The sequence below is a fragment of the Streptomyces sp. CB02414 genome, assembly GCF_001905385.1.
Classification (GTDB): Bacteria; Actinomycetota; Actinomycetes; order Streptomycetales; family Streptomycetaceae; genus Streptomyces.
On record NZ_LIPF01000001.1, the window covers coordinates 1,199,808 to 1,371,491 of the forward strand.

The following is a 171,684-nucleotide window of genomic DNA, read 5'->3' on the forward strand; positions in this document are numbered from 1 at the left end:
CACGAACTGCGACTTCACATCGCTGACCACACGGTTCACCCCGACGTACGCACGCCCGAGGGTGTGATCGACGCTGGAAGCGACCTTGGCCTTCGCATCGTCCACGATCGTCTTGGGATGCACGCGCATCCCGATCTCGTCGAGCGTCTCGGCCAGCACCTCGCGACGGCGCTTGATGTCCGCCTCGATCTGCGCCGGGGTTCTGATGTCCGACGTGTCCGCCACCGTACGCCTCCGAAGTCCTCTGACACTGTCCCGGACAGTCTGTCAGCTCCAGGCCCCGCCGCACTGTCAGGACCCCCGGTTCGGGCCTGTCCGGCAGATCATGCCGCAGACGCGGGGTCTGTACGGTGCTGCCAATACCCTGCGACCTGATCTGCCGGACAGGCCCTACGCTGGATCGATGAGCGAGCGACTCCAGCCCGGGGACCCGGCCCCCGCCTTCACCCTCCCGGACGCCGACGGCAACGAGGTGTCCCTGTCCGACCACAAGGGCCGCAAGGTCATCGTCTACTTCTACCCTGCCGCGCTTACCCCCGGCTGCACGAAGCAGGCGTGCGACTTCACGGACAACCTGGAGCTGCTGGCCGGCGCCGGGTACGACGTCATCGGCATCTCCCCCGACAAGCCGGAGAAGCTGGCCAAGTTCCGCGACACGGAGTCCCTGAAGGTCACCCTCCTCGCCGACCCGGACAAGAAGGTCCTGGACGAGTACGGCGCCTTCGGCGAGAAGAAGAACTACGGCAAGACCTACATGGGCGTCATCCGCTCCACGATCGTGGTGGACGAGGAGGGCAAGGTCGAACGGGCCCTGTACAACGTCCGCGCGACGGGTCACGTGGCCAAGATCATCAAGGATCTCGGGATCTGAGTTCTTCTCCGCAGGGCCCGTACCGAAGCCTTCCGGTACGGGCCCTTCCGCATGCCGTGCGTGACTGTCCGATAAACGGTTCGTTACTCCGTACGAGGCTGCGAACGCGTGGCCGGGAAACGGAGGGGAATCGGTGGGGGCGAGTGTGTACAGCCGGGAGCGGCTGGAGGAGGCGGCTCGGGGGGCTCGGACGTTGTCGGAGGCGTTGGTGTGGTTGGGGGTGGATCCGAGGAGTTCTACGCGGCGCTATGTCATGGCGCGGATGAAGAGGCTGGGGGTGGACACCTCCCACTTCCAGCGTGAGGGGGTGAAGTGGACCCGGGAGGTTCTCCAGGAAGCGGTCACAGCTTCGACGAACATGTGCGAGGTACTCCGGCATCTCGGACTGGAAGTGGTCGGCGGACACCACACGCACATCAGCCGACGCATCAAGTCGTACGGCATCGGCATCTCGCACTTCCAGATGCCGACCCGGAAGGGGAAGCCCTGGCGCCCCCGGACACCTGAAAGGTTGCTCGTCGAGCAGTCGCCCGCGGAAGCGAGGCGTATCCCCAGCGATCGACTCAAGTGGGCGATGACGGCCGTGGGCGCACCCGAGCGGTGCGTACTTTGCGGTAACAACGGCATCTGGCACGGACGCCCGATCCCCTTGGAGGTCGACCATGTCGACGGCGACTGGCGCAACAACCGCGTCGAGAACCTGCGGCTACTGTGCCCTAACTGTCACTCGATCACGGACACTTACCGAGGACGTGGCAAGGGGCGTGCAAGCCGATGAGCAGTGGCGTGCGTTACACGCGTGATCGACTCGCAGAGGCAGCCCAGCAGTGCTCCGATCTCGACGAAGTGATCGACTTCTTCGGCGCCCAGCCGTCCGGCAATCTGCGGAGGTACCTCGCGAAGAGGTTCGCCCACTACGCAATCGACATCTCGCATCTCGCCCCGGCCGGTAGCCGAATCCGGCCTTCCGTTGAGGAACTGCGTGCCGCAGTCTCCGACTCCGTATCGATCGCCAGTGTGCTCCGTCGACTAGGACGTCCAGACAACGGCGCGCAACGCGCCCTCTTGCGTCGATGGATCGCAGACGACCGTCTCTCGACAGAACACTTCCTGGGGCAGGCCCACCGGCGGGGCAAGCCCAGCACGGCCACACCGTTCAGACAGCCTGATGACATCTTGGTCAAGCACGTGGGCGAACGCCGGACGAAGACCGCGTTGCTGCGTCGAGCGCTCTGTGCGATCGGCGTACCCAACAACTGCGACGAGTGCGGTACAGGCCCCGAGTGGCTCGGCAAACCCATGACTCTGGAAGTGGACCACGTGAACGGGGACTGGAGCGACGATCGAAAGGAGAACCTGCGGCTACTGTGCCCCAACTGTCACGCTGCCACGGCCACCTGGTGCCGAGGCGGCCGACAGCGGCATGCTGCGCCCAGTAAAGTAGGCCCGGTCGAGCGCCCGTACGCCAACTGGCCGAGCGGCAATCTTTAGGTGGTTGTGTTTGTCGGTTCGAATCCGACCGGGCGCACAGGGCCCTGTACCTACGAATCTTAGGTACAGGGCCCCTCGTCCTTGAGTCACCCCAAAAGCTCCCGCACCACCGGCACCAACGCCCGGAACGCCTTCCCCCGGTGGCTGATCGCGTTCTTCTCCTCCGCCGTGAGCTCCGCGCACGTCCTCGTCTCGCCCTCCGGCTGGAGGATCGGGTCGTAGCCGAAGCCTCCCGTGCCGGCGGGGGTGTGGCGGAGGGTGCCCTTCAGTTGGCCCTCGACGACTCGCTCGGTGCCGTCGGGCAGGGCCAGGGCCGCCGCGCAGGCGAAGTGGGCGGCTCGGTGGTCGTCGGCGATGTCGGCGAGCTGGGCGAGGAGGAGGTCGAGGTTGGCCTTGTCGTCGCCGTGGCGGCCGGCCCAGCGGGCGGAGAAGATGCCCGGCGCGCCGTTGAGGACGTCGACGCAGAGGCCGGAGTCGTCGGCGACGGCGGGCAGGCCGGTGGCCTGGGCGAGGGCGTGGGCCTTGAGGAGGGCGTTCTCGGCGAAGGTGACGCCGGTTTCCTTGACGTCGGGGATCTCCGGGTAGGCGTCCGCGCCGACGAGGTCGTGGGGCAGGCCCGCGTCGGCGAGGATGGCCCTGAGTTCGGTGATCTTTCCGGCGTTACGGGTGGCGAGGATCAGGCGGGTCATGGGGTCCAGTATTCCGGACCCATGACTTCTGGATCACGGTGTGCAGACCTTGGTCAGTTCGCCGGCCGCGTCGGTGACGGGGCTGAGGTCGGGGGTGCTGTCGCCGTTCTCGACGGAGGTACGGACGTTGTCGACGGCCTTGCCGAGGTCTTCGACGGCCTTGTTGACGTCCGCGTTGTCGGTCTGGTCGCCGATCTTGTCGAGGTTCTTGTCTATGGAGTTGAGGGACTCCTCGAGCTGCGTCGGGTCGTTGGACGCGTTCTCCACGGCCTGCTGGAGGGCGGTGACGCTGTCGGCTATGGCGTCGGCGGTCTGGACGCAGTCGAGTGCCTTGTCGACGGCGTCGCACCCGGTGGTGAGGCCGGCCGTCAGGGCGAAGGTCGCCACGGCTGCGGCGGTGACGGTGGTGCGGCGAAGGCGGCGGTGGCGGCTCGCGGCCATGGGTCTCGGTCCTCCCCTTGGGACAGGGCCGGTCGGCCCGTGTGCGGTCGGTGCGGCGGCAGGCGTACAACCGGCTTCGGCTGTACGCCCGTAGAACTGCTGTGCTGCCGCTCGTACTGCTAGTGACGCTGTGGTGGGACGTCGAGTTGCGCGTCCCGGCCGTCTTTCCTGGCGTGCTCTTGGTGTTCTCTTTACTTTTCCAGGACCGTATCAAGCGCCTTGCGCTGGAGTTCGGCCAGTTCCGTGCAGCCGGCGGCGGCGAGGTCGAGGAGGGTGTTGAGCTCGTCGCGGTCGAAGGGCTCGGCCTCGGCGGTGCCCTGGACCTCGACGAAGCGGCCGTCGCCGGTGCAGACGACGTTCATGTCGGTGTCGGCGCGGACGTCTTCCTCGTAGCGGAGGTCGAGGAGGGGGGTGCCGTCGACGATGCCGACGGAGACGGCGGCGACGGTCCCGGTCAGCGGCTTGCGGCTGGGCTTGATCAGCTTCTTGGTGTGCTGGGCCCAGGTGATGGCGTCGGCGAGGGCGACGTAGGCGCCGGTGATGGCGGCGGTGCGGGTGCCTCCGTCGGCCTGGAGGACGTCGCAGTCGAGGACGATGGTGTTCTCGCCGAGGGCCTTGTAGTCGATGACGGCGCGCAGGGAGCGGCCGATGAGGCGGCTGATCTCGTGGGTGCGTCCGCCGATGCGGCCCTTGACGGACTCGCGGTCGCCGCGGGTGTTGGTGGCGCGGGGGAGCATGGCGTATTCGGCGGTGACCCAGCCTTCGCCGCTGCCCTTGCGCCAGCGGGGGACGCCTTCGGTGACGGAGGCGTTGCAGAGGACTTTGGTGTCGCCGAAGGAGACGAGGACGGAGCCTTCGGCGTGTTTGCTCCAGCCGCGTTCGATGGTGACGGGGCGGAGCTGCTGGGGGGTGCGGCCGTCGATGCGTGACATGCGGGTGAGCCTAGCGGGGCATGGGGAGGGGCCCTTCCCGTGGCGTGTGGCGGGAGGGCCCCTGGGGGCGCTTTTCGGCGCCCGGTGCGCGCTCGTGCGCGCTGATGCGCGCGGGGCGCTTACATCATGTCTTCGATTTCCGCGGCGATCGGGTCGGCGTCGGTGCCGATGACGACCTGGATGGCGGTGCCCATCTTGACGACGCCGTGGGCGCCGGCGGCCTTCAGGGCGGCTTCGTTGACCAGGCCGGGGTCGTTGACCTCGGTGCGGAGGCGGGTGATGCAGCCTTCGACCTCTTCGATGTTGTCCAAGCCGCCGAGGCCGGCGACGATCTTCTCAGCCTTGCTGGCCATGTTCTTCTCCCTGATCCGAGCCGCTTTGTGGCAGTAACCCACAGTTGGCCCATCTTCGCGAGCCATCGGTGGGGCTGGTGCCGAATGATGGCGTCACGGCGGCGGAGCCGTCTGTCAACTGGTCTACACCAGTGTACCGGCGACCGGATGGAGACCGGATGAGTGCCGACAGCTCGGTCAGCCCCGCCCGCGCCCGCTGGAACAAGGCGTTCCAGGGTCTGCAGAAGATGGGCCGCAGTCTGCAGTTGCCCATCGCGGTCCTGCCCGCGGCGGGCATTCTCAATCGTCTGGGGCAGCCGGACGTCTTCGGCGAGGACGGCCTGGGGTGGACGAACGTCTCGAAGGTGATGACCGGCGCGGGCGGCGCGCTGCTGGACGGCTCGCTGGGGCTGCCGCTGCTGTTCTGCGTGGGCGTGGCCATCGGGATGGCGAAGAAGGCGGACGGTTCGACGGCGCTGGCGGCGGTGGCGGGGTTCCTCGTCTACTGGAACGTGCTGCGGCAGTTCCCGGAGGACTGTCCGGAGGGTTCGGAGGCGGTTCCGCAGGTCGGCTGTCAGCTGACGGACGGTTCGGGGACGGTGACGGCGTTCACGTACCAGAATCCCGGGGTGTTCGGCGGCATCGTGATGGGGCTGCTGGCGGCGTACTTCTGGCAGCGGTTCCACCGTACGAAGCTGGTGGACTGGCTCGGGTTCTTCAACGGGCGCCGGCTGGTGCCGATCATCATGGCGTTCGTGGCGATCGCGTTCGCGGCGCTGTGCCTGTGGGTGTGGCCGCCGATCGGTGACGCGCTGGAGAGCTTCAGCGACTGGCTGACGGGGCTGGGCGCGTGGGGTGCGGGTGTGTTCGGGCTGGCGAACCGGGCGTTGCTGGTGATCGGCCTGCATCAGTTCCTGAACGTGCCGATGTGGTTCCAGTTCGGTTCGTACACGAAGCCGGACGGCACGGTGGTGCACGGCGACATCAACATGTTCCTGGCGGGTGATCCGAACGCGGGGCAGTTCACGACGGGCTTCTTCCCGATCATGATGTTCGCGCTGCCGGCCGCCGCGCTGGCGATCACGCACTGTGCGAAGCCGCACCGCCGCAAGGAGGTGGGCGGTCTGATGCTGTCGGTGGGGCTGACGTCGTTCGTGACGGGGATCACGGAGCCGCTGGAGTACTCGTTCCTCTTCATCGCTCCGGCGCTGTACGCGGTGCACGCGGTGCTGACGGGTGTGTCGATGGCGGTGACGTGGGGGCTGGGTGTGAAGGACGGGTTCAGTTTCTCGGCGGGACTGATCGACTACGTCATCAACTGGAACCTGGCGACGAAGCCGTGGCTGATCATTCCTATCGGGCTGTGTTTCGCGGCCGTGTACTACGTGATCTTCCGGTTCGCGATCACGAAGTTCGATCTGAAGACGCCGGGGCGGGAGCCGGAGGACGAGGTGGAGGACGTCACGAAGGTGTAGACCTCGCAGGAAGGTGTAGACCTCTCGCGCCCCTCGCGTACCCTTTGGGGAAGGTCTTGCGAAGGCCCTCGGACCGCCGGTCCGGGGGCCTTCGGCACGCCTTCACAGGCCTGTGGCCAGGGGCTGGGGACCGGTACTGCGCGTAGCGCTCCGGTCGCGGAATTACGGGTTCCTTACGCCGCCTTCATCGTGCTACAACAGGTCTACACCACTGAGTGGTGTAGACCACCACCCGATGGAGGAAGTATGAGCACCGCCACCGACAAGGCGGCCCCCGCAAAGAAGCGGGGATCTGGTCTTTTCCAGGGTCTGCAGAAGGTCGGCCGCAGCCTGCAGCTCCCGATCGCCGTGCTGCCGGCGGCGGGCATCATGGTCCGGCTCGGCCAGGACGACATCTTCGGCAAGGACGGCCTGGGCTGGGACAAGGTCGCCGCCGTCTTCAACAACGCGGGCGGTGCCCTCACCGGCTCGCTGCCGATCCTGTTCTGCATAGGCGTGGCCATCGGCTTCGCCAAGAAGGCGGACGGTTCGACCGCGCTGGCCGCGGTGGTCGGCTTCCTCGTCTACAGCAAGGTCCTGGAGGCCTTCCCGGTCACCGAGGCGGTGGTCAAGAACGGCGAGGACGTCGCGGCCACGTACAACGACCCGGGGGTGCTCGGCGGCATCATCATGGGTCTGCTCGCCGCCGTGCTGTGGCAGCGGTACCACCGCAAGAAGCTGGTGGACTGGCTCGGCTTCTTCAACGGCCGCCGGCTGGTGCCGATCATCATGGCCTTCGTCGGCATCGTGGTCGGTGTCTTCTTCGGTCTGGTCTGGGAGCCCATCGGTGAGGGCATCTCGAACTTCGGCGAGTGGATGACCGGCCTCGGCGCCGGTGGCGCGGCCCTCTTCGGCGGTGTGAACCGCGCGCTGATCCCGGTCGGCATGCACCAGTTCGTGAACACGGTGGCCTGGTTCCAGCTCGGTGACTTCACCAACGCCGCCGGTGACGTCGTGCACGGTGACATCACCCGCTTCCTCGCCGGTGACCCGGACGCCGGCATCTTCCAGTCCGGCTTCTTCCCGATCATGATGTTCGGTCTGCCGGCCGCCGCGATCGCCATCGCGCACTGCGCCCGTCCGGAGCGCCGCAAGGCCGTGATGGGCATGATGGTCTCCCTGGCCGCGACCTCGTTCGTGACGGGTGTGACCGAGCCGATCGAGTTCTCGTTCATGTTCATCGCGCCGGTCCTGTACGTGCTGCACGCGGTGCTCACCGCGATCTCGATGGCGGTGACGTGGGGCCTGGGTGTGCACGCCGGCTTCAACTTCTCGGCCGGCTTCATCGACTACGCGCTGAACTGGCACCTGGCCACCAAGCCATGGCTGATCATCCCGATCGGTCTGGTCTTCGCGGTGATCTACTACGTGACGTTCCGCTTCGCGATCGTCAAGTTCGACCTGAAGACCCCGGGCCGCGAGCCCGAGGAGGAGATCGAGGACCTCACGAAGGCGTGAGCCTCCCCCGCACGGCATGACGAGGGCCCCCGGACCGGAAGCGGTTCGGGGGCCTTCGCCGTGCCGGCCTCAGATCTCGTACGTCGCCCCCGCCGCCGCCACCTCCACCGGCCCGTCGTAGGCCTCGCGGGCGTCGGCGAGGTTGACCCGGGGGTCGGTCCACGGCGGGATGTGGGTGAGGACCAGGCGCCGGGCGGCGGCGCGGGTGGCCGTCTCGCCCGCCTCGCGGCCGTTGAGGTGCAGGTCGGGGATGCTCTCCTTGCCGTGCGTGAAGGCGGCCTCGCACAGGAAGAGGTCGGTGTCGCGGGCGAGTTCGTCCAGTGCGGCGGTGACGCCCGTGTCCCCGGAGTAGGTCAGTGACCGGCCGCCGTGTTCGACGCGGATGCCGTAGGCCTCCACGGGGTGGGCGACGCGGTCGGTGTGCACGGAGAACGGGCCGATCTCGAAGGTGCCCGGCTTGACCGTGTGGAAGTCGAAGACCTCGCTCATGGAGGAGGCCGAGGGGGTGTCGGCGTAGGCCGTGGTGAGCCGGTGCTCGGTGCCCTCGGGGCCGTAGACCGGCAGGGGGCCGCAGCGGCCGCCGTCGTGCCGGTAGTAGCGCGCGACGAAGTAGCCGCACATGTCGATGCAGTGGTCGGCGTGCAGGTGGCTGAGGAAGATCGCGTCGAGGTCGTAGAGACCGCAGTGGCGCTGCAGCTCGCCCAGGGCACCGTTGCCCATGTCGAGGAGCAGCCGGAAGCCGTCGGCCTCGACGAGGTAGCTCGAGCAGGCCGATTCCGCGGACGGGAACGACCCCGAGCAGCCGACGACGGTGAGCTTCATGAAGCAGAAACCTCCGCTGGCGCGTGTGGAGAGACGGGGGTCGTGCGGTTTGTCGAGCGTAAGGCGCAAAACCTTTGGTCGCTCCTCCGCCAGGGGCCGTTGTGGGCGAACTCACCTGTGCTGTCACCGGTTCGGCTGGACCGGGGGCGCGCGGGGCCGGGGAGGGGGCGCGCGGGCGTGGTGTGCGCCGGTACCGTCGTTGGTATGGACACGTCCTGGTGGCTCGCCTTCGCGGCGGTGGTACTGCTCGCCCTCGTCGCCGTGATCGTCGACGGGTGGGGGCGGGGGCGGCGGCCGCCGCGTCCGGGTGGCAGCCGGCGTCCGCCGGGGCGGCCCACGGGGCCGAGGGGGCGGGCGGCCCGGCCGCGGCCGGCGGAGATCTGGTGGGCGAACGTGCCGTACGAGGACACGGAGGGCGCGAAGGACCGGCCGTGCCTGGTGATCTCGGTGCGCGGGCGGCGCGCGCTGGTCGCGAAGATCACCAGCCGGTACCGGGAGGAGCGGGCCGGGGTGATCACGCTGCCGCCGGGCTCGGTGGGTGACGCGCGGGGGCGGACGAGCTTCCTGGAGACGGACGAGCTGCGCCGGGTGCCGGTGCGGGACTTCCGGCGCCGGGTGGGCGAGGTGGACCCGGCCCTGTGGGACCAGGTGCGTCACCTCGCCCGGTGAACAACGCCCCCTAGGCCCAGAGCTGGCCCTGGAGGGTGTCGATGGCCTCTTCGGTGGTGGTCGCGGTGTAGACGCCGGTGGAGAGGTACTTCCAGCCGCCGTCGGCGACGACGAACACGATGTCGGCGCTCTCGCCGGCCTTCACCGCCTTCTTCCCGACGCCGATCGCGGCGTGCAGGGCGGCGCCGGTGGAGACGCCCGCGAAGATGCCCTCCTGCTGGAGGAGTTCCCGGGTGCGGGTCACGGCGTCCGCCGAGCCGACGGAGAAGCGGGTGGTGAGGACGGAGGCGTCGTACAGCTCGGGTACGAAGCCCTCGTCGAGATTGCGCAGGCCGTAGACCAGGTCGTCGTAGCGCGGTTCGGCGGCGACGATCTTCACGTCGGGCTTGTGCTCGCGCAGGTAGCGGCCGACGCCCATGAGGGTGCCGGTGGTGCCGAGGCCGGCGACGAAGTGGGTGATGGAGGGGAGGTCGGCGAGGATCTCGGGGCCGGTGCCGGCGTAGTGGGCGCCGGCGTTGTCCGGGTTGCCGTACTGGTAGAGCATCACCCAGTCCGGGTGCTCGGCGGAGAGTTCCTTGGCGACCCGTACGGCGGTGTTGGAGCCGCCCGCGGCCGGAGAGGAGATGATCTCCGCGCCCCACATGGCGAGCAGGTCCCGGCGCTCCTGGGAGGTGTTCTCGGGCATCACGCAGACGATGCGGTAGCCCTTGAGCTTGGCGGCCATGGCGAGCGAGATGCCGGTGTTGCCGCTGGTGGGCTCCAGGATGGTGCAGCCCGGGGTGAGGCGGCCGTCCTTCTCGGCCTGTTCGATCATGTGGAGCGCGGGGCGGTCCTTGATCGAGCCGGTGGGGTTGCGGTCCTCCAGCTTGGCCCAGACGCGGACGTCGGCGGACGGCGAGAGCCGCGGCAGGCGCACCAGGGGGGTGTTGCCCACCGCGGCCAGCGGGGAGTCGTAACGCATCCCGATCAGGCCATACCGCCGGCGACGGCCGGCAGGATCGTGATGCTGTCGCCATCGGAGAGCTTGGTGTCGATGCCGTCGAGGAAGCGGACGTCCTCGTCGTTCAGGTAGACGTTGACGAAGCGGCGCAGCTGCTCCCCGTCCACGATGCGTGCCTGAATACCCGTGTGCCGGGTCTCGAGGTCGGCGAAGAGCTGGGCGAGGGTGTCCCCGGTGCCCTCCACCGCCTTCTGGCCGTCGGTGTACTGGCGGAGGATGGTCGGGATGCGGACCTCGATGGCCATGGCTGAGGGCTCCTGTCGGAAGGTGTCGTGGGTTCGGTGAGGCGCGCGGCGGCACGCGGCAGCCCGCCGCGGCGTACGGCCGTCCGGCGGCCGTACGGGGGCAGCGGGAGATCAACAGATGGCGCTGTTCAGCCTGCACAGGTCGACGTGCAGCCGCGCCACGAGCAGCGTGCCCGGCGCCTTTTCGCTCACGTCGAGAAGAACCATGGGCTCATCGTATCGATTCCCGGACCGGCTTCCGGAGTGTGATCTCACCTACTGGACGCCTCTCATCCGCGATGCGATACGACGGGTGGTTCAGTACGCGTTCACGACCTTGACCTCCTCTTCCGTCACCTCTCCGTCCAGGATGCGGAACGAGCGGAACTGGAAGTCTCCCGCGTCGTCGGTGTCGGCGGTGGAGACCAGGACGTAGTGGGCGCCGGGTTCGTTGGCGTAGGTGATGTCGGTGCGGGACGGGTAGGCCTCGGTGGCGGTGTGGGAGTGGTAGATGACCACCGGCTCCTCGTCGCGGTCGTCCATCTCGCGGTAGAGCTTGAGCAGGTCCTGCGAGTCGAACTCGTAGAACGTGGGTGAGCGGGCGGCGTTGAGCATCGGGATGAACCGCTCGGGGCGGCCCTCGCCCACGGGACCGGCCACCACGCCGCACGCCTCGTCGGGGTGGTCCTCGCGCGCGTGGGCGACGATCTGGTCGTACAGGGCCTGGGTGATGGTCAGCATGCGGCCCAGGATAAGCAGAAGGGCCACCCCGTACCGGTGGGTGGTACGGGGCGGCCCACATGCTGGACGTCCTGAGCGGCGGCCGGCGAGGACGCCACGAGCGTCCCCGGTGACCGGACGTCCCGGATGCGCGAGAACGCGCAGGTCAGGCAGCCAGAAGGTCAGACGATCTTCTCGAGGTTCTCCGAGTCCGGCTCGCCGCGCCGCTCGGTGACGTCCGGGTTGCGGCTCTTGAGCACGGCCCAGCCGATGCCGAGGGCGGCGGCCCAGCCGGCCATCACGTACAGGCAGATGCGGGCGTCGGCGTCGTAGGCGATCAGGCAGGTGACGAAGAGGAGGAAGGCGATGGCGATGTACGAGCACACCGAGCCGCCCGGTGCCGGGAAGGAGGAGGCGGGCAGGCGGCCCGCGACGACCTTGCGCCGGTACATGACGTGGCTGATCAGGATCATCAGCCAGGTCCAGATGCCGGCGGCGGTGGCGACGGAGGTGACGTAGCCGAACGCCTTCTCGGGGACGGTGTAGTTGAGGACCACGCCGATGCCCATGAAGATCACCGAGACGCCGATGCCGATGGCCGGGGTCTTGGTGGACGACAGCCGCCTGAAGACGCCGGGGGCCTCACCGTTGTCCGCGAGGGTGCGCAGCATGCGGCCGGTGGAGTACATGCCGGAGTTGCAGGAGGACAGGGCCGCGGTGAGCACGACGAAGTTGACGATGCCGGCGCCGGCCGGGATGCCGATGACCGCGAAGGCCTCCACGAAGGGGCTGACGCCCTCGGCGAACTCGGTCCACTTGACCACCGCCAGGATGACGGTGAGGGCGCCGACGTAGAAGAGGGCGATGCGCCAGGGCAGGGTGTTGATCGCCTTGGGGAGGGTCTTCTCCGGGTTCTCCGACTCGCCGGCGGTGACGCCGACCAGCTCGACGGCGAGGTAGGCGAACATGACGCCCTGGAGGGTCATCAGGGACGAGCCGATGCCCTTGGGGAAGAAGCCGTCGAACTCCCACAGGTTGGAGACGGCGGCGGTGTCGCCGGCCTGGCTGAAGCCCAGGGTGAGGACGCCGATGCCGATCACGATCATGCCGATGATGGCGGTGACCTTGACCATCGAGAACCAGAACTCGATCTCGCCGAACAGCTTGACCGAGATCAGGTTGGCGACGAAGAGCAGGACGAGGAAGACGAGGGCGGAGACCCATTGCGGGATCTCCGGGAACCAGTAGTGGATGTAGATGGCGGCGGCGGTGAGCTCCGCCATGCCGGTGACCACCCACATCAGCCAGTACGTCCAGCCGGTGAAGTATCCGAAGAAGGGGCCGAGGAACTCCCGCGAGTACTCGGCGAAGGAGCCGGAGACGGGACGGTAGAGGAGCAGCTCGCCGAGCGCCCGCATGATGAAGAAGATGATCACGCCCGCGAGGGCGTACATGAGGATGATGCTGGGCCCGGCCTTGGCGATGTTGGCCCCGGCGCCCAGGAAGAGACCGACGCCGATCGCGCCGCCGATCGCGATCATCTGGACCTGACGGCTGTTGAGTCCGCGCTCGTAGCCCTCTTCAGGTGTTTTCTCCGTGTCGACCTGCGCAGAGGTCATGTGTGGTGCGCCTTTCTCCATGCCGACCCGGGCCTGTCGTCGGCCGCGGATCGGGTCTCGATCCCCCCGGATGATGGAGTCGAGCGGGCCTCACGTCCCGCTCTGTGCCTGGCCGGCGGTCCGCCGGCTCGGTGGCGCACCCGGCCGAACATTCGGGTGGTGTTCGCCGGGCGGTCGTGAAGATTTACCACGACCGCGATGTCGATCACAGGGGCGCGGTGTGACGCGTCACACAGGCATAACGGGACAAAAGGCGCCCGAGGCGGGCGAAGAGGGACAACTCCTTGACGAGATCATTACCCGGATTTGAGGGTCCGCTGAGCGGACACCGGAGCGGGCAATCAGGGCATAAGGGTCGAGACCAACGACTCCTGGAGCCCGCCGAGCCACAGGTACGCCATCACCATCGGCTTGCGCGGGTCCTCGTCGGGGAGCCGGTAGAGCAGGTCCGTGTCGTCCTCGTCGGCGATCTCCAGCCGGGAGCCGATCGCCAGGCGCAGGTCGTTCAGGGCGCGCAGCCACTGCTGGGACTCCTCGGGCGACAGCTTCAGCACCGCGCCGTCCTCGCCGGCCGACGCCGAGGAGAGGGTGTCCAGGGTGCGGACCACCGCGAGGGCGTTGTCCCGCTTGCCGGCCCGCAGGTCGTTCTCGGTGTAGCGGCGGAACTCGGCGGAGGACGCCCGCTGCTCCTCGGCCTCCGCGGCCTGCGGGGCGGAGGCGGGGTCGCCGTAGGCGTCCGGGAACAGGCGTCGCAGCACGGGGTCGGAGGGCGGCTCGCTCGGGCCCTCGGCGAAGAGCTCGGCGAGCGGGTCGTCGGAGGCCTCCTCGGCGGGGCCGGGGCCGATCAGCTCCAGGAGCTGCACGGCCAGGGACCGGATGATGGAGATCTCGACGTCGTCGAGGGCGACGGCCGCGCCGCCGCCGGGAAGCGGTTCGAACTGTCCTGGCATGGAGGTGATTCAGCTACTTCCGTCCTGCGGGCGGGCGTGGGTCATTTCCGGTCACTTCCGGTCCTGCTGGAGGGTGGCCCACAGACCGTAGCCGTGCATGGCCTGGACGTCCCGCTCCATCTCCTCGCGCGAGCCGCTGGACACCACCGCCCGGCCCTTGTGGTGGACGTCCATCATGAGTTTGGTCGCCTTGTCCTTCGAGTAGCCGAAGTAGGACTGGAAGACGTACGTCACGTAGCTCATGAGGTTGACGGGGTCGTTGTGCACGATCGTCACCCAGGGCACGTCGGGCTCGGGTACGGCGAAGACCTCCTCCGCCGACTCGGTCTTCTCGATCTCCATGGGTGCGGCTGCCGTCACATGGCCCATGCTGCCACCACAGGGGGGCACCCGCACAAACGGGCCTGTGGCGGGCGCCACGGAACCATAAATCGTCAGACTGACGAAATGGGGGTAGCATCCTCGTCATGAACACAGCGGACCTTGGGCTGCCGGTGGACGTCCCCTCGACGGCGCTCTTCACGGACCAGTACGAGCTGACGATGCTGCGGGCCGCCCTGAAGGCGGGCACGGCCGGGCGGCGCAGCGTGTTCGAGGTCTTCACGCGGCGGCTGCCGGACGGGCGGCGCTACGGCGTCGTGGCGGGCACCGGGCGGGTGCTGGACGCGGTGGAGAACTTCCGCTTCGACGCGGACGTCCTGCGCTTCCTGCGCGAGCGGGACATCGTCGACGAGGAGACCCTGGACTGGCTCGCCCAGTACCGCTTCAGCGGCGACATCTGGGGCTACCCCGAGGGCGAGGTGTACTTCCCGGGCTCGCCGATCATGCGGGTGGAGGGCACCTTCGGCGAGTGCGTGCTGCTGGAGACGGTGATCCTCTCCATCCTCAACCACGACTCGGCGATCGCCGCGGCCGCCTCCCGGATGGCCTCGGCCGCCGGGGACCGCCCGCTGATCGAGATGGGCGCCCGCCGCACCCACGAGCTGGCCGCGGTCGCCGCCGCCCGCTCCGCCTACGTCGGCGGCTTCGCGACCACCTCCGACCTGGCCGCCGGCTTCCGCTACAACATCCCCACCGTCGGCACCTCCGCCCACGCCTTCACCCTGCTCCACGACAACGAGCGCGACGCCTTCCAGGCCCAGGTGGAGGCGATGGGCAGGGGCACGACGCTGCTCGTGGACACCTACGACGTAGCCGAGGCCGTCCGCACGGCCGTGGAGATCGCCGGGCCCGAGCTGGGCGCCGTGCGCATCGACTCCGGTGACCTGCTGCTGGTCGCCCACCGGGTGCGCCAGCAGCTCGACGAGCTGGGCGCCCGGGACACGAAGATCGTCGTGACCTCGGACCTGGACGAGTACGCCATCGCCTCGCTCGCGGCGGCGCCCGTGGACGCGTACGGCGTCGGCACCCAGCTGGTGACCGGCTCCGGGCACCCGACGGCGTCCATGGTCTACAAGCTGGTCGCCCGCGCCGAGTCCGGTGGGTCCATCGACGACACAGCGCCGCTGGTGCCGGTGGCGAAGAAGTCCAGCGGCGGCAAGACCTCCATCGGCGGCCGCAAGTGGGCCGCCCGGCGGCTGGACTCCTACGGGTACGCCGAGGCCGAGGTGGTCGGCACCGGGCCGGTGCCCGACGGCCTCGCCGGCCGGCAGCTCCTGGTCGAGCTGGTCAAGGGCGGGGAGGTGGTGGCCCGCGAGCCGCTGGACGCCGCCCGGGACCGGCACGCGGCCGCCCGCGCCAACCTCCCGCTGTCCGCGACGCAGCTCTCCCGAGGGGAACCCGTCATTCCGACGGAGTACGCGCACGAGGGCTCGGGTAGCTAAAGCTGGTGCGGTCCGACCGGCGCCGCACCACCCACCGATCCGTCCCCACCACGCGATCTCCGCCCCTCCTACCCCACAGCCCATCCAGCCGAAGGACACCGACCATGCGCCGCGCCCTGATCGTCGTAGACGTGCAGAACGACTTCTGCGAGGGAGGCAGCCTTGCGGTGACCGGCGGTGCCGACGTGGCCGCCGCCATCACCGAGCTGATCGGGCAGGCGCCCGCCGGCTACCGCCACGTCGTGGCCACCCGCGACCACCACGTCGCGCCGGGCGGCCACTTCGCCGACAACCCGGACTACGTCCACTCCTGGCCGGCGCACTGCGTGGCCGGCACGGAGGGCGTCGGCTTCCACCCGAACTTCGCCCCGGCCGTCGCCTCCGGCGCGATAGACGCCGTCTTCGACAAGGGGGCGTACTCGGCGGCCTACAGCGGCTTCGAGGGCGCCGACGAGAACGGCACGACGCTCGCCGACTGGCTGCGGGCCCGCGAGGTCGACGAGGTCGACGTGGTGGGCATCGCCACCGACCACTGCGTGCGGGCCACCGCCCTGGACGCGGCCCGCGAGGGCTTCCGTACGCAGGTGCTGCTCGACCTGACCGCCGGAGTGGCCCCCGAGACCACCGAGCGGGCGATGGAGGAGCTGCGGGAGGCGGGCGTGGAGCTGACCGGGAAGCCGGTCGTCCAGTAGCGCCCGCCGCCGTCGGGCCGGGCTGCGGCTACGGCTGCGGCGCCGGGCGTCTGAGGAGCGCCCGGATCGGGTGCCACAGCTCCTGGACGCGCTCGGGCCCGCCCGTGACACCGGCCACCGGGGCGGTGCGCCATATGAGGCCGTCGGGGTGGTGCAGGACCGCGGTGATCTCGTCCGGGGTCGGCGGGGCGGCGTTGCCCCGCAGGTAGACCGCCCGCAGCCCCAGGTTGCGCAGCCTGGTCAGGGCGCGCGCCCGGTTCTGGGCGTGGACGAGAAAGCGCACGCTGCCCTCGGGCGTGGCGGGGCTGGGCAGGTTGAGTGCCACCACCACCGTGCCGTTCGGCAGCTTGCTGAAGCCTCCCTGGGCCATGCGGTCATACCCCCGTGTCAGCCGGTGCCGGTCCGCTTCTCGGACCAGGTGTCAATAAGAGAACCACAGGACGCACCTAAACACGGATCGGCGGCGACCCGCCAGGGGGTCGCCGCCGATCATGCTCTGACCTGGGCAGATGCTATTTACCTGCCCGCAGGACCGACCTCGAGCTCGATCGTCGAGCCGTTCCTGGCCTCCTTGAGGATCTTGATCTTCGTGTTGGTGTCAGTGATCTTGACGCCGCCGGTCGGGTTCGACTCGTCGTAGTAGTCGTTCTTGCGGTCGTTGAAGACCGAGACGCCCTTCGAGCCCGGGAAGTACTTCGCGACGTCCGCCTTGTGCAGCGTCATGCCGTCCGTGCGGTAGCGGCTGAACGGCGAGTCGTACGACTGCACGCGGTTGCGCAGCAGGGTGCCGTCCTTCCACTTCATCGCGGTCGGGTGCGAGTCGACCGGCAGGACCAGGCCGGTGCCCGGGTGCTGGCTGGTGTTGTTGTCCGCCTGGGAGGTGTCCCACTTCCAGATCAGCAGGCCGTTCTGGTACGCGTAGTGCTCCACCCAGTTCGGGCGGTCCGTGAAGCCGAAGTTGTACGGGCCGGTCTTCAGCGTCTTGTCGTACGACACGTACTGCCGGTTCTCGGCGATGTAGTACTGCGCGTAGTCCTCGGTGAAGGACGCGCCCTTGCGGGTGAAGCCGTCGGCGCTCCAGGCGGCGTCCGCGGTCTCGGCGTTGTCGGTGAAGAGCGCCTCGCCGTCCGCGGTCACCGTGATCGAGTCGGCCGTGAAGCCCTTCTGGGCCACGCCGCCGTCGGTCTGGTAGCGGAAGCGGATGTCGATCTTCTTACCGGCGTAGGCGTCGAGGGAGAACGCGAACTTCGAGTAGGCGTCCAGCGTGCCGTGCAGGGCCGGCTTGTCGGCGGCGTCGCGCGGGATCGGCTGACCGTCCACCGTGCCGTCGATGGCGGTCCAGTTGGCGCCGCCGTCGGTGGAGACCTCGGTGTAGAGGTAGTCGTAGTTGGCCTCGATGTCGTACCAGCCGTCGTAGGTCAGCTCGGCCTTCGACTTGCCGGTCAGGTCGACCGGACGGCTCAGCGTGTTGCTGAGGTTGTCACCGCTGCCGCTCCACCACTGGGTCTCGCCCTCGGCGGGCGGGACGATCTCGGTGGTGACGGCCTTCTTCGGCAGCTCGACGACCAGCGCCTGCTTGTGCTTGGTGTTGTACTCGGCCAGGCCCAGCTTGTGCCAGGAGTTGACGCCCGCCTTGGCGGTGTCGTAGTTCAGCCAGCCGAGCTGGAGCTTGTCCCAGGCGGTCATGTCGCCGGGCAGGTCGCCGATCTCGTTGCGGCCGGTGCCGAGCCAGGAACCGGACGACATCAGCGTCCAGAAGCCGGTGGAGTTCTCGCCGCCCGCGGTGTCGTAGTGGTCCGGCAGACCGAGGTCGTGGCCGTACTCGTGGGCGAAGACGCCGAGTCCGCCGTTCTCCGGCTGGACGGTGTAGTCGCCGACCCAGATGCCGGTGGAGCCGATCTGCGCGCCGCCGAGCCTGTTCTGCTCGGGGCCGGTGGCGCCGGCGTCGGTGCCGAAGGCGTACCAGCGGTGGGCCCAGATCGCGTCGGTGCCCTGGGCGCCGCCACCGGCGGACTCGTCCTCGCCGGCGTGCACGATCTGGAAGTGGTCGATGTAGCCGTCGGGCTCGTTGAAGTCGCCGTCGCCGTCGAAGTCGTAGCGGTCCCACTCGTCGAAGCGGGCGACGTCCGCCTTGATCTGGGCGTCGGTGCGGCCGGCCGCCTTCTGCTCCTCGACCCAGGCGTTCAGGCCGTCGCTGACGACGTTCCACACGCTCGGGCAGTTGGTGTCGCCGCAGGCGTTGTTGCCGTAGCGGGCCTCGTTGTAGGGGACCTTGACCCAGTCGGAGACCTCGCCCTCGACCGAGTAGCGGCCGGAGGACTGCTTCTCGTAGTACGTCTTGACCGAGTCGACGCCCTTGCCGGAGCCGAAGTACAGGTCCTCGAAGTGCTGCTGGTCGTAGTCCTCCTTCCAGGCCGTGGAGTTGTCGGTCCTCCGGTTGGGCTTGGCTATCTGGTTGTGCAGCGGGCCCGCCTCGCCGCCGTAGCGGCTGTCGATCTTGTCGCCGAACTCGACCAGGATGGTGAAGATCTTGTCGGTCTTCTCCCGGCCCAGCTCGACGTACTTGGCGTCGCCCTTCTTGCTCTTGAGCTGGACGACGTTGGAGCCGTCCTTCTTCTTCACCGAGGCCTTGCCGGAGATGACCTGCTTGAGGGCCTCCTCGCGCTGGGCCGCCTGAGTGTCGCTCATGGGGCCCTTGAGGTCATGGGAGTCCATGCCCTTGGCGGGGTGCGGGTCGTGCCGGTCCACGGCCTCCGGCTTGGCGGGCGCGTCCGCCTGAGCGACGCCCGCCGCGGAGAGCGTCGCGGTGGCGGCGGCTAGTGCGACGGTGGTCGCCGCCGTTCTGAACGTCCAGGATCTTCTGGTCACTTGACTTCCTCCCCCGCGTCCACGCGCGCGGATGGGGGGACAAGGACAGAGCAGAGTCCGCGCACACGTGATCAACGCGTGTATTCAAGTGACGACATTTGACTAGAGGTTCACTGGAAAAGACAGACCTTGACTTGAGCAGAACAATTGCACTATGCGGAGTCGCCGTTCGCTTTGCGGACGCTGTTCGGGACGGGCGGGACGTCCGGCGGGCGCGCGACACCGTCCGCTTCCGGCGCACCATGAATCCGTGCGCCCCCCGTGCATCGGCCCCGCCGGTTAGGGCGGGCTTACCACTGTTTCCTCCCGGGCACACAGCGGGTTAGAGTCGCTTGGCGGAACGCCCGGAAGCCGGCGGAAAGCCAGGCCGACAGCCGGTCTCACCCCCAGATTGTCTTCCGAGGACACGATGGCCATGCCCCGTCCGACTGCCGCACAGTTCGCCTACGGTACGTGCACCGTGATCTTCTCGACGCTCGCCATGCTGCTGCTGTCGCAGACGAGTTCGGGTCCCGGAGTCGCCGTCATCGCCGTCGCCGCCCTCGGCCTCGGGCTGCTGGTCGCCATGACGGTCCCCCAGCCGAGGACGACGCGCACGATGACCGTCGTGCCGGCCACGGGGCGCGCCGCGGACCGGGAGCCCGTGCGGGCGGCCCGCGTCTCCGCGGGTGCGGGTGAAGCGGCCCGCGACCGCGCCGCCTGACGCCGCCGCCTCCGGGGTGGGCGGCCCCGTCCGTCAACGGGTGCTGACCACCACCGTCTTGGCCGCCTTGTCGTGCAGGCCCTGCTTGTAGGGCCGGTCGAAGAAGCTCCAGCCGCCCGCGATGATCGTCCAGACGCAGGCGCAGCAGAAGGCGAACGGGATCCACAGCACCAGCGCCCGGATCAGGGACGTCTGCACCGAGGGTGTGGCGCCGTTGTCCAGGTTGGCCACGCGCATGCCGAGCCATTTCTTGCCCAGGGTCTGGCCCGTCTTCGCGGTCATGTAGGTGTCGTAGGCGATGTAGAGCACGGCGGCGATCAGTGACTGCCCGAACGACTTGCCGACCGAGATGTCCTCGCCGTCCACCTGGTACTCCTGGACGTTGAACGCCCAGCTGAGCAGCCACACCACGATGCCGACGAGGATCATGTCGATGATCCGCGCGAGGACCCGTTTGCCGCTGTCGGCGAGCGGGGGCATGCCGGCGAGCGGGTCGGTGGGGTAGGGGCCACCGCCGTAGGGGTCACCGCCGCCGCCCGGGGGCGGGGGTGCGCCGCCGCCGTACGGCGGGGGGTGGCCGGTACTGCCGTGCGGGTCGGACGGGGGGCGCTTCCTGAACGGGTCGTCTTCCGGCGGCTGCCCGCCGGGGCCGGGGGGCGGTTCGCTGCTCATGTCCCGAGTCGAACCCGGAGTCTCTTTCCTCGCATCCGGCGAGCGGCCGTCCGGAGTAGCGAGGGCACGTGGTCCGACGCCGTCGGGGCGGGGACCGACTGTGCGTCGGCGGGTGCGGGTGCGTCGTGGTTGCTCGCGCAGTTCCCCGCGCCCCTTTGGGGCGCGTCCACTGCGCGTACCTTCAGGGGCGCGGGGAACTGCGCGACCAGCCCCCACTCACCCGCACCCGACCACGAAGCCCCCCGCTGAGTCAGCCCGCGACAAACGTGTTCGCGGCCTTGTCGTGCCAGCACTGGCGCCACGGGCGGTCGAACAGGCACCACACGACGCCGACCAGGCCGATGGCCAGGAGGCCGGGGACGCTGTAGACCAGCCAGCGGCGCAGGGCCGCGCCGAGGGACGGGGGCTCGTGGGCCTCGATGTCCCGTACCTCCAGGCCGAGCAGCTTCTTGCCCAGGGTCCGGCCCCACTTGGCGGTGGGCAGCGCCTCGTAGAGGCCGCCGAAGACCAGCAGGACGGCCAGCACGATGCCCAGGTACGTGGACGTCGTGCCGTCGAGCAGCCAGACCGTGACCGTCTCGCCGGAGAGCTTGGCCTCGTCGATCTTGCCGGTGACGTGGTCGACCGCCTTGGTTCCGAGCGGTACGGCGGCCACGGCGGTGACGGCGCCCAGGACGACGGTGTCGATCAGCCGGGCGGCCAGTCGCTTGCCGAGCCCGGCGGGGCGGGCGGCCGCCTGGCGCCGGGCGGCGGCCTGGAAGACGTCCTCCACCGGCGGCTTCCACGGTGCGACGGGCTGCTCGCCCTCGCCGGCGCCCGCGAGCCGGTGCACCTGCTGCGCCCAGGAGGACTGACCGCCGCCGGGACCGGCCGCGACCGGGGCGGAGGCGGCGGGCTGCGGTTGTGCGGCGGCCGGTTGCTGGGACGAGGGGGCGGCTTGGTGGGGCGCGGGAGCAGCGGCCTGGTGCGGGACGGCCGGGCCGGCCGTCTGCTGAGGGCCGGAGGGGGCCGTCGGCGCGGCGGCCCGGGCCGCCGCGGCCTTGCCGGCGGCGAAGCCCGGGCCGCCCGTGGTGCCGGCGCGCGGGGAGACCGCGCGGAAGGTCATCGTGCCCTGGTCTTCGGCGGCGCCGTCCGAGGGCCGGGCACCCCCGGGCCCGGCCGTCGGGCGCCGGAAGACGAAGGTGTTGCCCGACTCGGCCTCCGCCTCACCGCGGTCGGAGGCCTGCCCGTCCCGAGCCGCGCCGCCCTCGCCGGGTCCCGTGCCCGAGCCCGCGGGACCGGCACCGGAGCCCGCCCCCGGGCGGCCGGCACCGGCGTCCGGCACCGCTCCCCCGGCCGGTCCCGCGGCCGGCGTCGCGTCCTGGGCGTGCGCGAGCCTCGGGTCGGTGGCCTGGGCCGGGCCCGGCCAGGCGACGGACGAGCCCTGCGCACCCGCCGCACCGGAGCGGTCGGCGGCCCAGGACGCGGCCGGCTCCGGGCGGCTGCCGTGCTGGGCCGCGGCGGCGGGCGGCGGCTCCTCGACCGGGTCCTCGTCGAAGAAGTGCGGGCCTGTCTCCTCCACGGAGGGCCGTGCGCCGGGCGGCGGCGCGAGCGGCTCGCCGTCCTTGGGGGCGGGCCGGCTGGTACCCGGCACCCAGGAGGCGCCGTTCCAGTACCGGACATATCCAGGAATGGACGGGTCCGGGTAATACCCTTCACGGGGCCTGTCGTCGCCGGGGGCCGGGGTTGGGGCGCTCATGTCCGTCGTCCCGTATCTGCTCGGGGGTTGGTTCGGGGGCTCAACATCTATCAGACGGGCGCAATCCGCACCGCCGGTCCCGCCGGACCCACCCCTTTCCGGGCAACCTCGTGCATGGACCTTCACACCCGGGACAGAGGGGAGGAAAAAAGTTCCGCGAACCCGCGTAACGCTCACGGCCCACGTCGCTCTCACTCCTGCGGGCCCGTTCCAGGCGGCCCGTGCGGACCCGTACGAGAGAGGACCCACGCCATGCACCCCAACCACCCCAGCCACCCCGTCGCCGTGGAACGCGAGCTGGAACTGAGGCTCATCCTGTCGCCCGAGCACGCCGTCCCGGTGCCGGCCCGGCTCGCCTACCACTCCGACGACCCGTACGCCGTGCACGTCACCTTCCACATCAACTCCGGCTGCCCGGTGCACTGGACGTTCGCCCGGGACCTGCTCGTGGAAGGGGTGTTCCGGCCGTGCGGGCACGGGGACGTGCGGGTGTGGCCGTCGAAGGCGGACGGTCGCAGCGTCGTGCTGATGGCGCTGAGCAGCCCCGACGGTGACGCCCTGCTGGAGGCGCCGTCGGCTCAGGTGTCGGCGTGGCTGGAGCGGACGCTGCGGGCGGTGCCGCCGGGGGCCGAGGCCGGGCAGCTCGGCCTCGACGACGGGCTGGCCGAGCTGCTGGCCCGGTGAACGGCGGGCGTCAGAACAGCTTGCCCGGGTTGAGGATGCCCAGCGGGTCGAAGACCTGTTTGACGGCCCGCTGCATCTCCAGCCCCACCGGACCGATCTCGCGCGCCAGCCACTCCTTCTTCAGTACGCCCACGCCGTGTTCGCCCGTGATGGTGCCGCCGAGTTCCAGGCCGAGGCCCATGATCTCGTCGAAGGACTCGCGGGCCCGGCGGGACTCGTCGGGGTCCTGGGCGTCGAAGCAGACCGTGGGGTGGGTGTTGCCGTCGCCCGCGTGGGCGCAGACGCCGATGGTCAGGTCGTACTTGGCGGCGATGCGCTCGATGCCCTCCAGCATGTCGCCGAGCCTCGAGCGGGGCACGCACACGTCGTCGATCATCGTGGTGCCCTTGACCGCTTCGAGGGCGGTGAGGGACAGGCGGCGCGCCTGGAGGAGGAGTTCCGACTCGGCGGCGTCGTCTGCGGGGACCACCTGCGTGGCGCCCGCGGCCTCGCACAGGGCGCCCACGGCGGCGAGGTCGGCGGCCGGGTCGGTGGTGTCGAAGGCCGCGAGGAGCAGGGCCTCGGTGGTCTCCGGGAGACCCATGTGGGCGAGGTCGTTGACCGCCTTGACGGTGGTGCGGTCCATCAGTTCGAGGAGGGACGGCACGTGCCCGCCCTCCATGATCTTGCAGATCGCGTCGCAGGCGGCGGAGGCGGAGGAGAACTCGGCGGCCAGCACCAGCTGCTCGGGCGGCTGGGGACGCAGGGCGAGCACCGCCCGTACGACGATGCCCAGCGAGCCCTCGGAGCCGACGAAGAGCCGGGTGAGGTCGTACCCGGCGACGCCCTTGGCGGTGCGGCGGCCCGTGGACATCAGGCGGCCGTCGGCGAGGACGACGTCCAGGCCGAGGACGTACTCGGCGGTCACCCCGTACTTGACGCAGCACAGGCCGCCGGAGGCGGTGCCGATGTTGCCGCCGATGGTGCACATCTCCCAGCTGGAGGGGTCGGGAGGGTAGTACAGGCCGTGTTCGTTCACCGCGCGGGAGAGCGTGGCGTTGACGACGCCGGGTTCGACGACGGCGACGCGGTCGACCGGGTTGATCTCCAGGATGCGGTCCATCTTGGTCAGCGAGAGGACCACGCAGCCGTCGGTGGCGTTGGCTCCGCCGGACAGGCCGGTGCGGGCGCCCTGCGGGACGACGGGGACGCGCAGCTCGGTGGCGGTGCGCATGACGTGCTGGACGTCCTCCACGGTGCGCGCCAGGACGACCACGGCGGGGGCGCCGGCCGGGCAGAAGCTCGCCATGTCGTTGGCGTAGGAGGCGGTGATGTCGGGGTCGGTGAGGACGGACTCGGCGGGCAGTCCGGCGAGCAGCCGCTCGACGAGGGGGCTGTCGGCCGCCGGGGCCGCGCCGGCTTCGCGGGCTGCGTCGTCTTCGTCGCGAGGCGCTTCGATACGGCTCATGATCAGAGGTTCGCACCCGGGGCCATCGGTGTGAACCCCGTCGACGGCACCCGGCGCAAGCCGCGGTGTGCTTGTCGTACGGGCGCACAGTAGGCGCCATGGAGATCGAACGCGGGCGGCGCTCCCGCCGCCGGAACCGGGTGCTGATCGCCTCCGTCGCCGGGGCCGCCGTGCTCGGCGGGGTGCTGGTGCTGCTGCCGTGGGACGGGGGCGACGCCTCCCCGCCCGCGCCGGGACCCGCGGCGCTGGCGCGCGGTGCGGTGACCACGGGGGTGCCGGCCGCGCTGCCGGACCTGGCGGTGCTGATCGGCGACCGGGAGCGGCACCTGCGGGCGCAGCCGCTGGACGGGGCGTCGTGGGCGGTGCTGGGCGCGGCCTACGTCGAGCAGGGGCGGCGTACGGCGGACGTGGCGAACTGGGCGAAGGCCGAGAAGGCACTGCGCACGTCGCTGAAGGTCGGGGCGGAGCGCAATCCGCAGGCGCTGGAGGGGCTGGCGGCGCTGGCGGTGGCGCGGCGGGACTTCCCGGCGGCGAAGAAGTGGGGCGAGAGCGCGGTGAAGGCGGCGCCGAAGCGGTGGACGGCGCACGCGGTGCTGATCGACGCGTACACCGGGCTCGGTGACGACAAGGGCGTGGGGCGGGCCCTGGAGAAGCTGAAGAAGCTGCGGCCCGACGCGCCGGCGACGGGGGCCCGGGCTGCGGCCGTCTACCGGGACCGGGGCTGGCGGGAGGACGCGCAGGCCCGGATCTCCGACGCGGCGGCGGCCGCGGAGGCGCCGGCCGAGCGGGCGGCGTACCTGGAGCAGGCCGGGCGGCTGGCGTTCGAGCGCGGGGAGCGGGAGGAGGCGCTGCGGTTCTTCGAGGAGGCGCTGCGCACCGACCCGGACCAGCGGGCGGCGCAGGCCGGGCAGGGGCGGGCGCTGGCGGCGCTGGGCCGGACGACGGACGCGCTGTCGGCGTACCAGGCGGCGCTGGCCAAGCGGCCGGAACCCGAGTACGCGCTGGAGCTGGGCGAGCTGTACGAGTCGCTGGGGCTCGGGCAGGCCGCGCGGGTGCAGTACGACCTGCTGCGGGAGCGGGTGCGGGACGCGGAGGCGGCCGGGGCGGACGAGCGGCTGGTGCTCGGCCGGTTCGAGGCGGACCACGGGGATCCGGCCAGGGCGGTGCGGCTGCTGCGGGAGGAGTGGGGGCGGCAGCCGGGGATCGCGGTGGCCGACGCGCTGGGCTGGGCGCTGCACCGCACCGGTGAGCACGAGGAGGCGCTGGAGTTCGCGGCCATCGCGACCGAGGGCGACAAGGGCGGCGGGGTGCGCAGCGCGCTGTACGTCTTCCACCGGGGGGTGATCGAGCGGGAGCTGGAGCGGTACGGGCCCGCGCGGCGGCATCTGCGGGAGGCGCTGATGATCAACCCGTACTTCTCGCCGCTGCGGGTGCCCGAGGCCAAGCGGGCGCTGGCGGCGCTGGGCGAGCCCTCCGTGGAGGACCCGCCCGGCTGAGATCTGCCGTGCAAAGGCTGATGTCAGAGGTTGCCGCGCTTCTCCTGCTCGCGCTCGATCGCCTCGAACAGGGCCTTGAAGTTGCCCTTGCCGAAGCCCATGGAGCCGTGCCGTTCGATCATCTCGAAGAAGACGGTCGGGCGGTCCTGGACCGGCTTGGTGAAGATCTGCAGCAGGTAGCCGTCCTCGTCGCGGTCGACGAGGATCTTCAGCTCGCGCAGTGTCTCGACGGGGACGCGGGTCTCGCCGGCCCACTCGCCGAGCGTGTCGTAGTACGAGTCGGGGGTGTCCAGGAACTGGACGCCGTTCGCCTTCATGGTGCGGACGGTCTGCACGATGTCGTTGGTGTTCAGCGCGATGTGCTGGACGCCGGCGCCGCCGTAGAACTCCAGGTACTCGTCGATCTGGGACTTCTTCTTGGCGACGGCGGGCTCGTTGATCGGGAACTTCACCTTGAGGGTGCCGTCCGCCACGACCTTCGACATCAGCGCGCTGTACTCGGTGGCGATGTCGTCGCCCACGAACTCCTTCATGTTCGTGAAGCCCATGACCTTGTTGTAGAAGCCGACCCACTCGTTCATGCGGCCCAGCTCGACGTTGCCGACGCAGTGGTCCACGGCCTGGAAGGTGCGCTGCGCGGGCGGCTCGACCATCGGCTCGGCGGCGGCGTAGCCGGGCAGGTAGGGGCCGTCGTAGCCGGTGCGCTCGACCAGCGTGTGGCGGGTCTCGCCGTAGGTGGCGATGGCGGCGAGGACGACGGTGCCGTGTTCGTCCTTGACCTCGTACGGCTCCGCGATCGAGCGGGCGCCGTGCTCGACGGCGTAGGCGTGGGCGGCGCGCGCGTCCGGGACCTCGATGGCGAGGTCGACGACGCCGTCGCCGTGCTCGGCCACGTGCTGGGTGAGGAAGGCGCCCCATTCGGTGGACGGCTTGATCACGGAGGTGAAGACGAATCGGGCGGAGCCGTTCTCCAGGACGTAGCTGGCGGTCTCGCGGCTGCCGTTCTCCGGTCCGGAGTAGGCGACCAGCTTCATGCCGAAGGCGGTGGAGTAGTAGTGCGCGGCCTGCTTGGCGTTGCCCACGGCGAAGACGACCGCGTCCATTCCCTTGACCGGGAAGGGGTCGGCCTGCCGGGCGGTGTCGGGAGTGTGGTGTGTGGTCTGCGTCATAGCCGCAGCGTCTCCCGCGTCTGCAAGGTGCGCAATAGTTTGCGCGTTCACTGGGCAACCTGCCCAGTGAGACGGCGGTCGCGGCGGGCGATCTGTACAGGATGACCAGCCTGAAGGGGTACGGGATGGGCATAGACCGGCTGGACGGGCGGATCATCGGGCTGCTGGCCCGCGAGCCGCGGATCGGGGTGCTGGAGATGTCCCGGCGGCTGGGGGTGGCGCGGGGCACGGTGCAGGCGCGCCTGGACCGGCTTCAGTCGAACGGAGTCATCCGCGGATTCGGTCCCGAGGTGGACCCGGCGGCGCTCGGCTACCCGGTGACCGCGTTCGCGACGCTGGAGATCCGGCAGGGCCAAGGGGCCGACGTACGGGCGCACTTGGCGACCGTGCCCGAGGTGCTGGAGCTGCACACCACGACCGGTACCGGGGACATGCTGTGCCGGCTGGTGGCCCGCTCGAACGCCGATCTCCAGCGGGTGATCGACCGGGTTGTCGGTTTTGATGGCATCGTCCGGGCCGCCACGGCGATCGTCATGGAGAACCCCGTGCCGCTGCGGGTCATCCCGCTGGTGGAGCAGGCGGCCCAGGACAGCGGCAGACGCGACTGAGACCGGTCCGACGTTCCCGGAGGTGAGCGGAGGTGAACTTCTGGGAGTTCCTGGGCAGCCGCCACCAGCAGCTGCTCGCCGACGCCTACCAGCACGCCAGCGCCGTCTTCCAGTGCATGGTCGTGGCGACCCTGATCGGCGTGCTGATCGGCGTCCTCACGTACCGCAGCGACTGGGCGGGGAACCTGGCGACGCTGGGCACCTCGACCATCCTGACCATCCCGTCGCTGGCCATGATCGGTCTGCTCATCCCGATCGTGGGCCTCGGGGTGCCGCCGACGGTGACGGCGCTGACGCTGTACGGGCTGCTGCCGATCGTGCGGAACTCGATCGTCGGCCTGCGCGGGGTCGACCCGGCGCTGGTGGACGCGGCCAAGGGCATCGGCATGTCGCGGGCGGCCCGGCTGCTGCGGGTGGAGCTGCCGCTGGCCTGGCCGCCGATCCTCACCGGCATCCGGGTCTCCACGCAGATGCTGATGGGCATCGCCGCGATCGCCGCCTACGCCTCCGGGCCGGGCCTCGGCAACGAGATCTTCCGCGGGATCGCCTCGCTGGGCAGCAAGAACGCGCTCAACCTGGTGCTCGCGGGCACGCTCGGGATCATCATCCTGGCGCTGCTGTTCGACGCCGCGTACGTCCTGCTGGGACGGCTGACCATCCCGAGGGGGATCCGTGTCTGAGAACGGTCAGGCCCAAGCCACCGGGGCGACCATCGAGCTGGAGGCCCTCACCAAGCGCTACCCGGGCAACCCGCAGCCGGCCGTCGAGAACGTGTCGATGCAGATCCAGGCGGGCGAGACGGTCATCTTCGTCGGCCCCTCGGGCTGCGGGAAGTCCACCACCCTGAAGATGATCAATCGGCTGATCGAGCCCAGCGGCGGCCGCATCCGCATCGACGGCGAGGACGTCACCGACATCGACCCGGTCAAGCTGCGCCGCAAGGTCGGCTACGCGATCCAGTCCTCCGGCCTCTTCCCGCACATGACCGTCGCCCAGAACATCGCGCTCGTACCGAAGATGATCGGCTGGTCGAAGTCCCGCATCCGGTCCCGGGTGGAGGAGATGCTCGACCTGGTCGGTCTCGACGCCGGGGAGTTCCACGGCCGCTATCCCCGTCAGCTGTCCGGCGGGCAGCAGCAGCGGGTGGGCGTGGCGCGGGCGCTGGCCGCCGATCCGCCGGTGCTGCTGATGGACGAGCCGTTCGGCGCGGTCGACCCGATCACGCGGGACCACCTCCAGGACGAGCTGATCCGGCTCCAGCACGAGCTGCACAAGACGATCGTCTTCGTCACCCACGACTTCGACGAGGCGATCAAACTGGGCGACCGGATCGCGGTGCTGCGCGAACGCTCCCACATCGCGCAGTTCGACACCCCCGAGGCCATCCTCACCAACCCGGCGGACGACTTCGTCTCCGGCTTCGTGGGCGCCGGGGCGGCGCTGAAGCGGCTCAACCTGACCCGCGTACGGGACGTCGGCATCACCGACTACCCGACGGTGACCGTCGAGGACCCGCTCCAGCACATCTTCAACCAGCTCCGGGCGGCCGGCACCAACGAGATCCTGCTCCTCGACCGGCGCCGCCGGCCCTACAAGTGGCTCAGGCGCGGCGACCTGATGCGGGCCAAGGGCTCGCTGGCGCGGGCCGGGACGCTGGTCCACGACACGGTGACCCGGGACGCGACCCTGCGGGACGCGCTGGAGGCGGTGCTCACCGACAACACGGGGCGGGTGGCGGTCACCGGGCGGCGCGGCGAGTACGAGGGCGTCGTCGACATGGAGACGCTGCTGAACTCCGTGCACGAGCTGCTGGAGGCCGACCGGCTGGACGCGCTGGAGCACCAGCACGACCTGGAGGAGACGCGGGCCGGACAGACCCATGCGGAGCAGGAGGGCTTCGGAGGCTTCGGAGGGGAGGCGAAGGCGTGAGTACTTCCGGTCGGCGGCCGGAGACCGACGAACCGGCCTACGAGGACGAGGACCGGGACGAGTATGAGCACGAGCCGCCTCCCCCGTCCCCGGCGGCGACCCGGCGGCGGGTCGGCTGGCGGAAGCTGACCTTCCTGCCCGCGCTCCTGGTGGCCGTGCTGCTGGCGACCTGGCTGTGGTTCCGGCAGGCCGACCTGGACGCGCTCAGCCGCAACGCGCTCTCCGACGGCCAGGTGACCAAGGCGCTGTGGCAGCACGTGCAGCTGACCGTGATCTCCACCTTCTTCGTGCTGATCATCGCCATCCCGCTGGGCATCCTGCTCACCCGCCGGATGTTCCGGAAGGCGACCCCGGTGGCGATGGCCTTCGCCAACATGGGCCAGGCGACCCCGGCGATCGGTCTGCTGGCGCTCCTGGTGATCTGGCTGGGCATCGGCCGCCGCGCCGCCCTGATCGGCATCATCATCTACGCCGTCCTGCCGGTGCTCTCCAACACCATCGCGGGTCTGAAGGCCAACGACCCGACGCTGCTGGAGGCGGCCCGCGGCATCGGCATGTCCCCTCTGGGGGTGCTCACGCGGGTGGAGCTGCCGCTGGCCGTCCCGCTGATCCTGGCCGGGGTGCGCACCGCCCTCGTCCTCAACGTCGGCACGGCGACGCTGGCCGTCTTCGGCGGGGGCGGCGGCCTGGGCGTGCTGATCACCACGGGGATCACCAGCCAGCGGATGCCGGTGCTGGTCCTCGGCTCGATCCTCACGGTGGCCCTCGCGCTCCTGGTGGACTGGCTGGCCTCGCTCGCCGAAATGCTGCTGCGGCCCCGAGGCCTGGAGGTGCGGACATGAGCGCGCGACCCGGTGCCGGAGGCGGGCGACGCCGTACGTGGCTGCTGACGGCGGCGCTGCTGGTGGCGGCCTCCGGCTGCGGACTGACCAGCGGCTCCCCCATGGTCGACGACGTGGAGCCCGGCACCATCGGGAAGGGACGGCCGCTGAAGGGCGCCGACCTGACCGTGGTGTCCAAGCAGTTCACCGAGCAGCTCGTGCTCGGCGCGATCATGGGCATCGCCTTCCAGGCGGCGGGCGCGGAGGTCCTGGACCGCACCGGCATCCAGGGCTCCGTGGGCACCCGGGCGGCGGTGGAGAACGGCGACGCGGACGCCACGTACGAGTACACGGGCACCGCCTGGATCACGTACCTGGGGCACAGCGAGCCCATCCCCGACCCGCGCGAGCAGTGGGAGGCGGTGCGCAAGGAGGACCTGAAGAACGGGCTGACCTGGCTGCCGCCGGCCGAGCTGAACAACACGTACGCGCTGGCCATGAACCAGGCCAACTACGAGAAGTACCGCACGAAGACGCTCTCCGACGTGGCCGAACTGTCGAAGACCGACCCGGGCGCGGTGACGCTGTGCGTGGAGGTCGAGTTCGCCAACCGCGCGGACGGGCTGCCCGGCATGGAGAAGGCGTACGGGATGGACATCCCGGCCGGGAACGTCACGGAGATGGACACCGGGATCATCTACACCCAGACCGCCGACGGCGCCTGCACCTACGGCGAGGTGTACACCACCGACGGGCGGATCAAGTCGATGAACCTGGTGGTGATGGAGGACGACAAGAAGTTCTTCCCGAACTACAACGCCGCCCCGATGGTCCGCACCGACACCCTGAAGAAGTGGCCGGCGATCGCGTCGGTGCTCGCGCCGGTGACCGAGGCGCTGAACAACGATGTCGCGCGGGACCTGAACGCGAGGGTCGACGTGGACGGGGAGGACCCGCACCAGGTGGCGCTGGACTGGATGATCGAGAAGGGCTTCGTGAAGGAGGGCTGAGGGGCGTTCAGCAGGTGGGGACCTCACCCTTGCCCGAACGCAGGGCGTCGAGCGCGTCGACCGCGCCGTCGAGGGTGGTCACGGGGATCAGCCGGAGCCCCTTGGGCAGCTCGGCCTGAGCGTCCGAGCACTCCGCCTTCGGTACGAGGAAGACGGTGGCCCCGTCCCGCCGGGCGGCCTGCGTCTTCAGCGGTACGCCGCCGACGGGGCCGACCTTGCCGCCGGTGGTGATGGTGCCGGTGCCGGCGACGACCTTGCCGCCGGTGAGGTCGCCGGCGGCCAGCTTGTCGATGATGCCGAGGGAGAAGAGCAGACCGGCACTGGGGCCGCCGACGTCCTCCAGGCGCAGGTCGACGTCGACGTCCGCCGGGTCGAGGTTCAGGTGGTCCAGGGCGGCGGTGGTCGCGGTGTCCTGGGACTCCCGCATCTGCTCCTCGTTGTACTGCTCGATCTCCTGGACGTCGTCGCCGCTCGGGTAGACCGCGTCGCGGGGCATCACGGCCCGGTCGGTGTCGAACCAGCCGCCGATCACGTCGCCGAGGTGGACGCCGGCGTCCGGGCCGGTCGCCTCGATGGTCGTCATCCGCAGCTGGCCGCTCGTCTCGTGCGTCGGCGCGCCCTTGATCGTGATCACCGGCTCGCCCCGGTTCTCGCCGAGCACGTCGGCCGTCAGTCCCGGCTGCGCCACGGAGAAGGGCAACGGCGCGAGGGCGGCGGTGGCGAGCAGCGCCACGACGGGCAGAGCGCAGACGGCGAGGGCCTGGGGGCGCGTGAGACGAGAGAGCACGGAGTCAATCTAACGCGAGGGCGCTGCCGCGCAGGGGGGCGGGCAGCCGCGGTGACTGCGCGCACCCTGCGTCGGTGCCGAGGTCGGGTGGGGCGCGCAGCCCGGCGCGTCGGGGTGCCTCCCCCACTCTCGGCTTCTCCCCCACGCTCGGCTTCGCTCGCGCGGGAGGTACCCCCATGAGCGGGAGGTACCCCCACCGCCCACCCGTGCCGCCCTGGGGGTACCTCCCAGGCCGTTCAGGCACTGGGGGAGGCACGACTGCCCGCAGCTGGGGGGTTAGCGCAATGCCTCCGCCACTTCCCTCGCCGCGTCCATCACCCGTGTTCCCACCCGTTCCGGCACCACCTCCGACAGCATCACCACGCCGACGCTGCCCTCCACCCCCGTCACCCCGAGCAGCGGCGCCGCCGCCCCGCAGGCGCCGGCCTCCAGCTCCCCGTGGGTGAGGGCGTAGCCGGGCCACTCCCCCTCCTCCTCGGCGGGCTGCACGTACTGCCGCGCGGACAGGATCGCCTTGCCCGCGGCCCCCCGCTCCAGTGGATGCCGGAATCCGGCCCGGTAGGCCACGTGGTAGTCCGTCCAGGTCGGCTCGACGACGGCCACGGCCAGCGCCTCCGCCCCGTCCACCAGCGTCAGATGGGCCGTCGCCCCTATGTCCTCGGCCAGCGACCGCAGCGCGGGCATCGCCGCCTCGCGCACCAGGGGGTGCACCTGGCGGCCGAGCCCCAGCACACCGAGACCGACCCGGGCACGTCCGCCCAGGTCACGGCGTACGAGTGCGTGCTGCTCCAGCGTGGCGAGCAACCGGTACACGACAGTCCGGTTCACGCCCAGTTTGTGGGAAAGCTCGGTGACGGTCAGCCCGTGGTCCGTATCGGCCAGCAGCTTGAGGACCCGCAGGCCCCGGTCGAGCGTCTGAGAGGTCTCCGCGGTCACGACGCCCACTCCTTAGTGGTGAGGCGGCGGCCCCCTCGCGGCGGATGCGTCACCGAGTCCCGTCAGTGACGCGCTTCAGAGGCCGCCGATCGGCTGACGGCCCGGCCCTGTGCCCGGCCCAGTCGCTTCACGGCTGCGCTCCGCGGCGGCGCTGCCACGGGGCGTGTGCGTAGCGGGACAGTAGCGACCAGGTCCGCTCAGCGGAAGGCTCCGTCCAGAATCCGGGCGGAGACCGGCGTGGACTGGCTGTGTTTGTCCGGGTACGTACAGCGCACGCGGGACGCCTCCCGCACCCCGCCCGTCACTTCATGCGTGTGGCCCACTCCTGCACCTTGGCGATGCGCTGGCGCAGCTGCCCGGCGGTGGCCTCGGCGCTGGCCGGGCCGCCGCACACGCGGCGCAGCTCGGTGTGGATCACGCCGTGCGGCTTGCCGCTCTGGTGGACGTAGGCGCCGACCATGGTGTTGAGCTGCTTGCGCAGCTCCATCAGCTCCTTGTGGGAGACGACCGGCCGCCGTTCGGCGGGCAGTTCGAGCAGGTCGGCCTCGTCGTCGGGCTTCTTGCGGCTGTGCGCGATCTGCCGGGCCTGCCGCTTCTGGAGCAGCAGCTGCACCTGGTCGGGCTCCAGCAGCCCGGGGATGCCGAGGTAGTCCTGCTCCTCCTCGCTGCCCGGGTGGGCCTGCATGCCGAACTCGGCGCCGTTGTACATGACCCGGTCGAAGGTCGCCTCGGACTCCAGCGCCTCGAAGGAGAACTGCTCCTGCTCGCCGGTGTCCTCGTCCTGCTCCCGGTTCGCCTCGTCCATCTCCTTCTCGGACTCGGCGTAGGGGTCCTCCTCGCCCTCCTTCTTGGGCCGGTCGAGGACGTGGTCGCGCTCGCGCTCCATCTCGTTGGCGAAGGTGAGCAGGTCGGGCACGGTCGGCAGGAAGACGGAGGCGGTCTCGCCGCGCCGCCGGGACCGTACGAAGCGGCCGACGGCCTGGGCGAAGAAGAGGGGGGTGGAGATGGTGGTCGCGTAGACGCCGACCGCGAGGCGCGGCACGTCGACGCCCTCGGACACCATGCGGACGGCGACCATCCACCGGTCGGTGCTCTGGCTGAACGTGTCGATGTTCTTCGAGGCGCCCACGTCGTCGGAGAGGACGACGGTGGCCTTGCTGCCGGTGATCTCGCGGATCAGCTTGGCGTAGGCGCGGGCGGAGTCCTGGTCGGCGGCGATGACGAGGGCGCCGGCGTCCGGGATGGCCTTCCTGACCTCGGTCAGCCGCTGGTCGGCGGCGCGCAGCACGGCCGGCATCCACTCGCCGCGCGGGTCCAGCGCGGTGCGCCAGGCCTGGCTGACGGCGTCCTTGGTCATGGGCTCGCCGAGCCGGGCCGCGATCTCGTCGCCGGCCTTGGTGCGCCAGCGCATGTTGCCGCTGTAGCTCATGAAGATCACGGGACGGACGACGCCGTCGGCGAGCGCGGAGCCGTAGCCGTAGGTGTAGTCGGCGGCGGAGCGGCGGATGCCGTCGTTGCCCTCCTCGTACGCGACGAAGGGGATGGGGTTGGTGTCGGAGCGGAAGGGCGTGCCGGTGAGCGCGAGGCGCCGGGTGGCCGGTTCGAAGGCCTCCAGGCAGGCCTCGCCCCAGGACTTGGAGTCACCGGCGTGGTGGATCTCGTCCAGGATCACGAGGGTCTTGCGCTGCTCGGAGCGGTTGCGGTGCAGCATCGGGCGCACGCCGACGCCGGCGTAGGTGATGGCGATGCCGTGGTACTCGCGGCTGAGCGGACCCGCGCTGTACTCCGGGTCCAGCTTGATCCCTATGCGGGCCGCGGCCTCCGCCCACTGCTTCTTCAGGTGCTCGGTGGGCGCGACGACGGTGACCTGCTGCACGACGTGGTGGTGCAGCAGCCAGGACGCCAGCGTCAGCGCGAAGGTCGTCTTGCCGGCGCCGGGGGTGGCGACCGCGAGGAAGTCCCGGGGCTGCTCCTGGAGGTACTTCTCCATCGCCCCCTGCTGCCAGGCCCGCAGCTTGCTGGCGGTGCCCCACGGGGCACGGCCGGGGAAGGCCGGGGAGAGGTGGTGCGAGGTGCTGGAGCTGGCGGTGGTAGTCACGGTCTCCGAAGGGGGTAGAACGGCTCGGCCACGTATGACAACCGGGCCACCCTACCGGCGCCCCGGGGCGAGCGGCGTCCGCGGCGGGGCGGGTCACCCCCGGGTGGGACGGACGTCACAGCCGCCCCGTGCGCCCCGGGGCCGGCGCGGGCTCACCGCTCCCGCAGCCTGGTCGCCACCCACGCCCCCGCCACGCCCGCCATCGGGGCAGAGTAAGGGCCGAAGTGGGCTTTGACCCCTGTCGGGAGGCGGCACGGGACCGGGACCTTGGTCGTACGACCGCCGTCGTTACGCCTCCACCGCGCCCGCGCGGCGCAGCAGCCACAGCGTGAAGACGAGCGTCGAGACGTCCGGGGTGAGCGGGCGCAGGCTCGTGTCGGACGGGTGCCAGGTCAGCACCGTGCCGGTCGGGCCGTCCACGACCACGTCGCTGCCGTCGGGCAGCCCGCCGAGCCGGACCAGCTGGGCGGCCGCCTCGCCCGGGGCCCCGGCGCCGTAGTGCTCCGCCAGGGTCGGCAGCGGTATCCCGTCGTCGTCCGCCGCGAGCGGGAACGCGTCCTCCGGCAGGCCCGTCTCGCTCAGGAAGCGGCGGGTGGGCTCGTGGGTGAGGGCCGGCGGGAAGTCGATGTCCTCGTACCGGGCCACGCGGCCCCGGCCGAACTCGCCGGTCAGCACGCGGTAGGACAGGTCCAGGGCGAGACCGGAGACCGTACGGCGGCCCGCGGACACGAGCAGGCAGCCGATCACCGCCGCCGACGTCCAGAACAGCGGCACGCGCGCAGGTGTCCGCGTCGCCGTGTCCGCCGTGTCCGTGCTGACCTCGTGCATCTTCTCCCCCGAGTGTGCGTGAGCGCGCTCCGTGCGGTGGGAGCCTCAGCCGTCCCCCGCCGCTTCGCAGCCTAGGGGGCACCACTGACAACGGCCCGGCACACCGGACGCGCCCGTCTCCCGTACAGACGCGCTCCGCGCCCCGCGCGTTGCCTCACGCGCGCGGGCGGATCAGTTTCCCGTCACCACCGCGGCCTGCGGCCGGATCGGGAGGCGGTTGACCGGGCGGCCCGTGGCCGCGCGTACCGCGGAGGCGACGGCCGCCGGGGAGGCGACCACCGGGACCGCGCTGACGGCCTTCGCGCCGAAGGGGGCGACCACGTCGCGTTCCTCGACGAGCTTCACGATCCGGATGTCGGGGGTGTCGAGCGCCGTCGGGAGGGCGTAGCCGGTGAGGTCGGGGTGGCGGATCAGGCCGCGGGGCGTGCGGAGGTTCTCGGTGAGCGCGATGCCGACGCCCTGGGTGACGCCCGCCTCGATCCGGGCGGTGAGCTGGGCCGGGTTCAGGACCCGGCCGACGTCCTGGGCGACGGCCAGTTCCACGACGCGCACCGAGCCGATCTCGATGTCGACATCGACCACCGCGCGGATCGCGCAGAAGGCCATGCCGACGAACGCGTCGCCCTGGCCGGTCTCGTCCAGGGGCTCCGTCGGGTGCGGGCGGCACTGGGCGGTGGCCCACAGCTCCTTGCCCTCCAGCGTCTCGGCGACGGTGGTCGACAGCACGCCGTCGTACGAGGTGATCTTGCCGTCGGCGATCTGGAGCAGTTCGGTGGACATGCCGAACTGGTGGGCCAAGGGCTGCAGGAGCTGGGTGCGGACCATCTTGGCCGCCCGTTCCACCGCGCCGCCCGACACCCAGGTGTGGCGGCCGCGGCAGCCCGCGCCGGCCGGGGGCTGGTCGGTGTCCACGGGCGCCACGTGCACCTCGTCGACACCGAGGGTCTCCTGCACGATCTGCCGGGCGAGCGTGGTGAAGCCCTGGCCGGTCTCGACGGCCGCGCACAGCACCGTCGCCACGCCGTCCTGGACCTTCACGGTGGCCGTGGAGACCTCGTCGGCGCCCTCCGCGCCGAGCATGTGCACCATGCCGATGCCGTAGCCGACGCCCCGGCGCACCGCGCCCGGTTCGCCCGCGCCCTCGGGGCCGCCGGGCAGCAGCCACTCGTCCTCGGGTGTGTCCTTGGGCAGCGCGGGGAGCGGGAAGTCGCGCACGGCCTGGAGGAGTTCGGCGACCGGCGCCGGGCAGGTGACCGTCTGGCCGGTGGGGAGGACGTCGCCGGTGGCCAGGACGTTGCGCAGGCGCACCTCGGCCGGGTCCAGGCCGAGCTTCTTGGCGACCTTGTCCATCTGCGCCTCGTAGGCGGCGCACACCTGCATGGCGCCCTCGCCGCGCACGTGGCCGGAGGGCGGGTTGTTGGTACGTACCGCCCAGCCCTCGATGAAGGCGTTGGGGACGACGTACGGACCGCAGGCGAAGGCGACCGCGGCGGCCAGGGCGTCCGAGGACGTGTCGGCGTAGGCGCCCGCGTCGAGCAGGATCTGCGCCTCGACCTTGACGACCCGGCCCTCGGCGTCCGCGTGGTGGCGGTAGCGCAGGAGGGTGGGGTGTCGGTGGACGTGGCCGAGGAAGGACTCCTCGCGCGTGGCGGTCAGTTTCACCGGGCAGCCGGTCTTCAGCGCCAGCAGCCCCAGCGGCAGCTGGAAGCCCTGGTCCTCGCGGTCGGCGGTGGCGCCGGGCACCCCGGTGACGACGATCTTCACCTGCTCGGGCGGCAGGCCGTAGCAGGCGGCGGCCGCGTCCCGGTCGCCGTGCGGGTCGGTGGAGGCCAGGTACAGCTCCACCCCGCCGTCGGGACGCGGTACGGCCAGGCCCGCCTCGGCCCCTATGGGCGCCGGGTCCTGACGGCCGATGCGGTACAGGCCCTCGACGACGACCTCGCCGGCCGCCTCCGGGTCGCCGTGCCGCAGCGGGATGTGCCGGATCAGGTTGCCGTCGGGGTGCAGCGGCTCGGCCTCGAAGGCCTGCTCCGGGTCGGTGACCGGGTCGAGCACCTCGTACTCGACGATGACGGCGGCGGCGGCCATCCGCGCGGTGTCCGGGTGGTCGGCGGCGACCGCGGCGATGGGCTCGCCGTGGTGGCGTACGACCTCGGAGGCGAACACCGGCCGGTCGGCCCGGGAGCCGCGTCCGTGCAGCGGGGCGCCGGGCACGTCCTCGTGCGTGACGACCGCCCGTACGCCGGGCATCTCGCGCGCGTGGGTGGTGTCGATGGACACGATGCGCGCGTGCGCGTGCGGGGAGCGCAGTACGGCCGCCCACAGCAGGCCCTCGGCCCACAGGTCGGCGGCGTAGGGGAAGGTGCCCTCCGTCTTGGCGCGGGCGTCGGCGGGCGGCAGGGAGGCGCCGATGCCGTGCGGGATCGGCTCGGGGGCGGGGGCCGTCTCCGTGGTTCCCTCGGCCTCCGCAGTCGCGGCGTCGTTGCTCACGCGTGGCCTCCGTCCTGGCCGTGGGGCTGGTCGTCGTAGGGCTGGTCGTGCGGCTCGAAGGCCGACGGGTTGACGCCGCCCGCGCCGGGACCCGCCTGGTGCGGGATGCGGGGCTCCTCGGCGTCCGTCCCGGGCGCCTCGGCGGCGGCGTGCGCGTCGCGTTCGGCGACGACCTCCTTGACCGCCTCCAGGACACCCCGGTAGCCGGAGCAGCGGCACAGGTTGCCGCAGAGCGCCTGCCGGGTCTCCAGCTCGGTCGGCGCCGGGTTGCCCTCCAGGAGGTTGTGCACGGTCATCGCCATGCCGGGCACGCAGAAGCCGCACTGCACGGCACCGCGGCGGGCGAGCGCCCGCTGCACGTCGGAGGGCCGGCCGTCGGCGGCCAGGCCCTCGACCGTGCGCACCTCGCTGCCGGCCGAGGTCACGGCCGGTACCAGGCAGGAGGCGACCAGCCGTCCGTCGACCTGCACGTTGCAGGCACCGCACTCGCCCTGCGAGCAGCCGTCCTTGGCGCCCGCGAGGCCGAGCCGCTCGCGCAGCACGTACAGCAGCGACTCGCCGATCCAGGCGTCGGTGACGGGCCGGTCGGTGCCGTTGACGCGCAGGACGTAGGAGGCGAGGGGGTGTTCCTCGTTCGGGCCGGAAGGGCCGGAGGGACCGGAGGGGCCCGGCTCGGCCGCGTCCGTCGCGTCGGCCGGGGTGGCCGCAGCGGTCGGGACGGCGTCCGTGTCGGTCGGGTGGGACCGGTCGTCGTCGCCGGGGCGCGCCTCGGGTGCCGCGTCGGGCACGGCCGCGTGACCGGGCGGACGGACGCCGGCGGGTTCCCGCGGGGGTTCTTGTGCCTCGGGTTCCGGCGCCGGCACGGCTTCGGGTGCCCGAGCGGCATCCGCCTCCCGCCCCGCTTCCGCACCGTCCCCGAGATGGAGGTCGCGCTCCGGGTCGGGGGCGTCGGGCGCGGGGGCCGTCGTGGGCTCCTCAGCGGGCTCCCGCACCGCTTCCGGGCCGGGACCATCGGCGGTGCGCGCCGGGCCCTCTGCGGGGCCCTCAGACGCCTCACCGACCCCCTGAGGATCGTCGGGCCGCTGGAACTCGCCGTGTTCCTGGTACTCGCCGTGTTCCCGGAAGCCGTCGTGCTCCTGCGGGTCGGAGCCCGGGAAGTCGTGCGACCGGTACTCGCCGGTCGACGCCGTGTCGGCCACGTTCCCCGGGGCCGCGGGCGGAGCCGCCTCGGCCGGCCGCTCCTCGGTGCCCGGCGCGGGCGTGACCGCGCGCTCGCCCCACGGCTGCCCGGCCGACTGGGTCGCCCAGGGCGCGGGAGCCCCGCCGGGCAGGGTGGCCGGTGCGGTGCCGCCCCACTGCTCGGCGAGGGACGACTGGGTGAACTCGCCCGATTCGTCCGGAAGGTCGCCGCCGGCGACGGGAATGGACCACTGGCCGGTCACGTCCTGGCCGGGCGCGGTACCGGACGCACCGGACTCGGGCGCCGCGCTCTCCGCCGCGGCCTCCGAGAAGTCCCACTGGCCGGTGGCCTGGGGCCGGTAGGCGAACCGGTCGCCCTGCCCGGCGTCGGCGTCGTACGGTGCCGCCCCGCCGTAGGGGTCCTGCGGCGCGTACTCGCCGTACGACTGCCCGTGCGGGCCCGCGGGCCCCTGGCCGGCGTCCGGGGCGTGCCACTGGGCGCCGTCCACGGGCGCGGCCGGCATCGCCCAGGTGCCGGTGGCCGCCGGGTCGGTGCCGGCGGTGGTGGCGGGCGCCACCGTGATCTGCGGCGGCACGTAGCCGTGCCCGGGCGCGGCGAGCGGGCTGTCGGCGGAGGCCAGGAGCGCGTCCACACCGCCCTCGGGGAGCTTCACGAAGGCGGTGGCGCCGTCGTCGTAGTCGCCCTGGGGCAGCGGGTCCCAGCGGCCCCCGCTCGGGGGCGTGCCCCCTCCGTGCTGGTCGCCGTGCTGGTCGTCGGTCACGACAGCGCCCTCCCCAGTGCTCGTCGGGCCAGCGCGGCGACGGTGCGCCGCAGGTGCAGTACGGCGGGCGGCAGCTGCGGTACGGAGCCGTCCTCCGCCGGGGCCGCGTCGGGGATGCAGGCGGCGGCGACGTACTCGCCGAAGGCGTGCAGCGCCTCCGGGACGATCGCGCGGCCGTTGTCCCAGTCGATGAGCGAGGCCACCCACTGCTCGGCCTCCAGGGGCCGCAGCGGCATCGGCGCGATGGCGCCGACGGCGCACCGCACCCCGCGCCGGGCGGGGTCGAGGACCAGCGCGACGGAGGCCGTCGCCCGGCCCGGACCGGTGCGACCGGTCGCCTTCAGGAAGACCTGCGGGGCGTGCAGCAGCGGCACGCGCACGTAGCCGATGAGCTCGCCCGCGCGGAGCATCTCCATGCCGGCCAGCAGGTGCGAGACCGGCATCTCCCGGCGGGCGCCGTCCGGGCCCGCGATGATCAGCGTCGCCTCCAGGGCGGCCAGCACCGGCAACGCGTCCCCGGTGGGGGCGGCGGAGGCGATGTTGCCGCCGAGGGTGCCGGCGTTGCGGATCTGCGGCGGTCCGGCGGCGCGCGCGGCGGCCGCGAGCGCCGGGATGAGCGCGGCGAAGTCGGGGCGGCCCATGCGGGCGTGCGTGAGTCCCGTGCCGAGCAGGGCGTGTCCGTCCTGGTACTGCCAGCCGCGGATCTCGCTGATCCGGCCGAGACCCACCAGCGCGGCGGGCCTGAGCTGGCCGGAGTTGACGGCGGTCATCAGATCGGTGCCGCCCGCGACCGGCACGGCGGCGGGTATGGCGGCCAGCGCCGCCACGGCCTCGTCCAGTGTTGTGGGCAGCGTGACGGACTGCGCCGCCTGCGGTGCGTGCGTGGTCAAACCGACTGCCCCTTCCCGCTGTCCCACCTGGTCCCGCCCATGTGGCCGTACCGTACGACCTCACAGGGCGGACGTGGCAACTCTGGCACATCTTCGCAGGGCCCGAACGCGGGGGTCCGCTAGGAGGCATTCGCCCGTCTCAGCGGTGAGATAACCCGTTTTCGCACATCTTCTACGAACATCGGGCAAGCGCCGGAGGTGGAGGGGAGGAGGCGGGAAGGGGAGGAAAGGGGCGGGAAGTCCTACTTGTTCGGCGGCGGCCCGTCGATCGGCCGGCCCAGGACGCCGGGCCGCCGCTGCCAGGGCAGCGGGCCGCCGGGCGGCCGGTAGGCGACGCCCAGGGCGTCAAGTCGCCGGTAGTGGGCGGCCATCCGGCGCTCGAAGGCGGTGAAGTCCCGCTCGGCCGGGGCGGGCAGGGCGCTCCAGGAGACCTCGGCGAACGCGGCGAGCCGGGGGAACACCTGGTAGTCCACCCGCTGCTGGTTCTCCATCACCTCGGTCCACACGTTCGCCTGGGTGCCGATCACGTGTTTGCCCTCGTCCGGCGTCAGCTCCGGCGGAACCGGCTCGAACCGGTAGACGTCCTCCAGGGTGCGCACGAAACCGATCGGCACGGGCTCGTCCTCGCCGGCGTGCTGCCGGTGGTCGAGGTACACCTGCTGCTCGGGGCACATCACCACGTCGTGTCCCGCGCGCGCGGCGGCGATCCCGCCCGCGTACCCGCGCCAGGAGGACACGGCCGCGCCCTTGGCCAGTCCGCCCTCCAGGATCTCGTCCCAGCCGATGAGCCGGCGTCCGCGTTCGGCGAGCCAGGTGTCGAAGTGCTGGATGAACCAGGCCTGGAGTTCGTCCTCGTCGGCGAGCGCGAGTTCCCGGATGCGGGCCTGCGCGGTGGCCGAACGGCGCCATTGGTCCTTGGGGCATTCGTCGCCGCCGATGTGGACGAACTCCGACGGGAAAAGCTCCAGGAGTTCCTCGAAGACACCCTCGTAGAAGCGCAGGGTGTCCTCGGTCGGGGCGAGTACGTTCGGGGAGACGCCCCAGGTGTCCCAGACGGAGAGGGCGGTGGTGTCGACGACGTCCGTGTTGCCGAGTTCCGGATACGCGGCGATGGCGGCCTGCGAGTGCCCCGGTACGTCGATCTCGGGGACGACGGTGATGTGGCGCTCGGCGGCGTAGGCGACGATCTCCCGGATGTCGTCCTGGGTGTAGTGGCCGCCGTGGGGTTTGTCCTCCCACAAGGGTGACGCGCGGTGACCGAATTTGGTGCGCGAGCGCCAGGAACCGATCTCGGTGAGCCTGGGGTGCCGCTTGATCTCGACCCGCCAGCCCTGGTCGTCCGTCAGGTGAAAGTGCAGCACGTTGAGTTTGTGGGCCGCCATCAGATCCAGGTAGCGCAGGACGCCTTCCTTGGGCATGAAGTGCCGGGCGACGTCCAGCATCATTCCGCGCCAGCGAAAGCGGGGGGCGTCCTCGATCCGGACCGCCGGCAGCCGCCACCGGCGGCCGGGCAGGGGGGCGCGCCGGAAGGCGTCCGGGCCGAGCAGTTGCCGCAGCGTCTGGGCGCCCCAGAAGAGGCCGGCCGGGTCGCCGCCGGCGAGGTGCACGCCCCCCGGTGCGACGTCGAGACGGTAGCCCTCGTCGGGCAGTGCGGCGTCGAGGGCCAGCCGTACGGTGCCGCCGCCGCCCGCTCCGGGCGCCAGCGGCAGGCCGGTGGCCGCGCCCAGCGTGGCACGCAGCCAGCGCTCGGTGCGTTCGGCGCCGTCATCGGCCACCAGCCGGGTGTCCGGACGAAGATCGAAGAACGCGCCCTCCTGGGGCGACACTTGCTGTGGCTGGGGAAGTACGTCGGTCACGTCAGTCCTTAACCGCTCCGCCGAGGCCGGAGACGAGTCGTCGTTGCACGAGTACGAAGAAGACCAGCACCGGAATCGTCATCACCGTGGAGGCCGCCATCACGCCGCCCCAGTCGGGATCGTCCGGCTTGTAGAAGACCAGCAGCGCCATCGGCAGCGTCGACTGGGAGGTGTCGCTGATGATGAACGACTTGGCGAACAGGAAGTCGTTCCAGGTCGAGATGAAGGAGAAGACGCTGGTGGCCACCAGTCCCGGGAAGACCAGCGGGAAAAGGATCTGCCACAGGAATCTCGCCCGGCTCGCCCCGTCGATGTAGGCGGCCTCCTCCAGGGCCTCCGGTACGGCTTTCACGAAACCCCGCAGCATCCAGATCGCGAAGGGCAGCGAGAAGGCGATGTGGGGCAGGATCAGCGAACCCAGCGTGTTCAGCTGCCCGAAGTCCCGCATGAGGAAGAACAGCGGGATGGTGAGCGCCTCCACGGGCACCATCTGGGCCACCAGGAACATGATCAGCAGGGTGGTCCGGAAACGGAACCGGAAACGCGTCACCGCGGTCGCCGCGAGGAACGCGATCAGCGCCGAGGCGACCACGACGGTGCCGGCCACGAGCAGACTGTTGAGAAAGTAGCGGCCGAATTCCTGCTGCCCGAAGACCCGACGGAAGGAATCCAGCGTGGGCGTCAGCGTCCACGGCCGCGGCTCGCTCGACTCGATCTCCCCGGCCGGTTTGAAGGCGCTCAGCACCATCCAGTACAGCGGGAAGGCCACCACGACGGCGACCAGCAGCGCCGACGCCTCGGCCGCCAGCCGCCACGGACGGCGCACACGCACGCGGGGAAGACGCGACGGAAGATTCACAGTTCCTCCCCCTGGCGGCGCAGCAGCCGCAGGTAGACCAGCGTCACGGCGAGCAGGATCAGCAGCATCACGACGCCGATCGCCGAGCCGAGGCTGTACTGCGAGGACGCGAACGCCTTCTGGTAGGCGTACACGTTCAGGACGAGGTTCTGCCCGGCGATGCCGCCGCCGTTCGTCATGACGTAGATCTGGGTGAAGACCTTGAAGTCCCAGATCACCGACTGGATGGTGACGACGACCAGGATGGGCCGCAGCATGGGCGCCAGCACCGACCGCCAGATCCGCCACTGCGAGGCGCCGTCCAGCGCGGCGGCCTCCAGCACCTCGCCCGGCACCGCGCGGATACCGGCGTAGACGGTCACCATGACGAACGGGAACGAGCACCACACCACTTCGAGCAGGACGAGGGCGAAGGCGCTGTAGCGCCCGTACGTCCAGGAGTGGTCGCCGAGCCCGAGCAGCCGGTTGACCGGCCCGAAGTCCGGGTCGAACAGCAGCAGCCACACCGTCGACCCGGTGACCGCCGGGGTCGCCCAGGCGCCCAGCGCGGCGAGCATCAGCACCAGCCGCGGCACGGCCCGCACCCGCGTGAGCAGCACGGCGAGCGCGCACCCGACGGCCAGCGTCGACACCACACAGGCGGCCGCGAACACCACGGTGGCCACCAGCACCCGCCAGAACTGCGGGTCCCCGAACAGCTCGGCGTAGTTCCCGAACCCCCGGAAGGTGGTCGGCTCCCCACCGGACACCTGGGCTTGGGTGTACTCCAGGAAAGAGATCAGCCCGAGCTGGTAGACGGGGTAGACGAGCAACCCACCAAGGACGACAAGAGCAGGCGCGAGATACAACCATGGGGTACTGGAGGAGCCCCCGAAGGGGCGCGGGGAACTGCGCGACCAGCCACGAACGACCCGCGGCCGCAAACCCACCGCACCCCCCGAGCTGGAGGGCGCCCCCCTCATCCGGCGGAGCCAAACGCCTCGTCCATCTTCCGAGCCGCGTCCCCGGCGGCAGCGCCCACGTCCTTCTTGCCGCTCACCACCTCCTGGAACATCGTCGGCAGCACCTGCGACGAGTCGATCGTCGCCCACGCCGCCGAGGCCGGCACGAACTTCGTGCCCGCGGCGAGCGTGTCGACGAACGGCTTCACGAACGGCTCCTCGGCCGCCACCCGCTGCCGTACGTCCGTGAAGGTGGGCAGGAAGCCCATCGCGTCGAACAGTTCGCCCTGCGCCTGCTTCGACGCGAGCCGCTTCATCAGGTCCACGGCGAGGGTGCGGTGCGAAGTGGACTTGAGTACGCCGATGTTGTTGCCGCCCGCGAAGGCCGGGGCGACCGAGCCGGGCTTCACACCCGGCAGCGGCACGACCGCGTACTTGCCCTTGACCTCGCCCGCCTCCACGGCCTGGCGGCTGAAGTCGCCCGCGATCGCCATGGCCGCCTTGCCGGAGGCGAACGCCGTGACGGTGTCGTTGCCGCCCATGCCGGCGCACTTGGCGGCGGGGCAGTTGTCGTCGCCGAAGAGGGAGGTGTACGCCTCTATGCCCTCGCGGGCGGCGGCGCCGTCGACGGCGGAGGCGTACGAGCCGCCCTTGCCGGTGGCGAGTTCGCCGCCGTGGGCCCAGACGAAGGGCATCGCGCCGTAGGTGTAGGCGCCGCCGACGGCGATGCCGTACAGGCCGGGCTTCTCGGCCCGGATCTTCTTCGCGGTGGTCGCCAGCTCGTCCATCGACCTGGGGGCCTTGAGGCCGAGTTCGTCGAAGACGTCGGTGCGGTAGTACAGGGCGCGGACGCCGACGAAGTAGGGGGCTCCGTAGACCTTGCCGTCGACGGTGACCGACTGGCGGGCGGTGGGGTCGGTGTCGGCGGCCTCGTCCCAGGCCTCGAACTCCTCGGTGACGTCGAGGAGTCCGCCGTCCTTCACGTACCCGGCGGTGTCGGTGTTGCCGTACTCGATGACGTCGGGGGCGCTGTCGGGGTCGTTGAAGGCGGCCTTGATGCGCTGGGCGCGGGTCTCGACCGGGATGTACTCGACGGTGACCTTCGTGTCCTCGTGGGCCTTCTCGAAACCGGCGAGGACCGCGTCGACGACCTTCTCCTTCGGCTTGTTGTTGACCTCCTGGAAGAGCCAGACCCTCAGCGTCCCGGTCTTCTCGTCCTTGCCGGAGGAGGAGTTGTCGGAGGTCTGGGGGGCGCAGGCGGTCGCGGTGACGACGGCGGCGGCCAGCAGTACGGCCAGGCGTGGGGCGAGCTTCATGGAGTGATCCTCCGGACGTGCGTTGCAGCATATGCAATGACGGTTTCGCTCTGCACAACACCCAGGAGGTTATGGAGTACATGAACATGTCCACAAGAGGTCTCAACCACTTCGTGACAACGCGAAGGCCCCCGGAGTGCGCGCGGGCACACTCCGGGGGCCTTCGGGAAGTTCAGAGGGGCTGTACGGGCAGGGCGGCTACTTCTTGCCGCCGTCCTTGCCCTCGTCCCCGCCGCCGCTCATGGACTCGTAGATCTCCTTGCACATGGGGCAGACCGGGTACTTCTTCGGGTCGCGGCCCGGTACCCAGACCTTGCCGCACAGCGCCACGACGGGGGTGCCGTCGAGGGCGCTCGCCATGATCTTGTCCTTCTGGACGTAATGGGCGAAGCGCTCGTGGTCACCGTCGCCGTGGGAGGTCTGCGGCGTCGGCTCTACGAGGGTCCCCGTACCAGTCCCGCGCTCGGGCTCGAGAGTGCTCATAACCGCCAAGGGTACTGAAGCTCACACGCTTCAGTTGAGCGACGGGTCGTCCGGATACGTCGCCACCATGGCCAGGTCGCCCCGCTGGCGGCGCAGCACCTCGCGCCAGAGCTTCTCGGGGATCGGGCAGGACACGTCGCCGGGCTCGGACTCGACCACGTACCAGGCGCCCTCCCCCAGCTCGTCCTCCAGCTGGCCGGGGCCCCAGCCCGCGTACCCGGCGAAGATCCGCAGGGCGCCCACGGCCGGCGCCAGCAGCTCCGGCGGCGCCTCCAGGTCGACCAGACCGATCGCCCCGTGCACCTGGCGCCAGCCCAGCGGCGCCCGCTCGCCGGACGCCCCGCCGGGGACCACGGCGACGCCGAGCGCCGAGTCGAGGGAGACCGGGCCGCCCTGGAAGACGACGCCGGGCTCGCCCGCCAGGTCCGCCCAGCCCTCCAGGATGTCGCCGACGTCGACCGGTGTGGGACGGTTGAGGACGACACCGAGGGAGCCCTCCTCGTCGTGGTCGAGGAGGAGCACCACCGCACGCTCGAAATTCGGGTCCGCCAGGGCGGGCGTTGCCACGAGCAGCCGCCCCGTGAGCGAGGACACCTCGGTCATGCCTGACATGATCCCGCATGTTCCCCCGCCGTGGGGAGGCAATCGGGGGCACGAGGGTGAACACGCACCCCGCGCACGCTCCTCGGCCGTGACCCCCCGTGCGCGCCGGTGAACGCCACGTGTTGTGACAAATCTATGACATCGTCCGACCCTGCGCGGACTTACTGGGCGGGGGTACAAGGCGATTACCCTTTCCCTTCTGGCCCCTGCCCGAACCCCACGGAACGCGAGATTCATGACCGTCAACGGCGCTGATGACGTACTGCTTGTCCACGGCGGAACCCCGCTGGAGGGCGAGATCCGGGTCCGCGGTGCGAAGAACCTCGTGCCGAAGGCCATGGTGGCCGCCCTGCTGGGCAGTGCGCCGAGCCGGCTGCGCAACGTGCCGGACATCCGCGACGTGCGGGTCGTACGCGGGCTGCTGCAGCTGCACGGGGTGACCGTCCGCCCGGGCGAGGAGCCCGGCGAGCTGGTGATGGACCCCTCGCACGTGGAGAGCGCGAACGTCGCCGACATCGATGCCCACGCGGGTTCGTCGCGCATCCCGATCCTGTTCTGCGGCCCGCTGCTGCACCGCCTCGGGCACGCCTTCATCCCGGGCCTGGGCGGCTGCGACATCGGCGGCCGGCCCATCGACTTCCACTTCGAGGTGCTGCGGCAGTTCGGCGCGAAGATCGAGAAGCGTGCGGACGGCCAGTACCTGGAGGCCCCGCAGCGGCTGCGCGGCACCAAGATCCGGCTGCCGTACCCGTCCGTCGGCGCGACCGAGCAGGTGCTGCTGACGGCGGTGCTCGCCGAGGGCGTGACCGAGCTGTCCAACGCGGCCGTGGAGCCGGAGATCGAGGACCTGATCTGCGTCCTGCAGAAAATGGGCGCGATCATCGCCATGGACACCGACCGCACCATCCGCGTCACCGGTGTGGACGAGCTCGGCGGCTACAACCACCGCGCCCTCTCGGACCGCCTGGAGGCCGCCTCCTGGGCCTCGGCGGCGCTGGCGACCGAGGGCAACGTCTACGTCCGCGGCGCCCAGCAGCGGTCGATGATGACGTTCCTGAACACCTTCCGGAAGGTGGGCGGCGCCTTCGAGATCGAGGACGAGGGCATCCGCTTCTGGCACCCGGGCGGGCAGCTGAAGTCCATCGCCCTGGAGACGGACGTGCACCCCGGCTTCCAGACGGACTGGCAGCAGCCCCTGGTGGTCGCCCTGACGCAGGCGACGGGCCTGTCGATCGTCCACGAGACGGTCTACGAGTCCCGCCTCGGCTTCACCTCCGCGCTCAACCAGATGGGCGCCCACATCCAGCTCTACCGCGAGTGCCTGGGCGGCTCCGACTGCCGCTTCGGCCAGCGCAACTTCCTGCACTCGGCCGTCGTCTCCGGCCCGACCAAGCTGGAGGGCGCCGACCTGGTCATCCCCGACCTGCGCGGCGGCTTCTCGTACCTGATCGCCGCCCTCGCGGCCCAGGGCACCTCCCGGGTCCACGGCATCGACCTGATCAACCGCGGCTACGAGAACTTCCTGGAGAAGCTCGTCGAGCTCGGCGCGAAGGTGGAACTCCCGGGCAAGGCACTCGGCTGAACGGCGGCACAACGCCGATGGGGCGGTCACCCGGACTCGGGTGACCGCCCCATCGGCGTGTGGAGAAGCGCGCCCCGAAAGGGGCGCGGGGAACTGCGCGACCAGCCACGAGCGACCCGCAGCCGCGAAACGACCGCATCCCGAACGAACGATCCGCGCAGCCCCCGGCACTCCAAGCGGAGCGCTTACTTGCCCTTGGCGGCTTCCTTGAGCTTCGAGCCCGCCGAGACCTTGACGCTGTAGCCGGCCGGAATCTGGATCGGCTCGCCGGTCTGCGGGTTGCGGGCGGTGCGAGCGGCACGGTGGGTGCGCTCGAAGGTCAGGAAGCCGGGGATGGTGACCTTCTCGTCGCCCTTGGAGACGATGTCGCCGACGACGTCGGCGAACGCGGCCAGCACGGCGTCGGCGTCCTTGCGGGTCACCTCGGCGCGGTCGGCCAGCGCGGCCACCAGCTCACTGCGGTTCATGTTGTTACTCCCGTGTTCTTCTTGCCGTTGAGGCGTGCCACGCGGCGGAGCCGCATGATGGGCACAGCGATGCCGATGCTGCCAGGGGCCTCGGACACTCCCCGGACCCGGGTCGGTCGTCAGACCCTCGCGCCCAGGGAGGCATCCTGCCTCCACCTGCGGCGGTAAAGCCAATCCGGCACCCCCAGGAGTCGTGAGAACACCCTTGGGAGTCACACGATGGAGAGGGCCTGAGCCTTGCGCCACCCTAGAGGGCGGCACGAGGCCCGCCGTTCCGCGACGCGCCGGTGGGGCGGCCCGCCGTGGTGTTCCTCATCACCACGGCACAGACCGCCTGCCCCCGGCGGGGAGACCTACGCCACCACTCCGGCCGCCTTGGCCGCCTCGCGGACGGCACCCGCGACGGCACCGGCGACCTTGTCGTTGAAGACGCTCGGGATGATGTAGTTCGGGTTCAGCTCGTCCTCGGTCACCACGTCCGCCAGGGCGTGCGCGGCGGCCAGCATCATCTCGGTGTTGACCGTGCGGGACTGGGCGTCCAGCAGGCCGCGGAAGACACCCGGGAAGACCAGCACGTTGTTGATCTGGTTCGGGAAGTCGGAGCGGCCGGTGGCCACGACCGCCGCGCTCTGGCGGGCGACGGCCGGGTCGACCTCGGGATCCGGGTTCGCGAGCGCGAACACGATCCCGCCGTCCGCCATGGCGGCCACGTCGTCCCCGTCCAGGACGTTGGGGGCGGAGACGCCGATGAAGACGTCCGCGCCGTGCACGGCCTCCTTGAGGGTGCCGGTGAGGCCCTCGGGGTTGGTGTTGTCGGCGATCCAGCGCAGCGCCGACTCCGGGGCGGCGTCGACCAGGTCGGCGCGGCCCGCGTGCACGACACCGTGGATGTCGGCGACGACGGCGTTCTTGACGCCCGCGGCCAGCAGCAGCTTGAGGATGGCCGTACCGGCGGCGCCGGCGCCGGACATGACGACCCGCACGTTCTCGATCGGCTTGTCCACCACGCGCAGCGCGTTGGTCAGGGCGGCGAGGACGACGATGGCGGTGCCGTGCTGGTCGTCGTGGAAGACGGGGATGTCCAGGGCCTCGCGCAGGCGGGCCTCGATCTCGAAGCAGCGCGGCGCGGAGATGTCCTCCAGGTTGATGCCGGCGAAGCCCGGGGCGATGGCCTTGACGATCTCGACGATCGCGTCGGTGTCCTGGGTGTCCAGGCAGATCGGCCAGGCGTCGATGCCGGCGAACCGCTTGAACAGGGCCGCCTTGCCCTCCATCACCGGCAGCGCGGCCTTCGGGCCGATGTTGCCGAGGCCGAGGACCGCGGAGCCGTCCGTCACGACCGCAACGGAGTTGCGCTTGATGGTGAGGCGGCGGGCGTCCTCGGGGTTCTCGGCGATCGCCATGCAGACGCGGGCCACGCCCGGCGTGTAGACCATGGAGAGGTCGTCGCGGTTGCGGATGGGGTGCTTGGACGCCATCTCGATCTTGCCGCCGAGGTGCATGAGGAAGGTACGGTCCGAGACCTTGCCCAGGCTGACGCCCTCGATGCCGCGCAGCTGCTCCACGATCTCGTCGGCGTGCGCGGTGGAGCCGGCGGCGATGGTGACGTCGATCCGGAGCTTGTCGTGGCCGGACGCCGTGACGTCGAGGCCGGTGACGGAGCCTCCGGAGGACTCGACCGCCGTGGTGAGCTGCGAGACCGCTGTTCCGCCGGCGGGCACCTCCAGCCTGACCGTCATCGAGTAGGAGACGCTGGGCGCCGTTGCCATGGCCGACTTCCTCTGCTTTCACCGTGTAACTGGGTTGTGCCGTCCGATCGTCGCACCTACCACCGAGTACGTGGTAGCCGCCCCGGATTGCGAACTTTATGTTCGCACCACTTTCGGAAAACGACTTCCACCATACGAGAAGTTGACCGTCGGGGGAAGAGGTCGCCGGAACCCGGGAAAGAACGCCAGGGACGGGAATTGTCTTGCGGGGATCGTTTGTTACCTTGGACGTGGCACCGGCTCGATCCAAGCCCCCGGGCCCAACCATCGTCGCTACGAGCGACCACTTGCCGCGAGGCGAGCATGGCGGGTCGGTGCCACTTAAACGAAGACGAGAGGCCCGCGCCGTCCGACGGCGCGGGCCTCTCGCGTGTTCCGGTGGCTCAGTCCCGCAGCAGGTCCGGCACCCCTGCGGCGTCCGGCTCGTCCCGCTCGCCGGAGACGACCGTCAGCTGCTGGGTGGCCCGGGTGAGCGCGACGTACAGCACGCGCAGCCCGGCGGGCGACTCGTCGGCGATCTCGGCCGGGGAGACGACGACCGTGGCGTCGTACTCCAGGCCCTTGGCCTCCAGGCTGCCCAGCGCCACCACGCGGTCGCCGAGCCCGGCCAGCCAGCGCCGGGCCTCCTCGCGGCGGTTCATGGCGACCACGACGCCGACGGTGCCGTCGACGAGGTCCAGCAGCCGGGCCGCCTCCGCCCGGACCGTCTCCTCCATCGCGTCGCGTACGACCGCGAAACGCGGTTCCACGCCCGTCGAGCGGACGGCCGCCGGGGAGGTGGAGCCCGGCATGGCGAGGGCCAGCACCTTCGCCGCCAGCTCGGCGATCTCGGCCGGGTTGCGGTAGTTCACCGTGAGCTCGAAGCGGCGGCGCGGGCGGGTGCCCAGGGCCTCGTCGCGGGCCGCCGCCGCCTCGTCGGGGTCGGACCAGGAGGACTGGGCCGGGTCACCGACGACCGTCCAGGTGGCGTGCCGGCCCCGGCGGCCGACCATGCGCCACTGCATGGGCGTGAGGTCCTGGGCCTCGTCCACGATGACGTGCGCGTACTCGGTGCGCTCCTGCGCGAGACGCTCGGCGCGCTCCCGCTGGGTCTCCTCGCGCTGCGGCATCAGCTCCTCCAGGCCGGTGAGCTGGTCCAGCGGGTCCAGCTCGCGCCGCTTGCGGGGGCGGGCCGGGGCGCCGAGGACCGCCTGGAGCTCGTCGAGCAGGGCGACGTCGTGCACGGAGTACCCCTCGCGCCGCAGCGAGCGGGCCACCTTGCGGACCTCGCCCGGGTTCAGCACGCGCCGGGCCCAGCGGCCCAGCTGCCGCTCGTCCGCCATCGCCGTCAGTACGGCGGCCGGGGTCAGCTCGGGCCACCAGGCGTCGAGGAAAGCGAGGAAGGAGTCCTCGGTGCTGACGTCCTCGTCGAAGGAGGACCGCAGTTCGGCGGCCAGCTCCGGGTCGGAGTGCCGGCCGGCCGCGCCCGACTTGGCCCACAGGGCGTCCAGGAGCAGCCGGCGGGCGCGGGGGCGCAGCAGGTTGACGGGCGCGGTGCCGCCCAGCACGGTGCGGCGGATGCCGGCCAGCTCCTCGGCCTCCAGTTCGAGGCGGCGGCCGAAGGCGACGACCCGGAGCAGCGTCGGCGACCCCTCCGGCTCCAGCGCGCCGCGTGCGGCCCGGCGCAGCACCTTCAGCATGCGCGAGGAACCCTTGGCGCGGGCGGTGGCCGGCGAGTCGTACAGGATGGCCTCGGCGCCGTCGACCAGGGAGCCGATGGCGCGGATGGCGACCTGCCCCTCCTCGCCGAGGGAGGGCAGCACGCCCTCGGTGTACGCCACCAGCAGCGGGGTCGGCGAGACGATGAGGATGCCGCCGGCGTAGCGGCGCCGGTCCTGGTAGAGCAGGTAGGCGGCGCGGTGCAGGGCGACGGCGGTCTTGCCGGTGCCGGGGCCGCCCTCGACGTAGGTCACGGAGGCGGCGGGGGCGCGGATCACCAGGTCCTGCTCGGCCTGGATGGAGGCCACGATGTCCCGCATGGAGTGGGTGCGGGCCTGGCCGAGGGCGGCCATCAGGGCGCCGTCGCCGACGACCGCGAGCTCCTCGCCGGCCAGGCTCGCCCTGACCTCGGGCCGCATCAGGTCGTCCTCGACGCCGAGGACGCGCCGTCCCTTGGAGCGGATCACCCGGCGCCGCACGACCCGGCCCGGGTCGACCGGCGTGGACCGGTAGAAGGGGGCGGCGGCGGGCGCCCGCCAGTCGATGACCAGCGGGGTGTAGTCCTCGTCCAGGACACCGATCCGGCCGATGTGCAGGGTCTCGGCGATGTCGGCGGTGTGGTCGGGCCTGAGGGCGCCCTCGGCGGGCTCGACGGCGGTGTAGGCACCGTCGGGGCCCTTCTTGCCGTCCTTGCCGAGGAGCAGGTCGATGCGGCCGAAGAGGAAGTCCTCGAACTCGTTGTTCAGGCGGCTGAGGTGGACGCCGGCCCGGAAGACCTGCGCGTCGCGCTCGGCCAGCGCGCCGGGCGTGCCGACCTGGCCGCGCTGCGCGGCGTCGTTCATGAGGAACTCGGCCTCGTGGATCTTCTCCTCGAGGCGGCGGTACACCCGGTCCAGGTGTGCCTGTTCCACGCTGATCTCTCGGTCCCGTACGGAGTCCTCCCGCACGGACTCCTCCCGTACGGAGTCGTGCACCGAGTCGACCGCTGAGTCCTGTTGCGCCTGTGCGGCCACCGGGCCCCCTTCTGACGTGCTGGGCAGCCGTCAAAGGTACGCGAAGGGGACGCCGGAAGCCACGGCGCGGCCGGGGACCGTCCGGCGGATGACGCAACGACCAGGCGCCGGGCCGCCGCTCGCACCGCCGCGGCGCGCGGGCGGCGGGGCCGCCGCGACGTCACCGCCCGCGCCCCGACGGCTGGCCCCGGCACCGCTCCCCCGGGCGGCCCAGGCGAGCCGCTCGCCCGCTGCTGCCGGGGCTCGGGCGGCCGGCCCGGCGGGTGGGCCGACCCGGCGGGTGACGCCGTCCGAGGCACCGGCCAGGCTTACGCGTCCACCTCCACCAGCCGCTCGCCGTCGAAGGTCATGACCTCGAAGTGGTCGATCTGGTTGGGGGCGAAGGCGGCGCCGCCGTGGACGTAGAGCGGCTTCTTCGCCTTCTCGGTGGTGGCGCCCGGGATGCCGTAGCCCCAGTCCGGGACCGTCCAGGAGGTGAGCGTCTCGCGCTCGCCGTTCTTGCCGACGGCGATCAGGGAGCACTTCTGGGGGCCCTTGACGTTCTTCAGCTCCAGGACCGCCTCGGTGCCCCAGGCCTTCTTCTCCAGGGCGACGGTCGCGCTGACCCGGGTGGCGGGGTCGGTGGCGGTGACCCGGTCGGGCATCTCGGCGAAGGCCGACTCGGCGGGGCTGCCGGCCTGCCGCGTCGCCTCGGTCTTCTTCCCGCCGCCGTCGTCACCGCCGCCGTCCGTGGTCGCCACGGCGGCGAACGGGCCGCCGATGATCAGCGCGGCGGCGGTGCCCACCAGGTAGAAGTTGCGGCGCCGCTTGCCCGCCCGGCGCTCGGCGACCTCGTCGACCAGCTTCTCCGCGAGCCGCGGGCTCGGCTTCGCCGTCAGCGACTCGGCGATCGCGGGCGTACCCGTGCCCGGGAGGTCGGCGAGGGCGGCCATCATGGGCTCCATGCCGGCCAGCTCGTCGAGCTGCTGGGCGCACCAGTCGCAGCCGGCGAGGTGGGCCTCGAAGGCGGTGGCCTCCGCGTCGTCGAGGATGCCGAGGGCGTAGGCGCCGACGGTCTCGTGCTCGTTCGGCGCCGGTGTTCCCTGCATGGGGACAGAATTACCCGTATCGCCCGGGCCGAATCCCCCGCCGAAACCCTGAACTCCCCCGTACCCGCTCATCACGCCGTCACCCCCCGCTCCTCCAGAGCCAGCTTCATCGAACGCAGGGCGTAGAACACCCGGGAGCGAACGGTGCCGCTGGGTATGCCCAGTGTCTGCGCCGCCTCATTGACGGTACGCCCCTTGAAGTACGTCTCGACGAGGACCTCCCGGTGAGCCGGGGTCAGGTCGTCGAGCGCGTCCGACAGCGTCATCAGCCACAGCGCCTTGTCGATCTCGTCCTCCGCGGGGATGACCTCCAGCGGCGACGGATCGACCTCCTGCGGCCGGGCCTGCCGGCTGCGGTGGCCGTCGATGACGATGCGCCGGGCGACCGTCACCAGCCAGGGGCGTACCGATCCGGTCGCACGGTTGAGCTGACCGGCGTTCTTCCAGGCACGGATGAGCGTCTCCTGGACGACGTCCTCGGCGCGCTGCCGGTCCCCCGCGACCAGCCGCAGCACGTACGCCAGCAAGGGGCCCGCGTGCTCCCGGTACAGGGCGCGCATCAGCTCCTCGTCGGGTTCCGAGGACGACTGGGACATGCGATGTCGGGCCCTCGCACCACGTTCACCGGCCACGACGGAATCCTTGCGCACGCCCACCTCCGATGTCCGGGGGTTCCCCCAGTCGGTCGCTCGCCCATCCGGTACGGACGCGGGGTGCGGGGTGTTCAAAGCGGGCCGACAGTTTTCTCGGGAGGGGTGTACCGAACGGGACGCAGCCGTACTTACCGGGCGAGGGCGGCGCGCCTGCGGTGCCGGGCGACGCGTTCCCGGTTGCCGCAGACCTCGCTGGAGCACCAGCGCCGGCGGCGGCCGCGGGAGGTGTCGACGTACACGATGGGGCAGTTGTCGCCCGCGCACTGCCTGAGGCTCGCCCGCGCGACGGGGTCGGTGAGCAGTTCCACGGCGTCCCGGGCGAGGGCGCCGAGCAGCGCCGCGCACTCCGGCGGCCCGGTCAGCACCCGTACCAGCGCCCCGTCCTCACCGTGCACCGCGCGCGGGGCGGGGGGCGCGGCGGCGGCGAGGGCGTTGACGCGCGCCAGCGCGTGGTCGTACGGGGGTACGCCGGGGCCCGGCCGGGCGCGGACCAACCTGGCGGTCTGGCAGCGCAGTTCGCGGAAACCGGTGAGCCAGGAGGCGTCGGCGTGGGTCAGCGGCGTGCCGGGCGGGACGAGTCCGGACCCGGTGATCCAGGCGGCGAGCGCCGCGATGGAGACGAGGCGTTCGGCGGGATGGGTGGTGGATACGAGGTCCAGGCAGATCCGCCCGGTGTCGAACCGCAGCTCGTACGGGCCGGTGGCCGTACCCAGTGCCATGTTCCTGTCACCGCCTTGGTTGCCCGGTGGGGCGGGCCGGAGAGGGGAGCAGGGAAACCTCTCCCTCTACAGTGCCTGCCCGTTCCCGTGCCCGGAACCCCTTCGGCCGCCCCGGTGGGAGCACCGCCCGCACCCGGACTCGGCCCCCGGGTCCGTGACTTGTACGGTGAGGCCGGCGCCCGGGGCGGCCCTGGCCGGGCCGCCTCTCGAAGGCCTCGGCGCTCCCCCACGCTCACCGTTCCCGAGGAGGAACCCCCCACATGTCCCGCCTCACCGGCCGGTCTACACGCCTGCGCCGTCTGACCACGTTCGCCCTCGGCCTGACCGGCGCTCTCGTCCTCACCGCCTGCGGCGGCGCCGTGGACAAGGACACCGACGACGCACCCGCCGGGAAGACGGACGCCGCCCGGCAGGGCCTCCTCACGGAGCAGGCGGCCGGGGAAGTCGTCGACGAGTACGAGCGGGTGAACAACCGCGCGAACGCGAAGCGCGACGAGAAGCTCCTGGGCACGGTGGAGACCGGACAGGTCCACGAGCAGTCCAAGGCCGACTACAAGCAGTGGGAGACCTGGTCGGAGGAGGACCGGAAGAGCTACGCGTCGGCCTTCCGCTACACGGACCGCGAGTACCTGATCCCGGCCGCCGACAGCGGGGTGACCTGGTTCGCCGTCAAGGCCCGGTCCAGCGCCGACCAGGACCAGGAAGAAGTGCTGCTGGTCTTCGACAGGGCCGGCGGCTCGTACAAGATGACCATGACGGTCTACGCCGACGAGGGTCCCCTCCCCGAGATCGCCGTCGACGAGCAGGGTCTCGTCACACCCGCCGACCCGTCGGCGAAGGTCGGCACACTCGCCCCCGCCCAGCTCGGCGAGCACTACGAGGACTTCTTCGAGACGGGCGGCAAGGAGAAGGCCACGAAGACCTTCGCGGCGACCGGGACGTCGAAGGACGCGGTCGAGGTCCACGAGGAGGGCCCCGACGACGACGTGGAGCGGTACGCGACCGAGAAGTACTTCGCCGCGGACCCGGCACACCCGAAGGTGTACGCGCTCCGGCTCGCCGACGGGAAGACGCTGGCCCTCTTCCCGACGGCCCACACCAGTGAACTGATGCTCAAGCCGCGGTACATGAGCGGCTTCGACATCACGCCCACCGAGGAGCAGTCCCTCTACGACGCCGCGAAGCGGGACGTGGTCACCGATGAGTTCCAGGGCCAGGCACTCGGCGTGCTGGACCCGAAGGGCAAGCCCCGCGTGATCGCCGCCGAGTACCGCCTGGTCGACTCCCGCTGACCGGCGTGCGCCCGGGACATCTCCCCCGGGCGGTGACGTGCGCGCCGGCTCACCCGTCCGCGTACTTGGCGTCGGTCGCCGGGTCCAGGGCGAGGCGGTAGCCGCGCTTCACCACGGTCTGGATCAGCTTGGGGGCGCCGAGGGACGTGCGCAGGCGGGCCATCGCCGTCTCGACGGCGTGTTCGTCGCGGCCGGTGCCCGGCAGGGCGCGCAGGAGTTCCGCGCGGGGGACGACCCAGCCGGGCCGGCGGGACAGGGCCCGCAGGAGGGACATCCCGGCGGGCGGCACGGTCCTCAACTCGTCGTCGACGAGCACCGCGTGGCCCCGGATCTCCAGCCGGTGCCCGGCGACCGGCAGCGCGCGGGCGCGGGCCGGCAGTTCCTGGCAGAGGAGTTGGACGAGGGGGCCGAGGCGGAAGCGTTCGGGCTGGGCCGTGTCGACGCCGTGCGCTTGGAGGGGCACGGCCGTCACCGGGCCGACGCAGGCCGGCAGCACGTCGTGGGCGAGCGCGGCGAGCAGGGCGGGCAGCAGCCCCCGCTCCTCGGCGCGGGTCAGGAACGACGCGGCGGCCGGCGCGCTGGTGAAGGTCACGGCGTCCACGCCCCGGGAGAGGGCGGCGTCCAGCAGCCGGTCCACGGGGCCGAGGTCCTCCGGGGGCAGCCACCGGTAGACGGGCACGCCCACCACCTCGGCGCCGCCCGCCCGCAGCGCCTCCACGAACCCGGGCAGCGGCTCGCCGTGCAGCTGTACGGCGATCCGGCGGCCGTCGACGCCCTGCTCCAGGAGCCGGTCCAGCACTTCGGCCATGGACTCGGAGGCCGGTGACCACTCCTCCGTCAGGCCCGCCGCCCGGACCGCGCCCTTGACCTTGGGACCGCGCGCGAGCAGCTCCACCGCGCTCAGCCGCTCCAGCAGCGCGTCACCGAGCCCCCACCCGTCGGCGGCCTCCACCCAGCCCCGGAAGCCGATGGCGGTGGTGGCCACGACGACGTCCGGGGACCGGTCGACGATCTGCTTGGTCGCGGCCAGCAGTTCGCTGTCGTCGGCCAGCGGCACGATCCGGAGCGCCGGTGCGTGCAGGACGGCGGCGCCGCGCCGCTGGAGCAGCGCGCCCAGTTCGTCGGCCCGGCGGGCGGCGGTCACGCCCACGGTGAAGCCGGCGAGGGGGCCGTGCTCGGGTCGCTGCTGTTCGTCGTCCATCACTCTCGTCCCGATCGTCCCGGTCGTCGTACTGCCTGCACGGCGACCGAGCCTGTCAACGGTGCGTGACGGGCTCGGTTCCGCCGCATGTCACCAGTGTTACGTCATACCTCGGCGTAGCTGAGCCGGCTCTTCGTCCCGGCCGTGTCCGCCGGGCCCTCCGGTGTCCGTGCGGCGGGGCGGCGGAGGTACACCGCCCATGTGACGGCGAAGCAGACGGCGTAACAGGCGAGGAAGGCGACGAAGGCGCCGGTGCCCGAGCCGACCGAGAGGAAGGACTGCCGGAAGGCGAGGTTGATGGCGACTCCGCCGAGCGCGCCGACCGCGCCGATCAGCCCCATGGAGGCGCCGGACAGCCGCCGCCCGTACGCCACGGCCTCCTCGCCCGTCAGCCCCTTGGCGAGCGCCTGGTTCTGGAAGATCCCCGGGATCATCTTGAACGTCGACCCGTTGCCGAGCCCGCTGAGCGCGAACAGCACCACGAACACGGGGACGAACAGCGCGAGCGACTTCGCCATGCCGGCCACGACGAGTACGGCGGTGGCGGCGGCCATGGCGACGAAGTTCCACAGCGTGATCCGCGCACCGCCGTACCGGTCGGCGAGCCTGCCGCCCAGCGGGCGGATCAGGGAACCGAGCAGCGGGCCGATGAAGGTGAGGTAGGCGGCCTGGAGCGGGGTCCGCCCGAACTGGGTCGTCAGCACCTGCCCGAAGGCGAAGCTGTAGCCGATGAACGAACCGAACGTGCCGATGTACAGCAGCGCCATGATCCAGGTGTGCGCCTGCCTGGCGGCGTCCTTGGCGGCCCCGGTGTCGTTCTTCACGGAGGCGAGGTTGTCCATGAAGCAGGCGGCGAGGACGGCGGCCACCAGGATCAGCGGGATGTAGACCCCGAGCAGCACCCGCGGCCCGCCGCCCGCCCCGATGATCGCGAGGGCGGCCAGCTGGATGACCGGCACGCCGATGTTGCCGCCGCCCGCGTTGAGGCCGAGCGCCCAGCCCTTCTTCCTGAGCGGGAAGAAGGCGTTGATGTTGGTCATGGAGGAGGCGAAGTTGCCCCCGCCGATACCGGCCGCCATCCCGACCAGGAGGAAGGTGGAGAAGGAGGTCCCCGGTTCCATGACCACGAAGGCCGCCACGGTCGGCACGAGCAGCAGCCCGGCGGAGACGATCGTCCAGTTCCGCCCGCCGAAGACCGCGACCGCGAAGGTGTACGGCACCCGCACGACCGCGCCCACCAGGGTCACCACGGACGTCAGCAGGAACTTGTCGGCCGGCGTCAGCCCGTACTCCGGGCCCATGAAGAGCACCAGCACCGACCACAGGGTCCAGACCGAGAACCCGATGTGCTCGGAGAGGACGGAGAAGAACAGGTTCCGCCGGGCGACCCGCTCCCCCGTCTCCTTCCAGAAGGTCTCGTCCTCCGGATCCCAGTGCTGGATCCAGCGGCCGCCAGGGACTGTCATGACGCCTCCACGGTGCTCCACGGCTCGATCGCGCCGAAGGTAGGAAGACCGCGTTTCGGGCCGGTGGGGCTGCCGATGACCGGAAGGGAACGTTGCTCTCACCCGGCGCCGGGCCGGGATGAGAGGTCGCCGTCAGCCGCGGGCCGGTGCCGGATGCAGGGTGCCGTATAGGCCAGATATAGCCCGCGAACACACGCTCGATCCATCCGAACGGATGGGGGAAAGATGCCGGAGCTTGGGGAACAGATGCCGGAGCAGTCCGGGCAGATCGCGCTGGTGACCGGAGGATCGCGGGGGATCGGGCGGGCGGTGGCCACCCGGCTCGCGAACGACGGTTTCGACGTCGCGATCTGCTACCGGTCCGACGAGAGCGCGGCCGAGCAGGTCGCCAAGGAGATCCGCGCCGCGGGCCGCCGGGTGCTGACCCGCCGCGTGGACGTCGCCGACCGGGCCGGGGTGCGGGCCTTCGTCGCCGACGTCGAGTCGGGCCTCGGCCCGGTGACGGCCGTCGTGACGTCCGCCGGCATCACCCGCGACCGTCCGCTGGCGCTGATGCAGGACGACGAGTGGGACTCCGTGCTGCGCACCAACCTCGACGGGACCTACAACCTGCTGCGCTCCGTGGTCAGGTCGATGATCCGCCGCCGCGAGGGGACCGTGGTCACGCTGTCCTCGGTGGCCGGCGTGGTCGGCAACGCCGGGCAGACCAACTACTCGGCGTCGAAGGCCGGCATCATCGGCCTCACCCAGGCGCTGGCCAAGGAGTTCGGCCGGTACGGCGTCCGGGCCAACGCGGTCGCCCCGGGATTCATCGACACCGAGATGGTCGCCGGGGTCCCCGAGTCGGTCGCCAAGGACGCCATCGGCCGCATCCCGCTGGCCCGCTTCGGCACCCCCGAGGAGGTCGCCTCCCTCGTCTCCTACCTGGTCTCGCCGCAGGCCGCGTACATCACCGGCCAGGTGGTGCGGATCGACGGCGGCATGGCGCTGTGAGCGGGCCGGAGATCTGGTTCCGCCACTACCGGGGGGCCCTCGCGCCGCGCGTGCGCCTGGTGTGCTTCCCGCACGCCGGGGGCAACGCCCGGCTCTTCCACGGCTGGGCGTCCCGGCTGCCCGCCGACGTCGAACTCCTCGCGGTGCGCTACCCGGGCCGCCAGGAGCGGATGGACGAGCCCTGCGTCGAGACGATGGACGAACTGGCCGGCCGGATCTCCGAGGCGCTCGCCCCGCTGCACGACCTGCCGCTGGTCCTCTTCGGCCACAGCATGGGCGCGGCGGTGGCCTACGAGGTCGCTCTGCGCCTGGAGGACCCGGCGGCCGACGGCGCCGGACCCGCCCTGCTGCTGCTCTCCGGCCGGTCCGCGCCGCACGTCACCAGGCCCACCGCGCTGCACCGGGCGGCGGACGACGTACTGGTGGCCGGGGTGACCCGGCTGGGCACCCTCGGCGGTGACGCCTACGCCGTACCCGAGCTGCGGGAGCTGCTGCTGCCGGTGCTGCGGGCGGACTACCGGCTCATCGAGACGTACGACAGGAAGCGGCCGCCCGTGCTGCGGGCCCCGATGGTGGCGTACCTCGGCGACCGCGACCCGGGGGTCACCCGGCCGGGCGTGGAGGCCTGGTCGGAGCTGACCGGCGGCGGCTTCACCGTGCGTTCCTTCCCCGGCGACCACTTCTACCTCGCGCCCCGGGAGGCGGAGCTGACCGCGGACATCGCGGAGCGGCTGGCCCGTCTCCCGGTGGCCCGGCCGGCCTGAGCCGGCGCCCCCGTACACACCGCACGGACACGACAGTGAGAGGAGAGGTGACATGGCGAGTACCGCGGCCTGGGCACCGACGGAGATCGAAGCGGCCGAGGGCGGCGGCACCGAGGAGCTGCTGCGGCGGGTGGACGCCCTGGAAGGGGGGCTGACCGGTGCGCTGACGCGGGAGAAGGCGCTGGTGTTCCGCGGCTTCGGCATCACGCCCGACACCTTGGACCCGGTGCTGGACCGGCTGCTGCCGAACCGGCTGGCCTACGTGCACGGCAACTCCCCGCGCACCAAGGTCGGGGGCAACGTGTACACCTCGACGGAGTACCCGCAGGAGTACACCATCTCGATGCACAACGAGATGAGCTACGCCCACGCCTGGCCCGCCCGGCTGGCGTTCTTCTGCCAGATCACCCCCGGTTCGGGCGGTGCCACCCCCGTGCTCGACGCGGCACTGTGGCTCCGGTCGCTGGACCCGGAGGTCCAAGACGCCTTCGCGGGCGGGGTGCGCTACGTCCAGAACCTGCACGACGGCTACGGCCTCGGCAAGAGCTGGCAGGACACCTTCGAGACGTCCGACCGGGCCGAGGTGGAGGCGTTCCTGAAGGGCGCGGGCGCCGACTGGACCTGGCGGCGCGACGGCAGCCTGCGCGTCGAGTCGCTGCGCCCCGCCACCACCGTCCACCCGGTGACCGGCACGGAGGTGTGGTTCAACCAGGCCGACCAGTGGCACCCGGCCGGCCTCGGGGACGACACCGCGAAGGAACTCGCGCAGATCCTCTCCGAGGACGAGCTGCCGCAGTCGGTGACGTTCGCCGACGGCAGCCCCATCCCCGCCGAGTACGTGGCGCAGATCCGCGACCGGGGCCTGGACCACGCGGTCGACGTCGACTGGCGCGCCGGCGACCTGCTGCTCATCGACAACCTGCTGCTGGCGCACGGCCGGCGCCCCTACACGGGCGACCGCCGGGTGCTGGTCGCGATGTCCGACTGACCGCCCACGGTCCCCGAACCCGGGCCTCCCGGTCCCGGACTCCGCGACGACCAAGCGAGCTGACCATGACCATCACCCCGGAAGAGACCCCCGCCGGCTGGCTGGGCACCGGAACCGTGCCCGGCCTGTGCCGGCCGGACGCCCCCGGCACCGGCATCCACGCCTACCTCACCGAGCACCGCGCCGAACTGCGCGCCCTCCTCGCCCAGCGCGGGGCGCTGCTGCTGCGCGGCTTCGACGTGGGCGGTGTCGACGGCTTCGACCAGACCGTGCGCGCCTTCTCCGGCACGCCCCCGCTGGCCTACGCCGAACGCTCCTCGCCCCGCTCCACCATCAAGGGACAGGTCTACACGTCGACGGACTACCCGCCGGCGGAGGAGATCTTCCTGCACAACGAGAACTCGTACCAGGCGGTGTGGCCGCGCACGCTGTACTTCTACTGCGTGGAGCCGCCCACCACCCTGGGCGCGACGCCGCTGGCCGACATCCGGCGGGTCCTGGCCGCGGTCGACCCGCAGGTGCGGGCCGAGTTCGAGGCGCGCGGCTGGCAGGTGGTGCGCAACTTCCACACCGGCTTCGGCGTGCCCTGGCAGGAGGCGTTCGCCACGTCCGACCGGGACGCCGTGGTCGCGTACTGCGCCGAGCGGCGCATCGAGGCCGAGTGGCGGCCCGACGGAGGGCTGCGCACCACCGCGGTCCGCCGCGCGGTGCACCGGCACCCGGCGAGCGGCGAGGAGGTGTGGTTCAACCACGCCACCTTCTTCCACACCAGCACGCTGCCCGAAGAGGTCGGCGCGGGACTGCGCGCGATCTTCGACGACGAGGACCTGCCGACCCACACCTTCTACGGCGACGGCGGCGCCATCCCCGACGACGTGCTGGATCACCTGCGCGGCTGCTACCGCGGCGCGTCCGTCCGCTTCGACTGGCAGCGCGACGACGTACTGATCGTCGACAACATGCTCGCCGCGCACGCCCGCGAGCCGTTCACCGGACCCCGGCGGATCGCCGTGGCCATGGCGGAGCCGTCCGACACCTGAGCGGCCGCACGCGGGCACGCACGCCGCGGTCTCCGCGCCGCACAAGTCCGTACACCTGACCCGCAGTTGGGAAGAGAGATGCTCACCACACACGGATCACGCATAGCCTCCCTCGCCGTCTACCGGCCCGCCCGCCTCGTGTCCAACGAGGAACTGTCGCAGCGGACCACCGTCTCCCCGGAGTGGATCGAGAGCCGCACCGGCATCACCACCCGCCACCACGCGGACGAGCAGGAGACCATCGCCGCGATGGCCGCGGCCGCCGGGGAGAAGGCGGTGGTCGAGGCCGACATCGACCCGGCCGAGGTGGACCTCACCATCGTGGCCAGCGCCACCCGCCGCGTCCGCATGCCCGGCGTGGCGCCCGAGGTCGCCAGCCGCATCGGCCTGCCCAACTCCGGTGCCTACGACCTGAACGCGGTCTGCGCCGGCTTCACCTACTCCCTGGCCATGGCCTCCAACGCGGTGCGGCTCGGCGAGGCGCGGCACGCGCTGGTCATCGGCGCCGAGCGGACCAGCGAGTGGATCGACCCGAACGACCCGGACACGTTCGTCATCTTCGGTGACGGCGCCGGCGCGGCCGTGGTGTCCCGCTCCGAGACGGCCGGCATCGGCCCGGCGGTGTGGGGCAGCGACGGGGCGCGGCACGAGGTGCTCGGCATCACGGAGAAGGCCGACGGCCGCGAGTACGTCACCATGAACGGCCCCCTGGTCTACAAGTGGTCGACCGCCACCATGCCGGACGTGGCCCACCGGGCGTGCGCCGCGGCCGGTATCGCCCTGGAGGACATCGCCTGGTTCGTGCCGCACCAGGCCAACAACCGGATCATCCGCACCCTGACGGACAACCTGGGACTGCCGCAGGACCGCGTCGTCAACGACGTCGTCGACACCGGCAACACCTCGGCGGCCAGCGTGCCGCTGGCGCTCAGCCGCCTCAAGGACAGCGGCCGTGCCACTCCCGGCGACAAGGTCCTGCTGCTCGGCTTCGGTGCCGGCCTGACCTACGCCGGCCAGGTCGTCGACCTGCCCTGACGGCGGCCCCGCCGTCCCGCGACCCGCCCTTTCGCAAGCCCACTCCGCACAGAGAAGGAACGACCATGACCAGAGACGAAATCATCGTCGAGATCATCAACCTCACCCTGCGCACCGCCCCGGACCTGGAGGGGAGCGAGGTCACCGCCGACGCCAGCTTCGAGAACCTCGGTCTGGACTCCCTGACCCGCATCGACCTGCTGGCGGCCGTCGAAAAAAACTTCGGTCTGTCGGTGCCCGACGACAAGGTCGGCGACCTGCTGAGGGTCAGTGACGTGGCGGACTTCCTCATGGCGTACAAGGCGGGAGTCTGAGCCATGACCCACACGGACCCCGGGGACGGGACGCTGCCCCTCTCGGTGGGCCAGGAAGGACTGTGGCTGCTGCACAGTCTGGCCCCCGACAGCTCCACCTACCACCTCGCGGGAGGTGTCCGCATGGAGCCGGCGCCCGACCCCGAGATCCTGGCACGGGCCGTCGACGCGGTCACCGAGCGGCACCCCATGCTCCGCTCGGTGTACGCGGACACCGAGCACGGCCCGCGCCGCCGGGTCCTGCCGCCCGGCGAGACCGGCCGCCTCACGGTCCGCGAGGTGCGCGGAGCCGACGACGAGGAGCTGCGCCGGATGGTGGACGCGGAGGTCGCCGCGCCGTTCCACCTGACCGGTGAGGGCCCCTTCCGGGCCGTACTGCTGCGGCGTGCGCAGGATGCCGTGGCCCTCGTCGTCACCCACCACATCGCCACCGACGCCCTGTCCCAGTGGCTGCTCTGGCGCGACCTGCTCGCCGCCTACGCGGAGCTCGCCGAGGGCCGGGAGCCGCGACTGGAGCCGCCGGCCACCGACTTCGACCACTTCGTGGCGGCCGAGCGCACCCTGCTGGACTCCTCGCGCGGCGCCCTCCAAGCCGACTTCTGGCGGGCGCAGTGCGCCGGCTCGCAGGCCGCCGAACTGCCCACCGACCGGCCCCGTCCGGACGTACCGGCGAGCAAGGGCACGAGCCTGGTGCGCAGGCTGCCCGACGCGCTCTCGGAGGGCATCCGGCGCGCCGCGGCCGACCGTGAGGTCTCCCAGTTCGCGGTGGCGCTCGGCGCGCTGCAGGGCCTGGTGAACCGCTGGACGGGCATGCGGGACTTCCTCGTCGCCTGCCCGGCGTCCGTGCGCCGCTCCGCGGCCCGCGAGGTCGTCGGCTACTACGTCAACCCGGTGCTGGTGCGCGCGGAGATCAGCAGGGACGCCACCCTGGGCGAGGTCGTCGACCGTGCCGCGGAGCGGATCCGGCAGGCCACCGCACGCGCCTCCTACCCGTTCCCGCTGGTCGCCCAGGACGCGGGTGACGGCGGGCCGCTGTACCGGATCGCCATGACGATGGTCTCCACCGAGCGCTTCGACGGCGGCATGGAGGCCGCCGCCGCCGGGGTGCCGATGCGGGTGGGCGGCCTCACCGTCACCTATCTGGAGATCCCGCACCTGGAGGGCCAGTGCGACGTGTCGCTGGAGGTCACCCGTGACGCACGGGGCCTCACGATCGCCCTGCGCTACGACACGGCACTGTTCGAACGGGCCACCATGGAGCGGCTGTTCGACCAGTACGTACGGTTCCTCACGGCCGCCGTCGACGACGCGGACCGCCCCCTGGGCCGCATCCGGCTCACCGACGGCGACGACAAGCGGGCCCTGCTCGCCCTCGGCGGCCACCCCGGCGCCGCCTCATGAGCGCTCCCGTGCTCAACGGCATCCTCGACGGCGTCGGCGACACACCGCTGGTGGAGCTCACCGGCCTGCTGCCCCGGCTCGGCTCCCGCGTCTTCGCCAAGCTGGAGGCGTTCAACCCGGGAGGCAGCGTCAAGGACCGGTCCGCGCTCTCCATGCTGCTGGGCCGCATCCGCGGCGGTGAGCTGGTGCCGGGCCGCTCCACGGTGGTGGAGTCCAGCTCCGGCAACCTCGCCATCGGCATGGCGCAGATCTGCCGGTACTTCGGCATCGACTTCATCTGCGTCGTCGACCCGAAGACCACCGAGCAGAACCTGGCGATCCTGCGGGCCTACGGCGTCACCGTCGACCTGGTCACCGAGGTCGACCCCGAGACGCGCGCCTATCTGCCGACGCGCATCAAGCGGGTACGGGAGCTCCTCGCGACCGTCCCCGGCGCCTACTGGCCCAACCAGTACGCCAATCCGCTCAACCCGCTGGCGCACGAGCGGACCATGCGGGAGATCGCCGAGGCCCTGGACGGCCGCGTCGACTACCTCTTCTGCTCCACGGGCACCGGCGGCACCCTCACCGGCTGCGCCCGCTACATCCGCGAACACCGGCTGCCCACCACCCTGGTGGGGGTGGACGCACTGGGCAGCGTGCTGTTCGGCGGGGCGTCCGGGCCGCGGCTGCTGCCCGGGCACGGGGCGGCCGTGCGGCCCGCCCTCTTCGACCCGACGCTGGCCGACGAGGTGGTGCACGTCTCCGACCTGGACTGCGTGGTCGGCTGCCGCACCCTCACCGACCGCGAGGCCATCCTCGCCGGCGGCTCCTCGGGCGCGGTCACCGCCGCGCTCGGCAAGTTCGCGGCCCGCATCCCGGCCGGCCGCAACGTCGTGCTGGTCTTCCCCGACCGGGGCGACCGGTACCTCGACTCGATCTACTCCGACGACTGGGTGCGCGCCCACTTCGGAGAGGTCTCCCATCTGTGGCAGGAACCCGATCTCTACATGGCGGTGGGCGCATGCTGATCATCAAGCACGGGCAAGTGGCCGGGCTCCTGACCGGGCGCGAGAAGGAGATCGTCGACCTCGTCGCCGATGCCTACGAGCGCCACGACGAGGGGCGCACCGTACTGCCGCACTCCGTCTTCCTGCGCTTTCCCGACCGGCCCCGCGATCGCATCATCGGCCTCCCCGGCTATCTCGGCACGGCGGCCGGCGACCCGGCACCGGGCGGTGAGGTCGCCGGCATGAAGTGGATCTCGTCCTTCCCGGGCAACGTCACGAGCGGCCACGAGCGCGCCAGCGCCGCGATCCTGCTGAACTCCCTGGAGACCGGGCACCCCGAGGCCCTGATCGAGGGTTCCCTCATCTCCGCCCGGCGCACCGCCGCCTCCGCCGCGCTCGCCTCCCGGCTCCTGCTCGACGGGCGCCGGCCCACCGGCGTCACCCTCGTCGGCACCGGCGTCATCAACCGCGAGGTGCTGCGCTTCCTCGCGGTCGTCCACCCGCACCTCGACTCGCTCGCCGTGTACGACACGGACCCGGAGCGCGCCGCCCGCTTCACCGCCGACCACGCCCGGCTGCTGCCCGGCGCCCGGGTACGGCACTGCGGCAGCCTCGACGAGGCCCTGGCCGCGCACGACCTGGTGTCCTTCGCGACCACCGCCGCCACCCCGCACACCGGTCTCGACGCCTGCCCGCCCGGCACCGTCGTCCTGCACGTCTCGCTGCGGGACCTGACCGTGCCCGCGATCCTCGGCGCCCACAACGTCGTCGACGATGCCGACCACGTGTGCCGCGAGAAGACCTCACCGCACCTGGCGCAGGAGCACACCGGCGGCCGGGACTTCATCCACGCCTCCATCGGCGCGCTGCTGAAGGGCACCGCCGCACCCGTGCCCCGGGACGGCAGGCCGGTGGTGTTCTCCCCGTTCGGCCTGGGCGTGCTGGACCTGGCGCTGGCCCGCTTCGTCCGCGACGAAGCACGCGCGCGCGGCATCGGCACCTCCGTCGAGGGCTTCCTGCCCGGTCGTACGCCGTAGGGACGCCGTACGCCGTAGGGACGGTCCTGACGGAGGGGCCGTCCCCGCACCGCAGACCCGCACCTGATCAACACCTCTGGAGAAGAGATGTCTGTCCCGCTGCACGAACTGATCTCCCGTCAAGCCGCCCGTACCCCCCACGCCATCGCGGTCGACGACGCTCAGGGGACGATGACGTACGAGCAGCTGGACCGGCACGCGAACCGCGTCGCGCGGCTGCTCGGGGACCGGGGCGTCGCCCCGGAGGATCGGGTCGCGGTCAGTCTCCCCCGCCGGCGGGACCTGCCCGCCGTACTCCTCGGCGTGTGGAAGGCGGGCGCCGCCTACGTCCCGCTGGACGCCGCCCACCCCGCGGAGCGGACCGCGTGGATGGTCGAGGACAGCGGCGCCCGGCTGGTCCTGGCGGCCCGCGGCACGGCGCCGGCGGGGCTGGACGAGAGCGCCGTACTGTTCCTGGACGCCCCGGAGACCGGCCTGGACGGCCGGCCGGACACGGCGCCCGAGGCGCCCGCCGCCGACCCCGCGAACGCCGCCTACCTCACCTACACGTCCGGCTCCACCGGCCGCCCCAAGGGGGTGCTGGTGGAGCACGCCGGCATCGCCAACCGGGTGTCCTGGACGGTGACGCGGCAGGGCCTGGGAGCGGACGACCGGATGGTGATGAAGACGGTCCTCACCTTCGACGCCGCCGCCCTGGAGCTGTTCGCGCCGCTCGTCGCGGGCGGCACCGTGGTGATGGCGCCGCCGGGTGCCGAGTCCGACCCGGCGCTGCTGGTGCGCACCCTCGCCGAGCAGCGGGTCACCGTGCTCCAGGGCGTCCCGTCGGTGCTGCGGCTGCTCACCGGGGAACCCGGCTGGGCCCAGTGCACCGGGCTGCGGATGGTGTTCTCGGCCGGCGAGGCCCTGGACGCCGAGCTGTGCCGCCGCCTGAGCGAACCCACCGGCGCCACGGTGTGGAACACGTACGGGCCCACCGAGTGCTCCGTCGACGTCACCGCCCAGGAGTTCGACCCGGCGCTCCACACGGAGGCCGTGCCCATCGGCCGCCCCCTCGACGGACTGCGCGTCTACGTGCTGGACGAGGAGTTCGACCCCGTGCCCATCGGCGTCGTCGGCGAGGTGTACGCCGCGGGCACCGGCCTCGCCCGCGGCTACGCCGGGCGCCCGGCACAGACCGCGGAGCGCTTCCTGCCCGACCCGCACAGCGGCGACGGCGGCCGCATGTACCGTACCGGCGACCTGGCCCGCTGGCGCTCCGACGGCAGCCTCGCCTACCTGGGCCGCGTCGACCACCAGGTGAAGGTCAACGGCGTCCGCATCGAACCGGCCGAGGTCGAGGCCGCCCTCCACGCCCACCCCGATGTGCGCGGGGCCGTCGTCGGGGCGTACACCACCGCCACGGGCACCCGGCTCGTGGCCCACCTGGTGGCGGGCCGCCGCATCCCGCGCGACGAACTGCGCGGCTTCCTGCGGCGCCGGCTGCCCGAGTCGATGATCCCCGCCCAGTTCGTGCCCATGGACGCCTTCCCGCTGACGGCCAACGGCAAGGTCGACCGGTCCGCCCTGCCCGACCCGGCCGCCCGCGAGAGCGCCGCGCCCGGTGACACGGCCGCGTCGGTGGCGCCCCGCACCCCCGCGGAACGGCTCGTCGCCGACGTGTGGGAGCAGCTTCTCCAGGTGGAGAACGTGGGCGTGCACGACGACTTCTTCGCCCTGGGCGGTTCCTCCCTCGTCCTGACCCGCCTGGCCGTCGCCCTCACCAAGGCGTCCGGCGACGACGTCCAACTGCGCGGCCTGTTCGGCGCGTCCACCGTGGAGGCTCAGGCCCGGCTCATCGAGGAGTCCCGGCCGTCCGTGCCCGAGGTGGTGCCGGTGGACCGCGGCGTGCCGCTGCCCCTCTCCTTCGGCCAGCACCGCCTGTGGTTCCTGGACCGCATGCACCCCGGCAGCCCCGAGTGGGTCGCCCCGCTGTTCCTGCGGCTGCCCGCCGGGACCACCGAGGCCACCGTCCGCACCGTCCTCGACACCCTGGAGCAGCGCCACGAGGCCCTGCGCACCCGCTACGTCCTCCAGGGCGAGGAACCCCGCCAGGTAGTCGTCGACGCACAGCCCGTCGAACTCCGCGTCGAGGACGCCGGCGAGGCGCGGCTGGAACGGCTCTTCGACGAACAGTTCCGCCGCGGTTTCGACCTGACCGAGGGCCCGTTGTGGCGCGCCATGCTGGTGCGGGTCCCGCTCGGCGGCCCCGTCCTGCTCGTCACCGTCCACCACATCGCCAGCGACGGCTGGTCGACGGTCGTACTGGAGCGGGAGATCCGCGAGCTGTGCGCGGCGGCCGCGGAGAACCGCCCGCACGAACTGCCCGCACCGGTCGTGCAGTACGGCGACTACGCGGCCTGGCAGGCGACCCGCTCCGACGACACCGTCCTGGACCGCGAACTCGACTACTGGAAGTCCACCCTGCGCGGCATGCCCGAACTCCAGCTGCGCACGGACCGGCCCCGCCCGGCGAACCGCGACGGACACGGCCAGGGCGTACGGTTCTCCGTGCCCGCCGGTCTCGCGGACGCCCTCAGCGGCATCGGCCGACAGCACGGGGCCACACCGTACGCCGCCCTGCTCGCCGCCTTCTCGGCGCTGCTGTCCCGCTACAGCGGTCAGGACGACTTCGGCGTCGGCAGCCCGGTGACCGGCCGGCTGCGCCCGGAGACCCAGGACACCGTGGGCTTCTTCCTGAACTCCCTCGTGCTGCGCTGCGACCTGACCGGCGACCCGACCTTCGCCGAACTGCTCGCCCGCACCAAGGACACCGTGCTCTCCGGCTTCGCCCACCAGGAACTGCCCTTCGAACGGCTGGTGGACGAGCTCCAGCCGGTCCGTGACCTGTCCCGCACCCCGCTCTACCAGGTGGCCTTCGACCTCCAGGACGAGGGCGCGACCATGGTGGCCGCCGACGGTGTCCTCATGGACGCCTTCCAGGGGGCCTGGCGGGTGGCCAAGACCGACCTCACCCTGTTCGTCTGGCGACACTCCGACGGGTCCCTCACCGGGGCCTTCGAGTACGCGACCTCGCTCTTCGAGCACACGACGGTGGAGCGCATGGCCGACCATTTCGTCCGCCTCCTCCAGGCCGTCGTCGACGCTCCCGGCACCCCGCTCTCCGCGATCGACCTCACCACCGTCCACGAACACCGGCTGCTCCGCCTCTGGAACGACTCCGGGGTGGCGGTTGCGGAGCGTTCCGTGCCGGAGTTGATCGCGGAGCAGATCGAGCGGCGCCCGGACGCGGTGGCCGTCGAGTCGGACGGTGAGGCGGTGTCGTTCGCGGAGCTGGACGCCCGCGCCAACCGCCTCGCACACCGACTGCGTGAGACCGGCGTGGGACCCGAGTCGTCAGTGGCCGTGCTACTGGACCGGTCGGCCGACCTGATCGTGGCACTGCTCGCGGTCTGGCGCGCGGGAGCCGGCTACGTCCCCATGGACCCCGTTCTCCCGGCCGGCCGGATCGCCGGCATGGTCACGGACGCCGGTGTGCGGGTGGCGGTGACGTCCGCCGCGTATGCCGACCGGTTCGAGGTACCGGCGGTGCGGGTCGAGGACGACTACTCGCACCTGCCCCAGTCGGCCCCCGACGTGCCCCTGGACCTGGACTCGGTCGCCTACACCGTGTTCACCTCCGGCTCGACGGGCCGCCCCAAGGGCGTGCAGGTCACCCACCGCAACCTGGTCAACCACATCCACTGGGCCGTACGGGAACTGACCTCGGCCGGCACCGGCGGCGCACCCGTCTTCTCATCCGTCGCCTTCGACCTCGTCGTCCCCAACCTGTGGGCACCCCTCGCCGCCGGACAACGCACCTGGCTCCACCACGGCGAACTCACCGACCTCGGATCGGCCCTGACCAAAACGGGACCCTTCTCCTTCATCAAGCTCACCCCCGGCCACCTCGAAATCCTCTCCAGCCAACTGACAGACGACGAGATCTCCACCCTGGCCGGCAAGGTCGTCGTCGCCGGCGAAGCACTCCCGGGCGCCCTGGTCGAACGCTGGCGCCAGACCCTCGGCGACGGAGCGGTCCTCAACGAATACGGACCCACCGAAGCCACCGTCGGCACCTGCGTCTTCCCGCTCGTGGAGGCGTTCGACGGCGTCGTACCCATCGGCCGCCCCCTGCCCAACATGACGATGCACATCCTGGACGCCCACCTCCGTCCGGTACCGGTGGGCGCGGTCGGTGAGCTGTTCGTGGGCGGCAAGGGTGTGGCCCGCGGCTACGTGGGAGACCCGGCCCGCACCGCGGACAAGTTCGTCCCGGACGTCTACGGCCCGGCGGGCAGCCGGATGTACCGCACCGGAGACCTCGCCCGCTGGCGGCACGACGGAGCCGTCGAATTCCTCGGCCGCATCGACGACCAGGTCAAGATCCGCGGCTACCGCATCGAACTCGGCGAAGTACGCGCCGCACTCGTAGCCCAGCCCGGTGTCACCGACGCGGCAGTCATCGTCTCCGAACAGGACCAACGCCTGATCGCCTACATCGTCGGCGAAACCCCCGACCTGACCGACGCCCTGCCCGAATACATGATCCCGTCCCACTACATACAGCTGGACGCGATCCCGCTGACGGCCAACGGCAAACTCGACCGCCGCGCCCTGCCCGACCCGGACCAGACCGCCACGGACACCTACGTCGCCCCCCGCACCCCCGCCGAAGAACGCATCGCCGCGATCTGGACCGTTCTGCTCGGCAAGAACGCCGGCGTTCACGACGGCTTCTTCGACATCGGCGGGCATTCCATCCTCGCCGTACGCCTGGTCTCGCGGTTGCAGCAGGACTTCGACCTCGACCTGCCGATCCGGGTCGTCTTCGAGCGGCCGACCATCGCGCAGATCGCCGTGGAGATCGAGGACCGCGTCCGGGCCGAGATCGACGCGCAGCTCGCCGAATCCCACTGACCGAAGAGCGAAGGACGTCCGCATGCGTCACCTCATCTCACTGACCGATCTGACCGACGACGATCTGCGCACGCTGGTCGCCCGCGGGGCGGAGTTCGCCGCCGGGGCGGTCGCCGATCCGCTGCGGGGCGAGGTGGTCGGCGTCTACTTCCGGCGCACCTCGACCCGTACCCGTACCGCCTTCACCACGGGGGCGCTGCGGCTCGGCGCGCAGACGGTGACCTTCAGGCCCGGCGACCTCCAGCTGAACACCGGGGAGACCACCGAGGACACCGGCCGGGTGCTCTCCGGCATGCTGGACATGCTGGTGGCCAGGACGTCGGACGCGACGGCGGAACTGCGCTCCTGGGCCGCGGCCGGGCCGATGTCGGTGGTGAACGCGATGACCGCGGAGGAGCACCCGACGCAGGGGCTCACCGATCTCACCACCCTGCACTGTCACTTCGGCCGCGTCGAGGGCCTGCGGGTGCTGTACGTGGGCGAGGGCAACAACAGTGCCGCCGCGCTGGCGCTGGCCCTGACCCGCTTCCCGGGCACCGAACTGGAGCTGCGCACCCCGCCCGGGTACGGCCTGGCGGCGGACGTCCTGGCCACCGCCGGCGAGCAGGCGGCGCGCAGCGGGGCGAAAGTGTCCGAGCAGCACGACATGGCGGCCCTGCCCACCGGGTTCGACGTCGTGTACACCACCCGCTGGCAGACCACCGGCACCAGCAAGCCGGACGCGGACTGGCGCACCGTGTTCGCCCCGTTCCAGGTGTCCGGGGCGCTGTGGGAGACCAGCCCGGACGCGGTGTTCCTCCACGACCTGCCCGCGCACCGGGGCGAGGAGGTCACCGCGGAGGTGCTGGACGGCCCGGCCAGCCTGGCGTTCGCCCAGGCCACGCACAAGCTGCACAGCGCCATGGCGGTCCTCGAATGGTGCCGGGCCGTCCGTTCATGAGACGAAAGCGCGGAGGCCGCCCCGGCGGAGGGGGCAGGCACAAGCTGCCGTCGCTGCGCAGCTACCGGGACTTCCGGCTGCTGTGGACCGGCTCGGCGATGTCGGTGATGGCGGAGCGCTGCTCCGGGATGGCCTTCACGCTGCTGGTGCTCTGGCACACCAGGTCGGAGAGCGCCGCAGGCATCGTCGGGTTCGCGGGGCTCCTGCCGGCGCTGCTCGTGCAGCTGCCGGCCGGCGTCCTGGTGGACCGGCTGAACCGGCGGCGCGTCATGATGGTGTGCGTCGTGGTGCGGATGGTCGCGGTGGCGACGGTCGCCGTCTCCCTGCTGGGGGACACGGTGTGGGTGTGGCACATCGCCCTCGTGGCGTTCGTGCAGAGCAGCATGACCGTCTTCTACCAGCTGTCGGAACGGGCCATGGTGCGCAACGTGGTGCCCTCGCGGCAGCTGGGCGCGGCGATGGCCACCAACGAGGCCCGCTCCCGCGGCGTCAACTTCGTCGGGCACCCCACGAGCGGGGCGATGTTCGGTCTGTCGGCGTGGGTGCCGTTCCTGACCAGCGTGGCGCTCTACGTGGGTTCGCTGGTCACGCTGGTGAAGCTGCGGGGCGAGCGGCAGCCGCCCCGCCGGCCGGGTACCGGGCGCAAGATGCGTGCCGAGGTCGCGGCCGGACTCAAGTGGGTGTGGGGGCGGGCCTACTTCAGGACCGCGCTGCTGATCATCTCGGTCAGCAACCTGGTGTTCCAGGGGCTGATCCTGACGGTGGCCGTGGTGATCAGGGAGGACGGCGGGGCCGCCGGCACCATCGGGTTGATCATGGCGGCGGGCGGCATGGGCGGGCTGTGCGGGGCGCTGTCCGGCGGCTGGCTGAACCGGCGGCTGGCCATGCGGCAGATCATGGTCCTCGCGCACACCGCGTGGGCCGTGGTGATGCCCACAGCGGTGTTTTTCCGGCAAGCACCGGCACTTGGCGCATTGTTCTTCATAACGTCGTTTATAGGAGCCACTGTTACGGTCTCCGGCATGTCTTACCAGGTGCGCATCACCCCCAACGACATGCAGGGGCGGGTAGGCAGTGTCGTCATGCTCCTGGTGTCCGGGGCGAGTTCGCTCGGCGCGCTCGGTACGGGGTACCTGCTGGAGGCGGTCGGCAGCCGCCACACCGTCGTGGTGCTGTCGGCGGTGATGGCGGTGCTGGCCCTGGTGGCCGCCGTCGTGTTCAGCAGGGCCGGCGCGGCCCTCGAGGACCGCGCGGACAGCATGGAACCACTCGACGCGGGCCACTCCCCGTCGGAGCCGGCGGCGCTGCCGGCCCCGGACGCGCCCGCGCCGGCCTCCGTCCCGGACGGGACGGAGGCCGATCCCCTCAACCACGAAGCGCGGAGAACCGATGGATGACGCAGTGCGGCTGGAGTCGCTCACCAAGACCTACGGGTCCGGCGACAGTGCCGTGAGCGCCTTGCGCGACACCAGCCTGTCCTTCTCCCGGGGCAGCTTCACCGCGATCATGGGGCCCTCGGGGTCCGGCAAGTCCACCTTGCTCCAGTGCGCGGCCGGGCTCGACCGGCCCACCTCGGGCCGGGTGTTCATCGACGGCCAGGACACCTCGGGACTGAACGAGACCCGGCTCACCGAACTCCGCCGCGCCTCCACCGGGTTCATCTTCCAGTCCTTCAACCTGCTGCCCTCGCTGACGGCCGAGCAGAACGTGGCGCTGCCGATGCGGCTGGCGGGGCGCAGGCCCCCGCGCGGCGCGGTCCGGCAGGCGCTCGCCCAGGTCGGTCTGGAGAAGAAGGCCGGCAGCCGGCCCAGCCAGCTGTCCGGCGGGCAGCAGCAGCGGGTGGCCATCGCGCGCGCCCTGGTGGCCCGCCCCGCCGTGCTCTTCGCGGACGAGCCGACCGGGGCCCTCGACCTGTCCACGGGACGTGAACTCCTCGACACGCTGCGCGCGCTGACGGGTCCGGGCGGCGGCGCGCCAGGCGTCCCCGGCGGCCCCGGCACCGCGCAACCGGTGACGACCACCATCGTGATGGTCACCCACGACCCGAACGTCGCCGCCTACGCGGACCGCGTGCTGTTCCTCGCCGACGGCGGTCTCGTCGGAGAACTGCTCCAGCCGACCGCCGAGGACGTGGCCGCGCGCATGACGCACCTGGGGGTGTCGTCGTGATCCGGGTGGCCTTCCAGACCCTGCGGGCGCGCTGGGTCTCCTTCCTCGGCACGGTGGTCGCCCTGGTCCTCGGCGTGGCGCAGGTCGCGGCCATGGGGCTGCTGGTGACGACGGCGTTCGACCTGCCCGACCGTCCGGTGGAGCGCTTCGCCGGCGCCGGCACCGTCGTACGCCCGCAGTCGGACGGCTGGGACCCGGCCCACCACGACCTGGGCGTCCGCTCCCCCGAGGCGGCCCGCGGCCTGAGCACCGAACTGCGCGACCGCGTCGCCGCGACCGGCGAGACCGTGGTCGACCGCGCCTTCTACGCACAACTGCGCGGCGGCCCCGAGGACCAGGTCGGACACCCCTGGCCGGTGGCCCGCTTCGGCGGCTACCGCCTCACCGACGGTGCCGCGCCGACGTCGGACGGGCAGGTCGTGGTCCCCTCCGACCAGGCCCGCACCGGCGACGAGGTGACCGTACTGACGGCGTCCACCGTGCGGACGTACACCGTCAGCGGCACCGTCGACCCCGTCGGCTACGAGGACGCCGTCTTCTTCTCCGAGGCGGAGGCCGCGCGGCTCTCCCCGCGGATCGACTCCCTGGTCGCGCTCGGCCCCGCGGACGCGATCCGGGACGCCGTCGGCGAGCGGGCCGACGTCCTCACCGGCCAGGACCGGCACAAGGCCGACGCCAGCGAGGCCGAGGACCGCGAGACCCTGGACAACACGATCACGCTGGTGCCGGTGATGGCGAGCGTCGCCGGGACCACCGCCGTCTTCGTGGTCGCGTCCACCTTCGCCTTCGCGGTCGTCCAGCGCCGCAGGGAGGTCGCCCTGCTCCGCGCGGTCGGCGCCACCCCCAAGCAGGTGCGGAAGATGGTCCGCAACGAAGCTCTCCTGATCGGCGGCCTCGCCGCCGCGGCGGGCACGGCCCTCGGCCTGTTCGGGGCGCAGCTCCTCGCCGACATGCTGATCTCCATGGGCGTGTCGCCGGACTGGTTCACCGTCACCCCGTCCTTGCACTGGACCGTGCTCGCGCCGCTCGCCGCCGCCTTCCTGGTGGGGCTGCTGGTGTCGGTCGGCGGTGCGGCCGCGGCGGCCCGCCGGGCCGGCTCCGTCCAGCCCGTCGAAGCGCTGCGGGAGGCCGCCGTCGACGACACGGGCGTCACCCCCGGCCGCGCCCTGCTCGGTGCCGTGGCCCTGCTCGGCGGCGTCGGCTGGACCGCCTGGATCGCCACCGGCTCCCCGGTGACGGTGCTCTCGCCCACGGTGTACGTCGTCTCGCTGATGGTGCCGGTACTGGCGGCGGCCGTCCTCGCCCCGATGGCCGTCGGTCCACTGGCCCGGCTGCTGATGTGGCCGTGGCGGCGCGCGAACGGCCCCACGGCGATGCTGGTCCGGCAGAGCGTGCTGACCGCCCGCCGCCGGACCGCGGCGACGGCCGCGCCGGTGCTGCTCACCGTCGGCCTCGCGTTCTCCCTGCTCGCCGCCACCGACTCGCTGGGCGCGGCCCGGGACAGCGGCCTGCAGAACCGGATCGTCTCCGACTACGCCCTCGCCCCCGACGACACCCCCGGCATCAGCACCGAGGTGGTCGACCGGGTCGCCGAGGTGCCCGGCGTGAAGATCGCCGCGCCGCTGCTCACCACGGTCTACTGGAAGGACGAGGACCGCTACGACGAGAACGACGGCCTGGTCGTCGACCCCGAGGCGCTGAGGCGGACCATGGACCTCAAGGTCGTCGAGGGCTCACTCGACGACCTCGACGAGAACAGCATGGCCGTCGCCGACCTGTGGCACATGGACGTCGGCTCCACCCAGACCGTGCTGATGGCCGACGGCAGCACCCAGAAGCTGAAGGTGGCCGCCGTGTACGAGGCGCTGCGCGGCGAGGACGTGGCCTACCTGCCTCCACGGTTCGCCGACACCGCGCTGTACGCACGCGACGGCCTGGCCCGCCGCGCGTACATCACGCTGGACGAGGGCACCGACCGGGCGGCCGCGACCGCCGCCATCCGCGAGGCGGTCGAGGGCAGCGGCGCGACCTTCATGTCCCGGGACGAACTGGTCGCCTCCGAGGCGGCCTACGCCCGGCACCTGAACGAGGTCCGGCAGCGCTCCACCGCGGTGATCATCATGATGTTCTGCTTCATCGCCATCCTCAACACGCTGCTGATGGCCACCGCGGACCGCCGGCGCGACCTGGCGGTCCTGCGGACCGCGGGCGCCACGCCGAGGCAGGTGCTGCGGTTCTTCGTCGCCGAGTCCCTTCTCGTGTCGGCGATCGGTGTGGTGCTGGCGCTGGCCGCGACCGCCGTCAACCTGGCCGGCCTCTGGGGAGCCCTGCTCCAGCTCTTCGGCACCACCCCGATAGTCGTTCCGTACGCGGTCGTCACGGGCGTCGCGGTGGTCTCCACCCTGCTGGCGCTCCTCGGCACCGTCCTGCCGGTCGGTGCGGCGCTGCGGGCCCGCGCGGTGCAGCTGATCGGAGCCCGCGAGTAGGCCACCCGGCACGTCCCGGCACACACCGCACCACCCCGGACCACACGGCCCGGTCCCGAACCCCCGTCGGGACCGGGCCGTGTGCTGTCTTCGCCGCGGCTCGGGCCGTTCCGCCCGCCGGGACAAAAGAGAGCCGATAAGAGCCCCGGTATAGGTCGGCGTCGGAGGCTGGGCGAGCATCCGACCACCGAAGGGACACCGTCATGGCTGACGAGCAGACCGACCACCGCACCTACCGGGTCGTCCGGAACGACGAGGAGCAGTACTCGATCTGGGACGCGGCCCGGGAACTGCCGGACGGCTGGCAGGCCGAGGGCACCGAGGGCTCCAGGCAGGACTGCCTCCAGCGGATCGAGGAGGTCTGGACGGACCTGCGGCCGGCCAGTCTGCGCCGGCGCATGGAGCAGGCCGGCGCCTGACCGCGCCGCACGGCCCGAGGTGCCGGCCGCATCACGCCGCACCACGCAGGCACCACACGAGACACGTCGTACGGAACGAAGGTCGGGAGGGGCGCTCAGCATGACCACGGGCGAAGTCCGCACGGGCGGACGGGTCGACAGCGAAGGAACGGCCGACGGTGGCGGATCCGTCGATGACGGCGGATCGGTCGGCGGCGGCGGATCGGTCGACAGCAGGCGTGAGGAGCTGGTGCGGGCCAGGCTCGCCGGGGGCCGCGGCGGCCGGCGGGCCGCCGTCACCCCCGTCGACCGCGACGGCCCGCTCGCCCTCTCCCACGGGCAGCAGCAGATGTGGTTCCTCAGCCGGCTCGACCCGGACAGCTGGGAGTACAGCGTCCCCGTGGCGCTGCGGCTGCGCGGCCGGCTCTCCGCCGAGCCACTGCGCCGGGGCTTCGAGGAGCTGGTGGCCCGCCACGAGATCCTGCGCACCCGCTACGCCCTCGACGGCACCGACCCGGTCCAGCTGATCGACCCTCCCGGCCGGTTCGACCTCCCCGTCGACGACCTCACCGGCACCGGCAGCCCCGCCGAGCGCGAGGAGCGGGCCCGCCGGCTGGCCGAGGCCGAACCGGGCCGCCCGTTCGACCTGGCCGACGGCGCCCCGCTGCGGGCGCGGCTGATCCGCGTCGCGGAGGACGACCACCTGCTGGTCGTCGTCTTCCACCACGTGGCCTGCGACGAGTGGTCCGTGGGGCTGTTCCTCGGCGAACTGGCCGCACTCTACGAGGCGTTCGGCCGCGACGAGCCCTCGCCGCTCGCCCCGCTCCCCGTGCAGTACGCCGACTACGCGGCCTGGCAGCGCCGCCGCCTCGGCTCCGGGGAACTCGACCGGCAGCTCGACCACTGGCGGGACCGGCTCGCCGGCCTCACCCCGCTGGAGGTGCCGACCGACCGTCGGCGCCCCTCCACCCGGTCCTACGCCGGGGACGCGGTCCCCGTCCACCTGCCGGCCCCGCTGGCCGGCACGCTGCGCGACCTGGGCGCCGAGCACGGAGCCACCCTCTTCCACACCCTCCTGGCCGGCTATCAGGGCCTGCTCTCGCGCTACACCGGCCGCGACGACATCGCCGTGGGCACCGTGGTCTCCGGCCGCGACCGGCCCGAGCTGGAAGGGCTCATCGGCTACGGCATCAACACCCTGGTCCTGCGCGGCCGGTGGCAGGGCGACCCGACCTTCAGGCAGCTCCTCACCGGCGCCCGGGAGACCGTCCTGGACGCCTTCGACCACCAGGAGTACCCCTTCGCCCGGCTCGTCGACGAGCTGGCCCCGGCACGGGACATGTCCCGCACCCCGCTGTGCCAGGTCGCGTTCACCATGCACCGCGAACGCACCACCGGCTTCGCCCTGCCCGGCGTCGACACCGAGCCCCTGACCGCCACCTCCCGGGTCTCCCGCTTCGACCTCACCCTCCAGCTCCGCGAGGCCGACGACGGCTCCGTCACCGGCACCCTGGAGTACAGCACCGCCCTCTACGACCGGGCTACCGTCGAGCGCCTCGCCCGCCACCTGCGACGGCTCCTGGCGTCCGCCGCGGCCGACCCCGACCGGCCCCTGTCCCGCCTGGACATGCTCGACGAGGCCGACCTCGCCGTGCTGCTGCCCGAGGTCCACACCTTCGACGCGCCCACCCGCTGCGTCCACCAGCTCGTCGAGGAACGCGCCGCCGCCACCCCCGACGCCGTCGCCGTGGTCTGCGGCACCGAAAGCCTCACCTACGCCGAGCTGAACACCCGCGCCAACCGCCTCGCCCACCATCTGCGCTCCCTCGGCGCCGCCCCCGGCCGCCTCGTCGCCGTCGCCCTCGACCGCGGCCCGCACCTGGTGCCCGCCCTGCTCGGCGTCCTCAAGTCCGGTGCCGGCTACCTGCCGCTGGACCCCGAGCACCCCGCCGACCGCATCGCCTACACGCTCCGCGACGCGGGCGCCGACCTCGTCGTCACCTCCACCGGGCACACCGCCCACCTGCGCGACGCCGCCGAGGGCCGGCTCGTCGTCCTCGACGACCCGGCCGAGGCCGCCGCGCTGGCCGCGGCCCCCAGCCACGACCCGGACTCCGGCGTCACCCCCGGCGACCTGATCTACACGATCTACACCTCCGGCTCCACCGGCCGGCCCAAGGGCGTCGGTCTCAGCCACACCAACGTGCTGCGCCTGTTCACCGCCACCGAGGAGCACTTCGGTTTCGGCGAGCACGACGTGTGGACGCTGTTCCACTCGTACGCCTTCGACATGTCGGTGTGGGAGATCTGGGGCGCCCTCGCCCACGGCGGCCGGCTCGTCGTCGTACCGCCGGACGTCTCCCGGTCCCCGGAGGACTTCCTGCGCCTGCTCGCCGAGCAGCAGGTCACCGTCCTCAACCAGACCCCGTCCGCCTTCCGCAGCCTGGTCTCCCTGGCCGCCGAGGGCCACCCCCTGATCGGCGACCTCGCCGTCCGCGTGGTCTCGTTCGGCGGCGAGCGGCTCGACATCCCCGCCCTGCGCCCCTGGGTGGAGCGCCGCGGCCTGGACGTCACCGCCATCGCCAACCTCTACGGCATCACCGAGACCTGCGTCCACACCACCTTCCACCTCGTCACCGAGGCCGACCTGGACGCCGAGACCGGCAACCCGGTCGGCGTGCCGCTGCGCGACCTCCAGGTCCACCTGCTCGGCCCGCACGGCGAACTCGTGCCCGTCGGCGTGCCCGGCGAGATCCACGTCGGCGGTCCCGGCGTCGCCCTCATGTACCTCGGCCGCCCCGCCCTCACCGCCGAACGTTTCGTGCCCGACCCGTACGGCACCCCCGGCACCCGCCTCTACCGCAGCGGCGACCTCGCCTCCCGGCGTCCCGACGGCAGCCTCGACTACCTGGGCCGCATCGACCACCAGGTCAAGATCCGCGGTCACCGCATCGAACTCGGCGAGATCAAGGCCGCGCTCACCACGCATCCCCGGGTCCGCGACGCCGTGGTCGTCGCCCGCGAGGACACCCCCGGCGACCGCCGCCTCATCGCCTACGTCGTGCCCACCGGCGACGCCGTCGCCGCGCCCAGCGAACTGCGCGCCCTGCTCGCCCGTACGCTGCCCGACTACATGATCCCGGCCGCGTTCCTCGTCGTCGGCCGCATCCCGCTCACCGTCAACGGCAAGCTCGACCAGGCCGCCCTGCCGGCCCCCGACCGCAGCGCCCTCGGCGTCGACGCCGTGCACGTGGCGCCGCGCACGCCCGCCGAGGAGGAGATGGTCGCCGTCTGGCGCGACGTCCTCGGAGTGGAGACCGTGGGCGTCGAGGACAACTTCTTCGACCTGGGCGGCGACTCCCTGCGCGCCGTCGCCCTGGTCGGCGCCCTGCGGGGCAGCGAGTACGACGTCACGGTCCGAGACGTCTTCGAGCACCGGACGCCCGCCGAACTCGTCGCCTTCGTCACCGGCCGCCCCGCGCCCGCCGCCCCCCGGCAGCCCGTCGCGCCCTTCGCCCTGCTCGGCGAGGACGACCGCGGCCGCCTCCCCGAGGGGCTGGTGGACGCCTACCCGCTGGCCCAGGTGCAGCTCGGCATGGTCGTGGAGATGCTCGCCGACGACGGCCGCAACCACTACCACAATTCAACCTGCTTCCGGATTCTCGACGAACGCCCCCTCGACCCGGACGTCCTCCAGCGGACCGTCGACACCGTCCTGGCCCGCCACGAGATCCTCCGGTCCAGTTTCGCCGTCGAGGGCTACTCCCTCCCGCTCCAGCTCGTGCACCCCGCCGCCGACGTGACCTCCCCCGTCGCCGCACGGGACCTCACCGGACTGGACGCCGACGCCGTCGAAGCGTCGCTGCGCGCCTACATGGCCCAGGAGCGCACCCAGCTCTTCGACCTCACCCGCGCCCCGCTGATCCGCTTCACCGGGCACGCCTGCGACGACGGCTCCTGGTGGCTGACCCTCACCGAATGCCACGCCGTCCTCGAAGGATGGAGCCACCACTCCCTCCTGATGGAACTCGTCACCACCTACCACGCACTGCGCGCCGACGAGCCCGTCCCCGACGCGGACATCCCCGACATCCGATACGCGGACTTCGTCGCCGCCGAACTGGAATCCCTCGCCGCCGAGGAGGACCGCGCCTACTGGAGGGGCATCCTCGACGAGCACACGCCCTTCGAGATCCCCTCCGGCCTCGGCGACGATCCGGCCACCACCCCCCGCGGCCTCAACCGCTCCTGGGTCCCCTACCACGACCTGGAGGCCGGCCTGCGCACCCTCGCCACGCAGGCCAAGGTGCCGATCAAGAGCGTCCTGCACGCCGCGCACCTCAAGGTGATGAGTCAGCTCACCCCCGAAGAGGCGTTCTTCACCGGCCTCGTCACCAACGCCCGTCCGGAGGCGGCCGGCGCGGAACGCGTCTACGGCGTGTACCTCAACCCGCTGCCGTTCGCCCACCGGCGCGGCGCCCGCACCTGGCGGGAGCTGGTGCGCCAGGTCTTCGACCAGGAGATCGAGGTCTGGCCGCACCGCCGCTACCCCCTCGGCGCCATGCAGCGCGAACTCACCAACGGCGAGCGCCTCGTCAACGTCCGTTTCAGCTACCAGAACTTCCGCCAGGTCGACCAGGACCTCGTCGACTACCCGGCCACGATCGACGACAGCCCCACCGAGTTCCCGCTCGGCGTCTCCACCCGCGCGGGCTTCATGGTGATCACCGGCCACCGGCACCACTTCGGCCGGGCGGCGGTGGACCGGCTGGCGGCGATGTACCGGGCGGTGCTGGAGTCCATGGCCGCCGACGTGGACGGCGACGCCCGCGAGACCTTCCTGCCGGCCGGCGAACGCGAGCGGGTGCTGACCACCTGGAACGACTCCGGGGTGGCGGTTGCGCAGCGTTCCGTGCCGGAGTTGATCGCCGAGCAGATCGAGCGGCGCCCGGACGCGGTGGCCGCCGAGTCGGACGGTGAGACGGTGTCGTTCGCGGAGCTGGACGCCCGCGCGAATCGTCTGGCCCACCGGCTGCGGGAGGCCGGCGTGGGGCCCGAGTCGTCGGTGGCGGTCCTGCTGGACCGGTCGGCCGACCTGATCGTGGCACTGCTCGCGGTCTGGCGCGCGGGAGCCGGCTACGTCCCCATGGACCCCGTCCTGCCCGCTGGACGCATCGCCGGCATGGTCACGGACGCCGGCGTGCAGGTGGCGGTCACCTCCGCCACGTATGCCGACCGGTTCGAGGTACCGGCGGTGCGGGTCGAGGACGACTACTCGCACCTGCCCCAGTCGGCCCCCGACGTGCCCCTGGACCTGGACTCGGTGGCGTACACCGTGTTCACCTCCGGCTCGACGGGCCGCCCCAAGGGCGTGCAGGTCACCCACCGCAACCTGGTCAATCATGTCGACTGGGCCGTACGGGAACTGACCTCGGCCGGCACCGGCGGCGCACCCGTCTTCTCGTCCGTCGCCTTCGACCTCGTCGTCCCCAACCTCTGGGCACCCCTCGCCGCCGGACAACGCACCTGGCTCCACCACGGCGAACTCACCGAGCTGGGCTCCGCACTGACAGGCGCAGGCCCCTTCTCCTTCATCAAGCTCACGCCCGGCCACCTCGAAGTTCTCTCGGGTCAGGTCAGTGACGAGGAGATCTCCACCCTGGCCGGCAAGGTCGTCGTCGCCGGCGAAGCACTCCCGGGCGCCCTGGTCGAACGCTGGCGCCAGACCCTCGGCGACGAAAAGGTCCTCAACGAGTACGGGCCGACCGAGACCACCGTCGGCACCTGCGTCTTCCCGCTCGCTGAGGCCTTCGACGGCGTCGTACCCATCGGCCGCCCCCTGCCCAACATGACCATGCGCGTCCTGGACACCCAGCTCCAGCCCGTCCCCGTAGGGGCGGTGGGTGAACTCTTCGTCGGCGGCGCCGGCGTGGCCCGCGGCTACGTGGGAGACCCGGCCCGCACCGCGGACAAGTTCGTCCCGGACGTCTACGGCCCGGCGGGCAGCCGGATGTACCGCACCGGAGACCTCGCCCGCTGGCGGCACGACGGAGCCGTCGAATTCCTCGGCCGCATCGACGACCAGGTCAAGATCCGCGGCTACCGCATCGAACTCGGCGAAGTACGCGCCGCACTCGTAGCCCAGCCCGGTGTCACCGACGCGGCAGTCATCGTCTCCGAACAAGACCAACGCCTGATCGCCTACATCGTCGGCGAAACCCCCGACCTGACCGACGCCCTGCCCGAATACATGATCCCGTCCCACTACATACAGCTGGACGCGATCCCCCTCACCGCCAACGGCAAACTCGACCACCGCGCCCTGCCCGACCCCGACGACACCACGACCGACACCTACGTCGCCCCCCGCACCCCCGCCGAAGAACGCATCGCCGCGATCTGGAGCAAGGTGCTCGGCGTCGAACGGATCGGAGTCGAGGACAACTTCTTCGACCTCGGCGGACACTCCATCAAGGCCATCGCCCTGGTCGGCGCCCTGCGCGCCGAAGGCTTCGAAGCCGCCGTACGCGACGTCTTCCAACACCGCACGGTCGCCAACCTCGCCGCCACCCTCACCAACGGCGGCGAAACCACCGACACCCACCAGCCGGTGGAACCGTTCGCCCTCATCGGCGACGAAGACCGCAACCGCCTCCCGGACGGACTCGTCGACGCCTACCCGCTGGCACAGGTCCAGCTCGGCATGCTGGTCGAGATGCTTGCCGACGACGGGCGGAACAAGTACCACAACACGACGACGTTCCGGATCAAGGACGGCCGTCCGTTCGACGTGGACGCCCTCCGTCGCGCCGGACGATCCGTGGTGGAGCGGCACGAGATGCTGAGGGCGTCCTTCGACCTCGACGCCTTCTCGGTGCCTCTTCAGCTGATCCATGCGACGGCGGAACTCCCCGTCACCGTGCTCGATCTCCGTGGCAAGAGCTTCGAGCAGCAGGCCGAGGCACGCCGGGCCCACATAATCACCGAGCGGGCCACCGCCTTCCAGCTCGACCGGGCCCCGCTGCTCCGCGTCTCGGCACTGGTCGAGTCCGACGAGGCATGGTGGCTGTCGGTCAGCGTCTGCCACCCGATCACGGAGGGCTGGAGCCATCGAACCCTCCTCAGCGACATCGTCGAGGGCTACCTGCGCCTGCGCGCCGGCGAGGAGCTGCGCGAGGCCACGGTGCCCGGAGTCCGGTACGCGGACTTCGTCGCTGCGGAGCAGGCGTCCCTCGACTCCGAGGATGACCGCTCCTACTGGCGGGGCCTCCTCACCGACCACGCCAAGTTCGAACTGCCGGCCGGCTGGGGCGACGCCGAGCCCGCCGACCAGGCGGTGACCGTGAAGGTGCCGCTCGCCGATCTCACCACGGCACTGCAGTCCGCGGCACGTACCACGAGCACCTCGCTCAAGGCGGTCCTGCACGCGGCACACCTCAAGGTGATGAGCCAGCTCACGGCCGAGGACTCCTTCTGCACCGGCCTCGTCTCCAGCGGCCGGCCCGAGCTCGAGGGCGCTGAGCGGGTCTACGGCATGTACCTCAACACGGTGCCCTTCGCCTACCGGCGCGGTGCCCGAACCTGGGCCGAACTCATCCACCAGGTCTTCGACCGGGAGACCGAGCTGTGGCCGCACCGCCGCTTCCCCATGCCGGTGATGCAGCGGGAGCTGGGCGACGGTACGCGGCTTCTCGACGTCCGGTTCAGCTACCTCGACCTCTCCGACGCCCAGGCCGACAGCGAGCTCGTCGACGCGGATTCCGGGGACGGCGAGGGCGCCACCGAGTTCGGCCTGGCCGTCGCCGCCCGGGGCAGCGGACTGCTGCTCACCGCGGACCCGGCGGTACTCGGCCGGGCGGCGGTGGACCGGCTGGCGGCGATGTACCGGGCGGTGCTGGAGTCCATGGCCGCCGACGTGGACGGCGACGCCCGCGAGACCTTCCTGCCGGCCGGCGAACGCGAACGAGTACTGACCACCTGGAACGACTCCACGGTGCCGGTACCGCAGCGTTCCGTGCCGGAGTTGATCGCGGAGCAGGTGGAGCGGCGCCCGGACGCGGTGGGGGTGGAGTCGGGCGGTGAGGCGGTGTCGTTCGCGGAGCTGGACGCCCGCGCGAATCGTCTGGCCCACCGGCTGCGGGAGGCCGGCGTGGGGCCCGAGTCGTCAGTGGCGGTCCTGCTGGACCGGTCGGCCGACCTGATCGTGGCACTGCTCGCGGTCTGGCGCGCGGGAGCCGGCTACGTCCCCATGGACCCCGTTCTCCCGGCCGGCCGGATCGCCGGCATGGTCACGGACGCCGGTGTGCAGGTGGCGGTGACGTCCGCCGCGTATGCCGACCGGTTCGAGGTGCCGGCGGTGCGGGTCGAGGACGACTACTCGCACCTGCCCCAGTCGGCCCCCGACGTGCCCCTGGACCTGGACTCGGTCGCCTACACCGTGTTCACCTCCGGCTCGACGGGCCGCCCCAAGGGCGTGCAGGTCACCCACCGCAACCTGGTCAATCATGTCGACTGGGCCGTACGGGAACTGACCTCGGCCGGCACCGGCGGCGCACCCGTCTTCTCGTCCGTCGCCTTCGACCTCGTCGTCCCCAACCTCTGGGCACCCCTCGCCGCCGGACAACGCACCTGGCTCCACCACGGCGAACTCACCGACCTCGGATCGGCCCTGACCAAAACGGGACCCTTCTCCTTCATCAAGCTCACCCCCGGCCACCTCGAAATCCTCTCCAGCCAACTGACAGACGACGAGATCTCCACCCTGGCCGGCAAGGTCGTCGTCGCCGGCGAAGCACTCCCCGGCGCCCTGGTCGAACGCTGGCGCCAGACCCTCGGCGACGAAAAGGTCCTCAACGAATACGGACCCACCGAGACCACCGTCGGCACCTGCGTCTTCCCGCTCGTGGAGGCCTTCGACGGCGTCGTACCCATCGGCCGCCCCCTGCCCAACATGACCATGCGCATCCTGGACACCCACCTCCAGCCCGTCCCCATCGGGGCGGTCGGTGAGCTGTTCGTGGGCGGCAAGGGTGTGGCCCGGGGCTATGCCGGAGACCCGGCCCGCACCGCGAGCCGCTTCCTGCCCGACCCGCACGGCCCGGCGGGCAGCCGGATGTACCGCACCGGAGACCTCGCCCGCTGGCGGCACGACGGAGCCGTCGAATTCCTCGGCCGCATCGACGACCAGGTCAAGATCCGCGGCTACCGCATCGAACTCGGCGAAGTACGCGCCGCACTCGTAGCCCAGCCCGGCACCACCGACGCGGCAGTCATCGTCTCCGAACAGGACCAGCGGCTGATCGCCTACATCGTCGGCGAAACCCCCGACCTCACCGACGCACTGCCCGAATACATGATCCCGTCCCACTACATACAGCTGGACGCGATCCCCCTCACCGCCAACGGCAAACTCGACCACCGCGCCCTGCCCGACCCCGACGACACCACGACCGACACCTACGTCGCCCCCCGCACCCCCGCCGAAGAACGCATCGCCGCGATCTGGAGCAAGGTACTCGGCGTCGAACGGATCGGTGTCGAGGACAACTTTTTCGACCTCGGCGGACACTCCATCAAGGCCATCGCCCTGGTCGGCGCCCTACGCGCCGAAGGCTTCGAAGCCGCCGTACGCGACGTCTTCCAACACCGCACGGTCGCCAACCTCGCCGCCACCCTCACCAACGGCAGCGAAACCACCGACACCCACCAGCCGGTGGAACCGTTCGCCCTCATCGGCGACGAAGACCGCAACCGCCTCCCGGACGGAACCGTCGACGCCTACCCGGTCGCCAAGGTGCAGCTCGGCATGCTGGTCGAGATGCTCGCGGGCGACGGGCTGCACAAGTACCACAACACGGCGACGTTCCGGATCAACGACGGGCGTCCCTTCGACGCCGAGGCCCTGCGTCACGCGGCACGGACCGTGGTGGAGCGGCACGAGATGCTGCGGACCTCCTTCGACCTGGAGGGCTTCTCGGTGCCGTTGCAGGTGGTGCATCCGGCCGCCGAACCGCGGGTCGTGGTGCGGGACCTGCGTGGCACGGACGCCGAGGGGTTCACCGCGGCACGGCAGGAGCACATCGCCGCCGAGCGGGCCGCGCTGTTCGACCTGGACCGGCCGCCACTGCTGCGGTTCGCCGCGTTGGTCGAGTCGGACGAGGCATGGCACCTGGGCTTCACCCACTGCCACGCCATCACGGAGGGCTGGAGCCAGCAGTCGCTGCTGCGGGAGGTCCTCGACCTGTACCAGGCGTACGCGGCCGGCGAAGTGCCCGGTGAACCGGAGCCGGTGGCCGTGCGTTACGCCGACTTCGTCGCCGCCGAGCAGCAGGCCCTCTCCTCCGACGAGGACCGTTCGTACTGGCAGGGCGTCGTCGACGAGTACGCGCCGTGCCGGCTGCCGCAGGAGTGGGGCGCGGGGAACGGCGCTCCGCGCGAGGACTTCAAGCTGTCCGTGGACTTCCGCGACATCGAGCCGGCGCTGCGCGAGCTGGCCCGGTCCACCGACACCTCGTTCAAGGCGGTCCTGCTCGCCACCCACCTGAGGGTGCTCGCCACCGTCACCGGCGAGGACGCCTTCCACACCGGTGTGGTCTACAGCGCCCGCCCCGAGGCGCCAGGCAGCGAACGGGTGTTCGGCATGTACCTGAACACGCTGCCCTTCGCGCACGACCGGACCGCACGCACCTGGCGGGAGCTGGTGCGCCAGGTCTTCGACCGGGAGGCCGAGGTGTATCCGCACCGGCGGTACCCGCTGCCGGCCGTGCAGCAACTGGCGGGCGGAAGGAGGTTGTTCGACGTGATGTACCGGTACCAGGACTTCCACCAGGCCGCCGGCACCGCGGTCGACGTGCAGGCCGGCGCAGGTGACAGCTCGAACGAGTTCACGCTGTCCGTGGCCAATGTGCCCGGCCGGCTGGTGCTGCGCGCGGTGAGCACCGGTCTCGACCGGGCGAACGCCGAGCGAGTGGCGGGGATGTACCGGGCGGTACTGGACGCCATGGCCACCGACCCGGACGGCGACGTGCACGCCTCGCTGCTGTCCGTCACGGAACTGGCCCAGGTATTGGACGACTTCAACGACACCGAGGTGGAGTGGGGATGAGACGCTACGTCCACGAGGTGATCGAGGAGCAGGCCGCGGCCACCCCCGACGCCGTCGCCGTTCAGGTGGGCGGGCACACCGTCACGTACCGGCAGCTCGACGAGCGGGCCAACCGGATCGCCCACCGGCTGCGGGAGGCCGGGGTGGGTCCCGAGTCGGTGGTCGGGGTGCTGCTGCGGCGGAGCCCCGACACCCTGCCGGCCCTGCTCGGCATCTGGAAGGCGGGCGGATCGCATCTGCCGCTGGACACCGCGCTCCCCGCCGAGCGGCTGCGCTACATGCGCGAGACGGCGGGCGCGCGGCTGACGGTGACGCACGGCGGGAGCGCCGCGCTGCTCGGCCCCGGGCAGCAGGGCGAAACCGTCGACCTGGACGCGGAGCGCGAGCGGATCGCGGCCTGTCCGGCGACGCCGCCCGACCGGTCCGCCGACCGTGATCCGGACGATCCCGCGCGTACCCACCGGCTGGCGTACACCCTGTTCACCTCCGGCTCCACGGGGCGCCCCAAGGGCGTGCAGATCGGCCAGTACGCGCTGCTGAACATGTTGTTCTCGATGCGGCGGTGGCACCGTTCGGGGCCGGAGCACCGCTGGCTGGCCATCACCTCGCTCGCCTTCGACGTGTCGACCGCCGAGCTGTACCTCCCCCTGGTCACCGGCGGCCGGGTGGTGCTCGCCGACGACGCGGAGGCCCACGACCCGGTGGCGCAGCTGCGGCTGGTGGAGAGCGCCGGGATCACGCATGTGCAGGCCACCCCGGCCGGCTGGAAACTGCTGCTGGCCGCGGGGATGGACCGGCTGCCGGTCGTGGCGGTCACCACCGGGGAGGAGTGCCCGCCCGGGCTGGCGCGGCGACTCGTCGGCCGGGTCGGCCGGCTGAGCAACCTGTACGGGCCCACGGAGGCCACCGTCTGGTGCACCGGCACCGACCTGGCGCCGGACGCGGAGTCGGTTCCGATCGGCCGGCCGCTGCCCAACTACCGGGCCTACGTACTCGACTCCGGGCTGCGGCCGGTGCCCGTCGGGGTGGCCGGCGAGCTGTACATCGCGGGCGCCGGAGTGGCTCGCGGCTATGTGGGCCGGCCGGGACTCACCGCGGAACGGTTCCTGCCGGAGCCGTACGGCGGTCCGCCCGGCTCCCGCATGTACCGCACCGGGGACCTGGCCAGGTTCCGGTCCGACGGGCAGCTGGACTGCCTCGGGCGCATCGACGACCAGGTCAAGATCCGTGGGTTCCGCATCGAGCTCGGCGAGATCGAGGAGGTGCTGCGCGGCGGACCGGACGTGCACGACGCCGCCGTGGTGGCCCGCGACGACGACCAGGGCGAGAAGTGGCTGGCGGCGTACGTGGTCGGGACGGACGGCGCGGAGCCGGACCCGGCTGCGCTGCGGGACCGGCTGGCCGCCGCCCTGCCCGCGTACATGGTGCCCGCGGCCGTGGTCCCACTGCCGGCGCTGCCGCTGAATCCGGCCGGCAAGGTCGACCGGGCCGCGCTGCCCGTCCCCGGCCGTGCCGCGCTCGCCGGGGACCGCGCCTACGTGGCGCCCCGCGACGCCACCGAACGGCACCTGGTGGAGATCTGCGCGCAGGTGCTGGGCGTGACCGACGTCGGCGTACGGGACCGGCTGCAGGACCTGGGTGCCGACTCCATGCGGATCGTGCACGTGATGGCCGCCGCGCGGCGGGCCGGGCTCGGCCTGACCCTGCGGATGCTGCTGGACAGCGAGACCGTGGAGGACCTGGCGCGGGCCCTCGACGGCGCTCCGGCCGAGGGGGCCGGAGCGGAAGAGACACGAGAAGGCGAGGAATCGGCCATGACGTCGCTGGCTCCGTCGGGCGGGCCCGTCGACCTGCCCCGGACCATGGCCGCGCACCGGGTGCCGGGCGCCGCTGTGGCCCTGCTGCGGGACGGGCACCTGGTGGGTGTGCAGGTGTACGGGGAGCGGTCCGCGGAGACCGGGCTCCCGGTGACGCTGCGCACCCGCTTCCAGGCAGGGTCGATCAGCAAGCAGGTCACCGCGTTCGCCGCCCTGCGTCTCGTCGCCCGCGGCGACCTCGGCCTCGACACGGACCTGGACCGGTATCTGAGCGGGCGGCGAGTGCCCCGCACCGTCGGCGGAGCCGCCGTGACCCTGCGCCACCTGCTGTCGAACACGGCGGGCTTCTCCAGTGCGGCCGCCACCTGGTGGCGGCCCGGGGAGCCGATGCCGAAGCTCGACACCGTGCTCGACGACGTGAGCGCCGAGCACGAACCGGGCACCCTGTTCCGCAAGGCCGGCAGCCAGTGGGCGCTGGCCGAACGGCTCCTGACCGACATCACCGGGCAGGACTTCGCCGACCTGGCGCAGGAGCTGGTCTTCGCACCGCTCGGCATGGCGGACAGCTCTTTCACGCCCCCCGCCGACGGGCTCTCCGCCCGGGACGACTGGGCGGCGGGACACGACCGGCACGGCCGGCCGCTGCTCGACGGCTTCCGGGTGCGGCCGGTACGGGCCGGCAGCGGACTGTGGTCCACCGCCGCCGACCTCGCCCAGCTGGCCGCGGAGATCCGCCAGGCCCACCTGGGCTGCTCCGACCTGCTGCCGGCCGCGCTCGCCACGCAGATGCTCACCGAGGCGTTCCCCGGCAGCTTCTACGGCCTGGGCACGGTCGTCGACGGGTCCCTGGGAGAGGCGGAGTTCGGCCACGGCGGGCAGACCGCGGGGTTCCGCGCGCTGGTCTCGCTGCGGCTGCGTTCCGGCAGCGGCTGCGTGGTGCTGACCAACGGCGAGGGCGGCAAGCACGTGCACAAGGCGGTCGCCGCGTCCCTGGGCCGTGAGCTGACGGTCGACGACGACTGACCGGTGGCGACCGTCCGTTCCCGGACGTTACGGTCGCGCGCCGTGGTGTTACCGAACGGATAACACGAGAATAGGGCTCCCGCATAGCTTCGTGGCGATACATCGACCGCACATGCAAGACGGGGGATGTCGCATGGACTTCCGAGTCCTCGGCCCAGTGGAAGCACACAGGGGCGGACTACACATTCCGCTCTCCGGATCCAAGGTTCACACGGTACTGGCGGCCCTGCTGCTCGCGAAGGGCCGTGTCGTGTCGGACAGCAGACTCAACTTCCTGCTGTGGGGCTGGGAACCGCCGGCCACGTCCGGCGCCCAGATCTACACGTACATGTCGCGGCTGCGCAAGCTCCTCGGCGACGAGGTGCGCATCGAGCGCAGACCCCCCGGCTATCTGCTCCAGGCCCCCGACAGTGCCGTGGACCTGCTGGAGTTCGAGCGGCTGGACCGGCTCGGGCGGGCGGCGCTGGCGCAGCGCCGCCACCAGGAGGCGGGGGCGCTGCTCGCCGAGGCCCTCGGGCACTGGCGCGGCACCGCCCTCGCCAACGTCACCGAGCACCTCGCCGACGCGGAGCTGCCGCAGCTGGAGGAGGCCCGGATGCACACCCTGGAGAACCGCATCGAGGCCGACCTCGCGCTGGGCCGGCACGAGCAGCTCACCGCCGAACTCACCGGTCTCGTCGCCCAGCACCCGCTGCGCGAGAAGCTCCGGGCCCAGCTGATGACCGCCCTCTACCGCAGCGGCCGGCAGAGCGACGCCCTGCAGAGCTACTACGAGGGCCGCGGCCTCCTCGCCGACCAGCTCGGCATCGACCCCGGCGAGGCGCTCGGCGCGACCTACGCGGCCGTCCTCAAGGGCACCCGGGGGCCGGGCCCCGGCGGCGACACCCGGCCCGCGCGGGAGGAGCCGGCCGATCCCGTCGCCCCCTCCACGCTGCCCCCGGCCGCCGGGCAGCTCGCCGGCCGGGACGCGGAGATCCGGACGCTGCGCACCCAGCTGGCGGAGTCGGTCGCCGGGCAGGGGCCGCGCCATCTCCTGATCACGGGCATGGCCGGCGTCGGCAAGACCGCCCTGGCCGTCCACGTCGCGCACGCGGCGGCCGGGGACTTCCCCGACGGCCGGCTCCTGGCCGAGCTGTCGGAGGCGAACGGCCGTCCCCGCTCGCCGGGTGACGTCCTGGCCGGGCTGCTGCGCGACCTCGGGGAGCCGCTCGAGGAGAGTGACACGCCGGCACCGGACGCGGGCGGGCGGGGCGGCCGCAGGCAGTGCGAGGACCTCGTGCGGCTGCTCCGTGCCCGCACCGCGGGGCGCCAACTGCTGGTGGTGCTGGACGGCGCGGCCGAGGGACGACTGCTCGACCCGTTGCTGGCGGGCCTCCAGGGCGTCGTGGTGCTGATCACCGGCCGCACCAGGCTCACCCAGGTCATCGGCGCCCGCACCACGGCACTCGCGCCGCTCGGTGCCCCCGCCTCCCTCGACCTGCTGGCCGGCGTCACGGGCCGGGCCCGGCTGGCCGCGGAGCCCGACGCCACGCGGGAACTGCTCGGCCACTGCGGTGGACTGCCGTTGGCACTGCGCATCGCCGGGAGCCGTCTCCTCGCCCGCCCGTTCTGGCCCGTGGCCCGCCTCGCCCAGCGCATGGCGGCCCCGGAGAACCGGCTGCGGGAACTCTCCTACGGCGGCATGGACGTCGGCGCGGCCTTGCTGGCGTCGCTGTACGCACTGCCGTCGCCCGCGCGGACGGTCCTGGTACGGCTGGCCGGCATGGGTGCCGAGCCGTTCCCCGCGCACCGGGCGGCCGGGATGCTGGGCATGACGGAGGCGACCGCGGAACAGTGGCTGGAGCAGCTCGTGGACGGTGCGCTGCTCGACCTGTGCGGCGTCGACCTGATGGGGCGGCCCTTCTACCGTTTCCACGAACTGGTGGTGCTTTTCGCCGCCGGCCTGCCGGCCGCGCCCCGCACCGGCACGAGGTCGCCGGCCGCCCGGTGAACGAGCCGGACACGGCAGCGGCCCCGCCCCGAGCATGGCTCGGGGCGGGGCCGCTGCCGTGAAATCAGTGCCAGCTCTCGTCGTCGGAGCCGGTGGCCGAAGCAGTGTGCCGGTGAGTAAAGCGGACGTCCATCTTTTTCCCCCATGTACGAACAGTGGTGACCGAAATCCTGGAGCACACGCTAATGCACTCGGTTTTCCCCTCATTATCGAACGGATTATCTTCCCTGTTTCTCCGTCGGCCGGTTCTCCTCGGGCAGTTCGGCGAGCGCGGCCCGGGCCCTCCGTATCCACGCCTTCACACCGATGCGTTCGAAATTGGCCAATGCTCCGAGGAAACTGCGCCGAGCCTCCTGGAAATCGCCGCATTGCAGACCGGCCGTGCCGAGCGCGAGTTTGATGCGTCCCTCGACGAGCGCGCTGTCCACCAGGGCCGCCGTCTCCAGCGCCTGCCGCAGCGTGACCCGCGCCTGCTCCCAGCGTCCGGCGCCCATCCGGGCCTCGCCGAGCGCCAGCAGCCCATGGGCCAGCCCCAGCATGTCCAGCCGGCTCCGCACGATGTGGATGACCCGGAGCAGGGCGTCCTCGGCGAGTTCGTACTCCCGGCGGGCCAGGTGCACCCGGGCCAGCCGGTGGGTGCCCAGCGCCAGGCTGCGGGCGCCGCCCTCGCCGATCGCGGCGGAGACGCGTACCGACTCCTCGCTCAGCCGCAGCGCCTCGTCGATGTCGTCCCGGTCCAGGCAGATCTGCGCCATGTTGTTCAGCGCGTGGGCCTCCGAGGAGCGGTCGCCCACCGCACGGAAGACCTCCAGCGCCGCGGTGCTGTACCGCGTCGCGGTGTCCAGTTCGCCACGCATCTCGTCGATCATCGCCATGTTGCGCAGCACCAGGGCCCCGCCGTGTTCCTCCCCTGCCCGTTCGTGCAGCTCCCGTGCCCGGGTGAACAGCCCGTACGCCGTCGTGAAGTCCCGCTGGCGCATTTCCAGCGCGCCGAGAGCGTGCAGCATCGCGGCCTCGCCGCGCGCGTTGCCCGCGGCGCGGGCCGCGGCCAGGGAGCGCTCCGCGCACTCGCGCCAGTCGTCGAGGTAGTTGCGGGTCTCGAAGAGCACCAGGACGCAGAGGGTCAGGTCCCAGGCGAACTCGTCCATGCCGGCGTCGGCCGCCCGGGCGACGACCGCGCTCAGCGAGAGCCGCTCGGCCTCCAGCCAGTCCAGCGGCCGGGCCAGCAGGAGGTCGGTCAGCTCCGGCGGCAGCCGGTGCGGGACGGCGGTGCCGTGGATGATGCTGAAGTCCCCGCCGAAGGAACGGCGGTGGGCCTCGGCCGCGAGGAACAGGTACGTGCGGAACACCCTGTCCAGGACGGCCCGTCGCTCCTCGGCGCTCTCCTCCTGCGCACGCTCCCTCGCGAACAGCCGCAGCAGGTTCTGGAACCGGTAGCGCGTGTGCCCGGACAGGTCCTGGCCGATCACGTCGAGGAACTGCGCGTCGACCAGCTCCTCGATGAGCCGTTCCCCGGTGTAGAGGTCGGTGTCGAGCAGGACGGCGGCCATCCAGGAGGAGAAGTCCGGCACGTCCAGCAGGCCGAGTCTTCGGTAGAGCCGCGCGGTCTGTTCGGCCAGACCCCGGTAGGTCAGTGCGAAGCTGGCGCGTACCTGCGACTCGCCCCGGCTCAGTTCGTCCAGCCGCAGCCGCTCGTCGCTGAGCCGGCCCACCAGGTGCTCGACGGTCCAGTGCGGTTTCGAGGCGAGCCGGGCCCCGGCGATGCGCAGCGCCAGCGGCAGCAGGTCGCACAGCTCGGCGAGGGTGGCGGCGGCGACCGGTTCGGCGGTGACGCGTTCCTCGCCGACGATGCCGCCCAGCAGCTCGACCGCCTCGTAGGTGGAAAGCGGCCCGAGCCGTACCCAGGCGCGCGGCGGCCACGCCACCAGCTCCGGCAGCTGCTCGCGCCCCGTGACCAGCACACAGCAGCCGTCGCCGCTCGGCAGCAACGGGCGCACCTGGGCGTAACTGCGCACGTTGTCCAGTACGACGAGCACCCGGCGGTCGGCGAGCAGGCTCCGGTAGAGCGCGGCCCGCTCCTCCGGCTCAGCGGGTATCCGGCCCGCGGGCACGGACAGGGACCGCAGGAAGCGGCTGAGGACCTCGTCGGCGGTGGTCGGCTCCAACTGCTCGTCGTAGCCGTGCAGGTCGGCGAAGAGCTGGCCGTCGGGGAAGCGGTCCGCGACGCTGTGCGCCCAGTGGATCGCGAGTCCGGTCTTGCCGACCCCCGCGACGCCGGTGATCAGCCCGGTGGCCGGGCCGCGGGTGGCACCGGGGGTGTCGAGCAGCTCGCCCAGCAGGGCCAGTTCCTCCTTGCGGCCGGCCAGCCTCGGCACGCCGGGCGGAAGCTCCAGCGGGTCGCCGACCGGCGCCGGCCCGGGCACCTGGTCGCCTTCGGGGTCGGGCACCGACAGCGACCGTTCGTCCTGCAGGATGGCGTCGCGCAATTCGGTCAGGGCGGGGCCGGGCTCGATGCCGAGTTCCTCCAACAGCGCCCGCCGGCCCTCCTGGAAGCTCTCCAGCGCCTCGGCCCGCCGGCCGGAACGGTACTGCGCGGTGATCAGCTGGTGGCGGGCGCGTTCGCGCAGCGGGTGGCGCCGGACCATCGCCGCCAGGTCGGGCAGCACACGCTGGTGGTCGCCCAGTTGCAGGCGTACGGCGGTGGCGTCCTCGAAGGCGTTGAGGCGCAGTTCCTCCAGCCGCTGCGCCTCGTCCTCCACGCGCGGGCCGTCGACGCCGGCCAGCGGGCGCCCGCGCCACAGCCGCAGCGCGTCCGCGTAGGCGCGGGACGCCTCGGGCAGCCGTTCCTCGCGCACCGCCGTCTCGGCCGAGGTGATCAGCTCGTTGAACTCGGACGTGTCCAGCGTGTGGCGGCCCAGCCGAAGGAGGTACCCGGGGTGGACCGTGACGATGACCTCCTCGGCACAGCCCGCGTTCTTGAACGCCTTGCGCAAGGCCGCGATGCAGATGGAGACCTGGGTGCGCGCCGTGGCGGGCGGGTGCTCGTTCCACACCGAGTCGATCAGCGCGTCGACCGGGACGACCCGGCCGGGGCTGAGGAGCAGGAGGGTGAGAATCGTGCGGTGCCGTGGTCCGCCCAGCGGCACCTGGGCATCTCCGACGCGTACTTCCGGTGGCCCCAGGATTCGGAACTCCAGCCGTTTCTCCATGCTCCCCTTGATCCCCGTAGATCTCGGACAGGTGGGAGCAGTTTCCCTGCCGCCGTCGGAATTCGACGGATCGCCCCCAGGCACACGATACGACGGAGGAGGAAGCTACTGTCCGGTAGGAGGGCGCTAACCGGCAGTAACGGAAACAGAGTTCACGAAAATGCGTCTCTTCCGAACGTTGCGTGAATGAAGCTGAGTACCGCTCAGCTTTTCGATTGTTCGCCGCCGTCAGTCCCGCCCGCGCGCGGAGCGCTTCGTGCCGTTCGGCCACAGCCTCGGCTTCCGCTTCGCCGCCAGGTCCTCGACCCAGCCGACCGCGAGGACCATCAGGCCGATGAGGGGCCAGACCAGGGCGAACATCCAGATCGTGTACGCACCGTCGAGGGCGCCGACCGCGCGTTCGCTCTGCATGAAGGGGAGCCGGTAGGCGAGGTCGATGACCGGGACCGTCGCCATGATCAGCAGGTTGTGCCACAGGTAGATGGTGACCGCGCGGTTGTTGGACAGGGTCACCAGCTTGTCCCACTTGGCCAGACGGCCGGGGAGTTCCCGCCAGGACGGGGAGTACTGGAGCAGGATCACCACGAAGCCGAACGACCAGGTGGCCTGGGCCAGCGGGATGTCGTTGAGGTCCCAGCCGTCGGGACCGAGGTGGTTCGAGGCCCACCACAGGCCGAAGGCCATCACCAGGGCCGCGCAGGACACGGAAACGTACCGCGGGATCTGCTTCAGCAGGCCCTCGTGGTGGGCGAAGCCCAGAACCCAGCAGCCGCCGTAGACCGCGAAGTCGGTGACCGCGTTGCCGGTCTCGCCGGGGATCTTCACCAGGCCGGTGCCGACGATCGCGGTCAGGCCCAGCGGCGCGAGCAGCGTCGGCCACGGCGCCTTGCGGAACAGCCACAGCAACAGCGGCGAGGCGATGACGAACCAGAGGTAGGCGCGCAGGTACCACAGCGGCCCCGCGGCCTGCACCGCCCACGTGTCCTCCAGCAGGCCGGACTGGGAGCCGACGTGCCAGGGGTAGGGCGGGGCGCCGAACGGGACGATGTAGTTGAACAGCGAGACGAGGCCCCAGGTGTCGCCGTGGTCCGGGTCCTCGGCCGGGTTCCAGCCGTTGAGGAACAGCATCGCCAGCACCACGGCGGCGAACGCCCACATGGGCGGCAGCAGGCGGCGCACGCGTCCGCGGATCACGCTCAGCGCCGGCCGCTTCAGCGACCGCGCCATCAGCGAGCCCGCCAGCGCGAACATCACGCCCATCGACGGGAAGACCACCGACAGCCAGGCCCAGCCGAACAGGTGGTAGACGACGACGCGGACCAGCGCGATGGAGCGCAGCAGGTCGAGGTACCGGTCGCGGCCCGGCTTCCCGGCGGCGGGGGCGGCCGGGGGCGCGATGTCGGGTGCGGTGCCGGGTGCGGGCTCCGTCGTGCGCTGCTGCGGGACGGCGTACGGCGTCGCCGCCGTTCTCGGCTCCTGGGCGTAGGGCGTGCCGTACGGCTCCGGGCCCGTGCCGGTCGGGCCGGCCGTGTGTCCGTGGGTCATGCCACGGGCCTCCGATCGTCGCCGCTCTGCGAGCGCTGCCGCGGCACGGAGCCGCCGGGCGCGCCGACGACGCCGGTGCGCCGGAGCTTCTGCCAGCGCAGGCGGCCGCCGGTGAGCGCGGTGATCCAGGACTGGAGCAGCACGACGTACATGAGCTGGCGGTAGAGGATCTGCTGCAGGGGCAGCGAGATCAGATGGGTCATGCGTTCGCGGTCGAGACGGAAGGCGTACGCCGCGCAGACGGCCTGGATGGCCAGCACGCCCAGCCACGCCACGATCGTCTTCTCGGTCGGGCCGAAGACGAGGCCGTAGAGCAGGAAGACGTCGATCAGCGGCGCGAGCAGCGGCGCCAGGACCATGAACAGCGAGACGAAGGGCAGACCGACCCGGCCGAAGCGGCCCGAGGGACCCTTCTCGATCACCGCGCGGCGGTGCTTCCAGATCGCCTGCATGGTGCCGTACGACCAGCGGTAGCGCTGGGACCACAGCTGCTGCACGGTCTCCGGGGCCTCGGTCCAGGCACGGGCGTTCTCGGCGTAGACCACGCGCCAGCCGGCGCGGTGCAGCGCCATGGTGACGTCGGTGTCCTCGGCGAGGGTGTCGTCGCTCATGCCGCCGACGGGTTCGAGGGCGGAACGGCGGAAGGCGCCCACGGCGCCCGGGATGGTCGGCATGCAGCGCAGCACGTCGTACATGCGGCGGTCCAGGTTGAAGCCCATCACGTACTCGATGTGCTGCCAGGCGCCGATGAGGCTGTCCTTGTTGCCGACCTTCGCGTTGCCGGCCACGGCGCCGACCTTCGGGTCGCCGAAGGGCTGGACGAGTTCACGGACGGTGGACGGTTCGAAGACCGTGTCGCCGTCCATCATGACGACGATGTCATAGCGGGCGTTGGCCAGGCCCCGGTTGAGGGCGGCCGGCTTGCCCGCGTTGAGCTGGCGGATCACCCGTACGTTGGGCAGGCCCATCGACTCGACGATGCGGGCGGTGCCGTCGCTGGAGCCGTCGTCGATGACGATGACCTCGACCGGGTGGTCACTGGACATCAGGGAGTTGACGGTGTTCTCGATGCACTTGGCCTCGTTGTACGCCGGGACCAGCACCGTCACCGGTTCGGTCACCGGCGGGCCCCAGCGGAAGCCCTTGCGGCGCACCCGGCGGGCGTGGATGCCGGAGAGCACCAGCATCAGCACGAACCGGCCGATGACCAGGGTGCCGATGACCGCCAGGCCCGCCACCAGGCCGTCGGTGATCTTCTCCGAGGCCTGGACGAGGAAGACCCAGGCCTTGCCCTTCCACAGTTCGGCGCCGGTCACCGGGGTCATCGCGCTGGGCGCGTCCAGGGCCTCGGTGAGGTTGTCGAACTCGTAGCCCTTCTTCTGCAGGTCGGGCAGGAACCTGTCGAGCGCGGCGACGGTCTGGCTGCGGTCGCCGCCGGAGTCGTGCATGAGGACGATGGCACCCTCGCCGTTCTCCGGCGTGGCGCGGCGGATGATCTCGTCGACGCCGGGCCGCTTCCAGTCCTCGCTGTCCGTGTTGTTGACGACGGTGATGTAACCGCGGCTGCCGATGTACTCGGTGACCGGCCAGGACTTGTTGTCCATGGCGTCGGAGAAGGAGGAGTACGGCGGGCGGAAGAGCGAGGTGCGCACACCGGCCGCGCCGGTGATCGCCAGCTGGTTCTGCGACAGCTCCCAGTCGATGCGCTTCTTGGACTGGAAGGAGAGGTCGGGGTGGTTGAAGGTGTGCAGGCCGACCTCGTGGCCCTCGTCGACCATCCGCTGGACCAGGTCCGGGTAGCGGGAGGCCATGGTGCCGGTGACGAAGAAGACGGCGTGCGCGTCGTGCTTCTTCAGCACGTCCAGCACCTTCGGCGTCCAGGTCGGGTCCGGGCCGTCGTCGAAGGTGAGGACCAGGCGGTGGTCCGGCACGCTCAGGCTCTCGGTGCGGCCGCCGCGGGCGTCGATGACCGGGCCGCCCTCGAGGATCTTCTCCGGCACCTGGTCGGTGGCGGCGGGCGGCTGGACGCGGTGGTCGGCGAGGATCTCGCTGTGCACGTATCCGCGCAGCATGAGCATCGCCGCCAGGGCGACCAGGACGAGCAGCGGAAGCAGCAGGCGCAGGGGCAGGCGGCGGCGCCGGGCGCCCTCACGGGCGCTGCGCGCGGCCCCGTGACGGCGGTTGCGGAATGCCATCAGAGGGTGTTCTCCGGGGACAGGGAAGAGGACGTGCGGGTGAGGTCCGGACCGGCCGGACCGGCGGCGGAGAGGGGATCGCTCGCCCCGCCGGCGTTGGTGTCGCCGTCGCCGCCCGGGTCGGTGCCCGTGGTGGGGTCGGTGGTGGGGTCGGCCGGATCGTCCGTGGGATCGCCGCCGCCCGCCGGGGTCGATGGGCCGGTGGAGGCGGGGGGCGGTTCCTGACTCGACTGCGACGGGTCCGGACCTGTCGCGCCGCCGCCGTCGCCGCCCGGCTCGGTGCCGGCCGAGGTCTGGGAGGGGTCGGGCTCGGGGTCGGCGCTGGTGCCGGGCTGCCGCGCGCTGCCGGACGTGCCGGGCGCGGGCGCGTCGACGTCGGGTGCGGTGGTCACCCCGGCACCGGCCGAGGGGCTGGTCTGCGGGCCGGTGCTGGCGGTGGCGGACGGCCGCGCCGACCGGGAGGGCAGCGGGGTGGTGTCGACCTGGCCGGCCGGCTTGCCCTCCTGCTGACCGTCCACGGGGAGCCAGGGCGCGTTGGAGTTGCCGGACAGCAGCGTGGAGACGATGACGACGGCGTAGACCGCACAGGCGACGCCGACGGCGATGCCGAGCCGGCGGTAGAGGCGGCTGCGGCGGCCGGACGCGTCGACGAAGACCGGCCCGTCGGAGCCCTCGGCGCCGCTCTTGCCCCGCTGCGGGCCGTCGGCCCGGCGCAGCACACCGTCACCGAGCTGGACGGCGTCGAGCTGGACCGTCACCTCGTGCGGGTCGTGGGTGTGGTCGGCGGCGGTGGAGGCGTCGGCATCGACGTCCGTGGAGTCCCGCCACGGGTCGCGGAGGGCGGCGGTGGCGGGGCCGGGTGCGGCTGCGGAGTCGGGGCTGGGCGGGGACGCGGGGGTGACCGGGGGCAGGACGTCGGTCCGGTCGTCGTCCGGGGTGCCGGTGGGCCGTGCGGGCCCGGCCGGCTTGGCACGGTGCGGGGCGGCGCCGCCCGGGGCCCAGCGGTTCGGACCAGCGCCGTCGAGGTTCGCCCCGGCCGGGTCCGCGCCGCCGGAGTCCACCCCGGCCCGATCCACGCCGTCCGGCTGCTTCGCGGCCAAGGCCGCCCCACCGGGGGACCTACCGCCCGGACCAACACCACTCACCCGCGCACCAGCCCGGTCCGCGTCGGCCGGGTACGAGCGGCCGGAGTCCGCGTCGGCCGGGTCCGCGCCGCCGGAGTCCACCCCGGCCCGATCCACGCCGTCCGGCTGCTTCGCGGCCAAGGCCGCCCCACCGGGGGACCTACCGCCCGGACCAACACCGCTCACCCGCGCACCGGCCCGGTCCGCGTCGGCCGGGTACGAGTGGCCGGAGTCCGCGTCGGCCGGGTCCGCGCCGCCGGAGTCCACCCCGGCCCGGTTCACGTCGTCCGACCGCTTCGCGGCCGGGGTCGCCCCGTCAGGGGTCGGCCGGACCGGTGTCGCCCCGCGCGGGGTCGTACGGCCGGAACCGGCACCGCTCGGGGGCGCGTCGGCCGGGTCGGCCTCGGTCGGGTTCGTCGGGGACGGGTTCGTACGGTTCGGCTTCGCCGAATCCGGTGCGGAACCGGTCTGGTTCGCGCCCCAGGTGATCCGTCCCGGGACCGACGGGCCGCGCTTCCGGCCCGTACCGTCCCGGTCCGTTCGGCCCCGGCCTATTCGGTCCGTGCCCGGGTCCTGGCCTATTCGGCCACCGAGGATCTCCGTCGGGTCCGCGTCGGCGCTCCCGTGGAGGTCGATGGGGCGAGTGCCGGCGGTACGCGACGCGTCCGCCCACGTGGGCACCGTATCCGGGTGACGGGTTTCCCTACCCGGGGCACCCGCGCCGCGGCGCGCGGCGTCGTCGGCGCTCCCCCCGAACCACCCCGCGCCTGACCCGGCGGCGGCCTTTCCGGTCGTCGGGGTCTCGTCCGTCACCTGGAAGGGGCGGTCCGCCGGAAGCACCTCGGTGGCGTCGGCGTCCTGTCCCGCCTCCGGGAAATCGCGCATCCCGGACACAGTCTCGGTCCCCTCCGATTGGGCGTCTTTTTGCCATTTCTTCACGCGCACGCACTTCCCCCACGGAACGGTTCCGGGTGCGCATACGACCCCGAGCACCCGTCGGCCGAACCGGCCCCATCAGGTTCGAGCGCCCCCTGTACCACAGCGTGCTCAGGCCAAGAATGTAGCGCACGCGGAGGATGTGTGGTTGCCGCGTGTCGGTTACGGACGCACATCACAGCGGCGTCGGCGGCCGGAAGCAACCCTCCGGCGGGCCGCCGGAGCCACCGGTTTTCGGCCGCGACCTGGGACGCCGCCCGGCGCAGCGCGTCCAACTCGGGGTGCACCAGCCCCGTTCGCCAGACCAGCGGAACCGGCGACAACGGCACCGGACCGACGAGCGGCCGGAAGCATCCGGGACGACGTGCCCTTGCGGCCCTGCCACTTGCCCTGGAGGCCGTCGAAGAAGTTCGGAAGCGGGCCTCGCGCGGCCTCGCCGCGCAAAAAAGACGAGGGCGACATGGCTCGCGCTTTCACGCGGGCACATGTCGCCCTCGACCTCGTGGAGATGGCGGGAATCGAACCCGCGTCCAACGGTGCGGAACCAGGGCTTCTCCGTGTGCAGTCCGCTTCGATTTTCTCGGCCCCGGAGATCACGCGAACAAGTCTCCGACGGGCCCAGTCACTGTTTGGTTTCCCTCTTCACCCCGTGACCGGGATCAAGGTTTAGTCCCCTAGCTGATGCCAGGATCCGGGTCGGGAACACCCCCGGGCTGACACTCCCTTTAGTAGGAGGCTCGCTCTGCTACCTGAGATCAGGCAGCGAGGGCGAAGGCCTGCTGGGAGGAATCGCGCTTGGTGTTGGCGATTATTTTTTTCGGCCTGTGGTTTACGAGATCATGGCCGCTTCCTCGACACGCTTCCCCTGCTTCGACAGCCGCTGTCGAAACCGATCATCCCCATGTTGCTGTATTTAATTTACAACAGTTCAATCCACCGCACCCGCTGTGGGGTGCGAGCACCATCGTACGTGACCAACGCGTACGGGTGCCAGCCTATTCCCGGCGTCTCACGCCCGCTGCTTGCGCCGGATCGCCGAGATCGTCCGCTCCGCCTCGCGCCGGTCCTGCTTCTCCCGCAGGGTCTGCCGCTTGTCGTACTCCTTCTTGCCGCGCGCCAGGGCGATCTCGACCTTGGCCCGGCCGTCCTTGAAGTACAGCGCGAGCGGCACGATCGTGTGACCGGTCTCCTGTGACTTGGCCTCCAGCTTGTCGATCTCCACGCGGTGCAGCAGCAGCTTCCGCTTGCGGCGGGCGCTGTGGTTGGTCCAGGTGCCCTGGCTGTACTCGGGCACGTGCACGTTGTGCAGCCACGCTTCGTGTCCGTCCAGTTGCACGAAGCCGTCGGCCAGTGATGCCCGCCCCTGGCGCAGTGACTTCACCTCGGTCCCGGACAGCACCAGGCCGGCCTCGTAGGTGTCGAGGATCTGGTAGTCGTGCCGCGCCTTCTTGTTCTGCGCGATCAGCTTGCGCCCTTTTTCCTTAGCCATAGTGCGGTCCATTTTGGCACTACGGAGGGGGGCCGGGGAAAGCCGATTACGCGGTCGGCCCCAGACCGCTCAGCACCGTCCGCGCCCGCTCCAGGGCGGCCGGGTCCGCCGGGTCGACCTCCAGGTCGGGCGTGATGCCCGTGCCGTCGACGCCGCGGCCCAGGGGGGTGCGGTAGTGCCCGACGGTCAGCTCGGCCACCGAGCCGCCGGGCAGCCGGCTCGGCATCTGCACCGAGCCCTTGCCGAAGGTGCGCGAGCCCAGGACGACCGCCCGTCCGCGGTCCTGGAGGGCTCCGGTGAGGAGTTCGGCCGCGCTCATCGTGCCGCCGTCGACGAGCGCGACCAGGGGCCTGGTGGTGTCGCCGCCGGGCTCGGCGTGCAGCGCTCGCTGGTCGCCGTCGACGTCGTACGTGGCGACCAGGCCGCCGTCGAGGAAGGCGGAGGCGGCGGTGACGGCCTCGCTGACCAGCCCGCCGGAGTTGCCGCGCAGGTCGAGGACGACACCGGAGCCGGACGGCAGCCGCTCCACCTCGGAGCGCACCTGCTCGCCGACGCCCTTGGTGAAGGAGGTGACCCGGACGACGGTGAGGCCGTCGGCGAGCCTGCGCACCGTCACGGGCTGGGTCGACAGCCGGGCCCGCCGCACCGTCTCGGTCCACGCGCGCGTGCCGCGCTCCAGGCCGAGGCGCACGGCGGTGCCGGCCGGGTCGTCCTCGGCGTCGCCGCGCAGTATGGAGACGACCTCGGTGACGGGGCGCCCGTCGACCCGCTCGCCGTCCACGCTGCGCAGCCGGTCGCCCGCGCGGATGCCGGCCTCGGCGGCCGGCGAGTCGGCGCGCACCTTGGTGACCTCGATGCGGCCGTCGCGCTCGCGGCGCGCGGAGAGCCCGACGCCGGTGTAACGGCCGTCGAGGGCGTCCTCCAACTCCTCGTACTCGCCGCTGGAGTAGACGGCGCCCCAGCGGTCACCGCTGCGGCTGACGGCGCGTTCGGCGGCCTCCACGGGGGACTTGCCGTCGGCCATCGCCTCGGCCGCCGCGCGGGCGACCTCCTCGTGCCGCTCGGCGGGGGCGGCCGGGCCGGTCCCGTCGGCGGTGGTCCTCCGGTCGGACCCGGGGAGCGAGCCGGTCGCCGCGCCCGCGACGAGCACGCCCGTGAACACCAAGGCCAGGGCGGCCCCGCGGCGCGGGCGGCGGGGCTGACAGAACAGGTCACGGCCTGACATGCCGGTGAGTCTAGGACAACGCGAGAGGGCCGCACGGTCGCTTGCCCGTGCGGCCCTCTTGGTATGTGTCACACCTTCAGGTACTTGCGCAGCGCGAAGAACGCGGCCAGCGCCGGCATCAGCAGGCTGGTGGCGAGGATGAGCGGCAGCTTCGTCAACAGGGCGTCCCACCCGATGAAGTCGATCAGGGCCAGCTTGTCGGCCAGGGCCAGCCCGTGGTCGATGATGAAGTACCGCGCCGTCACCAGGAACGCGCAGGCGACCGCGCCGCCGATCAGCCCGGCGACCGCCGCCTCCATGATGAACGGCGCCTGGATGTAGAAGCCGGAGGCGCCGACCAGGCGCATGATGCCGGTCTCGCGACGCCGGCTGAACGCCGAGACGCGCACCGTGTTGACGATCAGCATCAGCGCGACGACGAGCATCAGGGCCATCACCGCGCGGGCGGCCCAGTTCATGCCGTTGAGGAGCTCGAAGAGGTTGTCCAGGGTCGCGCGCTGGTCCGTCACGGACTGCACACCGTCCCGGCCGTCGAAGGCGGTCGCGATGACCTGGTACTTCTCCGGGTCCTTCAGCTTGATGCGGTACGACTCCTGCATCTGGTCCGGCGTGAGCGAACTGGCCAGCGGCGAGTCACCGAACTGCTCCTTGTAGTGCTTGTACGCCTCGTCCTGCGACTCGTACGTCACCGTGTCGACCACGGCCATCTCGTCGAGGTCGGACTTGATCTGCTTCTTCTGGTCCTCGGTCACCGCGCCCTTGGCGCACGCGGGGTCGGACTTCGCGTCACTCTTGTTGCAGAGGTAGACGGTGACGTTGACCTTGTCGTACCAGTAGCCCTTCATGGTGTTGACCTGGTCGCTCATCAGCAGCGAACCGCCGAACAGGGCCAGGGACAGGGCGACGGAGACGATGACGGCGAAGGTCATCGTCAGATTGCGGCGAAGACCGACACCGATCTCCGAGAGCACGAACTGGGCGCGCATGGCGTCTCGTTAAGCCTTTCCGTTCCTCGTCGTCAGTGCTGGTAGCCGTAGACGCCGCGTGCCTGGTCGCGGACGAGGCGGCCCTTCTCCAGCTCGATGACGCGCTTGCGCATCTGGTCCACGATGTTCTGGTCGTGGGTGGCCATGATCACGGTGGTGCCCGTCCGGTTGATGCGGTCGAGCAGCTTCATGATGCCGACGGAGGTCTGCGGGTCGAGGTTGCCGGTGGGCTCGTCCGCGATCAGCAGCTTGGGCCGGTTGACGAAGGCGCGCGCGATGGCGACGCGCTGCTGCTCACCGCCGGACAGCTCGCCGGGCCTGCGGTCCTCCTTGCCGCCCAGACCGACGAGGTCGAGCACCTGCGGCACGGACTTGCGGATCTCGCCGCGGGACTTGCCGATGACCTCCTGCGCGAAGGCGACGTTCTCGCCGACCGTCTTGTTCGGCAGCAGGCGGAAGTCCTGGAACACCGTCCCCAGCTGGCGCCGCATCTGCGGCACCTTCCAGTTGGACAGGCGGGCGAGGTCCTTGCCCAGGACGTGCACCTGGCCGTGGCTGCACCGCTCCTCGCGGAGGACCAGCCGCAGGAAGGTGGACTTTCCGGAGCCGGAGGACCCCACGAGGAAGACGAACTCGCCCTTCTCGACCTCCAGGGAGACGTCCCTGAGGGCTGGGTGGCTCTGTTTGGGGTAGACCTTGGAGACGTTGTCGAATCGGATCACGGATGCACCACGGGTAGCCGGGGGTAGATGTGCGTGACCATACGCGAAGCGGGGTGCGGACCGCAGTCACCGGTCGGGGTTGCGCATCAGTTGCGCGTTTTGTCCCCGCCCGCCTCTGAACGGAGGGCGCGCGGGGCCCCTCGGAACCTGGCACAGTGGAAGGGGGAACGTTCACGGCCGTGTGGGCGTTGTTCCGACGAAGCCGGTGGCAAGGAGGGCGAGCGCATGACGTACGACCGGTTGGTGTGCGCGAACTGCGCGGCGCCCGTGAGCGAGGGCCGGTGCCCGGTGTGCCGGGCGAACCGTGAGCGGATGCAGCAGGGCAATCTCTTCGCGGGCCTGAATCCGACGACGCTGATCGCGCTGCTGGCGGTGCTGATCGCGGCGGTGGCCCTGCTGGCCCACCAGACCGTCTGACAGGGAAGGGGCCCGGAGCGCTGAGCGCTCCGGGCCCCTTCGCGTGCGTGCGCGACGCGTACGCGGGTGACTACCGTCAGGCAGCGGCGCCGCGGCCGTTCATCAGGCGCGGCAGCATGCGGAAGCCGATGCCGCCGGCGATCATCGTCGCGGCGCCGACCAGCAGGAACGTGGTCTCGGCGGCGCCGGTCTCGGCGAGCTCCTCACCGCTGCCCTGGGCGGCGGTGTCGGAGGAGGCCGGGACCTCCTCGCCGGTGTCGGTCAGGGCCGAGGAGCCCTCGTCCTGGGTGACGTTGTCGTTGCCGCCGCCGTCGGGGGTGGTGCCGCCGGTGGTGTCGCCACCGCCGTTACCGCCGGTGGAGCCACCGTTACCGCCGGTGGAGCCGCCGTCGCCGCCGGTGCCGCCGTTGTTGCCGGTGCCGCCGTTGTTGCCGGTGCCGCCGTTGTTGCCGGTGCCGCCGTTGTTACCAGCGCCGCCGTTGTTGCCGTTGCCGCCGTCGGCCCCACCGTCGGTGTTGCCGCCGTCGCCGCCGCCGTCAGTGTTACCGCCGTCGCCGCCACCGATCAGGCCGCCGTCAGTGTTACCGCCGTCGCCGCCACCGATCAGGCCGCCATCGGTGTTGCCACCGTCGCCGCCACCGCTCTCGCCAGCGCCACCGTTCTCGCCAGCGCCACCGTTCTCGCCAGCGCCACCGTTCTCGCCGGCACCACCGTTCTCGCCGGCACCACCGTTCTCGCCGGCACCACCGTTCTCGCCGGCACCACCGTTCTCGCCGGCACCACCGTTCTCGCCAGTGCCACCGTTCTCGCCACCCTCACCCGGGCACTCGGGGCCAGCGCCGATCTCGCAGCCCGGGTCCGGCTCTTCGCCCGCAGTGATGCCGATGTTGAACTCGAGCGCCGACGCGGCGCCCGCTGCGGTCAGCGAGGCGCCAGCGGCGATCACAGCACCAGCTGCGACCCGCGCGACACGAATCCGCGTCTTCTTCGTCATGTAGTTGCTACCCCCAGTAGCCGATTAGTCAGTGAGGCCGCACTCGGGGGCCGTGATCGACGGGGGTAGCTGCCTGCTGAAGTCCCCCGGTTCACATGCGCCCCAGAAATACGCATGCCGCGCCTCACCCTTACGAATGTTCAAAGCAACGTCAAGGCCGTTGCGTACGCGATGTCCGAGTACGAGACGTATGCCGGACACAAAGGGTGTGAGTGTGACGTAAAAGCCGGACAGCACCGTCAGAAAAAAGGCAACCACCCCCTCGATGGGGGCAGTTGCCTTGTCGACAAAGCGCCGTACGCGCTCCGCCCTACTTCTCCTGCTGCTTGCGCCAGCGAATACCGGCCTCCAGGAACCCGTCGATCTCGCCGTTGAACACGGCCTCCGGGTTGCCCACTTCGTGCTCGGTGCGCAGGTCCTTGACCATCTGGTACGGGTGCAGGACGTACGAACGCATCTGGTTGCCCCAGGAGTTGCCGCCGTCACCCTTGAGGGCGTCCATCTTGGCCTGCTCCTCCTGGCGGCGCCGCTCCAGCAGCTTGGCCTGGAGGACGTTCATGGCGGTGGCCTTGTTCTGGATCTGGGAGCGCTCGTTCTGACAGGAGACGACGATGCCGGTGGGGATGTGGGTGAGGCGCACCGCGGAGTCGGTGGTGTTCACGCCCTGGCCACCGGGGCCGGAGGACCGGTAGACGTCCACCCGCAGCTCGGACTCGTCGATCTCGATGTGGTCGGTCTGCTCGACCACGGGGAGGATTTCGACGCCCGCGAAGGAGGTCTGGCGGCGCCCCTGGTTGTCGAACGGGGAGATGCGCACCAGGCGGTGCGTGCCCTGCTCGACGGAGAGGGTGCCGTAGGCGTACGGCGACTGCACGGCGAAGGTGGTCGACTTGATGCCGGCCTCCTCCGCGTACGACGTCTCGTAGACCTCGGTCTTGTAGCCGTGCTGCTCGGCCCAGCGCAGGTACATGCGCTGAAGCTTCTCGGCGAAGTCGGCGGCGTCCACGCCACCGGCCTCCGCGCGGATGTTGACCAGCGCCTCACGGGAGTCGTACTCGCCCGAGAGGAGGGTGCGGACCTCCATCTCGTCCAGCGCCTTCCTGACGGCCGTGAGCTCGGACTCGGCCTCCGCGCGGGTGTCCGGGTCGTCCTCCTCCTCGGCCATCTCGAACAGCACGGCGAGATCGTCGATCCGGCCGCGCAGCGCCTCGGCCTTGCGCACCTCCGCCTGGAGGTGCGAGAGCCTGCTGGTGATCTTCTGCGCCTCGTCCGGGTTGTCCCACAGGGACGGCGCGGCCGCCTGCTCCTCGAGCACGGCGATGTCTGCCCTCATCCTGTCGAGGTCCAGGACGGCCTCGATCGACTCCATGGTCGAGGAGAGGGACTTCAGCTCTTCGGATACATCGACGACTGCCACGCATCCAGCGTAACGGTTCCGTCCACCGCTCTTCGCCGGGTCGTCACGGTGAGGGCGGCGCGCCCGGCCTCAGGGGGAGGCCGGTGCCGAGTTCCGCGTGTCCTGGGGGCCGGTATCGCCCTCGTCGCCGCCCGTGCTCAGCCAGGTGCCGACGCCGACCGCCGCCACCAGGGCGACCGCGCCGGCGCCCAGGGCCAGCCGGCGGCGCCGCGCGGTGGCGCGGTTGCGGGCCGAGCCGGGTCGCGGGGCGCCGGACGCGCGCGGGGCGCGGGCGGTGCCGCGGGCGCCGCCGGCCAGCTCGTCGGGGGCCGGTACACGCATGGAAGTGTGCGTGTCGCGGTTGGAGTCGGCCGGTTTCGCGCCCGGCACCAGCGGCACCGCTCCCCGGCGCCGTACCGGCTCCCCGGCGGGCGCGGCGGACCCCGGGGACGCGGTGGCCTCCTCGGGCGCCTCCGGCTCCTGCTCGGCGTCGGGCTCGTCCACGTCCAGGGGCCCCATGCCGGCCAGCATGGGCAGCAGCTCGCGCAGCCGGGCGCCCAGCTCGGAGGCGCGCAGCCGGGAGGCCGGCGCCTTGGCGAGGCACTGCACGAGCAGCTGCCACAGCTCGTCCGGGATGCCGGGCAGGGGGACGACCGACTCGGTGACGTGGCGGCGCAGTACGGCGCCGGGGTGGCCGCCGCCGAACGGGGTGAAGCCCGCGAGCAGCTCGTAGAGCACCGTGGCCAGGGCGTAGATGTCGACCGACGCGCGCGGGGGCAGACCTTCGACGATCTCCGGTGCCAGGTAGTCGGGCGTGCCGATGATCTTCGTGGCGCGGGTGCGGCGCGGGGTGTCGATGAGCTTGGCCACGCCGAAGTCGGTCAGCAGGGCCGGGTGCGAGCCGCCCGGACCGAGCGGGCCCTGCATGTCGAGCAGCACGTTCTCGGGCTTGACGTCGCGGTGCACGACCCCGGCGGCGTGCGCGGCGGCCAGCCCGTCGGCGACGTCGGCGACGACGGCCACCGCGGCCTCGGGCGCCAGGCGCCGCTCCCGTTCCAGCCGGGTGCGCAGGTCGGTGCCGCGGACCAGGTCCATGACCAGCGCGAGGTCGTTGCCGTCGACCACCAGGTCGCGCACGGAGACGACGTGCGGGTGCTCCAGTCCGAGCAGGGCGGTGCGCTCCTGCACGAAGCGGGAGACCAGCTCCTGGTCGGACGCCAGGTCCTCGCGCAGCAGCTTGATCGCGACGGGCCCCTCGGGTCCCTCGCCCAGCCACACCGTGCCGGCGCTGCCCCGCCCGAGGATCTGGTGGGCGGTGTACCGGCTGCCGATCTTCCGTGCCAAGACTGCTCCTACCGACGCGTGTTGCGCTTAAAAGTACGCGTCCGTGGAGCCGGCCTTCACCGGGGAGGCCGAAATCACCCGTGGGATGTCGACAAATCCCCAGACTCGCCGCCGGGAAGGCGCGTCGCCGGGTCAGCCGCCGGTCGACGTCCCGCCGCCGCCCGAGCCGCTGTCGCCGCCGAGCTCGCCGATCCAGTCGGTCGCGGTGGTGAACCAGTCGGTCAGCTGCTCCCAGTAGCCCTTGCCCGTGCCGATCCACTCCTGGAGCGGGCTCAGCTCCCAGATCAGCCAGCCGGCCACGAAGAGGATGACGAGGGTGAACAGGCATCCCTTGAGGCAGCCGAGGCCGGGGATGCGCATGGGGTTGGCGCTGCGCTGCCGGGGCGGCCGGGGCTCGCGCCGGGGCGGCTGCGGCTCGGGCGTGGGCGGCGGGGCGTAGCGCTGCGGCTGGGGTGCCTGCTGGGGCTGCTGCGGCTGCGGGTTGGCGTACCGCTGCGGCTGTTGCTGCTGCTGCGGATAGCCGTAGCCGGGCGGCGGGCCCTGCGGCGGTCCCTGGGGGGCCTGGCGGGGCGGCTGCTGCGGGCGGGAGACCTGCCGCTGGGGGCGGCGCCGCAGCGGGTCCTGGTTCGGGTCGAGGTACTGGACCTGGGTCTGCTCGTTGCGGTCGCGGGCGGCGCGGAGCTGGTTCTGCCAGGGGTGCGGGTCCTCGGGCCCGCCGCCCTGGCCCTGCCCGGGTCCGCCCGGCTGTCCCGGCGGCACGGGCGGCATGACGGCGGTCGGGTCGGCCGCGCCGCGGTTGGGGAGTACGGCGGTGGGGTCGGCGGCGCCCGCGGGATCGCCGGTGTGCGGCAGGACGCTGGTGGCGCCGTTCGGGTCGTAGGCGCCGGGCGCGTTGTGCGGGAGCACCTGCGTGGGGTCGGCGGCGCCGGGGGCGCCCGGGACCTGCGCGGGCGCCGGGTCGGGGGCGAGGAGCGCGCCGACGTTCTCGGCGGCGCCGATCTGCGCGCTGGTCGCGTGCACGCCGATGCCCTCGGCGACGACGCGCAGACCGCGGGCGAGGTTCTCGGCGCTGGGGCGGTCGTCGGGGTTCTTGCGCAGGCAGCGCTCTATGACCGTCCACAGCGGGTCGGGGACGGTGGAGGGGCGGCGCGGCTCGGCGCTCAGGTGCTGGTGCAGCACCTCCAGGGCGGAGCCGCCGCCGAACGGGGGCCGGCCGGTGACCAGCTCGTACAGCAGGATGCCGGCGCCGTAGATGTCGACGGCGGAGGTCTGCGGGCGGCCCTCGGCGGACTCCGGCGCGACGTAGGCGGGGGTGCCGACGAACTCGTGGGTGCGGGTGAGGCCGGGTGAGTCGGCGAGGCGCGCGATGCCGAAGTCGGTGAGCATCGGGTGCATCTCGCCGCCGTCCTGCTTGAGCAGCACGTTGGCCGGCTTCAGGTCGCGGTGCACGACGCCGTCGGCGTGGCTGGCGGCGAGGGCGTCGGCGATCTGGGCGGTGAGCAGGGCCGCCGCGACCGGGGTGAAGGGCCCGTTCTCGCGCAGGTAGCGGTGCAGGTCGGGGCCCTCGACGAGGTCCATGACGAGCGCCAGCAGCTCCCCCTCGACGACCAGGTCGCGGACCCGGACGATGTTGGGGTGGGTCAGCCGCAGCAGGACGGAGCGCTCCCGCAGGAAGCGCATCACGATGTCGGGGTCGCTCGCGAGCTCCTCCTTGAGGACCTTGATCGCGACGGTCTCGCCGGGCTGTCCGGCCACGGCGGCCTCGGCGCCCGCGGTCTCGCGCTGGCGGGCACGCCAGACGGTGCCCGTGGCGCCGCGGCCGAGGGGCTCCTCGAGGAGGTACTTGCTGCCTACCGGCCGCACGTCATGCGCTCCCTGTTGCTTGCTGGCTGTTCCGACCCACTGTAGTGCCGTGGTCCCGGCGCCGGGCTGTCGTCGTTCTGTGGGTTCCCATTGGTCCGCAGGTACGCCTTACGTTCCGCTCCCGGCCCCGTCCAGGCGGTTGTTCGCAGGAAAGACGCGCGACCCGGTCCCATGGTTGCCGAGCCCGGACGTGACCGATCTCAAGCGGACGCCGTTCGATCACCGGGACGGCACCTGTCAGGCACTTTTGCGGGCAGAGCCGACCAATCAAGATCATTTGACGGCGGGCGGCGGGCGCGTTGTCAGTGGCAGGTGCGAGGATGCGTGCAGTACTGGCCGACGTGTTCGTGTGGCGGTGGGGGAAGTCCGCGGTGGGGGACCGTGGTGAACGGCTTCTGTCCCCGGCGCGCGGGCGCCCGCGCGAAGGGACCGCTGACGGCGATGCAGATCCGGCTGACCGTCGTAGACCCGCTGGGCCCGCCTGCTCCGGAGGGGGACCGCGCCGCGAGCTGCGACGTGCTGGTCACCGCGCCGGCCGGCACCGCCCTGGCCGCGGTCGCCTCCGCGCTGGCCGCGGCGCTCCCCGGCGGCGAGGGCCCGGGCACCGGCCAGGTGGTGCTCTACGCGGGTGCGCAGCGGCTCGACGCCCAGCGCAGCACCCTGGGCGAGCCCCCGCTGATCGACGGCGCCGTGCTCTGTCTGGGCGCCCCCGGCGAGCCCGACCCGCACACCGACCCGGCCGGTGCCCCGGCCCAGCTCCACGTGGTCGCCGGTCCCGACGCGGGCGGCGTCCACCTGCTGCACGGCGGGCAGATCCGGCTGGGCCGCTCCGCCGACGCCGACGTGGCGCTCGACGACCCGGACGTCTCCCGGATGCACTGCGCCGTGACCGTCGCCGCCGACGGCCGCGTCTCGGTCGCCGACCTCGGCTCGACCAACGGCACCACCCTGGACGGCGCCCGCGTGGGCGACCGCCCGGTCCGCCTGACGCCGGGGGCGCTGCTGCGGATCGGCGAGTCGGCGCTGCGCCTGGTGCCGGCCCGCCCCGCGGCGGAGGTGCGGCTGGCCACGACGGCGGACGGCGAGGGGCACGTACGGCTGCCGGGTGCGGCCGCGCCCTCGTACGACGCCGGGGACCGGGTGACTCACGCGCGCGTGGCGGACGGGGCGGGGGGACACGCCGGGGCGGACGGGTCCGCGCGCGGGGCCGGGCCAGTGCCTGATGACGCCCCTGAGGGCAGCATCCCCAGGGGCGCGGGGAACCGCGCGACCGGCCACGACGGCGCCGCCCCCGCCGCACCACCCGTCCTCCCCGGTGCGGGCGGCACCGGACACACGTCCGGCCCCGCGCACCGGTCGCGTCCCGCCGCACCGACCCACCACGCCCACGGCACGGCGGGGCGAGGGCCCGGTCCCGCTTCCGACGACTCCGCCCAGGTACCCGGCCAGGGCGGCGCACCGCGCATCGAGAGCCACGGCACCGGCCCGGTCGCGGGCGGACCGCGCCCGGCCCCGCCGACGGGTGAGACGCACGGCGGCGGGTTCGGACCGGGCGCGGGCACGTCCGGGGCACCGACGTACGGCACGGGCACGTACGGCGCGGAGCCGAGCGCCACGGACGCCTCCGTCGCCGCGCGGCGCAAGGGCACGCCCCTGCGCGGCACCGACGTCCCCCAGGGCGTGCGCAGGCGTGGCGGGCTCGGGGCCTGGGCGCGGCGGCTGGCCGGAGGACGCGGCGGGACTCAGGACGCCGACGGGCCCGGCCCGCACGCCCATGACGCCGAGGCGGCCCCCGCCGCGCCGACGACCCCGGCCCCCGGAGCCTCGAGCGCGCCGGAGGCCTGGCCGGACCCCGCCTCCCTCCTGCTGACGGCGCTCGGGCCGGGCCCCCGGCTGTGGGAGCGCGGCCCGGGCCACCCGGAGGCGCTCACCGTGCGGCTGGGTACGGCCGACCGGGTGGCGCCCGGCGGCGACGCGCCGCTGCCCGCGGTCCCGGTGACCGCCGGCCTGCGCGAGGTCGGGGCCCTCGGGCTGGCCGGCCCGCGCGGGCGGCTCGCCGGGCTGGCCCGCGTGGTGCTGGCCCAGCTCGCCGCGCTGCACTCCGCCGACGTGCTGGAGATCGTGCTGATCAGCGCCGACCGTGGCCGTCCGCTCGCGGAGCGGTCGGCCGAGTGGTCGTGGCTGGGCTGGCTGCCGCAGCTGCGCCCGGGACACGGCCAGGACTGCCGCCTGCTGCTCGCCTACGACCGGGAACAGGCCATGGCCCGCTCCCACGAGCTGCTGCGCCGCCTGGAGGACCACCTGGCGGACGTCCGGAACGGCGGCGTACACCCACCCACCGCGCCGGCCCCCGCGACCGCGATCCCCGCCCAGCCCACGGCTCCCGAGCACGACGCGCGGCACCCCGGTTCCCCGCCGCACACGGACGCGCACACCGACACGGACACCGACACGGACACCGCCCGACGGCCCTCCTGGGCACGGCCGGACGACGGCTCCGACCCGGCGGGCGGGCGCTTCGCGGGCCCGTACACGGTGGTCGTCGTGGACGGCGACCCGGGCGGCGCCGACGTGCGGGAGGCGGTGGCGAGGCTGGCCGTGGAGGGGCCCCGGGCCGGCGTCCACGTCGTGTGCCTCGCCGAGACGGCCGCCGCCTCCCCGACGTCCCCGGTGACGGAGACGTACGAGGCGGCCTGCGCGGTGTCCCCCGTGTTCCGGGAGTGCGGCGCCGTGGCACTGCTCAGCGGTGACGTGGCGACGGCCCTGCGGCTGCTGCGCGTGGCCCGCACCGAGGCGTCCCCGAACGGCCGGGGCGGCCCGGTCGGCCACGGCACCCTCGGCACGGTGGACGCCGTCTCCCTCGCCTGGGCCGAGCGGTTCGCGCGGGCCCTGGCGCCGCTGCGCACCGACCAGCCCGGCGGCGAGCGGCACGCGCGCGTGTCCGCACCGCTGCCCCAGGCCGCCCGCCTCCTCGACGAACTGGGCCTCGCCCGGGCCACCCCGGCGTCCCTGATGGCACGGTGGGCGGACGCGGCCGACGACACCCAGGCCCTGGGCGGACGCGCGCACGCCGTCCTGGGCGCCGGGCCGCGCGGTCCGGTCACCGTCGACCTCGGCGCCGAGGGACCGCACCTGCTGGTCGAGGGGCCGCCCGGCAGCGGCCGCACCGAGCTGCTGCGGGCGCTGGTCGCCTCCCTCGCCTCCGCCGAACGCCCCGACCGGCTCGGGATCGTCCTGATGGACGGCCGGGACAGCGTGAGCGCGGGCGGCGGGCACGGCGAGGGCCTGCGCGTCTGCACGGACGTACCGCACGTCACGACGCACCTCACCGCCAACGACCCGGTCCGCATGCGGGAGTTCGCACAGTCCCTGAGCGCGGAGCTGAAACGGCGCGCCGAGCTGCTGGGCCGTTCGCACTTCGCCGAGTGGCACACCGGACGCGAGGTGTCGGGCCGGCTGATCGCCCAGCGCACCCACGCGGGCGGCACCGCGGCCGGCGCGACGGCGGAGACCGGGGACGTCGACTCCCCGCCCAGCTCCACCCTGCGCCTGCGGCCGGGCGCCGCCCGGCGCCGCGCCGCCGCCGTGCCGCCGCTCCCCCGCCTCGTCGTGGTCGTGGACGACCTGGACGCACTGGTCACTCCCCCGCTCGGCTCCCCCGGGCGGCCCGCCGCCGGGTCGGTGATGCGGGCCCTGGAGGCCGTCGCGCGGGAAGGCGAGCGACTCGGCGTGCACCTGGTCGCCGCCACCGCCCCCGGGGGCCGCACGGCCCAGACGGAGCCTTCCCTGCGCGCCACCCTGCGGGCCACCCTCGACGCACCGGCGCCGGGTCCGGACGAACCGGCGCCGGGCCGCGGCCGGTTGGCCCGCCCCGACGGCCCGGCCACGGCGTTCCAGGGCGGCCGCGTCACGGGCCGCATCCCGCGGACGGCGACCCTGCGCCCGACGGTGGTCCCGCTGGAGTGGCACCGCATGGGCGACCCGCCCACCCGGCGTCCGGTACGCGAGCTGGGCAACGGGCCGACCGACCTGGCGCTGCTGGCCAGCGCGTTGGAGCGGGCGGCGCGGGAGGTGTCGGCAGCGGAGGTGCCCTCACTCCTGTGACGCCGGACACCTCTCAGCCCGTCCGGCGCTTGAGGACGAGGCCGTCCAGGCCGAAGCGGGGGCTCGGGGGCGGCAGCCCCCGGCAAGGCCCGCACCCACGCAGGGCAACCCGGTCACGACGCGGTCACGAAACCCCGCCCCACAGCGGACGCGCTCTTGCCGCCCTCACCCCCCTGGCGTACACCAGAGCCCACGGGACAGCGCCGAACGTTCGACGAGGAACGAAGAACGGGGCAGTGATGCGCACGAGCAGCACCATCCGGACACGCAGGACCGTCAAGAGGGCCGGGAACAGCGCCGCGAAGAGGCCCACCAGGGCCGCCGCGTTCCTCGCCGCCGGAGCCCTCGCCCTCTCGCTCACCGCGTGCGGCGGAGACGACGACAGCGGCGGCGACGACAAGCAGGGTCAGGGGGACGGCGGCAAGGAAACGGCCGCCACCGTCACCCTCCCCAAGCTGGACGGCGAGAGCCTGGAGGTCGCCGCCGTCTGGACCGGCGCCGAGCAGGAGAACTTCACGAAGGTCCTCGAGGAGTTCGAGAAGCGCACCGGCGCCGAGGTGACCTTCGTGCCCGCCCAGGACCCGATCATCAACTTCCTCGGTTCGAAGGTGGCCGGCGGCGCCCCGCCGGACGTGGCGATGCTCCCCCAGCCCGGTGCCATCAAGCAGGCCGTCGAGAAGGGCTGGGCCAAGCCGCTGGGCGCCGAGGCCACCAAGGAGCTGACGGAGAACTACTCCCAGGGCTGGCAGGACATCGGAAAGGTCGACGGCAAGCAGTACGGCGTCTACTACAAGGCCGCGAACAAGTCCCTGATCTGGTACAACGCGCAGGTCTTCGAGAACGCGGGCGCGGCCGAGCCCAAGACCTGGGACGAGCTGCTCACCACCGCCCAGATGATCTACGACTCGGGCGTCACGCCGTTCTCCGTCGGCGGCGCGGACGGCTGGACCCTCACCGACTGGTTCGAGAACATCTACCTCTCCCAGGCCGGCCCGGAGAAGTACGACCAGTTGGCCAAGCACGAGATCAAGTGGACGGACCCGTCCGTGAAGGAGGCCCTGACCACCCTCGCCGAGGTCTGGGGCAAGAAGGACTACGTGGCGGGCGGCGCGGCCGGCGCGCTGCAGACCGACTTCCCGGCCTCGGTGACGCAGACCTTCACCGGCGGCGCCCAGCCCAAGGCCGCCATGGTCTACGAGGGCGACTTCGTGCAGGTCAACATCGCGGAGACGGACGCGGAGGTCGGCGACGGCGCGAAGGTCTTCCCGTTCCCGGCGGTCGGCGACACCGCGCCGGTGGTCTCCGGCGGTGACGCGGCGGTGATCCTGGAGGACTCGAAGGCGGCGCAGGCGCTGGCCACCTGGCTGGCCTCCCCGGACGCGGCGGCGATCCACGCGGGGCTCGGGGGTTATCTCTCGCCGAACAAGAACCTGGACACGTCGGCGTACCCGAACGACGTGCAGAGGAGGATCGCCGAGGCGCTGGTCTCGGCCGGTGACGACTTCCGCTTCGACATGTCGGACCAGGCCCCGCAGGCCTTCGGCGGCACGCCCGGCAAGGGCGAGTGGAAGGCGCTCCAGGACTTCCTGAAGAACCCGTCCGACGTCGAGGGCGCGCAGCGCCAGTTGGAGGCGGACGCGGCCGCCGCCTACGGAGGCTGACGCGATGGCGTCGGTCACGGCGGCAGGAGCCTCCCGGGGCCCTGCCGCCCCCAAGTCGCGCAAGAGCGTGACCGGCACCCGCAAGACCGTGGCGGTGCTGTTCCTGCTCCCCGCCCTGGTGCTGCTCGGCGCGCTCGTGGTCTACCCGATCGGGTACTCGCTGATCCGCAGCTTCTACGACCAGTCCGGCGACTCCTTCGCCGGATTCGACAACTACCAGGCGCTCTTCACCGACGACGGCATCCGCACCGCGCTGAAGAACAACGTCATCTGGGTGGTGTTCGCGCCGACCGTCGCCACCGCCCTCGGCCTGATCTTCGCGGTGCTGACCGAACGGGTGCGCTGGGGCACGGCGTTCAAGCTGGTCGTCTTCATGCCGATGGCGATCTCGATGCTGGCGGCCGGGATCATCTTCCGGCTCGTCTACGACCAGGACCCGGACAAGGGCGTCGCGAACGCGGTGTGGGTCGGGGTGCACGACACGTTCGCCGAGTCGTCGGCGTTCCCGAAGGCACACCCGGGCCGCGAGTCGCCGCTGGAGCCGGCCGGCGGCGGCGCGTTCATCACCAAGGAGCCGGTCACCGCGGGGCAGACCGTCGTCCTGCCCCTCGTCGGCGTCGCCCCCGACGTGATGCCGGACGGCGCCGAGAAGGCCGTACCCGCGAAGCCCGAGGACGGGAAGATCACCGGCACCACCTGGCAGGACTTCACCCGCGGCAAGGGCGTCGGGCAGCTCAACAGCGTCGACGCCGCCGAACTGGGCTACGCCGGGATGAAGATCGAGGCGGTGAAGGACGGCGAGGTCGTCGCGTCCACCACGGCGGCCGGCGACGGCACCTTCACGCTCCCCGCGGCGGCCGACGGGGCGCAGCTCAGGCTCCCCGCCGACAACTTCAAGGAGCCCTACAACGGCCTGAGCTGGCTCGGCCCCTCCCTCGTCACCCCGGCCATCATCGGGTCGTACGTATGGATGTGGGCGGGCTTCGCGATGGTGCTGATCGCCGCGGGGCTCGCCGGGGTCCCCCGGGAACTCCTGGAGGCCGCCCGGGTCGACGGGGCCAACGAGTGGCAGGTCTTCAGACGGGTCACGGTGCCGCTGCTGGCGCCGGTCCTGGCGGTCGTCGTCGTCACCCTGATGATCAACGTGCTGAAGGTCTTCGACCTGGTCTTCATCATCGCCCCGGGCTCCTCCCAGGACGACGCGAACGTCCTCGCCCTGGAGCTGTACCGCAAGGGCTTCGCCTCGGACCAGCCGGGCGTCGCCAGCGCCATCGCGGTGTTCCTGCTGCTCCTGGTCATCCCGGTCATGTGGTTCAACGTACGGCGGCTGCGGCGGGAGGTGCGGCGATGACCGCTCAGGCGGGTTCCCTCACCGAGGCGGCACCGGCGCCCGACGGCAGCACCGTCGGGGCGAGGCGGTCACTGGGCGCCCGGCTCGCCGAGCGCGTCAGCGGCGGGCTGGTCCAGGCGTTCCTGATCGTCGTCGGCCTGTTCTGGCTGGTCCCGACGATCGGCCTGCTGCTGTCCTCGCTGCGCACGCCCCGGGACATGGCGGCGAGCGGCTGGTGGGAGGTCTTCAGCGAGCCGTCCCGGCTCACCTTCCAGAGCTACGAGGAGCTGCTGAAGAACGGCGACATCACCTCCTCGCTCCTCAACACCGCGCTGATCACGGTCCCGGCGACCATCCTGGTCGTGGTCATCGGTTCGCTCGCGGGGTACGCCTTCGCGTGGATGGACTTCCCGGGCCGCGACTGGTGGTTCCTGGCCGTGGTCGGGCTGCTCGTCGTCCCCGTCCAGGTGGCGCTGATCCCGATCGCGGAACTCTTCGGGAAAATCGGCCTGTTCGGGTCGGTCGTCGGCGTGGTCCTCTTCCACGTGGGCTTCGGTCTGCCCTTCGCGATCTTCCTGCTGCGGAACTTCTTCGCGGAGATTCCCAGGGAGCTGCTGGAGGCGGCCCGGCTGGACGGCGCGGGTGAACTGCGGCTGTTCGTGCGGGTCGTGATGCCGCTGGGCGGGCCCGCGATCGCGAGCCTCGGCATCTTCCAGTTCCTGTGGGTGTGGAACGACATGCTGGTCGCGCTGATCTTCTCGGACGCCGGGAGCCAGCCGATCACGGTCGCCCTGCAGACGCAGGTACGGCAGTTCGGCAACAACATCGACATCCTGGCGCCGGGTGCCTTCATCTCCATGGTGATCCCGCTGGCCGTGTTCTTCGCGTTCCAGCGGCAGTTCGTCTCCGGCGTGATGGCGGGCGCGGTCAAGTAGGCGCCACGAGAACACCCTTGAGGGGGCGGGCCGGTCACCGGCCCGCCCCCTCTCCGGCCTGCGCGTCGTCCCCCGAATGCCGCAGCGGCCGTAACCAAGTCACTCCACTGGCCGTTCCCGGGCCGAACGCCCGCGCCGATCCCGCCGACCCATGGATGTCCCCGTGCCCAGGTTCAGTGTCATCGTCCCCGCGCACCAGGTGCAGGCGTATCTGCCCGCATGCCTGGAATCGGTGCTGTCCCAGTCGTACCCGGACTTCGAGCTGATCGTGGTCGACGACTGCTCGCCGGACGCCTGCGGCGAGATCGCCGACGAGTTCGCGGCCCGCGACGCCCGGGTGCGCGCCCTGCACCTGCCGCGCAACGGCGGGCTCGGCCCCGCCCGCAACGCGGGCATGGAGCGGGCCGGCGGCGACTACCTGGTCTTCCTCGACGGCGACGACACCCTCACCCCGCACGCGCTGCGGGCGGTCGCCGACCGGATCAAGGAGACCGGGGAGCCGGACGTCCTGGTCTACGACTACGCGCGCACCTACTGGACGGGTGAGGCGGTCCGCAACCAGGCCGCCGCCCACCTCACCGAGCGGGGCCCGGCGCCGTTCCGGCTCGCCGACCGGCCGGAGCTGCTGAAACTGCTGATGGTGGCCTGGAACAAGACGGTGCGGCGCGAGTTCGCCGAGCGCGAGGGCTTCACCTTCCCGCCGGGCTACTACGAGGACACCCCGTGGACCTACCCGGTCCTGATGACGGCGGAGTCCATCGCCACCCTGGACCGGGTCTGCGTCCACTACCGGCAGCGCCGGCACGGCAGCATCCTGGGCACACCGAGCGAGCGGCACCTGGACGTCTTCGCCCAGTACGACCGGGTCTTCGCGTTCCTGGAGTCGGACCCGGAACTGGCCCACTGGCGGCCGGTGCTCTACCGCCGCATGGCCGACCACCTGACGACGGTGTTCACCCGCCCCGACCGCGTCCCGCGCCGGCTGCGCGCCGAGTTCCTGCGCCGGGCCCGCGTCCACTGCCGCCGCTACCGGGTCCCCGGCGCCCCCGCCCCGCGGCCCGTGCGGCTGCGCCACGCCCTGCTCCGGCTGGGGCTGGGCCGCACCTGGCGGACCCTGCGGCTGGCCTCCGCCCTGCGCCGCCGGACCGTGAAGGCCACCGCCCGGCTGCTGCGCGCCGTACGAGCGGTCGCCCTGCGCGCCCACTACCGCGTCCAGCGCTGTCTGCCCCTGAGCGACCGTGCCGTCTTCGCCGCCGCCGGCGAGCGGGGCCACGGGGGCAACCCGGGCGCGCTGGAGGAGGCCTTCCGCGACCTGGCGCCGCACATCCGCACGGCGTGGTCCGCCGCCCCCGCGCACCACCACACCATCCCGACCGGAACCCGCCGCCTGACCCCCGGCACGGCCGCCCACTGGACGGCCCTGGCCCGCTCCCGCTATTTGGTGCACGACGACGCCTTCGACGCGGGCCTGGTCCGGCGCAAGGGCCAGGTCCTGATCCAGACGCGGGCCGGTACGCCCCTCGAGCACATGGGCCTGGACCTGCGGGAACGCCCTGCCGCCGCGGGCCGCACCGACTTCGCCCGGCTGCTGCGCGAGTCCGGCACCTGGGACTACGTCGTCTCCGCCAACCGCCACTCCACCCTGACCTGGGAACGAGTCCACCCCGGCCGCTACGCCACGCTGGAGTACGGCCAGCCCCGCACCGACGTGTTCCAGCGGGCGACGCCCGCGGACGTGGCCCGGCTGCGCGAGACCCTCGGCATTCCCGAGGACACGGTCGCGATCCTGTACGCGCCCACCCACCGCGACTACCGGCGCACCCAGCGCGCCGCCCTGGACCTGGAACGCGTCGTCACCCGTCTCGGCCCCCGCTTCATGGTGCTGGCCCGCGCCCATCCCCGCCACGGCGGGCCGCTCGCCGAGTCCGCCGGCCGGGTCGTCGACGTCAGCGGCCACCCGAGCGTGGAGTCCCTGTGCCTGGCCTCGGACGCCCTCGTCACCGACTACTCAGCACTGATGTTCGACTACGCGGGTCTGGACCGGCCGATCGTGATCCACGCCGACGAGCCGGAGGTGTTCGAGGCGGCCCGCGGCACCTACTTCGACCTGCGCGACTTCCCGCCGGGCGCGATCGTCCGGGACGAGGACGAGCTGATCGGCGTCTTCGCCGGCGGGCACTGGCGCGGCGCCCGGTCCGCGCAGCTCAGGGCCGCTTTCCGGGAGCGGTTCTGCCCGCACGACGACGGCCGCGCCGCCGAACGCGTCGTACGCCGTGCGGTGCTCGGCCAGACGGGCCCGGACCTCCCGCCGGTCGTGCCGCCCGCCGAACGCCGGCCCGTGCCCTCCGCCGCGGCGGGCCTCGCGCGCGCCCCGCTGGCGACCGTGCCGCAACCGGCGGGGCCCCGCACCGTCACCGACAGCCTCTGACCGCCGTTTGTCCACTGGGAGTCCACATGCCCCGCGGCTCGTCGCGGCCCGCTCCGTCCCGGCCGCCCGTCCGGCGGCCCACGGGACGGCCGGGCCGGCTGGATCCGCGGGACGGCGGCTCCCGACGGACCAGGACAACGAGAGAAAGAGCAGCATGCCCCGCTTCAGCATCATCGTCCCGTCCCATGGGGTCGCGGGGCGGCTCTCCCAGGCGCTGGATTCGGTACTCGCCCAGGCCTTCGGCGACTTCGAGCTGATCCCGGTGGCCGACACCGCGGACCGGGCCGCGGCGGACGTCGTCGGAGAGCGCGCCGAGCGGGACTCCCGGGTGGCGCCGGTGCACTCGCCGCCGTCGGCCGGCCTGGCCGGGGCGCGCAACGCGGGGATGCGGGCGGCGACCGGCGCGTACCTGCTGTTCCTCGACGGCGACGACGTCCTCGTCCCGGGCGCGCTGGCGGCGCTGGACGGGCGGCTGGCGGACACCGGCGGCGTGGACGTCCTGTACTTCGAGCACGAGCGGATGCCCTGGTGGGAGGGCGAGCCGGCCAACCCGGCGGCCCCGCTGCTGGCCAACGCCCCCGAGGGCGCCTTCGCCCCGGAGGACGCCCCGCACCTGACCGGCGTGCACCTGCCCGCGTGGAGCGCGGTCTACCGCCGCACCTTCCTGGCCGAACGGCGACTGGACTTCCCCGACGGCCACTTCACCGACGTCGGCTTCGGCCCCCTGGTCACGGCGCGCGCCGAGCGCGTCACGGTGCTGCGCTCCGTCGTCGTACGCCACCGGATCCGCCGGCAGGGGAACCGGCTGAACCTGCCCGGCGAGCACCACGCACAGCTCCTGGACCAGGCCGGGCTGGCGCTCGCGCACGCCGCCGAGCGGGGGCTGCCGGACGCGCGGCGCGGACCGCTGTTCGAGCAGCTCTTCGCCGCGATCCTGAAGACCGCCACCCATCCACGGCGCCTGACCCGACGGCAGCGCCGGACCTTCTTCCGCCGGGCGAGCCGCCTCTACCGCCGCCACCGCCCCGCCGGTTTCCGGACACCGGGCGGCCGGCTCGGCGTGCAGCACCGGCTGCTGGCGTCCGGGTCCTACGCGGGCTTCCGCGCCCTGCGCGCCGCCAACCGGGCGGCCGGCGGTGTCCTCGGGCGCCTGCCACGCCCGCACGGCCTGCGCACCCGCCTCCGGTACCGCCGCCACCTGCGCCGCCCGCTGGACCCTAACCTCGTCGTGTACTGCGCGTACTGGGGCCGCGGCTACGCCTGCAATCCGGCCGCGATCCACGCCAAGGCCCGCGAACTCGCCCCGCACCTGCGCTCGGTGTTCCTGGTCGAGCCGGACCAGGCGCACACCGTGCCCAAGGACGTCGACCACGCCGTCATCGGCAGCCACCGCTACTGGGAGGTGCTGGCCCGCGCCAAGTACCTGGTCAACAACGCCAACTTCGCCGAGGGCGTCGTCAAGCGCCCCGGCAGCGTGCACGTGCAGACCCAGCACGGCACCCCGCTGAAGACCATGGGCGTCGACCAGTCCACGTACCCGGTGGTGGCAGCCGCGAGCGGCAGCTTCACCAAGCTGCTGGGCCGCGTGGACCGCTGGGACTACAACCTCTCCGCCAACCGCCACTCCACCCGGATGTGGGAGCGCGCCTATCCGGGCTCCTACGAGCAGCTGGAGTACGGCTACCCGCGCAACGACGTCTACTGCACGGCGACCGCCGAGGACGTCGCCCGCGTCCGGCGCGAACTCGGCGTCCCGGAGGGAAAGACGGCCGTCCTGTACGCGCCCACGCACCGCGACTGGGCGGCGGGGTTCGGCGCGGGCGCCCTGGACCTGGAGGCCTTCTGCGAGGCGGCGGGCGAGGACGTGGTCGTACTGCTGCGCGCCCACTACTTCTACGACCGGGGCGACAGGCGCGCCCGCACCGGCCGCATCATCGACGTGACCGCGCACCGCTCGGCCGAGGACGTGTGCCTGGCCGCCGACGCGCTGGTCACCGACTACTCGTCGATCATGTTCGACTACGCCAACCTGGACCGGCCGATCGTCGTGTACGCCGACGACTGGGACGTCTACCGGGAGACCCGCGGCGTCTACTTCGACCTGATGGCCGCCCCGCCCGGACCGGTGGCGCGCACGCCGGAGGAGCTGGCCCGCGTCTTCCGCGACGGTTCGTACGCGGACCGCGGGTCGGCGGCGCTGCGGGCCGCCTTCCGGGAGCGGTTCTGCGAGTTCGACGACGGCCGGGCCGCCGAGCGCGTCGTACGCCGGGTGCTGCTGGGCGAGCCGCCCGAGTCGCTGCCGCCCGTGGTCCCGCTCGCCGAGCGGGTCCCGGCCCCCGCCGCCACCCTTGTGAGGAGCTGATCCCGCCGTGCCCCGCTTCAGCGTCATCGTCCCCTGCTTCAAGGTGCAGGGCTTCCTGCGCGAGTGCCTGGACTCCGTGCTGGACCAGTCCTACCGGGACATCGAGGTCGTCGCCGTGGACGACTGCTCCCCGGACGACTGCGGCGCCATCCTCGACGAGTACGCGGCCGCCGACGACCGGGTGCGCGTGCTGCACCTGGAGGAGAACGCCGGCCTCGGCCGGGCCCGCAACGCCGCTCTGCCGCACGCCACCGGGGACTACCTCTTCTTCCTCGACAGCGACGACACCCTCACCCCGGGCGCCCTGCGCGCCATGGCCGACCGGCTCGCGGAGGCGGACGACCCGGACGTCCTGGTCTTCGACTACGCCCGCACCTACTGGTGGGGCGGCACCCGGCGCAACGTCCTCGCCCACGTGCTCGGCGAAACCGACGAGACCTTCACCGCCGCCGAGCGCCCCGAGATCCTCGACCTGCTGATGGTGGTGTGGAACAAGGTCTACCGGCGCGACTTCGTCGAACGGGAGGGCTTCACCTTCCCGCCGGGCTACTACGAGGACACGCCCTGGACCTTCCCGGTCATGTTCGCGGCCGGGCGGATCGCCACCCTGGACCGCGTCTGCCTGAACTACCGGCAGCGCCGCCAGGGCAACATCCTGTCCACCACCAGCCGCAAGCACTTCGACGTGCACGCGCAGTACGAGCGGGTCTTCGCGTTCCTCGACGACCGCCCGGAACTGGCCCGCTGGCGGCCGTTCCTGCACGCCAAGATGGGCGAGCACTGCCTGGACGTCCTGTCCAAGCCGGACCGGCTGCCGCCGGCGGACAAGGCGGAGTTCTTCCGCCGCACCGCCGAGATGTTCCGGGAGTACCGGCCCGAGGGCGCCGAGATCCCGGCCGAACTGCGCGTGCTGGAGCACGGGTACGCCGCCTACCGGCTGCGCCGCGAGTCCGGCCGGGCGGGCCGGGAGCTGGGGCGCCGGGCGCGGCAGGCGCGCGGGGCGGCCGGCGGCCGCCTGCGGCGGGTGCGGACGGCGGTGAACACGCGGCGCCCGCTCGATGCGGACCTCGTCGTGTACTCGGCCTTCTCCCACCGGGGCGTACTGGGCGACCCGGCGGCGATCCACCGCAAGGCCCGCGAGATCGCCCCGCACCTGCGCGGGGTGTGGGTGGTGCGCGGCGAGGAGGAGGCGGCGGCACTGCCGCCGGACACCGAGCACGTGCTCCTCGGCAGCGCGGACTACCACCGGGCGGTCGAGCGGGCCGGGTTCCTCGTCAACAACGTCAACTGGCCCTGGGCCGTGCCCAAGCGGCCGGACAGCGTCCACATCCACACCCACCAGGGCACCCCGCTCAAGTACATGGGCGCCGACCTGCTGGGCCGGCCCGGCGCCCGGCACGGCCTGGACGTGCCGCAGATGCTGCGGCGGGCCGACCGCTGGGACCACAGCCTGGTCGCGGGCCGGTACGCGGAACGGATGTGGGAACGGGCGTACCCCTGCCACTTCGCGTCCGCGCGCACCGGCAGCCCGCGCAACGACGTGCTGGTGAACGCCGGTCCAGAGGCGGGCCGGCAGGTGCGCGAGCGGCTCGGCGTCCCCGAGGGGCACACCGTGGTGCTGTACGCGCCGACCCGCCGCGAGTACCGGCGGGGCGGGTACGTGGAGCGGTTCGACCCGGCCCGGCTCGCCGCCGACCTCGGTGAGGGCCACACCCTGGTGGTGCGGCTGCACCCGTCGCTGGCCGACGGCCCGGCGCGCGGCATGGGCCTGGCGGAGCTGCACCGGCGGGGCGTGCTGATCGACGCGACCGACGAGCCGCACGTCGAGGACCTGATGCTCGCCTCCGACCTGCTGATCACCGACTACTCGGCCCTGATGTTCGACTACGTCCTCCTGGACCGGCCCGTCCTCGTCCACGCGGACGACTGGGCCGCCTACACGGCGAGCCGCGGCGCCTACTTCGACATCACCGCCGAGGCACCGGGCCACGTGTCGCGCTCCTACCGGGAGCTGGCTTGGCTGCTGACCTCCGGGGCGTGGCGGGACGAGGAGGCGGCGCGGCTCAGGTCCGCGTTCCGGGACCGGTTCTGCGAGTACGAGGACGGCCGGGCCGCCGAGCGGGTGGTGCGGACGCTGCTGCTGGGCGAGCCGATGCCGGAGCCCGCCGGGGTGCCCGGCGCCCGGTCCGTCCCCGCCGCCCCCGGCCGCGACCTGCTGGCCTCGTCATGAGGCCGCGCACCTGGGTGCTGGTCCTGGCCGCGGTCTTCGCCCTGCTCCAGCTGGCGAACGTCACCGGCCGGGACACCCCCGACACCAAGAACTACCTGTCGTACGCCCTGAGTCTGGCGGGCGGGAGCAAACGCGGGGTGGCCGCGGACACCATCGACCACGTGTGCGCGAGCAAGGCGTCGACGGCCCGCCGCGACCAGAGCGTGCACGTGGTCCGCTTCCACCGCCCCGACCCCACCGACCAGGTGACGTCCGACTGCCGGGAGCGGGAGTGGGCGCAGGTGGAACCGAGGCTGGCGGCCGGGCAGACCGGCGGGCACACCGTGCCGTACATGACGGAACGCTTCATGCGGATCTTCGAGGCGCGGCCCGGCTACCCGCTGTTCCTGGTGCCCTTCGTCGTGCTCCTCGGGGCGACGTGGGGGCTGTGGGCGGCGGGCGTGGTCATCGCCTGCGCGGGCGGTGTCCTGGTCTTCCTGATCCTGCGCACCCTGTCCGCGCCGGCGCCGCTCGCGCTGACCGGGCAGGCGCTGTACTACGTGCTGCCGTGCGGGACGACGGCCATGCGGCCGATGACCGAGGGCCTGCTGATGGCGCTGACGCTGGCGGCGGTGTGGGGGTGCGCGCTGGTGCTGCGGGCGGGGCGGGCGCGGGCCGGGTACGCGCTGGTCGGCGGGTCGCTGGTCGCGCTGTTCACCGTGAAGCACTCGCAGGCGCTGTTCCTCGGGGTGTGCCTGGCGGCGGCGGGCGCGCTGCTCGCACTGCGGCGACGCCGCCGGGGACGGCCGCCGGGCCGGGAGGTGCTCGTGCTCGCGGCGGTCGGCCTGGCGGGCGCCGTCGGCACCATGGCCCTGTCACGGCTGCTGCACTACCCGTCGGTCTCCGACAGCCTCCAGGACCTGCTGACCGGGCACTTCGCCCGGCCGGACCGCGCGGACCCGTGGCCGGAGTTCTGGCAGTTGCAGGGCAACTTCTGGGTGGAGTGGCTGCGGCGGCAGGCGTGGGAGCCGTTGTTCGCGGCGGCGCTGGGCGCCGGGGCGTGGGGTGCGCTGCGGCGCGGCGGCGCGGTCGGGGTCTTCCTGGTCGCGGCGGCGTTCACCGGCATCCTGACGCAAGCGGGGCACCCGGACATCGACATCTGGGGCGAGCGGCTGATCGTGCTGGCCTGGCTGCTGCCGGTGGTGGGCATCCCGCTGCTGCTGGAGCCGGTGGTGCGGGCCGGCCGGGTGGCGCTGCCGGCGCAGGGGCAGGCCGAACGGGCGCGCGTGGCCGACTGAACGGACGCGCGCCGCCGGTTGACGGTCACTCGATGCGGTGACGTGAGGTCGTGTCGTTGACCTCGACGGAGCCACCGGGAACATACGGCAAATGCCTCGAATGTCCCACCCTTCGCACGTCCCGTGAGCGCCGGTGTCCTCGTCCGGCGGCCCGTGCGCGGTGCCACGGCGCTGCGCGGCGGCCGGTCCTGGCGTCCCACCCCGTACCAGGCCGCCGGTTTCCTGTTCTTCCTGGTGATGACGCTGGCGTACTGGGCGGTGCCGCTGTGCTGCGACGCCGGCCAGCACGCGGCCGTCGTCGAGCGCCTGAAGGCGAACCTCCTGGATCCCCGCCACCCGATGGCCGACCTGCCGGGCGCGGGCAGCGCCTACTACTCGCCGTACGCGGTCGCGCAGGGTCTGTTCGCGCGGCTGACCGGGCTGGGCGGCTGGGAGGTGGTGCGGCTCGCCGGGCCACTGAACCTGCTGGTCCTGCTGACCGGCCTCGGCCGCTTCGTGCGGGTGCTGAGCCCGCGGCCGTGGGCTCCGGTGCTGGCGCTGGGCGCGATGACGCTGCTGTGGGGCACCGAGCGGGCCTGGTGGAGCGGCTACCTCGGGCTGATGTCGATGACGGGCAACCTCGGCTACCCGTCGGCGTTCGCGATCGGGCTCACCTTCTGGGCGTGGGCGCTGACGGGCGCGCGGGCCCGGGACGAGCGCCGGGTGCGGTACGTGGGCCCGAGCGGCCTGCGCGGCCTGCCCGGCTACGCGGGTCTCGGCCTCCTCTACGGCCTGGTCCTCCTCGTCCACCCGATCACGGCGGTGGCGGCGGCACTGGGCGCGGTGGCGCTGGTGGCCGGATGGCAGCGCGGGTGGCGGGGACCGGTCGTCGGGCGGTGGGCGCTGACGGGCGCCGTGGCGGTGGCGTCGGCGGCGCTGTGGCCGTACTTCGACGTGTTCGCGCTGGCCGGGGACGAGAGCGTGGACGGGATGCACCGCGTGCTCTACCTGCACCTGCCCGGGGAGTTCTGGCTGGCGCTGCTCGGGCTGCCGGCGCTGTGGCGGCGCGGACGGGCGTCGGCGCGCGATCCGCTGGTGCTGCTCTTCGCGCTGGACTGCGCGGTGGTGGCATACGGCTGGTTCAGCGGCCACTACACCTACGGCCGCATCCTCGGGCTGACGCTGGTGCCGTTGCAGTTCGCGCTGGCGGTGGAGCTGGCGGCACCCCGGCCCTGGGGGTGGTGGCGCAGGGCGCTGGGCGCGGCGGCGGCCGCGGGGGCGGTGCTGGGCTTCCTCACGGTGCAGGCGGGGGCGGTGGTGCCGCGGGCGCTGGACCCGGTCGGTTTCGAGCAGCCGCCGAACTGGCCGACGTACGAGTGGGCGGCGCGGCACATCGGCCCCGGCGAGGTCGTGATCACCGACGGCTACTACGCCGGGCACGCCATCGCCGGGTACGGGCCGAACCTCGCGGCGCCCGCCTGGCCGGACCCGTCGCTGGACGAGCGGGAGCGCGGGCGGCGGGCGGCCGACGTGGAGGCGTACCTCGCCCCCGGCTCGACCCGCGCCGAGCGCACCGCGATCGTCCGCCGGTACGACGTCCGCTGGCTGCTGCTCACCCGCTGGCAGCCGGTGCCCGAGGAGGCGGTGGTGGTGGCGTGGAGCGAGCGGACGGGCGAGGTGCTGGCGCGGGTCGGGGCTACTCGATGACCAGCTCGACCGGGATGTTGCCCCGGGTGGCGTTGGAGTAGGGGCAGACCTGGTGGGCTTGCTCGACCAGCTTGCGGCCGGTCTCCTCGTCCAGGCCCTCGGGCAGCTCGACCCGCAGCGTGACGGTGAGCGCGAAGCCCTCGCCCTGCTTGCCGATGCCGACCTCGGCGGTCACCGCGGCGTCGCTGACGTCGACCTTGGCCTGCCGGCCGACCAGGCCGAGGGCGCTGCCGAAGCAGGCGGCGTACCCGGCGGCGAACAGCTGCTCGGGGTTGGTGCCCTGCCCGTTGCCGCCCATCTCGACGGGGACGCCGAGCGCGAGGTCGAGGGTGCCGTCGGAGCTGACGGCGCGGCCGTCCCGGCCGTGGGTGGCGGTGGCGGCGGCGGTGTAGATGGCGTCCATGGGAGAACCGTCCCTCTCGTGCGGGAGAAGCGTCGCGACGACGCCTGACACGACAAGTAGAGCACGCAATTCAATCGAACACAACTACATTGTGCGCAACTCAATAGCACGCAAGCCCCGTCGGCTAGCCTGGAGGACATGACCACGCCCGCAACGGACTGGCTCCGCCTGGACCAGCAGATCTGCTTCTCCCTGAACGCGGCCTCGCGCGCCTTCAACGGCGTCTACCGCGTGGTCCTCAAGGACCTCGGGCTCACCTACCCGCAGTACCTGGTGATGCTGGTGCTGTGGGAGCACGGCGAACTGCCGGTGAAGAGGCTCGGCGAGCACCTGCGCCTCGACTCCGGCACGCTGTCCCCGCTGCTCAAGCGGCTGGAGGCGGCCGGCCTGGTCCGCCGGGAGCGCAGCGCGCGCGACGAGCGGTCCGTGGAGGTCCGGCTCACCGGCGAGGGCGTGGCGCTGCGCGAGCGGGCCACCGAAGTACCGCGCCGGATCGCGACGGCCACCGGCCTCGACCTCGCGGAGGTCCAGGACCTCCGCACCCGTCTCGACCGCCTCACGGCGGCCCTGGACACGTACGGCACCGAGGCGGCCCCCACCACGTCCTGACGAGTGCGGCGCCCGCAGGACGCCTGAATGACGGATCATGACCACCGAGGACCACTGACGAGGGGACGGCCGCACATGACCTGGCTGATCACCGGCGGCGCCGGCTACATCGGGGCGCACGTCGTGAGGGCGATGACGGAGGCGGGCGAGACGGCGGTCGTGTACGACGACCTGTCCACCGGCATCGCCGAGCGCGTGCCGGACGGCGTCCCCCTCGTCGTGGGCTCGGTCCTGGACCGCGAACGCGTCGCCCGCGCCCTCACCGACCACTCCGTCACCGGCGTCGTCCATCTGGCCGCCAAGAAGCAGGTCGGCGAGTCGGTGGAGCTGCCCCTGCGGTACTACCGGGAGAACGTCGAGGGCCTGCGCGTCCTGCTGGACGCGGTCACCGCGGCCGGCGTCCCGTCCTTCGTCTTCTCGTCCTCCGCCGCCGTGTACGGCATGCCCGACGTGGACCTGGTGACGGAAGAGACGCCGTGCCTGCCCATGTCGCCGTACGGCGAGACCAAGCTGGCCGGCGAGTGGCTGGTGCGCGCGACCGGCCGGGCGACGGGCCTGTCCACGGCGTCCCTGCGTTACTTCAACGTGGCGGGTGCCGCGAGCCCGGAACTCGCCGACACCGGCGTCTACAACCTCGTCCCGATGGTCTTCGAGAAGCTGACCGAGTCCGCGGCCCCCCGCATCTTCGGCGACGACTACGCGACGCCGGACGGCACCTGCGTCCGCGACTACATCCACGTGATCGACCTGGCCGAGGCCCACGTCGCCGCCGCCCGCGCCCTCCGGTCCGCCCCAGGCCGCTCCCTCACCCTCAACATCGGCCGGGGCGAGGGCGTCTCCGTCCGCGAGATGATCGACCGCATCAACGCCCTCACCGGCCACGACCACCCCCCGACGGTCACCCCCCGCCGCCCCGGCGACCCGGCCCGCGTGGTCGCCTCGGCCGACCGCGCCGCCGCCGAACTGGGCTGGAAGGCCAAGTACGACGTCGAGGACATGATCACGTCGGCGTGGGCGGGCTGGGTGCGGCTGCATCCGGGGGCGGCGCGGGACTAGGCCATGACCAACGCTGCGGTGCCGGTCATCGACCGGGCCCTGGGCGCCGTCATCGGATCGGCCGTCGGTGACGCCCTCGGTGCACCCTTCGAGTTCGGCGCCGAGGGCGCCTTCTCCGCACGCTTCCCCGAGCCGGGGCACGGCGACGAGATGTGCGGGGGCGGCGGCTGGAACCCGGGCGAGGCCACGGACGACACGCAGATGGCGGTCCTGGTCGCCGAGTCCCTACCGGGTCGCCTGACAGCTGTTCACCCTCGCCCCTGACGATCACAGGGCTACCTTGCGTATGAGCAACGACACCCTCTCCGGCCGGACGGTCTGCCTGGTCCCGCTCTCCGTCGACCACGCCGAGTCACTCCTGCCCTCCGCATGGCTGGGTCTGGTCTACGAGGGGACGCTGCGCAGCCACATGGTCCGTCAGGACGGCAGGCGTCGTGACCCGGCCGCCCTCAGAGCGCCTTCAGCCCCTCCGCCGTGGCCCGCGCCAGTGCCGCCAGGTACCCCTTCGGCAGCTTCGGGCTGCGGATGACCACCGAGCGCCAGTAGAGCGGGCCCGAGATCAGGTCGAGGGCGAGGTCGGGGTCGACGGCCGGGCTCAGTTCGCCGCGTTCCGTCGCCGCCTCGAGGATCTTGCTGGCGACGCCGTCCTGCCCTTCCCGCAGGGTCTTCCGCATGGCTTCCGCGATGTCGGGATTACGGGCCGCCTCCGCCTGGAGGTCGGGGATGACCTGCGAGGCCACCGGGTGGCGCAGGGCGCGGGACGTCACCTCGTACAGCAGCCGCAGGTCGCCCTCCAGGGACCCGGTGTCGGGCGCGGGCAGGCCCTGCACGGCGAGCGCGGAGACGATGTCGAGGACCAGGTGCAGCTTGGAGCGCCAGCGACGGTAGACGGCCGTCTTGCCGACGCCCGCGCGGCGCGCGATGCCCTCGATGGACATCCGCGCGTAGCCGACCGCCGCCAGCTCCTCGAAGACCGCCGCCCGGATGGCCTCCGTCACATCCTCGCGGAGCACCGCCGCCCCGGCGGGTGCCCGGCGGCGCGGGCGCGGCTGCGGCTGCGGCTCGTCGGCGTTGGTCGTCATGCGGGCCAAGCATAGGGCGTCACGACGAAACGGTTGCGTTCCGACGTCGCCACGCCCTACGCTCACGTTGCGACGATACGGTCCCGTCCCGACGTTAATGAACCCGCTCCGACACGCAGGTGAACGCCGGGCGCCGCCATCCCTCCCCCGAGCGAAAGCAGCGGATGTGAGCCAGGTCCTCCACACACCGCCTCCGACACCGGCCCCGGCCGCCGCCGACGAACACGACCTCGCGGCCCTCGCCGCCCGCCACGGTCTGACGGTCAGCGGCGCCCGCCCCTCCCTGCCCGAGTACGTCCGCCAGCTGTGGGCGCGCCGGCACTTCATCGGCGCCTTCTCCACCGCCAAGCTCACCGCCCAGTACAGCCAGGCCAAGCTGGGCCAGGTCTGGCAGGTGATGACGCCCCTGCTCAACGCGGCGGTGTACTACTTCATCTTCGGCGTGCTGATGAACACCAGCCGCGGCGTGGAGGACTTCGTCCCGTTCCTGGTCACCGGCGTGTTCGTGTGGACGTTCACGCAGAGCTCGATCATGGCGGGCACCCGGGCCGTCTCCGGCAACCTGGGCCTGGTCCGCGCCCTGCACTTCCCCCGGGCCGCGCTGCCGGTCTCGTTCTGCCTCCAGCAGCTCCAGCAGCTGCTGTTCTCGATGGCCGCCCTCGTCGTCATCCTGCTCGCCTTCGGCGTGCCGCCCGCCCCGTCCTGGGTGCTGGCGGTGCCGGCGCTGGTGCTGCAGTTCCTGTTCAACGCGGGCGTGTCGCTGTTCATGGCCCGGGTGGGTTCCAAGATCCCCGACGCGGCCCAGCTGATGCCGTTCGTGCTGCGCACCTGGATGTACGCCTCCGGGGTCATGTTCAGCATCGACCACATGACCGGCCCGGACAGCGGCCTGCCGTCCTGGGTGGGCACCGTGCTCCAGCTCAACCCCGCCGTCGTCTACATCGACCTGATGCGCTTCGCCCTGATCGACACCTTCGACGCGGGCCACCTGCCGCCCCACGTGTGGGCGCTGGCGCTGGGCTGGGCGCTGGTCGCCGGCATCGGCGGCTTCATCTACTTCTGGAAGGCCGAGGAGACGTACGGTCGTGGCTGACACCCCCGCTGACAACACCCCCGCCGAGCGCGTCCCCACCGTCGTCGCCGACGGCGTCGACATCGTCTACCGGGTCAACGGCACCGGCGCGGGCCGGGGCTCGGCGACCGCCGCCCTCAACCGCATCGTGCGCCGGAAGAAGACCGAGAAGGCGGCGGGCGTACGCCGGGTGCACGCCGTCAAGAACGTGTCCTTCGTGGCGTACCGGGGCGAGGCCATCGGCCTGATCGGCACCAACGGCTCCGGCAAGTCGACCCTGCTCAAGGCGGTCGCCGGCCTGCTCCCGGTGGAGAACGGCCGCATCTACACCGACGGTCAGCCCTCCCTCCTCGGCGTCAACGCGGCCCTGATGAACGACCTCACCGGCGAGCGCAACGTGCACCTCGGCGGCCTGGCGATGGGCATGTCCCGCGCGCAGATCAAGGAGCGGTACCAGGAGATCGTCGACTTCTCCGGGATCAACGACAAGGGCGACTTCATCACCCTGCCCATGCGCACGTACTCCTCGGGCATGGCGGCCCGGCTGCGCTTCTCCATCGCCGCCGCCAAGGACCACGACGTCCTCCTCGTCGACGAGGCACTGGCCACCGGTGACCGCTCCTTCCAGAAGCGCTCCGAGGCACGCATCCGGGAGCTGCGCAAGCACGCCGGCACGGTGTTCCTGGTGAGCCACAGCAACAAGTCCATCCGCGACACCTGCGACCGGGTGCTGTGGCTGGAGCGGGGCGAGCTGCGCATGGACGGGCCGACGGAGGAGGTCCTGCGGGAGTACGAGAAGTTCACCGGCGGTCCGGACAAGGCGGCCGGACCCAAGCCCGCGGCCAAGCCCGCCCCCAAGGCGAAGACGGCCGCCTGACCGCCTCCAGGGCGTCGCGCCTTCCCCCGGGAGGCGCACCTGCGGTTAACCCTTTTGCCTGATTAGTGCCACTATGGCCGAACGACCGAACAGGAGTGTGCCGGGAGCGACGACGGCGAAGGAGTCCCCGCGATGTCCGAGACCCCCGACCTCAGCGTCATCGTCCACGGTGCCAACGTCCAGGACCACCTGCCCGCCCTCCTCGACACCCTCGACGCCCACCCGCTCACCGGCTTCGAGGTGATCGTCGCCGCCGTCGGGGACTGGGCGCGGGAGGCGGCCGAGCGGCACATCCCCGCGTTCACCGTGATCCCCCTCCCGGACGGGGCGGGCGACGCCGCGGCCCGCGCGGCGGGGGCGGGCCGGGCGTCGGGCCGGTGGCTGCACTTCGTCCACGCCAAGGACGGCGTACCCGCGGGCGCCCCGCGCACGGTCGCCGAGCACACCGCGGATCTCCCCGGCACGGTGGACGTCCTGCTCCTCGACCACGTCCGCAGCACCTGGCGGGCCGCCGGCCTCCCCTCCCCCGACGGTCCCCGCCTGGCCCGCGCGGCCGGCTCCGCTCTCCCCCTCGACGACCACCCGGCACTGCTCGCGACGACCCCGCTGCTCGGCAACCGCACCGTGCGCGCCGCGTTCTGGCGGGCCCACGAACGGCTCCTCACCACCGACGACGAGCCGTTCGCCGCGTACACCGCCCTGCTGCTCGCCGACCGCGTCGCCTGCCTCCCCCACCCGGCGTACGAGGACCGGCGGCTGCGCCCCGAGAGCCTGCCGCCGGTCCCGCCCGAGGCGCACTACGCCCTGGTCGAGCGCTACGAGCGGCTCCTGGACCTGTCCGCCGCCCGCCCCGCCGTCCACGCCGTCCTGTACGACCTGATGGTCCGCGACTGCCTGCGCGCCCACGCCCGCGCCGGGATGCCGGACGACGTCGCGCGGGAGTTCTTCCACCGCGCCTCCCTGGCCGCCCGGCACCACCTCCCCGAGGGCCACCGGCGCCGCACCGGCCTCGAAGGAGTACGCCGGTCGCTGCTGGAGCGGGACGCGCACGCCGAGTACCGCGCGCTCCAGGCCGCCAACCGCACGCGCCGCCGGGTGCGGTCGGCGGCGCGCACCGCCAGGCACCACGCCGGGACGCGGCTGCGTACCCTCCAGTACCGCCGGGCGCTCGCCGAGCCGGTCGACCAGCACCTCGCCGTCTTCTCGGCGTACTGGGCGCGCGGCGTCGCCTGCAACCCGGCCGCCATAGCCGCCGAGCTCGCCGAACTCGCCCCGAGCGTGCGTCCGGTGTGGGTGGTCACCGCGGCGAACGCGGCCCTGCTGCCGCCCGGCACCGATCACGTCGTCCCCGGCACCCGCCGCTACTGGGAGGTGCTGGCCCGCGCCAAGTACCTCGTCAACAACGTCAACTTCCCGGACGCGGTGGTCAAACGCCCCGGCACCGTCCACCTCCAAACCCACCACGGCACCCCGCTCAAGCGCATGGGCCTGGACCAGATGCCGTACCCCGCCGCCGCCCGCGGCCTCGACTTCCAGGCGCTCCTCGACCGGGTGGACCGGTGGGACTTCAGCGTCAGCGCCAACAGCCACTCCACGCGCATGTGGCAGCGGGCGTACCCGTCCCGCCACGTCTCCCTCGACCACGGCTATCCGCGCAACGACGTCTTCTACACGGCCGGTGCCACCGACGTCCGCGCGGTCCGCGACCGCCTCGGCATCGCGCCCGGACACCGGGCGATCCTGTACGCGCCCACCCACCGCGACTACGAGGCCGGCTGGACGCCCCGCCTGGACCTGGCCGCGCTCGCCGACCGGCTCGGCGAGGACACGGTCCTGCTGGTGCGCGCCCACTACTTCTACGAGACCACCGCCTCGCCCCTGACGGGCCTGCGGCGCACCGGCCGGATCCTCGACGTCTCCTCCTACGACCCGGTCGAGGAGCTGTGCCTGGCCGCCGACGCGCTGGTCACCGACTACTCGTCGATCATGTTCGACTACGCCAACCTGGACCGCCCGATCGTCATCCACGCCGACGACTGGGAGACGTACCGCACCACCCGCGGCGTCTACTTCGACCTGACGGCCGAGGCCCCGGGACCGGTCGCCCGCGACCAGGCCCAGCTGACGGAGTTCCTCACCACCGACGCCTGGCGCGACGAGCGGGCGGCGAAGGCGCGGGCCGCCTTCCGCCGCCGGTTCTGCGAGTACGACGACGGCCGCGCCGCCGAACGCGTCGTCCGCCGGGTCTTCCTCGGCGAGGACGAGCGGACCCTGCCTCCCGTCCTGCCCGTCGAGGAACGCACCCCGGCCCCCAGCCCCGAGGAGGCGACCACGTCATGAGCACCGACCGGGAGACGCACACGACCCCCGACGTGACCGTCACGGTCATCGTCTACAACGACGCCGAACGCCTCCCCCGCGCGGTGGCGTCCGTACTGCGCCAGACCCACGCGAACATCGAGGTCGTCATCAGCGACGACCACTCGACGGACGCGACCGAGGAGGTGGCGCGCGAGCTGGCGGCCCGCGATCCCCGCGTGGTGTACCTGCGGCTGCCCGAGAACAGCGGTGGGTGCAGCGCCCCGCGCAACCGCGCCCTGGAGATCGCCCGTGCCCCGTACCTGATGTTCCTGGACAGCGACGACGAACTCCCCGAGCGCGCCGTCGAGGTCCTGCTCGCCGCCCACCGCGAACGGGACATCGACTTCGCGATGGGGGCGGTGCACCGGATACGCGTGGACGGCGGACGCCGCACGACCTGGATGCCGCACCTGGTCGCCGAACGTCGCACACTCGACGGCATCGAGGCCGACCCGCGGCTGTTCTTCGAGCACCTGTCGACCAGCAAGATGTACGCCCGCGCCTTCCTCGACCGCCACGACCTGCGCTTCCCCGAGGGCATCCACTACGAGGACCAGCTCTTCTCGGCGCAGGCGTACTGCCTGGCCAAGACCTTCACCGTCGTGCCCGAGCCGGTCTACCGCTGGTACATCGCACCGTACGCGGCCTCCGAGGCTGCCTCCATCTCCAACCAGCGGCACAAACTGACCAACGTCCGCGACCGCGTCCACGTGCAGCGCCTCATCGACGGGTTCCTGGCGGAGAGCGGGCACGAGTCGCTGCGGGAGGACAAGGACTTCAAGTTCCTCAAGCACGACTTCCGGATGTACGCCGGTGACCTGCCGTACCGGGACGACGCCTGGCTCGCGTCCTTCGCGGACATCGTGGTCCCGTACCTCGACACGCTCACCCCGGGCGCCTGTGCGCGCCTGCCCCGCGACGAACGCGTGGTGCTCCAGCTGGTCCGCGAGCGCCGCCTGTCCGACGTACGCGTCGCGGCCCGGGGACTCGGCCACGGCGTGGCCCCGCGCCACATCACGCCGGACCCGGCGGACGGCCGCACCTACTGGGGCGAGCAGGTCCCGCGCTCGGAGCCGGCCCGCCGCGAGCTGGACCTGACGGAGCTGGAGCTGGACACCCGCCCGTTCTTCGCCGCCCACCTCCGTCACGAGATCACGGAGATCGCACGCGGCCCCGGCGCCACGGTCGGCCTGACCGTCCGCACCTACGACCCCGCCCTCCGCCTCCCGGTCGGCCCCCAACGCGCCGTCCTCCACCTCGCCCCCGGCCGCCGTCGCCTCACGGTCCCCTTCCGCCTCTCGCCCGTCCGCCCCGGCGTCTTCGAGGGCCGCGTGCGCCTGGACCTGGCGGCGGCCCGCCTCCCCCTCCAGGGCTTCGAGGGCGTCCGCCATCCCGTACTCCGGCTCCGCCACCAGGGCCGGACCCACACAGGATTCCTCCTGGCTCCCCTCGCCTTCCCACCCCTCACCGCCCGGATCCCGTACCGCTCGGGCGCCCTGCCCCACCGGGTCACGGTGGAACCGGAGGGCCACAACCCAGGACGGCTCCAGGTCCGCTGGCAGCCGGTCGGCGCCACAGCGACGGTCATCCGCCCAACCCTGCGCCGCCTGGCCACCCCACGCGTGAGACGCGCGGCGCATTTGGCGGCGAGCGTCCTGCGCTGACGCTCGGCCGCAGCTGCCGCAGCTGCGGGCAGTCGTGCCGCTGGGGCGGCCCGGGTGGGCGCAGCGGCACCCCGCCACGCCGGGCTGCGGCACCCCCCCCCGACGGCCACACCCACCCCGCTCACGCCACCGCGTACAGCACCTCCCCACCCGGCCCCCGCGCCACCACCCGCAATCCCTCAACCCCCCGCAGCCCATCCCCCCGATCCACCACCCACCGCACCCCGTACTCCCGCAAGATCCCCCGCCGCACACTCCCCTCCACCCCCTCCGAGAAGTACGCCCGCACCGCCCCCACCCGCTCCCCCTCGTCCCGCAGGAAGAAGTCGGGATACCCGGGAGCCACGGTGTACGCCCCGTACGCCGGAATCTGCCGCGAGGGAAACTCCCGCGCCATGACCACGTCCCCGTACCCCACCCACGGCGTGATCCACCGGTACCCCGCCCAGGGCTCCCGGTACTTCGCCTCGACCACCCCCGGCAGCAGCCCCCGGTCCACCACGTACCCCAGCGTCCCCGCCTGCGCCCACGCCCCCGCCGCCAGCGCCGCGCCCAGCACGCACGCCCACACCGTCCGCGCCGCCCGCCGGCCCGGCCCGACCACCTCCAGCGCCACCGCGAGCTGCGCCGGGATCAGCGCGGCGGGCAGCGCCCTCCCCCAGGACCAGTGCCCGCTCACCCCGCCCGCCACGAAGACCACCGCGCCCAGCGCGAAGAACAGCACCAGTACGTCACGCCGGTCCCGCCACCACCGCACCCCCAGCGCCGCCACTCCCACCAGCACCAGCCAGTACCGCCCGGGCAGCTCCCGGTACAGCGACCGGTGCACCGCGTTCATCCCGTCCCCCGCACCGAGCAGGGCGAAGAAGTCGTAGTACGGCCAGGCCCACAGCACCACCACCCCCAGCACCAGCCCCACACCCAGCCGCCCCCAGACCCGCCACCCCGCCCGGGAGCCGAGCACGACGGCGAGCGCGCCCAACGAGGCGACGACCCCCGAGAACTGGTGCACGAGCAGGATCACCGCCCACAGCGCCCCGCACCCGGCCCAGAGCCACCGGCCGGCCGGCCGCCGCGCCAGCCACGCCCACAGGTGGAACGCGAGACCGAGCGCGAGCACGCTCGGGTAGGCCACCGTCAGCGCGAGGGAGTGGAAGCCGAGGAAACCGCTCCAGCTGAACTCCTCCGTGCCCCACAACAGGACCAGACACAGCAGCGCGAGCGGCGGCGCCGCCGGGTGCCCGCTCAGCGTGCGGACGTAGCGCCACACCCCCGTCACCAGCACCCCGAGCGCCACCAGCGCCCCGATCCGCAGCACGACGAAGACGGAGAACCCGGTCAGCTTGGCCAGTGCACCGAGCAGCACCGTCCACGGCGAGTAGTACGGGCTCGGCGTGTCCGCGTCGACGAGGGGGTTGCCGGGGTCGGTGAGGCTGTGCCGCAGTCGTTCGACGGTGGCCGCGTGGATGCCCAGGTCACCGGCCCAGGGCAGCCGGACGACGGCCAGGAGCAGGAGCAGCAGGAGGACGAGCGCGGCGACGCGTGCGGTCCAGAGACGCCCAGTCACCCCGTCACCTTATGCGGAGTTCCGGACACACCAGGCAGACCGGACATGAAGGCGCCCCGGGTCACCTCGACCCGGGGCGCCTCACACGGCTACGCCGTCACGAGTGCGTCCGCAGCAGCGTCCGCATCGTCCGCATCGCCACGGACAGGTTGGACAGGTCGAACGCGTCCGAGCCGTGGATCTCCTCCAGCGTGGTGCGGGCCCGGCCGAGGATCGCCGCGTTCTTCTGCTCCCACGCCTTGAACCGCTGCTCGGGCGTCGACGTGCCGTTGCCGGCCGCCAGCACGTCGGCGGTGAGCGCCGCGTGCGCCGCGTACAGGTCCTCGCGGATCGCCGCGCGGGCCATGGACTGCCAGCGGTCGTTGCGGGGCAGATCGCTGATCCGGTCCATCAGCTGGGTGACGCTGAGCCGGTCGGCGAGGTCGTAGTACACCTCGGCGACGTCCAGCGGCTCCTTGCCCATGCGGTCGGCCACCGACACGATGTCCAGCGTCGGGAAGGCCGAGGAGAACCCGGCCACCCGCGTGGCCGGCTCGTCCGGGACACCGGCGGCGGTCAGCTCGTCGTAGATGTGCTGGTACCACTCCGCGTCCGCGCCGCGCAGCAGCTTCGGCAGCTGCGACCAGACCTGCTCGACGCGCTCGGCGAAGAAGTCCACCGTCTCGGCGAGCTCCAGCGGCTGCGGCCGGTTGTTGAGCAGCCAGCGCGTGCCGCGCTCGACCAGGCGCCGCGAGTGCAGCCGGATGCGCGTCTGGACGGCGGCCTCGACCTTGGTGTCCAGGGCCTCCACCGCGTCCCACACCGGGGAGGAGCGGAAGATCGCCCGGGCCGCGGTCTGCGCCCGCACGATCTCCTCCAGCGACGCGCCGGTCTCCTCGCGCATCCGGTGCAGGTACGTCGTACCGCCCGTGTTGACCGTGTCGTTGACCAGGACGGTCGTCGTGATCTCGCGGCGCAGCGGGTGGCCGTCGATCTGGTCCAGGAACTGCTCGCGCAGCGCCGTCGGGAAGTAGGCGTGCAGCAGGCCCTTGAGGTACGGGTCGTCGGGCAGCGAGGTGTGCAGCAGCTCCTCGGCGACCGTGATCTTCGTGTACGCCAGCAGTACGGCCGTCTCCGGGCCGGTCAGGCCCTGTCCGGCGCCGAGGCGTTCCCGGATCTGGCGGTCGGTGGGCAGGAACTCCAGGGCCCGGTCGAGGCGGCCTTCGCGCACCAGGTGGCGCATGAAGCGCTGCTGGGCGTGGAGCATGTCGTTGGACTGGGCGAGCGCGTTGGCGATCGCCGTGTTCTGCGCGTAGTTGTTGCGCAGGACCAGCGCGCCGACCTCGTCGGTCATCTGGGCCAGCAGCTTGTTGCGCTGCTTGACGGTCATGTCGCCGTCCTTGACCAGACCGTTGAGCAGGATCTTGATGTTCACCTCGTGGTCGGAGGTGTCCACGCCCGCGCTGTTGTCGATGGCGTCCGTGTTGATCTTGCCGCCGGTGCGGGCGAACTCGATCCGGCCCAGCTGGGTCAGGCCCAGGTTGCCGCCCTCGCCCACGACCTGGACCCGCAGGTCCTTGCCGTCGACGCGGATGGCGTCGTTGCCCTTGTCGCCGACGTCGCCGTTGGACTCGGTGGACGCCTTGACGTACGTGCCGATGCCGCCGTTCCACAGCAGGTCAACCGGGGAGCTGAGGATCGCCTTCATCAGCTCGGCCGGGGTCAGCTTGGTGACGCCGGACTCGATGCCGAGGGCCTCGCGCATGTGCGCGTTGACCGGGATCGACTTGGCCGAGCGCGGGAAGACGCCGCCGCCCGCCGAGATCAGCGCGGTGTCGTAGTCCTCCCAGGAGGAGCGCGGCAGCTCGAACAGACGGCGCCGCTCGGCGTACGAGGTGGCCGAGTCCGGGTTCGGGTCGACGAAGATGTGCCGGTGGTCGAAGGCGGCGACCAGGCGGATGTGCTCGGACAGCAGCATGCCGTTGCCGAACACGTCGCCGGACATGTCGCCGATGCCGACGACCGTGAAGTCCTGGGTCTGGGTGTCCACGCCCAGCTCCCGGAAGTGCCGCTTGACGGACTCCCAGGCGCCGCGGGCGGTGATGCCCATGCCCTTGTGGTCGTAGCCCGCGCTGCCGCCGGAGGCGAAGGCGTCGCCGAGCCAGAAGTTGTAGGACTCGGCGACCTCGTTGGCGATGTCCGAGAACTTCGCCGTGCCCTTGTCGGCGGCGACCACGAGGTACGTGTCGTCCTCGTCGTGCCGGACGACGTCCGCGGGGTGCACGACCTCGCCGGCCACCATGTTGTCGGTGATGTCGAGCAGTGCCGAGATGAACGTCTTGTAGCTGGCGATGCCCTCGGCCATCCAGGCGTCGCGGTCGACGCTCGGGTCCGGCAGCTGCTTGGCGACGAAGCCGCCCTTGGCGCCGACCGGCACGATGACGGTGTTCTTCACCATCTGCGCCTTGACCAGGCCGAGGATCTCCGTGCGGAAGTCCTCCCTCCGGTCCGACCAGCGCAGCCCGCCGCGCGCGACCTTGCCGAAGCGCAGGTGGACGCCCTCGACACGCGGCGAGTACACCCAGATCTCGAACGCCGGACGGGGCGCGGGCAGGTCGGGGATGGCCTGCGGGTCGAACTTCATGGAGACGTAGTCGTGCGGCTTGCCGCCCGCCGCCTCCTGGAAGAAGTTCGTCCGCAGCGTCGCCTTGATGACGGTGAGGAAGGAGCGCAGGATGCGGTCCTCGTCGAGGCTGGCGACCTGGTCGAGGGCCGCGTCGACCTCTTCGAGCAGGGCGTCGACGATCTCCCGCCCGGCCCGCTGGCGCTCCGGGGCCATCCGCGCCTCGAAGAGGGAGACCAGCAGGCGCGTGGTGTGGACGTTGTTGCGGAGGGTGTCCTCCATGTAGTCCTGGCTGAACGTCGACCCGGCCTGCCGCAGGTACTTGGCGTACGCGCGCAGCACCATGGCCTGCCGCCAGGTCAGGCCGGCGCTGAGCACCAGGGAGTTGAAGCCGTCGTTCTCCGCCTGCCCGTTCCAGGTCGCGGCGAAGGCTTCCTGGAACCGCTCGCGGGCGTCGTCGCCCAGGTATTCGGCGCCGCCGGCCACCGACTTCGGCATACGCAGCCCGAAGTCGTAGATCCAGGCCGTGGTGCGGTCCGCGCAGCGCAGCTCGTACGGCCGCTCGTCGGTGACCTCGACGCCGAGCCGGCTGAGCACCGGCAGCACGGCGGACAGGGAGACCGTGCCGCCCTTCTGGTAGATCTTGAACCGGCGTTCCTCGGGCGCGGCACCGACCGGCTCGTACAGGCTCAGCGCGAAGGTCTTCTCCTCGTCGAGCCGCTCCAGGTGACCGAGGTCGGCGACCGCGGAGCGCGGGCCGTGGTCGGCCTTGTAGCCCTCCGGGAAGGCGCTGCCGTAGCGGCGCAGCAGCTCCGCCGCGTGCTCCTCGCCGAACTCGGCGGTCAGCGCCTCGGCGAACCCGTCGGCCCAGGAGCGGGCGGCCTCGACGAGACGGGCCTCGACGCGTTCCTTGTCGGCGTCGGACAGGTGCGGCAGCTCGGTGCCCTGCGGGACGCGGACCACGAAGTGCAGCCGGGACAGGATCGACTCGGTGTTCCAGGCCGTGAAGTCGACGCTGGTGCCGCCGAGCTCCTCCTTGAGGATGTCGATGATCCGCAGCCGCACGCCGGTGGTGTAGCGGTCGCGGGGGAGGTAGACGAGGGCCGAGTAGTAGCGCCCGTACTCGTCCTGGCGCAGGTAGAGCCGCAGCCGGCGCCGCTCCTGGAGGTAGAGCACGGAGGTGACGATGGACTGGAGCTCGTCCGGCGGCGTCTGGAACAGCTCGTCGCGCGGGTAGGTCTCCAGGATCTGCAGCAGGTCCCGGCCGTCGTGGCTGTTGGGCGAGAACCCGGCCCGCTCCAGCACCTCCTCCACCTTGCGCCGGATCACCGGCACCCGGCGGACGGACTCGGTGTAGGCGGCGGACGAGAAGAGCCCGAGGAAGCGGCGCTCACCGACGACGTTGCCGTTCTCGTCGAACTTCTTGACGCCGATGTAGTCCAGGTACGACGGCCGGTGCACGGTCGCCCGGCTGTTGGCCTTGGTCAGCACCAGCAGCCGGTGCTCGCGGGCCTTGGCCCGGGCGTCGGCCGGGAGCCGCTCGAAGGAGGGGCTGACCGGGTGGCTCTCGTCGGACGCGTGGTGCGGGTCGGAGCGCAGGATGCCGAGGCCGGTGCCGGGGACGGCGGCCAGGGAGTCGTCGCCGCGCAGCTCGTACTCGCGGTAGCCGAGGAAGGTGAAGTGGTCGTCGGCCAGCCAGCGCAGCAGTTCGCGGGCCTCCTCCAGCTCCCGCGGGGGCAGGTCGCCGGGGGTCGGCTCGTCCGGCAGCCGCTCGGCGATACGGACGGCCGCGTCGCGCATCTTGCCCCAGTCCTCGACGGTCTCGCGGACGTCGTTGAGGACGCGCAGCAGGTCGGCGGTGATCTGCTTCAGGTCGCCGCGGTCGGTCTCGCGGTCGATCTCGACGTGGATCCAGGACTCGACGTGCGCGTCGTGCGGCAGGTCGGCGGAGGGTCCGCCGGTGAGCACCTCGACGAGCTTGCCGGTGAGGTCGCGGCGCACCACGATCTGCGGGTGGACCACGACGTGGATGCCGCGGCCCTGCCGGGTCAGCTCGTTGGTCACGGAGTCGACGAGGAACGGCATGTCGTCGGTGACCACCTCGACCACGGAGTGGCTGCACGTCCAGCCGTTCTCCTCGACGGTCGGGGTGTGCACCCGCACGTTCGCCGTGCCCTGCGGGCGGTTCTCGGCCAGCCGGTAGTGCGAGACGGCGGCTCCGAAGACGTCGACCGGGTCGCGGTCGGTCAGGTCCTCCGGGGCGGTGTGCCGGTAGTAACGCCTCAGGAACGCGAACACGGATGCCTGGTCCGGGGTGCCCGGCGTGCCCTCGTCCGTCGTCCCAGTCGGTAGGTGCCCCCCGACCGGGCTGTTCTCAGCTACCCGCGCAGCCCTTTCGAGCAGCTCGGCCTTGGCTTCGTCCAGCTTGGTCTGCATTGTCCTCTGGCTCCTGTCGCGCGCCGTTGCGTGACGTTGAAGGAAGTACGGTCTCCTGCCTTCCGGCACGTCCTCGGGACACGGGGTGTCCGGTCCGTTCAGACGCTATGCCGCAAGGTGAGAGGAGCGGGGGCATATCAGCCAATGTCGCCACGTTCACCAGGTGTGACGTCGCTCTCGTCGTCACCGTCCGGGGAGTGCGCGGCGTCGTACCGGGGGCCTTCGATGCCCCGTCCCGCCCGCGAAGACCAGCGACCGCCGCCCGGACACGGATGTCGTCCGTGCTCACCGGGCGCAGGGCGGAGGCAACGGTGCCCCCGCGAGCTATCGCGCTGATCACGCCACAAGGCTATCGCCCCCCGCCGGGCTCCCGTCACGACCCGTATGTGTACAAAACCAGGACCCAAACTTTGACGTTCTGCACAGAGACACCGGTCATACCCGCGCAGCCGTCCCGCGCAGCTGCGGGCAGTCGTGCCGCTGGGGCGGCACGGGTGGGCGCAGCGGCACGCCCCGTAGCGCCGGGCCGCGCAACCCACCCCCGACGGCCACACCGACGCCGGGTCAGCGCACAGCCGCCCGCCGGCTTCTCAGTCCCCGCAAACCGGCGGCAGCCTCACGCCGCCAACCGCGCCGCCTCCACGACCGCCTCCGCCAACGTGTCCACCACCGGCACCCCAGCCCCCTCCAGACTCGCCCGACTGTGCGACCCCCCGGTGTAGAGCACCGCCCGCGCCCCCACCCGCCCCGCGGCCACCGCGTCGTCCGCGGCATCCCCGATCACCACCGTGCGCGCGGGATCGACCGCCGCCGAACCGGCCAGCGCGGCGATGTGCCGCACCATGTGCTCCGCCTTGCTGCCCCCGGACGGCCCGGTCCGTCCGTCGACGCGTATGAAGTGCGACTCGATCCCGAAGCCCTTGACCAGCGGCACCAGCTCGTCGTGCCCGTACATGCTGAGGATCGACTGGCTGCGTCCCGCCGAGCCCCAGTCCGCGAGCAACTGCGCCACGCCCGCCGTGAGCCCGCACCGCACCCGGTGCTCGGTGTAGTGGCGCTGGAAGGTCGAGTCCATGAGCTGCCACTCGGCGTCGGTGGGCAGCCGCCCCATCAGCCGCTCGTAGAACTTCGGCACCGGCACGCAGTACAACGCCCGGTACTGCTCCAGCGTGATCGGCGACAGCCCCAGCTCGGCGAAGGCCGCGTTCGTCGCACCGATGATCGCGTCGTTGTCGTGGAACAGCGTCCCGTTCCAGTCCCAGACGATGTGCGCCCCTGTCTGCATCCCCATGCCAGAAAACGTACCCGCCGCCACTGACAATCAAGGCGGGCCGCCGCGACGTCAGTCGCCGGCGGCCTCGACCAGGCTCGCGATCTCCTGCGTCGCATACCAGAGCAGCTCGTGGTCCTCCGTCCCGTCCACCACGAACTGCGCGTCGTCGTCCCCGCCGTCCGCCGCATCGAGGGCCCCGGCCGCCGCGGTCACGTCCGCCTCGGCGTCGGCGGAGTCGACGTGCACCGAGGCCGCCTTGGCCAGCGGCAGGGGTCCGGCCACCCGCACCTCGCCCGGCGCGGCGGGACCGGGCCCGTGCTCCGGGCCGGCGGAGGCCGCCCCGTCGGGTACGTCGGCGGCGACCACGACCCGGCGCCGCGGCGCCCCGGCGTCGGCCGCCAGCAGCCGCAGCGAGGCCAGCGCGGCCCGGTTGAGCGCGGCGTACTCCAGCTCCTCGGTGTCGTCCGAGCGGTACCACTCGCGCAGCGCCGGTGTGACGGCGTGGGCGACGAGCGGCCCGGTTCCCAACTGTCCCGTCCTGTGCGCCTCGGCGAGACCGGAGAGGGTCAGGGGAACGTAGACGCGCATGGGGCTGCCGCTTTCGTGGTCGGGGCCTTTGCCGGGTGCCCGGGAAAGGCCGGGAAGAGCCTTCAGGATACGTGCGGGTGTCCCCTTTCGAGTCCCTGCCCGTGACGCCTGACGCGTCCACTTCCGTCCCGGAACTCACCCGGTGGCCCCGCACCACGCCGGGCCTTGCGACGCCCCGACCACCCGGATAGGTGAATCTCCCTGGCCCTCGACCGGGTCGCGCCCCTCCTTGCCGCACCGTTCCGCCGCCCCGTACAAGATCCCCGACCACAAGTTACTGCCCGGTACCAGCCGGGCCGTCGAACCGGGGAGCCCCATGCGCAAGGTCATGACCAGGACGCCGTCCCGCCCGCTCCGCCTCGCACCGGCCAACGCCGTCGCGCCGGCCGCCACGGCACTCGCTCCCACGGACTCCGCGTCACGCGTCCCCGGCGCCGCGCCGCCCCGCAGGCCCGGCGGCGGCGCCGTACGGTCCACGGCACCCGGCGGCCGCCCGCCGGGCTCCCCGGGCCGGTCCTCGCGAGCCCGTACGCGGCCGGCGGACACCCGCCCGTCCACGACGGGGCCGGGCCGCACCGCCAGGACGGCTGCGCGCACGGCTGCCGGCGCCGCTCTGCCGGGCTCCGCCGTCCCGGCCGTACGCCGGGAGGCTCCGCCCGCGGCGGGGCCCGTGGTGCCCGCCCAGACCCCTCGCCGTCCGGTACCGCAGCTCCGCCCGACCGACCGCTTCGCCGAGCTGCTGCTCAACGTGCTCAGCGGCCGGCGCCCCGTCCACTCGATGCTCCGCCACACCGCCGGACGCGCCTACGACGAACTGGCCCACCTCGCCGAGCGCGGACCCCTGCGCACGCGCGGCACCCTCCCCGTCGTCCGTGACATCGGCTACTTCGAGCCCCGGCCGGGCGCCCTGGAGGTCTTCGCCCGCATCGGCGCGGGCGACCAGCTGCGCGCGATGGCCTTCCGCCTGGAGCAGGGCCGGGACCTGCGCTGGCGCTGCACGGCGGTGGAACTGGGCGGCCCCCGCAGGCCGCGCGCGGTCGACGACTGAGCCCTGCACGACGGCTGAGCCCTTCACCGGGAAAGGCCGAAGGGCCGGACGCAGGGAGGCGTCCGGCCCTTCGGCGGCCACGGTGCCCGCGGGCACCGCACGGTCACTTCTTGCGGCGGCGTCCGCCCTTGGCCTGCTTGCGGCGCTCCGCGCGGGTGAGGCCGTCGGACGAGGAGCGCGCGGGCTCCTCGTCGGTGGTGAAGTCGCCCTCGACGACACCGCCCTCGCCGTCCACGGTCGGCGCGGAGAAGTGCATGTTCCGGCGCTGCGGGGCGTCGAGGCCCTTGGCGCGGATCTCCGGGCGGGCGCCCGCCTGGGCCGGGACGGCGTCCTGCGCGCCCTTCTCCAGCGACGGCGCCGCGTCCTCGACCGGGACCTCCTCGACCTGCTGCTCGACCTGGACCTCCAGGTTGAACAGGTAGCCGACGGACTCCTCCTTGATGCCGTCCATCATGGCCTGGAACATGTCGAAGCCCTCGCGCTGGTACTCGACCAGCGGGTCCTTCTGCGCCATCGCGCGCAGGCCGATGCCCTCCTGGAGGTAGTCCATCTCGTAGAGGTGCTCGCGCCACTTGCGGTCCAGGACCGAGAGCACGACCCGGCGCTCCAGCTCACGCATGATCTCGGAGCCGAGCTGCTTCTCACGCGCCTCGTACTGCTCGAGGACGTCGTCCTTGATGGACTCCTCGATGTAGTCGGCGGTCAGTCCGGCCCGGTCGCCGGCCGCCTCCTCCAGCTCCTCGACGGTGACCTTCACCGGGTAGAGCTGCTTGAAGGCGCCCCACAGCCGGTCGAGGTCCCAGTCCTCCGGGAAGCCCTCGGCGGTCTCCGCGCGTACGTACGCCTCGATCGTGTCGTTCATGAAGTGCTGGATCTGCTCCTGCAGGTCCTCGCCCTCCAGGACGCGGCGGCGCTCGCCGTAGATGACCTCGCGCTGCCGGTTGAGGACCTCGTCGTACTTCAGGACGTTCTTGCGGGTCTCGAAGTTCTGGGTCTCGACCTGGGACTGCGCGGACGCGATCGCGCGGGTGACCATCTTGTTCTCGATCGGCACGTCGTCCGGGACGTTCGCCATCGACATCACGCGCTCGACCATCTGGGCCTTGAACAGGCGCATCAGGTCGTCGCCCAGGGAGAGGTAGAAGCGGGACTCGCCGGGGTCTCCCTGACGGCCGGACCGGCCGCGCAGCTGGTTGTCGATACGGCGCGACTCGTGGCGTTCGGTGCCCAGCACGTAGAGGCCGCCGAGGTCCTTGACCTCGTCGAACTCCGCCTTGACCGCCTGCTCGGCCCGCTCCAGGGCGGCGGGCAGGGCCGCGGCCCACTCCTCGATGTGCTCCTCCGGGTCGAGACCGCGCTGGCGCAGCTCCGCCTCGGCGAGGTCCTCGGGGTTGCCGCCGAGCTTGATGTCCGTACCACGGCCGGCCATGTTCGTGGCCACCGTCACGGAGCCCTTGCGGCCCGCCTGGGCGACGATCGTCGCCTCCCGGTCGTGCTGCTTGGCGTTGAGCACCTCGTGCTGGACGCCGCGCTTGCTGAGCTGCTGCGAGAGGTACTCGGACTTCTCGACCGAGGTGGTGCCGACGAGGATCGGCTGGCCCTTGCGGTGCTTCTCCTCGATGTCGTCGACGACCGCCTCGAACTTCGCGACCTCGGTGCGGTAGATCAGGTCCGACTGGTCCTTGCGGATCATCGGCCGGTTGGTCGGGATGGGCACCACGCCGAGCTTGTAGATCTGGTGGAACTCGGCGGCCTCGGTCATCGCCGTACCGGTCATGCCGGACAGGCCGGGCTGTTCCTTGCCGTTGTGGTCGTGGCGCTTGTAGAGGCGGAAGAAGTTCTGCAGGGTGATCGTGGCGAGCGTCTGGTTCTCGTCCTTGATGTCCACCCCTTCCTTCGCCTCGATCGCCTGGTGCATGCCCTCGTTGTAGCGGCGGCCGGCGAGGATACGGCCGGTGTGCTCGTCGACGATCATGACTTCGCCGTCGATGACGACGTAGTCCTTGTCCTTCTTGAAGAGTTCCTTGGCCTTGATGGCGTTGTTCAGGTAGCCGACCAGCGGCGTGTTCACCGACTCGTAGAGGTTGTCGATGCCCAGCCAGTCCTCGACCTTGGCGACACCGGACTCGTGGATGGCGACGGTGCGCTTCTTCTCGTCGACCTCGTAGTCGCCGGTCTCCTCGATGCCCTTGAGGGTGTTGCCGGCCTCGCCCTTCTTCAGCCGCGTGACCAGCTTGGCGAAGTCGCCGTACCACTTGGTGGCCTGGTCGGCCGGTCCGGAGATGATCAGCGGCGTACGGGCCTCGTCCACCAGGATGGAGTCGACCTCGTCGACGATGGCGAAGTTGTGACCGCGCTGGACGAGCTCGTCCTTGGACCAGGCCATGTTGTCGCGCAGGTAGTCGAAGCCGAACTCGTTGTTCGTGCCGTAGGTGATGTCGCAGCCGTACATCTCGCGGCGCTGGGCCGGCGTCTGGTTGGCCAGGATGCAGCCGACGTTCAGCCCGAGGAACTTGTGGACGCGGCCCATCAGCTCGGAGTCGCGCTCGGCCAGGTAGTCGTTGACCGTGACGATGTGCACGCCTTCGCCGGACAGGGCGTTGAGATAGGCGGGCAGGGTGCCGACGAGGGTCTTGCCCTCACCGGTCTTCATCTCGGCGACGTATCCCATGTGCAGGGCGGCGCCGCCCATGATCTGCACGTCGTAGTGGCGCTGGCCCAGGACGCGCTTGGCGGCCTCGCGGACGGTGGCGAAGGCTTCGGGCAGCAGGTCGTCCAGGCTCTCACCGTCGGCGTAGCGCTGCTTGTACTCATCGGTGAGGGCCCGCAGCTCGGCGTCGGAGAGGTCGACGAAGTCCTCTTCGATGGAGTTGACCTGGTCCGCGATGCGGTGCAGCTTGCGCAGGATCTTGCCTTCGCCTGCACGCATGATCTTCGAGAGGACGGACACGGGGGTTGGTCTCCTTGCCGGTCGGGCCTGGGACGGTCGATTTCCTGTGACGTACTGAGCAACGGCCATCGTATGCGAGGACCCCGCCGCCCCGGGAGCCCGCTGTAACGGGGACCGTGTGCTCCTTCATCCAGCTTCCGGTCTGCTGTCACCCGGTTCAACGTCCGGGCACCAGGGATGGTGCCGCACCGTCGGCGAATCGCGCGAAAAGTGACCGTCTGTTCACGCACGGCAAAAAGTTGGCGCCCACCGCGGACCGCCGCGCAGAATCGGCCGATGGAACCCGTCACGCTCGCCACCGACCGCCTCGTCCTGCGCACGGTGGGCCCTCAGGACACCGAGGCTGTGTACGCGGCCTGTCAGGACCCCGACATCCAGCGCTGGACGACGATCCCCTCCCCCTACCTCCCGGAGCACGCACGCGGCTTCACGGAGCAGATGGTCCCCGACGGGTGGGCGAACGCCTCGATGTTCACCTTCGGCCTCTTCCTCCCCGCCGGGGACCTGGTGGGGATGCTCGGCGTCACGATGATCTCCCTGGGCGTCGGCGAGATCGGGTTCTGGGGCACCAAGGAACACCGCGGCCAGGGCTACGTCACCGAGGCCGCCGTCGCCGTCTCCCGCTGGGCGTTCACCGAGCGCGCGATCGACCGCCTGGAGTGGCGCGCCGAGGTCGGCAACACGGCCTCCCGCGCGGTGGCCCAGCGCGCGGGCTACACCATGGAGGGCACGTTGCGCTCCGCGATCAACAACAAGGGCACCCGCCGCGACGTCTGGATCGGCTCGCTCCTTCCCTCGGACCTCGCCCTCCCGTCGACGGCCCCGTACCTGCCCGCACGAACCTGACCCGCACCCACCACGGCGCCGCCCACTGTCAGACCCACCCCCTATCGTGCCGACGTATGACGACCCTCCCGCCCCCCGCCACGGAGCTCTCCGCCGACGAGGCCCGCCGCATCGCCCTGCGCGCACAGGGCTTCCTCGGCGCCCCCGACCGCCGCGCGGGTGTCCGCGGCGTCCTCCGTCACCTGGGCGCGGTGCAGCTCGACACCGTCTCCGTCCTCGCCCGCTCCCACGAACTGATCCCGTACGCCCGCCTGGGCGCGGTGGGCCGCAAGACCGTCGAGGACGCCTACTGGCGAGACACTCACGCCTTCGAGTACTGGTCCCACGCCGCCTGCGTCCTCCCCATCGAGGAGTGGCCCCACTTCGCCTTCCGCCGCCGCGCCTACCGCGACCGCCCGCACTGGAACCACCGGCTCCCCGACGGCGTCTACGACCAGGTCGTCAAGCAGCTCCGCACCGAAGGCCCCCTCACCGCGACGGACCTGGGCGGCGCGAAGAGGACCAGCGAGTGGTGGGACTGGTCGGGCACGAAGGTCGCCGTCGAGCGGGCGCTCATGTACGGCGAGGTGGTCTGCGTCGAGCGCCGCGGCTGGAAGCGGGTGTACGACCTGGCCGAGCGCGCCGTCCCGGCCGCCCTGCTCCACGACGACCTGGACGACACCGAGTGCCTGCGCCGCCTGGTCCGCCTGGCCGGCCGGTCCCTGGGCGTCGGCACGCGCGCGGACATCGCGGACTACCACCGTCTCAAGGCCGAGCAGGTCGACGCGGTGATCGCCGACTCGGGCCTGGTCCCGGTCACGGTGGAGGACTGGGGGAAGCCGGCGTGGGCGGATCCGGAGGCCCTGCTGACGCCCCCGCGCGGCCGTCACCGCACGACGCTGCTCTCGCCCTTCGACTCCCTGGTCTGGGAGCGGGCCCGCACCGAGCGGATCTTCGGCTTCACCCACCGTCTGGAGGCCTACGTGCCCCGGCAGAAGCGGGTGCACGGCTACTTCGCGATGCCCGTCCTGGCCGGTGGCCGGCTCGTCGGCCGCGTGGACCCGGCGCGCGAGGGACGCACCCTGGTCGCCAGGCAGATAACGCTGGACGGCCCCAAGGCCGCCGCGCCGGTGGCCCAGGCCCTGGTCGAGGCGGCGGGCTGGGTCGACTGCACGGACGTACGGGTGGAACGGGTCGACGCGCCCGAGCTGCGCGAGGCCCTCACGGCAGAGCTGGCCCGCCTGCTCGCCTGACCGTCAGCGGATCTCGAGGATCTTCTCCCGCATCGCGTAGACCACCGCCTCCATCCTGGAGTGCAGCTGCAGTTTCTCCAGGATGTTGCGCACGTGGTTCTTCACGGTGTTCTCGGAGATGAACAGTTCCTTGGCGATGTCCCGGTTGTTCATTCCCGTGGCGACGAGCTTGAGGACTTCGATCTCGCGGTCCGTGAGCCGCGGCGCGGGCACCAGCCGGCGTTCGTCGGTCCGCTGGATCATCGACTTGAACTCGGTGAGGAGTTTCGACGCCATGGAGGGGCTGATCTGCGACTGCCCGTCGGCCACCGCGCGAATGGCGGTGGCCACCTCGTCCGTCGAGATCTCCTTGAGCAGATAACCCGTCGCCCCTGCCTTGATCGCGTCGTAGAGGTCGGCCTCCTCGTCGCTGATCGTCAGCATGATGATCTTGGCGCTGGGGGCCACCTCCTTGATGGAGGTGCAGGCCTCGATGCCGCCGCGCTTGGGCATCCGCACGTCCATCAGGACGATGTCCGGCAGCAGGTCGGCGGCCTTCTCCACCGCCTCGGCGCCGTCACCGGCCTCCCCGACGACCTGGATGTCCTCCTCGGCCGCCAGGACGATCTCCAGGCCGCGGCGGAACAGGGCGTGGTCGTCCACGACCAGGACCCTGATCGGCTCCTCGCGCACAGAGGCCGCGTCCGGGCCCATGCCGGGCGCCCGGTCGTCGATCCCGTCGTCGACGCCCTGGCCCCGCATCGGTCCGAAAGTCTCCGCCATGGTTCCTCCCCCTGAAGGCTGCGGCCCGTGGTCCTGAGCCATCGCCAACCCAGAGCAACGCCCCACCGGTTGGGCCGTTGCCGCCATGATTCCATGCCCGGCCGACACCGGGGTGACCAGCGGGCCACGAAGGGGTCGCACACCCTCGCGCACCGTCGCACACCGGTGCCCCTGGGGGCGCACACACGCTCCAGGGGCACCGGTTCCGCTGTCATCCGGCGTCGTCAGCCGCCCAGCGCATCGCCCGCCTCGGGAGCGTGCGCCTGGGTGACCATCGTGTCCGTCGTGAGGTGGATCACGCCGTAGTCGTAGGCGTGCCGCCGGTAGACGACGCTGGGTTCCTTCGTGTCGGAGTCGACGAACAGGTAGAAGTCGTGCCCGACCAGCTCCATCTCGTAGAGCGCCTGGTCCAGGCTCATCGGCGCGGCCACGTGGGTCTTCTCGCGGACGACGAGCGGGCCGTCGCCCTGGACCTCGAGCGAGCCGATCTTCTTGGTGGGTACCGCGTCCTGCTGCTCCTCGGGGACAACCTCGCCTTGCCCGTTGAGCGTCGCCGCGCCGGGAACGTGGTCGGCGACCTCGGCCGCCGAGATCCGGCGCGCGCCGCGGCGCGAGAAGCGCTTGTCGTGCTGCTTGCGCAGCCGGGCACCGAGCTTCTCCGCCGCCAGGTCGAGCGCCGCGTACGGGTCGCTCGCCGCCGCCTCCGCCCGGATGACCGGACCGCGGGAGCGGAGCGTGATCTCCACTCGGTCACAACGATCGGCCTGCCGGGGGTTCGGCTCCTTGGACACCTCGACGTCGAGGCTGATCACCTTGCCATCGAGCTTCTGGATCTTCTCCAGCTTCAGCTTCTCGGCCACGTGCTTCCGGAACCGCTCGGGCACCTCGGTCTTGCGGCCCTTGACGACGATGTCCACGCAGAACTCCGTTCCCGGATCGCTCCGCTTCCACGGCGGAGCATCTCCCTTTTGCACCAGGCCCCGGTCTGTCCCGGAACCTCGGACTCGGTGACGTCCACCTCCTCCCCCGTGGGCGGGATCTCCACTCCACCGGTGCGGGTGATGACGGTGAAAACCCGCAGCACGACATTCGGATTCAAGAGGTGTGGCCTGCGGCTTTGCCTCACAACCGAACATATCTCGCCCGGACGGATGTCGTCACCCTCTACCGCGGGGTACCTCCGTTCCGGTGAATTGATCCTCTCATCACCTGCAGCGACATAAGTTCTCAGTCAGTTCCGGTTTAATTCGAAAGAATCCGGCGAAGCCGCGACCACCGCCGCGCAGATCACTTCACCGATCACGCCACCGCCTCCGTTCGGACCCGCCATTCGGGGTCCGGCCTTCCGTTCCTCTCTGCCTTCCCCTGCCGCCGCGGGATACACAGCCGATTTCGCCGTCCAGTACGTTCCCGGACCCGTCGTCCACTCAGACACGCAGGGCCCTTTCCCAGCCGTCGCCGCGCGCAGGGCCCGCGCCGCCTCCGTCAGCGACGCCCCGGTCGTCATCAGGTCGTCGACGAGGACGACAGGTCCGCCGCCGCACAGCAGCCGGCCGCCACCGGGGACCACCGCCAGCGCGCCGGCCAGGTTGTCGAGCCGCTGCCGGGCACCCAGGCCCGACTGGTCGGCCACGGCGTGCCGCTGCCGCAGCACGGGCAGCACCCGGGCCGGGGTCCCGGTCCGCCGCAGCTCCCTCGCGGCCGCCAGAGCGATCCGCCGCGCCGGGTCGTGCCCCCGCGTCCGCACCGCCCGGCGGGCCGACGGAACGGGCACGAGCAGCACCGGCCCCCGCGCGCGTACGGCCGCCCGCACCGCCCCGGCCAGCGCCACCCCGAGCGGTGCCGAGAGCGCCAGCACGCCCCGCTCCTTGTGGGCCAGCAGAGCGGCCCGCACCTCGTCCGCGTACCGCGCGGCCGCGTGCACCACCGGCAGCCCGGGCGGCTCCGGCACCGGCCGCACCCGGCCCGGCGCGGCCCCGCTCAGCGCCGTACGGCAGCGAGGGCACAGCACCGACCGGGCCCTGCCGCAGCCTCCGCACTCGGCCGGCAGCACCAGGTCCGTGAGGTCCCGCCACCATTCCCGCACGGCCACCACTGTGCCAAGGCCCGTACATCTCCACCAGGCCTGTGGAAAACGCGGGAGAGCCCCGCGGGGACCGTCACCCCGGATAGACCGGCGCCGTCCCCTCCGTCACCTTCTGCCACTGCAGCCCGGACGGCAGCCGCACGATCAGGTCCTCCGAGTACGCCACCAGCGGCAGCGTCTCGTCCTCGGTCGCGGCGATCTCCTTCACCCCGGTCAGCGCGGCGGGCACCGAGACCTCCGGTGTGGAGCCGTCGACCTGGACGTACCCGATCTGCTGGACGCCCCCGCGCTCGCGTCCGACCACCACGAGCCGGCTGTCACCGGCCCAGGACATGGCCGTGACCTCCTCCAGCTCGGGGGTCGCGGAGCGCAGCTCGAGGACGGTGACCGCGGACTGATCTCCCGCCTTCCCGTCCCGTTCGATCCGCCCGATGAGCAGCGAGCGCTTGCCGTCCTTCTCCACGATCAGCGCGATCCGCACACCGTCGGCCGCCACCCGCACCGCCTGGATCCGCCCGTCCAGGCCGGGGGTCCGCACCTCCAGCGGCTCGCCCGCGCCCTCCTTCAGCAGCAGCAACCGGGGGTCGGCCGGGTCGCGGTCGGCGATCCACAGGTCGCCCTGGGCGTCCCAGCTCGGCGGTGTCAGCCGGTCCTGCTCCGCCTTGCCCTCGCTGACGAGCACGGGCTCACCGAGCGAACCGCCCGACACCAGGGAACCGACGTACAGCGACTTGTTGTCGAGACCGACGGCGGCCGCGCTGTGCTCGTTGCGCGAGACCGCGACCGACCGGAGGCCCACCGCGCCCTCGCCCAGTGCCCCGGGGACGGGCTCGGCCCGCGTCCCCTTGCTGCCGGCGGCGATGCGCACCAGGCGGTCCCGGTCGTCGACGAAGTACAGATAGTCGGGCCGGTGGGCCGAGCCGCGCATCGCGACCGTCTCCGCCCGGTCCTCGGTGAGCGAGCACAGCTGCTCGCCACCCGCGCGCAGCTCGACCTCGTCCACCACCGGAGTGAGGCTCTGCACGGTGAACAGGAGCTGCGCCGCCATCTCGTCGCACTTGTCCCTGCCGACGCCGGCCGCCTTGTCGTTCAGCGGCACCGTCAGCTTGTTGTGGTCGTCGGGCGTCAGCGGGTCGGTGGTCTTCGCAAGCGCCGTACCCGTGGGGAAGCTCGACCGGACAACGGGCCCCAGCGTCCGCGTCGGCCCGCTGAACAGGGACTCCACCACCTGGGTCATCGGGTCCACGAGCCGGCGCACGTACACGGGATCGGCGACGGCCGCCGGCTGCCGGCTGGTGCCGGCCCGCGTGGTGGGAGAGGTGTTCGAGGCGAAGAAGTACTTGTTGACGGACATGTAGGTGCGCTGGAAGTCCGACTTGCCCATGATGACGCCCTGCGGCAGCACATCGATGCGCCACTGCCGGTTCTTGCCGGCCCGGGTGAGGTGGACCGACTCCCGGTACTCCCCCTCCGCCGGCGTGTACGACTGCTGCGCGTCCACCGTGGCGACCCGGGTACCGGTCAGGGTGACCGAGTAGTCGTTGGCCTCCTCCCGGTTCCCCGAGTGGTCGGTCTCCGTTCCCGGCCCGCCCGCCAGCACCGTCGTCGACCGCTGCGGCCGCCACGTCCTGGCCGCCTCACCCGTCAGGTACTTGCGCGCCGTCTCGTACTGCGGATCGTTGCTGGTCAGCGCCTCCAGGAAGCCCTGGACGATCTCCGTGGGCGGGGCGTCCTCACGCGGCGGCATCGCGAACACCCGCACCTGCGGGTCCTGCCGCGGCGTGGAGTCCACCCCGCGCACGTCCCCGCTGTCGGGCATGGACGCGCAACCGGCCAGCAGTACGACGCCACAGACCGCGTACGTCACCGCGCGCGCCGGCCGCCGGCCGCTCCCCTCGCGGTCAGCGCCCACGAGTTGCCTCCCCTTGCCTGCTCGATTCCTCCGGCCCGGCGTCCTGGCGGCTCGCCGCCTCCGGCGCGGACCCGTCGTCCTGTCTCCGGGCGCCCGACTGGGGCCGCGGCACCACGCGCGCGCCGTTGCCGGGCAGCGCCGTCGGGTCGGCGGTGGGTGCCGCCGTCACCGACCGCGGCGGAATCGGTCCCCGCGCGGACACCGAGGCCGCCTGACCGGCCGACGTCTGCGCCGGTACGGTGGCCGCCTTCTCCGTGTCCCGCGGCGCGGCGGCGTCACCCAGCCCGGCGCCCTCCAGCCCGCGGTTGCGCCGCGAGTCCGTCGGCTCCAGCGGTATCGGCGAGCCCCGCAGCGGCTCGTCGGCGGTCCTGGGCAGCGTCAGCCGGAACTGCGAGCCGCCGCCCGGCTCGCCCCAGGCCTGCAGCCAGCCGCCGTGCAGCCGCGCGTCCTCCAGGGCGATCGACAGGCCGAGACCCGTGCCGCCGGTGGTACGCGCGCGTGCCGGGTCGGCCCGCCAGAAGCGGCTGAAGACCCGGGTGGCCTCTCCCGGCTTGAGTCCGACGCCGTAGTCGCGCACCGCCACGGCGACGGCGCCGCCGGCCGCGGCGAGCTTGACGACCACGTCGTTGCCCTCGCCGTGCTCGACGGCGTTGACGACGAGGTTGCGCAGGACGCGCTCCACACGCCGGGCGTCCGCCTCGGCGACGACGGGCTGCTGGTCGCCGACCACGCGTATCCGCGTGCCCTTGCGCTCCGCGAGCGGCTCGGCCCCGGTGACGACCCGCCGTACGACCTCGCGGAGGTCTGTCGCGTCGGCCTCCAGCGCCGCCGCGCCCGCGTCGAAGCGGCTGATCTCCAGCAGGTCCGCGAGCAGCGTCTCGAACCGGTCCAGCTGGTCGGCGAGGAGTTCCGCCGACCGCGCGGTCACCGGATCGAAGTCCACGCGCGCGTCATGGATGACGTCGGCCGCCATCCGCACGGTCGTCAGCGGCGTGCGCAGTTCGTGCGACACGTCGGAGACGAACCGCCGCTGCATCCGCGACAGGTCCTCGAGCTGGCTGATCTTCAGCTGCAGGTTCTGCGCCATCTTGTTGAAGGCCTCGCCGAGCCGCGCGATGTCGTCCTCGCCGGTGACCTTCATCCGTTCCTGCAGCCGCCCGGCGGACAGCCGCTCGGCGACACCGGCCGCCATCCGCACGGGCGTGACGACCTGGCGCACCACGAGCCAGGCGATCGCCCCGAGCAGGACCACCACGAAGAGCCCGGCCGTCGCCAGGGTGCCCCTGACCAGGCTGAGGGACTTCTCCTCCTGCGTGAACGGGAACAGGTAGTACAGCTGGTACGGCTCACCGTTCGGGTCGTTGACCTGCTTGCCGATGACCAGGCCGGGCTGGGAGGGCTGGTCGGAGTCGTAGACGATACGGGTGTAGCTCTGTGCCGCCGCCGTGCTGCTGTCGATCCGCTCCCGGAGTTCCTCCGGCACGCTGACCGACCAGTTGACCACCCCGGAGGCGCGCGGACCGCGTCCGCTGCCGCCTTCGCCGCCCATGGGCAGGGTGACCACGTCGAAGGCGCCCTGGCCGCCGCTGGAGAGCGACTTCACCAGCTCGCTCATCCACTGGATGACGTTCTGCGAGGGACGGCCGTCCCCGACGGACGCGCCGTCGTCGCCGGTGACGCCCGCATCCTCCTCGGCCCGCTGCTTGGCCACCGCGAACCCGCCGGTGGCCTGGCTCTGGGACGCCTTCACCTTGGCGTCCAGCAGGCCGTTGCGGACCTGTCCGATCACGACGAAACCGAGCAGCAGCACCACGCCCAGCGACATCAGCAGTGTGGTGACGACGACCTTGAGCTGGATGTTGCGCCGCCACAGCCGCATGACGGGCAGCAGCGGCCGGCGCACCCAACGCATGAACAGCCGGAGTACCGGGCTGCCCTGCACCCCGCCGTTCAGCAGCCCGCCCTCCAGCAGCCGGTTCCAGCGGGAACCTGCGGGCGGTGGGCCGACAGGCCGTCCGGCGCGGGCCCCGGACCGGCCGGGCGCCGAAGCGGCACTGTCCCTGCTCATGTCAGCTCGGCCCGGCCTTGTAACCGACGCCACGGACGGTCACCACGATCTCCGGCTTCTCCGGGTCCTTCTCGACCTTGGAGCGCAGCCGCTGCACATGCACGTTGACCAGCCGGGTGTCGGCCGCGTGCCGGTAGCCCCACACCTGCTCGAGGAGCACCTCCCGCGTGAACACCTGCCACGGCTTGCGGGCCAGCGCCACCAGCAGGTCGAACTCCAGCGGCGTCAGCGCGATCGACTGCCCGTCCCGCTTCACGGAGTGACCGGCCACGTCGATGACCAGGTCGCCTATCGCGAGCTGCTCCGGCGCCGGCTCCTCCGACCTCCGCAGGCGCGCCCGGATACGGGCGACCAGCTCCTTCGGCTTGAACGGCTTCACGATGTAGTCGTCGGCGCCCGACTCCAGGCCCACCACGACGTCGACGGTGTCACTCTTCGCCGTCAGCATCACGATCGGCACACCCGACTCCGCCCTGATCAGGCGGCACACCTCGATGCCGTCCCGGCCGGGCAGCATCAGGTCGAGCAGCACCAGATCGGGCTTGGTCTCCCGGAAGGCGGCCAGCGCCTTGTCGCCGTCGGCTACGAACGATGGCTCAAAACCCTCACCACGCAGCACAATGCCGAGCATCTCGGCCAGTGCGGTGTCGTCGTCGACGACAAGGACTCGTCCCTTCATAAACGCCATCATCCCATTAGCTAATCGTGACCTGGCGTGACCTGGCACACAGCTCGGCGAGGGCCTCGGCGGTCACGGGCGAGACCGCGCCCTCCTCGGTGACGATCGCCGTCACCAGCTCGGGCGGGGTCACGTCGAACGCCGGGTTGTACGCCTGGGTCCCCAGGGGTGCCACCGGAATCCCGCCTCCCGCTCCCGTCACCGGCACCTGCGGTGCTGTGACCTCGGTCACTTCATATCCGGGGCGCTGTTCCACCTCGACGGACGCCCCGTCCGGCGTGTCCGGGTCCACCGTCGTGACCGGAGCCACCACGATGAACGGCACATGGTGGTACCGCGCGAGCACGGCGAGCGGATAGCTGCCCACCTTGTTCGCGACCGAACCGTCGGCCGCGATGCGGTCCGCACCGATCAGCACCGCGTCCACCTCACCCGCCGCGAACAGCGAACCGGCCGCGTTGTCGGTGAGCAAGGTGTACGGCATGTCGTTGCGCGCCGCCTCGTAAGCCGTCAGGCGAGCACCTTGCAGCAACGGACGCGTTTCGTCCACCCACAGGCGCCTGAGCCGCCCTGCCCGGTGCGCGGCGAGCGCCACCGCGAAGGCCGTGCCCTCACCTCCCGACACCAGCGAACCGGTGTTGCAGTGCGTGAGGACCCGGTGCCCGCCCGCGGGCAGCAGCTCGTCCAGCAGCGCCAGCCCGTGCGCGGCCATCCGTGCGCTGGCCTCGGCGTCCTCCTGGTGCAGCGCCCGCGCGGCGGCCAGCGCCGCCGTGGCGGCCTGACCGGCGTCACCGGTCCTGGCGAGCGCCTCCTGATGGGCGGCCCGGGCCCGGCGTACGCCGACGGCGAGGTTCACCGCCGTGGGGCGGGCCCCCGCGAGCGCGTCCGCGGCCTCCGCCACGTCGAAGCCCCGGACGGCGGCGAGCGCGACACCGTAGGCGCCCGCGACGCCGAGCAGCGGAGCCCCGCGCACGGCGAGCGAACGGATCGCCTCCACGAGCGCGGGCGCGTCCGTGCAGACCAGCTCCACCTCCTCGGCCGGCAGCCTGGTCTGGTCCAGCAGGACCAGCACCGGGCCCTCGGGAGGTTCCTCCCAGCGCAGTGCCGGAATCCCCGTCGGCCGCTTGTCCTCGCCGCTTCGCGCGTCCTGATCAGCCATGCGGTCAGTCTGCCCCCTGCCCGGCGGACAATTGAAGGTGCGCACCCCGTACCGCGCCCGGTCCGCACCGGAGCACCCCATGGCACGATGGCTGCCAACCTGCCGCCGCGACCGCGGACGGGCACCGTGAAGGAGCGACGATGAACGACACTCCGGGCTGGGCCTCGCCCGGATCCGCCCCGTCCGACGGGCGGGAGCCCGGCGCGTCCGGCCCCGCCGAGCCCGCCGACCGGCCCGCGCAGCCCGCGGACCCACCGGGCGCGGAGCCGGTGGACCCCGGCAGGAAGTGGTCCAAGGAGCAGCCGCCCCCGGGCCAGTGGTCCGCCCCATCCGGCCCCGGACAGGCCCCGCCCCCTCCCCCGCCCAACGCGGGCTGGGGCACCCCGCCTCCTGGCGGCCCCGGGGGTCACGGCGGCGGCTACGGAGGTTACGGCCCTCCCGGCGGCTACGGCGGCGGCTGGGGAGGCGGATGGGGCGGTCCCCCGCCCGCGGCCAAGCCCGGTGTGATCCCGCTCCGTCCGCTGGGCGTCGGCGAGATCCTCGACGGCGCCGTCTCCACCATGCGCACCTACTGGCGCACGGTCCTCGGCATCTCGCTGACCGTCGCGGTGTTCACGGAGATCATCGTCGTGCTGCTCCAGGGCCTCGTCCTGGACGACGTCGGCTCGGAGGCCCTCAACGACCCCGACGCCACGCTGAGCGAACTCGGCGACGCCATGGCCGACACCACGATCAACTCGGGTGTCATCTTCCTGATCTCCCTGATCGGCACCGTCCTGGCCACCGCCCTGCTGACGACCGTCACCAGCCGCGCCGTGCTCGGCCGGAAGGTGACCATAGGCGAGGCCTGGCGGGACGCCCGCCCGCAGGTACTGAGACTGTTCGGCCTGATCGTCCTGCTCCTGCTGATCGTCGCCGGCATCGTCACGGCCGGTATGGCCCCGGGCCTCGTGGTCGCGGCCACGGGCGCCGGCGGGGCCGGCCTGGCCCTGACCATCCTGGGCTTCCTCGCGAGCGGCGTCGTCGCGGTGTGGCTCATGGTCCGCTTCTCGCTGGCGTCCCCGGCGCTGATGCTGGAGAAGCAGGGCATCAAGAAGGCCATGAGCCGTTCCACGAAGCTGGTACGCGGCTCCTGGTGGCGGGTCTTCGGCATCCAGCTGCTCGCGACGATCATCGCGAACGTCGTCGCGTCGATCATCGTGATCCCGTTCGCCTTCCTGGCCGCGGCCCTCAGCGGTGACGGCGTCGGCGGCTTCATCGAAGGCACCGGGAGCCTCGGCTGGACCTTCCTCATCGTCAGCGGGATCGGCTCCGTGATCGGCTCGATGATCACCTTCCCGATCACGGCGGGCGTCACCGTGCTGCTCTACATCGACCAGCGCATCCGCCGCGAGGCCCTCGACCTCGACCTGGCCCGCGCCGCCGGGACACAGGGACCCGGCGCTCCCGGCGCCAACCCGGGGAGCTGATGCGGTGAGCCGGGCGGGGGGAGTTCTCACGGAGGTGCTGTCACGCACCGCCGCACGGACGGTGTCGCACGCCGGCGACCGCCCCGTGCTGTCGCTGCCGCACGCCGGCGACGAACCGCCGGTGACCATCCCGCGCGACCCCGCGCGGGAGGCGGCACGGCGGGAGCTGTCCAAGCGGATGTACCACGAGAACGACCCCAGCTGGTTCCAGCGGGCCCTGAACGCCTTCTGGGACTGGATCGACGAGCTGTTCAGCAGCGCGTCCTCCGCCACCCCCGGAGGGGCGCTCGGCCTCGTCGTCGTCATCGTGGCCGTCCTGGCCGTGCTCGGCGCCCTCTGGTGGCGCCTGGGCACCCCCCGTCGCCGGCCGGTCTCCGCCCCCGCCCTGTTCGACGACCGCCCCCGCAGCGCCGCCGACCACCGGGCCGCAGCCGACGCGCACGCCGCCCAGGGCCACTGGAACCAGGCCGTCCAGGAACGCATGCGGGCCGTCGTCCGCGCCCTGGAGGAACGCGCCCTCCTCGACGCCCGCCCCGGCCGCACCGCCGACGAGGCCGCCCGCGAGGCGGGCCGCGCCCTGCCCGGCCACGGCGAGCGGCTGCACGCCGCCGCCCGGGACTTCGACGACGTCACGTACGGCGGACGCCCCGGCACCGAGCAGTCGTACCGCAGGCTCACCGAACTCGACCGCGACCTGGAACGCAGCAAGCCGCAACTGGCGACCAGCACGGCCGGCGGCACGGCCGACGCCGCGGAGCGCGACACCCGCCCGGGAGCCGCCGAATGACCACCGAGGCCACGCTCCCCACCACCTCGGCCTCGCCCAGCGCCCGCCAGGTATGGACCCGCGCCCGGGGCATCGCCCTCGCGCTCGTCGTCCTGCTCGCCGGCGCCGTCGCGATCGCCGTCGTCCGCTCCGACGCCCGGCACGGCCAACTCGACCCGCGCTCCGCCGACCCCTACGGCAGCCGGGCCGTCGCCGAGCTCCTCGCCGACCGGGGCGTGTCCACCCGCGTGGTCACCACCCTGGACGACGCCCGCGCCGCCGCCGGCCCCGACACCACTCTCCTGGTCGCCGTCCCCGACCTCCTGACCGAACGCCAGCAGACACAGCTGCACTCCGCCACCGCAGGGTCCGGCGGCCGCACCCTCCTCGTGGCCCCCGGCGGCCCCGCCGTCGAACGCCTCGCCCCCGGCGTCACCGCCGACCCCGCGCTCAGCTTCGACTCGACGCTGGCCCCCGCCTGCGACCTGCCCGCCGCCCGGCGCGCGGGCACCGCCGACACGGGCGGCCTCCGCTACAGCAGCAGCCACATCGAGGCCGACGCCTGCTACCCCAGCCGACGCCTCGCCACCCTGCTCCGCATCCCCGACGCAGCCGGTGAGCCGGCCCGGGAAGGCACCCCCGGCGACACCATCGTCCTCGGCGCCCCCGACATCCTCTACAACAACCACCTCGACGAGCACGGCAACGCCTCGCTCGCCCTGCAACTCCTCGGCTCCCGCGACCATCTGGTCTGGTACCTCCCCTCGGTCTCCGACACCACAGCACCGGACGACGAACGCAGCTTCTTCGACCTGCTCCCCTCCGGCTGGCTCTGGGGCACCCTGCAACTCTTCATCGCCGCGGCCATCGCGGCCCTGTGGCGGGCACGCCGGCTCGGCCCCCTGGTGCCCGAGAAACTCCCTGTGGCGATCCGCGCCTCCGAAACCGCCGAAGGCCGCGCCCGCCTCTACCGCAAGGCCAACGCCCGCGACCGCGCGGCCACCGCTCTTCGCTCCGCCACCCGCACCCGCCTCGCCCCCCTCGTAGGCACCCCCGTCGCCCAGGCACACACGCCCGAGGCTCTGCTCCCTGCCCTGTCCGCCCACCTCCGCGGCGAACACGGTGACGGACAGACCCTGCACACCCTCCTCTTCGGCCCGCCGCCCGGCGACGACGCGGCCCTCATCGCCCTCGCCGACCAACTCGACGCCCTCGAAAGAGAGGTACGCCGTCCATGATGGACCCGACCACTGACAACGCCGGGCAGACCGGGGACGCGGGCAACGCCCGTGCCGCCCTGGAGGCCCTGCGCGCCGAGATCGCCAAGGCCGTGGTCGGCCAGGACGCCGCCGTCACCGGCCTCGTCGTGGCACTCCTGTGCCGCGGCCACGTCCTCCTCGAAGGCGTCCCCGGCGTCGCCAAGACCCTCCTCGTCCGCGCCCTGGCCGCCGCTACGGAACTCGACACCAAACGCGTCCAGTTCACCCCGGACCTCATGCCGAGCGACGTGACCGGCTCCCTGGTCTACGACGCCCGCACCGCCGAGTTCTCCTTCCAGCCCGGCCCGGTCTTCACCAACCTCCTCCTCGCCGACGAGATCAACCGCACGCCCCCCAAGACCCAGTCGTCTCTCCTCGAAGCAATGGAGGAACGCCAAGTCACCGTCGACGGCACCCCCCGCCTCCTCCCGGAGCCCTTCCTGGTCGCGGCGACCCAGAACCCGGTCGAGTACGAGGGCACCTACCCCCTCCCGGAAGCCCAGCTGGACCGCTTCCTCCTCAAGCTCACCGTCCCCCTCCCCTCCCGCCAGGACGAGATCGACGTCCTCACCCGCCACGCCTCCGGCTTCAACCCGCGCGACCTGCGCGCCGCCGGCGTACGCCCCGTCGCGAACGCCGCCGACCTGGAAGCAGCCCGCGCGGAGGTCGCCAAGACGTCCGTCTCCCCGGAGATCACGGCCTATGTCGTCGACGTCTGCCGCGCCACCCGCGAGTCGCCGTCCCTCACCCTCGGCGTCTCCCCGCGCGGAGCCACGGCACTGCTCTCGACGGCCCGCGCGTGGGCATGGCTCACGGGCCGCGACTACGTCACCCCGGACGACGTGAAGGCCCTGGCCCTCCCCACGCTCCGTCACCGCGTCCAGCTCCGCCCCGAGGCCGAGATGGAAGGCGTGACCACGGACTCCGTGATCAACGCGATCCTCGCCCACGTCCCCGTCCCCCGCTGATGGCACTCACCGGACGCGCCGCGCTCCTCGCGGCCCTGGGCTCACTCCCCGTCGGCATCTTGGATCCGAGCTGGACCGGCATCCTCGCCGTCAACGGTCCGCTCGCCGTCGCCTGCGCCTGCGACTTCGCCCTGGCCGCCCCCGTACGACGCTTGCGCCTGACCCGTTCCGGCGACACCTCGACGCGCCTGGGCGACACCGCCGACATCACCCTGACGGTCACCAACCCGTCCAGCCGCCCGCTCCGCGCCCACCTGCGAGATGCCTGGCCGCCCAGCAGCTGGCAGCGGGGCACGGAGACGGCGGCCTCCCGCCACCACGTGACGGTGCCCGCCGGTGAACGCCGCCGCGTCACCACCCGCCTGCGCCCGACCCGCCGGGGCGACCGTCAGGCCGACCGGGTCACCATCCGCTCCTCCGGTCCTCTGGGCCTCTTCACCCGCCAGGGCACTCACCGGGTCCCGTGGACGGTGCGGGTCCTTCCTCCCTTCACCAGCCGCAAGCACCTCCCCTCGAAGCTCTCCCGTCTCCGGGAACTCGACGGCCGCACCAGCGTGCTCACTCGTGGTGAGGGGACGGAGTTCGACAGCCTGCGGGAGTACGTCCCTGGAGACGACACCCGTTCCATCGACTGGCGCGCCACGGCCCGCCAGTCCGCCGTCGCCGTACGCACCTGGCGCCCCGAACGGGACCGGCACATCCTGCTCGTCCTCGACACCGGCCGCACTTCCGCCGGCCGCGTCGGCGATGCCCCGCGCCTCGACGCGTCCATGGACGCCGCTCTGCTCCTGGCCGCCCTGGCCTCCCGCGCCGGCGACCGCGTCGACCTCCTCGCTTACGACCGTCGTGTACGGGCGATCGTCCAGGGCCGCACGGCGGGCGACGTACTCCCTTCCCTGGTCAACACGATGGCGACCCTGGAGCCGGAGCTCGTGGAGACCGACGCACGCGGCCTCACCACCACCGCACTGCGGTCCGCCCCCCGCCGCTCCCTGATCGTCCTCCTGACCACACTCGACGCGGCCCCGATCGAAGAGGGCCTGCTCCCTGTCCTGCCGCAACTCACCCAGCGCCATACCGTCCTTGTGGCGTCGGTGGCCGATCCGTACATCTCCCGGATGGCCGGGGCCCGTGGGAACACGGACGCCGTCTACGAAGCGGCGGCGGCAGCGCAGGCTCAGGCAGAGCGGCACCGCACCGCGGAGCGGCTCCGCCGGCACGGAGTCTCGGTCGTCGACGCGGTCCCTGACGAACTGGCCCCGGCCCTGGCCGACGCCTATCTGGAGCTCAAGGCGGCAGGACGCCTGTAAACGGCGAAACGGCGGGGCTCTCCCGCCCCGCCACCCCAGCGGTGCTTTCCCTCAAACGCAGAAAACCCCGCACCGTTCCCGGTGCGGGGTTTCCTCGCAATAATTGTTCGGCGGCGTCCTACTCTCCCACAGGGTCCCCCCTGCAGTACCATCGGCGCTGTAAGGCTTAGCTTCCGGGTTCGGAATGTAACCGGGCGTTTCCCCTACGCTATGACCACCGAAACACTATGAAACTGACAACCGCACCGTCCGTGACCATGGACGGGGTTGTTCGTGGTTTCAGAACCAAC

At 72.2% G+C, this 171,684-nt stretch carries 125 protein-coding genes, 1 tRNA gene, 1 rRNA gene, 1 other RNA gene and 1 pseudogene (1 of these 129 cut by a window edge); 61 read left to right on the forward strand and 68 right to left on the reverse strand.

Going from position 1 to position 171,684, the window contains the following annotated elements:
* Positions 1-225, reverse strand: the 5' portion of a protein-coding gene (locus AMK11_RS05430) for a DUF3618 domain-containing protein (RefSeq protein ID WP_073723572.1). 108 nt of this gene lie to the left of the window's left edge; only the first 225 of its 333 coding nucleotides appear in the window; the start codon lies at positions 223-225; the stop codon falls past the left edge of the window.
* Between the two features lie 178 nt (positions 226-403).
* Here AMK11_RS05430 and bcp point away from each other — a divergent pair, with 178 nt between their 5' ends.
* The 3 genes from bcp (at position 404) to AMK11_RS05450 (ending at position 2,399) form a co-directional block, all read left to right on the forward strand.
* Positions 404-871 (forward strand): thioredoxin-dependent thiol peroxidase, encoded by a 468-nt coding sequence (gene bcp / locus AMK11_RS05435; RefSeq protein WP_073723574.1) that lies wholly within the window; start codon positions 404-406, stop codon positions 869-871.
* 133 nt (positions 872-1,004) lie between these two features.
* Positions 1,005-1,649 (forward strand): HNH endonuclease signature motif containing protein, encoded by a 645-nt coding sequence (locus AMK11_RS05440; RefSeq protein WP_073723576.1) that lies wholly within the window; start codon positions 1,005-1,007, stop codon positions 1,647-1,649.
* 676 nt (positions 1,650-2,325) lie between these two features.
* A tRNA-Leu gene (locus AMK11_RS05450) sits at positions 2,326-2,399 on the forward strand.
* 49 nt (positions 2,400-2,448) lie between these two features.
* Here the strand turns inward: AMK11_RS05450 and rdgB are convergent.
* From rdgB to AMK11_RS05470, 4 genes are all read right to left on the reverse strand, one after another.
* Complete coding sequence (gene rdgB / locus AMK11_RS05455) at positions 2,449-3,051, reverse strand: RdgB/HAM1 family non-canonical purine NTP pyrophosphatase (protein ID WP_073723577.1); 603 nt, start codon at positions 3,049-3,051, stop codon at positions 2,449-2,451.
* Between the two features lie 33 nt (positions 3,052-3,084).
* Positions 3,085-3,492 carry a hypothetical protein gene (locus AMK11_RS05460; RefSeq protein WP_073723579.1) on the reverse strand — a complete coding sequence of 136 codons (408 nt, stop codon included), beginning with the start codon at positions 3,490-3,492 and terminating at the stop codon, positions 3,085-3,087.
* 191 nt (positions 3,493-3,683) lie between these two features.
* Positions 3,684-4,424 (reverse strand): ribonuclease PH, encoded by a 741-nt coding sequence (gene rph, locus AMK11_RS05465; protein WP_073723581.1) that lies wholly within the window; start codon positions 4,422-4,424, stop codon positions 3,684-3,686.
* 119 nt (positions 4,425-4,543) lie between these two features.
* Entirely contained in the window at positions 4,544-4,843 is a 300-nt protein-coding gene (locus AMK11_RS05470; protein WP_073723583.1) for a glucose PTS transporter subunit EIIB, read from the reverse strand.
* Between the two features lie 92 nt (positions 4,844-4,935).
* Here AMK11_RS05470 and AMK11_RS05475 point away from each other — a divergent pair, with 92 nt between their 5' ends.
* Both AMK11_RS05475 and AMK11_RS05480 read left to right on the forward strand, forming a co-directional pair.
* Positions 4,936-6,231, forward strand: a complete 1,296-nt coding sequence (locus tag AMK11_RS05475; RefSeq protein ID WP_073723585.1) for a PTS transporter subunit EIIC — start codon at positions 4,936-4,938, stop codon at positions 6,229-6,231.
* 246 nt (positions 6,232-6,477) lie between these two features.
* Positions 6,478-7,728 carry a PTS transporter subunit EIIC gene (locus AMK11_RS05480; RefSeq protein WP_073723587.1) on the forward strand — a complete coding sequence of 417 codons (1,251 nt, stop codon included), beginning with the start codon at positions 6,478-6,480 and terminating at the stop codon, positions 7,726-7,728.
* Between the two features lie 69 nt (positions 7,729-7,797).
* Here AMK11_RS05480 and AMK11_RS05485 read toward each other — a convergent pair whose 3' ends face one another.
* Complete coding sequence (locus AMK11_RS05485) at positions 7,798-8,550, reverse strand: MBL fold metallo-hydrolase (RefSeq protein WP_073723589.1); 753 nt, start codon at positions 8,548-8,550, stop codon at positions 7,798-7,800.
* Between the two features lie 204 nt (positions 8,551-8,754).
* On the opposite strand from AMK11_RS05485, the gene AMK11_RS05490 reads away from it, so the two are divergent.
* Positions 8,755-9,219, forward strand: a complete 465-nt coding sequence (locus AMK11_RS05490; RefSeq protein ID WP_073723591.1) for a type II toxin-antitoxin system PemK/MazF family toxin — start codon at positions 8,755-8,757, stop codon at positions 9,217-9,219.
* A gap of 10 nt (positions 9,220-9,229) precedes the next feature.
* Here AMK11_RS05490 and AMK11_RS05495 read toward each other — a convergent pair whose 3' ends face one another.
* The 7 genes from AMK11_RS05495 to clpS all read right to left on the reverse strand — a co-directional run bounded on the left by AMK11_RS05495 (position 9,230) and on the right by clpS (position 14,101).
* Positions 9,230-10,180, reverse strand: coding sequence for a PLP-dependent cysteine synthase family protein (locus AMK11_RS05495; protein WP_073723593.1), 951 nt, complete (start codon positions 10,178-10,180; stop codon positions 9,230-9,232).
* A 5-nt stretch (positions 10,181-10,185) separates the two neighbouring features.
* Positions 10,186-10,464, reverse strand: a complete 279-nt coding sequence (locus tag AMK11_RS05500; protein ID WP_073723595.1) for a MoaD/ThiS family protein — start codon at positions 10,462-10,464, stop codon at positions 10,186-10,188.
* Positions 10,465-10,575: 111 nt separating this feature from the next.
* On the reverse strand, positions 10,576-10,671 hold the full coding sequence (locus tag AMK11_RS39090) for a putative leader peptide (RefSeq protein ID WP_310873142.1): 96 nt from the start codon (positions 10,669-10,671) through the stop codon (positions 10,576-10,578).
* Between the two features lie 90 nt (positions 10,672-10,761).
* A complete protein-coding gene (locus AMK11_RS05505; protein ID WP_073723597.1) occupies positions 10,762-11,184 on the reverse strand; it encodes a Mov34/MPN/PAD-1 family protein in 423 nt (140 codons plus the stop codon).
* Positions 11,185-11,345: 161 nt separating this feature from the next.
* Positions 11,346-12,782, reverse strand: coding sequence for an amino acid permease (locus tag AMK11_RS05510; RefSeq protein ID WP_073723599.1), 1,437 nt, complete (start codon positions 12,780-12,782; stop codon positions 11,346-11,348).
* A 341-nt stretch (positions 12,783-13,123) separates the two neighbouring features.
* Positions 13,124-13,732, reverse strand: coding sequence for a DUF2017 domain-containing protein (locus tag AMK11_RS05515; protein WP_073723601.1), 609 nt, complete (start codon positions 13,730-13,732; stop codon positions 13,124-13,126).
* A gap of 51 nt (positions 13,733-13,783) precedes the next feature.
* Positions 13,784-14,101, reverse strand: a complete 318-nt coding sequence (clpS, locus tag AMK11_RS05520) for an ATP-dependent Clp protease adapter ClpS (protein ID WP_073723603.1) — start codon at positions 14,099-14,101, stop codon at positions 13,784-13,786.
* A gap of 98 nt (positions 14,102-14,199) precedes the next feature.
* Here clpS and AMK11_RS05525 point away from each other — a divergent pair, with 98 nt between their 5' ends.
* Both AMK11_RS05525 and AMK11_RS05530 read left to right on the forward strand, forming a co-directional pair.
* Entirely contained in the window at positions 14,200-15,555 is a 1,356-nt protein-coding gene (locus tag AMK11_RS05525; RefSeq protein ID WP_073723605.1) for a nicotinate phosphoribosyltransferase, read from the forward strand.
* A gap of 104 nt (positions 15,556-15,659) precedes the next feature.
* Positions 15,660-16,247: a nicotinamidase gene (locus AMK11_RS05530; RefSeq protein ID WP_073723607.1), complete on the forward strand. Its 588-nt coding sequence runs from the start codon at positions 15,660-15,662 to the stop codon at positions 16,245-16,247.
* Between the two features lie 28 nt (positions 16,248-16,275).
* Here the strand turns inward: AMK11_RS05530 and AMK11_RS05535 are convergent, their stop codons facing one another.
* Together AMK11_RS05535 and AMK11_RS05540 are read right to left on the reverse strand one after the other, a co-directional pair.
* Positions 16,276-16,617: a hypothetical protein gene (locus AMK11_RS05535; RefSeq protein WP_073723609.1), complete on the reverse strand. Its 342-nt coding sequence runs from the start codon at positions 16,615-16,617 to the stop codon at positions 16,276-16,278.
* 146 nt (positions 16,618-16,763) lie between these two features.
* Complete coding sequence (locus tag AMK11_RS05540) at positions 16,764-19,115, reverse strand: immune inhibitor A domain-containing protein (RefSeq protein ID WP_073723611.1); 2,352 nt, start codon at positions 19,113-19,115, stop codon at positions 16,764-16,766.
* Between the two features lie 409 nt (positions 19,116-19,524).
* Between AMK11_RS05540 and AMK11_RS05545 the strand changes: the two genes are divergently transcribed.
* Entirely contained in the window at positions 19,525-19,818 is a 294-nt protein-coding gene (locus AMK11_RS05545; RefSeq protein ID WP_073723613.1) for a hypothetical protein, read from the forward strand.
* A 33-nt stretch (positions 19,819-19,851) separates the two neighbouring features.
* Here the strand turns inward: AMK11_RS05545 and AMK11_RS05550 are convergent, their stop codons facing one another.
* Together AMK11_RS05550 and AMK11_RS05555 are read right to left on the reverse strand one after the other, a co-directional pair.
* The gene (locus tag AMK11_RS05550; RefSeq protein WP_073723615.1) at positions 19,852-20,490 is read right to left on the reverse strand and encodes an RDD family protein; all 639 of its coding nucleotides are present in this window, start codon (positions 20,488-20,490) and stop codon (positions 19,852-19,854) included.
* Positions 20,491-20,740: 250 nt separating this feature from the next.
* The gene (locus tag AMK11_RS05555) at positions 20,741-22,228 is read right to left on the reverse strand and encodes an RDD family protein (protein ID WP_073723617.1); all 1,488 of its coding nucleotides are present in this window, start codon (positions 22,226-22,228) and stop codon (positions 20,741-20,743) included.
* Positions 22,229-22,480: 252 nt separating this feature from the next.
* On the opposite strand from AMK11_RS05555, the gene AMK11_RS05560 reads away from it, so the two are divergent.
* Positions 22,481-22,912, forward strand: a complete 432-nt coding sequence (locus AMK11_RS05560) for an SsgA family sporulation/cell division regulator (RefSeq protein ID WP_073723619.1) — start codon at positions 22,481-22,483, stop codon at positions 22,910-22,912.
* A gap of 10 nt (positions 22,913-22,922) precedes the next feature.
* On the opposite strand, the gene AMK11_RS05565 is transcribed toward AMK11_RS05560, so the two are convergent.
* A complete protein-coding gene (locus AMK11_RS05565) occupies positions 22,923-24,365 on the reverse strand; it encodes an FAD-binding oxidoreductase (protein WP_073723998.1) in 1,443 nt (480 codons plus the stop codon).
* A 92-nt stretch (positions 24,366-24,457) separates the two neighbouring features.
* On the opposite strand from AMK11_RS05565, the gene AMK11_RS05570 reads away from it, so the two are divergent.
* Positions 24,458-25,855, forward strand: a complete 1,398-nt coding sequence (locus AMK11_RS05570) for a tetratricopeptide repeat protein (protein WP_073723621.1) — start codon at positions 24,458-24,460, stop codon at positions 25,853-25,855.
* A 23-nt stretch (positions 25,856-25,878) separates the two neighbouring features.
* Here AMK11_RS05570 and hppD read toward each other — a convergent pair whose 3' ends face one another.
* On the reverse strand, positions 25,879-27,024 hold the full coding sequence (hppD, locus tag AMK11_RS05575) for a 4-hydroxyphenylpyruvate dioxygenase (protein ID WP_073723623.1): 1,146 nt from the start codon (positions 27,022-27,024) through the stop codon (positions 25,879-25,881).
* Between the two features lie 125 nt (positions 27,025-27,149).
* Here hppD and AMK11_RS05580 point away from each other — a divergent pair, with 125 nt between their 5' ends.
* From AMK11_RS05580 to AMK11_RS05600, 5 genes are read left to right on the forward strand one after another with little or no spacing between them, the layout of a single operon-like run.
* On the forward strand, positions 27,150-27,632 hold the full coding sequence (locus tag AMK11_RS05580; RefSeq protein ID WP_079187276.1) for an Lrp/AsnC family transcriptional regulator: 483 nt from the start codon (positions 27,150-27,152) through the stop codon (positions 27,630-27,632).
* Between the two features lie 32 nt (positions 27,633-27,664).
* A complete protein-coding gene (locus AMK11_RS05585; protein ID WP_073723627.1) occupies positions 27,665-28,312 on the forward strand; it encodes an ABC transporter permease in 648 nt (215 codons plus the stop codon).
* Positions 28,305-29,561, forward strand: coding sequence for a betaine/proline/choline family ABC transporter ATP-binding protein (locus AMK11_RS05590; RefSeq protein WP_073723629.1), 1,257 nt, complete (start codon positions 28,305-28,307; stop codon positions 29,559-29,561). The genes AMK11_RS05585 and AMK11_RS05590 overlap by 8 nt, the downstream gene beginning before the upstream one ends.
* Positions 29,558-30,403 carry an ABC transporter permease gene (locus AMK11_RS05595; protein ID WP_073723631.1) on the forward strand — a complete coding sequence of 282 codons (846 nt, stop codon included), beginning with the start codon at positions 29,558-29,560 and terminating at the stop codon, positions 30,401-30,403. The genes AMK11_RS05590 and AMK11_RS05595 overlap by 4 nt, the downstream gene beginning before the upstream one ends.
* Positions 30,400-31,392, forward strand: a complete 993-nt coding sequence (locus AMK11_RS05600; protein ID WP_073723633.1) for a glycine betaine ABC transporter substrate-binding protein — start codon at positions 30,400-30,402, stop codon at positions 31,390-31,392. The genes AMK11_RS05595 and AMK11_RS05600 overlap by 4 nt, the downstream gene beginning before the upstream one ends.
* Before the next feature lie 7 nt (positions 31,393-31,399).
* Here AMK11_RS05600 and AMK11_RS05605 read toward each other — a convergent pair whose 3' ends face one another.
* From AMK11_RS05605 to AMK11_RS05665, 13 genes are all read right to left on the reverse strand, one after another.
* Positions 31,400-32,179, reverse strand: coding sequence for a S16 family serine protease (locus tag AMK11_RS05605; protein ID WP_073723635.1), 780 nt, complete (start codon positions 32,177-32,179; stop codon positions 31,400-31,402).
* A 276-nt stretch (positions 32,180-32,455) separates the two neighbouring features.
* Positions 32,456-33,115: an IclR family transcriptional regulator gene (locus tag AMK11_RS05610; RefSeq protein ID WP_073723637.1), complete on the reverse strand. Its 660-nt coding sequence runs from the start codon at positions 33,113-33,115 to the stop codon at positions 32,456-32,458.
* A gap of 301 nt (positions 33,116-33,416) precedes the next feature.
* Positions 33,417-35,213, reverse strand: coding sequence for a DEAD/DEAH box helicase (locus tag AMK11_RS05615; protein ID WP_073723639.1), 1,797 nt, complete (start codon positions 35,211-35,213; stop codon positions 33,417-33,419).
* Between the two features lie 288 nt (positions 35,214-35,501).
* Complete coding sequence (locus tag AMK11_RS05620) at positions 35,502-36,041, reverse strand: SUKH-4 family immunity protein (RefSeq protein ID WP_073723641.1); 540 nt, start codon at positions 36,039-36,041, stop codon at positions 35,502-35,504.
* 171 nt (positions 36,042-36,212) lie between these two features.
* On the reverse strand, positions 36,213-38,531 hold the full coding sequence (locus AMK11_RS05625; protein WP_073723643.1) for a xanthine dehydrogenase family protein molybdopterin-binding subunit: 2,319 nt from the start codon (positions 38,529-38,531) through the stop codon (positions 36,213-36,215).
* Complete coding sequence (locus AMK11_RS05630; RefSeq protein WP_073723645.1) at positions 38,528-40,492, reverse strand: 2Fe-2S iron-sulfur cluster-binding protein; 1,965 nt, start codon at positions 40,490-40,492, stop codon at positions 38,528-38,530. Before AMK11_RS05630 ends, AMK11_RS05625 begins: the two co-directional genes overlap by 4 nt.
* Positions 40,489-41,382 (reverse strand): FAD binding domain-containing protein, encoded by an 894-nt coding sequence (locus tag AMK11_RS05635; protein ID WP_073723647.1) that lies wholly within the window; start codon positions 41,380-41,382, stop codon positions 40,489-40,491. The genes AMK11_RS05630 and AMK11_RS05635 overlap by 4 nt, the downstream gene beginning before the upstream one ends.
* A 242-nt stretch (positions 41,383-41,624) precedes the next feature.
* On the reverse strand, positions 41,625-43,238 hold the full coding sequence (locus AMK11_RS05640; RefSeq protein ID WP_073723649.1) for a beta-N-acetylhexosaminidase: 1,614 nt from the start codon (positions 43,236-43,238) through the stop codon (positions 41,625-41,627).
* Between the two features lies 1 nt (position 43,239).
* The gene (locus AMK11_RS05645) at positions 43,240-44,097 is read right to left on the reverse strand and encodes a carbohydrate ABC transporter permease (RefSeq protein ID WP_073723651.1); all 858 of its coding nucleotides are present in this window, start codon (positions 44,095-44,097) and stop codon (positions 43,240-43,242) included.
* The gene (locus AMK11_RS05650) at positions 44,094-45,059 is read right to left on the reverse strand and encodes a carbohydrate ABC transporter permease (RefSeq protein ID WP_073723653.1); all 966 of its coding nucleotides are present in this window, start codon (positions 45,057-45,059) and stop codon (positions 44,094-44,096) included. The genes AMK11_RS05645 and AMK11_RS05650 overlap by 4 nt, the downstream gene beginning before the upstream one ends.
* Positions 45,056-46,354 carry an extracellular solute-binding protein gene (locus AMK11_RS05655; protein ID WP_073723655.1) on the reverse strand — a complete coding sequence of 433 codons (1,299 nt, stop codon included), beginning with the start codon at positions 46,352-46,354 and terminating at the stop codon, positions 45,056-45,058. The genes AMK11_RS05650 and AMK11_RS05655 overlap by 4 nt, the downstream gene beginning before the upstream one ends.
* Positions 46,355-46,552: 198 nt before the next feature.
* Positions 46,553-46,837 (reverse strand): DUF3039 domain-containing protein, encoded by a 285-nt coding sequence (locus AMK11_RS05660; protein ID WP_073723657.1) that lies wholly within the window; start codon positions 46,835-46,837, stop codon positions 46,553-46,555.
* Between the two features lie 30 nt (positions 46,838-46,867).
* A complete protein-coding gene (locus AMK11_RS05665) occupies positions 46,868-47,440 on the reverse strand; it encodes a YqgE/AlgH family protein (RefSeq protein ID WP_073723659.1) in 573 nt (190 codons plus the stop codon).
* A 235-nt stretch (positions 47,441-47,675) separates the two neighbouring features.
* On the opposite strand from AMK11_RS05665, the gene murA reads away from it, so the two are divergent.
* Entirely contained in the window at positions 47,676-49,022 is a 1,347-nt protein-coding gene (gene murA, locus AMK11_RS05670; protein WP_073723661.1) for a UDP-N-acetylglucosamine 1-carboxyvinyltransferase, read from the forward strand.
* A gap of 185 nt (positions 49,023-49,207) precedes the next feature.
* Here murA and AMK11_RS05675 read toward each other — a convergent pair whose 3' ends face one another.
* From AMK11_RS05675 to AMK11_RS05700, 6 genes are all read right to left on the reverse strand, one after another.
* Complete coding sequence (locus AMK11_RS05675; RefSeq protein WP_003990598.1) at positions 49,208-49,489, reverse strand: HU family DNA-binding protein; 282 nt, start codon at positions 49,487-49,489, stop codon at positions 49,208-49,210.
* A gap of 353 nt (positions 49,490-49,842) precedes the next feature.
* Complete coding sequence (locus AMK11_RS05680; protein ID WP_073723663.1) at positions 49,843-51,258, reverse strand: NAD-dependent malic enzyme; 1,416 nt, start codon at positions 51,256-51,258, stop codon at positions 49,843-49,845.
* Positions 51,259-51,641: 383 nt separating this feature from the next.
* Positions 51,642-53,969, reverse strand: coding sequence for a HelD family protein (locus AMK11_RS05685; RefSeq protein ID WP_073723665.1), 2,328 nt, complete (start codon positions 53,967-53,969; stop codon positions 51,642-51,644).
* A gap of 308 nt (positions 53,970-54,277) precedes the next feature.
* Complete coding sequence (locus AMK11_RS05690) at positions 54,278-55,057, reverse strand: zf-HC2 domain-containing protein (RefSeq protein ID WP_073723667.1); 780 nt, start codon at positions 55,055-55,057, stop codon at positions 54,278-54,280.
* Positions 55,058-55,128: 71 nt separating this feature from the next.
* Positions 55,129-55,653 carry a sigma-70 family RNA polymerase sigma factor gene (locus AMK11_RS05695; RefSeq protein ID WP_007450155.1) on the reverse strand — a complete coding sequence of 175 codons (525 nt, stop codon included), beginning with the start codon at positions 55,651-55,653 and terminating at the stop codon, positions 55,129-55,131.
* Positions 55,654-55,838: 185 nt separating this feature from the next.
* A complete protein-coding gene (locus tag AMK11_RS05700; RefSeq protein WP_073723669.1) occupies positions 55,839-56,429 on the reverse strand; it encodes a CGNR zinc finger domain-containing protein in 591 nt (196 codons plus the stop codon).
* Positions 56,430-56,689: 260 nt separating this feature from the next.
* Between AMK11_RS05700 and AMK11_RS37915 the strand changes: the two genes are divergently transcribed.
* Positions 56,690-57,721: a hypothetical protein gene (locus AMK11_RS37915; protein WP_073723671.1), complete on the forward strand. Its 1,032-nt coding sequence runs from the start codon at positions 56,690-56,692 to the stop codon at positions 57,719-57,721.
* Positions 57,722-57,770: 49 nt separating this feature from the next.
* On the opposite strand, the gene AMK11_RS05710 is transcribed toward AMK11_RS37915, so the two are convergent.
* Both AMK11_RS05710 and AMK11_RS05715 read right to left on the reverse strand, forming a co-directional pair.
* The gene (locus AMK11_RS05710; RefSeq protein ID WP_073723673.1) at positions 57,771-58,922 is read right to left on the reverse strand and encodes a uroporphyrinogen-III synthase; all 1,152 of its coding nucleotides are present in this window, start codon (positions 58,920-58,922) and stop codon (positions 57,771-57,773) included.
* Positions 58,923-59,026: 104 nt separating this feature from the next.
* Entirely contained in the window at positions 59,027-60,388 is a 1,362-nt protein-coding gene (locus AMK11_RS05715) for a nitrate/nitrite transporter (protein WP_073723675.1), read from the reverse strand.
* Positions 60,389-60,613: 225 nt separating this feature from the next.
* Between AMK11_RS05715 and fabG the strand changes: the two genes are divergently transcribed.
* The 18 genes from fabG (at position 60,614) to AMK11_RS05805 (ending at position 95,832) form a co-directional block, all read left to right on the forward strand.
* Positions 60,614-61,381 (forward strand): 3-oxoacyl-[acyl-carrier-protein] reductase, encoded by a 768-nt coding sequence (gene fabG / locus AMK11_RS05720; protein WP_241846894.1) that lies wholly within the window; start codon positions 60,614-60,616, stop codon positions 61,379-61,381.
* Complete coding sequence (locus AMK11_RS05725; protein ID WP_073723679.1) at positions 61,378-62,145, forward strand: thioesterase II family protein; 768 nt, start codon at positions 61,378-61,380, stop codon at positions 62,143-62,145. The genes fabG and AMK11_RS05725 overlap by 4 nt, the downstream gene beginning before the upstream one ends.
* A 52-nt stretch (positions 62,146-62,197) precedes the next feature.
* Positions 62,198-63,133 carry a TauD/TfdA family dioxygenase gene (locus AMK11_RS05730; RefSeq protein ID WP_073723681.1) on the forward strand — a complete coding sequence of 312 codons (936 nt, stop codon included), beginning with the start codon at positions 62,198-62,200 and terminating at the stop codon, positions 63,131-63,133.
* Positions 63,134-63,198: 65 nt separating this feature from the next.
* Positions 63,199-64,173 (forward strand): TauD/TfdA family dioxygenase, encoded by a 975-nt coding sequence (locus AMK11_RS05735; protein ID WP_079187228.1) that lies wholly within the window; start codon positions 63,199-63,201, stop codon positions 64,171-64,173.
* A gap of 78 nt (positions 64,174-64,251) precedes the next feature.
* Complete coding sequence (locus AMK11_RS05740; RefSeq protein ID WP_073723683.1) at positions 64,252-65,208, forward strand: beta-ketoacyl-ACP synthase III; 957 nt, start codon at positions 64,252-64,254, stop codon at positions 65,206-65,208.
* 65 nt (positions 65,209-65,273) lie between these two features.
* Positions 65,274-65,522 carry an acyl carrier protein gene (locus AMK11_RS05745; RefSeq protein WP_073723685.1) on the forward strand — a complete coding sequence of 83 codons (249 nt, stop codon included), beginning with the start codon at positions 65,274-65,276 and terminating at the stop codon, positions 65,520-65,522.
* Positions 65,523-65,525: 3 nt separating this feature from the next.
* Positions 65,526-66,923, forward strand: a complete 1,398-nt coding sequence (locus tag AMK11_RS05750) for a condensation domain-containing protein (protein ID WP_073723687.1) — start codon at positions 65,526-65,528, stop codon at positions 66,921-66,923.
* A complete protein-coding gene (gene sbnA, locus AMK11_RS05755; protein ID WP_073723688.1) occupies positions 66,920-67,933 on the forward strand; it encodes a 2,3-diaminopropionate biosynthesis protein SbnA in 1,014 nt (337 codons plus the stop codon). Before AMK11_RS05750 ends, sbnA begins: the two co-directional genes overlap by 4 nt.
* On the forward strand, positions 67,927-68,949 hold the full coding sequence (gene sbnB / locus AMK11_RS05760) for a 2,3-diaminopropionate biosynthesis protein SbnB (RefSeq protein WP_073723690.1): 1,023 nt from the start codon (positions 67,927-67,929) through the stop codon (positions 68,947-68,949). Before sbnA ends, sbnB begins: the two co-directional genes overlap by 7 nt.
* Before the next feature lie 87 nt (positions 68,950-69,036).
* Positions 69,037-73,905 (forward strand): non-ribosomal peptide synthetase, encoded by a 4,869-nt coding sequence (locus AMK11_RS05765; RefSeq protein ID WP_073723692.1) that lies wholly within the window; start codon positions 69,037-69,039, stop codon positions 73,903-73,905.
* A gap of 22 nt (positions 73,906-73,927) precedes the next feature.
* A complete protein-coding gene (locus AMK11_RS05770; RefSeq protein WP_073723694.1) occupies positions 73,928-74,845 on the forward strand; it encodes an ornithine carbamoyltransferase in 918 nt (305 codons plus the stop codon).
* On the forward strand, positions 74,842-76,242 hold the full coding sequence (locus AMK11_RS05775; protein ID WP_158070967.1) for an MFS transporter: 1,401 nt from the start codon (positions 74,842-74,844) through the stop codon (positions 76,240-76,242). The genes AMK11_RS05770 and AMK11_RS05775 overlap by 4 nt, the downstream gene beginning before the upstream one ends.
* Positions 76,235-77,014, forward strand: a complete 780-nt coding sequence (locus tag AMK11_RS05780; RefSeq protein ID WP_073723698.1) for an ABC transporter ATP-binding protein — start codon at positions 76,235-76,237, stop codon at positions 77,012-77,014. The genes AMK11_RS05775 and AMK11_RS05780 overlap by 8 nt, the downstream gene beginning before the upstream one ends.
* A complete protein-coding gene (locus AMK11_RS05785) occupies positions 77,011-79,500 on the forward strand; it encodes an ABC transporter permease (protein WP_073723700.1) in 2,490 nt (829 codons plus the stop codon). Before AMK11_RS05780 ends, AMK11_RS05785 begins: the two co-directional genes overlap by 4 nt.
* A 203-nt stretch (positions 79,501-79,703) precedes the next feature.
* Positions 79,704-79,919, forward strand: a complete 216-nt coding sequence (locus AMK11_RS05790) for an MbtH family protein (RefSeq protein WP_073723702.1) — start codon at positions 79,704-79,706, stop codon at positions 79,917-79,919.
* Between the two features lie 100 nt (positions 79,920-80,019).
* On the forward strand, positions 80,020-91,002 hold the full coding sequence (locus AMK11_RS05795) for a non-ribosomal peptide synthetase (RefSeq protein ID WP_073723704.1): 10,983 nt from the start codon (positions 80,020-80,022) through the stop codon (positions 91,000-91,002).
* The gene (locus tag AMK11_RS05800; protein ID WP_073723706.1) at positions 90,999-93,842 is read left to right on the forward strand and encodes a non-ribosomal peptide synthetase; all 2,844 of its coding nucleotides are present in this window, start codon (positions 90,999-91,001) and stop codon (positions 93,840-93,842) included. The genes AMK11_RS05795 and AMK11_RS05800 overlap by 4 nt, the downstream gene beginning before the upstream one ends.
* 250 nt (positions 93,843-94,092) lie before the next feature.
* A complete protein-coding gene (locus AMK11_RS05805; protein ID WP_241846895.1) occupies positions 94,093-95,832 on the forward strand; it encodes an AfsR/SARP family transcriptional regulator in 1,740 nt (579 codons plus the stop codon).
* A gap of 218 nt (positions 95,833-96,050) precedes the next feature.
* Here the strand turns inward: AMK11_RS05805 and AMK11_RS05810 are convergent, their stop codons facing one another.
* The 9 genes from AMK11_RS05810 to ftsE form a co-directional block, all read right to left on the reverse strand.
* The gene (locus AMK11_RS05810; RefSeq protein ID WP_079187229.1) at positions 96,051-99,041 is read right to left on the reverse strand and encodes an AfsR/SARP family transcriptional regulator; all 2,991 of its coding nucleotides are present in this window, start codon (positions 99,039-99,041) and stop codon (positions 96,051-96,053) included.
* Positions 99,042-99,269: 228 nt separating this feature from the next.
* Positions 99,270-100,586, reverse strand: coding sequence for an acyltransferase family protein (locus AMK11_RS05815; RefSeq protein ID WP_073723710.1), 1,317 nt, complete (start codon positions 100,584-100,586; stop codon positions 99,270-99,272).
* On the reverse strand, positions 100,583-102,781 hold the full coding sequence (locus AMK11_RS05820) for a polysaccharide deacetylase family protein (protein WP_073723712.1): 2,199 nt from the start codon (positions 102,779-102,781) through the stop codon (positions 100,583-100,585). Before AMK11_RS05820 ends, AMK11_RS05815 begins: the two co-directional genes overlap by 4 nt.
* Positions 102,781-103,881 carry a hypothetical protein gene (locus AMK11_RS36710; protein WP_198941296.1) on the reverse strand — a complete coding sequence of 367 codons (1,101 nt, stop codon included), beginning with the start codon at positions 103,879-103,881 and terminating at the stop codon, positions 102,781-102,783. The genes AMK11_RS05820 and AMK11_RS36710 overlap by 1 nt, the downstream gene beginning before the upstream one ends.
* Positions 103,882-105,341: 1,460 nt before the next feature.
* Positions 105,342-105,742, reverse strand: a transfer-messenger RNA (tmRNA) gene (gene ssrA, locus AMK11_RS05835).
* A 108-nt stretch (positions 105,743-105,850) separates the two neighbouring features.
* Complete coding sequence (gene smpB / locus AMK11_RS05840; RefSeq protein ID WP_073723717.1) at positions 105,851-106,330, reverse strand: SsrA-binding protein SmpB; 480 nt, start codon at positions 106,328-106,330, stop codon at positions 105,851-105,853.
* A gap of 46 nt (positions 106,331-106,376) precedes the next feature.
* Positions 106,377-107,555 (reverse strand): S41 family peptidase, encoded by a 1,179-nt coding sequence (locus AMK11_RS05845; protein ID WP_198941297.1) that lies wholly within the window; start codon positions 107,553-107,555, stop codon positions 106,377-106,379.
* Between the two features lie 68 nt (positions 107,556-107,623).
* Positions 107,624-108,541 (reverse strand): permease-like cell division protein FtsX, encoded by a 918-nt coding sequence (ftsX, locus tag AMK11_RS05850; RefSeq protein WP_073723719.1) that lies wholly within the window; start codon positions 108,539-108,541, stop codon positions 107,624-107,626.
* Positions 108,542-108,573: 32 nt separating this feature from the next.
* Positions 108,574-109,263 (reverse strand): cell division ATP-binding protein FtsE, encoded by a 690-nt coding sequence (gene ftsE, locus AMK11_RS05855; protein WP_073723721.1) that lies wholly within the window; start codon positions 109,261-109,263, stop codon positions 108,574-108,576.
* 225 nt (positions 109,264-109,488) lie between these two features.
* Here ftsE and AMK11_RS05860 point away from each other — a divergent pair, with 225 nt between their 5' ends.
* On the forward strand, positions 109,489-109,680 hold the full coding sequence (locus AMK11_RS05860; RefSeq protein ID WP_073723723.1) for a hypothetical protein: 192 nt from the start codon (positions 109,489-109,491) through the stop codon (positions 109,678-109,680).
* A 76-nt stretch (positions 109,681-109,756) separates the two neighbouring features.
* On the opposite strand, the gene AMK11_RS05865 is transcribed toward AMK11_RS05860, so the two are convergent.
* From AMK11_RS05865 to AMK11_RS05880, 4 genes are all read right to left on the reverse strand, one after another.
* Positions 109,757-110,674 (reverse strand): hypothetical protein, encoded by a 918-nt coding sequence (locus AMK11_RS05865; protein ID WP_073723725.1) that lies wholly within the window; start codon positions 110,672-110,674, stop codon positions 109,757-109,759.
* Between the two features lie 310 nt (positions 110,675-110,984).
* The gene (prfB, locus tag AMK11_RS05870; RefSeq protein WP_073723727.1) at positions 110,985-112,091 is read right to left on the reverse strand and encodes a peptide chain release factor 2; all 1,107 of its coding nucleotides are present in this window, start codon (positions 112,089-112,091) and stop codon (positions 110,985-110,987) included.
* A 69-nt stretch (positions 112,092-112,160) separates the two neighbouring features.
* Complete coding sequence (locus AMK11_RS05875; RefSeq protein ID WP_073723729.1) at positions 112,161-113,414, reverse strand: serine/threonine-protein kinase; 1,254 nt, start codon at positions 113,412-113,414, stop codon at positions 112,161-112,163.
* Between the two features lie 132 nt (positions 113,415-113,546).
* On the reverse strand, positions 113,547-115,277 hold the full coding sequence (locus AMK11_RS05880) for a serine/threonine-protein kinase (protein WP_073723731.1): 1,731 nt from the start codon (positions 115,275-115,277) through the stop codon (positions 113,547-113,549).
* A 441-nt stretch (positions 115,278-115,718) separates the two neighbouring features.
* Between AMK11_RS05880 and AMK11_RS05885 the strand changes: the two genes are divergently transcribed.
* From AMK11_RS05885 to AMK11_RS05925, 9 genes are all read left to right on the forward strand, one after another.
* Positions 115,719-119,381 carry an FHA domain-containing protein gene (locus AMK11_RS05885; protein WP_073724006.1) on the forward strand — a complete coding sequence of 1,221 codons (3,663 nt, stop codon included), beginning with the start codon at positions 115,719-115,721 and terminating at the stop codon, positions 119,379-119,381.
* A gap of 239 nt (positions 119,382-119,620) precedes the next feature.
* Positions 119,621-121,042, forward strand: coding sequence for an ABC transporter substrate-binding protein (locus AMK11_RS05890; RefSeq protein ID WP_073723733.1), 1,422 nt, complete (start codon positions 119,621-119,623; stop codon positions 121,040-121,042).
* 4 nt (positions 121,043-121,046) lie between these two features.
* Positions 121,047-122,393 carry a carbohydrate ABC transporter permease gene (locus AMK11_RS05895; RefSeq protein WP_198941298.1) on the forward strand — a complete coding sequence of 449 codons (1,347 nt, stop codon included), beginning with the start codon at positions 121,047-121,049 and terminating at the stop codon, positions 122,391-122,393.
* A complete protein-coding gene (locus AMK11_RS05900; protein ID WP_073723735.1) occupies positions 122,390-123,307 on the forward strand; it encodes a carbohydrate ABC transporter permease in 918 nt (305 codons plus the stop codon). The genes AMK11_RS05895 and AMK11_RS05900 overlap by 4 nt, the downstream gene beginning before the upstream one ends.
* 163 nt (positions 123,308-123,470) lie before the next feature.
* Complete coding sequence (locus AMK11_RS05905) at positions 123,471-125,735, forward strand: bifunctional glycosyltransferase/CDP-glycerol:glycerophosphate glycerophosphotransferase (protein ID WP_073723737.1); 2,265 nt, start codon at positions 123,471-123,473, stop codon at positions 125,733-125,735.
* A gap of 154 nt (positions 125,736-125,889) precedes the next feature.
* On the forward strand, positions 125,890-128,097 hold the full coding sequence (locus AMK11_RS05910; RefSeq protein WP_073723739.1) for a bifunctional glycosyltransferase/CDP-glycerol:glycerophosphate glycerophosphotransferase: 2,208 nt from the start codon (positions 125,890-125,892) through the stop codon (positions 128,095-128,097).
* Between the two features lie 7 nt (positions 128,098-128,104).
* Positions 128,105-130,327 carry a bifunctional glycosyltransferase/CDP-glycerol:glycerophosphate glycerophosphotransferase gene (locus AMK11_RS05915; protein WP_073723741.1) on the forward strand — a complete coding sequence of 741 codons (2,223 nt, stop codon included), beginning with the start codon at positions 128,105-128,107 and terminating at the stop codon, positions 130,325-130,327.
* Positions 130,324-131,604 (forward strand): hypothetical protein, encoded by a 1,281-nt coding sequence (locus AMK11_RS05920; RefSeq protein WP_073723743.1) that lies wholly within the window; start codon positions 130,324-130,326, stop codon positions 131,602-131,604. The genes AMK11_RS05915 and AMK11_RS05920 overlap by 4 nt, the downstream gene beginning before the upstream one ends.
* Positions 131,605-131,727: 123 nt before the next feature.
* Positions 131,728-133,290 carry a hypothetical protein gene (locus AMK11_RS05925; RefSeq protein WP_073723745.1) on the forward strand — a complete coding sequence of 521 codons (1,563 nt, stop codon included), beginning with the start codon at positions 131,728-131,730 and terminating at the stop codon, positions 133,288-133,290.
* On the opposite strand, the gene AMK11_RS05930 is transcribed toward AMK11_RS05925, so the two are convergent.
* Positions 133,280-133,693 carry an organic hydroperoxide resistance protein gene (locus AMK11_RS05930; protein WP_073723747.1) on the reverse strand — a complete coding sequence of 138 codons (414 nt, stop codon included), beginning with the start codon at positions 133,691-133,693 and terminating at the stop codon, positions 133,280-133,282. The genes AMK11_RS05925 and AMK11_RS05930 overlap by 11 nt on opposite strands.
* A gap of 138 nt (positions 133,694-133,831) precedes the next feature.
* Between AMK11_RS05930 and AMK11_RS05935 the strand changes: the two genes are divergently transcribed.
* The 3 genes and pseudogenes from AMK11_RS05935 to AMK11_RS05945 form a co-directional block, all read left to right on the forward strand.
* On the forward strand, positions 133,832-134,302 hold the full coding sequence (locus AMK11_RS05935; RefSeq protein ID WP_073723749.1) for a MarR family winged helix-turn-helix transcriptional regulator: 471 nt from the start codon (positions 133,832-133,834) through the stop codon (positions 134,300-134,302).
* A gap of 75 nt (positions 134,303-134,377) precedes the next feature.
* Positions 134,378-135,358: a UDP-glucose 4-epimerase GalE gene (galE, locus tag AMK11_RS05940; RefSeq protein WP_073723751.1), complete on the forward strand. Its 981-nt coding sequence runs from the start codon at positions 134,378-134,380 to the stop codon at positions 135,356-135,358.
* 3 nt (positions 135,359-135,361) lie between these two features.
* A pseudogene (locus tag AMK11_RS05945) lies at positions 135,362-135,586 on the forward strand (ADP-ribosylglycohydrolase family protein); the annotation flags it as partial.
* Positions 135,587-135,807: 221 nt separating this feature from the next.
* On the opposite strand, the gene AMK11_RS05950 reads toward AMK11_RS05945, so the two are convergent.
* A complete protein-coding gene (locus AMK11_RS05950) occupies positions 135,808-136,440 on the reverse strand; it encodes a TetR/AcrR family transcriptional regulator (RefSeq protein ID WP_073723753.1) in 633 nt (210 codons plus the stop codon).
* Between the two features lie 166 nt (positions 136,441-136,606).
* Between AMK11_RS05950 and AMK11_RS05955 the strand changes: the two genes are divergently transcribed.
* The 4 genes from AMK11_RS05955 (at position 136,607) to AMK11_RS05970 (ending at position 142,414) form a co-directional block, all read left to right on the forward strand.
* Positions 136,607-137,533, forward strand: a complete 927-nt coding sequence (locus AMK11_RS05955) for an ABC transporter permease (RefSeq protein ID WP_073723755.1) — start codon at positions 136,607-136,609, stop codon at positions 137,531-137,533.
* Entirely contained in the window at positions 137,526-138,389 is an 864-nt protein-coding gene (locus tag AMK11_RS05960; protein WP_073723757.1) for an ABC transporter ATP-binding protein, read from the forward strand. Before AMK11_RS05955 ends, AMK11_RS05960 begins: the two co-directional genes overlap by 8 nt.
* Before the next feature lie 132 nt (positions 138,390-138,521).
* On the forward strand, positions 138,522-140,729 hold the full coding sequence (locus AMK11_RS05965; RefSeq protein ID WP_073723759.1) for a CDP-glycerol glycerophosphotransferase family protein: 2,208 nt from the start codon (positions 138,522-138,524) through the stop codon (positions 140,727-140,729).
* Complete coding sequence (locus AMK11_RS05970; protein WP_073723761.1) at positions 140,726-142,414, forward strand: glycosyltransferase family 2 protein; 1,689 nt, start codon at positions 140,726-140,728, stop codon at positions 142,412-142,414. The genes AMK11_RS05965 and AMK11_RS05970 overlap by 4 nt, the downstream gene beginning before the upstream one ends.
* A 121-nt stretch (positions 142,415-142,535) precedes the next feature.
* Here the strand turns inward: AMK11_RS05970 and AMK11_RS05975 are convergent, their stop codons facing one another.
* From AMK11_RS05975 to AMK11_RS05990, 4 genes are all read right to left on the reverse strand, one after another.
* Entirely contained in the window at positions 142,536-143,981 is a 1,446-nt protein-coding gene (locus AMK11_RS05975; protein ID WP_073723763.1) for a hypothetical protein, read from the reverse strand.
* A gap of 97 nt (positions 143,982-144,078) precedes the next feature.
* A complete protein-coding gene (locus AMK11_RS05980; protein ID WP_073723765.1) occupies positions 144,079-149,019 on the reverse strand; it encodes an NAD-glutamate dehydrogenase in 4,941 nt (1,646 codons plus the stop codon).
* Positions 149,020-149,635: 616 nt separating this feature from the next.
* Complete coding sequence (locus tag AMK11_RS05985) at positions 149,636-150,310, reverse strand: HAD family hydrolase (protein ID WP_073723767.1); 675 nt, start codon at positions 150,308-150,310, stop codon at positions 149,636-149,638.
* A 51-nt stretch (positions 150,311-150,361) separates the two neighbouring features.
* A complete protein-coding gene (locus AMK11_RS05990; RefSeq protein WP_073723769.1) occupies positions 150,362-150,880 on the reverse strand; it encodes a DUF6912 family protein in 519 nt (172 codons plus the stop codon).
* 316 nt (positions 150,881-151,196) lie between these two features.
* Between AMK11_RS05990 and AMK11_RS37765 the strand changes: the two genes are divergently transcribed.
* Entirely contained in the window at positions 151,197-151,928 is a 732-nt protein-coding gene (locus AMK11_RS37765; RefSeq protein WP_073723771.1) for an Rv3235 family protein, read from the forward strand.
* 103 nt (positions 151,929-152,031) lie between these two features.
* Here AMK11_RS37765 and secA read toward each other — a convergent pair whose 3' ends face one another.
* Positions 152,032-154,878, reverse strand: coding sequence for a preprotein translocase subunit SecA (secA, locus tag AMK11_RS06000; protein WP_073723773.1), 2,847 nt, complete (start codon positions 154,876-154,878; stop codon positions 152,032-152,034).
* A gap of 276 nt (positions 154,879-155,154) precedes the next feature.
* Between secA and AMK11_RS06005 the strand changes: the two genes are divergently transcribed.
* Both AMK11_RS06005 and AMK11_RS06010 read left to right on the forward strand, forming a co-directional pair.
* Positions 155,155-155,724: a GNAT family N-acetyltransferase gene (locus AMK11_RS06005; RefSeq protein WP_073723775.1), complete on the forward strand. Its 570-nt coding sequence runs from the start codon at positions 155,155-155,157 to the stop codon at positions 155,722-155,724.
* Positions 155,725-155,780: 56 nt separating this feature from the next.
* The gene (locus AMK11_RS06010; protein WP_073723777.1) at positions 155,781-156,956 is read left to right on the forward strand and encodes a winged helix-turn-helix domain-containing protein; all 1,176 of its coding nucleotides are present in this window, start codon (positions 155,781-155,783) and stop codon (positions 156,954-156,956) included.
* A 3-nt stretch (positions 156,957-156,959) separates the two neighbouring features.
* Here AMK11_RS06010 and AMK11_RS06015 read toward each other — a convergent pair whose 3' ends face one another.
* The 7 genes from AMK11_RS06015 to mtnA all read right to left on the reverse strand — a co-directional run bounded on the left by AMK11_RS06015 (position 156,960) and on the right by mtnA (position 165,622).
* Positions 156,960-157,718, reverse strand: coding sequence for a response regulator (locus AMK11_RS06015; RefSeq protein WP_073723779.1), 759 nt, complete (start codon positions 157,716-157,718; stop codon positions 156,960-156,962).
* A 224-nt stretch (positions 157,719-157,942) separates the two neighbouring features.
* Positions 157,943-158,635, reverse strand: a complete 693-nt coding sequence (gene hpf / locus AMK11_RS06020; protein WP_073723781.1) for a ribosome hibernation-promoting factor, HPF/YfiA family — start codon at positions 158,633-158,635, stop codon at positions 157,943-157,945.
* Positions 158,636-158,949: 314 nt separating this feature from the next.
* Positions 158,950-159,804 (reverse strand): ComF family protein, encoded by an 855-nt coding sequence (locus tag AMK11_RS06030; protein ID WP_073724009.1) that lies wholly within the window; start codon positions 159,802-159,804, stop codon positions 158,950-158,952.
* A 73-nt stretch (positions 159,805-159,877) separates the two neighbouring features.
* Positions 159,878-161,716, reverse strand: a complete 1,839-nt coding sequence (locus tag AMK11_RS06035; protein ID WP_073723786.1) for an LpqB family beta-propeller domain-containing protein — start codon at positions 161,714-161,716, stop codon at positions 159,878-159,880.
* Positions 161,706-163,784, reverse strand: coding sequence for an MtrAB system histidine kinase MtrB (gene mtrB / locus AMK11_RS06040; RefSeq protein ID WP_073723788.1), 2,079 nt, complete (start codon positions 163,782-163,784; stop codon positions 161,706-161,708). The genes AMK11_RS06035 and mtrB overlap by 11 nt, the downstream gene beginning before the upstream one ends.
* A gap of 1 nt (position 163,785) precedes the next feature.
* Positions 163,786-164,475: a two-component system response regulator MtrA gene (gene mtrA / locus AMK11_RS06045; protein WP_191862447.1), complete on the reverse strand. Its 690-nt coding sequence runs from the start codon at positions 164,473-164,475 to the stop codon at positions 163,786-163,788.
* Between the two features lie 4 nt (positions 164,476-164,479).
* Positions 164,480-165,622, reverse strand: coding sequence for an S-methyl-5-thioribose-1-phosphate isomerase (gene mtnA, locus AMK11_RS06050; protein WP_073723790.1), 1,143 nt, complete (start codon positions 165,620-165,622; stop codon positions 164,480-164,482).
* 140 nt (positions 165,623-165,762) lie between these two features.
* Here mtnA and AMK11_RS06055 point away from each other — a divergent pair, with 140 nt between their 5' ends.
* Genes AMK11_RS06055 through AMK11_RS06075 form a run of 5 tightly spaced genes read left to right on the forward strand, consistent with a single transcriptional unit; the run spans position 165,763 to position 171,394 of the window.
* A complete protein-coding gene (locus AMK11_RS06055) occupies positions 165,763-167,091 on the forward strand; it encodes a glycerophosphoryl diester phosphodiesterase membrane domain-containing protein (protein WP_073723792.1) in 1,329 nt (442 codons plus the stop codon).
* 4 nt (positions 167,092-167,095) lie between these two features.
* Positions 167,096-167,878 (forward strand): DUF4129 domain-containing protein, encoded by a 783-nt coding sequence (locus AMK11_RS06060; RefSeq protein ID WP_073723794.1) that lies wholly within the window; start codon positions 167,096-167,098, stop codon positions 167,876-167,878.
* The gene (locus AMK11_RS06065) at positions 167,875-169,095 is read left to right on the forward strand and encodes a DUF4350 domain-containing protein (protein WP_073723796.1); all 1,221 of its coding nucleotides are present in this window, start codon (positions 167,875-167,877) and stop codon (positions 169,093-169,095) included. Before AMK11_RS06060 ends, AMK11_RS06065 begins: the two co-directional genes overlap by 4 nt.
* Entirely contained in the window at positions 169,095-170,084 is a 990-nt protein-coding gene (locus AMK11_RS06070; RefSeq protein ID WP_079187233.1) for an AAA family ATPase, read from the forward strand. Before AMK11_RS06065 ends, AMK11_RS06070 begins: the two co-directional genes overlap by 1 nt.
* Positions 170,084-171,394 (forward strand): DUF58 domain-containing protein, encoded by a 1,311-nt coding sequence (locus AMK11_RS06075; protein ID WP_073723800.1) that lies wholly within the window; start codon positions 170,084-170,086, stop codon positions 171,392-171,394. The genes AMK11_RS06070 and AMK11_RS06075 overlap by 1 nt, the downstream gene beginning before the upstream one ends.
* Positions 171,395-171,499: 105 nt before the next feature.
* Here AMK11_RS06075 and rrf read toward each other — a convergent pair.
* Positions 171,500-171,616 (reverse strand): 5S ribosomal RNA (rrf, locus tag AMK11_RS06080).
* Between the last annotated feature and the right edge of the window lie 68 nt (positions 171,617-171,684).

What these genes read in the sequence shown, in the direction of transcription:
- bcp (WP_073723574.1), top strand. Translation starts at nt 404, where the DNA reads ATGAGCGAGCGACTCCAGCCCGGGGACCCGGCCCCCGCCTTCACCCTC.
- rdgB (WP_073723577.1), bottom strand. Translation starts at nt 3,051, where the DNA reads ATGACCCGCCTGATCCTCGCCACCCGTAACGCCGGAAAGATCACCGAA.
- AMK11_RS05460 (WP_073723579.1), bottom strand. Translation starts at nt 3,492, where the DNA reads ATGGCCGCGAGCCGCCACCGCCGCCTTCGCCGCACCACCGTCACCGCC.
- rph (WP_073723581.1), bottom strand. Translation starts at nt 4,424, where the DNA reads ATGTCACGCATCGACGGCCGCACCCCCCAGCAGCTCCGCCCCGTCACC.
- AMK11_RS05470 (WP_073723583.1), bottom strand. Translation starts at nt 4,843, where the DNA reads ATGGCTCGCGAAGATGGGCCAACTGTGGGTTACTGCCACAAAGCGGCT.
- AMK11_RS05475 (WP_073723585.1), top strand. Translation starts at nt 4,936, where the DNA reads ATGAGTGCCGACAGCTCGGTCAGCCCCGCCCGCGCCCGCTGGAACAAG.
- AMK11_RS05480 (WP_073723587.1), top strand. Translation starts at nt 6,478, where the DNA reads ATGAGCACCGCCACCGACAAGGCGGCCCCCGCAAAGAAGCGGGGATCT.
- AMK11_RS05485 (WP_073723589.1), bottom strand. Translation starts at nt 8,550, where the DNA reads ATGAAGCTCACCGTCGTCGGCTGCTCGGGGTCGTTCCCGTCCGCGGAA.
- AMK11_RS05490 (WP_073723591.1), top strand. Translation starts at nt 8,755, where the DNA reads ATGGACACGTCCTGGTGGCTCGCCTTCGCGGCGGTGGTACTGCTCGCC.
- AMK11_RS05495 (WP_073723593.1), bottom strand. Translation starts at nt 10,180, where the DNA reads ATGCGTTACGACTCCCCGCTGGCCGCGGTGGGCAACACCCCCCTGGTG.
- AMK11_RS05500 (WP_073723595.1), bottom strand. Translation starts at nt 10,464, where the DNA reads ATGGCCATCGAGGTCCGCATCCCGACCATCCTCCGCCAGTACACCGAC.
- AMK11_RS39090 (WP_310873142.1), bottom strand. Translation starts at nt 10,671, where the DNA reads ATGGTTCTTCTCGACGTGAGCGAAAAGGCGCCGGGCACGCTGCTCGTG.
- AMK11_RS05505 (WP_073723597.1), bottom strand. Translation starts at nt 11,184, where the DNA reads ATGCTGACCATCACCCAGGCCCTGTACGACCAGATCGTCGCCCACGCG.
- AMK11_RS05510 (WP_073723599.1), bottom strand. Translation starts at nt 12,782, where the DNA reads ATGACCTCTGCGCAGGTCGACACGGAGAAAACACCTGAAGAGGGCTAC.
- AMK11_RS05515 (WP_073723601.1), bottom strand. Translation starts at nt 13,732, where the DNA reads ATGCCAGGACAGTTCGAACCGCTTCCCGGCGGCGGCGCGGCCGTCGCC.
- clpS (WP_073723603.1), bottom strand. Translation starts at nt 14,101, where the DNA reads ATGGGCCATGTGACGGCAGCCGCACCCATGGAGATCGAGAAGACCGAG.
- AMK11_RS05525 (WP_073723605.1), top strand. Translation starts at nt 14,200, where the DNA reads ATGAACACAGCGGACCTTGGGCTGCCGGTGGACGTCCCCTCGACGGCG.
- AMK11_RS05530 (WP_073723607.1), top strand. Translation starts at nt 15,660, where the DNA reads ATGCGCCGCGCCCTGATCGTCGTAGACGTGCAGAACGACTTCTGCGAG.
- AMK11_RS05535 (WP_073723609.1), bottom strand. Translation starts at nt 16,617, where the DNA reads ATGGCCCAGGGAGGCTTCAGCAAGCTGCCGAACGGCACGGTGGTGGTG.
- AMK11_RS05545 (WP_073723613.1), top strand. Translation starts at nt 19,525, where the DNA reads ATGGCCATGCCCCGTCCGACTGCCGCACAGTTCGCCTACGGTACGTGC.
- AMK11_RS05550 (WP_073723615.1), bottom strand. Translation starts at nt 20,490, where the DNA reads ATGAGCAGCGAACCGCCCCCCGGCCCCGGCGGGCAGCCGCCGGAAGAC.
- AMK11_RS05555 (WP_073723617.1), bottom strand. Translation starts at nt 22,228, where the DNA reads ATGAGCGCCCCAACCCCGGCCCCCGGCGACGACAGGCCCCGTGAAGGG.
- AMK11_RS05560 (WP_073723619.1), top strand. Translation starts at nt 22,481, where the DNA reads ATGCACCCCAACCACCCCAGCCACCCCGTCGCCGTGGAACGCGAGCTG.
- AMK11_RS05570 (WP_073723621.1), top strand. Translation starts at nt 24,458, where the DNA reads ATGGAGATCGAACGCGGGCGGCGCTCCCGCCGCCGGAACCGGGTGCTG.
- hppD (WP_073723623.1), bottom strand. Translation starts at nt 27,024, where the DNA reads ATGACGCAGACCACACACCACACTCCCGACACCGCCCGGCAGGCCGAC.
- AMK11_RS05580 (WP_079187276.1), top strand. Translation starts at nt 27,150, where the DNA reads ATGGGCATAGACCGGCTGGACGGGCGGATCATCGGGCTGCTGGCCCGC.
- AMK11_RS05600 (WP_073723633.1), top strand. Translation starts at nt 30,400, where the DNA reads ATGAGCGCGCGACCCGGTGCCGGAGGCGGGCGACGCCGTACGTGGCTG.
- AMK11_RS05620 (WP_073723641.1), bottom strand. Translation starts at nt 36,041, where the DNA reads ATGCACGAGGTCAGCACGGACACGGCGGACACGGCGACGCGGACACCT.
- AMK11_RS05650 (WP_073723653.1), bottom strand. Translation starts at nt 45,059, where the DNA reads ATGAGGGGGGCGCCCTCCAGCTCGGGGGGTGCGGTGGGTTTGCGGCCG.
- AMK11_RS05655 (WP_073723655.1), bottom strand. Translation starts at nt 46,354, where the DNA reads ATGAAGCTCGCCCCACGCCTGGCCGTACTGCTGGCCGCCGCCGTCGTC.
- AMK11_RS05660 (WP_073723657.1), bottom strand. Translation starts at nt 46,837, where the DNA reads ATGAGCACTCTCGAGCCCGAGCGCGGGACTGGTACGGGGACCCTCGTA.
- AMK11_RS05665 (WP_073723659.1), bottom strand. Translation starts at nt 47,440, where the DNA reads ATGACCGAGGTGTCCTCGCTCACGGGGCGGCTGCTCGTGGCAACGCCC.
- murA (WP_073723661.1), top strand. Translation starts at nt 47,676, where the DNA reads ATGACCGTCAACGGCGCTGATGACGTACTGCTTGTCCACGGCGGAACC.
- AMK11_RS05675 (WP_003990598.1), bottom strand. Translation starts at nt 49,489, where the DNA reads ATGAACCGCAGTGAGCTGGTGGCCGCGCTGGCCGACCGCGCCGAGGTG.
- AMK11_RS05680 (WP_073723663.1), bottom strand. Translation starts at nt 51,258, where the DNA reads ATGGCAACGGCGCCCAGCGTCTCCTACTCGATGACGGTCAGGCTGGAG.
- AMK11_RS05690 (WP_073723667.1), bottom strand. Translation starts at nt 55,057, where the DNA reads ATGCAGGGAACACCGGCGCCGAACGAGCACGAGACCGTCGGCGCCTAC.
- AMK11_RS05695 (WP_007450155.1), bottom strand. Translation starts at nt 55,653, where the DNA reads ATGTCCCAGTCGTCCTCGGAACCCGACGAGGAGCTGATGCGCGCCCTG.
- AMK11_RS05700 (WP_073723669.1), bottom strand. Translation starts at nt 56,429, where the DNA reads ATGGCACTGGGTACGGCCACCGGCCCGTACGAGCTGCGGTTCGACACC.
- AMK11_RS37915 (WP_073723671.1), top strand. Translation starts at nt 56,690, where the DNA reads ATGTCCCGCCTCACCGGCCGGTCTACACGCCTGCGCCGTCTGACCACG.
- AMK11_RS05710 (WP_073723673.1), bottom strand. Translation starts at nt 58,922, where the DNA reads ATGGACGACGAACAGCAGCGACCCGAGCACGGCCCCCTCGCCGGCTTC.
- AMK11_RS05715 (WP_073723675.1), bottom strand. Translation starts at nt 60,388, where the DNA reads ATGACAGTCCCTGGCGGCCGCTGGATCCAGCACTGGGATCCGGAGGAC.
- fabG (WP_241846894.1), top strand. Translation starts at nt 60,614, where the DNA reads ATGCCGGAGCTTGGGGAACAGATGCCGGAGCAGTCCGGGCAGATCGCG.
- AMK11_RS05730 (WP_073723681.1), top strand. Translation starts at nt 62,198, where the DNA reads ATGGCGAGTACCGCGGCCTGGGCACCGACGGAGATCGAAGCGGCCGAG.
- AMK11_RS05735 (WP_079187228.1), top strand. Translation starts at nt 63,199, where the DNA reads ATGACCATCACCCCGGAAGAGACCCCCGCCGGCTGGCTGGGCACCGGA.
- AMK11_RS05740 (WP_073723683.1), top strand. Translation starts at nt 64,252, where the DNA reads ATGCTCACCACACACGGATCACGCATAGCCTCCCTCGCCGTCTACCGG.
- AMK11_RS05745 (WP_073723685.1), top strand. Translation starts at nt 65,274, where the DNA reads ATGACCAGAGACGAAATCATCGTCGAGATCATCAACCTCACCCTGCGC.
- AMK11_RS05750 (WP_073723687.1), top strand. Translation starts at nt 65,526, where the DNA reads ATGACCCACACGGACCCCGGGGACGGGACGCTGCCCCTCTCGGTGGGC.
- sbnA (WP_073723688.1), top strand. Translation starts at nt 66,920, where the DNA reads ATGAGCGCTCCCGTGCTCAACGGCATCCTCGACGGCGTCGGCGACACA.
- sbnB (WP_073723690.1), top strand. Translation starts at nt 67,927, where the DNA reads ATGCTGATCATCAAGCACGGGCAAGTGGCCGGGCTCCTGACCGGGCGC.
- AMK11_RS05765 (WP_073723692.1), top strand. Translation starts at nt 69,037, where the DNA reads ATGTCTGTCCCGCTGCACGAACTGATCTCCCGTCAAGCCGCCCGTACC.
- AMK11_RS05770 (WP_073723694.1), top strand. Translation starts at nt 73,928, where the DNA reads ATGCGTCACCTCATCTCACTGACCGATCTGACCGACGACGATCTGCGC.
- AMK11_RS05775 (WP_158070967.1), top strand. Translation starts at nt 74,842, where the DNA reads ATGAGACGAAAGCGCGGAGGCCGCCCCGGCGGAGGGGGCAGGCACAAG.
- AMK11_RS05780 (WP_073723698.1), top strand. Translation starts at nt 76,235, where the DNA reads ATGGATGACGCAGTGCGGCTGGAGTCGCTCACCAAGACCTACGGGTCC.
- AMK11_RS05790 (WP_073723702.1), top strand. Translation starts at nt 79,704, where the DNA reads ATGGCTGACGAGCAGACCGACCACCGCACCTACCGGGTCGTCCGGAAC.
- AMK11_RS05795 (WP_073723704.1), top strand. Translation starts at nt 80,020, where the DNA reads ATGACCACGGGCGAAGTCCGCACGGGCGGACGGGTCGACAGCGAAGGA.
- AMK11_RS05800 (WP_073723706.1), top strand. Translation starts at nt 90,999, where the DNA reads ATGAGACGCTACGTCCACGAGGTGATCGAGGAGCAGGCCGCGGCCACC.
- AMK11_RS05810 (WP_079187229.1), bottom strand. Translation starts at nt 99,041, where the DNA reads ATGGAGAAACGGCTGGAGTTCCGAATCCTGGGGCCACCGGAAGTACGC.
- AMK11_RS05815 (WP_073723710.1), bottom strand. Translation starts at nt 100,586, where the DNA reads ATGACCCACGGACACACGGCCGGCCCGACCGGCACGGGCCCGGAGCCG.
- AMK11_RS05820 (WP_073723712.1), bottom strand. Translation starts at nt 102,781, where the DNA reads ATGGCATTCCGCAACCGCCGTCACGGGGCCGCGCGCAGCGCCCGTGAG.
- smpB (WP_073723717.1), bottom strand. Translation starts at nt 106,330, where the DNA reads ATGGCTAAGGAAAAAGGGCGCAAGCTGATCGCGCAGAACAAGAAGGCG.
- AMK11_RS05845 (WP_198941297.1), bottom strand. Translation starts at nt 107,555, where the DNA reads ATGTCAGGCCGTGACCTGTTCTGTCAGCCCCGCCGCCCGCGCCGCGGG.
- ftsX (WP_073723719.1), bottom strand. Translation starts at nt 108,541, where the DNA reads ATGCGCGCCCAGTTCGTGCTCTCGGAGATCGGTGTCGGTCTTCGCCGC.
- AMK11_RS05860 (WP_073723723.1), top strand. Translation starts at nt 109,489, where the DNA reads ATGACGTACGACCGGTTGGTGTGCGCGAACTGCGCGGCGCCCGTGAGC.
- AMK11_RS05865 (WP_073723725.1), bottom strand. Translation starts at nt 110,674, where the DNA reads ATGACGAAGAAGACGCGGATTCGTGTCGCGCGGGTCGCAGCTGGTGCT.
- AMK11_RS05885 (WP_073724006.1), top strand. Translation starts at nt 115,719, where the DNA reads ATGCAGATCCGGCTGACCGTCGTAGACCCGCTGGGCCCGCCTGCTCCG.
- AMK11_RS05890 (WP_073723733.1), top strand. Translation starts at nt 119,621, where the DNA reads ATGCGCACGAGCAGCACCATCCGGACACGCAGGACCGTCAAGAGGGCC.
- AMK11_RS05895 (WP_198941298.1), top strand. Translation starts at nt 121,047, where the DNA reads ATGGCGTCGGTCACGGCGGCAGGAGCCTCCCGGGGCCCTGCCGCCCCC.
- AMK11_RS05900 (WP_073723735.1), top strand. Translation starts at nt 122,390, where the DNA reads ATGACCGCTCAGGCGGGTTCCCTCACCGAGGCGGCACCGGCGCCCGAC.
- AMK11_RS05910 (WP_073723739.1), top strand. Translation starts at nt 125,890, where the DNA reads ATGCCCCGCTTCAGCATCATCGTCCCGTCCCATGGGGTCGCGGGGCGG.
- AMK11_RS05920 (WP_073723743.1), top strand. Translation starts at nt 130,324, where the DNA reads ATGAGGCCGCGCACCTGGGTGCTGGTCCTGGCCGCGGTCTTCGCCCTG.
- AMK11_RS05930 (WP_073723747.1), bottom strand. Translation starts at nt 133,693, where the DNA reads ATGGACGCCATCTACACCGCCGCCGCCACCGCCACCCACGGCCGGGAC.
- AMK11_RS05935 (WP_073723749.1), top strand. Translation starts at nt 133,832, where the DNA reads ATGACCACGCCCGCAACGGACTGGCTCCGCCTGGACCAGCAGATCTGC.
- galE (WP_073723751.1), top strand. Translation starts at nt 134,378, where the DNA reads ATGACCTGGCTGATCACCGGCGGCGCCGGCTACATCGGGGCGCACGTC.
- AMK11_RS05950 (WP_073723753.1), bottom strand. Translation starts at nt 136,440, where the DNA reads ATGACGACCAACGCCGACGAGCCGCAGCCGCAGCCGCGCCCGCGCCGC.
- AMK11_RS05965 (WP_073723759.1), top strand. Translation starts at nt 138,522, where the DNA reads ATGTCCGAGACCCCCGACCTCAGCGTCATCGTCCACGGTGCCAACGTC.
- AMK11_RS05970 (WP_073723761.1), top strand. Translation starts at nt 140,726, where the DNA reads ATGAGCACCGACCGGGAGACGCACACGACCCCCGACGTGACCGTCACG.
- AMK11_RS05980 (WP_073723765.1), bottom strand. Translation starts at nt 149,019, where the DNA reads ATGCAGACCAAGCTGGACGAAGCCAAGGCCGAGCTGCTCGAAAGGGCT.
- AMK11_RS05985 (WP_073723767.1), bottom strand. Translation starts at nt 150,310, where the DNA reads ATGGGGATGCAGACAGGGGCGCACATCGTCTGGGACTGGAACGGGACG.
- AMK11_RS05990 (WP_073723769.1), bottom strand. Translation starts at nt 150,880, where the DNA reads ATGCGCGTCTACGTTCCCCTGACCCTCTCCGGTCTCGCCGAGGCGCAC.
- AMK11_RS37765 (WP_073723771.1), top strand. Translation starts at nt 151,197, where the DNA reads ATGCGCAAGGTCATGACCAGGACGCCGTCCCGCCCGCTCCGCCTCGCA.
- AMK11_RS06005 (WP_073723775.1), top strand. Translation starts at nt 155,155, where the DNA reads ATGGAACCCGTCACGCTCGCCACCGACCGCCTCGTCCTGCGCACGGTG.
- AMK11_RS06010 (WP_073723777.1), top strand. Translation starts at nt 155,781, where the DNA reads ATGACGACCCTCCCGCCCCCCGCCACGGAGCTCTCCGCCGACGAGGCC.
- AMK11_RS06015 (WP_073723779.1), bottom strand. Translation starts at nt 157,718, where the DNA reads ATGGCGGAGACTTTCGGACCGATGCGGGGCCAGGGCGTCGACGACGGG.
- mtrB (WP_073723788.1), bottom strand. Translation starts at nt 163,784, where the DNA reads ATGAGCAGGGACAGTGCCGCTTCGGCGCCCGGCCGGTCCGGGGCCCGC.
- mtrA (WP_191862447.1), bottom strand. Translation starts at nt 164,475, where the DNA reads ATGATGGCGTTTATGAAGGGACGAGTCCTTGTCGTCGACGACGACACC.
- mtnA (WP_073723790.1), bottom strand. Translation starts at nt 165,622, where the DNA reads ATGGCTGATCAGGACGCGCGAAGCGGCGAGGACAAGCGGCCGACGGGG.
- AMK11_RS06055 (WP_073723792.1), top strand. Translation starts at nt 165,763, where the DNA reads ATGAACGACACTCCGGGCTGGGCCTCGCCCGGATCCGCCCCGTCCGAC.
- AMK11_RS06065 (WP_073723796.1), top strand. Translation starts at nt 167,875, where the DNA reads ATGACCACCGAGGCCACGCTCCCCACCACCTCGGCCTCGCCCAGCGCC.
- AMK11_RS06070 (WP_079187233.1), top strand. Translation starts at nt 169,095, where the DNA reads ATGGACCCGACCACTGACAACGCCGGGCAGACCGGGGACGCGGGCAAC.
- AMK11_RS06075 (WP_073723800.1), top strand. Translation starts at nt 170,084, where the DNA reads ATGGCACTCACCGGACGCGCCGCGCTCCTCGCGGCCCTGGGCTCACTC.